Origin of the sequence: Exilibacterium tricleocarpae (assembly GCF_007004655.1) — a bacterium.
GTDB classification, from domain to species: domain Bacteria; phylum Pseudomonadota; class Gammaproteobacteria; order Pseudomonadales; family Cellvibrionaceae; genus Exilibacterium; species Exilibacterium tricleocarpae.
The window spans coordinates 246,000-476,685 of sequence record NZ_ML660087.1 but is presented as its reverse complement, the minus strand read 5'-3'; the positions used below and the strand labels follow the sequence as shown (position 1 = coordinate 476,685).

Sequence of the window (230,686 nt, the reverse complement as noted above, 5' to 3'; positions counted from 1 at the left end):
AGCGACATTTGAGCGGGCAGGGACAAAACTACAACACTCTGCTGAGAGACGTGCGCCGGGAACTGGCCATCCACTACCTCGAACACAGTTCGCTGAGTCTCGACGAGATCTCCCGTCGCCTGGGCTTCAGCGAAACCCGTTCATTTCACCGCAGCTTCAAACAATGGACCGGCACCACCGCCACGGCCTTTAGGAAGGACCTCCCTCGCCAGCCGTGACGAGGTCGCCACTCGCCCGACGCATCTCGCTGTCGCCGGCCGATCCCGAACGCCACAAGATCAACCACCAAACACTATTGACACTCAGGTAAGCCAACACATACCACCAGGCCATCCCCGTTAGCGCAGCACCCATAAGGATAAACACTACCCCACTCGCGAGCAGCCGCAGCATTTCGACTGTCAGGGCCGACTTGCGTCCCTCGAGTAACAGGCCGGTGGTAATCAGCGGCGCGGTAACCAGACTCCAGCAAAAAAATACCGCGGTATAGGGAAGCCCCTGCAGGTAACCCGCCAATCCGACGCTGACCGGTACCGCCGCTGTAAGTTGAAACACGGCGAACCATTTGACCGCGGCACTGTTGACGGGATCGTACTTATGGAAGTCGTCGAGATCGGTTTTAGCGAGCGGGTAGTTGCACTGCATATCCGCCGGGCGCCAGCCGGTGGGCATAAACCAGATGCGCAACTTATCCCACCAACTGCGGGTGCGCCAGGCGTCGCCGATCAACGACGCCCAGACCTGGAAGTTGGCGCTGAGCGGATTGAACCGCTGCAGCGGCCGGCGCACGCCGTAGATAACCGGCACCTCGTCCAGTTCCCGCTGAAAGGTGCCGAACAGCTTGTCCCAGATAATAAATACACCGCCGTGGTTTTTATCGACGTAAACAGCATTTTGCCCGTGGTGTACCCGGTGGTGCGACGGTGTCACCATCACCTGCTCCAACCAGCCCAGCCGCTTGATATGGCGAGTGTGCACCCAATACTGGTACACCAGGTTCAACGCCGCACAGGTGAGAAAAACATCCAGCGGTGCGCCAAGCCACAACAGCGGTATGGAAAATACCCAACCGAATACACTGGAGCTGGTCTGGCGCAGCGCAGTCGTGAGATTGAATTCCTCACTGGAGTGGTGGATGGCGTGGCCCGCCCACCAGAAATTCACGGTATGGGCACAGCGATGTTTCCAGTAATAGGTCAGATCGTAACCGATAAAAGTGATGATCCAGGTCCAGGGACTGGCGGCGGACCACTGCGCCAGCTTCCATTCCCCCAGTAACGTGCTGATGACATAGGCCCCGATACTGAGTTTAATCAGCAACGTCGACTGGCTGGTGATGCCCAAAGCCAAGCTGCCGAAGGCATCATTGACCCTATAAAAATCAGTGTTTCTCACTTTCTCTGCCAGCAGCTCGATGGCAATGAGCAGCAGAAAAAAAGGGGTCGCGTATAAGATGACGACAGAATCCATGTTATAGAGTCTCGGCGCACTGAAATAATTCGCGGTCGGTAGAACAACCACCGCGACGTCACGTCAATCTACTGAAGCCGGCAGCACCTCTCAATGACTAATGAGGACAGGCTCATCACAATTTAGGACACAGCTCTCGTTTCCGACCGAACCTTAACGGCGTTGCGACAGCGACGACAGGTTTTTCTCAAAAACACAAATGCACCGATTTGGCAGCGAACAGGAACAACTTTACAGCAACTATGCGGTTAACTGGCGACTTTCTGAAATATTTAACCGAGCTCGGGCGGGCAGGACTGCCCATTTCTTTACGTATTTTTACGACTTTGGCGCGCAAAGCTGATTGTGCGCACCAAATTGGGCATTTATAATCCAGCCGACTTTTAGCTGGTATTTTTATGCAAAAAGTGAATTACATGAATAGCATTAGTTATTGATGACTATGTATTGATACACCTGTTTTTTACTCGGCAGATGTGTCAACGCAGTTAATTAGGAGTTGACAGCGGATGAAAAAATCACCAATTGCAATTGGCCTGGCGTTATTGACAAGCGGTTTATCTCACGCGGGTACTTATCAAACGGAAATTACACCCAGTTATTCGACGGGGGAAATCGAAGTCGGTAGCGCAGACGTCGATATTGATGAGTTTAGACTCGGCGGTGAATATTATTTCGGCGGTGTGGACGACAGCAAGGGTCCACTGGCAGAAGCAGCCTTCCTCGATCGCGCCTCCAGTGTCCGGGCGTCTTACGGCATGGGTGAAATAGACGGCAACGGCGGCGACTTAGACACTGACAGATTCTCACTGGGTGGTCGTTTTGTCGACAGTGCCAGCGGCTGGATCTTCAGCATCGATTACAGCGAGTTCGAAATCGATGACGGTGGCGACGAGACCGAGACCTGGGACTTTTCCGTCGGCAAATATATCGCAGAGAACACAGCAGTAACCTTCACCTACAGAACCGAAGAAGAAGGCAATGACGATACTGACTTTTATGTCGCGGAAGTCAAACACATCGCCGAATTGTCAGGCGGCGCCTACCTGAGTTTAGAAGGTCTTCTGGCTATCGGTGATGCCGACGAACGGGATGATCCGATTGTTTACGGCGGCTCTTTCACCTACTACCCAACCCGTCACTTCGGCATCGGCGCCCTCGCAGCACTTGAAGATTCCGACGACACTGAGGAGACAACCTACAGCATATTCGGCTCCTGGTTTGCGTCGGACACGCTGGCGGTAACGGCGTCTTACGATATCGTGGATGACGATGAAATCAATGTAGAGAGTGATGTCTTCACCATAGGCGCCATCCTACGTTTCTAAGTATGGGAAACCGTTAATCATCGGTCTGCCCAAACTGCGACCCGGGGTGGGGTGTCCTCACCCCCGGATCGCAATACAGGTTACTTACCCGGTGTCTGCCAATGGCCAGTCCATTAATCACTGCGATTACTCCGGCGCTACTGGCTGACAGACACATTCGTACCTGCTTGATCGTATCGTAACGCAGCCACCTCTCCCGAACATTGAGGAGAATCCGGCGCAACCTGTATCGTTAACAACCCGCGGGGAGTCTCGCAAGCCAAAAAACCTTTCAAAGTCTACTGTTATAGCGACTGCAAACCACCCTGGACCGCGGCCGGACCTGATAAAAAAACCCGGCCTGAGCCGGGATGAAAGTCACAACTACTGGAGAGATCGTGAAGTTGGGTCAACAGTGAACTCTATACGCAGTAACCACGACAACCGGTTCACCCCGCCCAATCGTTGCCAACTCCAACCTTTGCACAACGGACGGATTGCAGTACGCCGTGCAAATCGTTGCCTGTTACTCCTATCGATTACCGGCGCGACAACCCTTGACGAACTTCAATATCAGCGAGCAGATAAAATGCCAACCGGTAGCTTCTCTCCGGATATCAGCGGACCAACGCTCCTTTCAATGTATTTTTTGCCGTCCATTGGTAAAAATTCTAAAAAACTGAATGCTCACCAGCTCTTTCCGAACACCGGTAAAACGCGATGGCAACTGGCTCAAATAACACCCCCGTGTTTCTCATGGGTTCAAAAGCCCCGCTGCGCCCTGCATTTTCGCCCGAACGGTGTCAAAAGCGTCGGTTTCTCAGCTGGCATATATCCTGCAGACATACATCCTGCCAATCAGTTTCCAGATAACTTAGGTCCACATAGTGAACTCAGCAGAATTGATGTTTGTAGTTAGTTTTCGCTGGTCGCCAAATCGGGCTGATTTGCCAGGCAACTGCCCGCTGGCACTACCGCCAGATTTGGACGTCACTAGTTGAATAAGTCTAATCGTATCGACTATCAATCGAGTCAACTATAGGAAACGCCAACCATTTATGTTGCATCGAGCAGACAGGCAAGATTCCAGCTTCAGTTACATTCAGGAGGACTGGAACGCACAGTACAAACAGTCTCATTTCCAGGGACTCGGAAACACCTACGAGTGGTGCATTGAATGGTGGAAACGATATGGTGAGAGTGACCCCAATAAAGCTTTATATATACTTAGCGACGATGAAAAAACGACCCTCTTCCCACTTATGCAAAACAGGAAAGGCAGGGTAAAAACAATAGAGTTCATGGCACAATCAGACGGTGCGTTTACAGACTACGTGGGGCCATTATGCGAAACAACCAGCATTAAAAAGCATATGGTCAAGCTACTGGACTTTCTGTACAACCATACCCGGACCTGGGACTTTACCAGCTTACGCCTGGCGCTCAATGAACAGGCCTATTCTGACTTGATAGCCGCTATTGTCGATGCAAGTCGTTCACATCCGATAAACTGGGACGTCACTACACCCATGCAGTACGTCACCGTAACACTGCCGAATCACTTCGACGACTACCTGGCATCGCTCGGATCCCGCACCCGCCAGGACATCAAAAAATACTTGAGAAACAGCGCAAAAGCCGGCATGGAGTTCAAACTCTTAAGCGGGCAGGATGCCGTCGATAATCTTCACAACCTGTTCAAACTGAACGCTAAGAACTGGAATACCTTCAGTAATATAAAAGACAGGGAGTTTTTAACATCCGTCGCCATTCACTTGATAGAAAATAACAAACGTTTTCTGTTGCCGCAACTGATCCTTGACGGTGAAACTATAGCCACTGTATTCGGCTATCAAATCGCCGACTGTTGTTATTTACACACAGCGGGGATAAATCGACAGTATAGCGGTCAGGTTAGTCCCGGTTTAACCCTGTACGCCTACTTGATTAAAGAAATGATCGAAAGCGGTATATCGACCATAGACTTCAGCCCGGGTGCAGAGGAATATAAATTGCGATTAGGCGGTAAAGTCGCCCCCATCTATCAATTTAATTTTCAACATCCTGACTCGCCTGTAATACGCAAAAAAATCAACCATCTAAACGCTTCCCTGCGACGAAAGTTAAACAAGCTTCGCAAACGGGCATAAGCACAAACATGGTCGGGTTCTCAGGCGTAGCCATCCAAAAAACGTCTATTCAAAAATCGCAACACTCCATGCGAGAAAAGAATTAGAACCCAAACAGGATTTGGGTTAGTATTTTGCCGGCTATTACGGCATTGCTGAAGTGAGGCCTTAAGCATCTCAATTAATAAAAAGAAAATCAGTCTCCTGTTACCTATAATGATAAATTTACAAAAGGAGTGACGTCTTGCATTCGAAGATCTCCGGAGCCCTTGCAAAACGAGTGTCAAAGAAGCCCGGCTCATCGCGAACGGAGACCAACCACCAATTGGGACAAGGTTTTATGAGTGCCTGGCTGGCGTTCGTTCTCTGCGTAGGCTTCGCCATACCAACCGCATCGGCTCAGCACCTTTTCTCCAAACAACTGTCACTGATCGTCGATGGCAATGCGCGCATCCTGTACTATGAAAGCAATCAGGATATCGATATCGCAGGCAGTACCATTGAGCGGATAATTGTCATCGTCCATGGCGCATCACGCACTAACATCACCTACCAACGGGTACTCGATGCAGCGACAGATCACGACACTCACGATGAAACACTTATCTTCGCCCCTCAGTTTTTAACCAATAGCGACGTCACAGAAAACGCCTTGAGCCCGACAGTGCTGTTCTGGCCGAACGGGTGGCGCCAGGGACACTTATCCACGGATAACGGTTTGGGCAGAATCAGTTCGTTCGAGGTAGTCAATCAAATCGTTAAGGGCATTGTTATCAACAACCCCGGTGTTGACAAGGTTGTGATGATAGGCCACTCCGCCGGCGGCCAATATATACAACGCTTTGCCGCCACCAGCAGGCTGGAGCAGGATTTGAAAGACATTATCGCTGATATTCAGGTGCGCTATGTGTCGGCCAACCCGTCCTCAGTGGTCTATATGGATAATAAACGACGGGTAGCGGGCACCACAGACCGGTTTGAAGTGCCGGACAGCAGCGCCTGTGCCGACTACGACGACTATAAATACGGCCTCAGCGACAACTTGAATGCATTTGTCACCGGTATCGGCGGCGCCGCGCAGGTGCTAGCCCAATACCCGGGGCGGGAACTACTCTATCTGTTGGGAGAGAACGACAACGATCCCAACAGTGGCTCCCTGGATACATCGTGTGCCGCCAATTTACAGGGGCGACAACGACTCGAGCGTGGCCTGATTTTCTACAACTACCTTCGAGACCACTTCGGTGACGATATCCATAACACCCACCTGTTGGCCGTGAGCCCCGGTATCGGTCACAGCAGCGCCATTTTCCAGACCCCATGCGGCATCCGTTTTACTTTTGATGTTGGCAATTGTCACTATCTGACACCGACGCACTTAGCGTCGACGGCCGCCACCGGCAGCGGTGCGGTCACCTTGACCTGGGCGGACGCAACGCAAGGCAGCGCCGGCCACGAAATCGAACGCTCCGACGACGGCGGCCACACCTACTCTCTGTTAACAACACTGGCTGCCGGTACCGCTACCTACACGGACACCGATGCAACTGCCGACACACAATACCGCTATCGGGTACGAACCAGCCACAACGACCGCCATTCGGCTTATTCCAATGTCACTGTCAGTAATGGCAGTGTGCGCCCCCCCAACGATCCCCCACCCGCACCCAATACCTCCGGCTCGCAGTCATCCGGCGGTGTCTGGAGCATAATGGGGCTGATTCTGTTGCTGCTGATAGTACTGCGCGGGGTCTGGGCGAGCAGGCAGCCGTCTTCCTGATGCGGGTCGCCCGTGGTGGCGGTGAAGTGCTTGACTACGCGAAGCTTTGGCCGGCAAGTTATACTTAACCGGCTAGCGATGATTGTACTTGAATTTCATATAGGTAATGCCGGTCGCCAACACCAGACGCCAAGCCAGTTCCACCGTTTCGTCAAAGTCCGGGTCGTACTGGGCGACGGTGAAGATCAGGGATTCGATCCATAAATCATAGAGACCCGGCCGGATATCGATATTCTCGCGATTGTGTCGCTCGGCCACTTTGACCAGGTAATCATCGACACTGTTGGTTGCATAGAAAACCACCAGGCTGTAAAAAGATTTCTTGAGCATTTTTCGCTGGCGATCCATATCCGTATTCTTAAACTTATCCCGCACTTCCGGCGATGAGTCGATGAAGTTTTCGTAGAACGCATCGAAAAAAAACCGCCCCTCCAACTCCACCCGGAGCACGCGTTCATAGCTGGCATCAAAGATTTCTTCAAATTGCATCGAGCACCCCGGGCCTTCGCGGCTGCACAGCGGCGGAGTTTCCAACTTGCCACACCGGCAGACAATAGAACATCGCTTTGCGCGAAGGGCTTAATCCATATCAACCAGATGGCAAATTGTCACCCCGGGACGTTGACAACCGCACGTCGACGGCTGCAGTCAGGCGGCTTTGATAGCCACCGGCACACCGCTGAAGCTGGCATTGCCGGTGAGTTCATCCACCACGGTGTCATCGGTGAGGTCATTGATATTCACGCCCGGTCGGGTGGCCGCCACGCGCAATTGGGTATCGGCCAGGTCGTGGCCCCAGCCGTGGGGAATGCTGACCACACCGGGCATCATCTCGTCACTCACCTGCACTTCGATGGTCAACACTCCGGTGCGCGACGAGACCTGCGCCAGTTGCCCGGAGTCGAGCCGCAGCCGCGCGGCATCATGCGGGTTGAGCAGCAGCGTGCACTGGTTTTTGCCCTTGATAAGGCGCCGGGAGTTGTGAGTCCAGGAGTTGTGGCTGCGAACGACACGGCGGCTGATCAAAGAAAACGGGTAGGTATCGGCAGTGGCAGGACTGAAGAGAGTCTGCTCCAAACGCCCTAAATCCTCCAGGTAAAGCGGTGGCGCCAGGTGCAGTTTGCCATCCGGCGTTTGCAGTCGCTGTTTGAGGTTGGGTTGCAGCGCGCCGAGGTCGAGGCCATGGGGATGCCCGCGCAACAGCTCCAGGCTCATACCCTGCTCGGCATAAGGTCCGTGGCGCAGGGTGTAATCAATCACGCTTTCCGGTGTCGAGCCATCGTCCTCGATGTCGTTGATGGCGCTGTTGAGCAGCTTCATAATTTCCCAGTCGTACTTCTGCTCGCCGCGCTTGGCAAACAGCGCCGGGGCGTACTTGGCGGTGTTGCGCACCGCGTTGATATGAAAAGCGATATCGTACTGGGACACCTGTAAACCGGAGGCGGCCGGCAAAATGATATCGGCGTGGCGGGAAGTCTCGTTGATGTAGATATCCACCGCCACCATAAAGTCGAGCGCCTCCAACGCCTGTGCCAGGCGCGGGCCGTTGGGGGCGGAGATTACCGGATTGCCGGCAATGGCGATCAACCCCCTGATCTGTCCCTCCCCCCCGGTGAGAATCTCGTCGGCCAGGGTGGCGATCGGAAACTCGTTGTTGTTGTAGGGCAGGTTGCGCACCCGCGAGTGCCTGCTGCCGAAGGTGTTGGGCTTGCCCCGGGCATTGGTAATCCCCACCAGGTCGAACGCCGGTGTGGTAAACATGGCGCCGCCCTCGCGGTCCATATTGCCGCTTAAGATATTGAAAACCACCGTCAGCCACTGACACAGACCGCCGAATTGCTGGGTCGAGGCCCCCATGCGGCTGTAGCACACGGCCGCCGGCGCCGCGGCCATCTCGCGGGCGATACGGCGGATGGTCGCCGCCTCGATCCCCGTCACCGGCGCCACCCGCTCCGGACTGTAGGCGGACACCGCCTGCCGCACGTCGTCGAGTCCGGTAAGCACGTCGCCGAGATGGCGGGTCTCGATCAGTTGCTCGGCAAACAGCACATGGTTCAACGCCAGCAGTAACAGCGCATCGGTGTTGGGCTTGATATACAGATGCTCGTCCGCCCTGTCCGCCGTCTCGGTGCGGCGCGGGTCCACCACTACCACTTTACCGCCGCGCTTTTGAATCGCCTTGAGGCGCCTGGGAATACCGGGCGCGGTCATCATACTGCCGTTGGACACCACCGGGTTGCCCCCGATGATCAACATATAGTCAGTGCGGTCGATATCCGGCACCGCGATCAGGGAGCCGTGGCCGAACATATGTTTATAGGCGACGTGGTGGGGCAACTGATCGGCGGATGCCGAGCTGTAGTGATTGAAGGTGCCGAGCCCCTTGCGCAGCCGCGCCAGAAAAATCAGCGAACCGGCGTTGTGAGCGTTGGGGTTGCCGGCATAGGTGGCGACCGCCTGGCGGCCGCAGACGTCCTGGATATGGCGCAGGCGCTCGCCGATCTCCGCCAGCGCCTGCTCCCAGGTGACCGGCTCCCAGCCGTCGCCGCGGCGGCGCAGCGGCGTCTGCACCCGGTCCGGATCGGTATAGTAATCCTGCAACGCCACCGCCTTCGGGCAGATGTGCCCGCGGCTCAGCGGATCGGCTTTATCCGCTTTAATGGCGATGACCTCCTCGCCCCGGTAGCTCACCTCAATACCGCACATGGCTTCACAGATATTGCAGGTGCGGTAGTGGGTTTTTACGGCAGACGTGTCGTTGTCGGGCATGGCCCCCTCCCCTGATCTCTCTGCAGCGCAGTATAGCGAGCCGAGGGTTGGCAGCGTAATTTATTAGAGTGAGGAGTAAGTATAAGGCGGGTTTATCAATGCGCCCGTACTTCATTGCGCAACTATGTGCTAATTGACCGGTCTGGCCCTGCTTGAAGCCTTCAGAAATTGTCGACAGCAGGGATGCTGTCGCAAAGTCCCCAGGGGTGGAGCGGGAAAAACGAAGCACCGCTTCGTCCCGCGCAACGCCCAAAGCCTCAGGCTTTGGGCTGGACCCGCTTGCGGGGGTTCATCGGGGGGACGCCTAGTCCGTGTTTCTGAAAGCCCCACCCAGCGGTAGACCGGTAAATTGGCATTTTTTCTCAAGTAACTACAGCAGATACCCCAAGCGAATACCACTCAGTTCAAATCTCTATCAAAGGGGCCCCTAAAGTATCAAACGCCGAATATCGCCGAGCAGGGACACCAGGAAGGTGAAAAACCGGCCCGCATCGGCCCCGTTGACTGCCCGGTGATCGTAGGACAGCGACAACGGCAGCATCTGCCGCGGCACAAACTCGCTACCGTTCCACACCGGTTTTATTTCGGCTTTGGAGACGCCCAGAATACCGACCTCAGGCGTGTTCACGATCGGTGTAAAACCGCTGCCGCCAATGGCGCCGAGACTGGAGACAGTAAAACACGCACCCTGCATATCCCGGGGCAGCAACTTGCCGTCGCGGGCTTTCTTTGCCAGTTCGGCCGATTCCGCGGCCAACTCCCACAGCCCCTTCTTGTCGACATTCTGAATCACCGGCACCAACAGGCCGGCGGGCGTGGCCACGGCGACCCCGATATGGACATAGTGTTTCTGCACCATGTGCTCGCCGTCGGCATGCAGTGAGGTGTTGAAGCTGGGCTCATGGCGCAGCGCCGCCGCGCAGGCTTTCAGCAGAAACGGCAGCGGCGTCAATTTAACCCCGCGGTTCTCCGCCTCCGCTTTCATCTCTTTGCGGAAGCTCTCCAGGTCGCTGATATCGGCCTCGTCAAACTGTGTGACATGGGGCACGTTGAGCCAACTGCGCACCATGCTGGCGACAGTTACCTTTTGAATCTTGCTCATTTTCACCAGTTCGATATCCCCGAACTTGGCGAAATCCACTGCCGGCACCGCCGGGATACCCGCGCCACCGGCACCCGGCGCAGGCTTTCTGGCCACCATATCTTTTACATAGCCGCGCACATCGTTTTTGGTATGGCGATTGCGCGGGCCGCTGGCTTTTACCTCGGCGAGGTCCACCCCCAGCTGGCGGGCCAGCTTGCGCACCGAGGGGCCGGCATAGACATCGTCGCCCTGGGGTTCGGACGGTGCCTGCGGCGCCGGCGCGGGTGCCGCGGGCTCCGTAATGGGAGGCCCGCTCGGTGCGGGGGCCGGAGCTGGCACCGGGGCGGCTTCCTGCTGTGGAGCCGGCGCCGCAGCTTCCGTCTCCGGGGCCGGCGCCGCGGCGGTGCCGGCCAGTGTCAGTATGGCATCGCCTTCGGACACCTGATCGCCCTCGTTGACAGACAGCGCCAGCACCTTGCCGGCGGCAGGCGAAGGCACCTCCATCGAGGCCTTGTCACTCTCCAGGACGATCAGCGAGTCGCCCTCGGCCACTTCGTCGCCCACCGCTACACAGACTTCGATAACGTCGACACCCTCGGCGCCGCCGATATCCGGTACCGCCACGGGCATCTCTGCCGTGGCGGCTGCCTGAGGTGCGGGCGCCGACTCGGGCTCCGATTGTACGGCTGCGGGCGCAGCCGGTTCGGGCTCCGCAGCCGCGGGCTCGGACTGCGCCGCGCTGGTTTCGGCTGCAGCTTCAGACGCAGACGCAGACGCAGACGCAGACGCAGACGGCGCAGTTTCACCACCCTCGACATCCAGCTCAATGATGGGATCACCTTCCGATACGGTGTCGCCCTCATTCACCTTGAGGGCGATCACTTTGCCGGCCACAGGGCTGGGCACTTCCATCGACGCCTTATCGCTTTCCAATACAATCAGTGATTGTTCGGCATCGACCGCATCACCCGGCGCTACACACACCTCGATGACATCGACATTTTCCGCGCCACCAATATCCGGTACTGGGATAACCTGAGTAGTCACCGTAGCTCCTTAACAATAAAGTGGGTTGGTTTTGTCCGCATCGATACCCAGGTCCTGGATGGCCCGGGTAACCACGCCGGGCTCCAGTTGTCCTTCGTCGGCCAGCGATTTGAGCGCCGCCACCACCACATAGTGACTGTTCACCTCGAAGAAGCGCCGCAGTTTCGCCCGGGTGTCACTGCGGCCGAAGCCATCGGTACCCAGTACAGTAAAGCGCGCCGGAATAAAACTGCGCAGCGGCTCTACGTAGCTTTTCATATAATCCGTGGCCGCGATCACCGGCCCCTGGTGCCCGTCCAGTTGCCGGGTGATATAGGCCTGGCGCGGTGTTTCCTCGGGATGCAGCAGATTCCAGCGGCTGCAGTCCTGGCCCTCGCGCACCAGTTCGTTGACACTGGTAACGCTCCAGACATCGCACTCCACATCGTAGTCGCGGCGCAATATCTCGGCGGCGCCGCGCACTTCGCGCAGGATCGAGCCGGCGCCGAGTAACTGCACCCGGTGCTTGGCTTTCTTTTTGCCCGTCTCCAGCAGGTAGATACCTTTTTTGATACCCTCTTCGGCATCGATCGGCATCTCCGGCTGCACGTAGTTTTCGTTCATGGTGGTGATGTAGTAGAAACAGTTCTCCTTGTCGCGGAACATCCGCTGCAGCCCGTCCTGGATAATCACCGCCAGTTCGTAGCCATAGGTCGGATCGTAGCTGCGGCAGTTGGGGATAGTGTTGGCAAGCACATGACTGTGGCCGTCCTGGTGTTGCAGCCCCTCGCCGTTGAGGGTGGTGCGACCGGCAGTGGCGCCGATCAGGAAGCCGCGCGCCTGGCTGTCGCCGGCGGCCCAGGCAAAGTCGCCGATGCGCTGGAAGCCGAACATCGAGTAGAAGATGTAAAACGGGATCAGCGGTACGCTGCTGTTGCTGTAGGCGGTGCCGCAGGCAATCCAGGCGCACATGGCGCCGGCCTCGTTGATGCCCTCCTCCAGGATCTGGCCCTTTTTGTCTTCCTTGTAATACATGATCTGATCGGCATCGTGGGGGGTGTACTTCTGCCCGGCCGAGGAGTAAATGCCCAGTTGGCGGAACATCCCCTCCATCCCAAACGTACGCGCCTCATCCGGCACAATGGGCACTACCTGCTCACCGATCTGCTTGTCTTTCACCAGCGAAGACAGAATGCGCACAAACGCCATGGTGGTGGATATCTCACGGTCGCCGCTGCCTTTGAGTTGCCCCTTGAACACGTCGAGTTCCGGCGTTTGCAACGCCTCGAAGTCGGCGCGCCGGGCCGGCAGATAGCCGTGCAGTTCCTCGCGGCGCTTGCGCATGTAAACCATCTCCGGGCTGTCCGGCGCCGGGCGGTAGTAGGGCACGCCGTCGAGCTGATCGTCGGAAATGGGAATACCGAAACGGTCGCGAAATTTGCGCAGGCTGTCTTTATCCAGCTTTTTCACCGAGTGGGTGATATTGGCCGCCTCACCGGCGGCGCCAATGCCGTAGCCCTTGACCGTCTGCGCCAGGATGACCGTCGGCTGGCCCTTGTGCTCCACCGCCTGGGCATAGGCTGCATAGACCTTAAAGGGATCGTGACCACCGCGATTCAGGTACATGATGTCGTCGTCGCTCAGGTTCTTGACCATTTCCAACAGCGCCGGATACTTGCCAAAAAAGTGTTCGCGGGTGTAGGCGCCGCCGTTGGCTTTGAAGTTCTGGAGTTCGCCGTCGCAGACCTCATCCATACGTTTTTGCAGCAGGCCTTCGACGTCTTTCTCCAACAGCGGGTCCCAGTGACGGCCCCAGACCACTTTGATCACATTCCAACCGGCGCCGCGGAAGACCCCTTCGAGTTCCTGAATAATCTTGCCGTTACCGCGCACCGGACCGTCGAGGCGCTGCAGGTTGCAGTTAACCACGAAAATCAGGTTTTCCAATTGCTCGCGTCCGGCCAGGGAAATAGCGCCCAGGGATTCCGGCTCGTCACACTCGCCATCGCCGAGAAACGCCCAGACCTTGCGATCGCCACGCGGCATCAGGCCGCGCGCCGACATATAGCGCATCACGTGAGCCTGGTAAATCGCCTGCAGCGGCCCGAGCCCCATAGATACCGTGGGAAACTGCCAGTACTCGGGCATCAGCCAGGGGTGCGGGTAGGAGGACAGCCCGTTGCCGTCCACCTCGCGGCGGAAATTGTCGAGCTGCTCTTCGGTGAGGCGCCCCTCCAGGTAGGAGCGGGCGTACATGCCCGGTGCGCTGTGGCCCTGAAAATACACCAGGTCGCCGGGCTGGTCACCGTCGTTGCCGCGGAAAAAATAGTTGAAACCGATATCGTAGAGTGTTGCGGCGGAGGAGAAACTGGAAATATGGCCGCCGAGGCCCTCGTCATTGTCGTTGGCCCGCATGACCATGGCCAGCGCATTCCAGCGGATCAACGAGCGGATGCGGCGCTCCATAAACAGGTCACCCGGCATACGCTTTTCATTGATGACGGGGATGGTATTGCGATACGGCGTGGTGATGGCGGCGGGCAGTTTAACCCCGGCGCTGGTGGCCCGATCGGCCAGTTGCTTGAGCAGGTAAGCGGCGCGCGCTTTGCCGCCATAGCGTATTACTGAGTAAAGTGCATCCAGCCACTCTCGCGTTTCGAGGGCATCGATATCCTCTTGGGTTTGCATTCAGCTCTCCTCGATTTCACACCCTTGTGAGGTGTTGCTGCCGGCGACGATCCCGCCATCTTATGGGTCTCGGGCTCGTCATCAGGATGATGTTGTGGTGCTTCTGAGTATAGAGATGATTTCCTCACTCGTAGAAAGAGATAGCCGCTCTTTCGTTACTCAACCGCTGACGGGTTAACAATGCCGGGACTGACCGGCAATTCGATGTGTAGTAATTTTACACATAAAGTCGTAATTTTCCAGATCATTTTCCCATAACCGGCCAGAAAATCTTCGATATGAGAAAACTTTCTTATTGAATTTCAGCCAGTTACACAGGAAACAAAATTTAGACAGTAATGTAATAGAGTTACATGGAAAAGAACGTAAAACCCGTGCCGCGCTATCCCGTCGCCGGGGGTAAGTATACCCCGACCGCCCCCTTTGCAAAGGCGTCATACGCCGCTAGCCGCCACCAGAGACGCCTGTCCGGGGCTTGAATCCCACCACCGACCTGGCGACATAGCAGCCCGGCAGCGGCCACCGGCACACCGGCGCGGGGGCAGGACTGCGACCTGTCCACACGCCGCCCAGCGCCCGCAACAATAGGCGTGATATCAGTCCTGGCACAGTTTTCTTTTGCGGCGGCTGCACAAAACCGCGGCTGGCGAACGCAGCCAGCGACGGGGCGACAACACGGAGGTTCAGTAAGGACGGGCCCGAATTGTCAGGCCTGCATTTCCGATTGCTCTTCACCCTCACTGTCGCGAGTCGGCCAGGCGTTGAGGATCGCCTTGATAAACGTAGCCAGCGGAATCGCAAAAAATACGCCCCAAAAGCCCCAGATACCGCCAAATACCAGCACCGCCAGGATAATCGCTACCGGGTGCAAATTGACTGCCTCGGAAAACAGCAAGGGCACCAGCACATTGCCGTCCAGCGCCTGGATAACCCCATAAACCAGCAGCAGATAGAAAAAATCCGAACTCCAGCCCCACTGAAAAAACCCGATCATGGCCACCGGCACCGTCACCACCGCCGCGCCGATATAGGGGATCACCACCGACAGTCCCACCACCAGCGCCATCAACAGTGCATAGTTAAGGCCGAGCAGGACGAACGACACATAGGACACGGCCGCCACCACTAAAATTTCTATCACCTTACCGCGTACATAGTTGGCGATCTGCTGGTTCATTTCGCGCCAGATTTTGCTCATCACCGGCCGCTGCTTCGGCAAAAACGAACCCACCCAGGCCTGTATCCGGTCGCTGTCTTTGAGAAAGAAAAAAACCAGTATGGGCACCAGCACCAGGTAGATCAGGATAGCGATCAGCACCGGCAGGTTGGCCACTGAGAACGTGAGGATATTCTGCCCAAACTTGCCCACCTCAGTGCCCGCCAGATTGATCAACTGCTCAATCTGTGTCTCGCTGATCAACTGCGGATATTTTTCCGGCAACAGCAGTGCCAGCCGCTGCCACTCTGTCAGCATCCGCGGCGCTTCGGAAAACAGCGCAACCGCCTGGTGCCAGAGAATCGGCAACAGCACCAGCATACTGGCAGCGAGCATTCCCACCAGCACCACAAAGGCAATGGTGACAGCGACAATATGGGGAACCCGAGCCTGCTTCAGGCGCACCACCATCCCCTGCATCAGGAAGGCAATCACGAGGCTGGCGAACATGGGCGCCAATACCGTGCCCATGGTAACCACAACTATCAGACCTGCGACCAGGAACAGCGCCAACAGCACCGCTTCCTCATCGGCGAAGTAGCGGTCGATCCAACTGCGAAAAATATTGATCATGAGCTGTACCGTCAGGCCTTTTCAATAATATATATGTACTGCTGCGCCTCGGCGCGCGAACTCAGTAGCCGGTTGCCGCTGAGTTCGGCAAAGCTGTTGAAATCCCGCACCGAACCGGGATCGGTGGCGATAACCTTGAGCGCCTGCCCGGCGGCGAGGCTCTTTAATCCCTGCTTGGCTTTGAGCAGTGGCAGCGGGCAGGTCAGGCCGGTTGCATCGACGACGGCCGCCACCTCGAATTCTTCACACATATCTTTACACCTGATCTTTACACCCGATCTTTATATCTGATCTTTATAACCAAGCAACAATCGTGCGCGGGCAAAGGCCTGCCGATTATAGGCAAACTTGGGCCTTTAAGTTGAACAAATTGTTGTTTTATTTATCAAAATGCCTGTAACGGTAACCTTTGTTGCCCCTTCGACACTAGGCAGCCGCGGAGTAACACGCTAGAGTGCGTTGTCATCGCGCCAGTCACTATCCCCAAGGAGTCGCCCCCATCGTGCCACACCCCGCCCGCCACAGACTGTCTGCCTGCCTGGCTGCCGCCGCACTGTGTGCCACCCTGTTAGCCCCCACCGCGGCGCCGGCCTCTGGCATCGCGCTGCCGGAGTTGGGGGATGCGGCATCGGGCATCGTCTCACCGGCGCAGGAGTACCAACTCGGCCAGAGCTGGTTGCGGGCGTTTCGCAGCCAGGTGCCCACCTTCTCCGACGCCCAGGTGCACGAATATCTCGAGCAGACGCTGTATCGGCTGGTGGGTCACAGCCAGTTGCGGGACCGCCGCCTGGAGCTGATCGTGGTCAAGAACCCCACCATGAACGCCTTTGCCGTCCCCGGCGGCGTGGTGGGGGTACACACCGGCCTGTTGCTTTACGCCGAATCGGAACACCAACTGGCTTCAGTGCTGGCCCACGAACTGGCACATCTGAGCCAGCGCCACTTTGCCCGCGGCGTGGAACAGCGCCAGAATGCCTCCACCCCAACCCTGGCGGCCCTGTTGGCCAGCCTGGTGCTGGCGGCTACCGCCGGCGGCGATGCCGGCCTGGCAGCGCTCACCGCCACCCAGGCGGCCGCGCTGGACGCACGGCTGCGTTTCAGCCGGCAAAACGAACAGGAGGCCGACCGTATCGGTATGCAGACCATGGTCGAGGCCGGTATGAACCCCCACGCAGTGCCGGAAATGTTCGAGCGGATGTTGCGCGCCACCCGCTATACCCGCCGGCCACCGGAGTTCCTGCTGACCCACCCGGTTACCGAGAGCCGTATCGCCGACTCCCGCAATCGGGCCCAGAAGTACCCGAAAAAACAGTTTCCCGAGAGTCTGGACTTCCACCTGATGCGGGCCCGCATCCAGGTATTGCATGAAAAGACCCCGGGCGAGAGCGTGAAGCGGTTTCTCAGCGAAATCGAAGGTGAATCCCTGTCCCCCGAGGCGGCTCGCTACGGCCTGGTGCTGGCTGCCACAGCCACCGGCCAGCTCGACCGCGCGCTGTTTACGCTGGCACCGATGCTGGAAAAAAGGCCCGGCAAAATCCCCTACCTGATCGCCCATGCCGACCTGGAGGCGGCGGGAGACAATTACCCCGCTGCCCTGAAGATACTCGAAGACGCCCTGCAGGTGCACCCCAACAGCCACGCGCTGACGGTGCGCTACGCCGAGCTGCTGATGCAGTCGGGCAACTACCCGCTGTGCGAAGAGGTGCTGGCGGATTATTCGCGCCGGCGGCCCAAAGACGACTATGTCTGGTACCTGCTGGCCGAGGTGCACGGCCTGGCGGGCAATATTCTCGGCGTACACCGGGCGCGGGCGGAGTACTTCATCCTCAACGGCGTTTACGACAAGGCCCTGCAACAATTGAACAACGCGCTGAAGTTGTCGCGGGGCAACTTCCACCTGACCGCGCTGTTGCGCGAGCGCCTGCGGGACGTGCGGGATATGCGCGCACAGGCCGAACTCTAGTTTAAAAACCCCCTGTTGATAATGGCACTCACTTAAGAGGATTCGCACAGTTTATCGACTCCCACTCTCCCTTTACCGATATGGATTAAAAATACCGAGGGTAGGTCTACCTCCGGCTGGAGTCCCGAATATGACGAGCCATTAGCAAGCCCCACCGAGAGCGCATTAAAAAGCGCTGCTGATGCGTTATGCAGGAGACCCTAGGTCAACAGATGCAGGCTGGACCACTCGCCGCGGCGCAGCCACTGGCCGGCGTCCGCTTCGGTCATGGGCCGGCCGATATAATAACCCTGCGCCTGGTCGCAACCCATGCCGTACAACTTCTCCAGAATGGCCCGGCTCTCGACTCCCTCGGCCACCACCTTCAAACCCAGGTTATGGGCCAGGTTGATAGTCGAGCGCACAATGATTTCATCCTGCTCGTCTTCGAGCATATCGATGACAAACGAGTAATCGATCTTGAGGGTTTCCACCGGCAGGCGCTTGATATAGGCCAGTGACGAATAGCCGGTGCCGAAATCGTCGATGGACAGGTGTACCCCCAGCGCGTGGACCCTTTCCAGGGCTTCCAGGGCGCGCTTGGGATCGGCCATGATCGCGCTCTCGGTGATTTCCAGCTCCAGCGCATGGGCCGGCACCTGGTGATTGGCGAGAATGCGCTCCACCTGATTGACGATCTGATCGTCGAGCAGGTTGCGGGTCGACAGATTGACCGCCACCCTGACATTGAGCCCGGCGCCGCGCCAGCGCCGGCACTGGGCCATGGCGGCGTCGAGGACCCACAGCGTCAGCGGGCGAATCAGCTCCGTGGTTTCGGCCAGGGGAATGAATTCGCTTGGCGGAATGGCACCGTGCTGGGGATGCTCCCAGCGCAACAGCGCCTCAAAACCGTGGATGAACCTGCCGTTGACATCGATCTTGGGCTGAAAATGTAGCAGCAGTTGATCCTCGCGGATGGCGCGTCCCAGATCGGTCATCAGCGCCAGGCGTTTGGGCGTGTGCTTGTCGAAAGCCGGCGCGTACTCCAGCATCCCGATGGATTCGGTTTTGGCCCGGTACATGGCGACATCGGCATAGCGCATCAGGGTGCCCACATCCTGGCCATGTTTGGGACAGAAGGAGATGCCGAGAGACGCGCTGATATCGGCCTGAAACCCGCCCAGGTCAAAAGTCTCGCCAATCTGTAACAAAATCTGATGGGCGATCTCGGTGGCCTCCTGCTCGGCGATGTTAGCCAACATGACGGCAAACTCATCGCCGCCGAGCCGCGCCACCAGGCCCGGGTGCTCACTGATAATCAACTCCAGACGCGGCCCCAGTTGTTTCAACAGGCGGTCACCCATATGGTGGCCGAGTGTATCGTTGATTTCCTTGAAGCGGTCGAGATCGATCAGCATCAGTGCCAGACTCTTGTCCGGATGCAGGTTTCTGATGCTGGCCTCGGCCTCCATATAAAGTTTTTTGCGGTTGGGCAACAGCGTCAGGGAATCGTGGGTGGCCTGGTACTCCAGTTCCTCGAGGTATTTACGTCGCTCGGTGGTGTCGCGCTGGCTGCCCCAGCAACCCACCAGCATATCGTTTTCGATCACCCCCTCGAGGCTGGCGCTGGACCAGAACACACCGGCGTGCTTACTGCGCACCTGACTTTCGAAATTGGCCAGTTGATAATTGTTTTTGATAAAAATGCGCAGCATTTTGCGCGCCGACTCGGCGTCGCTCAGCTCCATAATGCCGCGCCCCACACACTCGGCGGCCGACTCATAACCGTACTGTTGCGCAAACACATCGTTGCACTCGCTCACGTAGGTATCGCGCACAAAGCACTCGACCTGTTGTTCCAGCGGCAGGCCGATGGCGATGCTCTGGCGAAACTCCAGATTGAAAATGCCCTCGTGGCTGTTGGCGATAAAACTGCGATAGCGGGACTCGCTGTGCTTCAACGCCAGCTCCTGGCGCTTGTTGACGGTGACGTCGCGAAACATGCCCCAGATTTCAGTCAGCCCCTCGCGGCTGATCTGGCCACGCAGCGACAGCTCATACCAGCGCTCGTTGCCGAAGCGATCCAGCTCACACACGGAGATGTTGCTGACCCGGTACCGGTTTTGCAAAAAAGCCAGTGCTTTTTGCCGGAACACCTCTTTACTGCTTTCCAGATCAATGAGGCGGCTGCCGATGAATTCATCAATTTCCAGGTCGTAGCTGGAGGCGCAGATTTTGTTGCACTCGATATAGCGAGTGTGCTGCTTGAGCCAGTCGATCTGCCGCTCGAGTTGCAGATTCAACGGCATCGGCGGCTCGACCTCGGCGCCGAAGATGGCCTCGGTGCTGTTGGCGATAAAGGAGCGGTAGCGGGCATCGTTGCGAGCCAGGTGTTCCTCTTTGCGCTTGAGTTCGGTAACGTCATTCGCCACCAGCAATACACCGGATATTTCCCCGCCTTTACCCGGCATGGGAATGGTATCGACCCGCGCCCACACGCGCTCGCCGTTATCGAGGTAATTCTCTATGCTGCCAAACACCGGCGTGCCGGTTTCGATCACCTGCAGTATCTGCCGGTGGCGTTCCCGCGCATTGGGAACAGCATTGCTCAAATCCAGCAGGGTGCGATCTTTGACCTGTTTGATATCGAGACCGAGCAACCTTGAGGCCTGGCGGTTGATGGCAATCACCTCGCCGCCGCTACCCAGATACCATATCTGCGACGGCACCGCATCGAGCACCAGGCCCAGTTCGCGGCGCTGTTGATTGATCGTCTGTTCGTAAGTTTTATTCTGGGTGATGTCGGTAAACACACAGCCGAGGGCATAGATGGCGCCCTGGCTGTTGTAAATGGGAAAGCGCTCGGCGAGATAGGTGTTGTCGGTCTGAAACGGCGGACTTTCCTCGCGCTGCATCTGTTCGGCCGATTCGATGACCCGCTGCTCCAGTTGCAGGGTGTAGTCAGCCACCTTATCGCCAAACAGCTCGCGGTCGGTTTTACCCAGGGCGTCGTGGGCATCGATACCGCACTGCTGGGCGTATTCCGGGTTAACGAACAGGTAGTGGCCCTGCAGGTCTTTGACAAACACCAACACCGAGGTGTGGCTGAGAATACTGTTGAGGAGGAATCCCGCATCCACACCCGCCATCAGGATGCCCGACATACTGCGGTGGTTGGCCAGCGGCGAATCGACCCGGCTGCCGATAATGCGAAACGGGTGATACTCGGGGCCGATACGGATATGCACCAGATGTTCGAACGCCTCGCGCCCCTCGTGGGCGCGCTCGGCGGCGGCCAGCAGGTTCTCCTGGTCCTCGCGGTCGATACGGTCCAACAGGCTGGTGTCCTCGCCATCGCTGTCGAGACCCAGCGCCTGCGCCAGGGGCAGCGAATAGCTGAAGACGCCGCTGTCCAGATCCCACTGCCAGGCGATGGCGCCGATGGTCGACATCGCCAGGCGCAGCAACTGTTGCTCGCCGTAGTTCTGGGACAGCGCCTCACCCACGCCCTGTGCGGCCTCTATCGTATCTGCCATATAACGTCCGTCGAGTACGGGAATTTCTTATAATGCCGGCCAATTATACACAAGTCGCCGCCACGCCTTGTGCACCGGTGGGAGGGCGACAACAGCAACACCGGGCAGTAGGTCTGCAGCGGCCCGGGTTTTTGCGCCTGCGGTGAGCTGCTCTCAATAATGGGGTGGCCGCTCCTGAGCTGTATCAGCGCCTCCCAGCTCCAGGGCGTAGGTCAAATCTTTCAGTTTCTCCGCCAGGGTCGCCATCTGCTCGCGCAACGCCAGGATTTCACCGTCCTGGCGGGCCACGACATCGTTGAGGGCCTGCAGGGTGTCCTCCTGAAATGCCAGGCGCCCCTGTAAATCCTCCACCTGCCGGCGCAATTGTGCCACTGCAGCACCCTCGATTTGACCTCGCTTTTCTGTCCGCTCCGGTTTCCGGTTCTGATCCGGCATCTTCTCGTCCTCAACCTCTGCCACGGCAATGCTCCAATGCCCGCGGCGCAGGGATAGATTCACAGGCACGCATAAAGTGCCTGCACCAGCCGCACGGCACGCGCATCCATCAACACACTTTGCCCCATACGATTGGTCACATAACCAAACCCCAGCTCCCGATCCGGATCGCCAAAACCCAGGCAGCCGCCGGCTCCGGGATGTCCGAAACCGCGCGCGCCGGTACCGAAGCGGCAGTCGGGCCGATCCTGGCTGAGCATAAATCCCAGGCTGAAGCGCAGCGGCGTGGCCAGTACCCGATCGGCCCCGGCACTCTGTTGCTGCCAACACCAGTCGCAGTGGCGGGCATCCAGCAGCGGGCGGCCGCCGGTACTCAAGGCATGGTAGAAACGCGCGAGTGCAGTGGCCGAGGCGTGACCGTTGGCGGCCGGAATCTGCGCCTGGCGCCAGGCCCGGGAATTGGTACCCACCAGCAGGCTGATGGGATTGGTGAACGCCCGATTGGCCACCCCTCTGGGATCGCTCTTCAGGCGCTCGGCCAGGCCGCCGGCCGCCGCACCGGCGTGCTCGACGGCCAGTACCCCGACATCAGCCAAAGCGACGAGTCGATCGGCGCCGACACCGAACTCCGCGGCCAGTTGCAACGGCTGCGCCACCTGTTGCTGAAAATAATCGTCAAAGCTGTCACAACCCGAGGTGCGCCGCACCAGTTCGCCCAGCAACCAGCCAAACAGCATGGGGGAGTAACCCTGGGCGGTGCCCGGCGTCCACCAGGGTTCGGCCGCGGCCACCTGTGCCGTCACCGCGGCCCAGTCAAAGATCACCTTATCGTCCTGGCGCCGCTGAAATGCCGAGACCCCGGCGCGGTGGCAAAGTACCTGGCGCAGGGTGATCTCCCGCTTGCCGTGCGCCGCGAACTCGGGCCAGTACTGCGCCACAGGTGCGTCCAGCGCCAGCGCGCCCCGCTCCACCAATTGCAAAACACAGGCGGCAACGAACGCTTTGCCGGCAGAGAAGATATTGACCCGGGTATCGGCCTGCCAGGGTCGCGAGGCGCCCTTGTCACGGGTACCGGCCCAGATTTCGAGCAGAACCTCGCCCCTGCGCATCACGGTCAGGGCGGCGCCCTGCTCACCGCGATGGCGAAAGTTATCGGCAAATGCCTGCGCCACGGGCTCCAGCCCCGGGGCGACAGTACCTTGAAGGTCAATGCCCTGCACGTCAATGCCCCCCGCAGACACTCAAGCGGCCTCTTTGGGCGGGGCGAGTTCACCACCGCACAACCGGCAGTAGGCCGCATCTTCCTCGTGGCCACCGCGGTTGCAGTGGCGACACAGTCGCCCGATACGCTCGCGTTGCATTTCGTAGGACAACTCGGCGGTAAGGATGCCGGTAGGCACGGCGATAATCGAGTAACCGGTGAGCATCGCCATCGCCGAAATCACCTGGCCAAACATCGTCTGCGGCACGATATCGCCATAGCCCACGGTAGTGATTGTCACAATTGTCCAGTAAATACTTTTGGGAATACTGGAGAAGCCGTTCTGCGGCCCCTCGACCACAAACATCAACGAACCGAATACGGTGGAGAGCACCAGCACCGACATGAAAAAGATCAGAATCTTGCGCCGCGCCTTCAACATCGAGCGCAACAGCACATTGGCTTCGGTTAAATACCGCACCAGCTTCAGTATGCGGAAGATGCGCAAAACGCGCAGCAGGCGCAGGATCAACAGGTAGTTGACATCGGTGACGAAAATACCGAGATAGGTGGGTAGTATCGCCAGCAGATCAATCACGCCGTAGAAGCTGCGGATGTAGGCAAACGGCCGCGGCGAACTGTAGACACGCAGGATATATTCGATCGTAAACAGCACGGTAAAAAACCATTCCAGACCGTAGAGATAGGTGTGGAAGTTATCGGCGACCCAGGCCACCGAATCGAGCATCACCGCCGCCACACTGAGGAGAATGGCGTATATCAAGACCAAGTCGAACAAGCGCCCGGCAGGGGTATCGGTGCCAAAAATAACCCGGTAAATGCGCTGTCTCAAACTGCTGTCTTCCATCTGTTCCACACCGGGCTCCGCACACTCAGTTGCCGTCGATCGGGGGCCAATATAACCGAATTAGTCCACCGCTTACAGTTGGCGGCTGTCAGTCGAGGCGACGGGTCGCCCGGGTCGCCCGGGTCGCCATCTGTGCTATTCTAGGCACCATCACAGTCATCCACCGCAACCACCGATAAAGGCACCGTCCATGGCGTTGGTCCTGAAACCCTTGCGCTGCCCCTACTGCAAGGAGCCGGTCGACAAACGCCTGCTGCGCCAGCGCGGCCTGCTCAAGCCTTTCCTGGCCCGCAAGCCCTTCCCCTGCCCGCATTGCGACAAGTCGATCCTGTTCCCGGAAAAAGCCGATACCCTGGTATCCGCCGGCCTCTTTGTGGCGGTGATCCTGGCCCCGCTGTTCCACTTCTGGGAGTTGCAGTTGCTGGACCCGCGCTACCTGTTTGCCCTCGGTGCCGCCATAGTCGCAGTGGGCCTGATCACACAAAAAATGGTTAAAGCATGAGCAAAAACAGCCGCCTGGTCTACTCCACCGACACCGGTCGGATCAAACCGGCAGAGACCGCTCCGACCGCACCGGCCGGCGACGGCACCGTGCGCATTCGCCGTGAAACCAAGGGCCGCAAAGGCAAGGGGGTAACGACCGTCAGCGGCATCGAATTACCGGCGGCGGAGTTGAAAACCCTGGCTAAACAGCTCAAACAATTGTGCGGTACCGGCGGCAGCGTTAAAGACGGCGTTATCGAAATCCAGGGCGACCACCGGCAGACCTTGAAGGCGGCGCTTGAACAGCGCGGCATGAGCGTCAAACTGGCGGGGGGCTGAGGACTTGGATACCGGTTTCGATCCGTCTCTGTTGCAGGACCTGGTGAACGTGGAAATGCCTTTCGGGCGCTACCAGGGGCGGCTGCTGGCGGACCTGCCCGAGCCCTACCTGGTCTGGTTTGCCAACAACGGTTTCCCCAACGGCAAGCTGGGGACACAACTGAGTCTTATCTACCAGATCAAGGTGAACGGACTGGAATATCTGTTGCAACCACTGCGGCAACCGAACCCCCGGGCCGATTAGAGAGCGCCGGCATAACGCCACTTATTGCTAAAACTCTTCCGGTGACCGCAACGCCCGTGACTCACTTCCAATGACTCCCTTCCAATGACTCCCTTCTAATGACTCTCTGCCAGTGACGTTCCACCGATGACACTCTGCCGGTGCCACTGCGCCGGTTACCGCCCCGCAGTAGCCCGCGGATCAAATCCGGGGGAGTCAAAGCTGGTGCATTTTTTGCTGTACTTCTCCTCAACCGGCACAAACCGCCAAAACAGTGGCACTGTCTCGGAGAGCGACAGCTATGGAAACTTGGGATTACTGGCCCATTATCGACACCTCGGTCAAGGTGGCCATGGGCGCGCTGATCGCGGGCCTGGCCTTTTGGCTCAGCAGCCGCGGCGGGCACTGGTTCAGCCAGGCCAGGACGCCGATAAACCGGCGTTTGACGCTGCTGGAGGAAATCTCCGCAGCCGTCGGCGACGTCAACCACGTGTTTTCGAAGTACTCGGCCCTGGTTATCGAGTCGACCCGTTTCGGCAGCCGCTGGCCCGAGGCACGCAAAGAAGAACTGGAGCACACCAACCGGGAACTGGTAAAGGAATTCCGGAAGCTCGCCGATGCCGAGGCCAAACTGCTGATGCTCGGCGAAAAAGTGATGGAGAAAACCCTGCGTCTCTACGGCGCCAGGATCGCTTATTTTCGCAAACAGGTGTACGTTGGGCGCCAGGATATCAGCGAAAAGGAAATCGCCCTGATCAAGCGAGATATAGTGACACTGCGGGAACAGTTTTACGATCTGCTGAGCAAACGCTACGACCGCCTGCTTGCCATTTGAGTGCCCGCCGGCCACATTGCGGCGATTTGGCTCTCTTGCGGCGGCACGGTGCGAGGTCACGGTACGGGGTCGGGGTGCTTGAATTTTGACCAGGCCTTTTCTGGTTAAAATTCAAGCACCCCGACCCCTTCGAGCGGAGCGACCCCTTCGAGACCACCCCTTCGAGGCCATGCAAGCGGTGCTATTGGCACAGGGAAGTGGCCCCCCTCGAAGGGGACGCAACTGAGGTTACGTCCCCGCACCGTGCCACCGGAACATCGACTCTGAACGACACCTCGCCACCAGCGGACGGGTCCTGGAGGTCAGATACTGCCGTAGCTCATCAAACGCTGGTAGCGTTTCTCCAGCAACTCGTCAATCTCGATGCCGGACAACTGTTCGAGCTGCTCTATCAGGCGCGCCTTCAGTCGCTGTGCCATAGCGTCGATATCGCGGTGAGCGCCGCCAAGGGGCTCCTCAATGGTTTCATCCACAATACCCAACTCCTCCAGGGTGCTCGACGTCACCCCCATGGCCTCGGCCGCCAACGGCGCCTTTTCCACCGTCTTCCAGATAATATTGGCGCAGCCCTCCGGGGATATCACGAAGTACGTAGAGTATTGCAACATGTTCAGGTGATCGCCTACACCTATGGCCAGGGCGCCGCCGGAAGAACCCTCGCCGATCACGGTGCAGATAATGGGCGTGCGCAGGCGCGACATCACCGCCAGGTTGCGGGCAATGGATTCGCTGATACCCCGCTCCTCGCTATCGATACCCGGGTAGGCGCCAGGGGTGTCAATCAGCGTCAGCACCGGCAGTTTAAAGCGCTCGGCCATCTCCATCAGTCGCAGCGCCTTGCGATAACCCTCGGGTTTGGGCATACCGAAGTTGCGGTGCACCTTGTCCTGGGTGCTGCGGCCCTTCTCCTCCCCCACCACCATCACCGGGCGGCCGTCGAGGCGGGCGATACCGCCGACAATGGCGTTGTCGTCGCCGAAATGGCGATCACCGTGGAGTTCGTCCCAGTCTTCAAAAATGCGCTGGATATAGTCCAGCGAATAGGGCCGGTGCGGGTGACGGGCCACCTGCACCACCTGCCAGGGGCTCAGGCTCTTGTAGATATTTTCTGTCAGCTTGACGCTCTTTTCCCGCAGCTTGGCAATTTCTTCTGTGATATTGAGATCGTTATCACTGCCGACCAGTTGTAGCTCTTCAATCTTACCTTCCAGTTCCGCGATGGGCTGTTCAAAATCGAGGTAATTTGGGTTCATGGCAACGCTAGGGTCCTAACTGAATCTGAAGGAAACGGGTGTTTCGCACGGTGGTGTCGGCCGCTGGCAACAATACGCTAAAGCGCAGCCGTAGTCGACCGTTAACGGCGTTTTTACCGCAGGATCGGGACCGCTGCCACAGTGCGAGGAATACTCATTGTGATCAAATGTTATCCAGCCCTGCGAGCGGGCGACCCGGCGGCGGCGCCATATGTCAGAGCAAAGGCCGCTTAGCGCATGTACTCAGGGCATGGTGGCAACACCACCGTGACCTTGTAGAAATCACCCCCCTGGCCAGTCACCGGGTAAAAACGACGGAGCTTCCAACCGGCCTATCCCGGCACGCGGATCACACAATGACCGCATCCGGGATTGACAACATGGGGCCAACAGGGACGCCTGGAATGGCACTTCCTTAAGCGTATTTGCGTCGGTTTATCGATCTCTGATCCAATCGAACCAGCCTCGATTAAGCGTACTGAAAGTAGGTCTGGCTCAGGCTGAAGCCTTCAGAAACTCTCGACAGCAGGGATGCTGTCGGGAAGTCCCCATGGACGGGTTCATCGAGGGGACGCCCAGTCCGTGTTTCTGAAGGCTTCAGCCTGAGCCAGACCGGTCAATTGGCACATAGTTGCTTAAGGAAGTGCCATTCGGGACGCCTGCAACTTAGCAACTTAGCAACTTAGCAACTTAAGTTATGCGATTAGAAACTAGTTGACGCAGTAACAAACCAAGACCGAAATGAACGCACTAAGTTGCTAAGTTGCAGGCGTCCCATCCGACCTGTATCCGCGCACCTGGATCACATAATAGCCGGGGCCGGGATTGACAAGGCTGCGGTTTTCAATGACAAATAGCCCCCCTACCTTCCAATTCGGGCGCCGGCGTCGGGTGCCAGTAAAACGGGCGCGACCAAAAGGAGAAACCGTCGTGAAACCTGAAGTTATCGTAATTGGGGCCGGTATTGCCGGACTGACCGCCGCTGCCTGCCTGTTGAAAAACGGTTACAGGGTCAGGGTATACGAGCAATCGGACCACCTGAGCGAACTGGGCGCCGGTATACAAATCAGTGCCAACGCCGGCCGAGTCCTGCACCACCTCGGCCTCGAAGAGCAACTGCGCCAGGCGTCGTCGGCACCACTTACTTGGCTGACACGAGTGTTCGACAGCGGCGAAGTCATCAACGAAATATCCCTCGGCAACCACCACGAAGACACCCACGGCGTACCTTACTACCAGCTCCACCGCCGCGACCTTCACCGCATGCTGGTGGCGCTGGTGCGATCGTTCGATCCCGGTGCCATTACACTGAGTGCCCGCGCGGTCGGCTTTACCGAGTCGGACCACGCAGTGACGGTGGAATTTGCCAATGGTAAAAACGCTAGCGCATCTATTGTTATCGGCGCAGACGGTATCAAGTCGGCGTTGCGCGGCCGCATAGTAACGAAGGAATCCATCACCTACACCGGCAATACGGCGTGGCGTTGTGTCATCGCCGCCGAGGCACTGCCGCAACACTTTATGTCTCATATGACCACGACCTGGGTCGGTCCCGGCCGGCATATGATTATGTACTGGCTGGATGGGGGAAAAATGCTGAATATGGTGGCGCCGGTGGAAAGACACGAATGGGCGGAAGAGTCCTGGACCCTGCACTGCCCCTGGGAGGAACTGAAAGCCGACTTTGAAGGCTGGCACGCCGACGTGCAGTCGGTTATCGATGCCTGCGACCGGGACGCCTGCTACCGCTGGGCCCTGAACAGCCGCGCGCCGGTCGACAACTGGCGTACCGACAGGGTGATCCTGATCGGCGACGCCGCCCATCCGACCCTGCCTTTTATGGCTCAGGGAGCGGCCATGGCTATCGAAGATGCTGCGGTGTTAGCGCGGGCGCTGGAAAGCGACGAGGAGCCGGCCCACTGTCTGGAACTGTTTCAGCAAAACAGGCTGTCGCGCACGGCGAAAATCGTGGTTTCCTCCCAGGAGATGTCGCATATCAATCACCTGGCAACGGCGGAAGAACTGCGCCGGGCCTACGACCGGCGCCGCGAGATCACCCGGGATCGCGATAGCTGGTTGTACTCGTATGATCCGCTTAGGGTGGCTTTGAAATAACTGACGGGGGCTTTTCCACACCCCCCGGCAGTGGGGAAAATATGGCTCCGATTGGTGTCGTTGAAATAGTCTGCACCGACGGCAAATAAAGCATTATGCTTGTTTTGGCCGGCAGCTAACCCCGTTATTTTTTGAAATTCAAGTAGGCTTTAGTACCTTCAATATTTTCAAGTCCCCACTTTGCCATCGCGTCTATAAGCGGATAAACCGACTGCCCCTTTTCAGTCAATACTGATAAATTTCAGCATTATCTCCCTTGGGTTTGCTTGCCTGGGTATAGTTATTCTGCAAATAATCTAGCGCCAAATCACACACTGCCGGGTATAAGCGTCATTCACGTCGACAGTCGCCTGTTAGGTGATTATGGTCATCGTTTAATGGAAGGCGCCTTCAAGAGCAACTCTCCCATCAGCTCCGATACAATCCACTCGTTCGCTATCTTTTCATCTTCACGGCGGGCTATCACACCATTTCACCTTGCTGCCGGAGGCCGGTATACCCTGCATTTGCATTTATGTGTACCGGTTAGTGTACGCTGCCAGATAATAGTATTCTTGTCTTGTGCAGAGAGCTTGATCTTCAGGTAGGAAAAGCAGGCATGGCGCAATATACAGCTTATTCGCTTACTGGCATAATCTCACACCAAAATGGTGAAAAAATCACAAAAAGCAGACAAAAAAATCTATACAAAAACCTTTGGCGCATAAATGGATATGTCCTGAAGTCCTTATTCAAAATAATCCTGAAAAAACAATTTACTAAAAATAAACTCGTGTAGATCTTACATAATGTTAAAGCCTTATTGTGGTATTTTCTCAATAGGTTTTTACGCAATGAAATTGCCCGTGACCGACACCTTCTGATATGGAAAACCATACGTTATGTTAATGCGTATGCGCCTGCACTAGCGCTAACCGAAAAGGAAATATTGATATAAATAAGGAGTTTTCTACACGAAAAAGCTATTCATCAACACTTAAAACCAAGTTAACGACGTTCTGATTCCCGTGAAAGTCACGGGCATTATTTCCATAGACAACCTAATAATTCTATCTACGTGAGGTAACAATGAACACTAACTACGTATTCTGCAGCGCCATCTGTCTGGCTTTGACTCTTGGTAACGCAGCGTTTTCGGACAACTCTTCGGCAAACCATCATCACGCCGCGAAGGGTGATCTGGCTGATATGCAGCCAGGCGATAATCCCTCTACAACAGTCCACAAACAGACACAGGAAGAAGCTCTGGCACAAGACCTGGAGTTGGTTGCCAACGCCAAAGGCTGGACCATTGCCGAAGCCGCAGCTGACTTTAAGGCCGCCGAGGCCATCGGCGCCATCGCTGTGAGGCTGGCGGCCACGCGCCCGGACCTGTATGTGGGTTCGGTTTTGGCAGAGGAGCCCGGCGGTGTACCTTCACTATACGTGAAAGGGACGGGTGAGAAAGATGTCTACGACCTGGTTGCCAAGTCGGGTATAGAGGTGAATATCGTCGAAAAGCAACCCTATTCCTTCGATGAGCTTGAACAACGCAAACTTCAAGTACACAGTACGCTTGCAGAGATGGGCTACGAAAATATTGCCACCTCTTTCGACTTTCAGGCCGGCGGCAAAATCCATGCCGCAGTTTCCCGACAATACGGGTTGCCGGAACAGGCCAGTCAGCTTAGATCGACACTGCCAAAATCGCTGCGAGATGATGTCAGTATTACTGTCAGTGATGAACCGGTCGCGGTGGATCTATTTGCCTACGGCGGCATGGCGGTAAGAGATGACGGTGTATTTGAGTGCACCGCGGGCTGGTCAGTTGAAAACGGTGCGGGAACAACCGGGGTAACCACCGCGGGGCACTGTACCGGTATTAACCAGATAGAACATCCGGGCATCGGCCTTCACGCGATGACACACCAAAGCGAGCACCGGGGTATTTGGGGAGATATTGAGTGGAAGACCACAGTCGCCATTGAATCGGCCGAGTTCTACGCCACCGCTGCCAGTATTCGGGACGTCACTTCGATAGAACCTCGCGCCGGTATCAGTGTCGGTGAATCCATCTGCTTTTACGGCAGGTCGTCCAACAGCCGGGATTGCAGTTTCGATGTCAGTGCAACATCCGTTTCCTGCACAGTATCCGGTGTGTTCAACGATCGTCTGGTGCGCATGAACGGCAACAGCGCCATTGGCGGCGACAGCGGCGGCGGTTGGTCCTTTAACTTTCGCGCCTATGGTTCGGTAAAAGGCATTTGTGGCGGCGGGTCCGTATTTAGTGTCGCTGATCTTTATGATGAGGCGCTTGGCGTCACGGTCAGGACTCAGTGAATTAATACCGAAAAGTTTTACGATGTATTAACGAATGGCACCACTCCCGGCGGCACGGTGCGGGGACATAACTTCAGTTGTGTCCCCGCACCGTGCCACCGGCACCGCCGGTTGTGTACTGCAAGCCTGCATCTCACCACCATTCAACCAACCGACTTCTTTAATCGCTTTATGCGATGCATCCAAATAGCTACCGTACAGCCGGCAGCTTGCACACCCATACACAGCAAGCGCCTCCGTTTCCATAAAATTCCGGATCAGCTATGCGTTGGAACCTATTATGCTGATTTGAGTTCCGCCCCTTCGCTTACCGAAAAATCGCTAATGCGTCGACACAGATAATCCGCATCGCGGGCGATACCCGAGAAGCGACCAGAACCCCAGGTATACAGCCAGGGTAGCCCAATGAAATATAATCCCGGTTGTGATGTTACGCCTCGCTGATGCTGAGGGTAACCCATACCGTTAAATACAGGCACATCGAGCCAACTAAAGTCAGGACGAAAACCAATACACCACAGTACAGCGGTGATATTGGAATCGGCCAGGCTAAGCCTGCTACGCGCCTGCCCCGGCCGCCAAACCGGCTCATAACTATACGCGCCGGGCGCGTCGATATTGTTTGCCGCAATATAGTCGTCAATGCGCATATTAATATTATTGTAAACCTCGTCGGCGCGATCAAGATTTTCGGTGAGATTGTCTTTAAACAAAAGCCGATCACCGTCAAAACCACTCATCGAGCCAAACAGCTCCATGCCTTCCAGGGCAAATTTACGCAGATCGATATCCCTGCCGCCATCACGCCCGGTAACGTAGTGGTTGGTATTGTCTCGTACCGCTTCGCGCAGCGGATGTTCGTGCACCGGCATATCGTAGTATTTCATATCCGCCAGCCAGTCAACGACATCGCGACCGCGATAAAAACGCGCACAGCGAGGCGCATCGCCAGTAGCCAGGTAGACTTTTTTGCCGGCAATATGAAGGTCCTCGGCTATCTGCGCACCGGACTGGCCAGACCCCACCACCAGTACTGCGCCTTCCGGCAACTGCTGTGGGTTTCTATATTGCTCCGAGTGAAGTTGATAGATGGTCTCAGGCAAGCGCTCAGCCATTCGCGGTATGATCGCTTCGTGATAACCTCCGGCCGCCACCACAACTTGATCAGTAAGAAAAATACCACTACTGGTTTCAACACGATAACCGGAAATACCCCGGGAGACTATTTTATTGACACTGGTATTTTCCAGCACCGGCGCATTGACTTTTTCAGCAAAGCGTTCGAGATAGGCAATAATTTCATCCCTGCTCATAAAACCGTGGGGATCGTCACCATCATAAGAGTGCCCGGGCAAATCACACTGCCAATTTGGCGTAACCAGTGTAAAAGAATCCCAGCGTTTGTGCTTCCATGCATTCATCACTGTGGTTTTTTCTATAACCAGGTGATCCATGCCGCTTTTCTGTAAGTAGTAACTAATGGATAAGCCTGCCTGTCCGCCTCCGACAATAATAACCGGATAATATTTTTCGCTGTTGTTTTTCGAAACGTGCATATTTACTCTTCTCCAGATTATTTAGCCAGTCGATACAATTTTCTTTACTCGCACCTTGAGCTTCTGCTGCGTCCCAAAGCCCGCTGCGGTATGAGTAATGCTGTGAAGTTGATCTATTGCGCTTGAGCAGGCATAGCCATATTTTTGTCTGACTCTCTCGCTGGCTTCATTCAAACCCTGTCGCACCAGTAATAAAAATTGCTGCATTGAATACTCCTCCCCTTCTTGCAGGTGATCTTTGATCACCGTTGATGGGGAATAACAGGATTCCTGCGAACCATCGGGCCATTCAATATTAAAATAGACTTCAGGCATAATTCAGCACTCTAGCAAATCTTTTCATTAAGGTTCATACGCGCGGACATACCGGTCAACACCTCACTGCCTATATTCCAGAATATTTCTGTACGCCCTCCATGACTTACCTTAAACGTTTTGTCGTGGCTAATATTGCCGATATGGGCAGCAGATATATCTCTGTCAGCGAATAACTTTAATAAAGCCGGAAGCTTCACAGAGTCCGTCGCCAATATATATCCAAAGCTTGGGAATGAGCATAACCAGTCCTGCCATTCGACAGCCGCGGGTTTCGGGATGTCCTGCAGGCGAATACTTGCCCCTACTCCGGAACTTTCAAGCAACATCACACAGGTGCCCAAAATGCCGGCTTGACTGATATCCTTTGCTGCTGTCGCAAGATTATTCTCAGCAATATAAGGCAGCAAAGATAAATCCCCGCGCAGCCGTTCAGGCGGGGCCGTGGTAGCCGCATTCCAATTCAGAAACGGTTGACGGTATTCACCACGCAAGTCTATCGCCACCACGAGCTGTTGACCTGCACGTGCTGTAAAGCTGCTGAGGATGCGATTGGCCCGCCCCAGAATCGAGACCGCTAACTGCGTCTGTTCACCGGCAAGATTTGTATGGCCACCCACAATGGGGACGCGAAAAACATGCGAGGCGTCCACCATACCCTGCAACACCTGCCGGCTGCGATCGTCTCGCTTTCCCCAGATACTATTTACGACGGCCACCGCACTACCACCCATCGCCGCAATATCACTAATATTCACCATCAAACCGCACCAGCCGGCAAACCAGGGGTCTGTATGTACAAATTGCGGCATAAAACCTTCTGTGGCCAAAAGCTCATAGCCAGATGCAGTCTTTATCACCGCAGCATCGTCGCCATTTGGATAGTCGCAACAGGCAAAACCTTGCGCTAAAATCCGCCCCGCCGTTTGTATAGCTGTTTTTTGCTGTATACCCGGGTGCTGTTTTACAGTCGCCAGCAAATCGTTAAGCGGCATGATAGGTCTCCGCATCCCACCCTTTAGGCTGAGTTAATGAAGCCGTGGACACAGCTAACAACTGTGGGACTATCTCAGCCTGGTACCGGGTGTTATCGCCGACTACAACAAAGCCTGTGCGGGGCTTGTAAAAAGGCGCGTAGCTTTCCAGCTCAGCCTGCATCATGACATGAGGCTGACCATGCACAAGCATTTCGTATTGACTGGACCATTTAAGGCGCTGGAAGAGCTTTTCATTCTTTTTCTGGACCTGTGCCAGAAAGCAACTACAGCCCTGGGCGTGGGCACTGGACACGGCCAGTGTTATCAAGCCTGAGCCCAAACTCGCCTCACCGCGAAACTGCCGATCGACAGCCAGGCGGGAGCCCCACCAAACGTTGTTTGCATTTTCATGAATGCGGACTGTGCCGACTATTTTTTCGTGCCAGCCGCCGTTATTGGCTATAGCCACCAGCACTTGGGCACAATGATCAATTTCGTCCCTGTCATCGTCCTTAAATAGTCTTTGCTCGTTGCAAAATACCCGCTTGCGCAGTGCAAAGGCCTGCTCGCGCTCCCACTCGAGTGTTGCCCATTTAATGGTATAGTCAGAATAGTGTGTAACGGTTGTTGCGATAGCCATGGTATTGTCCCACTATGTGCCGGCATCGACAGCGCGTTCATAAGCGCTGAGCGGTGAACAGGCGCCGCATTTTCCGCAACCCGCCTTGATACTTTCAGCTCGCATATCAGCCGCGACGGTTTTTTCAGCCAATGGCTGCAAAATGGTCTCCATAAATGCCCTATCCGGCGGTGGGTGGTCCTCCAGCGGCGTACCGCGAATGGGGACGAACGGCACCACAAAAGGATAGACGCCGATCTCTATCAATTTTTCACAAGTATCCAGTATCGCCTCTTTGCCATCGCCCAACCCGGCGAGAATATAGGTGCTTACCTGCCCGCGGCCAAATATCGGTACCGCCTCGCGGAACGCTTGCATATAGTCATCGACCGTCACTTGTGCTTTACCCGGCATCATTTGCTCACGTAGCGCCGGTGTCACCAATTCAAGGTGCATACCCAGGGTATCTGCTCCCGCTGCCTTGAGCCTGTGGAACCAGGCGGAGTCGTCAGGGGGTTCACACTGCACCTGAATAGGTATATCAACGGCGGATTTCACCGCCGCCACACTCTCACACAAAACACGCGCGCCCCGGTCGGGTGTCGCCGGTGTGCCGGTGGTCATAACCATATGCGTGACACCATCGAGTTCAACCGCTGCCCGTGCAACCTCCGCCAACTGTTGCGGCGTTTTGTGCGCGATGGTCCGACCCGCTGCAAGCGATTGCCCGATAGCACAAAACTTGCAGGTTTTACGCCGGCTTTGATAGCGAATACAGGTTTGCAAAACCGTGGTTGCCAGCACATCGGTGCCGTGTAATGTAGCGATATGTGAATAAGGGATACCGTCGGCTGTGCTCAATGCATAAAACCGTGGTGTACCTGCAAACGTCACATCTGTTACCGGTATGCCCCGGTCCAGCAGCTTCAGTTTTTCGCCGTCGCCTGCGGCGAGTGTAAAAGGCGAGGTCATGACGGAATGTGTATGGACCGGCACCATAACAGGCGTATCACCGATCACCATCGCCTGGTGGTCCGAGGGGCCGGCACCACCACGGCGGCTGGTACACTCCTGTTCGGCGCCGGCCAGTCGCACGCCGCGTGTCTGCACTTCAGTTATTAGACGCTGTTTCGAGTTCACCCAGGAATTCATGTTCTTTTCCCTCTGCCATAAAGGTAGGTCGATCTTCAACATCGCCAGGCATTTTACTCATGGCGTGTCGGCACTGGCCCGGTTTGCTGTTGATAGCGAGGCTCAGCAATTCAGGACGGGCATAGTGCCCGACTGAATCCATCATGCGCTTGCGCTTGGTAATCAGTGACATATCGAGATCGGCGACAACAATTCCCTCTCCACTACGCAGCGGCTCGGCGAGATACACACCTTCGGGCGAGACGATGGCGGTGAGGCAGCCATCGCGCAGTGCGGCCTGCAGTTTTTCCTGGGGCTCGATAGCCGCTATTTGCGCATCGTCGAGCCAGCCTGTCGCATTGACGACAAAACAACCCGATTCCAACGCATGGTGGCGAATGGTGACTTCTATTTGTTCGGCGAATATCGGACCGACCAAAGACCCGGGAAATTGGCTACAGTGAATTTCCTCGTGCTGTGCCATCAGTGCATAGCGTGCCAAAGGGTTGTAGTGCTCCCAACAAGCCAATGCACCCACTTTTCCCACCGCCGTCTTCGCGACCTTGAGGCCGGCGGCATCACCTTGCCCCCAAATCATCCGCTCGTGAAAGGTCGGTGTGATTTTCCTGCGCTTTAATACCAACTGTCCATCGGCATCAAACACCAACTGAGCGTTGTACAAAGAGCCGTGATCACGTTCAGTAACACCGAGCACCACAACCATATTCGCAGCCCTGGCGCGCTCCGCAACCAGAGCCGTAACAGGGCCGGGCACAACCACAGCCTCCTCGTACAGGCGCATATGCTCTTTGCCCGAAGCAACGGGCGGTAACACAAAAGAGAAGTAGGGGTAGTAAGGTACGAACGTCTCTGGAAAAACGATCAGCTCAACCCCCTTGCCTGCCGCCTCGTCTATGGCATTCAGCACTTTCGCCAGTGTGCCCTTACAACTGTGCAAGTCGGGGGCGAGTTGAGCAGCGGCCACCCTGACTGTTTTCGCTGGAGCCATGCCACTCACCTTACACAGTCCAGGTGTCGATAATCACCGCATTATCACGTATATGCAGTAGCTTGATATCGAGCACATCCAGTGGACTGATGGGTCGGATACCTTCCACGAGGCAAGGCTCGCCGTGGCCATACAAAGCCTGTAATGCAAAGCGACAGGCATAGACCTTCCCCCCCTCGCCCATAAATTTTTTCAACTGATTGGCATAGTTCTGATGGCCGGGAAAAGCCTCGGCGCCAAGCTTGGGAAATCCACGTTGGATACCCAGTGTGACGCCCGGTCCATACAATAGGATCGAAGTTTCATAACCTTTGCGTTGCAAACGAGTCGCCTGCAGCATATTGACCAGTCCGATAGAACCTTCAAAGGCCACTGTATGGAAGGTTACCAGGGCTTTCTCGCCCTCTTTCGCCTGCACGTCTTCGAAAACTTTCTCTTCGTAATCAACAAAAAAATCGCCGTCTTTATGCAGAGGGGCAGTAACTTCAGGCATAAGCTTCTCCTAAATAAAAATGCTGGGTTGGCCAGTTTATAAATGATTGTTTCCCGAATCGCCGTCATAGCGAGCCGCTAACCTACCAGCCTGCAACCGCCATGCCACTGCTCATACCTGGCCATACAATCAATATGCAATCAAACTCACCTGGTCATATCGAGCACTTGAAAAAAAAATAGCTACTTTGTTTTTTTTATCACTAAAACGACCTGATTCCAGCCGTAGATGCGCCAGCGCTGCACACAAAAGATTGAGGATGCACCAACATCTATCATTTCCAGCATCAAAAAGAACGCAATCAATGCTGCATAAACAGTGCAATCAATGGTTAAATAACGAGGTGGCTATTGCGGTACAGAATAATTAAGACTCCATAGCAAGCGAATCAAATCGGAAGAACCACTGGTGCTTCGACCAGAAGCTTATTTCACATCGGTGGCACTTAGATCTCGATCCGGGCATAGCCCTTCGGGACCTTGGCCGGCAGGGATGCTGGCGTAGAGCCTACAAGGGTGGAGCGGGAATCAGCGAAGCGCTGCTTCGCCCCGCGGAACGACCGAAATCTATGATTTCGGGCCGGGTCCGCTTGCGGGTATCAATCGGGGGGACGCCTGGTCCGTATCCCGAAAGGCTATGCCCGGATTGAGACCGGGCTGGTTAAGGACACCAAAACCGATTTTGGGTGAAAACATTTACTAGGCAGAACACCAGACGGCTAACACTTGGAGACTACGCAAATGAAACACAACCAATACCAGCACTGGATCAATGCGATTAGCGAAGCTGATAAAAACCCCGCTTACCTGGTGATTGCCGATCTGATCGAAGCCGATATCGAAAGCGGTAAACTGCAGGTTAGAAACAGGTTGCCACCGCTAAGAGAGCTGGCCGGTATGCTAATGCTTGACTACACCACGGTAGCGCGTGGCTACAAAGAGGCCAAATCGCGTGGGCTGGTCGATTCTCGTCCCGGCAGCGGCACATTTGTGAAGGGCAAAACCAACTCGATGCGCCCCAACCGCAACAGCAACTTCGAGATGACGATGAACCTGCCGCCTGAGCCGAGAAGCGCGGCAGTGCTGGAGAAGATAACCGCCGGGTTTCACCAGGTCCTGGAAAAATCGGATATCTACTCCATGTTTCGCTACCAAGACTTTGGCGGTACCGCAATTGACAAGGAAGCAGGGGTTGAGTTGCTTAGCCCCCTCTTGCATAACCCCGATAGAGATCGGCTACTGGTGTGCCCCGGAATCCATAGCGCATTGGTCGCATTGTTGTCACTGCTTGCCGACGATAGTGCAACCATCTGTGTGGAAAGTTTGGTTTATCCGGGATTAAAGGCCATCGCGGCGCAACTCGGTGTGACGCTGACAGCCATCGAAAGCGACAGCAGTGGTCCGCTTATTCGCCCACTGGAAAACCTGTGCAAAACACAAAAGGTGGCAGCAATCTATCTCAACCCGACGCTACAAAACCCAACTACGCAAACGTTTAGCCGGGTGCGTCGCGAGGCAATTGCCGACGTGGCATTGCGCTACAGCATTCCGATTATCGAGGACGACGCCTACGGTCTGTTGCCCAAAAATCCCGCGGTTCCGATAGCAAACCTGGCGCCACAACTGACCTACTACATCACCGGTTTATCAAAATGCTTTGGCGCCGGCCTGCGCACCGCCTATTTGTATACGCCAGGCAAGTCGATAGCGCAGCGCGTGGCAGGTGCCCTGCGCGCGCTTTCAGTGATGTCCAGTCCGATTACCAATGCGCTGACTACGGGGTGGATAATGGATGGATCATTGCAGGATATGACATCTGCAATCAGGCGCGAGGCTAATGCACGCCAGGCGCTGGCTAAAACCTATTTGGCGCGCAGTACGTTCAGCGCGCATGCAGATGGGTTTCACCTCTGGCTCAACTTGCCCAGGCCAATCACCGCCAACCCATCGGTAGTGGCTGCCCACTTGCGGTCGAAGGGCGTAGGGGTGGTATCGAGTTCAGCATTCTGCACCGACAACAATCCGCCACACGCCGTCAGGCTATGCCTCGGGGGCCCCGGCGGTCGCCAGGCGTGTCAGGAGGCATTGTTATTGGTTGCCGATATGCTACAACATCCGACTCATCTTTCCAGCGTTGTCTTGTGACCGGCGGAACAGGGATCCTAATCGTCGCGATCCATAGATCAATACAACAAGGACACCTTGTCCCGCCCATATACATCCCGCAACTGTTGCAACAGTTCGTCCACCGGCCGAACCTGCCACTGTTGCCCCAACTCTAACTGCGCCTTGGCATCACTGCGGCTGTAGTCGATCAACACCGGGCAGTTGCCCTGGCGATAGGGCTCCAGGATGCCGGCCAGTTGGGCCGAAAAGTCTACCCCCAGGCGAGACGACGACAACTGCAACTGCAGGCCCCGCGCCAGGGTCTGCCGGGCATCGCTCAAAGACTGCACCGACTCGGCCCGCATCTTCAGGCCGCCGCTGTAATCGTCGTGACTCACCTGCCCGTCGATCACCAGCAAATCATCCTTGACCAGTTTTTCCCGGTACTCCGTGTAAGTGTCAGAGAACACCGCCACCTCGATCCGCCCGGAGCGGTCGTCGAGCGTGACAAACGCCATGGTGTCGCCGCGCTTGGTTTTCATCACCCGCAAACCGACCACCAGACCCGCCACCTGCTGACTGCTGCGATCGGCTTTTAAATCGACGATACGCGAAGACACCAGATGGCGTAGTTCGTGTTGGTACTCATCGATGGGATGGCCGGTGAGATAGAGACCAAGGGTGTCCTTCTCACCGTGCAGGCGCTCCTTGATATGCCAACTGCGGGTGCGGCGAAACTCACTGTAAACATCATCACCGGAATCACCGCTCGGCACGACATCGCCGAACAGGTCACCCATGCCGGCACTGGCATTGGCAGCGCTCTGCTCGGCGGCCTTGACCGCTTCGTTCATGGCGGCAAACATCACCGCACGATCATAGTCCAGCTCCACCCCGGGACCGATCGAATCCATGGCCCCGGAGCGCACCAGTGCTTCCAGCGCCCGCTTGTTGACTTTGCGGGGATCGATCCGCGCGCAAAAGTCGAACAGGTTTTTAAACGGCCCGCCACTTTGCCGCGCCTCGATAATACTCTCCACCGGCCCCTCGCCCATGCCTTTGATAGCCCCCAGGCCGTAAATCACATGGTTGTCGGCATCCACCGTAAAGTGAAATTCACCGCGGTTTACATCGGGGGGCAGCAGCGTCAGCCCCATATCGCGACATTCCTCGATAAAGGTCACAACTTTATCGGTCTTATCCATGTCCGAGGACATGGTGGCGGCCATAAAATGCGCCGGGTAGTGCGCCTTCAGCCAGGCGGTCTGATAAGACACCAACGCATAAGCGGCGGAGTGGGATTTGTTGAAGCCATAACCGGCAAACTTCTCCACCAGATCGAAAATCTTCATTGCCAGCTCGGGGTTCACCCCCTGCTCGGCCGCCCCGTCTTTGAAGGTGGAGCGCTGTTTCGCCATCTCCTCGGGTTTTTTCTTGCCCATGGCGCGGCGCAACAGATCGGCGCCGCCGAGCGAATACCCCGCCAGCTCCTGGGCGATCTGCATCACCTGTTCCTGGTAGACAATGACCCCGTAGGTGGGCTCCAGAATCGGCTTGAGTTTCTCGTGCTGGTACTTGGCATCCGGGTAGGCCACCTGGGCGCGACCGTGTTTGCGATTGATAAAATCGTCCACCATGCCGGACTGCAGCGGACCGGGTCGAAACAGCGCCACCAGGGCGATCATATCCTCCAGGTTATCCGGTTGCAGGCGTTTGATCAGGTCTTTCATACCGCGGGATTCCAACTGGAACACCGCGGTGGTTTCAGCCTTTTTCAACAGCGTGAAAGTCGCCGCATCGTCGAGCGGTATGGCGGCGATGTCCAGCGGCGCCTCGCCGGCGGCGGCGCGCTGGCGGTCAATCATCCGCTTGGCCCAGTCGATAATCGTCAGGGTGCGCAGGCCGAGAAAGTCGAACTTCACCAGCCCTGCATCCTCGACATCGTTTTTATCGTACTGGGTGACGAGGCCATCGCCGGCCTCGTCGCAAAACAGGGGGGCAAAATCCGTCAGCTTGGTCGGCGCAATCACCACGCCACCGGCGTGTTTGCCGACATTGCGGGTTACCCCTTCCAACTGCAGCGCCATCTCCCAGATTTCCTGGGCATCGCCGTCATTTTGCAGAAAGTCCCGCAGTATCTCCTCCTGATCAAACGCTTTTTTCAGCGTCATGCCCACATCCGGCGGGATCATCTTGGAGAGCTTGTCCGCCAGCCCGTAGGATTTTCCGAGCACCCGCGCCACATCGCGCACCACCGCCTTGGCGGCCATGGTGCCGAAGGTGATGATCTGCGAGACGGCATCGCGACCGTAATTTTCCGCCACGTAGTTGATGACCTGGTCGCGGTTGTCCATACAGAAGTCGACATCGAAGTCCGGCATGGAAACCCGCTCGGGATTGAGAAAGCGCTCGAACAGCAGATCGTACTCCAGCGGATCGAGATCGGTAATTTTAAGCACGTAGGCCACCAGCGAGCCGGCACCCGAACCTCGCCCCGGCCCCACCGAAATGTCGTGATCTTTGGCCCACTGAATAAAGTCCATCACAATCAGGAAATAGCCGGGGAATCCCATCTGGATAATGATGTCCAGCTCAAACCGCAGGCGCTCCTCATAGACCTTGCGCCGCTCGGCGTAATCGGGCGCCTGGGGGTCGAGCAGCAGGCGCAGGCGCTCCTCCAGTCCCTCGAAAGAAATTTTCTCGAAGTACTGGTTTTCCGTCAGTCCGTCGGGAATCGGGTACTCGGGCAGAAAATACTTGCCGAGTTGGATATCCAGGTTGCAGCGCTTGGCAATTTCCACCGTATTTTCAAGCGCTTCGGGAATATCGCTGAACAGCTCCGCCATTTCCGCGGGGCTGCGCAGGTATTGCTGTTCGCCATAGCGGCGCTCGCGCCGCGGGTCGTCGAGCGTGCGGCCCTCGCCGATACAAACCCGCGCCTCATGCACATCAAACTCATCGCGATCGATAAACCGCACATCGTTGGTGGCCACTACCGGACACTGGCGCGCGGTCGCCAGGACGACGGCGGCGTGCAGATACTCCTCGTCGTGCTCGCGCTCGGTGCGCTGCAACTCCAGATAAAACCGGTCGGGAAAATCTGCCATCCAGGCATCTAGCAGGGCCGCGGCCTGCTCCTGCCGGCCACTGAGCAATGCCACCCCGACATCGCCCATTTTGGCACCCGAGAGCGCAATCAGGCCCTCGTTGCATTCCGCAATCCACTCGCGCTTCAGATAGGCGACCCCCTGGCGCTGCCCGTGCAGGTAGGCGCGGGAGATAAGTTCGATAATATTGCGGTAACCCTTGTCGTCCATGGCCAACAGCGTCAGCAGGGTGGGTTGTCCCTCGGGGTCCGGGTTAGCGAGCCAGAAGTCGCCGCCGCCGATAGGTTTCAGTCCGGCTCCCTGGGCAGCCTTGTAAAACTTGATCAAACCGTAGAAATTGCACAGGTCGGTAAGGGCCACGGCCGGCATCCCCATCTCGGCGACTTTGGCAATCAGGGGTTTGATACGGACCAGGCCGTCGACCAGGGAAAACTCTGAATGAACCCGCAGGTGGATAAATGATGCAGACATGGTATTAACAGCGACGCCCCGGTTTAGGTTAAACGCGCTATTCTAGCCCGGATAGGTCAAACAGCGATAGGCGACAGCAAGCCCCGCCGACCCGCGGCAAGGCAGTGCCTGATGAGGCCCCACCGCAGCACTCCGATCCGCCCATCGCCACTAATGACACTTACTTAAGCAAAAATGTGCCAATTGATCGGCCTGCCCCTAGGTGAGGCTTTCAGAAACACGTCATAAACCCCTCCCTGGGGACTCGCCTAAAGCGCCTACTCTTGGTCCCGGCGGCATCCCTGCTGCCGAGAGTTTCTGAAAGCCCCACCTAGCGGCAGACCTACCCACCATATTCTTAAACTAGTCCGATAGAGAAAACTCTGAAGCCAATTAATTTTGCTAGCTCTCTTAAGTAAGCGCCATTGCCCACCACCACGTTATATAAATTTTTTACTTTACTTATCAGACAACCCCCCTAAAATAAACAAACTTTAAACTTTACTTATTGAATCGAGACACGCCATGCAGCCCTCTCCCCGCGCCACCCTCTGGGTGCTGATGCTGGTGACTGTGTTGGGAACCGCCGGCATCGCCCTGCCCTACCCGGTGCTGGCGCCTTTTTTCAGCGCCGGTGACAATGCACTGACCCGCTTTCTCGACTGGCACCCCAACATCCTGCTGGGCCTGGCGCTGGCCATCTATCCGCTGGGCGTGCTGATCGGCAGCAGCTTTCTCGGCGCTTTGTCAGACCGTCGCGACCGCCGGCAGCTGCTCGTCGTCTCGCTGGTTGCCGCCACCGCCGGCTACCTGCTCTCAGCCCTGGCGATCCGGCTGGAAAGCTTCCCGTTACTGCTGCTGGCGCGCCTGCTGACCGGCCTCTGCGAGGGCAATGTGGCCATCGCCCGCGCCATGGCGGCGGAACTGCACCCGGCCATTTCGCGCACGCGGGCCCTGTCACTGCTGTTTGCCGCGACCTATGCCGGCTGGCTGATTGGCCCCATTATCGGCGGCTACACCATGCCCCTTGGGGTAGAGGCGGTTTTTTTACTGGCGGCCGGGGCTTCGCTCCTGTGCGCCGCGCTGGTGGCGGTCTGTATTCGCGACCGGCGCGTCCCGCCCGCAGGTGAGCCACTGCAATGGCAGCAACTGTGGCGCGAGCACTCCTTCAGACTGTTCAAGTACGACGATATAAAACCCTATATCTACTTCCAATTGCTGTTTTGCCTGGGCACCAACGCTTTTTATGAATTTTATCCCCTCTGGCTGGTGGACAGCTTTGCCGCCAGCAGCAAAGACATTGCCAATACCACCATCGCGGTTACCCTGGTGATGATTGTCACCAGCATCCTGGTGGTCACGCCCCTGGCAGCCAGGCTCGGCAAACACCGGGTGCTGATGGCGGCCAATCTCACCTTCGCCCTGACCTTGCTGATCCTGCCCTTTACCCAACGGGCCACAGCTTGGGTACTATTCGGCCTGAGCGGCGGTTTGATTGCCCTGGTCAACGGCGTCTACCCGGCTATGATCTCGGAGCGCTTCGATCACTATGGCCAGGGCAATGTCATGGGGCTCAGCACCACGCTGTTTTTCCTCGCCAATGTGATCATGGCGGTGGCGGGAGGCTGGATCTCGGTGCTGGGCAGCCACTGGGCGCTGGTGACCGGCGGTATCTGCTGCCTGTTGGCATGGGGCTGGTTTGCCGGCGCTATCCGGTCGCGCCGCACCGATGACGGCGCAGCGGGGGCGGCCTGAGATGGCACAGCCGGCAATTTTATTCGATCTGAAGCCCGGATCGTGGTCTAATCTGCCCTGGGTCGCCACATGTCTTGTATAAGCCCGGGGAGCCAGGCCAATGAAATTCAATATCGAAGTCGACATGACGCCGGAGGAACTGCGACGGCTGCTGGGAATGCCGGATGTCAGCGGTATCCAGGAGAATATGATCAACAAGATACGGGACAAAATGGCCCAGGGTGTCGAGGGCTTCGATGCGGTCAACCTGTTGAAACCTTACCTGCCCGAAAATCTGCAGGCTCTGGGCTCGATGCAGAAAGCTTTCTGGGAAACCGTATTAAAATCCAAGAAAACCACATCCTCGAAAGGTCCCGATACCGGCGGGGAAAAGCAATCGGAGCCGTGAAGAAACTGCGCTGACGCAGTCTTGCCATTATGACCATCAACGCCAGCAGTGAAAAAATTCTTCGCCTGCTAAAAACCCGCGGCGCCATGACCGCGCAGCAACTGGCGGTGCTGTTGAACATGACCTCCATGGGCGCACGCCAGCACCTCCACCACTTGCAGAACGAGGGCCTGGTCTCGACCTTTGACCGCAAGGAAAAAGTCGGCCGCCCGAGTCGCTACTGGCAGCTCACCACCACGGCCCAGCAGCACTTCCCCGACCGCCACGCGGATCTGACCCTGGCGCTGATCGACAATGTCCGCGAGCTGTTCGGCGAAGAGGGCCTGCAACAACTTATCGACAAACGGGAACGGGAGGCCGAAGCCAACTACAGCCGCGAGTTGGCGGCGCTGCCGGAACTCGGCGCGCGCCTGGCGCGGCTGGCGGAACTGCGCTCCGGCGAGGGCTATATGGCCGAAGTGATCGAACAAAGCCCCGGCCAGTGGCTGCTGGTGGAAAACCATTGCCCGATTTGTGCCGCCGCGGCCAGTTGCCGGAATTTTTGCCGGTCCGAACTGGCGATTTTTCGCCGCTGCCTGCGCGCCCGGGTGGAGCGCAGCGAGTATATCCTCGACGGCGCTCGCCGCTGCGCCTACCTGATCACGGCGCTGCCGGCGGAATCGGCTTGATAGCGGCGCGTTGCGCAGCTGCCTGTCAACCTATTGGATACTTCTGCGTTTAGAAAAAGACAGGTTCTATATCGCACCCACTTCAGGCGCCTACTTTGTTTTGTAGTAGCATTTTAGCAAATACGTGCCAATTGATCGGTCTGCCTCGGGATGGGCCCTCAGAAACCCGCTGTAAACCCATCCATGGGAGCTTCCCGACAGCATCCCTGCTGTCGAGAGTTTCTGAAGGCCCATCCCGAGGCAGACCTACCCCCGGCATTTTTAATCAAGTTCGGTAAGGGCGCATGAAGATCGATAAACTGTGCAGGTCTGTGGTGGTCCTTTTAAATACCACTAAAAGTAGGCGCCTGAAGTAAATGCCGTCAAGAACAGGTCTTTTTTTCGCAGCGGCGCGCCTCGCATTTTACGACGCACAGCCGACGGAGGCACCACCGATGTCAGTAAAACCCGTGTTTTATCACGAACCAGCGACAAGCCCTGAAGACCTCGAAACCCGTAACCACAGGGGCACAGGCTGCACTGAACACCGCAATCGGCCCAGTGGATGGTAAATGCGGTTACGGACTGGGACGGGACGGCACCTCTGGGCAGGTTAACCGATAGCCGCCAGAGCGCCACTGCGACGCCGGAGACGAAGCAGGCACTGGAGCGGTTTCTCGCTTCGGCGGAGCGCCGTGCCCGCTATATGGCAAGGATTGCCACAGGCAATGACGAAGACGCGCTGGATATCGTGCAGGACACCATGCTGGAGCTGGTGCGGCGCTACAGCAACCGCCCGGCCGAGCAATGGCGGCCGCTGTTTTTCACGATTCTGGGCAGTCGCATCACCGACTGGCACCGGCGTCAGTCGGTGCGCAACCGCTGGCGCCTGTGCCTGGATAAACTGGGCCTCGACAACAGTGGCGAGGCGGGCACCGGCATCGACCAGTTGCCGGACCCGCAGGGTCGCCAGCCCTGGCAGGAGCTGCATCGGGAAGACGGCCTGGGCCGACTCGGCAAGGCCGTCGAGAAACTGCCGTTGCGACAGCAGCAGGCGTTCCTGCTGCGCGCCTGGGAGGGTTTGAGTGTGGCTGAAACCGCCGCCGCCATGGGCTGCTCGGCGGGCAGCGTAAAAACCCACTACTCCCGAGCCACTCACAGTCTGCGTGCCAGTTTGGAGGAATACGTTCCATGACAGTGAAACAGCGAGAGCAGTTGGCCGACCCCTGGCTGGATCGGGCCAGACAGCAACTGGACGCGGAGGCCGATCGCATTGACAGCGCCACCAACTCGCATCTCGAGCAGGCGCGGCGGGCGGCGCTGGCACAACGGGATCGGCCACGGCAGCGGTTTACGGCGGCAACCTGGTGGCGCGGCGGCCTCGCTGCAGCCGCGGTCGGCGTCCTGGCGGTGGCGCTTTGGCAGCCCGATAGCAGCGACGCGGGACCGACGACTATTCTGTCAGAGGACGGTTTTGCCGATGGCCTGCTGGAAGACCAGGCGGAACCGGAATTTTTTGATGAGTTGGAGTTCTACCACTGGCTGTCCGGGGAAGGCATCGACACCGCGTCGGGCGATGAGAATCATGGCGCCTAGTCTACGCCGGGCAGCACGATCACTGGCAGTTTGGCTGTTGGCCACTGTATGCCTGAGCGCTAGCGCAAACGCAGACGCCCCACTCGAGTGGCAACAACTCAACCGCGCCGAACAGAGAGTCTTACAACATCACGCCGCCGACTGGGACAGCCTGCCCAACCAAAAACGCCACAAACTTCACCGCAGTGCACAGCGCTGGCTGGCTATGAGCCCTGAGCAAAAGCGCAACGCCCGGCAACGCTTCAAGCGCTGGCTGGCACTGCCGGTCGACCAAAGGCGGCACATCCGCCAGCGCTATCAGCAGTTCAAGCAACTGCAACCCGACGAGCAACAGCGCCTGCGCGATATCTATGCACAATTCAAAGATCTGCCGGCAGCACAGCGCCAGTCCCTGCGCGAGCGCTGGCGGCAACTGACCCCGGAACAACGCCGCAAGATCAAACAGCGGGTACGCCGCCAGCACCGGCAACAGGCTGACCAACAGTAACGAAACGGGCAGCGGTCAGGCCATCACAAATGAATCGCTAAGAGGCCGGACGAAGAAGGTCTGAGGCACGGCAGCGGGAACCGGCCTAACGGTTCAACAACACTCAGGCTTTGAAATCCAGCATCCGCTGCAGCGGCACCATCGCCCGCTCGGCCAGCGCCGGATCGACGTGAATCTCGTCGCCACCGTGCTCGAGGGCGCCGAGCAGGCTGTCGAGGCTGTTCATCGCCATCCACGGACAGTTGGCGCAACTGCGGCAGGTCGCACCGCTGCCGGCGGTGGGGGCGATATGAAATTCCTTCTGCGGGGACAGCTGCTGCATTTTATAGAAAATCCCCTGGTCAGTGGCCACGATAAACTGCGGGTTGGGCAGGGACTGGGAAGCTTTGATCAACTGCGAGGTGGAGCCCACGACATCGGCTAATTCCACCACCGCTTGGGGCGATTCCGGGTGCACCAGCACCGCCGCATCCGGATAGAGGGTTTTCAGATCTGCCACGCCTTTGGCTTTGAATTCCTCGTGGACGATGCAGGCACCGTCCCAGAGAATCATATCGGCGCCCGTCTCCCGCTGTACGTAACTGCCCAGGTGCTTGTCCGGGGCCCAGATAATTTTCTCGCCGCGGGCATCCAGGTGATCAATCAAATCCCGTGCGATACTCGAGGTCACGACCCAGTCGGACCGGGCTTTTACCGCCGCCGAGGTATTGGCGTAGACAACAACCGTGCGGTCGGGGTGTTGGTCGCAAAACGCCGAAAACTCATCCGCCGGGCAACCGAGGTCCAGGGAACAGGTGGCCTCCAGGGTGGGCATAATGACTTTTTTGTGCGGCGTGAGTATCTTCGCTGTCTCGCCCATAAACTTGACGCCGGCGACGATCAGGATATCGGCCGGATGCTGTTTGCCGAAGCGGGCCATTTCCAGCGAATCGGAGACACAGCCGCCGGTTTCCTCCGCCAGCGCCTGTACCACCGGGTCGGTATAGTAATGGGCCACAACGACGGCGTTTTGCGCAACCAACAGCGCTTTGATACGGTCTTTGAGCACCTGCTGCTCGGCGGGTGAGTATTGCGGTCTCACCTGCAGCTTGGCCAGGTGTTCTTTAACGAGGTCCCGCGCAGTGGGATCGGCCCCTGTCGGCACCTTGGCGATGACGGACATACTGACTACAGCTCACGCACTCCTAAATGGCCGCTTACTATAGCACAATCTGCACGGGTGCAGAAAAACCCCGGTTAAACCTTGAGCGCTGCATGGGTATAAGCACGGGACTGTAAATGGCCAAATACTTAGCCGGATCAAATTCAGGACCGCGCCAGATCGCCGGGCAGTCTGCGCGCACCCATAAAAAAGCACAGCGCCGCAACCAGGGCCATCAAGGCAACGATCGCCATCGAGTAACGCAGTGATTCAGCCCCGTGGGTCGCCACCAGAAAATCACTCAGCAAGCCGACGGTCAAGGGTCCGAAACCCAGTCCGATCAAATTCAGAATCAGAAACAACACCGCCGAGGCCATGGCGCGCATGCGGGGCTTGACCAGGGTGTGGGTAATTGCCAGTGTCGGCCCCAGGTAACAGGCGCCGGTAAAGGTGGCGCAAAAGATAAAGACGAGCGCTGCCGTTGCCCCGCCGGCAAACAACCCGGCCAGTATCAGCGGCACATTCATTATCTGTGTTATGACCGACACCCACAGGTACCAGCGCTTATCGGCGGCACCCTTGCGATCCGCTATTATGCCCCCGCAGATAGTGCCCAGACCGCCGCCGATACCGGAGGCCAGCGCCAGGCTGGCACCGGTCTGCAAGCTGTCAAAGCCGTGAAAGCGGATTAAAAAAGACGGCATAAAATTGCCGATGCCGTAACTGGTAAACGCCGCCAGGGCGGTACCCAGGGAAAAATAGCGAAACGAGCGCAACTGCCACAGCGCCGCCATGGTCGCACGAAAACTCGGTGGCGCGGCTTCGGTGCCGCCATCGTACATACCGCGCACCGGTTCCCGCACGGTCAGGCGCAACACCAGCGCCACCAGCAGACCCGGCGCCCCCACCAGAAAAAAGGCCATGCGCCAACCGAACATCTGGTTGACCCAGCCCCCGATGAGAAAACCCGCCAAAATCCCGATATAGACCCCCATGGAGTATACGGACATGGCTGTGGCGCGCTGCTGCGGTGGAAAATAGTCGGATATCATCGAGTGGGCGGGCGGACTGCAACCGGCTTCGCCGACCCCGACGCCGATGCGGTACAACAGCAGTTGGAGATAATTCTGGGCCATCCCGCACAGCACCGTCATGCCGCTCCAGACGGTAATCGCCAGAGCGATAATATCGCGGCGGTTGCCGCGGTCGGCCCAGCGTGCGATAGGAATGCCCAGACTGACATAGAAAACGGCGAAGGCGAGCCCGGTGAGCAACCCGAGTTGGGCGTCGGAGAGCTGTAATTCGGCTTTTACCGATTCCTGCAGAATGACCAGGATCTGGCGGTCGATAAAGTTGAAGGTATAAACCAGTGTGAGAATAGCGAGAACGTAGATGCGATAATTTTTAGAAACTTCCTTTGTACGGGCAGGCTCGGCCTCCGTATGTACTTTTTCCATAATCACCATCCGCTGTCAGATATCGGGGATCACAGTCTAACAGCTTTTGGAGAGTTGTTGTAAAGAGTGTCAATAAGCGGTTGGAGGAGATGTGGGTCTGCAGACTAAAATCCGGTGCATGGTACAGGGAACTGCTCCCCGTTAGGGGGGCGCCTCTCCCGGCGGCACGGTGCGGGGACTGAGTGCCTGAATTTTGACCAGGCTTTTTCTGGTCTAAATTCAGGCACTCTGTCCTCCTCGAAGGGAACCACTCCCGGTCAACGAAGCCCCCTTTTCCGGTGGCAAGTGGTGCTATAAAGAAGTGGAGTGGCACCATTCTATGGGGACGCAACTGAAGTTACGTCCCCGCACCGTGCCACCGCAGTTGGTGCCATGAAGGAGTGAAGTGGCACCATTCTAAGGGGACGCAACTGAAGTTACGTCCCCGCACCTTGCCACCGCAGTTGGTGCCATAAAGAAGTGAGGTGGCACCATTCTAAGGGGACGCAACTGAAGTTACGTCCCCGCACCGTGCCACCGCAGTTGGTGCCATAAAGAAGTGAGGAGGCACCATTCTAAGGGGACGCAACTAAAGTTACGTCCCCGCACCGTGCCACCGCAGTTGGTGCCATAAAAAAGTGAAGTGGCACCATTCTAAGGGGACGCAACTGAAGTTACGTCCCCGCACCGTGCCGCCGGGAGCGGTGCCTCTAAAAAGGGGAGTGGCACCATGCTAAGGGGACGCAACTAAAGTTACGTCCCCACACCGTGCCAGCGCTGTTGGTGCCGATAACCTGCCCTCTTATCCTCAGCTACAAAGATCAGCAGGCGGCGCAATCGGCAACAATATCTGGTTAATCGGATAAACCACCCAGCGGTAGCCGGAAATACCGTCGACCGTAATCTGCGAGGCCGTGGCATTGGCATCGCCCTGGACGAACAGGCCACCCTGATTGACACCGGTCTGGATGCTGCCGCCATTGACAGTGTGCAGCGAGCCGGCCCGCAGCAGGCGGGATTTACCCCTCACGGTATACAGCGTGGCGTGATAAGTAAGAATGGCGGTCAGCGCATCGGTATCACCCACCTGCAGGTTGATCAACCGGGTGGCCAAATCCAGGGCATCCGAACACCCTAACGCCGCCGCTGTCGCCTCGAAAACATCGTCGGTGGGCGCAAACAAGGTCACCCGGTTTTCGTCCAGCACCGAGGTTAAATTGGTCGTGTCCAAAGCAAACTTCAAGGTGCCGAAGCCGTTGCTGTCGAGCACGTCCGACAACTTGGTGTAGTAGCGCCAGGCGTGCGCCGAGGTGGACATCATCAACATCAGTAAAACGGTCACAGCGCCGGCCAGGACGCGCTGCCTGGCTGCTAATACCCTATACAAACTCTTCATTATTTTTTCCCTCCATCGGGATGGTCGGTGTCATAAAAAGCAACAAAATACAACGTCAATGAGTTGGTGTTTCACCAACGCGTACGTATACGGCACTGCGCCGGAAAAAGTTCATTGCTTTTTACAACGCGGAAAAAATACGGCGCGAAAGTTTTCTTTGCTCAGGCGTTGGTCCTTTTCCTGACAACCACCGCTGGCGCACCATAAACTTCATCCAGATGATTCACCAAAAGCTGCTACGCTTTTACGCGGGACGATCCCGAGCCCGCGCCCGGCGTCAAACACAGCCGGAAAATTATCGATACCGCTGCCAAAGCGGCGTACGGTGAGAAACCGCGCCAAGCCTGGCACTGGGAATACCGCCGGCGCGGTTGCATGGGGGCGGCCGGTCTTGCCTTTGACAGCGGCCAAACAAACCACCGGTCTGTCAGTATCAACAGCACCGGGCCGCGTAGCGTCAGTGTTAAATCTACGCGGCCAGTCGCGTACTTTCCTGTGCAGCCGGGGTGGACGTCTTGCGCGTCTCAAGCTTGCGCAGCAGCACGTAAAACAACGGCGTCAAAAACAAACCGAAGAAAGTGACGCCCAGCATGCCCGAAAACACCGCGATGCCCATGGCATTGCGCATCTCGGCGCCGGCACCGGTGGACAGCGCCATCGGCAGCACACCCATGATAAAGGCAAAAGATGTCATCAGAATCGGGCGCAGGCGCAGCCGGCTAGCCTCGATGGCGGCGGTTACGATATCGCGTCCCCGGGTCTCCAGTTCGCGGGCGAATTCAACAATAAGAATCGCGTTTTTGGTCGCCAGCCCCACCAGCACAAACAGACTGATCTGGGTAAAAATATTGTTGTCGCCGCCGCTCAGCCAGACACCGGCAATGGCCGACAGCAGACTCATGGGCACAATTAAAATCACCGCCAGCGGCAGGGTCAGGCTTTCATACTGAGCGGCCAGCACCAAAAACACCAACAGTACCACCAGCGGAAAAACCAACACCGCGGTATTGCCGGCCAGTATCTGCTGGTAAGTCAATTCGGTCCACTCGAAGTCCATACCCTTGGGCAGTGTCTCCTCGACAATAGCGGCGATGGCCACCTGCGCTTGGCCACTGGAGTAACCCGGTGCCGCATTGCCGTTGATATCGGCGGCGCGGAAGGCGTTGTAGCGCCCGGCGCTCTCCGGCCCGAAGCTTTCGCTGACGGTCAACACCGCGCCGAGCGGCACCATATCGCCGCGGTCGTTGCGCACCTTCAACTTGAGAATATCCTCGGGCGTGGAACGGAAGGGTTTATCCGCCTGGGCCACCACCCGATACGTGCGCCCGAACTGGTTGAAATCGTTGATGTAGAGCGAGCCCAGGTAAATCTGCATCGCCTCGAAAACCTCATTGATATTGAGCCCCAGCTGTTTGGCCTTGGTGCGATCGAGATCGGCGTACAACTGCGGCACGTTGATTTTGTAACTGGAAAACACACCCGCCAGTTCCGGCGCCGCGTAAGCTTTTTGTAACACCTCGCCGAGCGCGGCGTTGAGCGCTTCATCGCCGCGGTCGGTGCGATCCTGGATTTGCAGTTTGAAGCCGCCAATGGTCCCCAGCCCCTGTACCGGCGGCGGCGGGAAAATCGCGATAAATGCTTCATCGACAGCGCCGAATTTCTCCTGCAAGCGCTGGGAAATGGCTACGCCCGACAGGGAGTCGTCGGTGCGATTGTCAAAATCATCGAGGGTCACAAACACGATGCCGGCGCTGGAACTGTTGGTGAAACCGTTGATCGACAGACCGGGAAACGCCACCGCCCCGGTCACTCCCGGTTCATTGAGGGCAATGTCGGACATTTCCCGCATCACCGCCTCGGTGCGCTCCAGCGTCGCGCCGTCCGGCAACTGGGCAAAACTGACCAGGTATTGCTTGTCCTGTACCGGCACGAAGCCCTGCGGTACCTGCTGGAAACCAAAATAGGTCAACCCCAGCAACAAACCGTAAACCGCCAGCGCGGCGGACTTGTGACCCAGGATACCGCCAACACCTTTGGAGTAACCCACGGAGCTGCGTTTGAAAAAACGGTTGAAGCCGTTAAAAAAACCACCGAAGACTTTGTTCATACCCCGGGTCAGGGCGTCCTGCTTGTCGGTGTGGCTGCGCAGCAACAGGGCCGACAATGCCGGACTCAAGGTCAACGAATTAAACGCGGAAATAATCGTGGAGATGGCGATAGTCAGGGCAAACTGTTTATAGAACTGTCCGGTAAGACCGCTGATAAATGCGATGGGAACAAACACCGCCACCAGTGTCAGCGAGATGGCGATAATCGGACCGCTCACCTCTTGCATCGCTTTATAGGTGGCCTCTCGGGGGCGCAGACCCTCTTCGATATTGCGCTCGACGTTTTCAACCACCACGATGGCGTCGTCGACGACAATACCAATCGACAGCACCAGACCGAACAGTGACAGCGCATTGATGGAGAAACCAAACAGATGCATCAGGGCAAAGGTGCCCACAATAGAAACCGGCACCGCCAGCAGCGGGATAATGGAGGCACGCCAGGTCTGCAGGAACACAATCACCACCAGCACCACCAGGCCCACCGCTTCCAACAACGTCTTGACTACGGCTTTGATAGAGCCCCTGACAAACACCGTGGGATCGTAGACCACACTGTACTCGACACCTTCGGGAAAGTTCTCCCGCAACTGCTCCATCCTGGCGCGCACGTTATTGGAAATCTCTATCGCATTGGCGCCCGGCGACTGGAATATGGGCAGCGCGACGGCGCGCTTGTTGTCCAACAGGGAACGCAGCGCATACTCCGAAGCGCCCAGTTCCACGCGTGCCACATCGCGCAGGCGGGTGATCTTGCCGTCGCGGTCGGCGCGAATGATGATGTCTTCAAACTCCTCCGGCGTCTCCAGCCGGCCTTTGGCGTTCACCGGTAGTTGAAATTCAATGGCATCGTCATAGGGTGCACCCCCTATCACGCCGGCGGCAACCTGCACGTTTTGCTCGCGCACCGCGGCGACGACTTCACCGGCACTGAGGCCGCGCTCGGCAATTTTTTCCGGGTTCAACCACAGGCGCATGGCGTAGTTGCCGGCGCCGAACAGGCGCACCTGACCCACACCCTCGATACGCGCCAGTTCGTCTTTTACGTTCAACACGGCATAGTTGCGCAGATACAAGGTATCGTAGCGATCGTTGGGCGAGGTAAGGTGCACCACCATTGTCAGGTCCGGCGAACTCTTAACCGTTGTAACACCCAGTTGCCGGGTCACGGCGGGCAGCCGGGGCAGCGCCTGTGACACCCGGTTTTGTACCAGTTGTTGCGCCAGGTCCGGATCGGTGCCGATTTCAAAGGTGACGGTGAGCGTTACCAGGCCGTCGGCGGTCGACTGGGAGTACATATAAAGCATGTTCTCCACCCCGTTTATTTCTTCTTCCAACGGCGTGGCGACCGTTTCGGCCACCACCTCGGGGTTGGCACCGGGAAACGACGCATTGACGACCACCGTCGGCGGCACCACTTCCGGGTATTCGGAAATCGGCAGTTGGAACATGGAAATAAGACCGGCCAGGAAAATACCGACCGACAGCACGCCCGCGAGAATCGGTCGATCGATAAACGCTTTAGAAATATTCATGGTTGTTGCTCTCTTGATACTGTCGTTGTCGGAATCGGTTTTGTTGCCGGCGTTATCGTTACTGGCACTACTACTGCCATCACTGTCGTTACTTTCGGCACTACTCCCACCTGTGCTGCCGGCTCCAAACCAGGCCGAGGTTTGTAACCGCGAGTAGGCTCAGATCAGAATGGCGCTCGCTTCAGGCGCCATTAGGCGCAGATCAAAGTCGGGGCGGCACCTCAGCGAGTGGCCACCAGACCGTCTTGCGCCGCCGTGCTGATATCCACCGGCGCTACCTGCATATCGGGGCGCACCCGGTGCAGGCCGTTGACGATAACCCGCTCGCCCGGCGCCAGGCCCGACAGCACGACCCGCTGGCCGCCGAGGGTGCGACCGAGTGTGACCTCGCGATAGGACACCCGGCCGGCGGCATCGACGGTGTAGACAAACTTGCGGTCCTGATCCGTGCCGATAGCGCGCTCGCTAACCAGCAGGGTGTCATTTTTTTCGGCGGAGCCGAGGCGCACATTGGCATACATACCGGGCACCAGAGCGCCGTCGCTGTTTTCAAAAATGGCCCGGGCGCGGATGGTGCCGGACTGGGTGTCGAGGCGATTGTCAAAGGCGTGAATTTGCCCTTGGTACACCACACTGGTGTCCCCGGCGAGCGTCAGTTCCACCGGCATGGCAGCCGCCGGACCGGTGCCGGCCAAGGCGCCGGCGCGCACGACCTTGATATAAGTCTGCTCATCGACGTCGAACTCGGCGTAGAGGCGATCATTGGCGATGATGGTGGTCAGCACCGGCGCATTGGCCCCCGCCTCAACGACATTGCCGGCGGTTATTTCCGCGCGACTGATGCGCCCGGCCACCGGCGCTGTGATATGGGCGTATTCGAGGTCCAACTGCGCCTGCTGCAGGGCGGCCCGGGCGGCGTCGATACTGGCCGCCGCTACCCGGTAGTCGTTGAGGCGGGTGTCGTAGATGCTCTGGGAGATCAATTGCTTTGCGATCAGCCCCTCGGCCCGCCGCCACTCCAGCTTGGCCAGGCGGGTGCGGGATTCGGCGGATGTCAGGGCGGCCTCGGCACTGGCCACAGCGGCCTCAAACGGCCGCGGATCGATGATGTAGAGCGGATCACCCGCCGCCACCACCTGCCCTTCGGCAAACAGCACCCGGTGAATGGTGCCACTTACCCGGGGGCGCACATCCACCTGGTCGACGGCGGTCAGGTGCCCGGAGAATTGACTCCACAGGCGCAGTGGGCGGGACTCGAGGGTGACCACATCCACCGCCGGCAGGGCCGCCGCCGCCGGCACCTGCTCGGCAGCGGCAACCTCGGGTGCGTAACGAACGGCGCCGATACCGGCAACCAGTGTGGTTAGCGTGGCGATCGCCGCCACGGCGGTACGGGTTTTGAACACTCGGCTGACAGATTTCATGACCTTATTCTCCCGACAGATTCTGATTTGGACTGAAATTAAACAGGGGTTGGACCAACACTGGATACATACCGGTTGGTACGGGAATGGCTGCAATGATATTCATACCGGTTGGTATGTGTCAACCGGTTTTCTCACAAATCAAAGTAATGTTTGTAACAGTTTGATTTTGCTAGCGAAAAAAAATCGACAGAAAAGCCGCAGGAGACGGGCTGTCGATGGCGCTTGAAACAGCACCGGCGGTTATATTCCGATCAGTATGTTTCTAAGGGCCAGTTCAGGACTGTCTAATCAGGGCCAGTTCAGGACTGTTTAATCAGGGCCAGTTCAGGACTGTCTAATCAGGGCCAGTTCAGGACTGTTTAATCAGGGCCAGTTCAGGACTGTTTAAACTGGCGCAAGGGCGTATTGCGGCACACAAGCCGGAGCGGGTTCTGGCCACCGGTTCCCCCCCCCTGCCGAAGAGCAGTGTCTTGACTTGGAGTAGAAGCTGCTCGATCCCTTTTTTAGCACTGTGAATTAGCTCAGTGCGTCCGAAAAATACCACTGCACAGGAGAGCGGCAATCGTCACCAATAACGGAGGCAAGCGGCTCCTAAGCCGCCGACAGTGGCTCGCCATCGCCTTGCACCCCGCCCTGGCGGTATTCCTGCTTGAGATCGACGAGCCGATAGAGCCCCTCGCGCAAGTCCTCCTTGACCATATCCAGACTGCGGTAGACGCGGCCGAACACCAACAGGCCCTCGATATACTGGTGCAGCAGTCGCCCCACCTGGCGCGGCTGCGGATCACCGTTCAAAACCCCCTCGGCCTTGAGGTTGCGTATCAGTGCGGTGTTGTACGTCAGCGCGTTTTCAGACATTTCCAGGGCCGCCTGTCGCACTTTCTGGTCATCGCAACCACACTGGGCACCGGCGGTAAAAATGGGACAGCCCGTCACCGGCATACACTCCACGGCGTTGCGCTCCTCCTTTTCAATAATGAAGCTGATCAGGTTCTCCAACTGCTCTAAAGCGGTGTAGGACGGTGAAAACAGGGTATCCAGCTCTTTTTTGGTAATTTCCCAATCGTGCTGGCAGGCCGCATAAAAGAGGTCGGCTTTGGTTTCGAAGTAGTGGTAGAAACTGCCCTTGGTGACTCCGGCTTGCTTGCAGATTTCAGCGACGCCGACGTCGCTGTAGCTACTCTGCCAGATCAGCGTAATAGCAGTTTCCAACAGTTTCTCTCTGGTATCAGTCAACTTAGGCATAGCACCGCCTCGGCATTATTATAGAGTGCAATAATTATACATACCGGTTGGTATAGTTCAAGCCATTGCGGTCTGATAGGTTCATCCCCACAGTGCCGGCACCGGCGCGGAGACGACGCCGCGGTCATAGCTCAGGCCGTGGTCGCGATCCTCAGTGAGAAACAGGGGGCCGTCGAGGTCGACGTAGCGGCACTTTTGCGCAATTAAAAACGCCGGCGCCATGCCCAGGGAGGTGCCCAGCATATTGCCCACCATCAGCTCCAGCCCCAGCGCCTGAGCCCGCTCGGCAAGGTCCAGCGCCTCGGTCAGGCCACCGGTCTTATCGAGTTTGATATTGATCATCTGGTAGCGCCGCGCCGCCTGCTCCAGCTCCGTGGTATCGAGGCACGACTCGTCGCCACACAGGGTAACCGGTGAATCGTAACCTTCCAGCTCAGTGTCGCCGCCACGGGGCAATGGCTGCTCGATCATCGCCACCCCCAACTGTTTGAACTTCGGCGCCAGCGCCACTAATTGCTCGAAAGTCCAACCCTGGTTGACGTCGACGATAATCTCGGCGTCGAGCCGTGCCGCGCGAATCGCCTGCAGGCGCTCGATGTTTTTCTCATGGTTCAGCTTGACCTTGATACGCGGGGTATCGAGACTGCGCGCCGCCGCGGCCATCCGCTCCGGCGTATCCACACCGAGGGTGTTGACGGTGGTGATTCGACCCGGTTCGATACCGGTCAATTGCCAGACGGACGCCGCCCCCGACTTGACCTCGAGGTCCCACAGCGCGCAATCGATGGCGTTGCGGGCGCCGCCCCTGGGCAGCAGTTCGCGCAGGGCCTGGCGATCGGCCCCACCCTCCAGCGCCGCTTTGGCGGTTTGCGCCTGTGCCAGAATCGAATCGGCGCTTTCGTTCTCGTAGTAGATGCCGGTGGCCTCTCCGCGCCCGGTAATCCCCCCGTCGCTGATCTGCACCAGCAACACTCGCAGCTCGGTAAATGTATAACCGGTAATGCTAAAAGGGCTTTTGAGTTTCCAGGACTCGATGGTAAAGCTGACATTGCGCATTAAACAATCTCCTTACAATTGACGACAACGAATCGCAACAATTCGCCGGTACTGTTTTTATACGAGCAATTTGGTTTTATGAGTAATTCGGCTTTATGGGTAATTCCGTTTTATGAATAACCCGGGTTCAGAAGCAGCGGCGAATATGCGCCACTATCGGCTCGCAGCCATCGGTCATCGGATCGACACACGGTAGACCCAACTCCGTGCTCAGCGCCGCCAGGTAGGGCTCGCGCTCCGATGCCGCCAGTCCGGTGGTATTGACACAGACACCCACACACTGGATATCGGCGCTGGTAATGCGCCCGCAGCGCAGATTGAGGTCGATACATTCGGCAATGGTCGGTATCCGGGCCTGGGGGGAACCGATGATATTGCGCCGGTCGGCGGCGTGGCAAACCACTATGGCGTCGGGCTGGGAGCCGTGCAGCAACCCGAGGCTGACACCGGCGTAGGCGGGACTGAACAACGAGCCCTGGCCCTCGATCACATCCCAGTGCTGCGGATCGTTATCCGGCGTCAGTACCTCGGCGGCACCGGCGATAAAGTCCGCCACTACCGCATCTATGGGCATACCGTTGCCGGCAATCATAATGCCGGTCTGGCCGGTAGCGCGGAAGCTGGCGTTGATACCGGCGCCGCTCATCGCCGCGGCCAATGCCAGGGCGGAATATTTTTTCCCCACCGCACAGTCGGTGCCCACCATCAGCAGGCGCCGGCCGCTGCGCTTGTTACCGCTGCCAATCGGCAGGCCCGGCGGCGGCACCCGCACGTTGACCAGCGCGGCGCCGGAGGCCTGCGCCGCCGCTACAATTTCCGGAAAGTCCTCCAGCCGCAGATGCAACCCGTTAACCACATCCAGACCGGCCGCGGCCGCCTCGGCCAGCACGCTGATCCAGCGCGGACCAACCGAACCACCGATGGGCGCAACGCCGATCAGAATACTCTTCACCCCCGCTGCGACGGCCTGTTGAATATCCATGTCGGGCACGCCCAAATCGAGGCTGTTACCCGCAAAGCGCAACTGCCCCGCCACCTGCTGCCGGCGCCACTGCACGATACCGAAACCGGTCTTGGCGAAGGACGGCACGTCGGTATCGCCGATAAAAACCAGGTATGGGGCCCGGAGTTCAATTTGAGTTACATCTGTCATAAAAAAAGCACCTGTCGGTGGTAAAAGCACTCATCCGCAGCCGGGGCCCAGCCTAAGTCATGCGACTTACCCACTGGGCAGTAACCGGGGGCGCAGCCCCAGCGGAGCCGATACAACCACGGTGTGGGATTCGGTACAGGCCGGCCGCCTGCCGAACGCTATAAGAAAACAAATCAGCACCAATGTCGATAAGCTTGCTGATCCTATTTTATGCTACAGTAGCGCCAATTAGCGCCACTCATGTTGAAATCATCACCCTAATTGCGAGAAACCCGCAGTGAGAGAGTCAATACAGAGAGAATTTGCCGACAACCTGGGCTTGTTATGCAGCTTCTATCCATCGGTCACCGAGGTTTGCCGGCGCCTGAAAATCAACCGGTCCCAGTTCAACAAGTACCTTGGCGCCGCCGCCTTTCCGGCCCGTCACACCCTGCGCAAAATCTGCGATTTCTTCGGCGTCGAGGAATACGAGATCCTGCTGCCCGCACACCAGTTCCGGCAGTTGCTGCAGGTGCGGCCCAGTAAACTCACCAGCACCGCCCCGCTGTTCAGCGATCATATCGGGCAATTGCAAAGAGCCAGCTCAGGTGCTATCGCCAACTATGCGGGCTTTTATTTTGAATACTACTATGCCATGACCTACCCGAGTTCGATTCTGCGCACGCTGGTGTCGCTGACCTGGGACGGCGAGACGGCCCGGTTCAGTCGCCTCGAGAGGCTGCCGCGGGAAAACGGCAGCGGGCGCGGTCCCAGTCGCCGCTACCACGGTGCGGCTTTCTACCTGGCCGAGCGATTATTTTTGTTGGACTACGACTCCCTGACCCAGAACGAAATCAGCCAGACCATACTGCTGCCTACGTACAATAACCGCACAACTTATCTGACCGGTCTCAAGCTCGGGGTGACGGCGCAAAGCCTGCGCCTGCCCACCTGCGCCCGCGTCGTCTACGAGGTGTTGGGAGCCAATATCAATCTGCGCGCGGCGCTGCGGCTGTGCGGTTTGTTCGACAGGGAATCCGATGCGGTGGCGGCAGATGTAAAACGCCTGATCGACAACACAGCACCCAGCGGCGACCATCATTTTGCGGCGGTTACGGTTTAGGTCGGACAGTGTCGGGGGCAGCACCCGGATAACAAGGCAGAAGCCGGTGGATTCGGACTGGCATATACTGCTTTAACAGCGAGTATTTCTCCCTGGCTGATTCCGGTATCGCCTTGGAGCAGGCTTGGCGTCGAAGCCACAGCACGGACGGGCCTCTTTTGGGAGCCGGTTTTGACAGCGTGCTCGGGGGACTGGCCCAGGCAATACCCTATATGCACCCTATAGCGATTCGCTATGGTTGATATCCAGAGAAAACTCCAAGATACTGGCGGAGTAACCGCTCAAGAGATTCAAGAGATTATTGGTACGGCTATGGTAGCTCTCCCCTCTTTACCGGGCACCTTCTGACAATCTATTGCTAAAGCGCGCCCCTGCCAGCGGCGCTATGCGTCGGCAAAGGAGTAATTATGAGAAAAAGCTATGGAAATATTCTTACCCTGTTAGTAGCCCTCGTGCTGTCAACTAGTGCCTATTCCAGCGGATGGTCTGGAGTGAGTACGGTGGAAAGAATATATGCACTTGACAACCACCGAGTGCTAATAAAGTTGTCGGATTTTGCCAACCCAGATAATTGTTCCACTGACAGTAACGGAGATGTAATAATTAATTCGGAAACACACTCAAATTGGTTTTCGATGTTGTTGGCAGCATATATGTCAGGTAAAACAGTCGATATATATGTTGCCAGTACATGCACGACGATTTGGGCAGATACATCATACGCCGATGTAGGGCATGTGCGCTTGCGATAAAGGGTTGCGGAATAGGGGTCGTGCGGAATAGGGGTCGTAGTGCTTGATAATTGACCAATCACCTTTCCTGACAAATCATCTAATCAGGCCCGAAGGCACTTCCTTAAGCGTATTTGCATCAATTTACTGATATCCACCCCAGTCGAATCGGTCTCGATTAAGCGTACTGAAGGGAGGTCTGGCTCTAGCTGCAGCCTTCAGAAACTCTCGACAGCGGGGATGCTGTCGCGACCAACAGTAGGCGCTTTAGGCGAGCCCCCAGGGAGGGCTCATCGGGGGGACGCCTGGTCCGTGTTTCTGAAGGCTGCAGCTAGAGCCAGACCGGTCAATTAGCACATATTTGCTTATGGAAGTGCCATTCTTATCAGGCCCCTTATTCTTCTTTCTCAGTATCCAACACCAACTCGCAACGGACACCGCACCGGGCGTCCGGTCACTGATCGCGCCGCAGCGCCAGGCCGCGCCGGTAGACCAGGCGAACCAGCGCCCGCAGCCTGCGCTCGAGCGCCTTATTGTCATCCATAAGATCGGAGACATTGACCAGCAATACAAACCCCATGTCGTGGTACTGGTCGTAAAACATCTGCGTAGTCGCGCCCGGATCGGAGCCGTCGTGGCCGAATAGAAAACCGTCGTTGACCCAGAATATACCCTGACTGCCCTGCAACGTCGGCAGCTCGGTTTGCGGGCTCAACATGGCGTCCACACTCGCGGCATCAGCGATGCGCCGGTCGTCCAACTCACCTCCCCTCACTATAGCCAGCAGATAGCGGGCCATATCCGCGGCACTGCTTTTCAAGCCGCCGTCGGCCCAGGTTGCGAGCGCATATTCGGGCAAGGGCACCGGTTTGTCCCCGTCGATAACGTAACGCACTGCGGGTCTTTCGCCGCCGCCGTCAAAGCGGCTGTTGAACCAATGAGTGTCGCGCATTCGCAGAGGCGTAAAGATATTTCTCTCGGTCCAGGTTTCAAAATCCGTGCGTGTCGCCACCGCCAGCATCCGCGACGCCAGGGCCGCGCCCACATTCGAATAAAAGTGCACCGCGCCGGCAGGCGCCGCCAGAAAGTTTTCCGCCGCGTCATACAGTGACCCGCCCCGCTGCAGGTAATCGGCCAAAAAAACCGCCTGTTCGGTGCGCACCGGCGTAGGGCAGTCCAACATACCCATAGCAGCGGCGAGACTGGCTTTGCTTTGTTCTATATAGTAGCCGCAAAAATAAACGTCGCTGTCCTTGATGCCGGCAGTATGGCTCACCAGATGTTGCAACGTAATGTCCGCCCCCGGTGTATTGGGACTGTCCACCCGCAACGGCATCGGCAAATCTCCCATGCGGGTATCCAGTGCAATCAGCCCCTGTTCAACGGCCTGCGCTACCGCCACGCCGATAAAGGTTTTGCTGACGGAAGCCAAATTGAACGGTGTGCGCGCCGTTACCTTTCTCGCTTTGCCTATATCCGCGTAACCGGCAGCGTGGGTTGCCAGCACAGCGCTGTCGCTCACCCAGGCGGCGGCCAACCCCGGCACCAAAGCATCGCCCATCAGCGTCTGCAGCCGCACCGAAAATTCCGTTGCGGACAGGCTGATGTCGATGTCAAACCCAGCCAGCGCCTGGGTGACGGCGGGGAACATCCCCCAGACAGCACCGTTGAAACTGGTTACCGGCACTCTCCGATCGGGCACTATACCCACCGCCTCGTGCACGCGACCCCCGGCGTCATAGTAGACTTCATGGGAAAGCCCCAATTCCCATCCGGAAGCCAGGGTGAAGTCGAGGATATCGGACAATATGCCCCGGGTAGGCTGTCCGATATGAGTCACGTTCGGCAACTGCCGCAACGCCAGAGTGAATATCTCGGCGGCACTGGCAGTGTCCGGCCCGGTGATCAAAGCGACCGGCACTTGCAGGCGCCGCCCCGAATGTGGCTGCAGATAAGTTTCTGCACGCGCGGTGGCTCTGCCGCGGTTATATTTTTCTTTGGCAAACACCAGCCGTTTTTGATCGGCAAACCGACCGGCAATGGCCAGCGCGATCGAATCGGCGCCGCCGCCGTTGAAGCGCACATCCACAACCAGTGCGGTGACTCCGTGCAGGTCATCCAAGACGCCGTCCATCACTTTCTCAACAGCCGCCAGATCCGCCGCCGTGTTGAGCAACAGATCATCCCGGCGCGGGGCAAAGCCCTGCATCTGATTGATCTGCAAATAACCGACATTGCCGTCGAGCCGGCCCCATACCATGGCGGGAGCACCGCCATCACTTTCCACCAAAGCCAGGTCACCGTCAATGTGGGCGGTCTCGAGGCGCCGGTTGAAATAATTGATCACCGCCGCACGGCCGCTGCGATCGCCACCGCGGGCCAGGTTAGCGGTAACTTTCCAGTCTCGAGGTACACCCGGGCTGTAGCCCTTTTTCAATTCCCCGGTTGCCACCACCAGAGATACATGACCGTCGTCCAGCGGCGACAGCATCTCGGTCAGCAGATCAAAAAGCTGGGTCTGGGTAGTGGTAGCTGTCACTCGGGGACGGTGTTGCGTATAGCGTTGCTGCCAGTCCACGCCACGCTGTGCAAAAAAGGGGTAGTAGTCGTTGAAGGCGTGCCAGAAATGCTGGAAAGTTGACTCCGGATCAAACGACGCGGCCACATCGACCCCGTGACAACTTTGCGGCAGCGCCTGCGCCCGCGCAAAGTAAATGCGATCGGTTTCGGCGCCGCCGGCGGGAATCAGCGACAGTTCGGCAACGCCGGTTTCAACTCGCACATCGCGCAGATACTGCCCGGCCTCGGCCAGTGATGCAAAGCGCAGACCGGCCGCACAGGTTGCGCGCGTATGGTAAAAGGTTTGCAGCGCATCCGCTTCGATTCGCAGGATAAGGCCGGTGCCCGGCGCTATCCAGGTGCCGGTAACGGCGGCCAGCGACACCGGCGCCTGGGGTTTGCTGCCGGCGTGGAAACCGCAACCACTCAGCAGCAACACCGCCGTAAACACCGACAGATACGGGCGACACAACGCATGAACCATGGTCTTCTTCCTATCATGGTGAGAGTGGTATAGGGAGTATAGTCGAGCCGCATCCAGGATCATCAGCATTTGTCCTTGCCATTCGCGACCGGGGCTCCGCGCTCGGGTTTACCCGGGGACGAGTTGTGCCTGGCAGCTTCGTCCCGGGCGGGATTTTCCACGGCAGAGTGGCCGGTTGACGAGTTGCCCGCTGCAAGCGGCGGCCAGCTCAATATCACTCTCGCGCCGCCCAAGGGGCTGACATCGATTTCGATGGTGCCACGGTGCCAACGGGCAATCTGCGCCACTATCGCGAGCCCGAGGCCGTGACCGCCGGAACGGCGGTCACGGCTTTGATCGACCCGCGTAAACGGTTCGAACAAACGCTCTCTTTCCTGCGGCGCAATACCGGGACCGTCGTCGTCGACCCATAACCGGTAGCGACCGGCGCGGCGCTCACCGCCCACTTGAATGGCGTGCTCGGCGTAGCGTTCGGCATTGGACACCAGGTTGCGCAGCAACCGCGCCATCAGTACTTGATCAAACTGCGCCTCAATACCCGCGTCGGCCACGGCGATAGTCAGGGGTTTTCTGACCTCCTTTTTCAGGCCTTCAACCTGCTCGGCGATCCATCCCCCGAGTGATCGCGTCTCGATAAACAGAGCCGGCTCGGCCCGTTCCATTTTGGCATAGTCGAGCATCTCGTCGATCAGCACATCCATATCATCCAGGTCATCGGAGATACCCACCATAAGGCGATCCCGTTCCGGTTGTTCCGGTGCCTCATCCAACAACTCTAATTGAAACCGAATTTTAGTAATCGGCGATCGCAACTCATGGGAGACGGCGTTGGTCAACTGGCGGTGGCTCTGGAACAGGCGCTGTATTCGCTCGGCCATTTGATTGAACGCCCGGCTCAGCACCGGCATCCCCGACAGGCCGGTTTTAGCGCGCACCTGGAGATTTCCCTCGCTAAAGCTCAGCGTAGTGCGGGCCAGGCGGGTGATCTTGTACTGCTGCCAACCAACCCAGAACAACAGCAGCAGCCCCAGCAAACCGGCCATGGTCAACAGATACCAGAGTTCTAGGTTCTCGACGCTACTCGTCGTGCCTAAAGGCCCGATCCGGGCCACCACGCCCTCGGCGATCGATCCGAACATCACCCCGTTGTCCGCATCTGCTACTAAAAACTCCCCGCGGTTCAACACGGCAAGTTCCCCATCATCGAACTGCCAGTCGTCAATCGGCCGGCTCTCTACCGGCAGGTTCGACCGGGCGTTGATATCCTCCAGCAGTTGGCGCCACTGCGTCTCGCTGTAGTGCAGGTAGAGTTTTTCCATCAGGATGAAGCCACCGATATAGTCGCGGGTCAGGTCCTGCGTTATCTCCTGTTGAAAGGTCAGGTAAAAAAATCGCTCCAGCACACTGGCCCCCAACACCAGTACCACCACCAGTGACAGATAGAGCGGAATGAAGAGTCTCACCATGATGTATCCTCGACCCGGCTACAGTGCGGCTGTCAATATCCCCACATTATAGAAGCTGGTTTATGACTGCCAAGCGACTGCCGGGGCACTCGGTGGCACGCCTCGACGCCCGGCAGCGCTACCTTCGTTGCCGGACCATCGCGGCCACACAGAGCGACAGTGGAGTCACCGGGCGGGAACCGCCGGCACAACACGCATTCTGCGTCATGGCCGATGCTCATTGGGATCTCAGGGAATCATAGTGCCGCAGACGGGTGGCTGACTCTGTCATCCTCGTGAAAGGTTTTGTATAGATAGTGTAAGCAGCGGCCTTACCACTGGTCCGTGACGAACAGATAACCCTTGCCACGCACGGTAATAATACGCTTGGGCAGGCCCTTGTTGTCGCCGAGCTTGCGCCTGAGCGCGACAATGCGATTGTCGATGGAGCGATCCAGGCCATCGTGCTGCACACCGCGGGTGGCCTGCATGATAGCGTCCCGGGACAGGGATTGCTCAGGATTTTCCGCCAGCAGGCACAGCAGCTCGAACTCCGCATCGGTCAATACCACCGGCGTGCCGTCCAGTGTCACCTGGCGGCGGCCCCGGTGCACAGACAACCCGCCGTAAACAATTTCATCTGTCGCAGCAGAGGTCGCACCGGGCTGCTCGAACTCTTCGCGCCGCAGCAAGACCCGGATCCTGGCCAGCAGTACTCGCGGGTGGATGGGCTTGGTGACGTAGTCGTCAGCGCCGATCTCCAGGCAGGCCACCTGGTCCATGTCTTCGTCACTGGCGGTCAGCACCAGAATACGGCCCCGGTACCAGGTGCGCAGTTCCCGGCATACCGACAGGCCGTCCATCTCCGGCAACATCAGGTCGAGAATGATCAGGTGGGGCTGGGTATCGCGCGCCTGCGCCAGGCCGCTTTTGCCATCAATGGCGTAGGCGACCTCGAAGTGGTGCTTGCCAAGATAGGTGCCTACCAGATCGGCCAGTTTTACATCGTCTTCTACTACCAGGATACGCTGGGTCTCAATCTGCATCAGCGAGCACTCCATAGCGACCCACAACAACGTCTTTCACCATAAACCACTTGTACATGTCCGGAACAACCCTGGGGCCTGTCTACACTACTCGACGGAAGCTTAAAGGGCCCGGGGGAAAATGTCCAAAAAAACGCCAGCGGCGCTCAGGCCGGCGGCGGCGTGGCGAGTTCCCGCCCTGTGACCGTGTCCAATGCAGAATCTGACTCAGGGCCGGTAGCGATCTGCGTAAAACCAAAATCTTCGAGGATGGCATACATCGCCGGCAGCACAATCAAGATCAACAACGTGGAAGTGACAATACCGAAAGCAATGCTGGTCACGAGCGGCACCAAAACCTGGGCCTGCAGGCTGGTTTCAAATAACAGCGGCGAGACACCTGCCACGGTCGTAAACGAGGTCAGGAAAATGGCGCGAAAGCGTTGCTGCGAAGCCAGGCACGCCGCCGCGTGCACCGTCATCCCGGCGCGGGCGTTGCGCTTGACGAATTCCACCAGCAGTATGGAGTCGTTCACCACAATGCCGGCCAGCGAGACAAACCCGATCATGCTCGGCATGGTGAGGTCGAGCCCCATGATCAGGTGTCCCCAGATCACCCCGATAAGCGCCAGCGGAATGGCGAGCATCACGATAATAGGTTCGAGGTAATTCCTGAACTGTAAGCTCAACAACAGAAAGATACCCAGTGCCCCCAGCATAAAGGCAAAGCGCAGCGACTGGCCGGTGACGGCGGCATTTTTCACCTCGCCCTCAAACTCGACGCGTACATCCGGATACCTCTGCAACAACTCGGGCAAATAGTTGACCCGGGTATGGTCGATGACTTCCCCCGTATTGGCGATATCCCCATCCACATCGCCGAACACCGATACCGTGCGCAGATTGTCGACCCGGTGAATACGGGCAAAAGCGCGCGATTCGGTCACCTCGGCAATCGCCGATAGCGGTACCGCCTGGCGGGTCTGCGGGTGGATGATCGCCAGGTAATCAAAATCCGTCAGACTGTCCCTGGAGGCGGCATCCAACTGTACCTCGATTTCGTAATCTTCATCCTCAAACTGTACGTCGTCGACCTTGTGACCCTGATAGGCGCCGCGCAGCTGGGTGGCAATAGTCTCGGCACTGATACCCGTCGCCAGCGTGCCCGGCAACATCCGCACATTGATCTGCGGTTTGCCGGGCCGCAAATCGTCCATGATGTCCACCACGCCGGGGTAGCCGCCAAGCCATTGCTGCAACTCATAGGACGCCTGCGACAACTGCTCGAGATCGCGCCCCGACAGGCGAATATGCAAAGCCCGCCCGGCCGGTCCCAGCACCGGCTGTTTGTACTGGAGATTGATCACCCCGGGCAAATCGCCGACATGTTCACGCCAGATGCGGGCAAGGGTATCGAGACTACTGCGGCGGCTTTCGGCCGCCACCAAATCGACGCTCACCGTCGCCACATGGGCGCCGGCTTCAAAGGCGTCGGCGTTTTGGTTGTAACTGACATTGATATTGCGCAGCAGGCTGCGCCCCTCCACCGCCAGCAAGTCGCCATCTGTTGCCTGCAGCCCCGCGATCACCTCCGCGACCACCGCCTCCGTGCGACTCAGCGCCGTGCCCTGCGGCAAGAGGATACGGGCCTGAATCACATCGCCGTCAAGATCGGGAAAAGCCTTGAATTTCAGGATACCGGTGGGCAGCATGGCCACACTCAACAACAGCACCGCAATGGCGCCACCCACTGCGGCATAACGATACTGCACAGCCAGCTCAACGTAGCGACCCAGCGCCTCGCGCCGACGTTCGAACCAGCGGGTAAACGCCTGCTTCCATTTCGGCATGTCGTCGTCATCACCTGCGCGCTCGAGCGCATGCTTCAGATGGTGGGGCAGAATCAGAAACGCCTCCACCAAACTCACGCTCAACACCGAGATCAAAACGATGGGCAGGACCCGCAACACCTGACCGATATCGCCTTGTAACGTCACCAGTCCGCCGAAAATCAGCAGGGTGGTCACAAAGGAGGACAGCACGCCGCGCGCCACCAGTTTGGTACCGTCCACCACGGCCTGAGCCGGCGCCTTGCCCTTCTGATACTCGCTGGCAATGCTTTCGGAAATAACAATGGCGTCATCCATCAGGATACCGATGGCAATCAGCAACGCCACCAGACTGATCATATTGATGGAGATACCGAGCCAGGTGATCAACAGGAAGCTGCCGAGAAAAGACACGGGCAGTCCCATGGCGACCCAAAAGGTATAGCGCCAACTGAAAAACAGGTACAGTGCCAGGATAACCAGCAATAACCCCTGCCAACTGTTTTTCACAATCAACTGCAGGCGATCCTTGACGATCGACGCCATATCCTGGGTCAGGCTCAGCGCAATGCCCTCGGGCAACACGCGGTTTTCCCGCTCTACAAATTCACTGACCGCATCGAAGACCACCAGACTGTCGTCGATCTTGTTTTTATAAACCTGCAGGATCGCCGCGGCGCGGCCGTTGAAAACGATGCGATCCTCTTCCTCTTCAAAAGCATCGGCGATGGTTGCGATATCCCCCAGCCGCACCTCGGCGCCGTCTTCACCGGCGATCACAATCAGCTCGGCCAGCTGCTGCGGCGTGCGCCTCAGATCGGTAAAGCGAATCTGGTGCACGCCGCGATCGGACTCGATATCGCCGGCAGGCAGGTCGACGGCCTGTCGCGCCACCCGGTCGGCAATATCGACCACACTCAACCCGTATTGCCGCAAATTGTAATCCGGAATCTCAATCTGTAGCTGATGGGTGGAAAAACCGGTGACGGTAACAATGGGAACGTCGGGGTGTTGCAGCAGTCGCTCGCGATAATACTCCGCCAGTCGCTTCAACTCCGCGCGGCCGACATCGGCACTGATGGCCACGCCGATCACCTGATTAGTGCGCCCGAGTTCCTCCACCACCGGAATTTCCGCCGCATCCGGAAACGTATCGATGCCGTCGACCGCCGTATTAATATCGTCGATAAACTGCTGCATATCGCCAAGTTCGAGCATTTTCAGTGTCATAGCGCCGAGGTTGTCCTTGGCCTCACAGCGTCTTTCATCGATAAAGCTGATGCCGTCGGTGGCGTCTTCGAGCGGCTGGCAGATACTCTCCTCCACATCGGCCGCGGCGGCACCCGGATAGACCACCGATACTTTCACTTCGAACGCTTCGATGTCCGGAAACGTCTCGCGTTTCATGGATGGCAGTGTCGCGATACCCGCACACAGAAAAACCACCATCATGATGTTGGCGGCGGTGGGGTGAAGAGCGAAATAGCGGATCACTTGAAGACGCCCCCGCCCGCCGCCAGCAAATCGATTTCCCGCTCCGTTGCCGGCCGGTGACGGGGATTGAGCTTGACGCCGGCCACCGCCGGTACCAGATCGGTCACTATGACCCTTTCGCCGTCCTCGACCCCCGCTTCCACCACTGCCAGTTCACCTTGCAGGAATGCCACCGCGATCGGGCGAATTTCCAGCGTATCGTCGGCGCGGGCGATATAGACCCGGCCCGCATGGATAGCGCGGCGAGGAATAACCTGCCGGGGTTGCGCCGGAGCCTGCAACTCCACTTCCGTATACATGCCTTCCAATAGCGGCGGGCGCTGACCCGGCACAATTTTTTCGTAAGAGTTATCAACTGCAACGACAATCGCTATCGTGCGGCTGTCGGCGTCCAGGGCCTCGCCGATACGCACCGCCCGCCCTTCCCAGACGGCGCTCTGCGGCGCGCCGACCAGGCGCACGGTGACGTCGAGCTGCAAGTGTTCGAGAATATCCGGGGGCGTGCCCCGCACTTCGGCGGCGGCGCCCGGTGCCAGACCCAACACCAGCGCCCGCGCGTGCAGCAACGGCATTTGCGCCTTGATTTCGACCTGGGATATATCGGCGGCCCTGAACAACGCCGTGCCACTGGCGACAAACTCCCCGGCTTCCACATGCACGGCACCGATGCGAGCCGTAAACGGCAATGCGATATCGGTGCGCGCCAGGTTGCGTTGCTGCTCTTCCACCTGCGCCCGGGCGCGGGCGATCTGCGCCTCGATAACCTGGCGGCGGGTGGGAAACAACGCGAGCTGGCTATTCAGATTCTGCACCTCCTGGCGCAGATTCAGCAGGCTCTGCTCCTCGCGATCGGCATCTGACTGCGACACCGACCCCTGCTGCGCCAGGCGCTTGATACGCTGCAGTTCCTGTTCTCCCAGGCCCAGCCGGCGCTGGGAGATCTGCAATGACACTTCGGTATTGCCCTGCTCCACGGCCAGTTCCTCGAGACTGGCCCGATGGGAGGCCAGATCGGCGCTGGCCTGCGCCAGCGCCAGATCGTAGTGGGTGCGATCAATGCTGACCACCAGCGTGCCCTGAGGCAGGGTCGCACCCTGCTTTAATTGTGGGTGCACAAATATCACCTTGCCAGCCACCTCCGTGTTGGCCTCAAGCACGGTGGTGGGGGTGACTGTGCCGTACCCCAGAGCACGGGATTTGTAGGGCAGCGTTCTGGCTTCGATAAACTCCACTGTCCTGGCGACTGTGTTTTGCGCATCGTGATCGACGCCCGGCGTCAACTTCAACAGGGCCACCACCACGAGCACAGCGGTGACGACGATCACCGGCAGGCTCAGACGGCGTTGGAGCAGTGAGCGTAGCATCATCCATCCTCCCGCAGTTGCGGCGCTGCTGCGCAACCGGCAATAAAAAGGGTAAAGGTGTGCCGGACCCAGGGTTCCACATCCATGCGGTAAAGATCAAAGTCGACAGCGTCTTTAAGCATAGGCGCAGCGACAAACGGGAACGCCAGCAGACTGATTAAAGAGGTGCGCGCGTATTCAATATCCAGGTCCTCGCGAAATTCGCCGCATTGAACCAACTCTTCGATCAGGCCGCGGATCATAGCCTCATTTTTTCTGACAATGTTTTGGATAAACAAACGCCGCAGTTTACCTTGCTGCAGTACCACTTGATCGATGATCAGACGCGAGATCCAGGGATGATCGTGATGCAGGCAGACAAAGGTCCTGATCAGCGTTTGCAGTTTCTCCAGTGGTGCCACGGTGGGATCGGCGCCGAGGCGCCCCAGGGTCTGGAACGCCTCATCGCCGATACCGCGCTTCAACACCTGAAAGAATAAATCTTCCTTGCTGCCGAAATAGTAGCTGATCATCGCCGAATTAAGCTTCGCCTCGGCGCCCAGTTCGCGGATAGATATATCCGTATAGCTCTTTGTTTTCAACAACTTAGCGGCAGCTTTCAGGAGCGAGTCGCGGGCTTTTGCCTCCCGCTGCGGGTCTTTCGGCCGCCCCCTGCCCGGCGGCGATTCCGCGGGTGTGGTTGACATAACGGCTCCAATTAGCTAATCGATTGATTAATATAATCGCGCGATTAAACAATTGCAACTGCCCTTCACCCTCTCGTTACCGAAGGCGGCACACTTGTGAGGTGCGGTGAACTGGGAGAATTATTGGTGCGGGCGCCATACAGCCCAGCGGTAGAATCTGATATCAAAGGGAGGGACAGTAACTGAAACCACTGACACAAAGTCAATACCATGATTGCTCAAACCGGCAGCTCAACTGCCACCGCGGGCCAGCCACACCTCGAGCCCCTGGGCGTTGAGCCGCATATCCATATCCAGCAGCCCGGCGTAAAATGCCGGCGCCTGCGTATCGATGAAACCCGCCAGTTGCTGCAGCGTGTACTCACTCAGCGCCTGCCGTATCGCCTCCACCCGGTCCTCGCGCTCCTTGAGTCGCAGCGCTATCAGGCGGTACTGCTCGATCTGTCGGCACAGCAGAGTGGCAGCGCCCTCGATCTCATCGATATTACTGAAGTGGGTAAGGTAAACGGTAGCCGGCTCGTAGCTGAGCAAGAGGTTGACCGATTTGATCAGCGCCTGCGGGTTAAACTGCGTCGGCGTGGTGGTGGGCAGCACGAAATTACCGCTGCCGAAACGCAACTCAGGATAACTGATACCGAAGACATCGCCGCTAAACCAGCCCCGGCTGTGACTGTCCCAGACGCAGAAATGGTGGTTGGCATGTCCGGGGGTATCCCTGATTTCAAGCGCCCTGCCGCCCAGGTTCAAAACCCGCCCGTCCTCGGCCCGAATCACCCGCTCGGCGGCAACCGGCTGGATATCGCCGTAGAGGGACCGGTAAATCTCCTCGCCATAAACAGCGATAGTGCTGGCAATCAGCTTGGCCGGATCGATCAGGTGGCGGGCGCCCTGCGGATGCACAACCAGTTCGGCCTCGGGAAAGGCCGCCATCATGGCGCCGGCCCCGCCGGCGTGATCGAGGTGAACATGGGTGGGAATCACGTAGCGCACCTGCTCGGGCAACATCGACTTGCTCGCCATCAGTTGCTGCAGGTGCGGGAGGCTGTGGGAGGTACCGGTCTCGATAATCGCGATCTCTCCGCGGTGATACAGCAGGTAAAAACAGGCCAGACCGCGGCGCACATAGTCCGCATCGATGCAATAAATACCGCTACCCAGTTCGCTAAACATGACAATCCCCGACATCAGTGAACGGCCGATCAACAACCACGATCGACGCCGCGCCGGGCAGCCCGCAGCCGCTGCCCGCCGGGCACCCGACCCGACTACCCTATATCATAGTGACTGCCGGGGTAAAGGACTGGAGCCGGCGGGCGACCGGAAGCGCCCGCCGCGACCTCAGGGGTTAATGGAAATTTTCTTTACTTCACTGTCGATCACTTCACGCCGCGGAATCACCAGACTCAAGACACCGTTTTTCATCGCCGCCTCGATACCGTCGGCATTGGCATCCTCCGGCAGGGAAAGGGTGCGGCGAAAGGCGCCATAGCTGCGCTCGATGCGGTAAAAATGCTTGTCCTTACTTTCGTTTTCCTCCTGTTTCTGACCTTGAATGGTCAACACATCACCGCGCACCTCAATAGACAGATCGGACTCGGTCATGCCCGGTGCTTCCAGGGTGACGTGGTAACTTTTTTCATCGCTGGCAACATCCAGGCTCGGGCGAAACACCCCCTGCCCTGCCCAGCCGGCAGGCTCACCGGAGCGCGAACCGGCAGACGGAAAACCGAAGCCGCGAAACACCTCGTCGAACAGTCGGTCCATTTGCCGGTGCAGTTGCATAACCGGATGGTCGTGACCGGCGCCCGCCGGGCCGACCTCGCCCGCGGCGCGCTTGACGGGAACCCGACCGGCGTCGGCCGCGGGAGACTCCTCATGTTTAAACCAGTTCCAGGGATTGAGTTTTTGTAGATCCATAGCCTTAACTCCTGTTCAGAATTAAAAGAAAATTGCTAATGAACCGATCGGGAGGCGACGGTCGACCCCATCTGCAGCCGCAGAGCTCGACATCGCCAGAACGGGTAACCGCCAACACCTGGCGTACCCGTTTTTGTAGCAAACTCCGATGTCATAAGGGAAAGTCAGGTCGCCGCCCCACCGTCACCGGGGGGCCGGGCCGCAGCGCTGACAACCGCTACAGCCAAGGCATTGGGGATAAAACCAGGTGGCGTCATATCATACCCTCCGTCAGAAGCAATACGAGATAAAAACCAAAACTTGTCACCGCGTTAATCTGATGGAAACATAACGCGCTTGCTGTGTAGATGGGGGGTACGGAAAGTTTTTCAAGTGATCAAAAATTGAACGCTGCAAATGCGAAACAGTCCCATTGAAATTTTTCCAAATCACCCCATTTACCCGCTAAAATCACCGGTTTGATTCGCAGTGACCATTTCCTTATATAAAGAAGCTTTGACCACAGGAGGAACCCATGCTGGAAGTCAGCGAGCTAACCCGCAGCTACGGCAGTTTCGTGGCGGTGGACAGCGTCAACTTCACCATCGGCCAGGGTGAGATCGTCGGCCTGCTCGGCCACAACGGCGCCGGTAAAACCACCATCATGAAAATGCTCAGCGGCTACCTGGAACCCAACCGCGGCGAGATAAGGATCGACGGCCTCGATCTGGCCGCCGACGCCAAGGTGATCCAACAACGGCTCGGCTACCTGCCGGAAAATCTGCCCGTCTACCCAGAGCTGTCAGTGGCTGACTACCTGGATTATGCAGCCGACCTCAAGGGCTTGAAAAACCCCGCCAAAACCGCGGAAATCCAGCGCGCCGTCAAAGCTACGGAGATCGGTGAAAAACTGCTGTCCCCCATCGCCACGCTCTCGCGCGGGTACAAGCAGCGCGTCGGTGTCGCCCAGGCCATCCTCGGCGACCCCAAGCTGTTGATCCTCGACGAGCCGACCAACGGCCTGGACCCCACCCAGACCGAGCATATGCGCCAGCTCATCCGGGATATCGCCAAACATGCCACGGTCATTCTCTCCACCCATATCATGCAGGAGGTGGACGCCCTTTGTGACCGGGTGCTGATCCTGCGCGGCGGCCGCCTGGCCGTCGATGCCAAACTGGAGACCCTGCGCCACAGCAACCGCCTGCTGCTGGTCACATCGCTCGATACGGCCGCGGCCCAAAGCAAGCTGAGCGCCATTGCGGGCGTAGCGAGCCTGGACCCGCAGCCACAACAGCCAGTCGCGGCTACACCCGCCGCCCACCACTACCGTTTGCAACTGGCCGACGGCAGCCAGGCCGGCACGGTCAGCGCCGCCATCGCCAAGGCTGTTGTCGAAGCCGGTGCCGACCTGTATCAGTTGCAAACCGAACACCGCGATCTGGAGACCCTGTTCCGAGAGGTCAGTGACGCGCCTACCGCTGCCGGACAAAAGGAGGATATCAGCCATGCAGCCTGAGCCCGCGCCAAACTATTCCCTGATTCGGCGTATCGCCGCCAAAGAGGTCACACTGTTTTTCGCCTCGCCGATCGCCTATTTATTTTTGGCGACCTTCGCCGCCGTCACGCTGTTTGTGTTCTTTTGGGGAGAGGCGTTCTTTTCCCGCAATATCGCCGATGTGCGGCCCTTGTTCGAATGGATGCCGGTGCTGCTGATCTTTCTGGCCAGCACCCTCACCATGCGCCTGTGGAGCGAAGAGCGGCGCACGGGCACGCTCGAGCACGTGCTCACCCAACCGGTGCCGCTGTGGCAGTTTGTGGTGGGCAAATTCGCCGGCTGCCTGCTGCTGCTGGCCATCGCGCTGGCGATGACGCTGCCGCTGCCGATTACCGTCGCCCTGATCGGCGAACTGGACTGGGGTCCGGTCTGGGCCGGTTACCTGGCAACCTTTCTGCTCGGCGCCGCCTACCTGAGTATCGGCCTGTTTGTCTCGGCGCGCAGCGATAACCAGATTGTCAGCCTGATCAGCGCCACTGCCGTGTGCGGCATCTTCTACCTGCTCGGCACGCCGACCATTACCAGCTTTTTCGGCAACCAGGCCGGCGAGTGGCTGCGCCTGCTCGGCACCGGCTCGCGCTTCGACGCCATTACCCGCGGCGTTATCGATCTGCGCGACCTGTACTACTATCTCAGCATTATCGCCGTCTTTCTCGCCCTCAACACCTTTGTGCTGGAGCGCGAGCGCTGGGCCACCGGGCAACGCACCCCCCACCACCAGAAATGGCGCACCCTTACCGCGCTGTTGCTGGCCAATGCGCTGGGCGCCAATCTGTGGCTGGGCCAGATCACCGCGCTGCGGGTCGACGCCACCGCCGGCAATCAGTATTCCATCTCTGACGCCACCCATGGTTACCTGCAACAACTGCAGGAGCCGCTGCTGTTGCGCGGCTATTTCAGCGGCAAAACCCACCCGCTGCTGGCGCCGCTGGTGCCGCAGTTGCGGGACCTGATTCAAGAGTATGAAATCGCCGGTCGCGGCCGGGTGCGGGTGGAATTTATCGACCCCGCCGCCAATCCTGAACTGGAGGAGGAAGCCAATCAGAAGTTCGGTATCCAGCCGGTGCCCTTCCAGGTCGCGGACCGCTATCAGTCCGCCATTGTCAGCTCTTACTTCAATGTGCTGGTGCAGTACGGTGACGAACATCAAGTGCTCGGCTTCCAGGACCTGATTGAGGTCAAGGCGCGCGCTGAAGCCGATATCGACGTGCAACTGCGCAACCCCGAACACGACCTGACCCGCGCCATTAAAAAAGTGCTGCAAACCTACCAGGCCGGCGGCAACCTGTTCGACACTGTACAGGGCGAGCTGGTATTCAACGCCTATGTATCACCGGCGGCGGCGCTGCCGGAGCAGTTGGTGGAATTCCAACAGATTGTCAGCCGCATTATCGGGGAAATGGAAGAGAACGCCCGCGGGCGCCTGACCACCCACTTTATCGATCCGGACGCCAACGGCGGCAGTGTCGGCCAGCAGATCGCCGCCGACTACGGCTTTCGCCCCATGGCCACCAGCCTGTTCAGCAACGAGAGCTTCTATTTTTATCTCACGCTGGCCCAGGGTGATCAGGTGGTGCAGATACCGCTGGACGATCTGACCGAGGGCAGTTTTGAGCGCAACCTGGAAGCCGCTGTCAAGCGCTTTGCCACCGGCTTTACCAAAACCGTGGCCCTGGTGGTGCCGGCCCCCGCTCCGAGCTATCCGCAGTACGGCATGGGCGGCGGAGCGGGCCCCCGTTTCAATCAGTTGGAGAGTTTTCTCAGCGCCGACCTCAATGTGCAGCGTGAAGACCTGAGCGACGGGCAGGTGTCCGGTGCGGCCGATATCCTGTTACTGGCCTCGCCCAAAGACCTGGACGAAAAACAACTGTTCGCCGTCGACCAGTTTCTGATGCAGGGCGGTACCGTGATCGCCGCCACCTCGCCCTACGGCGCCAGCTTCAGCAGCCGCAGCCTGACGCTGCAGCGCCACAACAGCGGCCTGGCGCAGTGGCTCGCCCACCACGGCCTGAGTGTCGACGAGCAGGTGGTGCTGGACCCGCAAAGCGCCGCCTTTCCGGTGCCGGTCACCCGCAATGTCGGCGGTTTCCAGTTGCAGGAGATGCGTATGCTCGACTATCCCTACTTCGTCGATATCCGCAGCGCCGGCCTGAATCGGGATAATGCCATCACCGCGGACTTGCCGCAGGTAACGCTGGCCTGGGCCTCCCCCATCAGCATCGATAGCGAAAAACAGGGAGCCCGGCAGGTCACTGAACTGTTTCGCAGTTCCGATGACGCCTGGCTGTCGGCTTCCACCGACATCATGCCCCAGTTGGAAGGCAGTGGGTTGAGCGCCTTTGCACCGCAGGGCGAGCGCGGTTCACACCTGCTGGGTGTTGTCAGTGCCGGGCGCTTCGAATCCTATTTTGCCGGTAAACCCTCACCGCTGCTGGCCTCGGAACCCGAGGCAGACGCCGCCGGAGAGGGTGATGAGGCTGCACCGGAGGGCGAGACCGACGGCAGCGCGCAGAGTACTATCTCCGGTGTCATAGATCGCTCCCCGGAGTCCGCCCGCATCATTCTGTTCGGTTCCAACGATTTTCTGCGCGATCAGATTATTCAAATGACCGGCTCGGCCGGCGGCAGCCAGTACCTGAACACGCTGCAGTTGGTCGCCAATACCGTGGACTGGTCACTGGAGGATGCGGGACTGCTGAGCATCCGTTCGCGAGGTCACTTCAATCGCACCCTGCCGCCGATGGAGCAAAATACCCAAATGTTCTGGGAGTATTTGAATTACGCCCTGGCGGCTCTGGCGCTGGGCCTGGTGGCACTGGTTCAACACCGGCGCAAAAAATCCATCGAACGTAACTACCTACAGTTACTGGCAAATTAACGGAGGCCAGCGATGACAAAATTACAATCCCGCCTCGGCGGTCTGCTGGTGTTGCAACTGGTTCTGGCGGCCGGTTTGTTTTGGAACAGCCAGCAACAGCAGCAACACGATCTGCAACAGCCACTGCTCGGCTTTGAAAAAAGCCAGGTGGACCGCATTGAGATCAGTGACGGCGATGCCGCTGTGACGCTGCGTAAAGCGGGCGATCAGTGGCAACTGCCAGACCTGCATCAATTGCCCATCGACGACAACAAACTCGATGATATCTTGACCAAACTCGCCGCCTTGAACAGTGGCTGGCCGGTGGCCACCACCGCCTCCGGTCGCGAGCGCTTCGAGGTGGCGGAGGATAACTTCCAACGCCACCTGCGGCTCTATCAGGGCGAGGCGGCAGTGGCGAGTCTGTATGTCGGCACCTCGCCCGGTTTTCGCAAAGTGCACGTCAGGCGCGGGCAGGAGGACGCCATTTTTGCGGTCGAACTCAACAGCTACGAGTTACCGGCCGCCGGCAGCGACTGGCTCGATAAAACCCTGCTGGGTGCCGGCGCAGTCACCAGCATCAAGGGGCCGGATTATGCGCTGAACAAAACCGACAGTGGCTGGACGTTCGTCGAAACCGCGCCCCTGGCCGCCGGCGACGCGCCCAAACTGAATATAGAAAAGGCGGAGCAACTGGCGGCCGCGATGGCCGATCTCAAAGTGCAGGCGGTGGTCGAGGCCGAACCCGCAGGTGACGCCATTGCCCTGGAGGTAACCGGCAATAACGGTAACTGGACCTACCGGTTTATACAGGCGGACGATAATTATTACGTGGGTCGCAGCGACAAGGATATGCTGTTCAGCATCAGCAAAATCGACTACGAGAACATTACCACAGTCGGTATGCCGCAACTTGCCCTGGAGACACAGAGCACCGAAGGCGAAGCTGACGCGGACGATACCGCTTCCAGCAGCTAAACCGCAACGGCGGCGGGGCTCCGATGTCCCGCCGTCGCACCGGGCGGGTTCTCCGACTTGTTGCCCGGCCTGCCAACTACATCCGGCTTCTCCACCGACCTCTCTACCGACCGCCGGCCCGGTTGTCCGCTTTCTTTTAGCTATCCTGTTATATCGCTGGCAGGGTTGGATACATGCGCCACTCAATGCGGTATCTCACCCGGCTTTTGACAACGGCATCCGTTCGATGCCCGGCGGTATTCTCATTAAAAGGAAAATGTATGAAAGCACATCTCAGCAAACCCGGCCTGGTCCTTGCTGCCGCACTCGCCACCGCCGCCCTGCCGGCGGGCGCCTACGAACCCGGGGAGTGGATATTGCGCGCCGGGGCGACCACGGTAGCGCCCGATGAAAGCAGCAGCAACGTCGCCATAGACGGCGACACGCTCAGCCTCGACGGCGGCACCTCGCAACTGGAGGTTGACGACAATACGCAACTGGGCTTAACCGCCACTTATATGCTGGATGCCAACTGGGGTATCGAAGTGCTTGCCGCTACTCCATTTACCCACACGGTATCGGGGGCCGGCGAACTGGCGGGGCTCGATATCGCCGAGGTCACCCACCTGCCACCGACGGTCAGTGCCGTCTATCATTTCAGTGCGGTGGAAGGCTTTACACCCTACGTCGGTGCCGGTCTGAATTACACCCTGTTTTTCAGCGAGGACCTTACCGGGAGCGCCGATACGGCCTTGTCCGGACTCGGTCTGACGGGAGGAGATGTGGAAGCGGACAGCTCTTTCGGCTTCGCTTTACAAGTGGGGGCGGATTATCAACTCGACGACACTTGGTTTATCAACGCCTCTATCCGCTGGATAGATATCGATACCACCGCCAAGATCAGCTTCGATAACGGCAGTGATATCGATGCCGATCTCGAAATAGATCCGCTCGTTTACAGTGTGCTTGTCGGCCGCCGGTTTTAAGACGGCGGTGACATTTACCCCTTCACCCGCAACGGTGAAGGGGTAACGGCCGGGAGAAAGCTACCGGCCAGAAAGGTTAACGAATCGAGACACGCTGTAACCTGACGCCGGGTGCAACGGTATTGGTGTCACTGGTAAACCGGAAGTGCACCATCACATTGTCCTGTCCTGCAAACGCGCTCAGATCAAACTCGTAGGTCGTCAACGGCGCGCCGCCGCTTTGCAACAACAGTGACACGCGGTTCTCCTGGTCGTCGGTCACAAAGACCTCGATAAAGTCGAAGCCGGGTTCCGTATCAAACTCCATATCGAACGACAACTGGGCTGTTGCGACGCCGGTCAAATCCAAGAATAACAACGCATCGGTATCGAGGTTGTCCGCATAGGTGGGGTTGTAACCGATCTGCAGGTTCGGCGTCACCAGGTTCCAGCCGTCTTCCGGCGGGTTCTGGTTCAGGATATTGAAAGGCGCCGTCCCCGTCGCCGTGGCAAAATCGATCTCAAACCCGCCGGCATCAACAGTCACTTTATCTTCCAGGAAAATCACCTGGCGTTTCAGGTTCCAAAGTCTGCGCTGGTGGTCGTCTATTCCTTCAAACACCACCGAGTTAACCACACCACCAGGCAGGTCCGCCGGTAAGATAAAATCGAACGCTTCCTCCTGCCCACCGGCAAATACCGGTACCTGCTCGAACAGCTCGCCGTTGATCACGACATTGATATACTCAGTATTTTTGACAAAGAAGCTATAACTGTCGCCCCTGCTGAGAAAGAGCTGGCGGCTGTTTTGCAGGGTTCTCACCGAGGCCTGATAGCGATCCGCGCGGGCCCGCCAGGCAAGGCTGCGGGTGATTCTGCGCATCTGCGTCTCGCCACCGCTGACAATGTCATTCAACGTCTGGCTGACATCGATATTGGCGGAGCAGCCGAAGTCCTCGATGATTTTGCCCGCGCTTTTGCCAAATCTCACCGACTGTCTCCAGGACACCCGCATAGCGTGGTCACCGGGCAGCGCTTCAAAGACCGACGGCAAGACAAAATTAAACAGATTGTGCGTAATCACATTGGCGCCGCCGGCACCGGTACGCGGGTCTTCACCGTAAACCAGCGCGGCAATATTGTCCTGCATGCCGCAGGTGAACAGATCCGTGGCGGAATAACTTCTGGCATTGGCCAGCACCGCGACGGGTTTGTAGTACACCTGCCCCAGCTCGTTGGCCTGGTCATCGAAGGTGAAGGGGGCCAGTTCCGTATAGATATTACCGGTGCCCTCGGCCTCGTTGATCACCTCGGTCCATTGCGGATTGGAGAAGGCGCCAAAAATAGAGTCATTGAAAATCTGTCGGTTGAGATCGGTATTCAACAACCGGGCTTTAATCACCTGGGCGTCATCGCGCATAAATAGCTGCGACATTTTATCGGCCAGAATAATCGAACCGCCGCCATTATTGCGCACATCGAAAATCAACCCGGTGGTGTCCTGGAACTCGGCATTGACAATGCGCCTGATCTCTTCCAGGGTAGCGTCGTCACCGGTTGCCGGCACAAAACTGCTGAGGTTGAAGTAACCGAACTTGCCAAAGCCGTTTTCGATCACGCCCCAGGTCAGCGTCGGTTCGTTGCTGGGATTGCTGGGATAGGCACTGCGGGGCTCAAGGCCGTTTTGTACGACAAAATCGTTGTACATCTGCTGCCACAAATCCACACCCTGAGTCAGATCTTCGGGGGTCAGCTTGCGCGGTGCGGGTTCCACCAGCGAGCGGCGCGCCGCGGCCGCTTCCCGCCACTCGGCGATCCAGGGCAAGGTAATGGAGTAGAGACTGCCCCACAGATCGCGACCGTTCTTAGATGAGATAAGCCACAGTTTTATCTCATTTTCATCCGGCACCAGATGCAGGTTGTGGGGCACAAAGGTCATCTGGCCCAAGGCCCGGCTGAAGCCACCGAAACGGTTGGCGCCCTGGGCGGTGGCCAATTGCTTGCGCACTGCGCGCCTTATCGACATACCGTTGTAGCCGATGATGCGATCGCCAATTTCCGGCACCCGCTGTCCCGGCGCAAACTGCTCAAACAACGCCTGATTTACCGAGTTGACCCTGACCTCGAAAAAGTTGAATTTACCGGCCGTCCGCGTAAACGTCAGCGGCAAAAAACTGCGGAAATTCGCGTGGGGAGAGGGGAAAATATAGTTGAGGTGTAAATCCCGCTGCGCGACAAACTCTCGATAAATGGCCTCTTCCATTTCAGCCGTCGTCAAACTATCGATATTATTAACGATCTGTTCTATAGCGGGTACGGGGTCGGTCAATCCGGGATAAAACGCCAGCTTGTCGAACCGGTGTACATAGAGGTCTCTCAAAAACAGTTGCGCCTGCTCGGCCATAACGCGTTTTTCCGCGAGAGACAGTTCAGGAAAAACAATGTTTTCACGCACAGACTCGAGGGTTTCCTGCCGCACCACCTGCGCTGACGCAACAGCGGAAACCAGTAAAAAAAATATTGTTATAAGTAGTGGTTTACTCATGTTTATCATTTTTTCCACTCCATCGGGTTAAATATAAGAAAGAATAAAAGGAGAAATGACCCGGCACCGGAAAAAGCGCCGGGACAGTTAGATAGACGAAGAACGTTTGCCTTACCTCAGATCGCGGTAGCAGGCAGTATCGGTTCGGTTGCGGCATCGCTAAATACCGGGAGCAGGTACAGAGATATAGGCGCCTTATCAGTCATTTTGACGCGTGATATATCTCTAGCGCCGGGCAAAATCGGTGGCTGCCCGTTTTAAGAGCATCGAGTCTGTGTCACTTAAAAACACCAACAACAATACCTGCCGCAAGCCAATGACCGCCCCCATCAACGGGTCATTATCTTTGACCGGCGTGCAGGATTAGTCCATATCGATGGGCCGCCCGGGATTGGCCCGGAACAGATCGTTATCTACCCGTTGCACGATAACCTCGCAAGACATCTCAGAGACAGGCCCTCGCCGGCGGCTTGGTGACGACCGCCGGCGTGACAGTGTTGGACAAAGGGATGAATTGAACCCTTTCCCCTAAATCTGCAGCCCATTGGCGGTGCTATTTCTTTAAAGATTTTTTCAGCACTATATTGTACGAGAGTATTCTCTCACTCTTTTCTGTGTGACCATTATGCGAAGCTATCATCATTGCCCGCTCTTCGGCGCTCTTGCTTTGCAGAAGGCGGTCTTTCTCGTTGAGTTTTACATCGGGGAAGTACATTTGAGTAACCAGTTCGATACAACCCCGTGGACCCTCTATCTCTGCCGGGGTGGGGGCCTCAGCCTGTAAAGCATCCCGACCATAGGCGACAGAGGCAGCACCAAGCACTGCCCCCATCCCTAAGAATTTTCTACGGTCTATAGACATTACGCACTCTCCAGTCTCGTTAAAAGTTCTGTACCCCGGCGGACTTTTATATCTGCACTTATACAACGGGAACGGAATGCCCCCAGGTGGATAAAGGGAGAGAACTCCTTGCCCGTCTTACCGCTGTACACAAACAGATGCCAGCGGAGAAAACAACCTACATAGTCCATACTTTTCTCCCGGCGCTCGTCTCTTTTGCAGCCCAATTCGTCGGCTATGAGGCAAGCTGCCCCTCCGCATAGAATGAAAGAGAAAAATACCAATAGCAATAGCCGCAACACAAAAGATAATACAGATGCCAGCGAATTTACGCATGTTGTCTGTACAACTCCTGTCCGCCAGATTGAAGGGGGATTGCCCGCGGGAGCCTGTGTGCTGCGTTAACTGCAAACAGGTTGCCTGCGCTTGAATATTGGCCCTTGGTCCAATACTGGTCACCTAACGAAAAAGGTACTCTTATGCATACTAAATACCGGTGTCACTACAGCGATGGGCGGTGGTGGCTGTGGAAGATATACACTCACAAGGATGTTTCTGTTCAAACAGCGACTCTCAACAGACCGGGAGGGAAGCGGCAGACAACAGACGCTTTTCCAAACCAATGCAGACAGAAAAATCTGTCTGCTATTGGCGACACTCAACTAACCAAAGAGAGTAGGCCCCGCAAACCGAACGGCTGGGTTAGCGGCAGTGCTCTGCTGGCATAAATTTCCACGCTTGCAAAGCGAAAGGCAAATTGACAAATTGAGGACAGTCACTACTGGCAGTCGCTTCTGGTGCCCGCTTTCGTTTCAGGCGTCTAAAGCGAGCGCCACTGAAGGCGGGCCCCCTTTTTCCCGCTGATCACGACCACACGACTATGGTATTGCAGGGCGGTTGGGCTACTTGAAATCACCCGACGAGCTTCCATTGACAGCAAGTCCTGATAAAAACCCATTTCCACACCCATATAACAAACCTGACAGTTTAAACCCGTTTTCCAACTGTTTTATTATTTGATGCGCGTCAATAAGATCATCCGAGCAAAACGCAATGATAAACAGGCTGAGATGATAGATGGCTCTTTGTGCAGACCGATTAGGGTTTTAGCGGCGTTGCCGTTGAGCACAACACGCAAATCAGTGTGCTTTTTGTGGGGTTACTTCACGAATATTGTAAAAAGCTGTAGTCAGAAAGGAGTAAAAAGGGGTGGCGGAAACGAATCAACGCTGCGGCCTGTCGCCAGGCTATCAGTCAGTACCAACACAGCTCGATGTTATCGATGTGATGCTTAACGGCGTTATTTTGCTAGATATCCGCCTCACCGGCGAGCCTATTGTCTATGTCAATCAACGGTTCTGCGAGCTAACCGGTTATGGTCCGGAGCAAGTATTGGGACGCAACCCAAAGCTCCTGCATGGCGCCGATACCGACTCCGATACCATTGCCCGAATCAACACGGCAGTTGCGAAAAGCAGCGAGATCACGTGTGAAATTCTCTACTACAAAAGCGACCGAACGCCCTTCTGGAGCCTTATGCAACTGTCTCCGGTCGTCGCGCGGGATGGGAAGGTCAGCCACTATGTTGTCGTATTAGTCGACATCACTCACCAGAAACGCACAGAAACGGAGATGGCTGCGCTGCGCAGCGATCTCGCTCATCTTTCCCGGGTGACCATGGCTAATGAGCTGTCCGGCACACTGGCGCATCAAATCAACCAACCACTGGCAGCCATCCTCGCCAACGCCCAAGCGGCCAGAACACTACTGAAAGCAAATCCGATTGATTTGACCCAGTTCGGTGAAATCATCCAGGACATCATTACCGACAACAAAATTGCCAGCTCGGTGGTACAGCGCCTGCGGACCTTTATTAGAAAGGGCAAGTCAGCGACTGAACTATTGAAAATAGATCAACTGGTCACTGAAATCATCGAATTCACTCGCGAAAACCTAACAGCAAACCACCTGCAGCTGCATATCGACCTGGCAGACAATCTCCCCAGCATCCGCGGAGACAAGGTACAACTCCAGCAGGTTGTACTCAACCTGATCAACAATGCCTGTGAAGCGATGGAAAACACCCCGCTCGAAGACCGACTCTTACACATTAACGCCTTCCTGAGCGACAGCGGCCGGGTTGCTGTGAGAATATCGGATAATGGCGAGGGCATTCTACCGGAAGATGAGGCTAAAATATTTCAAGCTTTCTTCACCACTAAAAACCGAGGTCTGGGGCTGGGTTTATCAATCTGTAGATCGATTATAGAAAAACACGGTGGAAGACTTTTTTTTGATCGCAAACCCAACGGTGGTTGTGTCTTTGGGTTTGACCTACCGGTTATGGGTCTGGAGATTCACAATGAATGAGAAAATTGCTGTTATCGACGACAACTATTCAATCTGTAAAGCATTAGCACGTTTATTGAACGGTCATGGTTACAATGTTGAGATCTACACCAGTGCGCCGGAATTTCTGTTACATGCCAGGGATACCGAATTGGGCTGTGTCATTCTCGATATCAATATGCCGAATATGAGCGGTTTACAACTGCAGGAAATACTCATTGACAGAAAGTATGACTACCCCATAGTATTCATCTCCGGCTGCGGAGATATACCGAGTTCGGTAACGGCCATCAAGAAGGGAGCCGTCAATTTTTTGCAAAAGCCTGTCGTGGAACAGGACCTGCTACAGTCGATCTGCGAAGCCATCGCACTGCACCGCAAGCACCAGGATCAGAAAAGAGACTATCTACTGACAGAGCAAGCTGTTGAAACCCTAACCGCAAGAGAAATGGAAATATTCAGATACATTATCACTGGCAAGCTCAATAAGCAGATAGCCTACTATCTGCGCATTACGGAGAAAACCGTCAAAGTGCATCGAGCCCGCGTCAAGCAAAAACTGCATGTCAAATCAATCGTGGACCTGGTGAGAATTGCTGACAAAGTAGGCATAAAGCCAATATCTCTGGCCGAATCATAATAGCTGGAGAAGCTACACATCGCTATTGCCCCAAAGCCCCATTTTTCTATTGGCAGGAGTTCACTATGCTCTGATTTTGTGGGGAAAACCCGGCCGCCTGAGCCCTGGACCTGCAGCTTTTATCAGCAGAGACAAAGACACCGTGATCTATATCCTCGACGATGACAAATCTGTATGTAACGCCATGAGGCGGCTTATACAGGCCAATGGTCTCGAAGCAGAAACCTACCACAAAGCTGAAGACGTGCTCACACAAGCCGCATTTGCACCCGGCGACGCCCTGCTAGCCGACGTTACGATGTCGGGTATGGGAGGCATAGAACTGAAACGTGTTCTCAATGGCTGCGGTATTGAGGTTCCGGTCATTTTTATCACCGCTGACGACAGTGAAAGCCGCCGGGAGGAATCGCGTCAGGTCGGCGCTGCAGGATATTTCCGTAAACCTATTGATGATATGGCACTGCTCGACGCGATAAAGTTTGCGATTGGGAAAGCAGTGCAGCAGGAGGTAACAGGTACCCGAGTAATACCACCGGCCCATTAGTCACTACACTCGGGATAGTTATGGAGACAACGCTGTTGATGAAAGGCTGCCGGCTTTCCCGGTTCAAGCCCCTCGCCGCCGGCGCAGAAAAATTGGTTTATCCCCACCCACAGTCACCCGACTTGTTGATAAAAGTGCAAAACTCAGCGGCACCCCTGCCGCCGCGCGCACTGATATCGCGCTTACAGCGGCTTTCACGTTACCGGACGTTTCTGCACGAAATAACAGAGCATATTGCGATAAGGGAACACGGGTCCGGCAAGCAATACCACTTGCAACACATTGTCGGCTTTATCGATACCGATATGGGACTGGGTATGGTCGTGCGCGCGGTACGGGACCGGCAAGGTAATTTGGCGCCAACCCTTCGCCAGCTCTGCATGACCGGCCGTTACACCGCCTTACACAACAACGCACTGGTTATGCTCATCGACAGCGTCTTAAACAGCAATGTCATTGTTCGGGATTTCTCCACCAGCAACCTGGTCTGGGACGAACGGCATGACAGGTTTGTGATTATCGATGGGGTCGGCGCCAAGTCGGTCTTCTCGCTGCGCAATTATTCAAAACGCTACAACAGACATACCAATTTCAGGAAGGCGAAAAAACTGCGCAAGAGGGTGAGCTGGCTATTGAGGGAAGCCGGCTACAAAAACATCAACTCGCATAGGGGGGATACCAGCGAGTCTTGACAGCCGCCGAATTACGCGGTTTTTGTTTACCGACCACGGCCATCCGAGGCTGAATGCCTATCGCTTGTCAAACCGTGATAGGCAGCCTGGCAGCACATATCGAAACCGCCATGCCGGTTTATGTGGCGAAACAAGGTAGCGGCAAACCCTGAACGAACTTGCAGCTACCCGGTTACCGGCTAGAATTGCCAGTGTATACCAACCGTGCCGGCATAGGCGTCATCCAGGGTATCGGCATCGACGGCCTCAAACTCCACACGAATGCCGACGTTATTGGTGAGATCGTAGCCGGCACCAAAACCGAAACCCAGATTGTAACCATCTTCATCGGCCAGTTCGAGGTTAGTGCGTTTATTTTCCAATTCGGCATCCCAGAGATAAACACCTATCTTGGCGAACAGGTCAAAGCGATCCGTCACTGGCAGAATACCCATCACAAAACCACCAAAGCCACTGAGGTCGGCTTCATATTTATTGCCACCGATGCGATCGTCCGGCTCGCCCCAATCGGCATAACTGCCCTCGATGGCTATATATTGGTTAATCTTATAGCCGAAGTACACTTTCATAGCGGTGTCGTCGGCATCGAAGTCGACACCCACCAGGCGGTTATCATCTTCCAGATACGCCCGGCCTGCACCCAGACCCAGATACCAGCCAGTATCATTACTCTGCGCGATAGCAAGCGGTGAGGCCAGACAGGTCCCCACGATTAAAGCTGCAATCGATTTATTCATATGAGTCTCCATTTGCTTAAAAACAATATAACGAAAGGTTAGCGACATTTTGTGAGAGCATGCTAACGATTAGGAGTGACTCGAGCTATTAGCCCTTGGGGTAATATCCGGATTACAAAGTATCCGCCCGGGCCGCGTTCGACCCGATACTGCCATCCAAAAGTACAGATAACGTCCAGACTTGAAGTCAGCTTTCGCTGTAGCATCCACCGGGGGCTATCCGATGGATACACCCTTTCGAAGCAGCTAACAAATAAAACCGTGGTGATTGGCCTTTGGTCCAATGGAGAAACAGGCGCTGTAAACTTATTATGATCTGGAGAGTCCGTCTCTCTCACCCGCACTCTACACGGGTACGCTCGTACCCGTGTCTTTTTCGGCTAGCAAATACCGCTCCCGGCAAACCCCGTCATGCCTTGTTGCCGGAGAAGAGAGCGGCGGCTGCCAGCCAAATTCATATTGCCCTAAAGTCCACTTTCTCGAACGCCGGGGTCTGGTAGATTACACCGCGTTACAGGTGTGATTTCAACGGGATGCGCACCTGCCGCAAGTACGGCCGGTTGTTCCAGAAACCCACAGCATAAGGTGTCCAGGCAATGGCGACGATGCTCCTTTATTGTGCAGTGTACTTATGAAACCTGTGTATCTATTCATGGTCTTGTTGCTGATTTATCCCTATACAGGAAATTCCAAATATAACGAGCAAAAGTCGACTTACAGACATCACAATATAGCTGGCTATACTAAACAAACGCGAACTGATGCAAGGTTTCCACGAATACTAAAATCCAACAGCGGCAATTTAAAACTATTCGCGCCCAGAGTCAGCCGCTGGAAAGCGGCCAGCGAAATGGTATCCGTAGTCAACCTGGAGATTCAATTGCAAGACCTTGACCGCCCCCTTACCGTTGCGTTGCACATACGCACAGACGCCCGGGCCGACTCGGCGCAAACCCAGCGGTTAAACTGCAGGCACGAGATCCTGAGGATCCGTTTCCCTGTCGCCGATAAAACAGTCACCCAAAGTCTGGAGGACGTTATAGCGAAGGAACTCGGAACTGTTATCGGCTCCCTGCCGTTAAATCTATGTTGGCCAACGGTCAAGGTAGATGGGGTAAATGCCCCGCAGCCCGGTATGCCCGGGTAGTCCGCGGTTCATCAAAGGTGGTATTGTCCCGATCGTGGTAAGTCAGGAATTTGTCGCGCAATCGGGACACCGTATCCCGCCACCGCGACTCACCGACCAGATTGTGCTGTTGTGCCAGGTCAGTCGACAAATCATAAAGCTCGGTCGCCTGCTTGTGTTGATCCACCACCAGCACCAGATCGCCCTCGCGAATGGCACCAACGGAGGCTGCACCGGCCTGGTACAGCACAAACTCGCGCAGTGCTTTGCCCGGCGGCTGTCGCCCGAGCAGCACCGGTAACAGGGAGGTACTGTCCATCGCCTGGTCCTCCTGCATGTTTTGCCGGGTCAGTTCGTAGAGCGTAGCCACCCAATCGAGACCGACGATCAGTTGCTCGGAAACCGTGTCGGGCTTGATTACCGAGCCCGACTCAGTGCCATCGCCCCACTTGACGATAAAAGGCACCCGGTGTCCCCCTTCATGGATCGACGCCTTGTACCCGCGCAGCGGACCGTTATTGTCGTGGGCCGCGATGCCGTATTTCGCCACATCGGGCCAAAGCGCACCGTTGTCACTGGTAAAGAAGATCAAGGTGTTGTCCGCAACGCCTTCAGCCTCCAGCTTGGCGATAATTTTACCGACCTGGAGGTCCAGTTCGTACAACACATCGGAGGTCATGGCGCCGGTCACACCCAACACCGGTTGATCCACGGTCGAGGCGTCACCGTCAAAGTCGAAAGGCGGGGTATGGGGTACATGAATCGCCTGTGAAGCATAGTAAAGCAGAAAGGGCCGTTGTTCACGACGCGTCCGGTTCGCGGCCAGATGGCGATCGATAAACCGCACCGCCCCATCACTGAGAATAATACCCGCCTGGCTCGAATCGTAATCCACATCGCCGCGGGCGGGAATTTTCTTTGCCTCCACAATTTCCGACAGGCCGTTGGTGCCGACACGGTAAAACCCGTTGTGCAGCAATCGGGTACTGGAATTGTCGGCAGGCTTGGCGGGATCCACCGGCACGTATCTGCCATTTTCAAAATAGGCATAGGGCTCGTGTTGGATACCGCTTTGCAAGCCCAGGGAATAATCGAAACCGTGTTGGTTGATGGTATCACCGACACCGCGACTAAAATCCATGGTATTCAGTTTAGCTTTGTCCCGGATCAGTCGCCCGCGTTTATCGTAAACATCACCGCCCAGGTGCATCTTGCCGATAAACGCCGTGCGGTAACCCGCCTGCTGCATCACTTCCCCGACGGTGATATGGCGACCGGCCCGGGTTTTATCGCCATTGACACTGAAACCGGAACTGTTGTTGATATCCCAACTCCCCCCCGCGCGACCGTTGCGATAGGGATAACTCCCGGTCAGCAGACTAAAGCGCGAGGGTGCGCACAGAGCGGCCGGTGAATGGGCGTCGGTAAATCGCATACCCTGGCGCGCCAGCCGGTCGATATTCGGCGTGGGCACCTTGCCGCCATAGACGCCGATATCACCATAGCCGACATCGTCCGCCAGAATAAACACCACATTCGGCAGCGGCCGATCGGCGGCGGCACTTAGCGCCAGGCCAAGGGTCACGAGCGCCAGTAGACCTTGTGCTGTTCTACTCATGGGTAAGACTCGCTATCGGGTTACGGGTGCTGTGGTAGTGGGGTAAGGCGCGCACTTGCGGCGAGTGTGCCGGGCGCAGCACCACGGTGTCCAACAAAGTAAAATCCGCTTCTTTAACAGCTTCCGAACTACCGCCTATAAACAGCTTGAACTCACCCGCCTCGGCGCCGTAGCTCATATCCCGGCGGTGAAACGCCAGGTCGGCCGGCTGTAACGCAAAGGTTACCGTCTGTGACTGACCTTTTTTCAACATTATTTTCTGAAAACCTTTCAGTTCCCTCACCGGCCGGGTGACGGAGCCCACCAGATCCCTGACATAAAGTTGCACCACTTCCTCACCGTCACGTGCGCCGCTGTTGGTGACTGTCACCGAGGCGGTGAGGGTGCCGCCTGCCGCCATCTGCGCGCTGTCCAGACGGATTTCCGAGTAGGTAAAGGTGGTGTAACTGAGGCCGTAGCCAAACGGATAAAGCGGCGTATTGGGGGAGTCGATATACCTGGATCTGTATTTCTGTTCCACACCGTTCACATCGTAGGGACGCCCGGTATTTTTCATATTGTAATACAGCGGTATCTGCCCCACCGACCTGGGAAAGGTGACGGGCAGTTTACCCGATGGGTTGTAATCGCCGAACAGCACATCGGCAATGGCAAATCCCCCCATGGTGCCGGCGTACCAGGTTTCGAGTATCGCATCCACCTCCGTGGCGGCCCAGTTGATAGTCAGCGGCCGGCCGTTCATCAACACCAGTACCATCGGTTTGCCGAGTTCCCGCAACGCCCGCATCAACGCCGGCTGGGTACCGGGCAGGTCGAGCGAGGTGCGACTGGCCGCCTCGCCGGTCATGTCCCACTTCTCTCCCATTGCCAGTATGATCACATCGGCGGTGCGGGCAATGGCCATGGCGTCGGCAAATCCCGAACGGTCGGTGTCGTCAAATTCGTAGCCGCCGCCGCGCGCATAGGTGACTTTGGTATCGTCGCCGACGGCAGCCCGAATCCCCTCCAGTAACGTGACAGGTTTGTCGTGGCGGTCGCCCGCAGCGGCCCAGGAACCGATCATATCGGCTTTGCTATCGGCCAGCGGCCCAATCACTGCGAGCGACAGGCCATTTTTGCGCAACGGCAGTAAACCATCGGCGTTTTTTAACAACACCATGGATTTTCTGGCCATGTCCCTGGCCGCCTGCAGGTTTTCAGGCTTGTATATTTCCCGTTGCTGGCGGTCTTCGTCCATATAACGATAGGGATCGTCAAACAACCCCAGGCGATATTTCATCGCCAGTATTTTGCGCGCTGCCGCATCAATGCGGTCCCGTGCCACCTTGCCCTCGAGCACCAGAGCTTTGAGATGATCGACAAAAACAGCGCCCTGCATATCCATATCGACGCCCGTATTGATCGCCAACTGGGTGGCATGCCTGTTATCGCGGGCGAAGCCGTGGGGCACCATCTCGTTGATCGAGGTGTAGTCAGTCACCACGAAACCCTCGAAACCCCAACGGGTTTTCAATATATCGTCCAGCAGATACGCACTACCCGTTGTCGGCACGCCGTTCAAATCATTAAAAGCCGTCATCAGGGTTGCCACGCCCGCCTCGACAGTCGCCTGAAACGGCGGCAGGTAGGTGTCCCACAGCTCTCGCTCCGACATATCGGTAGTGTGGTAATCACGACCGCCCTGCGCCTGGCCGTAAGCGGCGTAGTGCTTGGCACAGGCGAGCAGGGTATCGAGCGCAGCCAAGTCCTCGCCCTGAAAACCTTTTACTCTCGCGGTTGCAATCTGCGTGCTCAGATAGACATCTTCTCCGGAACCCTCGGAAATCCGGCCCCATCGGGGGTCGCGGGCAATATCCACCATAGGCGCAAACGTCCAGTGCACACCCTCGGCGGCGGCCTCGGTGGCCGCCACCCTGGCCGCCGCCTCGATAGCCGCCAGATCCCAGGAAGCAGCCTCGCCCAGCGAGATGGGAAATATGGTTCTGTGACCGTGAATAACGTCGTAGCCAAACAACAGCGGAATGCCCAGGCGGGTTTGCTCCACGGCTATTTTCTGCAGCGATCGGGTATAGGATGCGGTAAAAGCATTGAAAACAGCGCCGACCTTACCGGCGGCGATATCGTCTTTGTAGTCTTCGTTCATGGTTGGCCCGGTGACATCCCAACCGCTGGTAAGCAGGTTTAACTGGCCGATTTTTTCCTCCAGTGTCATCTTCGCCAACAAGGCGTCGATAAAAGGGTCCATGGCCCCGACATTGTCGCCCCAGAGCGTCCGCGACACTTTTTCCGCTGCCCCCGCCGCCTCAGCGACGCTGTCGACAGGCGGCGCCGGCACTGCGGACACCACACAACCGGTGACGGTAAAACCACTTACGCCCCACAAAAAGATGAGTGATTTAGCCAGTTTTTTCATAGTTGCCGATTCCTTAAACCCGTGTCCACTGCATCACAAGACCTGGTAACGCCAGCCATCGGCGATCACGGCGGCCTACCTGATCGGTTTACCATCAATCTTAAAATCCAATTTTTGCAACCCCGCCCGCACATCCGGGTCGCGCATAAAGTATTTCCACAGCAATCCGCTGCGGTGGTTCTCCAGCATCACCACAATCGGGCCCTGGTCAATGGCCAGATACGTTTTCCTCACCTGCTCTGCAGGCTTGTCACTGACACTGAGGTTGATACCGTCATAGAACCCCATAGGGCCGAACAGCGTCTTGCCATGGTTGAAATAGAGGTTTTTCAACACCTGCATGGACGCGGCTGGCGTATAAGGCATGGAAGACAGCGCCGCTGTCGGTGTAATCGTCCCCTGGTCTCGCAGAAAACCCGGTGCATGGGCAGCGTAACCGGAGGGCACTTTGTCGCCGGCGGTCAAGCCCCAGAAGTTCTCTCCGTAGCCGCTCCAGCCATAGGGATTATCGATGCAGTAGGCACGGTTTATGCGGGTGTGACGGTAGTTCTGTTGCCAGTAATCGGCATAGCGATCCCGCAGCCCCTTTGGGTTCAAACCGAGAAATGAATAGTGCGCGAAAAACAGCGGACCGCCCATCTGGTCTGCGGGTCCGAGCGGCAACACCATGCCGTAGTAATCGCGATAGTTGCGAAACGTCTTGTTGTCCCAACCGGCCCAGCCTTCGTGATAAACCGGCGCAGCGATGGGGTGGGTTGGCGAGGCGGCCGCCAGCACATAGACAATCAACGCCTCGTTATATCCCCTGATCGGGTGGTTCATACGCCAGGCATGACTTTTCGACCAGTGCCAATAGAGCACATTCTCGCCCTTGGTGTACCAGTCCCACTCCATCTCCCGCCACAGCGCGGTAATCTCCCGGCGCAGTTGCTGTTCGGGCGCCGTGTCGCCATCGAAGTACTGGCGCGCCGTCAACAGGCCCTGGGCCATAAACGCCGACTCGACAATATCACCACCGTCATCGTATCGACTGAAGTGAAAGACCTGCCGGCTCCCGGCGTGATACCAGTGCGCCCACATGCCGTGAAAGCGTTCGAACTCGCGCAGCGACCGGGTCAGTTTCAACAGCCGCTGCACCGCCTCGGCGCGAGTGATCCACCCTCTTTCAGCACCCACTATCACTGCCATAACACCAAAGCCGGTGCCGCCGGAGGTAATAATATCGCCGTCTTTCTCGTTCGGTTCACGCTCCCTTGCCCACCCCGACGCCGGATCGGCATGGTCCCAGAAATAGCGAAAGGTGTAGCGTTGGACCATCTCCAGCAATTCCGCATCGGAGAAGTCCCGGGTCTCTGCGCGGGCGCGGGCAAGTTCGCGCTCGACGCCGTCTTTCACCGCCACAAGCTTATAGCGCAGCGTCAGGTTGCGCCCCAACTCGCCGACAAAATCCAGCGCCGAGGCGGCCGTTGTAGTGATGCGGTGTTGCCAGTTGCCGCCGTTTACCGATACTGCAAGCTGATACTGCAAACCGGGTTGATGCAGCCCCTGCCACCGCAGCTCCACGTGTCGATCATAGCCTTGGGCCTGCAGCGGTGGCGGTTCGGCATCGGTGGGCGGCATCATCAACAGTAGCACTATTGCCGTGCACCAACCGGCAAGCCTTCTTCGCAGCATAGCGTTGTTCTCCGTTTACCAAGACGATTGTCGGCAGTGCCCGGGGCGAAGCCGCAGCCGGGCATGTGCAAACGATCATACAGTCGCTTTTTTACCAGCTCCAACCCACTGACAGCTTGGCCGTGCGCGACGGCCCCTCCAACTCGTCCCGGTGCCTGCCGAAGTTGGCATTGGGGTTATCGCGGTTACCGGTAGTCAGGTCATAGGATCGCCAGTTGCGGGTGTCAAACAAGTTCAGAATGTCCAGGCGGATACGAAACGTCGAGTCATCGCCAAACAATCCGAAACCGGCCGCAAACTCTTTACTGAGCGCCACGTCCAACTGCCGGAATTCACCGTCATCGGGCTCGATGCGATCAAAAAAACACTGATCGGGTCCATCCAGGCAGTCCGTGTACTGAAACGGCGGCGTCGAGGCTAAAGTCAGTTTGCCTGACAGAAAGATGCCCCAGGGCAGATCGTAGGTGCCGGTGGCAATAATGCGATGATCAGAAACGCCAATCGCGTCTTGCCAGCCGTGGAAATCCACCGAGGGGTACGCGAGTGTGAAGGTGCCGTTGTAGCGCCAGTTTTCTTCGGCATCCGTGTAGGTATAGGCCAGGCTGAAACCCCAGTTATCCAGATGCGGTCTTTCGATTTTAACGAACAAGGCGTTAGTGCGGCTTTCGAGATCGTTACTGGAGAGAATCAGATTGCTGAATCCGGGCGGGGAGATGCCAAACGGGGCTTGCCAAATAGTGCCCGGTGCAAAAAAACTGCCATCTTCCCGGCGATTGCCCAGCAACCAGTTAAAACCGTTTTTACTCTCAACGCGTGACAGGGTGACTTCGGTGCGCCAGTCACTGTCCCAACTGCTGCGCACACCGAGGCTGAACTGGTCCGAATAAGGCACGTCCAGATCGTTGTTCAGCAGGTTGATTTCGCGCCCGGCGCCACTGGTACTGGCCAGTAGGCTGTCCAGCCCCTCCTGGGTGAGATAGATCGGGTCCCAGGGTACACAGGTATCGCCGGAACAGGGGTTGTCCGGGTCTCCCTCAAAAAAGAATGAGCGGGCGGCAAAGGTGCCTTTGGTCTGCTCGACTTGCAGGAAGTCGAACTGATTGCGGTCGTAGGAGCGACCATAGCCGCCGAATAACGTGTGGCGAGAAGCACTGTCGAGCGTGTAGGAGAACCCCAGCCGCGGCTGCCAGGCGCCGGTGAAGTAATCCCGGTTGCTGCCGGTGCTGATCCAGTCGTTGATATCGAAACCGGCGTTGGGGTTGTTGATATTCTCCCAATTGCGCAAGGCGTCCACGACATCCGGCGGTGTCACATAATCCTTGTAGACAGGCGTTTCCTCATAATCCCAGCGGATACCCAGATTCAGTGTCAGGCGGTCGGTAACATACCAGTCGTCCTGGATGTAGATGCCTAACTGAGTGTTATCGGACTCAATCGCCCCCCGGTTGTCAAAGCCCGCCACACCGACGCCCCACTCCACGCGATAAGGCTGCACAAGGGCAAAGGTGTCGGGGCCGTTGAATTCGACGTTGTAGTAATACTGCGGGTTGAACGGCTGTAGCTGGACCGTCTTTAATGTAATTTCCTTGTATTTAATACCGGCCTTGATCACATGGCTGCCGTGCCATTCGATATCCGTAAAAGTGAAATCATTTTGCAACGACCACCCCTCCTGCCCCTTATCCTGGAAATTGCGGCCGGCGCCCAGATTCAAAATGGTTTGGCGGGCACTGTTGTGCAACACGGTCCCGATACCGGACGTCAGCGGATTGGGGTTCCAGCTTGAATCCTCATAAGTAATACGGGCCTCATTCTGCCAGCTCGGCGTGCTGTAAGTATGCTTTACCTGCACGCGCACATCTTCCTGGTCTCTGCTGCTGCCGTACGACCGGGTATTGACACCGCCAAAACCGGTGGTCTCGCTTTCGTCGCGGTACTTGATCGATGCCTCCAGTGCTTGCGCCTGGTCGATAGACCAATTTAACTTGCCGAAAAACAAATCCTCTTCAAACTCCGAAATCTTTCTGCCGGTCAACGCCAACAATTCCGCCGGCAACGGCGCTGCGGTGGTCGTGGCAATCACATCCCGCGGGTCTTCGTTGTTTTTGCGTTCATAGGATGCAAAAAAATGCAGTTTGTCCTTGATGATCGGGCCCGACCAGGTGAAGCCGTATTGCTCCTGAGACGAGTCAACCTTCTCACCGGTTTTTTCCTCAACGGGTGTCCGCGAGCGCAGACTCTGATTGGTGTAATCATAGAAAAAATCACCGTGAAATTCATTGGTCCCCGAACGGGTTACGGCGGTAATGGCGGTGCTGCCCACATGGTCATATTCCGCTTTGTAATTCTGGGTGATCACCTTGTATTCCCCGACTGCCGATTGGGGAAAAGGATTGCCCCGGCTGGTATCCTGGCCGGTGATGCCACCTTTCAACACATAGTCTTTCTGGCTCACGCCGTCGAGAAAGACATTGACACCCCGCTGGTGCTGGGCCCCGCCGCGAATACTGGTGCTGCCGTCGGCACCCTGGTTGAACTTGACCCCCGGCGCCAGTTCGGCAAACGACAAAAAGTTGCGCGTGACCTGGGGCAGGCGCGCCATCATCTCAGGTGTAATGGTGGTGCCGACTTCACCGCCCTGGAAATTCTCGATGCGCTCGGCCACCACCACTATTTCATCCATACCGCCGCCGGGGGCCGCGTTGATATCGAAGTCCAGACTGGCGGTCTGGCCGATGCGCAGCGTAATCGTCTCACTCTGCTCGGCGCCGGCGTCACCGACGTAAATACGATAGCGACCCGGTTTCATACCGACAAAAATATAGGAACCGTCCGCCCGGGTGATGGCGGTGCTGGTATAACCCCGTTCGATATCGACGGCGACCACTTCGACGCCGGCTTTGGCGGTATCCGCGAAAACAATCTTACCGCGCAGGCTGGCGGCCTCGATCTGCCCCAGTGCCGGCGGAATCGTCATCGCCACCAGGATCAACGAGCACGCCCATGTTTTTAACCAATAGGAATAGTGATTCATGATTACTCTCCTCACCGAAAGCCGAAGCGTGCTGGCCGCTCCAACCGTATGTTTTATTCTGGTTTATCGGTACTGAGTCATAGGTACAGACTTATCGGTATTGTTTTTTCATCGTCACAACTTTGCGGGTACTTTTTCGGTACTTTTTGGGTACTTTTTCGGTACTTTTTGGGTACTTTTTTGGGTACTTCTTTGGGTACTTTTTTGGGTACTTCTTTGGGTACTTCTTTGGGCACTTTTTTGGGCACTTTTTTGAGCACCTTTCACCAGCACCTGCTGTAAGCACCAGCCGTATGAGCCGCTTTTATCGTCACCTTTAATCGTCGCCCTCAACAACAACAGAGGCTAATTTCCATAAACCGAAAGAAATCGATTTCATCCATTGAGAAGAAATAGGCAGCGGTGAAATCGGTTTCATAGCTGCCTTAAAAAAAACTATCTGGATGAAATCGGTTTCCTGACTCTATTCAATCCTCTCAGCCTTGTCAACAGCCGGCGACAAAGTGGGAGCAAGAACCCTTCGCTGCAGCCGGAATAGAGCTCGAAGGGTTATAAAAACATATCTCAACATCGCGCCTAACGGTATAAGGACGAGTCGTCCAAACGTCTGACAGGCAACAGAATCAGGTCACCAGCCAAACTGCCGTTGATGGTGTCACACAAGTGCGGGCACATCACGCAAATACAGCCGGCATTTTGTGCAGCCGCCTAAACCAAGCGGCGCCCGGTCCGGCCAGGTTACCAACCGGCGTTTGCAACCCGACCTATTTCCCTAACAAGCGCTCGCCTGCCTGCCAGTGACTCCGCCGCAGTGGCACCTGCATGGCATTATCGGCCTCTAGGCGATCGAACAGGCGCTCATGCATGGTTTTGGCAGTACCGACAAAAGCGGGTATCTCAGCCAGGTTGTGACGCTCTTCAGGGTCCGCCTCCAGGTCATAGAGTTCGGCGCGATCCCAAACACCATGATAATAAATATATTTGAAGCGCTCTCCGCGCAGGGCAAATGTGGTCGGCGTATGGGGAAACGCATGTTCCCAGTAGTATTCGTAGAGAAACTCCCGCTGCAGACTCCGCCGCGGGCGCCCACGCAACAGCGGCAAAAAAGATTCTCCATCCGTGGCGATGCTCGTATCGGCGCCCGCCAACGCCAGCAACGTCGGCGCAACGTCAATATTTCGCACCAGGGTGTCTGCCACGGTTCCGGCTCGAATAAAGCCTGGCGCCCAGGCCAGCATAGGCACGCGTATTGAGGCCTCGTAGGCATTGCGTTTATCGATCAGACCGTGTTCGCCCAACAGAAAACCATTGTCGCCCATATACATAACCAGCGTGTCTTTGGCCAGATCGTGTTGCCCAAGGTAGGCCAACAGGCGGGCGACACTGTCATCGACTGCCAACAGAGTCTCGGCATAGCGGCGGTAAAACCCGTCAAAGTCATCCAACTGTCCGTGGTAGGGGTAGTCGACACCGTGCCAACTGTAGCGCTGCTCGCGCACCCATTTGGGTTTGCCGCGGTAATTGCGTTCGGTGTTGGCCATGGTGGCCGGAAACCGGGTTTTGGCCTCGCCATAGCGGCCCAGATGGCGCGGCGCCGGAATAAACTCGGCGTGCACAGCCTTGTGCGAGAGATAAAGAAAAAACGGTGCCTTGCTACCGCGCTGGGACTGCAGCCATTCCACCGCATAGTCGGTGAGGAGGTCGGTGACATAACCCCGCCGTTCGACACGCCTGCCGTTCACGTTGAGGGTCGGGTTCTCATACACGCCCTGCCCGCGAAAACTCACCCAATGATCAAAACCGGGCCGCGGCCGGTCGTCCTCCTCTCCCATATGCCACTTGCCGATAAATGCCGTGCGGTAACCGACCTTTTGCAAATCCCGGGGAAAAAACCGCGTCCCCTGCGGCACCGGGCTGGAATTATCGACAACACCGTGTCGATGCGCGTACTGCCCTGTCAGAATCGAGGCCCGACTGGGTGAACACAGCGAGGTGGTAACAAAAGCATTGCGCAAATGCATACCTTCGGCCGCCATACGGTCCAGCGCCGGTGTACTCAAAAAATCCGGCGCCGCCTCGATAAAACTCATAAAGTCGTAGCGATGGTCGTCACTAAGGATAAAGATGACATTTTTTTTGGCCTGGGCAGCACCGGCGAGCGAAAGCAAACCCAGAACCAGGCCCGCGGCCGCCAGCCGGCGCAACGTCGGGCGAAACTCATGGGCTCGCGGAACCCGGAGATAGTCGTTTGATTGGTTGTTGTTATCCTCAGTGCGCACAGATAATCTCCCCGGATTCTACCAGCGCCCAGATGGTTATGGCGCAAAACAGCGGCAAGTGTCTGGTGGTGTGTTTTCGCGATGCAGACCCGCTACCCGCTCCACCAATCTCGTGCAGAAAGACAACCGGGAGACGAATAGCTTTTCTAGCTGACATGAAAACGATATCATCCCACTCTAATGTGGTATTACAGGCCTGTCAATCGAGACCGGTAACTGAAACCCTTCAATGCCGGCACTCCTCACGAAACCCGCTAGCGTTCCCGTAGGGGTTTTGTAGGCTATAAAAACCACAGAAATGACAAGATACCGCAGTCCTTAGAATGTTGGGGAGGCTGCAGGGCCCAAAGCAAGGGAGCGGCGGAAAGGAGCTGACTTTAACCACCTGAAGCGTTACCGGCATTTACTGCAGATACATTTGGCAGCGAGGGTTGCATCTGACATAATCTGCGACAGATGAAAACGATATCAACCTATTCAGCAACCAGCGGGTGTGCCGGTACTCGATTGAGAACAGCAACTGCTGCAAAACACTTACTGTCAACGGATACTTATGGCCACGATAAAGATCGATGATATTGCTGCCCAGGCGGGCGTATGCAAAGCCACAGTGTCGCGCACGCTGCGCAATCCGGATATCGTCTCTCCCGAAACCCGCAACAAGGTAATGTCAGTCGTCGATCGTTTGGGCTATACCCCCAACCGCCTCGGCGCCAGCCTGCGCCAGGGCAGTTCTCACACGATCGTGGTGATACTGCCCGATATTACTAATCCCTTCTTCTCCCCTATCGTCAGAGAAATCGAGCGCGTTGCCATCGCGCGCGGCTACTCGGTGCTGCTCGGAGACACTCTGGATGATCCCGCCCTCGAGCGCGCCTTTGCCAAAATGGTGCGCAGCCGGCAGGCCGACGGCATCATTATCAGCTCCCAGCGGCTGCCCTACGATATAGACGAACAGACGCAATTGGCGCTGCAGTTGCCGCCTCTCGTCAGTATTGCCGAGGTGGTGCCCACGGAGGGCGTGCACAAAGTGGTCGTCGACAATCAGGAGGTTGGCCGCACCGCCACCCGCCATCTGCTGGAACTCGGCCATACCCGTATTGCCGCCATTGCCGGGCCGACCGAACTGCGCAGCTCCATCGACCGCCTCGCCGGGTACCGCGCCGCCCTCACCGAAGCGGATATTACCGTTGACGAGAAACTTATCTGCTACGGGGATTACTCCAGTGAATCCGGCGTCGAAGGCACCCGGCAGTTGATGCAGCACAAACAGCGCCCCTCGGCTATTTTCTGCCTCGGAGACTCAGTGGCCATAGGCGCGCTGCATATTTTACGGGAACTGGGTTACCGCGTGCCTGAAGATATTTCAGTTATCGGCGTGGACGGTGTTGCCCCTGCAAAATATTCGGCGCCGCCGTTAACGACGGTCGCCCAACCCATGGAACAGATCGGGAAAATCAGTATGGAAACGCTGCTGGCCCTGATCGAAGGCAGAAAGCCGGAGAAAACGCTCAATATCCTGCCCCATGAACTGGTAGTCCGTGGCAGCACCGGACCGGCGCCGCGGGAATAGGCGCGGCGATTTTTTCAGCCCTGCCCTGCAAGTACAAACACAAAATGCACTCATAGTTATATTGAAAATAAACCGACAGACAAACACGAGATACCGGTTTTAACGCACACTGTTGCAATGACTGCAATGTCTGCGCTACTTAGCTTCCGTCACCAGCGTTTGTTCATCGCTTTCGCGCGGCAACGGATACACCCAACGCCAAGTCACCCACAGCCCGAGCGCTGCCGCCAAGGCGGCAAAACCGAAAGTACCCGCCCCGCTCCACTCCCAACTGCGGCCGCTCAACATCGCCCCCAACGCACCGCCCGCGCCGATACACAGCGAGCAATACAGTGCCTGCCCCTGGCCCTGATAGCGGCTGCCGAAGTGACGCCGGATAAATTCAATCACCGCTACATGAACCGCCGTGAACGTAAAGGCGTGGCAAAGCTGTGCCGCTATCAACACCACCAGCGCATCCGGCGCGGCGGCAATAACGCCCCAGCGCACCGCCGCCACCGCCATACCAAACGCTAGAATGCCGCGCAAACTGATCCGCATCACGACCTTGTACATAACCAGAAACATCAACACCTCGGCGATAACGGCCAGCGCCCAGAGGCCGCCGATTGTCGCTTTGCTGTAACCGTAGCTATCCAGATACAGGCTGTAGAAGGTGTAGTAGGCACCGTGACTGAGTTGCAACAACGTCACCGATAACAATAAGCCCCACACAACCGGCTGCCTGACTACTTGCGCCAGCCCCGTCCCGGATTCACGCCCGCCACTGGCACTGCCGGCGCCGCTCACCGACAGGGTGCTGAACCACATACAGATCAGGAGACTCAGCACGACATAAGGCAGGCGGTGAATCGACATATAATCAAGGGCCAAACCCAGGCTGGCCACCGCCGCCACAAACCCCACCGACCCCCACAGCCGGATATGGCCATAGTATTGAGTGCGGCCGCTCAAATGCCCCAGGGTGATAACTTCAAATTGGGAATTCAGGCCCTGCCAACAAAAACTGCAGCAGCCTGTAAGCACCGCAAAACCGATAAAAGAATCCACATAAAAGATGCCGAGGAAACTGAAGCAAGCGAGAAATATGCCGCCACGAATTACCAGCAGACGGCGGCCGGTATAATCGGATATCCACCCCCAGAGATTGGGCGCGACAATATTGGTTGCCATCAGGATGGCGCCGACACTGCCGATCTGGGTGGCGGAAAACCCAAGCTCCTGGAGGTAGAGCCCCCAATAGGGCAGTATGGCGCCCAGCACCGCGCAGTTAAAAAAGTAAAAGCTCGACAGTCGCCAGTAGGGGACGCTGCGCAGTTCAGATAACATCGTCATTTACCTGCCGTCGCGCTAAGGCGCAGGGTCAGTGCCTACAAGTCGCCGCCTTAGCCAAACATACTTTTTTTCAAACTTCTCAACAAATCGAATAGGCTTTCTTCAATCAATAGTCTACGCTTTTTAGAACTGCAGCCTGAGCGGCAGTAAACGATCGTCGCCCCTGAAAAACGGAGTCTTGCCGTTGCCTTAGACCTGATGATTCGAAACACCAGATAAGTGCAGATCGAATTGCCCGACCCGCCGGCTTCTATGTCGCTTCGGGGCAGGGCGTTGTGCGCTTGTTATTATCGGGTTGAGCCTGAGCAGGAGTTCCAGCAAAAACGTCCGCAGGCGAGCGGACGCTCAGACAGGCGCCGATGTTAACACAACGACCGGACGAAGATAAAGGAAGCACCATGAACACACGCATCAAAACACTCGGCTTTTTTTCCGCCCTAACGCTGCCGCTGGCCGCCGCACCCGCGGTTGCCTATGAAGCGGGAGAATGGATACTGCGCGCCGGCGTTGCGACCGTTGCCCCCGACGAGAGCAGCGACACTGTAAAGCTCAACGGCGCGACACTCAGTCTCAACGGCGGCACCTCAAAACTCGAGGTGGACGAGAACTCCCAACTCGGCCTGACCGCCACTTATATGCTCACGCAAAACTGGGGCCTGGAGCTGCTGGCGGCCACCCCTTTTAACCACACCGTTTCCGGGACCGGAGAGTTGGCGAACCTGGATATAGCGGAGATCGACCACCTGCCACCGACCTTAAGCGCCATCTACCACTTCAACCCTATCGGCCGCGCTACGCCGTATGCCGGCGTGGGCCTGAACTACACGTTGTTTTTCAGCGAAGACGTCACCGGCGCTGCCGACACCACACTCACCGGCCTCGGACTTACCGGCGCCGACCTGGAGTTGGACAATTCCTGGGGCCTGTCGCTGCAATTCGGGCTGGACTACCAGATCGGCGACAACTGGTTCATCAACGCCTCGATGAGATGGATAGATATAGACACGACAGCCGAAATCAGCTTTGACAACGGCAGCAAGCTCGATGTCGATCTGGAAATCGACCCGTTTGTGTACAGCTTGTTGCTCGGGCGCCGTTTTTAGACAGATTGCTGCGCCGGTTGTGAACCGGTTGGCCCGGGTGTTGTTGACAAGGATTGGGGAAACACGCTAAATAAGGCGATATACATACCCCTGTTGTCGACTGTTATCGTCCGAGATGGAATTATGGGCCTGGATATCGATCGCGAAAACTTCACCGAAAAGGATCATCGGGAATTCGGCACCCGCCTGCAAAACAGTCTGCATATACTGCGCGACCTGCTCGCCGAGCCGGGCTTCGGGCAGGGGCCCCTGTCTCTGGGCGCAGAGGTGGAGGCCTATATCACCCGGCCCGACGGCGGTGTCCTCCCGATCAATAAAACACTGGTCGACGAGCTGCAACACCCACAGTTACAACTGGAACTCAACCGCTACAATATCGAATACAATCTGCAACCGGTGCAGCTTCAAGGCACACCGTTTTCCAGCCTCGAGAACGAACTGACCGCCGCTCTCGACATGTTGCAGCAGGCCGCCCGGGGCCATGCCGGCCAGGTCATTCCGATCGGCATACTGCCGACTCTGCAACTGCCCGATCTGGACGGTTCCGCCATGACGGATTTGCCTCGCTACCGCGTGCTGTCGAAGAGTTTAAAGGCGCTGCGCGGCGAGGACTTCGTCGTCAATATTCGCGGTGACGACAGCCTCCAGGTCACCAGTTCAAATGTCATGCTGGAGGGGGCCAACACCTCTTTTCAAATCCACCTCCGGGTGGAGCCGGAGCGCTTCGCCGATACCTTTAACACACTGCAACTGGTCACACCGCTGGTGCTGGCGCTGTCGGCCAATTCGCCGCTGTTGCTGCAAAAGCTGTTGTGGGAGGAAACCCGCATCGCCCTGTTCAAACAATCCGTCGACTATCGCATGCGGGGCCGCGGCAACTGGCAGGAGCCGGCGCGGGTCGCTTTTGGCCACGGCTGGGTGCGCGACGGCGCCTGGGAGCTGTTTGCCGAAACGGTTTCTCTGCATCGCCCGATCATGCCGGTACTCTCCGACGCAACGGCGGTTGCCGGCGGGACACCGGAGCTGCCTGAACTCAGGCTGCATATGGGATCGGTGTGGCCCTGGAATCGCGCCGTTTACGACAACAGCGACGGCGGCCATCTGCGCATTGAGATGCGCGCCCTGCCGGCGGGTCCGAGCAGCGGCGATATGGTGGCCAATACCGCCTTGTACGTGGGTCTGGCGATGGGACTGCGAGATTATGTGCGCGACTGGTTGCCATCGATTCCCTTCCCTTACGCGGAGTACAATTTTTACCGGGCCGCGCAACAGGGCCTGGACGCAGTGCTGGTGTGGCCGCACCGCAAACGCCAGCGCGTGGTCGAGACCCCGCTGCTCAGCATACTCGAGGCCGTGTTGCCTTACGCCGGTAAAGGGCTGGCGGCAGCCGGTGTCGACGCCGCCGATATCAGTCGCTACCTCGCCATTGTCGAACGCCGCTTCCAACAGCGCCTGACACCGTCCCGATGGCAAAGAGAGACACTGGCGTTTTACCAGCAGGCGGGCAACGACCGGCTTGCCGCCTGCCGCAAAATGCTACAGCAGTACTGTCGGGAACAAGCCCGGGGGAAAGTGCTGAGCGACTGGGCCCTGCCCTCGTGAGCGGCGGCGCGTCACAGACACCTGTCGCCGTGCTGAACGTAGCGCAGTTGCCGTCGCTGGCTCAGGACAGTGTCAGTTGGTTGCGCCAGCTTGGCCGCCCCAGTTGGATCGATATACCCGGCATCGACAGCAGCCGTCGGCGGGTGCTCACCACTTTGTTGCACGGTAACGAGCCCTCGGGTGTGCTGGCGATCCACCGCTGGCTGCAAGGTCTGGACACACCGGCAGTCAATATCAGCTTACTCATCGCCTCGGTAACTACAGCACTGCAGGAGCCGGTTTTTTCCCGTCGCATGGCGGCCGGGCAGCGCGACCTCAATCGCTGTTTCAAAGCGCCGTTTAACGATCAACAGGGACACCTCGCGCAACAGATTATGGAGAGAATCATCAGCCTGCAACCGGAGTGCGTTATCGATATTCACAACACATCCGGCAGCGGCCCTTCCTTCGCAGTCGCTACAGCCGATGGATTTGCACAGCGGAACCTGGCCGGTTTTTTCTGCCGGCGCCTGATCGTCACCGATCTGCGCCTGGGTAGCCTTATGGAAATCGATGCCGGTTGCCCGGCGGTGACCATCGAATGTGGCGGCGCCCGGGACGAGGAATCACAGGCTACCGCGCTCGCCGGCATTGAGAATATAACGACTGCCGATGTGTTGTTCCCGGCGGCGCCAAGACATGAGTTGGAAGTGCTCCATCACCCTGTACGCGTGATCTTAAAGCCGGCCGTCACTGTGACCTACAGCGCCAGCCCATCGGAGGACAGCGATGTTACCCTGTGGCCGGATATTGAACGCTGCAATTACGGCATCACTCCCGTCGATCGCTGCCTGGGCTGGGTGGGTCCCGGCGGCCTGCGGCAGTTGGCCGCGCCCGACACTGCCGGTATCGATCGGGTCAGTCACCTGCTGCGCGAAGACAACGGCTGGCTGTATCCGGCCCGCAATCTGCGTTTATTTATGGCCACCACCAACGCCAAAATAGCTCGCGACGATTGTCTCTTTTACGCAGTGGCAGCCACGTAGGACGCCGATTAACTCGTCGGCCGCCATTCAGTTCGCAAACTGCTCAAACAGCGCCTGTTCTTCTTCTCCACCCAGGGGCACACCCTTTATATGACTGCCGAGATACTGGTGCAGTACCTCCGGTATCGCCGGTCCCGAGGCCGGCAGGTATTGGTCCTCGGGAACGGGGCTGGACGGCGCCAGCAACCGGTTTTCCCACTGTTGGTCGACAGCGCAGGCGATACCGACAAATGCCTGCTGGCTGTCCTGGATACGGTACTGCCGGCAGAAGCTGCCGTCATTGTGTATAAACGATAATTCCGGTCGCACATCGAACTGGGCCTGATTGTCAGCCTGTACAAACGTGCCCGAGGGGCTGGCACTCAATATGCGGACCAATGCATCGGAGGGTTGCAGGGTCTGGCTCAACATGGGGTTGCCGAGTTCGGATGACGGCATGTCCATGCCGATAAAAACCCCCAACGCCATGGCCACCGAGGCCGCCATAGCCACCGGCCAGGACCACCAGGAGGATGTCACAGCGGTAGCAGTGCCATCGGCGGAGGTACGACGCGATGCGATAGACGTCACAGTGGCAGACTGCACCGGCGCCGGCTCCTCTTGTGCCAGCAGTTGCTCGAGGCCCGCCGGCAGCGGATCGTCATTAATGCTGTCGAACGCCGCATACAGGGCTTCATCGGTGGCGCCGATTTGATCGAGATACAGCCTCAGTTCCGGCTCCTGTTCCAAACGCCGCTCCAGTTCCGCCGTTGTCTCGGGGCTGAGTTGTTTGTCCAGGTAGGCCGACAGCAAACGTTTATCGTCGTCGTTCATGGTGTCATTTCCTCCGCTTGATGTTGGAAATGCTTCTGCAAGCTTTCCCGTGCGCGCGCCACGCGACTCATAATGGTTCCCACCGGAACGTCCAGCACCTCGGCGGCCTCGGCATAACTCATACCGTCGATAGCGACCAGGGTCAGGGCCAGACGCTGGTTGTCCGACAGCGTCGTCATTGCCCGCACCACCCGCTGTAAATCCAGGCGGCCCTGAATCTGCTGTTCGCCCTGCTGCACCTGGGTGTCGCTTTCCAGACTGATGGCATCGGCGGCCTTTACCCGCACTTCGCGGGAGCGTATCTCGTCGATCCACAGATTTTTACAAATTCGCAACATCCAGGGCACCACTTCCGCATTGGCCGGCAGACCCGCCTTGAGCATCCGCACGACGGCATTCTGCACCAGGTCATCGGCATCGGCTTTCGAGGCGGTGAGAGAGAAGGCAAACCGACGCAACCTCGGCAGCTCCTGCAAAATTACCGCCTTAATCTCACCTACTGCTTGTGTCATTTATGCGACCTGTTAATTGGTAAACGCGCCAGAGCTTGTTTTATTCCCTCCAAAGAGGAATTAATTGTTGACCCGGCCATTTATTATACGACGGCCAATGGTTACTATTCATATTCCCACACCGGGTGGTAGCCTATCGAAATGACAGTGAAAAAGCTAACTCTTTACGTTTTTTTGGGACTTTTGGTGTATTTTCACCGCCATATCGGCGCAGATCAGGGTCTGGGCCTGATCCCTACCGCCTGGGCCCAAGAAGAGGAAATCGAGCAGGAGATCGAAGACAACCTGGAAGACGACCTCGAAGATCAGTTGGAGGACGACCTCGAGGACCAGTTGGAAGATGCCCTCGAAGACCAGTTGGAAGATGAGCTCGAGGACCAGTTGGAAGATGCCCTCGAAGACCAGTTGGAAGATGCCCTCGAAGACCAGTTGGAAGATGCCCTCGAAGACCAGTTGGAAGATGAGCTCGAAGACCAGTTGGAAGATGAGCTCGAAGACCAGTTGGAAGATGCCCTCGAGGACCAGTTGGAAGACGACCTCGAGGACCAGTTGGAGGACGACCTCGAGGACCAGTTGGAGGACGACCTCGAGGACCAGTTGGAAGACGACCTCGAAGACCAGTTGGAAGATGACCTCGAAGACCAGTTGGAAGATGACCTCGAAGATCAACTGGAAGATAACCTCGAAGATGATGTGGAAGACGATCTCCAGGAACGCCTGGAAGTCGATCTGGAAAATCGCCTGGAAAGCGACTTGGACGACGACCTTGACGACGACACCGAGGATGCGATGGAGGATGATATCGATGACGACCTCGATGACGACCTCGATGACGACCTCGATGACGACCTAGACGACGACATTGATGACGACCTCGACGACGACATTGATGACGACCTCGACGACGATCTTGATGATCTAACCGGCGACAAAGGTGATCTCGACGAAGGTGATGACGACGATATCGATGACGATGAAGAAGTCGATGATGACGTAGAAATCGACGACGAGGACGACGACGGCGAAATCGACGACGACGACGACGACGACGATGACGATGACGATGACGATGACGATGACGATGACGACGACGACGACGACGACGACGACGACGATGATGATGAAGACGATGACGACTTCGAAAACACGGTGCTCGACACCGCACCGGAATTAGTCCCTGACGATCAGGGTTTTCTGCGCGCGCGCGATGCCTGGGTCATTATGATCGATAAACAGTCCCTGGAAGCCTTTCGACGACTGGGCCTTGAGATCGCCAAGGTCTCTAAACTGAAAGCTCTGGATATGGTGCTGGTCGAAGTGGTAGACCCCGGGGACAAAGACCTGGCCCAGATTCGCAACCTCGCCCACTCGGCGCTGCCAAAAGACGACCTGGTGGTCGACTATAACCACATATACAGCTATAAACCGGAAGCGACACCCAACCCCACCCGCAGGATAATGCAACCTCGTGATACCCGCCAGCAACCCCATGCGCTGCTGGCGCTACCTGAACTGTCCGTGCCCTCGGTCAAAGTCGGTCTGGTCGATTCGCGGGTCAATGCCAGCCATGAAACGCTCAGCCATGCGCGTATTACCAGCAAGGCTTTCGTGCGCACCGATATTGCCCCGCCGGCCGCACACGGCACCGCTATCGCCTCGATTCTCTGCGGCCGCTCGGGACACTATCGCGGCCTGCTGCCGGACATCGAACTCTATTCCGCCAGCGTGTTTCACCAGCAACCCAAAATCGGGGAAAGCGCGCTGGTGACCAGTCTGATTCTCAGTCTCGACTGGCTGGCGCAAACCGGCGTTGAGATCATCAATATGAGCCTGACCGGACCGGGCAACGGTCTCCTGCAGGCTACGCTGGAAAAACTGCACGAGCGCGGCATTATCGTGGTGGCGGCGGTTGGTAACGCCGGCCCCGTAGCCCGGCCGCTGTACCCGGCCGCCTATGACTCCGTAGTGGCGGTGACAGCAGTAACCGATAAAAAGCAGGTTTACTACATGGCCAACCGCGGTCTCCATATCGACCTGGCAGCACCGGGGGTGGAAGTGCAACACGCCGATGCCGACGCCGGCTACACCTATTCCTCCGGCACCTCGCTGGCGGTTCCGTTTGTCAGTGCCGGCCTGGCCTGGGCCTTGGCGGCGGAAAAACAAAAAGGCAATAACCGGCCCGATCAGCGCCAACTGCTCGATCATCTCTTCCGCACCGCCCAGGACCTTGGCCCACCGGGCCACGACGATATCTACGGCCACGGTTTGATTCAAATCGATACGCCCTAGGCATTGTGTGCCTGTGTAATCTCCGGGAGCTGTTGCACTTTGTCGGATTACTGCGGCGACAGTAAACCGCAGTGGCAATCAGTTAGTGCTTCGACAAATGAAAACTTTTACCTCGAGCAGGTTTTGGTGCCCTTAACTAACACGGTCTCGATCCGGGTGCTTACTTTTGGCGATGGCAGTGCTTGAGCAGGAAAGTCCCAATTGACCGGTTAAAATTTATAACCAGCACGCACCCGCGCCATATGTTGGGTGTAATCGGCGGCGGCCAGCGTCGACTCGTAATCGCTGTATTGATATTCCAGCGCCAGGTAACTCTGCTTGGATAAGGGCAACTCCAGTTCCGCCTCCCAGCGGTGACGATCGTCATCGCGCCGCCGGGTACCGGCGGAGTCGATGGCATCGTAGTCGCGCTGCTCGTAGCGCCACCCCAGTTTCAGTTTCGATTCCTTCCCCAGAATATCCAGCCGTTTGACCCAGCGCAGTCGCAGTTGTTGGCTGTCGTGATCAAAGCGGTCGGTGTTGGCGTCCTCATCTTCGTACTTGTAACCGAAAGAGACATAGTGCTTGGAACCGTCAATAAAATAGTACAGGTCGGCACCGAGTGCGGCGGCATCCGCATCTCGCGCCGGACGGCCGTCAAAGTCTTTATCCGTGTAAGTAAAAGCTGAGCGCAAAAAAACCTGCTTGGTAAAATAATGGCTGATATAAGGACTGGCCTGCTGCAACGTCAGGAAACCGTCACCACCCAGCGATGAATCCGCGTAATAATAGTTCACTCCCGCTGTGGTGCGACCGAAATCGCTGCTCAAACCGGCGGAGAACAAATGCGTCTGGACATCGAAATCGTCCAGGTCCTGGTGCAGGCTCTGGGAAAAACTGTAGCCGGTCGTTACCTTCACCGCCTTGGTCAGGGACAATTTATAGTCCAGGTCGAGATCCACAAGGGCCGCATAATCACTTTCTGTGGTGTTGATATCCAGCCGCTCCACGGAGATATTGCTGTCATATTCCACCCCGGCGCTGACCTCGGCGCTGAAGTCGCTGAACGCCGGTTGCGCCAGCGCGGCGGCGGCCAGGCAGATCGCCAAGAATTCAGTGTGCTTGCGGAAAACGTTCATAAATCTATCCTCAAATCTGTCTGTCAATCCCAAGGGTCGGCGGTGCTGATTTGCATGTTCAGATAGCCCCGCGCCACTATCGGTCAGTGCCCCGTTATCATCCTGATCGGGACACTGTAGCGGGTGGCGCCGGTTTTTAGAAGAAAAACTGTGCCCGAATCTGCACCGCGTTCTCCTTATCGGTGCTGCTGCCGCCTATCTCGCTGATACGCAGGGCATTGACCATGACACGGGCATTGCGCACCGGATACCAGTTCAACCCCAGGGAAGTCACCTCCCCGTCCTCGCCGTCGATATCGCCATCCAGATCGATATCGGCGTCGCGCAGGTTCAAGCGGCTGTAGCGGGCGGCAATTTCCCAGGCGCCCAGACCGCCGTCAGTCACCGGACGTTTTGGATCGATACCGCCAAACACACCGTTGCGCACACTGTAGCGACGACGCTCGCCGGTCAGCGCCCAACTCCCCTCGACATAGTAGCCGTCGAACTGGGCGGCGGCGCCCAGATCGCGATCGACATCAGCGGCGATATATTCTGCCTTGAGCAATCGCGGCCCGTTGCGCAGTGCAAACTCGAGACCGTAAAGTCCATACTGGTCAGCGTCCTCGATGCGCGGGTGCGAGATATTCAGCCCACTCAGCAGTGTGCTTTCCGGCCTCGAGTTGAAACGCACACCCCCCTCGGTTTCGCGATGGCTGACCGAGGCGCCCAGGTGTAACAGTACCTGACGGGTACGCAACGGCCGGTAGGTGGCGCGGGCGTTGATAGACTCGTCGGCGTTCTCATCGTCGTTCGTAATTTTCAGCCCGGCGATATCCGGCCCGAATACACCCATGGTCAGCCCCCAGTTTTTGCCGCGGGTATTGGCCCGCACACCGGTGCTAAAGTCCGGCCCCAGCACCGTGGCGAGCGGGCGCTCCATTAGCCCGAGATTATTGGAGCTTTCGTTTTCCGACATACCGAACGGCTCTTGCATACGACCCAGTGCCAGATGCACCGGCCAGCCCCGATACTCCACCCGCAGGTCGCGCAGGCTGACCTCATCGTCGAGAGTGTCGGCGCTGGCGCGAAAGCGCCAGTCGTTATCCCAGTTCAGGCGCAACCCGAGGCGGGCACGGCGCCAGTCGGCGTTGTTTTCGTCGGCGGCGGGCAAACTGGAATCGAGCAGGCCGTCGTACATAAAGCGGCCGTCCAGGCGCACCTTGAGATCGCCAACCTCAGTTTCGACACGGCCGTCCTTGAAGCCGGCGAGCGCGGGCGCAGTTGCGGCAAGGTTGCAGGCCGCGACGGCGGTCAGGGTGCGAATAACGCTGCGAAAATTTCTCTGTGCAATTAACATAAGTCCTCCACGGAATCATTGGTAATTTCGTTAAGTCGGCGCTCTTGCAGAAGCCAGCGCCGCTGGCGTTTTTTCAGGGAAAGCCGGTGGCTATGGCTGACTTCAATAACAGTGCCTTGAAAGTGCGCCAACGCGGCTTCGATAAGTTTTAAAGACTGGCTGTCGAGGTGTGCATCCATTTCGTCCAGTAACAGCAGACGCGGTCCGATCAGTAAGGTGCGCGCCAGCATCACGCGCTTGCGTTCGCCCAGCGAGAGATTTTTGCCGCCTTCGCTGAGACGTGTCTTCAATCCACCGGGCAGACTCTCGACCAGTTCCGCCAGCCCGCAATCGCGGATAACGGCGGCGATCTCCTGCTCACTGGCACCGGGGTTGGCATAGGTGATGTTGCGGGCCAGCGAGCCGCGCATCAGGCCCAGGTCCGGCGACACCAGGCCGATACCGGCGCGGCGCAACGCCATATCGCCGTAGGCGCTGAGCGGACAGCCGTCCAGTTCCAGCGACCCTCGCTGCAGCGGCAAAACCCCGGCAAGCGTGAGTAACAGCGTGGTTTTGCCGACGCCGTTAGCGCCTTCGAGCACGATATGCTGTCCCGCTTCGATGTCAAAATCACACGGCTCCAGCAACCCGTCGATGGCAAAGCCGCGGGCTCGCAGATGACCCGGTCCCTCCGGCGGAATATCGACGGCCGCCGGCGTCGCAGTACGGGGACGGCGCGCCGGCAAACGCATAAAGCCGGCGATCTTTTCGTGGGAAATCTGCCACTGCTGCCAGTAGTCAAAAATACGCCCCAGATCGCGCAGCGGCGACAACAGCAGCCCCGTCAGGGTCATGCCACCGGCGATATCGCCGGCGGTCAGGCGCCCCTCGCCCACCAGCCCGAGGCCGGCGATCAACAGCGCGGCGGTGGCGAGCACGCCGGTGGCTTCGAGCGCGCCCTGCAGAAAACCCAGTATGTGCGCACGCCCCAACAGCTCCCGGTACAGGTCTTTACTCTGGCGGCGCACCCGGCGCATTTCCCGTTGCTCCTGCAGGTAAGCCTGCACGGTCGATACGGTACTGACCCGATCATTAACCGTGGCGGCCAGACGCGCGCGGTATTTGCGAGCGGCGCGAGTGGGCGCGGGCAATCCCGATCCGATCAAGCCGCCGATCAACAAACCGATCAACAACACCGCCGCAATCAGGCCCGCCAGCATCGGCTGCAGGTAAGTCAGCGCACCGAGCACCACCACCGCCGTGGTGACAATGACCAGCAGCCGCCCCAACCCCAGTGCCACCCAGCGGCGCAGGCCGTTCAAGTCGGTCACAAACCGCAGCATCATGGCACCGTGAGACCACCGCTGCGCCACCCGTTGGTTGGCGCGCAGCAGGTGCCGGAACAACCGCAGTCGCATTTGCACGACATAGTCCTGGCCGAGGTGCTCGGCACAAACCCGCTCCGCCCAGCGCAGCACTGCCAGTACCACTGCAGCTACCGCTATCAGGGCCAGCGGCAGGGCGACATCGGCCACCGTGCCGGTGTCGGGGGAGTTGCCGATGCGGGTGAACACCCGGGCCACCAGCATCCCCACCCCCAGAATCACCACCGCCTGGGCAATACCCATGGCCACCAGCCCGGCCAGATACAGCCGGCGCCGGCCCTGCCAAATCGGTAGTGGCTTTTCAACGCGCTTTGACTTTTGCATGACTCTACCCCCAACAGTCCCTATACCCGCGCGCCGCTACTGAACACTCGGCCCGCAAATTTCAGCACTGTTCGCCGGCAACATCACCGCGGCGGCAGGTATGGCCTTGACCTGGGCTTGAATCATGGCCGAGGGCAATACCTCGCCCGGCAGGATCGTGCGCAAGTCTCTGGGCGAGGCCAGTTCCTGGGCCGTGATGGGTTCCACCGGCACCAGCGCACGCACTTCGCGAATCGCCAGTGGCGACAGTGTCAGCGCCCCGCTGATGCCGAGTACCGGCAGTTGCCGCTCGAGCAGCCAGTTGAAACCGGCGCTGGCACCGAGGGAATCACCGGCGGCAAACAACACGCCGTGGGTGTGCGCCTGCAGGCGTTCCGATTCCAACAGCGCGCAGGTTTCCGCGTGGCCGAGGCCGTCGGCAATCTCAGCGACAATCACGTCGACATCGGCCGCCGCCAGATTGGCGAGTAGCGACTCGGACGCCTCGATCAATGTCTGCGGGTCCTCCAGGTAAGTCGAGGGCAGGCCGGCGTCGGTGAAATCGAGCACCTTGCTGGCACCGGCATCGATCATGCGCCAGACATCGCCGCCGGCGCCGGTGCCGGTCAGCTTGGTGGCACCGACCCGGTATCCCATGGCGCTCAAGCCCGTGACCAGGCTGCAGGCGGCATGGGTTTTACCGGCGTTCATCGAGGTGCCGCAGACCACAAACACGGGCGGCAAAGTGCCTTTGACTGACATTGCGGGCAGGCTGAAGTCAGCCAGGTTCAGCACCCGGCCCTGGGCGTCGGCGAGCACTCCCAGCGGCCGGATACGGGTGGCCGGGTCCATGCGCAGATTGCGCGCCACGGCCGTGGCGGCGATGCCTCCGGCGGCGACCATATCGCACACGGCCAGGTTGTGAGGTACAAGGCCCTCGAATTGATCGGGGGCGTAGCGGTTGCCGTAAGACAGAATCACCCGGTCGCCTTCGGCCAGGAGCGCGCGGCGGCCATTGACCAGTTCGATGCGCTTGTGTTGACCGATTCGCTCGATCTCCGCCAGCACGACATCGCCGGCTTGGGGGCTATAGGGTTCACGCAGCAACAGGCGCGCTTTTTGTAAATTCACCCGCCGACAGGCAAATGAAACCTTGGCTGCTTTAAGTTCACCATCTCGCAATTTGACTTCCATCACAGTAACTCCCATATACGAATAAAACCCGCCTAAGCGGCCGTGAGTGAGACAATATCGGGTCTCTTACTGGGTAAACGGGCGCCGGCGGGTTTTATTCCCTCACCGGACAAATTTTTTTGCATTGCGATTTTTGGGTCCCGCAGAGAGGGGGAACGGAAGCAGAAAAGTAGGGATTGTCTGGAATGGCACTACTCGCAGTGGTACTACTCGCAGTGGCAAGGTGCAGGGATGTAACTTCAGTTACGTCCCCTTAGACTGGTGCCACTCCCCTTCCTTAGGGCGCCTCTCCCGGCGGCACGGTGCGGGGACGTAACTTCAGTTGCGTCCCCCTAGAATGGTGCCACTCCCCTTTCTAAAGGCACCTCTTCCAGTGGCACGGTGCGGGGACGTAACTCCAGTTGCGTCCCCCTAGAACGGCGCCACTCCCTTTCCATAGGGCGCCTCTCCCGGCGGCACGGTGCGGGGACCTAACTTCAGGCCACTTGACCGGTCGACAGCGCGGACTCCGACCCAAGCGGTAACTTCAGTCGGGACTTAAACTTTTGCCAGTCAGCAGCTCAGGCAGCGAAAAATGCGGCGTAGGCGAGGTAGGCACTCATAGCCAGAAAGCCGGCTCCCACTTTGGGAAGTCGGGCAACGGTGGCGTTGTTGGACTTCATAATCACCTTGGGTATCGCTATCAACAGCGCGCCTTTCAGCATAAAGCCGATGCCCATCAGGCTGACAATCACCTCCAGCAAGCTGCCCCACAAGGGATGGACGAGAATAACGGCCATACCGATAAAGAAGTGCACCATTCCCGATAAATTAATCGTCACGGGATGGGCACGGTCAGATTCGTTTAACATTCTTACATAAAAATCTTTGGACAGAAAAAATCCTAACCCCGTTACAAGGAGATAGGGGGCCATCATTTTCGCCAGTAGTAGTGTTGACTCATTCATCAAGGGTTTCCTAAAGTCTAAGTCTGCTTGCACAGCACCTGATAGCGCTCACCTAAGGCGCCTCCTCTCGCCTAAATATAAAAGCCCGTCACTGGCCAAAGCAGGAGATTAGTGGAGTTAGATAAACTGTCCCCAGAACTTACTAACATCACTATTAAACGTCGCATTGCAACACATTCTTACAGAGTTTTTGTGAAATGAGAAATATTTCAAAGAACGTAGCATCGCGCCATTTTGTGACGTCTAAACAAAGCAAGTGGCATACCTCACCTCACATAGCGTCTCCCCCCATGATACCATTCGCAGCACGGAGAAAAATTAGTCACATGCTGTTTACTATGGGAGTATCGTTAGCATGTTAAGTCGTTCATCTGTCGTTCAGTGCTTTATCTTTTTCATTAGCTTTAACATTATGGGTGTTCACGCTCAAACAGGGGCAGGCCCAAGCGTAAGCGGTCCCGCCTCTGTGTCCAGTGGTAGCAGATTTACCTTAACCCTTGAAAACCCCGATCCAGCCAGTCCATTTACCAGTAAAGAATTACAAATACGGGCTCCTGTCGAGGCGGATTTTTCCACCATCACTACATTAGATGCCAGCATCTCAACATATGAGCTTTCCATTGACGCCCCGGGCGAGCATGAATTTCGCCTTCGATTTTTGGGTACAGTCCACGATTTCCAAATCTTCACAGATTGGGGGAACGTTCACGTTGTTGACATCAAGGGCGAGGAGGTATTGAGCGTCAACAGTCTAGGAGAACAGGGAGACGACGACAGTTTTTTCCCCGCTATAAGTCCTGATGGCTTGACCGCGGCGTTCGTTACAACTGCGCTAAACCTCGACCCAAGTGTCACGCCTCCTCCCGTGTCAGACAACCGATATGTTCATATTGGTGTTCGGGATAGGATAAATAACCGTACATTCTACGCAAACGAGAATAGCGATGGTTCATTCCACCAGGCAGAATCCGTACAACCAGCGTTCTCACCCGACGGGCGGTTCTTGGTATATATGAGCCGAGACGGCGTCACAATGCGCGATCTCATTACGAAAGATTTCAGCATTCTAACCCCAGGGCTTAATGTTCGTGAGTTTGAATATAGCGACGACGGCCGATACCTCGCGATGCTGGATGAGGGCATCTCTTTCTACGATTTTCAAACCGGTAGAGCGTTTGACATTCTTCCACCAGGGTTTGACGGCAATAGAATCCCGCGCAATGCATTAATGGATAACGTATCTGTTAGCAGCAACGGTCGTTTCGTTGTCTTTGAGACTAATGCAAGTAACGTGGTACCGGGAGACACTGCCGAGCGTACAATGGACGTATTTCTTTTGGATCGCGCGACCAATCGCTATACGTTAATCAGTCGGTCCTATACTTCTCTAACCCCTACGGGCGGCCGATTTCCTCAAATGTCGGCAGACGGCTCAAAAATCGTTTTTTCCTCCTCGAGTTCAAACATCGTCTTGGGTGACAACAACGGATTAGCCGATGTGTTTATGTTCGATCGCACCACGCTGGAAATGACGCGAATCACAAACGATGGCGGAACCGAGCCCACGATGGATGCTGAAGGACGGCGCATTTCCTATCTGAATAATGGTGATCACTTTGTTTATGATCGCGCAACACAAAACCGTAGCTTTGTCGTCAACGGGCTTTCTGCCGTCACCGCGCTTGCGAGACCGGCGATGAGCCGAGACGGTAGATTTCTTTTGACCCAAAAAGGCAGTTTTTCTGGTGATCAAATCGTCCTGGGTGCAATTCCGCAGTAACTAAAATCTTGAACGATCTGTTGAGCGAAGTGGTCTGTAAAGGCCGCTTCGCTGGTCAATAGACCACGATGAGTTCTTCCGTTTCCTTAGAAACCAAGTAGTGCCCAGATTCAAAAAATGATTATCATACCTCTATCATTTTAGTGTTTCTAGCAGACTGGACCTTTTGCCCAACAGGGTTTAATTACTACGATACGCTGTAACTTCGTCACCAATACTAATCCCCGGCTACTCCCATCACTCATCTGACTTGGGGTATGGCCCACTCTCAACTCAGTAGAAATAGCGTTTCGCACAAGAACCACCCCAACCTGCTTTATTCCATCCCTGTCAATTAGGCAGTCATCAAAATGAACTTCAACAAAATACTCAGGCAAATCAATCTACTCCCAATCAATATCTAAGCCGCCAAATAATGTAGGGGCAAAATTTTTGTCAAAATATTTACCTCTACCGAGCTTACCCATGAATTCTTTAGAATCAGATCAGCGGACAACTCTAGACTTGATATGAGCCACGTACATCGCCCATTGATTTCCATAGATAGTTTGCGCCATCAGGAACAGTTTACCTAACTCCAGGCTTTGGTCTAAGAAATCTCTGAAAAGTCCCAGAACTTGTCACAATAGCAATATTTTAAACACGGGCGGAGCCAGCGATGAACCAGTTAACCTTTTCTTAAGCCGAGCATGCCACCAAAAAAGCGCAATGCTCTATACGAACTTGATCAGCTCGCATAATGCGGTTTAGAAAATAACATTTTCAATGCCATGAAGTTGAGTGTACGCAAGAATCGAGTGGTGTGCAGTGTATTAAGGTAGTTGTCTAAGCGCCTTATAAAACGCTTGCCTGCACTTTTCAGGGCATGCATACCGATAGAGCACAACAACGAGTTATTTACTATTGAAGATAGGCCCACAATGCCTAAAATTCTTTCGAAGCGGTGGGCCGATAAATCAGCGGTTTTCTCTTAAGAACCAACAGCAGGCGCCATAGGCGAGTGTCATTTGGGTCAGAGCACACCGGATATCATTCACTCAACCAAGTTGCCAGTTGTTTCAATGCTTCAGTTTTTTCCTGGCCCAAACTTACATCGCCGTAATGGCTTATAGTGAAGAATTTGTTTCCAGAAATCCAACGCAACTCAGTATGAGTTTGACCTCTAGAGTTCCTGAGATTAGTTAATATACCGGGTTTTTCCAGATCATTGCCTACATAAAAATTTATAGCTTCTTTAAAAAATTCTATCTTTTGACCGGCTTCAACATAATCATTCTCGTATACAATCAAATCCCCTAACTTGCTGTAGTGTACAACCCTTTTGATTCCCGTGCTGCGAAGTGCGCCAACAGCTCCTGCGGGGACTACTTTGACCTCAACAATATTGGCTTTCTTAAATGTATCAAATGATTTAGGTGTAAAGCTCAACCTTTCAAAAATCCTTGATCTATCTTTCTGTGGGTTTTTTTTATCATCCATCAGCTCTAACAAATGATGATTGCTTAGTTCATAGTCTACAATCGCATAGCCGTTTTGGCGTATCTCTAGAGTTCTTTGTTGCATTTTATCAATCATAGCCAACGGTAAATCGGTCGAAGCATCTGAGTAAGTTATGATGTTAAAAACACCTTTTTTATCGAAGACGACTTGACTTTTACTGCCATCATCAAGTAATTGTATATTTTTACTGGTGTTCTTTTCGTGCAAATAATCAGCCAAAACGAATCCGGGAAAGATAAAGATACCTAGAACTATTACATAGTTTTTCATGTCAATACCCTCACGTATAATACTGTTCAAATTAAAAATCAGTAATACATGTATCAGACCAAGTTCTAAAAGCTACTATAGACCCATTAATGGCATATCTTCCGTCTGTCAATACAAACCAGCTAGTACTACCAGGTGGAAGCACAAAACCGCCGGGCGTTGGGAGAGGGTCGTTATCTGATGAGTCTAATGTATTTTGATTTACGTTTTGAGACGCCACAGTATGGAAAAGTACAAGACTACATACGCCTGGAGCAGTTATCACACATCGGTCGTAGTGATTACTAGCAAAAAACATCCCGTCGATAGGGGCTCCGGTAATGGTCTGCATTTTATCGCCATTTGCCCATGAGAAGCGATTTGCACAAGCTTTTGAAAAGCTTCGAACAATAGTATCTTCATGTCGTTCTAGGCAGTTAGTACAACCGACAATTTCTGCTGTAGACAATGGTGTTATCGATATCGATAAAATGCCGCATAAAATCAGTGAGACTTTCGTTAAACTCAATACTCTTTTCATGATCATCTCCGTATATTTTTCATAAGCTAATAAAATTAATCCTTTGTTTAAGACCCGCATCATCTTAGGGTAGAGCGCTGAAATTTTTAAGCCTGTTTCGGTTGAAAACTTCAAAGTGCCAGAGTTTGTGTCGTTGCATGGGTGCGCCCTCAAAAAATAGTAAAAAAGGCTTGCCAAAATTACTACAGTATACCGGGGAATGGGATGCCTATATTTTAAAAATGGGAGTTAAGTTCCCAACGAGTTCCGGGGACAGTTCACTTACGAGTTCCGGGGACAGTTCACTTAACTGAAGAGTTCCGGGGACAGTTCACCTAACTCTAGGTTTTGGCCCTGGCCTTTTTTTCTTTAGCTTTCGTCCTATTAAAACCTCCAACTAGTCAACAAATGCTTCGTCACCGATAGGTCGTCCCGTTCGTGCATGCTGCCTTATCGCCGTTAAGTCCGCTGCCTTTTCTTCGACTGACAGATATTCAGACCAGTCGGCGATCCGATCAAGCATGGATTTTACCGTAACAATCTGATCATCCTTTCTTTGAAAATGAGCCCGCGCGCTAGACCAGGCCCAATCCTCAGCTGAAACGCATAAACCCGCTCGAACCGGGTTTAATTCAACATACCTGACGGTAGCCAATAGATAGGCTTCATTCGTGACAAAAGAGTGATAACGCTCCTGCTACAAATGCCCTTTTCATCCATCTCTAAAATCAATCCGTCTCGTGTAATGACGATGTACAGACCGAAACAGTCTTGGCAGGCTATCTTCATAAGTCGGAACCATAACAAGGTGCACATGATTTGGCATAAGACAATAGGCCCAAACCTAAGCGCCAACAGATTCTTTAACCCCAGCGGCCAAATCCAGGTAAAACTGATAGTCTTGCTGAGTAAAGAATGTTCTCATTCGCCGGTTACCCCGCTGTATTACATGATGAGGAAAACCCGGCACGACTAATCGTGGTATCCTTGTCATGATAGTACTCCTTGTATAAAAACTAGCCTTTCACTGACCAAAACACGAGGCTGATCGAGTTAGGTAAAATGTCCCCAGAACCCCGCTAATGGAGCGACTAAAAGAGTTGGAGTAATTTGCCCATGAAGATCAAGAAACGATCATTAAGATGATTGAAGCCATGATTGTAGGACAGCGTGTTGAAGGCGCTGTTTCACCTATCGATAATAATTCTAGCGGTGCATCATCATGACAAGCATTGATAAGTATAAAGGCTGTTTTTTAGGGCTTGCCGTTGGTGATGCCTTTGGCGCACCTTACGAAGGAGGGCTACTAGAGAGACTACTTTGGAAAGCCATAGGTAAAACGCGGGATGGCAAGCTGAGATATACCGACGACACTCAGATGGCAATCGACCTAGCAGAATCATTCCTCCATAACAGCGCAATCGAACAGGATCATTTAGCGTACAGATTCGCTCAGAGCTATCAGTGGTCAAGGGGATATGGCCCCTCCACTTCGCGACTGTTAAAGCTAATTAAAAAAGGAAAGAACTGGAGAGATGCAAACAAAAAAAAGTTTAAAACTGGGTCATTTGGGAATGGCGCAGCAATGAGAGCCCCCATATTAGCAATGTGCTTTCCTTCAAACACTCTAGCCTTGCTAAACAATGTCACTAAAAGCGCCGAAATCACTCATGCCCATCCTTTAGGCATTGAAGGCGCCAAACTTATAGCACTGGCAACTCAAGCAGCATTTCGAGACTTAGAAAACGAGGCAATCCTGATGAAACTACTACACCAATGCCAATCAAGAATTTATAAAAATAAAATTACTTTTTGCGCTGAAGCGTTAAATCGATCAGAGAAGAAAATCAAAGAGATAAAAAGAAACTTAGGCAATGGAATAGCAGCTCCGCAATCATGCGTTACTGCCATTTACTTTTCACTAAAATTCCGTGACCAAAAATTTGAGTCAATGCTCAGCCAAATATTCACACTTGGCGGGGACGTCGACACCATTGCTTCAATGGCCGGTGCAATCTGGGGAGCATTTAACGGAGCCTCAACTCTTGAAGAAAAATCTAAGAGCCTTGAGCAGAGCCAAGAAATAACCTGGTTAGCTAAAACGCTTTTCCTCAAGCAACATCATTCCCTTTTTTAGTTTTATACCATGCAAAAAAAATACAGCTCGCATAAGATAAAACGATCAGTCCTGCACCTGAAAGAGCTATACCTAGCGAACCCAATCCAAATATACGAAAATCGTTTTCAATAAAGGCATAAGCGACAACTAACAGCCAAAAAACCACTTCAATAGGCATCATCGAGATCCGTTTTTGACTACTGTCGCTCTTTTCCATACGAATAAGAAGCAGTGGAACTAAAAAGTTCCACGCTACTTTTAGAAGAAAGATAAGTGTCATTAAATAGAAAAGTAAGTCCACTTAGTGCCTCAAATATCGCTGACCGAATAAAGCGCCTTTTAAACCATCAAGCCCCGGGCCATACCCAACCCTTGACCTTAACACCTGTCCCGTAACCGGAGTAAAAGCTCCTTGCCCTGACCCCCAAGAGAAAGAAAAAGGCCTCACCGTCATTTGTGGTCCCCACAGCCCGGTTCTGATAAAATTCCACCTGGTAGCCTCTCCCATAACCACCCAACGGCCAGCAGCTAAGTCAGCAGTTGTACCAGCCGGTGCCCATGAAGTAACAGTTACGAAAGCACTCTTGCTACCACCAAATACAGCTCTTAAAAGCCCACCGGCTCCAACCAAGTAACACTCAGGGCAAACAGACGCAGCCGCGCCAGTGGCTAACGGACTAACGAGAAGCCCTGTCTTGTAATCGAACTGATAAGCCGTTGTTCCATCCGCACTAACTAAAGCTTCATTACCATTACCGTAAACCTGCAAGTCAACTGTAACGGCTTCGCCATTTTCACTAAGGTAAGTACCCGGCACCGGAGAATAAGCACCTGTTAAATCCTCCTTTTGTGCACCAGAGGCGCCACTGCAAACCTTATCAGTCGGACACTGGGTTTCCCCGTTAAACATCTGCCCAAACGCCCCACTGATCGCTCCATTGGCAAACTTACCACCGGTGGCTGCGGACATGGTACCACCAATAATTGCGGCAAGCGATATACGCGTCAAGGTGGCCCGATCCGACAGGCCCGTGGCGATATGGTTAACATTCACCGCTTTTGTTATGCCTGCACTGACGAACCCATGCCCAAACTTCCCTCCCTGAATCACACTGTTTACGCCGCCGATCACGCCATGCGCCAGAACCAGGCCGACCCCACTGAACAGGTCGGCGGCAGCGCCGTAGGCATGTGGAGACACCCCCGCAATCAGTGCCGACTTAAAAGCGGCATTGAAGTCACCCGTCAAACCATAGGTCGAGCCGAACGAAGAGGCCACACAGGACCCGTAATAGCAACCGGCAATCTGCGCTATCGTCGCCAACCAAGGTAACTCCAATTCCTGGGCAATCTCCCCGACAGCGTAAGTGGCAATCAGTGCTATAAAAAATTCGACGAAATGCCCACTGGGATCAGTGGCATTCAGAGGATTGTTCCACGTATAACTGTAGCGGTTCAGGCTGCCGACGACGGTGGGGCTCTGGATAATGGTATCGGCTTGCATAAAACGCCCGAGCTTTGGCTCATAGATCCGCCCGCCCATATGGATAATGCCCATTTCATCGACCATCTCATGGCCGGTGAACCCACGTGTGGTAATGGGCTTTTGGCTGACGTAGTAGTTCGACTGGATAAGGCTTAACGCTAAATCTTCCCAGCTTTCCGTGTCTCGGCGCGCCCCCCAAGGATCAAAAGCCATAGAATCCAATGCTTGTCCCAGCTCATTGACGATGGTCGTAACCGAACCCAAGTGGTCTTTGATCAGGTAATGAATTTCCTCCTGTTGATAGAGACCCTGGTTAAAATCCATGGTGATTTGCGCAATGCCGTTGATAGTGCGCTTCCATTGGCTGCTGTTGTCACTGAAGTACACTTTTTCCACAGAACCGATATACAGTGTCGTGGTCGTAGCCGCGCCCTGCCGATCTATACGTTTGTAACGGCCGCGATCGGTGCCATAAAAAAAGTCAGTGTAGTGCGTCGCGCTTTTCTCGATATGCGATACTTTGCGGAACACCGTGTACTCAAGTGCTCTCCCATCACCACTTGTCATATCACCGTTGCTGTCATAACCATAGTTGACACCGCCCGCGCGGGATACTGCATGGGGTCGTCCGTTGGCATAGTCGTAATTACCGACATCGCTTTTGTTGTGTATATTACCGATACCATCACTACTGTACTCCACCGTGGTAGTATGATCAGCATCACCGCTGACGACATAGCTGATGAGCTGATTGGCACCGTCGTAGTCGAAACGCTCCAACAGATTGCGGCGCTGGCCACTACCCTTATGCCCCTGGTCATGGCGCGAGCGCAGGTTATTGATATGATCCCATTTCATGGTCATATCCTGCAGGATGGTCAAACCGCCATTGCTTGAAGCTATCAACCGCTCCAGCAGCCCGGTGCGTCCGTTGTAGCTGGCCTGGCCGGAGATCACACCATCCGCCATATCGGCTGCCACTACATTGCCCAATTGATCCATCGCATTTATCTGGTAATATTCAGTGGCAAAGTCACCGCCGATACGGTGGGCATCGGCAATGCGCCAGAGATAACCGTGATCATCATAAATATTCTGTACCGCGCCCTGACTAAAATCCGCCTCGTCCCGCGCCGCATCGTAGATTTGGAACACGCGGCCATAATCATCGTAAGTGACCTTACTGCTGTGATAGCTGATATCCGCAGGATTATCGCCGGGGATCTCGGTTGTCGTAACATCGGCACGCCCGAACGTATCGTAATAGTAAGCCCGGGCAAAATTGTGGCTGTCAGACTCCACACTGAGTTGGCCGACACCGTTACTGGCAGTGTCGTATTCCCAAGTGGCGGTATTCACCAGTCCCGCCGGTGAGCTGCAGATGCCGCCAGTGTAGTCACGACGCCGTATCATGCGGCCCTTGAAATCGTAGTCGGTTTTGATGATCTGGCCTTTGGCGTCCTTCTGACAGGTCAAATCCCCAAACCCTGTATACGCATACTCCCAACGGCCCATGTCGGGATCGTCCATCCATATCTTCTGGCCCAAGGCGTTGTAATGAATACGGGTCTGGTTAGCGGCGGGATCGGTCATTTTGACAAGCTCGCCGTAGACATCATACTCATACTGCACTGCTGCGTTTTGGTTATTTATGACACTGACGATTTCCCCCAGAACATTGGTGACCTCCGTTTTAAGTTGGCCTTCAGCGTTGGTCGTTACTGTGGTGAAACCGTCATAGCTAATGCGGCTCTGGGCATGAACCCCGGTGCTATTGCCAGCATCGTCGGTCTCATAAAAAGCGTGTGCGATCAGGGTCGGGCGATCAAGCAGATCAAAACCCAGATTTCGGGTCCAATAAACACTGTCTCCCTGAAAATACGGCTGGCTTACCCGCAATGTTCGTCCTTTGAAGTCGTATTCCGTGTCAGAGAAAACCCAGCCCCGGTAATTCTGCAAGTTACCGGCAAAGCTCTTGACCCGATCCCGAATCACACGCCCCAACGAATCGTAACAAGCGCCTTTCTCTCCGCCGCCGGCCAGATGTTCGGTCGTGGTGTAGGCCGCATGCGCCGGACACAAGCCTGAGGTTTTTGCGGCTGTTGTCGCTTTGTAAGCACCGGTGCTGTCGGCAGAGAAATAAGCCGCACCATAGGGGGTATAGGCGGTAGTTGTCTCGACGGTACTGTTACCATCGACATAAGTGATTGACTGCGTCGGCAAACCAAAGTGGTTGCGACCGGTCACCTCGCTAACCAGGCGTACCGATGCGTTGAGAGATGAGGCCTTGTTCAGGTAGCGACTACTGAGCGCCGCCCCCGTGTTGTTGAGCAGACCGCTAAAAACGTCATACACACGATCGACATAGCGTCCGGTTGCGTTATCGTATTCACTCAAGGGCGACAATCGATGCTGGCCGCCGTCGTCAAATGCGTAGGTGAAACTCTTGTTGCCGAATCCGTCATAGTAGTGGCGCTGCGTGCTTTTCACACCACCGCCTACCTCTACGCTTTCCTCACACAGCATTCCTGCCAGATGTGCGTCGGCAGCACAATCACCCGCGCCATTGATGCCATAGTAGCTGAATCTGGCTGTTTTGGTGACTGACGCGGGCGTTATCGCCGTATCGACACCCGGCCGCTGCGTAGTCACATCAGTGCGAATCAAACGCCCCAGAAATTCGCCGTTGCCTTCGCCTGCATAGGCGTTGGCCGTTTCTACCCTGGAGAAATAGCTACCGCTGCTGTCACCGGCATAAGTGGTGACAAGGGTGCCCACCATGTTGCCGTAGGCGTCAGGTGTAAACTCAGATACCACTGTTGACAGCGCAACACCTTGGGCACTCCCATTCGCGGCCAGTTTATAGGCGCGATCGGTAGTGCCGGCACTGTAGACCTGGAGAGCGCCAAGGGCCGCGGTGCCATTAGCCTCGGCCTCGGCTATCGCGGCATCGCGGCTGGACTCACTTTCCAGCCCGTAAATAGCATGGCTGTTTTCCGATTCACTGATGACCTTACCATTGGGTGATTCCGTGACCGTGTTGAGAGGCTGGCCAATAAACGGCCAGTCCTGCCGGTAAGTGGTCGTGGTAGTGATTTCCGACTGGTGATCCCAGGTGCTCAAGCGTTTGAAGCCCAACAGACCACGCCCGGCAGCCTGGGCACGTAACTGATGGTAAAAATACGAGACTCCCACCTTGTTGTCGGGATTAGCGGTGGTGGGGGAACTGCTGTAAACATCGATAACTACGTGTGCGGCACCGGCAATTTCAAGCACAGGCGCATGGTTTTCCGCCGCGAGGGTGACGGCATCGCCCGCAAGATCAGCGAAAGGCGTATTGAGCATGGTATAGAATGCGCTGGTATCATTTTCATAGACGGTGGTGGTATAGCAGTATTCGCGCGTGCCGCCTTGCCATGGAATGTCAATGCAAATAGTTTTCTCGGTTGAACTGGTGGAAATCCCTTGTGCCGACGAGGTATAACGCCCGGAGTGATTGAGCGTACCATAGCGAATATCAGTTTCATTACCGAGACCATCAGTAATCTTATAGATCAAGTCCGGGCGGTTCTCCGCCGTCCCGTTACCATGCCGGACTTCCAACAGCCCTTGCTGGGTATCAAAGTGAATAAAATCGTGCCAACCATCGCCGTTGATATCGTTGACGATATACGTCCGGCCTTCATCAACAAATGCCGAGGCGACTCTGGAGGACGAACTGGCGAACGAATTCGATGCCGGGTCCCAGCTCTTGTATCTCACATCATTGGAACCAGCGGCCAGCCAGATGAAGTCCGTGTAACCATCGAGATTGTAGTCCAGCCATGTTGGATTTCTAAAAGCCGCTTTGTTGGCAAAAGACGACTCGGCCAGGATCGTCTGGCTGGGCAGGAAGCCAGAACCGGTACTGATCATAAACTGCCAGGTATCGGTATCATCACCGAGATCACCGGCATAAACCAAATCGGTCAGGCCATCGCCATTGACGTCGACACTGGGCGCCAGATAAATCTGAATGTCGCCCTCTTCGACGAGTTGGTCGTCCTCTGTTCGCCCCGTACCCAGGCTAATCCGGTCAAAGAAGGCAAACTGATCACCCTCTTTCAGAAAGACGGCGATAAAGTCGTCGTAAGTATAGAAGCATTGAATTTCCGGCTCAGAAGGTTCGTCGCCAACATCCCGGCAAGTCTCCGACAATTCCTCTCTGGCATTAAAGGCGATATCGGTTTGACCATCGCCGTTAAAGTCGCCAAAGGTAAATACATCAACCTTGTGGAAGAAACGCCCGCTCGGGACAAGCAATTGCGTTTGCCAATCACCAATGTCCACCCCGGTGAGCCGAAACGTTTGCGGGTCCGAGTACCGGTAAAAGAGCTGGCTCGCCGGGCCTGCTGAGGGGTCTCTTTCGAGAAACTGCACCTTTACAACACCACTGGCAGTGAGATCGACCACATCTGCCAGCCCGTCACCGTTGATATCGGTAAACGTCGGGTTATCGAGGGTAATATTGGTCGGGGTATCAATGGTAGGCAGGTGCCAATCACCATCACCAATCGGAGAGGCAAGGTAGAGCTTATTGTCAAAGTAGATATCTTGCTTGCCGTCCGCATTGTAATCGAGCACGTGGATCTTGGTGTCCAGCAATCGCTCTGGCTGAGTAAAGTTTTTGACGACGACGGCTGACTCGCCGAACATACGGTAACTGAGTTTGTAGTGATAGCCACCGGATACGCGCTTGACATCTACCCAAACCATATCCGATTTGCCATCACCGTTGATATCGGCAAACTGGTAGCTCACTATGGCGCGATCAGTTCCTACCGCCTCGCTGTGATCAGGCGTCAGACTGAAAGTATAGCCCGGCACACGCCATTCGAATTCTGTTGATACATCACTGGTATGGCAGTGACCATCGACACACATATCAATCCGTTGCAGCCTCGAAATCTCATCCTTTGGAAAAACACCGTTGCCCAGATAGTGAAGCACATAGCGCCGCACAATCGCATTGTCGTTGTACGAGACAACTTCTGCCAGGCGTTGTGAGCGTTTAAATTCATAGCCGGCGACATAAACAGACGTCACATCCGGCCGGTTCTCGTACTGAAACCGTATTTGTGCCGCACCGCTCGTAGCGTTACCGTAGGCATAGTCAATCGTATCAACCAGATGGTCGTTTTCACTGTTTTGATAGTGATAGGTAATGCGGTTTCCCACACTGTCTTCAAAGCGGCTGATACTCCAACTTAAAACACGATTTGCCTGTCTCGCACCACTGACATAGGCAACTTTCTCAGCATCGCTGTCGCCGGAATCGCCGTAGCGGGTCGTGGAGCCGTCTTTTGCCGCCACGGTAAAGTAATCCGGGTGACCCGCCGAGCCGCCAACCGCCGTCACCAGGACGAAGCTGTCAATTTCTGTTTTATAGGTGCTGCCGGGGCTGCCATAAGTGCCCGAATGCAATATCAAACGTGTGCCGTTCAGGCAAAATCGATCGGTTGTGGACCAGCTGATCGGCAGTGCTCTATTGTCTTGGACCAGTGTTTGGCGACAGCGGCTGATATCACCTATCCCACTAATCGACCACCCTCTACCCGCAACACCAATAGGCGCGGCATTGGCGTAAGTCAGTCCGATATCCGGTCTTACACCTGCCGTACCCTCGGCCATAATGATCGGAATCGTGTAGGTCGCAGAACCACTTTCATTGACACGAAAGTCACCGCTAATGGTATTAACTTTATCGGTATCAATCTGGGCCTGGGGGGAGACAATTGAGGGGGACTGCAATTGTGGGACAGGAGGTGTGTCGATATTCTCAGGCGTTTGGGAGGCCTGGCCGACAACGATGCTACCAGCCGATGAGTAACCGGAACATAACTGGGGATTGCACGCTCTGACCCGATAGGAATAGGTACCGTTACTTTTGCCACTAATGGTTTTGCTGGTAGCAGATGTATCCTGAATGGTCCCCCAGCTACCGTTCGCGGATTTTTCCTGAAGGGTATAATTCGTTGCGCCGGCTACACTGTTCCAGCTGACAGTATAGTTTCCATCAGTATCACTCGACGGCAGGCTGATAACAGGCGCCTCGTATGGCACGGTTATATTGGAAGAGTAGCGCCAGTCGCTGTTTTTTCGGTAGCCATTCGATGCATAAAACGCCCTGACTCGATAACGGAAGGTGCTCCCTTGAGCCTGGCCACTAAATGACTTAGACGTGCCCGAACTGTTGACTGTGCTCCAACTGCCACCATCAACCTGCTGCTGCAATTCGTAGTTCGCGCCACTTACCGAGGCCCACGAGACAGTGTAGTTGCCATTCGCCCCCGGATTGGCGGGGACAGTGGAAATGGATGCGGGGGTTGCTGGAGCGACATATTTATAAAAGAGTTTGACTTCGAAGGTATAGATACCACAACCCTCTGTCTCTTCTTCATCCGTATCCTCATCGTAGATATAGTCGAGATAATTCGAATGTTCGATATCAATCGATCCACGGGTATTGGGTAAAAAATCGACGCTCCATCTCGAGTTGCGACGAACAGAGCCATCCTCGACGAAATAGTTCGAGCTGTAAGACAACTCGTCACTGCCATAGTTTCTGGAACATAGATAGTGCATGTCCACAAAGTCCCAGTAACCGCCGCGAGAATCCCAGTAACCGCCGTGCACGGCGGGGAACACCCAGGTTTCATCATTGGTATCTTGAACTGTCTTGTTGTAAACCCCAACCCATCCCACCACCAGGTGATCGGGGAAGCCGGTCTCCGAGGTCGGAGCGGGAATTGAAATCGCATGGGCCTGTGTCGCGAGGAGCGCGAGCAACGATAGCCATAGTCGAAAATTCTTGGCTATTGTCAGGATAGTACGAGAGCGAAACCTTTTGGCCAAGTCACGTTGAAATCGCGATAAACCTATTATTGGCAACATCTGCACCCCTTACTTATTGGCATTCTTAATGACAGTTTCTTCGTGCAGGGAAAAGTGAAACACAGATAACATGGAGTTGCTTATAACAACGGATAGAGTTTTCTAAAGACGATATCGACAAAAAACACTTTTCATCACAGGGGGTTTAAGCTTGCCGGAAAACCCGCCAGTGAAGTTAATTGATATCAAGGCTGATGTAAACACATGGGAAAATATATTCTGTTTTAACAAACGCACCACGTCGAGTCACAGGGCGATACGAAACTCTCAGGCAAGAGTAAACGCTAACCGTTATTCACCTTGTTTACACCGGACGGCTTAAAGCCGCCGCCCATAAACTAATCCTGCTCCACCCCACCCACCTGCAGGCCGTGAATACCGCCGTTGGGATAATGCATATACAGGATATGAGTGACCGCATCGTTTACCCGCAGCTGATCAAAGCGATGGAAAGTGTCGGGCCTGAGTGGTGCGAACGGCAGCAGTGACTGCCATAAACTGCCCTTCTCCAAATGCAGCTTTATTTGAAATCGCTCGCACTCGGAGACGGGTTCCCGAAGATAGTCCTGTGCAAGCATATAAATCTGGAAATCCTCCGGTACAACTTCGTGCCCGCAGTCAAACACCAGCTTCCAGCGGGGCGCCGCTGTCATCAATGCGGGGATTTGCTCCTCATCGGTAACGGCGGCGCCATACACGTGGCAAGTGAGCGGCGCGTTGAGACGGTGCAGGTAAGTATCCACGATAATCTCGGCAACGCGGGCGGGTTTGCGCAGATGAAACAGCGCCCGCTCGCCAAAGCCGGTGCGCGCCGACTCCCAGCCGACCATATGCTGCTGCGTGCGCCGCCCCCGCACCGCAGCGGCGGGAGTGCCGAAATGGGCGTTGGAGATATGGGAAATCCGGGCGTTCTCCAGCAGGTTGGCCCAATGCGCCGGCTGCTGCGCCGTTATCGACCCGAACAAGTTGATGCGGGCAATACCGCCCTCGGAAAAACAAAACACCTCACATTCGGTCGCCGGCGTTGCGGTTATAACAAACTCGTGCTCCCGATCCGGCGCCAGCGGCTCGCGGGTCAGCACCTCGACGCCGGCGCCGCTCAAGCGATCCGTCAGGCGCACCGATACGGCCCGTACCTGGTTGCCGGTGTACCAGCGGGTGCTCAGGGTGATGCGCTCGACCAGCGCGCGCCGCTGCAGACCCACCTGAAACCAGTGGTGGGCATTGTGATCGTAAACCAGCGCCTGTTCTGCGGCCAAAACCTCAGTGGCCCGGTGGCGGGCAGTTTCCAAACCCCAGTACTTTGCCCCCATATGGGTAAAGTCGCCGCGGCGGTCTTTGGGTTCATCTGGCCGCACCACGTCGTGGGGATTGGTAAACGATGAATCGGAGTAAGCGATCAGAAATGCCGGCAGGGCGGCCTCAGTGGGCTGTGTCAACCTTGGGTCCTCGCATTGCGGTTGTGCAGATATCTAGTGATCCGCATGTCTCTAATAGTCAACACGCAGCCACTGCGACGGCTCGAGCGTCACCTCGTCGCAATTGTCACCGGGACCGCCCCGGTCGATCACCAAAAATTCGGACACGGCATCCAGCGCCAAGCTGTAGTGATGCCAGGTACCGGCCGCATAATTGACGCCCTGGGTCGGGCCCGCCAAAAACACGCGCACCCGGGTAAGATCAAAAACCCCGGCCGGGGCGACGGCCACCAGATAGGGATGGCCGCTCAGGGGATAAAACGCCTGACTCGACAGCGGGTGCCGCTCCATGACTTTGATATCGATGGGACGCGGCAGCGGTGTCGAGCGAAAAATACTCATCAGGGGCCGGCCGTTGCCGCCGGTTACATCCAGCTCTGCGAGATCGTGAAAGCGCAGCGTATTGCCGTAATTGATCGGGATCCGCTTGGCCCGATCACCGCATTCGATCACATCGCCAAAAGCGGCGAAAGCTGCGGCGCTTAAAGGTTCAGGTGTAATCATCGGGGCTCCTGCCAGGCACAAAAAGCCAGGGCCTGTCAGCAAAGCACGTACCCTGGGTTTCTCTGTCGCCTGAATCTTACTTTTTGTCTCACTTACTCCGAAGGCGCAGCGTATTTCTCGAAAACCTCGGCGCCGGTCATATCGCTGGTCTTATTGGCAAAGCTGTAATAGGCCGGCTTTTCGTCGATAAAAACCTGATGGTCAAAGACCAACTCGCTGTCGTCAGCAAACAACCCCGGCGACATCATGTACAGTTGGTTTTCTTTCAACCGATAGAACAAATGGGTACCGCAGTTGCGGCAAAATCCGCGCTCGGCCCAGTCGGATGAATCGTATAGCGAGATATTCTCTTCCCCCTCGAAGGTTACCTCCGTGCCGCACTCCAACGCCAGAAACGGGCCGCCGCCCCATTTCCTACACATAGTGCAGTGACAGGCTCCTAACGCTTTGGCGGCGTTTTTTGCGGTAAAACGAACGGCGCCACAAAGACAACTTCCGGTTCTATCGAGCTGATCAGACATGTTTATCCACCTGTATTCAAATGTAAGTTCAATAACCGTCACGCATCTACCCTAAAGCTATCAAACAACTACCTTCAAGCCACTGGTAAGATAGATCAAAGCAACGGCACTCTAAAAAAGCTATAAATAACAATCAGTTAATAAAAAGTCGCTCATTTGACTTATTTATTAGGCATGTTAAGATGCATCGACCAATAAATTGGTAAGACCAATAATACTTGCTGCCTTGAGTCGGCATACCCACCGGCAAACAGTGTAATTGGCCACGCCGATACTGACAAAGGTCTATGCAATAAAGGTCTATGCAAGTAAAGGTCTGTGCAAGTAAAGGTCTACGCAAGCAAAGGTCTGTGCAAGTAAAGGTCTACGCAAGCAAAGGTCTATGAAGGTATCAGTGGCACCCGCACCGCCGGTCTGGGTGCCGGTGTCCTAACCCAGCCCTCCAGCTACAACAGTGTCACCGGGGGCCAACTGGTTTGAAACGTTATGCGTCCGGCGCTGCTGCAGCTATTTTGCATCCTGACCATCGCCCTGCTACTGGTTGACCCGGCGGCGGCGCGACCAAAGACACCGAATATCGTGCTGATACTCGTCGACGATCTCGGCTGGTCGGACCTGGGCGCCTACGGTTCCGAAATCCCCACCCCCAACCTCGACAGTCTCGCCGCCGCGGGCTTGCGCTTTACGCAGTTTCACAACCACGCCAAATGTTTTCCATCGCGGGCGGCGCTGCTGACCGGCCTCTATCCACAGCAGGTCAATCGCGCGGAGCGCGCCTATACCCCGATGACCGACGCCGCCACCATCGCCTCCAGCCTCAAGGCGGCGGGTTATCGAACCCTGATGGTGGGCAAGCATCACGGTATCGAAAACCCGATATCTTTCGGCTTCGACCGCTATCGGGGCTTGCGCGACGGTGCGGCCAATCATTTTAATCCGGGTCCCCGGGCGCGTCCGGGCGAACCGCCGCCGGCGCGCAAGCGCGTGAGGACCTGGTGCTTCGACGGCGACTGCACAAACACGTATCAACCGCCAGACCCGCAGTTCTACTCCACCGATGCCTATACGGATTGGGCCATTGAATTCTTGCGCGAAACACGCTCCCGGCAACCGATACAACCGTTTTTGCTGTACCTGGCCTATCAGGCGCCCCACGATCCGCTGCAAGCACCGGCGGCAAACGTGCATAAGTTTGCCGGGCAGTACCGCCAGGGTTACGCGTCTATCGCCCGCGCCCGCTACGCCCGCATGCGCGCAACCGGTTTGATCGACGACAGTTTCGCGTTGCCCGCCCCCACCTACCGCACCTGGTCGACACTGAGCGCCGCCGAGCGCCGCGAGCAAACCCTGCGCATGCAGGTGTACGCCGCCATGATCGATCGCCTGGATGAAAATATCGGTCGCCTTGTCGAGTTTCTGCAGGCGGGCGATTTGTTTGACAATACGCTGATTTTGTTTATGTCGGACAATGGTGCCTCGGCGGAATGGGTCCTGACCGGCACACCGCCGCGGGAAATCGGCCACACCCACCCGATCGGTTCGGTGGGGCGCTGGGCCAGCCTGGGGCCGGACTGGGCCGGTGTCGCCAACACGCCCTATCGCTTTTACAAAAACTACAGCCACCAGGGCGGTGTGGCCACGCCGCTGATTGCCCATTGGCCAACGGGCATCAAACAGCCGGGCCGCATCGTGCACGAGCCTGGTTATTTTCTCGATATTCACCCAACGCTACTGGCCGTTACCGGTGCGGTTTACACCGGCGGACCGGCGGGCGCCACAGCCGATTTACCCGGTGCCGATTTATCGCCGCTGCTACACAAAGATGTCACCATCAAGCGCCCTCAACCGATCTTTCAGCGCTGGCAGCACAGCCGCTCGGTGCGCGACGGGCGCTGGAAGCTGGTGTCCCACGCAGAGGGTAAAACGGCCGAGGCAGGAACCTGGGCACTTTACGATATGCAACGCGATAAAACAGAAACCCGCGACCTGGCCGCGCACCACCCGGCTATCGTCGCCCGCCTGGCAGGCGCCTATGATCGCTGGCACGCCCGGTTTGCAAAACCCGCAACGGACGCTGACTGAACCAGCGCCCAAACCGACTTACTTCAGGAGCAATACCACTATGTCCGACCTGCGCCGCCGCGAGCTGTTGAAACATTCCTGTGTACTGTTCGGTTTGGCCGCCACCGGCTGTACCGGCCACCTCGCCAGCTCTATACCTGCCGCCACAGCGGCACCCTGGCGACGGGCACAGCAGATAGTCGAGGGAATTCAAGCGCCGGTGATCACCGGTCGCGACTATGATATCCGCGCTTTCGGTGCCCGCCCCGGCGCCGGCAGCGACAGTCTGCCGGCGATAAAAAACGCCATCGCCGCCTGCAACGCGGCGGGCGGCGGGCGCGTGGTGGTGCCGGCAGGTCTGTGGCGGCTCGATGGCCCGATCCATCTCCAAAGTGATATGGCCCTGCATCTCGAACGGGGCGCCCATATTCGCTTTTCCGGCGACCGGGAATTTTACAAACCCCTGGTGCGCACCCGCTGGGAGGGAACCGAGGTTTACAACTACTCGCCGATGATTTTCGGCAACGGCTTGAGAAACGTCGCGATTACCGGCCCGGGCATCATCGACGGCCAGGGGGCGGCGAACTTTTTGCCCTGGCGTAAAAAGCAGAAAGCCGACAAAAACCGACTCCGGCAAATGGGCCATGACGGCGTGCCGGTGGAACAACGGGTGTTTGGCGACGGCCATTGGTTGCGACCGCAGTTTGTGCAGTTTTACAATTGCCGGCAGGTGCTGATTGATGGCCCCACACTGATCGACTCGCCCTTCTGGGTGATGCACCTGGTCTACTGCGACCAAGCCATTGTCCGCAATGTCACCGTCAACAGCACCCATATCAACAGCGATGGCGTCGATCCCGATTCCTCCACGAATGTCCTGATTGAAAACTGCAACTTCAATGTCGGCGACGACGGTGTCGCCATCAAGTCCGGGCGCGACCAGGACGGCTGGCGCGTCGGGCGACCGTCACGCAATATTGTGGTGCGCAATTGCGAATACACCGGCAACACCGGCGGCGGTATGGCCATCGGCAGCGAGATGTCCGGCGGCGTCAGCGATGTCTATGTCGAAAATTATAAAATCCCCCGTTCCAACCACGCCCTCTATTTCAAGAGCAACCTGGATCGTGGGGGGAATATCAGCAATATCCATATACGCGATATCCAGGCGGAGCGAGCTGCCTCTGTCATTATCTTCACCAACGACTATCACGGTTACCGCGGCGGCAACCACCCGCCGCGCTTTGAAAATGTGTCGATACGGAACGTGAACTGCCGCGAGGCGCGGGTGGGTCTGCATATTATCGGCCACCCCCGGGCACCAGTGCGCAATATCGCTCTGGAAGATGTCATCATCGGCCGTGCAGAGATTCCCATGCAGATCAGGGATATCGAGAACCTGAGCTTTGACAATGTGCAGATTAACGGTCTTACACAAGAGGTTGTCGATATCAAATTTACTGAAAAACCGGTAAAGCTGCGGTATTGAGGGGCTTGATCTGTCGAACAAAGCCCCTGACAAACCAGCCTGCCAGGGGCTTTACATGCACTATAACGTGGCTGCAACACGAATGATATCGACTAGCTTACACACCAATACTATCTTGCTTAATACAAATTGCCGAAGCGGCAACACCCACTTGACGTGAGCCTCCACCGAGAACATAACGCCCGTTACGCGTAGTAATGCGAATATATTCGGCGTACCCCTTAAATTTGCCACGAACGCGTTGCAGCATACAAATGGTGCTATTGACGTCACTCATTACTACACCGCTTTGCCCTTGCTCCCAGTGATAAGTTCTACTCCAATAACCCGGTTTTACCTTTGTGCACCGTGGATGAGCGGTAACAAATTTCTGATTAGAACGACCGCGAATTCGCCAATTATCCCCGACTCTATATACAATAATCTCCTCGCCCGGGCCTTCGAAGTCACCTTCCACCCCATTGATGTAGCACACATGATCTCTAGCTGTCCTTAGATACACCGGGGCGGTATACGTTTGATCCCAATGAAATCGACGATCATCGTAGCGATGACCAGGTTTGTTCAAACACCTGGCCCACCCACCAACATCATTTTGATTAGAGCGGCCCCCCAAATGATAATACCCAAAGCCATTAAAATCAGGCAATGATGTAGACACATTCACTATTTCATGTTTTCCCTCAAATCGCCCTACCATGCCTTGTAAGTAACAAATAGTGTAACGATTATTCCCCAGATACTTACGTGATTCATACTGAGTCCATGAGTACTCGATGGGCACCTCAGCGGTTGCTACCGCGCAAAACACTAGTGCCATACTGGCTATATACTTTTTCATTTTGCTGACCTTAGAATTGATTTAACCATGACAATACAAACAAAATACTAAACACTTAATAAAAAATAAAACCATAACCACAGGCTTTTAATTTATAAAAATCAGAGCTTCATCAAATTCAAAATTTTTAGTCATAAACTCGACAAAAAAACCAAACAAAGACCTCAAAAAAACCAGGGAATAGCAGTGGCCTCCCAAATAGTGGATTTACGCTTTTTGAATTACTTTACCAACTCGACATAGAAATTTCGCCCTTCAGTGGTAGCGCACACCGCGACAAAAAGAATGGCTGTTAGTGGCCCAAGGAATCCCATGCTGAATCCCAGCTTAGTCTCTAAGTGTTAGATACGATTGGATTAACGGGCTAATAAATAATTCAATAAGCCCTCACATTTCTTATTTTCAGCTGATGTTAGTTCAAAATATTTGGTGATTATGTAAAATTTTGTACAAACCCTGCAAGAAGGTAAAAGGCTCTCACTACAGTCATTATCTACTCAATAAAGCCCAACGCAAATTTAAATCATAGCTATAATTACCAAACAGAAAAAACGTTTACTCTCTTACAAAATATTTATAAAAAATCGAGCAAAGAAATAACTACAAGATCTTAAGGGACGCCTGCAACTTAGCAACTTAAGCGTACGCCGCCGGGATTACACGACGCAGCATATGTTCGTTAAGTTGCTAAGTTGCAGGCGTCCCGAATGGCACTGTCTTAAGCGTATGTATACCTGCTTATAGATCCCGGATTTAATCGAACCGACCTCGATTAAGTCTACTGAAGGGAGGTCTGGCTCTGGCTGAAGCCTCCAGAAACTCTCGACAGCAGGGATGCTGTCGCGAAGCCCCCAGGGATGGGTTTACGGCGTGAGAAACTAAGGGGTCAAATCTTGACGAATAGTATTTAGGCCCGCGACAAAAAGCTAAAGTCTCAAATTGACTTCCTATATGCTCAAGACCGAACCATTTTAAAACTTCTCTGCTTCTAAAAGTAGAGGAGGGTAATCTGGCTTACATTTAAGTATTCACTATTAGTCAAGACTTGACCCCCTCAATTGCTATTAGTCAAGACTTGACCCTCCCAAAAACCCAAACTGCTGCGGCAGCCACAAACTCAACTGCGGTATATAAGTAACCAACATCAACGCCGCAATCAACGCCAGAAACAGCGGCAGCAGCGGCCGCAGCACCTGCTGAATCTTAAGCCCCGCAACACCGCAGCCCACAAACAGCACCGACCCCACCGGCGGCGTACACAACCCAATACATAAATTCAACACCATAACGATACCGAAATGCACCGGGTCCATGCCCAGCTCGGTCACTACCGGTAAAAAAATCGGTGTAAATATCAATACCGCCGGCGTCATATCCATAAAGATGCCGACCACCAGCAAAATCAGGTTGATAATCAACAGCACCACGATAATATCGTTGCTGATGGACAGCAGCGCGGCGCTGACATTCTGCGGGATATTCTCATAGGCCATCACCCAGGACAGACCGATCGATGTGCCGACTAACAAAAGCACAATCGAGGTGGTGGCAACCGTCTCCAGTAAAATATCGCCCAACTCCCCCACCTTGACCTCGCGGTAAGCCAGCGCCAGTATCAAGGTGTAAAGCACCGCGACCGCCGATGCCTCGGTGGCGGTAAAGATTCCGCCGACAATGCCGCCGATCACCACCACCAGCAACAATAAACTCGGCACCGCCTGGAAGAACTTTTTCGCAGCGTCGCTCAACCCGGCGCGCTCGCCGCGCGGGTATTTATTTTTGTGGGCAATCACACCCGCCACCAGCATCAACACCAGCCCCACCAGCAACCCCGGCACATAGCCGGCCAGAAACAACGCGGCGATCGACACCCCGCCGCTGGCCAGCGAGTACACGATCAGGATATTACTCGGCGGAATAATCAGGCCGGTGGTGGAAGCGGTGATATTGACCGCGGCACCATAGGATTTATCGTAACCCTCGCGCTCCATCCGCGGCCCCATAAAACCACCGATAGCCGACGCCGCCGCCACCGCCGAACCGGAAATCGCACCGAACAGCATACTGGCGACAATGTTGACAAATGCCAGCCCGCCGGGCAGCGCGCCCACCAGCACCTTGGCAAAGTCCACCAGGCGCCGGGCGATACCGCCGCGGTTCATCAACTGCCCGGCCAGGATAAAAAACGGAATGGCCAACAACGTAAAACTGTCGAGCCCGGTGGCGAGGCGCTGCGCCATGGTGGTAAACGCCGCTAAGGTCGGCACACTGATCAACAATGTCAGCGTGGCCGACAAGCCGATACAATAGGCGATCGGCATACCCAGGGCCAACAACGCCACAAACGACAATACCAGTGTCAGAACTTCCAGCAACGCCATAACTAAACCGCCTTTTCCGTTTGATGCAGCATATCCCCACGCCGGGTGTCGATAGTATTGAGTAACGAATACACGACAATAAGCACACCGCTGAAGGGAATCACCAGGTAGATATACCCCAGGGGTATCTGCAGCGCCGGCGACGCCTGCTCCAGGGTCAGGGTGATAAAAACCAGGCGGCTGCCACCGACCACCATGACCAACAGACCGAACAGCGCGATAAGGCTGTTGATAAACATATCCAGATAGCGGCGCCGGGCGGGCGCCAATCGGCCGGGCAGTATGTCGATAGCCAGATGACCGCGGCGACCGGTCATCAAGGCCGCCCCCAACAGAGCCACCCAAATCATCAGATAGCGCGCCAACTCATCCGTATAGGAACTGGGGTTGTGCAATAAATAGCGGGTGGCGACCTGCCAGAGCACGGCCATCACCAGGGCTGCCATCAACACCATCAGTACCCGACCCAGCACTGCGTCGATACTGCGCCTGAGACGCACGGCCACGCCCGCGGCGCCCGTCACGAACCGAACTCCCTGATGCGCCGGATCAGCTCGGACAACTCCGGGTCCTTCTCATATTCGGCGAACAACGCCTTTACTTTATCGGCAAACGGCTGCGGGTCCGGCCGCAGTATTTCCACACCGGCGGCGGCTACCGCGGCCAGTGATTCACGTTCCGATTCCGCCCACAAGCGGCGCTGGTACACCGCCGACTCATCCGCCGCCGCCTGCAACCAGTCCTGTTCCTGGGGGCTCAGGCGCTCCCAGATAATGGTACTGATCAACAGCACGTCGGGCACCTGGGTGTGCTCGTTTAAACTGTAGTATTTACACACCTCGTAGTGGCGCGAGAGATAAAAGCTGGGCGGATTGTTCTCGGCACCATCGACCACGCCCTGCTGCAGCGAGGTGTAAAGTTCGCCCCAGGCGATCGGCGTCGGCGAACCGCCGAAGGCACGCACCATATCCATGGCGGTGACGCTCGGCTGCACCCGAATCTTTAAACCGGCCAAATCATCCGGGGTGCGCACGGGACGCCCTTTGGTGTAAAAACTGCGACTGCCGGCGTCGTAATACGTCAGTCCCCTGAGCCAGTAGCGTTGCGGCTGCAATAACAGCTCCTTGCCGATAGGGCCGTCGAGCACAGCAAAGCTGTGGGCGCGATCGTTAAAAATATACGGCAGACTGAATACTTTTAGGTTGGGGGCAAAATTTTCCAGCACCGCTGCCGAGACCTTGGTCATACCGATACTGCCGATTTGCAATAACTCCAGGGTCTGGCGCTCGGTGCCCAGTTGCTGGCTGGGATAGATTTCGACAATAAGCTGACCGGCGGACTTCTCGGCCGCCCGCGCGGCGAGATATTCCATGCCCTTGTGCACGGGGTGGGAAGTATCGAGACCGTGAGCCAGTTTGATGCGGCGCACGGCGCTGGAGTCGGTACAGCCGGCACTCAACAATGCCAGCACACACAACAGGCAAGTCAGCACTGCAACAGGCCGGATCGCCATTGTTACGGTCGGGTTATGTCGTCGTTCGCTCACAGTCTACTCTTGTTATGGTTTTTGTGACGGCAGAGTACCCGGCCGTGGTTGCTGTCGCGATCGGCCTCAGGTCAACTCTGTTTTCGCCAGCCGCTCGCGCTGGCGCTGAATCTCGGTGCGGGTTTTCTCCATCGCCTCGATCTCGGTCGCTTCCAGCAGGCCGTCAATCACCCGCCCGAGATGGTCGCGCATGGCAGCGCGGGCGGCCTTGGGGTCCTGCCGGCGCAGCGCCTCAAAGATGACGATGTGCTCATCGATGCGCGGCTTCACGCCCTGGGCGCGAATCTTCTCGAACAGGCGCACGCACAACGGCGAGTGATTGCGCACATCCCACAGATTTTCGATCGCCATGACAATGGCGCTGTTCTGTGTGGCCTGGGCGATCTGCACGTGGAAACTGCGATCGGCCTGCTCGCCGAGGATATTCTGCTCGTTCTCCTCCACCATCTCCTGCAAGGTGGCCTCCAGGCGCTCGAGTTCGGCCGGCGTGATCAGGCCCGCCGCCAGCGCCGCCGACTCGCCTTCAAACAGGCGCCTGGCCTCGGCCAGTTCAAACGGGCCGATATCCATTTCCGCTGGCTCCAGCGCATCGCTGGTCTTCTCAATCACATATACGCCGGAGCCATTGCGCACTTCGACCATACCGGCCAACTCCAGGGCGATCACCGCCTCGCGAATGGTGGGACGGCTGACCTGGAAGTTGGCCGCCAACTCCCGCTCCGAGGGCAGGCGATCACCGACGCCGTACTGACCGCTGGCGATCAGGCTCATCAATTCATGGGCGACCTGCTGGTACAACCGCTGTATTTTGACAGATGATTTTGTCATGGCATTCGATACCCTAAATAAATAACCGCACTGGTAACGGCGCTGGACATAACAAAATTGGTCATGTAGCCTTACCAATTAGATTTACAAACAAAATGGCTGCTGTCAAGGCTGACATCAACGCTAAAGTTACATTGAGGCCGGCTTCGCCGCTGTTCGCGCGGAGCCGGCAGGCAGCTATCACCGACACCCACGGAGGTAAAGCCAATTTATGAAATTGGTCATACTCGCGAGGTAGTGGAATTATATAAGCCCATGAAGATTATCGACACAAAAATTATCGTCTGTTGCCCCGACCGCAACTTCGTCACCCTGAAGCTGATCACCGACGAAGGCGTTTACGGCATCGGCGACGCCACACTCAACGGCCGCGAGCTGGCGGTGGCCGCTTACCTGCAGGACCATATCGGCCCCTGCCTGTTGGGGCGCGATCCGGGTCAGATCGAGGATATCTGGCAGTATCTTTACCGCGGCGCCTACTGGCGCCGGGGTCCGGTCACTATGACCGCCATTGCCGCGGTGGACACCGCCCTGTGGGATATCAAGGCCAAACTGGCCGGTATGCCGCTGTATCAACTACTTGGCGGCAAAAGCCGCAACGGGGTTATGGTATATGGACACGCCAACGGCACAGATATCGCCCACACTGCCGATGAGGTCGCCAAATATATCGATATGGGCTACCGGGCCATTCGTGCTCAATGCGGTATTCCCGGACTGCCGTCGACCTATGGGGTCTCCAAGGACAAGCTGTTTTACGAGCCCGCCGACGCCGGGCTGCCGGCCGAAAACCTCTGGTCGACAGAAAAATACCTGCACCATATTCCCAAACTGTTCGACCACCTGCGGGACAAGTTCGGTTTCGAGCACCATCTGCTGCACGATGCCCACCACCGCCTGACCCCGATAGAGGCGGCGCAATTGGGCAAGGCACTGGAGCCCTACAAGCTGTTCTGGCTGGAGGATGCCGTGGTCGCCGACAACCAGGCCGGTTTTCGCCGCATCCGCGAACACACCACCACACCGCTGGCGGTGGGCGAGGTCTTCAATAGTATCTGGGACGCCAAACAGTTGATCGAAGAGCAGCTTATCGATTATATCCGCGCCACGGTGACCCACGCCGGCGGCATCACCCACCTGCGGCGCATCGCCGACCTGGCCTCGCTGTACCATGTGCGCACCGGCTGTCACGGCGCCACCGACCTGTCGCCCGCGACTATGGGGGCGGCACTGCATTTCGATCTGTGGGTGCCCAATTTCGGCATTCAGGAATACATGCGCCACACGCCGCTGACCGATGAGGTTTTTCCCCACGACTACAGTTTTGCAGACGGGTATTTAACCCCCGGCGACAAACCCGGCCACGGTGTCGATATCGATGAAAAGCTGGCGGCAAAGCATCCCTACAAGCGCGCCTACCTGCCGGTAAACCGGCTGCTCGACGGCACGATGTTTAATTGGTAGCGCAATATCCAACCAGCCCCCCATGCTATTCCTATCGGCCTTGATTAAAAACATCGGGGGTAGGTCTGTCGCTGGGTGGGGCTTTCAGAAACTCTCGACAGCAGGGATGCTGTCGGGCAGCCCCCAGGGGTGGAGCGGGAAACAGCGAAGCGCTGTTTCGCCCCGCGCAACGCCCAAAGCCTCTGGCTTTGGGCTGGGCCCGCTTACGGGGGTTAACGGCGTGTTTCTGAAAGCCCCACCCAGCGACAGACCGATTAAATGGCACTCTTTTGCTTAAAGCTACGTGTCATTCTGGTCAGTGCACTAGAAGTGCGACGCAGCTATAAAAAGCCGCATTGATGTCGCGCTTTCCCCGCGCACAGACGCCACTCAATGCGCCGGCATTGTCATCTGGTGAGTTGGGGCCTTTTTGGTCCTGGCCTGAATATGGGCGGCAATGCGCTCGATAGCGGCGACAAAAGTGAGCTGAATGTCGGCCCCGGCATCATCGAGTGCACCGATCATCATCAGGTTGTCGGCCATGCCGAAGTCCTCTATCGATTGGCCGTGAATATCCCAGCCGCTGCGCGCTTTATCGACCCGATAGAATTGCTTCACCCGATCGGCATAGATACCGGGCTTTTCGCTGCGGCCGTAAAAAGGTTTTGACTCGTAATAAGCAAATACCGGCTTGCCCTGCCCGCGCATATAACCCATTTCAAATGCCGTGCCCACATCCATACTGGGCCCGCGAAAACGCACCATATTGGCGGCAATGAAATGTGCCTTGTCCATCAGCGCGATATTGGCCCGGTAGATTTTGAGCCCGGTGGCCCGATCGTGCTTGAAATCGGGAATCTCGTTATCCATCGGGTAGAGGCCGACCAGTTGAAACGGCCAGTTATGTCGGCGGTTTAACGCCGCGATAACCGCTTTCTTATCTTCACCCGCTGCAACCGGCTGCGGCAGAAAAACTTCCGGACCCGCCAGGTAGACATAATAAACCGGTTGGTTCGCCGCCTGTGCCGACCCAAAGGCCGGTGCCAGCGTGATAAAAACGACAGCCCAGACTGATCTCCATTGCGCATAGTTGATACCCATAATCTGTTTCAATCTCCGTTGCCGCCCGATCTTCCACGCCCGCTGGGGAGTGGCGGATTCGGGCCTGATAGTTTTAAACCCTGATAGTCTTAAACTCTTATAGCCTTAAACCCTTATAGCCTTAAACCCTTATAGCCTTAAACAAAGCCCCCAGGTTATCGCGATATTGATCGAACAACACCGCTGCGATAATGACCAGGCCGGTAATAATCCGCTTGGCCGGCTCGGACACCCCCAGTTGCGCCAACCCGGTCTGCATCACGGCGATGATCAACACGCCCAGAAAAGAATTTACCACCGATCCCCGACCGCCGGACAGACTGGTGCCGCCGATGACCACGGCGGCAATCGCCGACAGCTCCAGGCCAATGCCGGCATTGGGATCGGCCGACTGCAGGTAGCCCAGTTGAAAAGCGCCGCCGAGACCGGCCAGTAAACCGGCGCAGGCAAAGACCAACACTTTCCAGGTAACGGGATTGATACCCGACAGCCGCACCGCCTCTTCGTTGGTGCCGATGGCAATCATATAGCGCCCGAACACCGTCCGGCTCAATACGATCTGCGCCACCACTACCACCGCCACAGCGATCAGCAATGCTGTGGACACGCCCAGAAACGGCACCGGGTCACCCAGCGCCGCCACCGAGGCACCCAGGTATTTGGTTTGCGAATCGGTTGCCAGGTAGGCCCCGCCCCGGGCGATTTCCAACATGCCCAGGGTGACGACAAAAGACGGGATGCGCCAGTGGGCGCTGATATAGCCATTGCAAACTCCACACGTCAGCCCCACCACCAGGCAGGCCAGCAAAGCCGCGGCAAACGACCATTGGTGATCGGCGATCAACACTCCCATTACCGCCGCCGCCAGCGCCATCACCGAACCCACCGACAAATCGATACCGGCCACCAGCAACACAAATGTCATGCCCACGGCGATCACCGTCAGCGCCGGAATCTGGTTGACCAGGGTGCGAAACGTTACCGCCGAGAAAAAATACTCGCTCATGATGCTGAACAGGATAACCAGCAGCACCAGCACACCGATCAGGCCCAGGGAGTTCCAGGGCAGTTGGACGTTGTGGGTGAAAATTTTCATCTGCTTGCCTTGTGTGTGAGTGACTATCTCTGTTGTTCTCAATCCACCCGCTTACAGACTCAGCGCCATTTGCTCTGACACTAACTGGCGCCTACTCTTAGTGCTTAAGCGGAGGGGTGCCAATTGACCGGTTTGCCTCTGGATGGGGCTTTCAGAAACACGTTGTGAACCCCCGCAAGCGGGTCCAGCCCAAAACCAGAGGTTTTAGGCGTTCCGCGGGGCGAAGCGGGGCTTCGCTGTTTCCCGCTCCACCCCTGGGAACTCGCCTAAAGCGCCTACTGTTGGTCACGACAGCATCCCTGCTGTCGAGAGTTTCTGAAAGCCCCATCCAGAGGCAAACCTACCCACAGTATTCTTAATCAAGACCGATACGACTGGGGCAGGGATCGATAACTTGGTACAAATTCTCTTAAAAACGAGGAGTGAGCGCCCAAAGCGAGCGCCGCTCTATTGCGACACCCCGGGGCTATTGTCCCTCACGCCCGCACCTGATTTTTTGTTCGCGCAGCGGACTGCCCGACACCGGAGTAGTATTTGAAACTGGCCTCAAGCAACTGCTCCTCGCTCAGGGTGCGCGCATCAAACTCCCCGGCCAGGCGCCCATTGGACAGCACCGCGATGCGATCGGCCACCTGCAACAGTTCGCGGGTCTCACTGGAAACCATCACCACCGCCTTACCCCGCTGCGCCAGCTCACGCAGTAACCGGTGGATGCGGAGTTTGGCGCGCGCGTCCACACCTCGGGTCGGTTCGTCAAACAACAGCACTTGCAGGTCCCGCAGCAACCAGCGGGCAATCAACACCTTTTGTTGATTGCCGCCGCTGAGTGTCGACACCGGTTGTTCGAGGCTGTCAGATTTGACTGCCAGCGCCGCCGTCGCGGTTTCCACCAGGCGCGTTTCGGCCTCGGTGTCGATAAAACCCAGGCGGCTGCGCAGTTTCGACAAACTGCCGATGGAGATATTCGCCAGCAGCGATTGCGACAGCAACAAGCCCTCCGCCTTGCGGTCCTCCACCACCATACCTATGCCGCAGGCAATGGCCTCGGCGGGTGAGGCCGGGCGCCGGCCGGCGGTAAAATCATCGCCGGCAAACCGCAACCAGCCGCTGTCGGCCCGATCGGCACCGAACACAGCCCGCAAAAATTCGGTGCGCCCGGCGCCGATCAGGCCGCCGAGCCCGAGGACTTCGCCGGCGCGAATACTCAGGTCGACACCGTCAAAGGCACCGCGGCGACCGAGGCCGTCAACTTTCAACAGCACCGGCTGCGCCTGTGTCTTCGCCGCCGATGTTGCAACACCGGCCGGCGCAGCACTGCCGGCGACGGCGTCCGCACCGGCCATCAGTTCCACCATGGTGTCGATATCCATGGCCGCAACCGGCCGGGTGGCCACCAGGCGGCCGTCGCGCAACACCGACACCCGGTCGGCGATCTTTTGAATTTCATCCATGCGATGGGAGATATAAACAATACCGGCGCCGTCGTCCCGCAGTTGCCGCAGCCGGGTAAACAATAATTCAATCTGTGGATCGGTCAGCGCCGCCGTGGGCTCATCGAGAATCAACAGCTTCACCGGCGCGGCCAGCACACCGGCAATTTCCAGTAACTGTTGCTGGCCGACACCAAGGCCGCCGACCGCGGTATCCGGGTTCAGTTCAGCCAGGCCGACACTCTCCAACGCGCGCTGCGCGCGCCGCCGCAACTGCCTGCGGTCGATTACACCAAAGCGGTTACCCAGTGATTTAAAACACAGGTTCTCGGCGACCGACAGCGTCGGAAACAGGTTCAGCTCCTGCATCACCATACGCACGCCGGCGGCCTCCGCCTCGCGCACCGACGCCGGCGCGTGGCGGCGGCCCTCAAGCAGCATCTGCCCGCTGCTGGGCCGGTGCACACCGGCAATCAGATTACTCAGCGTGCTCTTGCCGGCGCCGTTACTACCCATCAGGGCGTGCACCTCGCCGGGTCGCAATTGAAAGTCGAGATCGCTCAGCACCGGTACGGCAAAGGTTTTACCCAGCGCCCTGGCCTCCAGCAGGGGCGTGCCGGCCGCCACTGCTATTGCTCGCCTTTGATGATCAGGTCGACCGGTGTCTTCTTATCGGCGGGGGCAGCGCCGGTGGCGAGCGCACTGAGCGCATACTCGATACCAAACACGGCGAGGTCGCGCCCGTGTTGATCCGCCGTGGCCAGCATCGCACCGGACTGCACCAGATCGTTGGCGGCGGAGATATTGTCAAAGCCAACCACTTTTACCTGCCCCTGCTTACCCGCCTGGCGCACCGCCGCCACCGCACCCAACGCCATACTGTCGTTGGCGGCGAGTATGGCGGTTAACTGCGGGTGCTCTGACAATATCGCCGCGGCGATGGCGGCGGCCTTGGCCTGCTCCCAATCCGCCGACTGGACACTGACGATCTCCATGCCCGCCGCCGTCATGGCCGCCTGAAAACCTTCGAGCCGCTGTTGGGCATTAAAGGCGCTGGGTATACCGCCGATAATCGCCACCTGGTCACCGGCCTGTAAGTGCTGCGCCAGATAGGTGCCCACCGCCCGGGCCCCGGCTTTATTGTCCGGTCCGACAAAAGGGATGGTCAGGCCCATCCCGCGCAGTAGATCGCGGTCAAAGCGGTTATCGATATTGACTACGGTGATACCCTGGTTTACGGCGCGGGCAACCACCGGCAACAGGCTCTTGGAATCGGCCGGCGCAATCACAATAACATCCACCTGCGAGGCCATCATCTGCTCAACCAGCGCCACCTGCTGGGCCAGATCACTTTCGTTTTTGATGCCGTTTACCAGCAGTTCGTAGCTATCGGCGTTGGCCGCCTGATGGGCTTCCGCGCCGGCGGCCATATCGATAAAGAACTCATTGGCCAGGGACTTCATCACCAGGGCAACCCGCACCCGGTCGCTATCCGGCGCCGGTGCGCCGGCATCGCCGGAGGGGTCGCAGCCGGTCGTTGCCAGGGCGAGAACCATACTTATCGCACACAACAGGTGTCGTTGACTCATCACTTTAGTTTCCTGTTTTTCAAATTTATCAATGGGGTAACTGTCAATAATGGCACTCGTTTCTGGTGCCCACTTTCGCTTAAAGCGCCTAAGTTTGGTGGTGGTGGTACTCTAGAGGACTTGCCCCAATTTACTGATCCCCGCCCGGTCCGATTGGTCTTGATTAAGAATACTGCGGGTAGGTCTGCCTTTGGATGGCCGGTCAATTGGCACGTCTTTGTTCAAGTATCACCACCACCAAACTTAGGCGCTTTAAGCGAAAGCAGGCACCTGAAGTAAGCGCTATTCCACTCTGGCTTCGACAAACGGGACCGCTACCAATTTGGACTTAGTCAATCCGATAACAATCGGATACGTGACTGCCGGACTGATAACTGCCAACAGGGCGTCACTCAACCCGTAACTGCCCATCGGCAGGCTATCTACCAGCGCTGTCGACAACCGCCTCAGGTCCTGAACGCCAGAATTTCCTCCCGGGTGGGGATTGAAGCTATGGCGCCCTCGCGAGTTACTGCCAGTGCCGCGGCAACCATGGCCTCTTCTATCGCCTGTTCACAACTGAGCCCCCGGACCAAACCGGCGCAGAACACACCGTTGAACACATCGCCGGCGCCGGTGGTATCCACCGCCGTCACCGCGCGGGCGGCAAAGCGCTGCGTCGCCGGCGCTTGGCCTGCACCCGCTTTCGGTTGAAACAGCACGGCGCCATCGGCGCCCAGCGTGACCAGCACCCGGCCAACACCTTTATCCAGAAAAGTTTTAGCAGCCGCGGCCAGCCCCGGCTCCGAGCCGGTATACAGACCGGCCAACGCCGCCGCCTCGCCGCGATTGGGGGTCAGGATATCCACCACCGCCAGCAATTCATCGGGCAGCGCCCGGGCCGGCGCCGGATTCAGAACCACGGGGACGCCGGCCCCGGCCGCGATCTGCGCCACCGACATCACCGTCTCCAGCGGAATCTCCAACTGCAGCAAAACCACGCCGGCACTCGTGATCAGTTCTCTATACTGCTCGATGGTCTGCGGCGTCAGGCGGGCGTTGGCACCGGCGGTCAGGCCAATACAGTTTTCGCCGCGGGCGTCGATAAAAATGCAGGCCACCCCCGTCGGGCACGCCGGCACAGTCTTTATGCCCGACACGGCCAAACCCATGGTTTGAAATTCCGCCAGGATACCGGCGCCGGTCTGATCATCGCCGACGGCGGAAATAAAATGCACGTCAGCGCCGCCGCGGTGGCAGGCCACCGCCTGGTTGGCGCCCTTGCCGCCGATACCTGCCTGCAGGCGACCGCCGGCGACAGTCTCGCCCGGCACCGGCAGGTGCGGCAGATGCATACAGGTATCCCAGTTGGTGCTTCCCACCACCACTGCATGGGTTCGGTCCACGCTGGTCTCCTTTGTCAGTGTTCAGCTTGAGCCGCTCTCGGTTTTAATCTGGCTGAAGGTTTTTGGTTTAACCCCGCTGAAGGCCTCGAATCTCGCTGCAGGCTCAATGCCGCGAGGCCTCTTCATCCACGGCCTGCAGCCACGAATGCTTGCTGGCCTCATCGAGAAAGCTCGACAAAAAGCTGTTCTTCACCAGCGCTATCAATTGCTCCGGGGTAGGTGCCAGGGCATCGATCAGCGCCTCGTAATTGGCGTTCACATAACCGCCGAAATACGCCGGGTCGTCGGAGTTGACCATCACCCGCACCCCCTGGTCCAGGAGCGCGAGTATCGGGTGGGTGTCCATAGTGTCGTAAACACGCAAGCGCACGTTCGACAACGGGCACACGGTCAGCGGTATCTTGCGCTCGGCCACTTCCGCCAATAATTGCGGCGCCTCGGTGATGCGCACGCCGTGATCGATGCGCGCCACCTGCAACAGGTCTATGGCTTCGCGAATGTAGGCCGGCGGTCCCTCTTCGCCGGCATGGGCCACCGTCTGCAAACCCGCAGCCCGCGCCAGGGCAAATACCTCGCGGAACAGGCCGGGCGGAAAATCCCGCTCCGACGAATCGAGTCCGACACCATCGATCTGGTTCAGAAACGGCGCGGCCATCTTCCAGGTGGCAAAGGCATCCGCCGCCGGCAGGTGGCGCAGGAAACACATGATCAGGCGGCTGGTCACCCCCAGCTCCCGCTCGGCCATGTGCAGTGCGCGCCGAATACCACCGATCACCACGGCAAAGGGCACACCGCGACTGGTGTGACTTTGCGGATCAAAAAATATTTCCGTATGCACCACCCGGTCGGCTTGGCACTTTTTCAGATAGGCCCAGGTCAGGTCGAAGAAATCCTCTTCGGTCAGCAGTACCGCCGTGGCTTGATAATAGAGGTCGAGAAAAGACTGGAGGTCTTTGAAGTCATAGCGTTTCATCAGCTCTTGCTGTGAGGCATAGGGTAAGTCAATACCGTTGCGCGCCGCCAGCGCAAACACCATATCGGGTTCCAGGCTGCCTTCGATATGCAGGTGCAGTTCGGCTTTGGGGAGGCGGCGGATAAGCTCTTTCGCATTACCGGGGCTTGGCATCAGACTGACTCTTTCCTAATATAAATTAACAGCTGACAACCGCGCAGCGTAAAGCGCGGCTGTAAGCTGTAAGCTGTAAGCTGTAAGCTGTAAGCTGTAAGCTAAAAACTATAAATCGCCTCGACTCCCCAAAACCGCGGTTCGTTAACAAAAGCCGTCATATTGAGAAAATCAATGGCGCCGTCGGCAACGATTTCATCGGTAATATTGCGGCCCACCAGGGCGATATCGAGATTGTCGTCGACATTTTTGTAACCCACGCGCAAACCGCCGATCCAGCGCTCCTCGGCGACAAACTCAACCGATTCGTAGAGAAAAATATTGGACTCGCTGCGGTAGTTCCAGTCGGTGGATGCATAGAGGGTACCGGTCGCCAGCGGATAGTCGTAGTGGGCGGAAATATTGTATAGCCACTCGGGCGCCCGCGGCAACGGATTGCCGTCGACGGAAACCAGGTTGACGGTGCCGAACCGGCCGTCAAACGTATCGACAATCGGGTCTTTCGGGGTGCACAGGGGCGTGGAGGAACACAGCTCCACATTCAGGTTCGAGTCCTTGATTTCGGTATCGTTGTAACTCAGGTTGAAAGCCACCCGCAGGTGCTCGGTAATCAGCGCTTCGAAGTCGGTTTCAAAACCCGAACCCTCGGTCTTATCGGCGTTGAGCAGTTCGTTGGTGTTGCCGGTGCCGCCGGTGGCCGTCAATTGCTGGTCGTCGATCTCATAGGCGTAAATTGTGGCGTTCCAACGGGCGCGGCCGTCAAACAGGCTGCTTTTAAAACCCACTTCGAACGAGGTGATGGTTTCGGTGTCCGCCTGGCTGGTAAAACCAAAGCGGCCGAGGGTGACCGGGCCCCGCGAGGCAGTGCCGAGACGGCTGTAGAGACTGACGTTGTCACTGTAGTCGTAGTTGAGCGCCAACTCCCAACTGACGTAGTCGTCATCGGCGTCGATACTGGCCGCCGGCACCGTGGCGCCCGGGCCGGGAATCACTTCGAGTTCTTTGTCATCGCGGGTAAAACGCAGGCCACCGGTTACCGACAGATCGTCGTTTAGCGCATACTCCACCTGGCCGAACACCGCCGCTGATGTGGTTTCCTGCTCGGCCTGGGTCAACGCCGTTGACACCCCCGAAGGTGTGGCAAAATCGTTGCTGTCGACGGTGATATCCTCGGCCAGGTAAAACAAACCCACCTGGTAGAACAGATTCTGCTGCTCGCCGGACAGGCGAAACTCCTGGGTAAATTGAAAGTGATCGGACAGACCGTCGCCGGAAGAGGCGTTAAAGAAGGCCTGGCGTCCCAGTTCGCCGATCACCTCCGGACCGCCCACCAGACCGCCGTCGAGGTCTGTGCGGCTGAAACTCTCGACCGTATCATAGGCGGAGATGGAGGTAAATTTCACGGCGTCAAACTCGTATTCGACCTTGGCGCTGCCGCCGATATGGTCGAGATCGAAACCCGAGACACCGTCCTGGGACACCACCTCTTCATCAAAGCCCGGTCGCAACCCCTCGCGCCCCGGCGTAAAACCGTTGGCGTAAAAAATCTGCGGGTGGTCGCCGTCCTGGTGAAAGCCGTGGAGTTTAAACAACACCGTCGCCGCATCGTTCGGTGTCCACAAAAACTGCAAGCGATAACTGAGTTCATCAAAACCGCCGAAGTCATCGCCGCCACCGTTGACCGTGTTGTCGATCCACGCGTCCCGGTCCAGGTATTTGAGCGACAGCCGCGCGGCCACATCCCGGCCAATGCCGCCACCCACGGCCCCCTCGGTGCTGATGGTGCCGCGACTGCCGTAACCGGCTTTGACGTAACCGTCGGTCTCGTAGCGGGGCTTCACCGTATCGATTTTTACCACGCCGGCGGTGGTGCTGCGCCCGAACAGGGTTCCCTGCGGCCCTTTCAATACTTCAACCCGTTCGACATCAAACAGGGGTAAGCTCTTCAGCACGGAGTTCTCCAGTGCCACCTCGTCCAGGATCAGCGATACCGGTTGGGTGGCATTGACATCGAAGTCGTAATTGCCCAGGCCGCGGATATAAAATCGCGGCGACTGGCGCCCGTTGGATGACTCCACCTGCAAACTGGGCACCCGCCCGGCCAGGGCGCGAATATTCTCCCCCGCGCCGAGAAAATCCCGCACCGACTCGCCCGCAATCGCCGAGACGGCAGCGGGCACATCCTGCAGGGACTGCACGCGCTTTTGCGCGGTTACCACTATCTCTTCCAGGGTTTTCTGAGCATCGGCGCCAGTGCAGACACTCAGCGCCGACGCCAGCAGCAGGCTCCGGAACAACAGGTGTTGCTTAAATCGCGTGGGGCCACAGGGCTTTGCGGTTGAAGCCTGCCCGATTGAGGTCTGAACACTTAAGGTCTGCATGATAGGAGTCCGCATGATTACCTCTGTCTACTTATTAGGATTTCGAACAAAATGACAAGTTGTAGAAGCAGTCGGCAGCCATAGACGAAGTCTGAACAGCACGCGGGGAAATCACGCCTCACAGGATTGTGCTGCTCGTAAACTACGAGCTGAACGTCTTGTCATTGATTAGAGTTATTATCTTCTGCCCTGTCCCGCCTTTTTATGCACGTTATGCCCGTGCCGGAACACACGCAGAGATGCCAAAACGTCAGCAGCAATAATGCCAATTCTTGTCCATATGGTCAATAAAATAAAACATCTGTAAAATCAGGCAATTAGCGGCGCCACTTGCCTTTACCATCGCCGTCATGACGGCGCCGCGATCAGCGTTCGACTGGTCGCAGTGCATCGAGACGACAAATGCGCAATTTAAGTGCAAAGTATCGAGGCCAAATCACTCGCCGGTGCAACGCGGGTCGCCGCAATCTGTCGTCGAACGCTGTTATCGGTTTATACCCCCGTGACAGTCGCTTCGAGCATTTACTGCAGCCAATTGAGCAGACATAGGCTGTTGTCGATTTCCACTCAGCCCCGAGTGGTGCTTCCTTAAGCGGATTTGCACTTACGCTGTCTTTTAATCGATCTCGATCAAAATACCGGCGGTAGGTGTGCCGCTGGGTGGGGCTTTCAGAAACTCTCGACAGCAGGGATGCTGTCGGGAAGACCCCAGGGATGGGTTCACGGCGTGTTTCTGAAAGCCCCACCCAGCGGCACACCGATCAGTTGGCACATTTTTGCTTAAGGAAAAGCCATTTCACTCTGTCCTTAACGATTGTAGCTAAGGACACCTGAGGTAGAACTGCCGCTGCCTACACTATAGACCCGGCTGGCGATTTTGCATCCGCAGACTTGAGGCTTGTGTCATTGCGACTTATAGTCGAGACCTCGAACCCCAATAATCATCCGGATGGTCAGGTTTCTTATTATGTCGCCAGCTTCCGTCAACGTGCATATCTATCTCGCCTTTTTCCTTCTCAGCACCACTGTTTTGTTCAGCACCGCAGCGCGCGGTGCGCAACCGGTTATCTACGATACCGATATGGCTATCGACGACTGGTCGGCGCTGATCTTTCTCGCCAAGCATCCCGCCGTGGATTTGCGGGCCGTCACTATTTCCGCCAGCGGCGAAACCCACTGCAAAGAGGGCATCCAAAATGTGCTGTCGCTGCTGGACTTGGGCGGAGCACCCGAGACCGTCGCGGTAAGTTGTGGCGACGAGTATCCGCTGGACGGCTATTTTGTGTTCCCCCTGCCCTGGCAAGAGCAGGCCGATACCCTGTCCGGCGTCGCGGTGCCGAAAAGCAAACGCCGGCCCCGCGGCGAACACGCGGTGGAAACCATTCACCGGGTGCTGGCGGCGGCCAAGGAGCCGGTCACCCTGATACCCGTCGGCCCCCTCACCAATATCGCCCAGTGGCTGGAGCGCTATCCGGAAGATCGCGCTAAAGTCGGCCGGGTGGTGATCATGGGCGGCGCCTTCGACACCAAAGGCAATATTATCGTGCCGGGCTTTACCGGCGATCACCCCAATACCTCAGCCGAGTGGAATATTTTCATCGATCCGCTAGCGGCCGATAAAGTATTGCGCAGCGGACTCAATATCGAGCTGGTGGGCCTCGATGTCACCAATCACGTGCGCGTCACCAGCGACTATGTCGAGGCGTTTAGCGCCCGGGTCAACAACCCCGCGGCCGATTTTTTCAATCGGGTGTTTATCGAGAACCGCGAATTTATCGCCTCCAACGAGTACTACTTCTGGGATGTGCTGGCCACACTGATTACGGTAAAACCGGACCTTTGCGGGCCGGAGGTTACGCCGGTGACGGTCAGTTATGTCCCGACCGACAAACCGGCGCACTTAAAGACATCCGATCTGTCGATGCCCAAAACCCGCTGGGACGGCAAATCGCGACAACATCTCGATGCGGGTCGCTCCGGTATTACCCGGCGCGCAAAAACCGGTCCGCCGATCAAGGTCTGTATGCGCACTGACCGCAACACCGCGCTGCAACTGTTTACCGATATCGTCACGGCGCCGGCCTCCCCGTGACTCACTACCCCCGCGATCTGGTCGGTTACGGCGAGCACCCCCCGCACCCGCGCTGGCCCGGCGGCGCGCGCCTGGCACTGCAGTTTGTAATCAACTACGAGGAGGGCGGGGAAAGCTGTATCCTGCACGGCGACCCGGCCTCGGAGGCTTTTTTATCTGAGATCGTCGGCGCCCGGGCCTACCCGGGGCAGCGGCATATGAGCATGGAATCCCTGTACGAATACGGCAGCCGCGCCGGTTTCTGGCGCCTGCACCGGCTGTTTACTGAACGGCAGGTTCCGGTCACTGTCTACGGGGTGGCCACTGCACTGGAGCGACACCCGGCGGCGGTGGCAGCCATGCGCGCCGCCAACTGGGAGATCGCCTGCCACGGTTTGAAATGGATTCACTACCAGGACATTTCCGAAGCGGAGGAAAGCGACCATATGGCCCGGGCCGTGGCCTTGCACACGCGGGTGTGCGGCGCGCGGCCGCTGGGCTGGTATACCGGACGCGACAGTCCCCACACCCGCAAGCTGGTGGCGCAATACGGCGGGTTTAAATACCACGCCGATTCCTACGCCGACGACCTGCCCTACTGGTGTACGGACTTTGCCGAACCGCTGTTGATTATCCCCTATACGTTAGATTGCAATGATATGCGCTTTGCCACAGCCCAGGGGTTTAAAAGCGGCGACCAGTTTTTTACGTATTTGAAAGACAGTTTTGATTATCTGTACGAAGAGGGGGCCACGGCGCCAAAGATGCTGAGTGTGGGGCTGCACTGCCGCCTGGCGGGGCGACCGGGCCGAACCATGGCGCTGCGGCGCTTTTTGGATTATGTGCTGGGTTTCGACGCTGTTTGGTTGTGCCGGCGGATTGATATTGCCGATCATTGGTATAGTCATCACTCACCGTTAATCACTGATTAGCTGACTTGTGTAGCACGTTAATTCTGAAACCATTTCGAGAGTAATTGTCCAACTACCCTTGAGATTGATCGTGGTGTAAGTCTCTACTGTACAGATAGCTTTAAAACTGCGATAGAAAAAAACGGATTGCAAGGTCTCAATTTTGAGAAGGTAGATTGAGATGATGAATGAAGACGAACTTGATTAAAAATATTTGGGGTAGGTCCCACACCGCGCCCATCTAACCCGTAGCGGGTCATGATTAGACCCTGCATCGAGCCGGCTTGAGAAGTACCACTCACTCCGGGCGCTTTCCCAGCGCTGCCTGCGCCAGGCGCGCCACCTCCGGCTTGTGCGACGCTATCTCTTCTGCCGTCAACCCGTTTAATTCATGGGGTAACACCAGCCAATCAGCCGTCTCGTGCAGGTAAAAATCCGGCACCCGGCCGGTGCGGTTGTGGGTGGGCTTATACCAAGGTACGGCAATACGGACATCGGCAGGCATATTGCGCCGGGTTTTGCGCCGCAGCCGCTCAATCACCGCCTCGATGTTGTAACCCGTGCTGTAAACATCGTCCACTATCAACAGGGCATCCTCCGCATTGAGCCGATCGAACAAGTAGCGGGTGCCATGCACCCGAATGCGATCCCTGTTGTCGACCATGTCCCCGTAACTCTCCATACCACGGTAAGAGGTGCGCAGGGAAATATGATCGGTTTTTATCTCCAGATACGCCAGGCAGTCCTGCACCACAATACCCACCGGACTGCCGCCACGCCACAGGCCGACAATAAAGTTCGGCCGAAACCCGCTCTCGTAAATCTTCACCGCCAGCTGGAAAGAGACCTGCAGTAGTTGCTCCGGACTGATAAACTGTTTTTGCATAACGCCTATCCGTTTGTAACCGATCTTAAGACCAAGTGATATTTGAACCTGCAATAGGGTCAAACCACCGTTATACTATTACCTCGCCCGCCAAACAGCATTGAATTTCGCTATGACCGACAAAATATACCTCTCCGCCGACGACCTGCAACGGGACTCCTTCAAACTCGGGGCGCAGATACTGGCCAGCGGTTTTCGCCCCAAAGTCATTATCGCCCTGTGGCGCGGCGGCACCCCCACCGGTATCGCCGTGCAGGAATTTCTCGATTATTACGGCGGTTGCCACTCAGACCATATCGCTATTAGGACCTCGTCCTACAAAGGGGTCGGCGAGCGCTCGAATACGGTCAATATCCACGGCCTCAGTTACCTGCTGGAGAACATCAACTACGACGACCCGCTGCTGATCGTCGACGACGTTTTCGATACCGGCCTCACCATCAAGGCCGTTATCGACGAACTCAAAACCAAGGCCCGCAAAAATGCGCCGGCAGATATCCGCGTCGCGGTACCCTGGTACAAACCCAACTCCAACAAAACCGACCGCATACCCGACTACTATATCAACACCACGGAAAAGTGGATCAAGTTCCCGTTCTCACTGGAGGGACTGACCGCCGCAGAGATCAGCACCCATCGGCCCGAGGTCTACGCTATCATCGGCCACCTCATTCCCCGCTAATCCGCGCGTCCAGCCAGGCACCCAACTGGCGCCGCTCAACCTCCTGCATCTGCGTCACATTACCAAGCGGCATATAGTGGGTGGCAACACTGACCTGCTTTATCCTCGCCGCCAGCGCCAGCACCTGGGCTTCACTTTCCAATAACACGCCCGCCGGCGGTGCCACAAACCCCGGCTGGGTCGGCTGCCGGCGGTGGCAACCGGTGCAATGTTTTTGCACCAGGGGCATACCGTCAGCAACTTGACCCACCACCTCCGCACCGGTGCGAGCGGGCGCTGTCTCCGGGCGAATCAACACCGCCACCAGCAACAGCGCCGCGGCGGCGACCACCAGGATATGCGGTTTGTAGATACCCCGATGGCGCAGATTAAAAAAGTGGCGGGCATAAGCGCTGATGGCTGCGACCACCACAATCAGTAACCAGCCAGACTCGCGGCTGTACAACATCGGATAGTGGTTGGCGACCATACACAACAACACCGGCAAGGTCAGGTAGTTATTGTGGGTCGAGCGCAGTTTGGCAAACGCGGCGCCGGCCACATCCGGCGGCTGACCGGCTTCGATGGCGGCAATAAAACGCTTCTGTGAGGGAATAATCCCGAAAAACACATTGCCCACCATCAGTGTACCTATGGCGGCGCCGAGATGAATGACAGCGGCGCGGGGCGCAAACAACGCCATCGCCAGGTAGCTCAACCCCAGCAGATAAATCACCATGGTCGCGGCAAACACCTGACCTTTGTTGACCAACGGCGTGCGGATCAGGATTTCATAACCGGCCGAGGCGCCCGCTAAAAAACCGAGACCGGCGACCACCGCCATCCAGGGTTCCGACAGCAGACCGCCGTCAATCATCATATAACTGCGCGCCTGGCCGTAGTAGATAAACGCCAGCAACGCCATGCCGCTCAACCAGGTGAAATAGGACTCCCACTTCACCCAGTGCAAGGTCGCCGGCATCTGCGCCGGCGCCACCTGGTATTTCTGGAATTCGTAAATACCGCCGCCGTGAATCGCCCAGACATCGCCCTTGATGCCCTTGTCCGCTTTCCACTGCGGCGGCCGCTCCAGGTGATTGTCCATCCACACGTACAAAAACGAACCGCCGATCCAGGCGATGCCGACCAGCACGTGAAACCAGCGGGCCAGCAGACTCAACCAATCCAGTATATAGGCGGTCACGGTAGCACCTCTCCCCTATCGATATTGGCGACGTTCATAAACGCGGGCACCGTTCACGTACGTCTCCGCCACCACCCGATCATCGCCGAGCGTCATCAACAGAAACAGCTTCTCCCACGGCGACTCGCACTGGCGACTGCGATAGGCGAGCAGCGGTGTGGCATTGGGGTCGAGCACGACAAAGTCCGCCTCCTTACCCGCCTCGAAATTGCCGATACAGTGATCGAGGTGCAACGACCTGGCATTGCCGAGCGTCAACCGGTAAAAGGCTTCATAGGGGTGCAGTGGATAGCCCTTTAGCTGGGCGACTTTATAGGCTTCGTTCAGTGTTTGCAGTTGCGAGAAACTGGTGCCGGCGCCGACATCGGTGGCCAGGCTGAAGGTCACCCCAAAGTCTTGGAGCCGCTGCAAGTCCAGCAGACCACTGCCCAGAAACAAATTGGAGGTGGGACAAAAGGCAATCGAGGCACCGGTTTCGGCCAGGCGCCTCAACTCCCTGTCCCGCAGGTGAATGCCGTGGGCAAAGACGCTGCGTTCGCTCAACAGACCATAGTGATCGTACACATCCAGGTAGGACGTTCGCTCCGGGAACAAGGTCTCCACCCATTGCACCTCGGCGGAATTTTCCGACAGGTGCGTCTGCATATAAACGTCGCTGTGCCTGGCCAGCAGCGCGCCGGTTTTCTGTAACTGTGCCGGCGTTGAAGTGGGTGCAAAGCGCGGCGTCAAGGCATAGCTTTGGCGACCGTTGTTATGCCATTTTTCGATCAGGCGCTCGCTGTCGGCAATCCCGCCGGCTGCGGTATCGGTCAAGCCGTCCGGCGCATTGCGATCCATCAACACCTTACCGGCAAGCATACGGGTACCGCGGCGCGTGGAGGCGGAGAAAAACGCCTCCACCGAGGCCGGGTGAACGGTGCAGAACGTCAGCGCCGTGGTGGTGCCGTTGCGCAGCAGTTCATCCAGGAAACGCTCGGCGGCAGCGGCAGCGTATTGCGCTTCAGCGAACCGCTGCTCGGCGGGAAACGTGTAATGATTGAGCCAGTCCAGCAACTGCTCGCCGTAACTGGCGATCACATCGATTTGCGGAAAGTGCACATGGGTATCGATGAAGCCCGGCATGATAAGGTGATCGGGATGGTGGCGCACTTCACAGTCCGCCGGCAAAGCGGCAAGCACGGCGGCGGCCGGCCCGACCTGGCGCACCCTGCCATCATCGACCACCAATACGCCGTCGGCGAAGTATTCCACCCCCTCGCCAGCGCTGGTCGGCGCAGCGGTAAAATGCAAGAGAGGGCCACGATAGGCTCGAACACTCATAGAGTCTGTTCCTGTAAAACTGTCGTAAGTTACTGATGGCACTTGCCTCAGGCAACTACCTTCAGTAGTCGTGCTCTAGTTACTATGTGCCAATTGATCGGTCTGCCTCTGGATGGAGCTTTCAGAAACACGGACTAGGTGTCCCCCCGATAAACCCATCCCTGGGAGCTTCGCGACAGCATCCGTGCTGTCGAGAGTTTCTGAAAGCTCCATCCAGAGGCAGACCTACCCACAGTGTCCTTAATCAAGATGAATTGGGGTAAAGTGAGAATCGTTAAACGACATAAAAACTTTTTAGTAAGTCCCCTTCATCAGTTACTAGCTACCGCGATACGTCGAGTAGCCATAGGCGCTCAACAGCAGCGGTACATGATAGTGTTGCCGCCGATCGGTGATTTCGAAGGTGATAGTAACCGATGGGTAAAACGTCTGCACGCCGAGACCGCGAAAGTAGTCGGCTGTCGCAAACTCGAGCTGGTAGACCCCGAGTTCGCTGGCAAAGCCCTCGCTCCACGTCTCGATCCTGCCATCCCCGTCAGTGCTGCCGCACGCCAGCGACCGCCAGCCATTGGTTGTCCTGCGACTGAGCCCAACCCCCACACCCGTGGCCGGCGCGCCGCGGTGGGTGTCCAGAATATGGGTGGTAATCGGCGGTCTCACGGCACATTCCTCACTTTTTGTTCATTGGTTTGTTGTCACGATTCCACCCGCTGGCGCAAACGCAGGGCAGTGATTTTGCCTTGCTCCCGAGCGGCTTCATACAACTCCTGCCCGCGCTCGTTGCCCAGACGGGTTTCCAGCAGCGCCAACATCTGGGCGGCCGACTTGCCGGTGGCACACACAATAAACAGAAAACCGTTTTTCGCGATATACGCCTCATTGCCGGCGGCCAGCGCGGCGATCTCCGCCTCGGTCGCCGCGGCCACCCGCCCCTGCTCCCGCGCCGCCGCGCTGAATTTCTGTGCCAGCGCCGCCCGGTCACCGATGCGGGCATGGCCGGCAAACGCCTCCAGCATCATGGCTTCATCCGCTGCCGCCCAGATACGGTCGGCGGCAGCGACCAACGCCGCCACCGAGGCGAAAGGCCTGGCACTCGCCATGGCCTGCGCCCAGGACAGACACTGGCAACAACCGAGAAAAAAATCCACCGCTGCCGCCGCCGGCATAGCGTTGAGCGCGGCGAGACTTTGGGTAGCCGTCGCACTATTCACGCAGCGGCACCTCGCCGGTTGCCAGCGCGGTTTTCATTTCGCGCCACTGGATACCGCGACGACCCGCCGGCGCACTCGCCTTTTTGCGCAACGCCAGCAACTGGGCGCTGATGGACACCGCCACCTCCATCGGCAGCTTGCCCGAGACCTCGGGCAAGCCTACCGGGCAACACAAATCCCGCAGGCGTTGCTCGGCGACACCGGCGCGGGCCAGACGCCGGCGAAACCGCTGCGCTTTGGTTTGTGAACCGATCAGGCCGATAAAGCCGAGGTCAGTGCGCTCCAGTGCCGCTTGCGACAGCTCGAAGTCGAGTCCATGGTCGTGGGTCAGAATCAACACGTCGGTACCCGGCGCCAACTGCGCCACTGTGGCCACCGGGTCGGACTCCACCCGCGACACCACCCGGGCGCCGGGCGCGGGCGGGAATAAATCCGCCCGGTTATCCACCCAGGTAATCCGACAAGGTAACTCCGCCACAATGCCGACCAGTCGCTGGGCGACATGACCGGCACCGTATATCGCCAACTGCCAGTCGCAGGGCGCAAAGGTTTCCAGCAGTACACTGACATGACCGCCGCAACACTGGCGCGCCTGCGCCGCCAGGGGAAACGCTTTCAGCTCTTGTCCGCCCGCGCCCAACAACAATTCCCGGGCGCGCTGGATCACCAGGAATTCCAGTTGACCGCCACCGATGGTGTCGAAAGTATCGTCTGCACTGATGACCATCTTGCTGGCCGGTTCCCGCGGCGTGGAGCCGGCCGCACCCATTACCGTCGCCAACACATAACCACACCCGGCTGCCTCGCAGCGACCGACAGCTTCATACCAGCTACAGCTTTTCACTTTGTCACCTCGCGATCTGCTGTGGCAGCCGCTTCGCCGCCGACATGGGCGCGGGCCGCATCCAGGGCATCCAACACCCGCTCGGGTGTGGCCGGCGGGTCCAGCGGCGGGCTAAAACGATAATCGGCGACACTGGCGCAGGCGTCGCGCAGCGCCGACCATACCGAGATCGCCAGCATCAGCGGCGGCTCGCCGACGGCTTTGGAATTAAAGATAGTCGCCTCCGCGTTGGCACTTTCATACAGGGCGACATTAAAAACCGGCGGCACATCCGCCGCGGTGGGAATTTTATAGTTGGCCGGGCTGTTGGCGATGACGCGGCCCTGCGCATCCCACATCAGTTCCTCTGTCGTCAACCAGCCCATGCCCTGCACAAAACCACCCTCGATCTGGCCGATATCGATCGCCGGGTTAATGGAGCGACCCACGTCGTGAAGAATATCGACCCGCTCGACCCGGTACTCACCGGTAAACGTATCGACAATCACTTCAGCCGCCGCGGCACCATTGGCGAAATAAAAAAACGGCCGGCCTTTGGCGCTCTGGCGGTCGTAGTGAATCTTTGGCGTGGTATAAAAACCGGAGGACCACAGCGCTACGCGGTTGAGATAAGCCAGCCGCACAAAGGCCGCAAACGCCATCGCCTGTGTGCCGGCGATCACGCGGTTATCGGCAAAACGCACCGCGTCCGCGGGCACGGCAAAATGCGTGCTGGCAAATTCGATCAGGCCCTGCTTGATCTGGCGCGCCGCGTCCCTGGCGGCCATACCGTTGAGGTCGGTGCCGGAGGAGGCGGCCGTCGGCGAGGTGTTGGCCACCTTGTCGGTGCGGGTGGCGGTGACCTGTACGCTCTCCACACCGACACCGAATTCAGCGGCCACCACCTGGGCGACCTTGGTGTAGAGTCCCTGCCCCATTTCAGTCCCGGCGTGATTGACCAACAGGCTGCCGTCGGTATAGATATGTACCAGCGCGCCGGCCTGGTTTAAATGGGTGGCAGTAAAGGAAACACCGAATTTCACCGGCGTCAGGGCCAGGCCTTTTTTCAGGAAAGGATTGTGCCGGTTAAACTCGGTGACCGCCGCGCGCCGCCGCCAGTAATCGCTGGAGTTCTCCAACTGCCCAACGATGTCCGGCAACAGATGTTGCTCGATTTTCTGGCCGTAATGCGTGGTATTAAAACCGGGGCGATAAAGATTGCGCTTGCGAATAGTGAGCGGGTCTTCTCCCAGTCGGCGGGCGATATCATCAAGCGTCGCCTCGATCGCCACCATCCCCTGGGGTGCCCCAAAACCGCGAAACGCGGTGTTGGATACCGTGTGGGTCTTGCAGCGGTGCCCCACAACCCGTGCCGGCCCCAGATAATAGGCGTTGTCGGCATGGAACATGGCCCGATCGACAATGCCTTCGGACAAGTCCGGCGAATAGCCGCATTTGCCCGCCAGGCAGATATCGATACCGCGAATTTCACCGCGCTCGGAAAACCCCACCTCCACCCGGCTTAAAAAATCGTGGCGCTTGCCGGTGCGCTCCATATCCTCGCGTCGCGGCAGGCGGAAAGTCACCGCGCGCCCGGTGTGATAACAGACCACGGCCGCGGTGCAGGCCAGTGCCCCGGCCTGGGATTCCTTGCCGCCAAAGCCGCCACCCATACGTCGCACCTCCGCCTGCACCCGGTGGATCGGCAGACCCAACACCTGCGCCACCAGCTTCTGCACCTCGGTGGGGTGCTGGCTGGAGGTATGCACGTGAACACCGCCGTCCTCGGTCGGGCACACCAGGCACACCTGCCCCTCGAGGTAAAAATGTTCCTGGCCTTTCATATAGACGTCGTTGCACAACCGCTGCGGCGCCGCCTCAATGGCACGCCGGTAATCGTCGGCGCCGAGCGCGCCCGATTGCATGGTGTGCGTGGGTAACACAAACGCTTGCTGCGCCAGCGCTGTCGACACTGTCAACACCGCCGGCAGCGGTTGATACTCCACCACCGCTTTCTGTACCGCGCGCTGCGCCTGTTCATAGCTGTGCGCCGCGACGGTGAAAAGCTGCTGGCCGACAAACTCCACGGTATCGCCCGCAAACAGGGGATCGCCGGCGTAGACCGGCCCCACGTCAATGTCTCCCGGCACATCGGCACGGGTAAACACCGCCACTACACCGTCACTGGCTTTTACCGCGGCCAGGTCCAGCGTCTTGATTTTTCCGTGCGCGCAGGTGCTGGCGCCGCTGGCCAGATGCAGGACGCCGGGCGGCATGATCATATCGTCCACATAGCGGGCGCGGCCGGTGACATGCTTGACGGCGCTGTCGTGCACCGCCGGCTTCCCGAGCCCTGTTTTGGGCGGGCGTTGTCGCAGCGGTACCTGGTACTCTTTGATTCGACGCATAGTCCTCTACTCTCTCTACCGGCTATCTACCGGCTCAACCCCGTGCCGACCTGGCCCCGTGAGGGACGCTCAGGTGTAACCCCGGCGCCGCTTTTTGAACCCTGCCTAAGACGGCCAGGACTGAGTGGCTGAGCGCGCGGGGCTTTGGTACTGTCTGTCGTCCAGTCTATCGATTGCCACCCCCGGTGCCCGACACGCCAAAAACGCTTTGTGCAACAGGCGCCCGGCAACCCGCAACCGGTATTGGCTGCTGGCCCGCACGTCGGACAGTGGCGAAAAATCCCCAGCCAGGGCCGCTGCCGCCTGTTCTATAGCGGCTGCTTCCAGCGGCTGCCCCAGCAGCACCGCTTCCGCCCCCGCCGCCCGCTTCGGTATCGCCGCCATACCGCCATAGGCTAAACACACCTCGGTAATCACACCCTGCTGCAGGCGCCAGCGCAGGGCCAGCATCACCGCGGAGATATCGTCTTCAAAACGCTTGCTGACTTTATAGCACTTAAAGAAATCCCCCGCCGCCGGTCTCGGGATAATGATGCGGCGAATATATTCGCCGGGCTGCAACAGCGTTTTTTTATAGTCCAGATAAAAATCCGCCACCGCCACACGGCGTCTGGCGGTGACGGTGGACAATTCCAGTTCCGCATCCAACGCCAGCAACAATGGCGGCATATCACCGATAGGCGAGGCATTGGCAAGATTGCCCCCGAGCGTGCCGCGATTGCGAATCTGGCGCGAGCCAAAGCGGTGCAGCAACGCCACGACTTCCGGTAGCGGCTCGCGCAGGACTGCACAGACATCGGTATAACTGAGAGCACCGCCCAGGCTTATGACATTGTCGGTCACACTGTGGGTCTTCAGTTCGGCCACATCCGCCAAGCCGATTAACTGCGGTAGACGCCGGTACGACTGGGTAACCTCTAATAGCAGGTCGGTACCGCCGGCAATAAAGCGAGCGGCGGGCATGGCCTCGATACAGTGTTTCAATTCCCGCTCGCTGCGCGGGTAGACACAGCGGCCGAGCGGCGATACCAGGGCGGGGGCCTGCCGGTCGCCGATTTCCGGCCAGTGCGACTGCGCTTTTACAAAGGCGTTGTCGGGACCTGCTCCGTTGGCAGTCTTGTGGAGAACACTGCTGACAGCCGTGTCGAGAACACTGCCGGGCGTTTTTTCGAAACCGCTGTCGGGAGCCAAGTCGGGAACGCTGCTGGACGTGTTGCTAAAATCGCTACCGGGCGGTTTGCCGGGAACATTGGGTGAGGTGTTGTCGAGACTGTCGTCTACACCGGTGCCGATACCGAGGCCATTGCCGGCCCCAGCATAAGTCCGACTTTTCAGGCCGGCATCGATAATCGGCCGGTAACCGGTACAGCGACAGAGATTGCCCGACAGTGCTTCCAACACATTGTCTACATTGTTATCGGCTGCAGACTCATGCAGCGCAGCCAGCGACATCACGATACCGGGTGTGCAAAATCCGCATTGCGAGGCGTGGTTGTCGACCATAGCGCGCTGTACCGGATGCAGCGCGTCGTCGGGTCCGGCCAGCCCCTCGACGGTGACCAGGTGCTTGCCGTGCAGGGAACCCACCAGCGCTATACAGGCATTGACCGCCCGGTAATCGATGCCGCGATCAGCCGCAGGCGCCAGCCGCTCACCCACCAGCACCGTGCAAGCCCCACAGTCCCCCGAGGCGCAGCCCTCTTTGGTGCCCATACTCCCTTTTTTGGTGCGTAAGTAGCGCAAAATGGTCAAATCCGGGTCCAGATTCGACTCGGTTACCGGCTCCCCATTGAATAGGAATTCGATCACGGCACCACCCTGAAAAATTCAACTGTAGCTATAGTTATCAGCGCATCGGCGGCGCCAAAGGCCCATGCCGATAGCGCCAGCACCCACCGCATCCCGCGCGCCAGCCCGCTGCCGACATCAATGATGCAATTATCTGACCATTTAGACAAGTTTTTAAATCTATGAGAACGCCACCCTTTAATACCAGCAGGTATAAAAGGTACACTTCTTGCCTGAATAGACAATTTTTAATAAAACAGTCGACTAAACAGCACGTCTGTCAACAATAACAAGCGCCCCGGCCGGGCGTACAATCGAGCAGAGCGATTCCCATGCTGGAAAAATTTTTCAAGCTGCAGGCACATGCCACCACCCTGCGCACGGAAATTGTGGCGGGCCTGACCACCTTCGCCGCCATGTCCTATGTATTGGTGGTCAATCCAAGCATTCTTTCGGCCAGCGGCATGCCGGTGGAGGGCCTGATTACGGTGACGGCCCTGGCCGCCTGCGCCGGCACGCTGATGATGGCATTAATGACCAACTATCCCATCGCCCTGGCGCCGGGTATGGGGCTCAATGCCTTTTTTGCGTTTACCATCTGCCTGAGCCGGGAGATTCCCTGGGAGGCGGCGCTCGGCATCGTGTTCTGGAACGGCATTCTGTTTCTACTGATGTCGGTGACCGGTATCCGCACCAAGGTGGCCAACGCCATACCACCGGCGCTTAAAATCGGCGTGCAGTGCGGTATCGGCCTGTTTATCGCCTTTATCGGCCTCAATAACGCCGGCCTGATTGTCGATCACCCGGTCACCTTCGTAACCATCGGCGATCTCTCCAAGCCCCCCACCCTGCTGGCGTTGTTCGGTCTTATCCTGACCATCGTGCTGGTGCTAAAACGGGTGAACGGCGCTATCCTGTTGTCGATTATTTTATTGACGCTGATCGGCGCGTTTATTCCGGTCGAGGGCGGCGGCTACCTGACCAAACACCCGCAAGCCCTGGTGGGCCTGCCCGACGGTATCGGCAATACCTGGCTGGCGATGGATTTGATGTACCCCATCACTCACCTGGCCCAGACCTGGGACCTGCTCTTTGCACTGGTGTTCGTCAATATGTTTGACACCATCGGCACCCTGCTCGGTGTGTCGCGCCGCGCGCAGTTGCTCGATGCCCAGGGCAAACTGCCGAAAATCGGCGCCGCGCTGACCGCCGATGCCAGCGCCAGTGTGGTGGGAGCGGCACTCGGCACCTCGCCGGTTACCTCCTATGTGGAATCCGCGGCAGGGGTCAGTACCGGCGGCAGAACCGGTCTCACCTCTGTGGTGGTGGCCATTTGTTTTCTGCTGGCCCTGTTTCTGACGCCGTTGATGAAAGCCATTCCGTTAATGGCCACCACGCCCGCCTTGATTATGGTCGGCATTATGATGATGGACTCCCTGCGCCAGATCGACTTCGATGACCTGGCGGCACTGGCCACCGCCGTGGTGGCGCTGCTGGCCATGCCCCTGACGTTCAGTATCAGCGAGGGCATCGCGCTGGGATTTATTGTTTACGTGGGTATAATGCTGGGCACCGGTAAGTATAAGGAGGTAACGCCGATTACTTACTTTCTGGCGGCGATCTTTGTATTGCGGTATGTATTCGATTTGAAGTGAATCCTGGCGAAAAAATACCAACGCGGGTAATGACGCTCGCTTCAGGCGCCTACTCCTGGTGCTTAAGAAGATTTGGGCCAATTTCTCGATCTCAACCCTGGTCCTATCGGTCTTGATTAAGAATACTGCGGGTAGGCCTGCCTCTGGCTGGGGCTTTCAGAAACTCTCGACAGCAGGGATGCTGTCGTGACCAAGAGTAGGCGCTTTAGGCGAGTCCCCAGGGATGGGTTCACGACGTGTTTCTGAAAGCCCCAGCCAGAGGCAGGCCGGTCAATTAGTACATCTTCGCTTAAGCACCAGGCGCCTGAAGCGAGAGCCATTCCCAACGCGGGTTTATCGATGTTTATGGACAAACCAGATGTTTATGAACAAGTAAAAAGGACAGACACATTGAGGCGGACCGAATCGACTGCCACTGATATCTCAGCCCGCTAAAGCAGGCACTCACCGCAAGCGTTTAGTTTTCACTGGCCAAATACGGCGCGACAGCGTACATTTCAATACCGGAGGCAAAAGCACGAGATTTCTGCACCCATGAGCGAACTCCAGCAGTGACAGAACCCAGCAAAAAATACCGGACCGGGAAAATTCGCGAGCGCAATGTCGAGCAGATTCTCGCCGCCGCTGAACACGAATTCGTGCTGCACGGTTTTAAAGGAGCCAGCATCCAGGCCATTGCCGACCGCGCCGGGCTGCCTAAAGCCAATATTCACTATTACTTCCAAAACAAGCTCACACTTTATAACGCGGTATTGGAAAACATTATCGATCTGTGGAATTCCCTGCTCGATGAGATGAGCGAGGACGATGACCCGGCTCTGGTGCTGGAAGCCCTTATCCGCAAAAAAGTCGAGCTCTCCTATACCCATCCGCGCGCCTCCAAAATCTTCGCCATGGAAATCATTCAAGGCGCACCGCGCCTGAAAGACTATATTCGTAGCGATCTGCGCCAGTGGCTGCGCGAACGCACCCGCGTGATCGACAGTTGGATGGCGCAAGGTAAAATGAACCGCGTCGACCCCACCCACCTGATCTTCCTGATCTGGTCTTCCACCCAGCACTACGCCGACTTCGATGCCCAGGTCTTGACGCTGTTGAATCAGGCCGAGTACGAGGCAGAGGATATCGAACATATCAGCCGCACGCTGAGCAACATTATCCTGAAAGGCTGCGGGCTCAAACCGGCGGTCTCCGACTAGGCCGGCACTTGCCTTGTAACGGGCCACCCCAGGCGCCCTGCGCCGGGATTATCGAGGACAACCAACAGCCTCTATTGAACAATTCGTCAATAATGTTAGTATTCTCACCCGTAACACACCTCACCTGACCCGGTTAGCGCTCGATAGAGAGCAGTTTGAAAGGTAAAAAGTCCAGCCGTGAATTTATTGAGCCCAGCTTCATTAAACCCAATCCCACCTCGCCCAAGGAGCCTGCCATGCCACTGAACAGGCTATTGAGAACACTGGGGCTGTCCGCCCTGGTGACCCTGGGTGCGGATGCCCTGGAGGTCGATCCCAAGGCGAGCATCAGAGATGCTTCCACCAGCGTCCTTGGAATCAATCATATCGGCCTGTCGGTGCGGGACCTGGACAAGACACTGGCATTTTATCAGCAGGCCACCGGATTCGAGTTGGTTAAACGGGAACGCATCAGCGGCAACCGGGCGGCGGATAAGCTCTACGGCAGGGACAATATCGCCTACGAGATAGCGGTATTGAAAGCGCCGAATATGTTGCTTGAGTTAACGGCGTTCAAACACAACGCCGGGACGACCCTGTCGACCATGCCGGTGCAGGGCCCCGGTATGACCCACACCTGCTTTCAGTCGCCGGCAGCGGAATCCGGCTACGAGAAGTTCGTCAAAGCGGGCGCCCGCTTGTTGAGCCGCGGCGATCGGCCCGTTGATATCGGTGGCTACGGCGTCACTTACGCCTACGCTTACGATCCCGAAGGAAATATGATCGAAGTTGAGCAGTTGGAAGAAAAGGCACTGGCGCAATCGGGCTACGATTCCACCTGGGTAGTGCAAAATCATCCCATGTGGATGTCCCAGGTTGGACTGGCCACCCACGATATTGAAAGGCTGATGGCCTTTTACCAAAAAGTGCTCGGCTTTGCGCCCTATCGCGCCGGCGACTACGATGCCAACCCCAAGCTGGATCAAATTACCGCGATCGACCAGGTGGCGTTGCGGGGAGGTTGGTTTCGCATGAATGACACATCCAAAGTGATGGAGTTCTGGCAGTACAAAAAACCCGCTACGCCGGCACTTAAAGGCCGAAGAGACATCACCGACCTGGGTTATTCTTTCTCTATTGAAGTGGGAAATATCCAGGAAGAATACCGGCGCTTAAAAAAACTGGGCGTGGCTTTCACCGGCGAGCCGGTTTACCTGGACGATTTCTGGCAGGTTTATGCGCAGGACCCTGACGGCAATGTGTTTGCCCTGCGCCAGGCAGTGGACCCGCAATCTGTTTATTCGGTGAATCACTTCGACCGCCGCCGCTGAGGTGGATCAGGCGCATCCTCGCCGCAGGAGTCTGCCATATCAGTTGATACGCGTGGCAATCTCCGTCACATGAGCGCACAGGATAGCGCCCAACTGCTGTTCTTTTTTAGCGATACGCTCCGAAGGACCGCCGACACTGATCACCAGCTCGCGCCCCGAAAACGTAACAGGCAGAGCCGCCGCAAGTGCGCCAACCCCTTCCAGCACAGCACCATAGGACACGGCGAAGCCGCGCTCCTGAATCAGCTTGGTCTCTGCGCGTATCTCATTCAGGCTGCGCTTGGGCGATTGCCGGGCGCGAAAGTATAAACGTTTCAATTCACCGCCGGCCAGCGAGGCCAGCATCGCGCACCCCACTGCAGTGGACCAGATCGGAATGCGCGAACCACAGGCCATGCGCAGGGCGATCGCCTGCGTACTGGTCGCCACCCTGATCACCTCCATTTCCATATCGGAACGCATACTTAATACCACTGTCTCACCGGTCCGGTTTTTTAGTCGCTCCAGAGACTCGCCAATGCAGTGATCCTGCAGGATCGAAGGCAAAATCCAAGCGGTCAGTTCTTCCAGGCGCACACTGGGAAAATAAGCGTTGCTCTTGCGGTGTAACGTCAGGTAATCGAGATTGATCAGGCTCTTGAGCAGTAGATTTAAACTGGATCTGGGACAGTCCACCAATTGCTGAATCGTCGAAGCGGTGAGCGGGCGGCGCTCCCGTTGAAATAACTCAAGGATCTGAAAAAGCCTTTTTATAGAGATATTCGCATCATCTTTCATCGCATGATTTTCAATTATATGGTTAGACCTTACCAATATCTGGCATTTTGTTGACTTTTGCAAGTGTCGATCACTATCGTTAAAGAAGTGAGACAAATGAAAAAAATGTGCAGCGAGAGGGTAGTGCCATGGGTAGCCGGGGGAACAATAAAAAAGCGGGACTCAAACTCACCATCGCAATAGTGGCCGTCACCAATGGCGCAAACCTGCCAGCCGCCATTGCAGCGAACGCCGAGCGCAGTGCGGTACTCGAAGAAATCACCGTCACTGCACAGAGGCGCGAACAGAGCCTGCAAAGTGTGCCTATCGCCGTTACCGCGTTATCGGCAGACAACATCGAGCGCCGCCAGATTGTCGACGCCAAGCAGGTTGTCTTCAATGTCCCCAACCTGACCGGCAACAGTAACGTCGGCCAGCAGACAGCAACCACTTTCTTTTTGCGTGGCGTGGGTACCACCGAGTCGCTGGCGACGGTGGACACCACTGTCGCGGTCTATGTCGATGACGTTTACGTGGCACGTCAGGGTGTCAATAATTTCAATCTGTTCGATATAGAGCGCATCGAAGTTCTGCGCGGCCCCCAAGGCACGCTTTACGGGCGCAACGCCACCGGCGGCGCCGTCAAAATTATCAACAAGCAGCCGTCGGCGGAGACTGAGTTAAACCTCGACGCCGCCTACCGAAACTTCGATCGCTACCGCATCAAAGTAGCCGGCAACACGGCATTGCTCGAGGATCGTCTGTTCTTCAGGGGCGCAGTCCTGACCGAGCAGGGAGACGGCTATACCAAAAACGTCACGCTCAATAAAGAAGTCAACGACCTGGACTATCAGGGTGCCCGCGGTGCCCTGCGCTATGTCTTTTCCGATGCCGCAGATATTACCTTTAGTGCAGACTGGAGCCGCGACAGGCAAAACGGCCTGTACGGATCGGATATCGGCAACGTCAGCCGCCCGTCGACCGACGATCTGTTCAGAGTACTCAGCGGCGAAGATATCGACAATACGGCCGAAACCTACGGCGCCAGTATCAGCTTCGACTGGAGCATTAACAACACCTGGAACTTCGCAGCGATAACGGGCTCGCGGAAAACCAGCCAGAAATACAATCTCGATATATCTGATCAGCCGGTGCCTATTTTTCAGTTGAGCACGGATACGGAGTCCACCCAATATTCCCAGGAGTTCAAGTTCTCCGGACAAGTCAACGAGCGCACCAATATAACGGCGGGCACCTACTTTTTTTACGAGCAGAGCGATGTATTTTTACAGGACGACTTCGCACCGCCGCGCGACGGACCGCGACAGCCGGTACTGATATCCGACCGTTTCTACGACGTTACCACCGAGAGCTACGCGCTTTACGCACAGGTGGATTACGGGCTTACCGGCAATCTGACAGCAATCATCGGCGGGCGCTACACCGTTGATGAGAAATCGATTGAAACCAACCAGATCATCAACGGGGCCCAGGGCTTCAACGACGCCACACTGGAGGAACAGGGCGTCGATCTCAACCCCGATTTCGATGAATTTACGCCGAAGCTGGGACTGGACTATGTCTTCAACGATAACCTCAATGCCTACGTGTCCTACACCCGCGGTTTTCGCAGCGGTGGCTGGCAGGCGCGGGTCAATAATGCCGCCCAATTTCTGAACTTCCCGGCGGAGATTGTCGATTCCCTCGAGGCCGGCACCAAGGCGACCCTGTTCGGCGGCAAAATGGTATGGAATCTGGCCGCCTTCATGACCGATTACTCCGACCTGTTCAATTCGGTTCCCGGCGCGGACAACACGTTTCTGGTTGCCACCGCCGATGCCGAAATTATCGGCCTGGAGAGCGAACTGACCTATCGCGCCACCGCCTGGCTGGACGTTTTTGCCAACCTGGGCATTCTGGAAACACAGTACGAGGACCTGACTCCCGCCGTGGACGCACAACTGGGCGAAGAGTTACAACGTGCCCCGGCACTACAAGCTAAAGTGGGCTTTTCCGTCGACTACCCACTGCGCGGTGGCGACCTGTTGATCAATGCCGATGCCTTCTATACAGACGACTACTACACCAACCCGCAAAACGGACCCTTCGCCGAAACCGGCGGTTTTGCCCTGATCAACGCCTCGCTCGGCTACCGCTTCGGCGGCGGCAAATACACCGTATCAGTTAACTGCCGCAACTGCTTTGACAAGGAGTACTTCGACAGTATCCTGAGTTTTCCGGCGTCAGGTTTTGTCATGGTTTACCCCGGCGCACCGCGTTTTTACGAATTGGCTCTGAGTGCCCGACTCTAGCCCGGCTTGGGCCGATCCGCACACGCCGGTCGGCTTTTTTTTGAGGGTCCGACTTGAAGTATTCCAACACTGAGACGACAGCATCTGAGGATGCCGGCACCCAAACGGCTTCCCCCGCATCCTGGTATGCCTTAAGCGTCCTGTTTATCGCCTATACTTTTTCCTTTATCGATCGCACCATAGTGTCGCTGTTGGTCGAGCCGCTCAAAGCCGACCTGAATTTGAGCGATACTGAAGTCAGCCTGCTGCACGGGTTTGCTTTCGCGATCTTTTACACGCTGCTCGGCATACCCATTGCCCGACTGGCCGACAACTACTCCAGAAAACGGATTATCGCCATCGGTGTGGCCGCCTGGTCTCTGGCCACCTGCCTGTGCGGACTGGCTGGACGCTTCTGGCATTTGTTTCTCGCGCGAGTGGGAGTCGGGGTGGGCGAGGCAGCCCTGTCACCGGCAGCATACTCAATGATCTGCGATCTGTTTCCAAGGCAGATGCTGGGACGGGCACTGGGCATCTACAGCATGGGCGTCTATATCGGCGCCGGCCTGGCTTTTTTGATTGGCGGTTACCTGATCGGTATCGCCTTTACGGCAGACACCGTGCAACTGCCTTTGGTCGGCAGTCTAAAACCCTGGCAACTGGTATTTATCGTGGTGGGTGCGCCCGGATTGCTGGTTGCCGTCCTGGTCATGACGTTGCGCGAACCGAAACGACTGGGCGGTGGTCCAGCTGCCGGACTCCCCCTGGCCGCCGTGTTTTCGTTGGTCAAACGCGAACGCGGTACCTTCCTGAATCATTTTATGGGTTTTGCGGCCCTGGGCCTCCTCTTCAACGCCTTTCTCGCCTGGGCACCAAGCCTGCTGATACGCCAGATGGGCTACACCACCGCCGAAGCGGGGCTGCAGATCGGCATTGCGATAATGGTTTTCGGCAGCCTCGGCATTGTTGCCGGTGGCTGGCACACTGACCGGCTGACACGCAGGCAGGTGCCCGATGCCCCCATCCGCACGGGTCTGCTGGCGGGATGCTGGCTGTTGCCGGTCGGGATCGCCATGCCGCTGGTGGCGACCCCAGGGCTCAAGGCAATATTGCTGGCGCTGTTTTTCTTCTGGTCCGCCTTTCCCTACGCCGCCGCCGCTGCGGCAATGCAAATGGCGGCGCCGCCGCAGTTGCGGGCCCAGGCCTCGGCGCTGTATCTATTTTGCCTGAATTTTATCGGTATCGGCATGGGCGCCACACTCGTCGCCCTGCTCACCGACGGTGTATTCGGCGATGAGTCCGCACTGCCCTATTCCATGGCCATAACCTGTTTAATCAGCGCGCCGCTCGGCATTTACTTTTTGTTTGCCTGCAAGACACCCTTCCGCGCCAGCCTCGCAGCACGGCAGCGAGAAATGCCTAAAGGAGCCCTTTTATGAATAACGCCATCGACATTGTGGTCAATCTGTTTTCACCTCAGGAGGTGCAAAACGGCCAGACCGGCTTTGACGGAGAATTTATGGAACAGGTGCGTATGCCACCGGCCATGCGCAAGGGCGTTACCATGGAGCAATACCTGCATATCATGGACGCGGCAGGTATTGAACGGTCGCTGTTGATCGCCGTCAGGGCCGGCGATCGCGCGATGCGGGGCTCGTTCGAAATTCCTTATCAGCAGGTTGCACAGTGGTGCCGGCAACACCCCGACCGTTTTTCCGGCCTCGCGGGCATCGACCCCTATCGCGGCATCGACGGCCTCAGGGAGCTGGACCACGCCGTTCGGGAACTGGGGTTTGTCGGCGCTCACCTGTATCCCCACTGGTTTAAACTGGCGCCCGACCAGGCGCTCTACTACCCCTACTACGCCCGCTGTTGCGAACTGGATATTCCCCTGATGATGCAGGTCGGTCAAAACCTGATTTACCAGCGGGACGTCCGGCTACCGTCTGTCGCCAGGCCCATATTGCTGGACCAGGTTGCGATTGACTTCCCGACGCTGAAGTTAATCGGCATTCATATCGGTGTGCCCTGGACAGATGAAATGATCGCCATGGCCTGGAAGCATAAAAACGTCTATGTCGGTATCGATGCCTACGCGCCCAAACACCTGCCGCCAAACCTGGTTCACTATATGAACAGCTACGGTCAGTCCAAAGTCCTGTTCGGCACCGACTGGCCGGTGATTCATCCACAGCGAGCGGTGCAGGAGATGCGCGCGCACCGCCTCAAACCCGAGGCCTACGAGCGGGTAATGCGCGTTAACGCACAACAGGTTTTTAACCTTTAACCTTTAACCATGGCTACGTCGAGCAGCTAGTGAATTTGATCGATGAAAGGGAGACTTTGACATGATGCCGTTGACCCTCACCAGTGGTCTGCGCACTGCCGCCATGCGAACACCGGATAAGATAGCACTGACAGACTCCGAGCGCCGGCTCAGCTACCGGCAACTGATCAACCGGGTGAACCGGGTCGTGCACCTGGTGCGCGACATGGCAATAAAGCCGGGCAACCGGGCCGCAATTTTAGCGCCCAACTGCCTGGAATACATCGAGATTGTCGCCGGCCTCGGCGACGCCGGTATCGCGGTGGCGACCGTCAACTATCGGCTCAATCGCCGGGAAATAAGCCAGATACTCAATGACTGCCAGGCCCGGGTTTTGTTTATACATCCGGATTGCACAACACTGTTGGATCGGGAAGCCTGCCCTTCTCTACGGGAGGTAGTAGTGATCGACGCCGATTACCAGGCGACGATCAATCGACAGGCTAGTGAGCCGGCACAGCTCGCGCGCGATGAACTCGACACCTTCTCAATCCCCTACACATCCGGCACCACCGGCACACCGAAGGGAGTCATGCTCCCGCACCGCGCCCGGGCCCTCACCTTTTTTGCCATGGCGGTGGAATACGGCTGCTTTAACAGCACCTGCCACTTTCTGGCGATCGCCCCCTTGTGCCACGGAGCCGGTTTCGCCTTCGCCTTTGCACCGCTGTTTTTCGGCGGTAGTGTCGAGATCATGCAGCGCTTCGATGCACAGCAGGTGCTGGAGGTTCTCAAACGCCGGGTCCACGACGGGATTTTCCTGGTGCCGACTCACTTCGAAGCAATCTTTTCACTGCCGCAGGCAACCCTCGGACGTCTTCGCGGACATGCGCTCACAGCTATTATTTCCAACGCCTCAGCCTTGCCCCAGTCGCTGAAGGAGAAGATTATTGCCTACTTCGGTGACGGGCTGCTGCATGAAACTTATGGCTCCACCGAGGGCGGTATCGTCACCAACCTGCGCCCCGACAAACAACTGGCAAAAATCAACTGTGTGGGTCTGCCTTTTCAGGGCACAGAAGTGGAACTGCGCAACGACGCCGGCGAGCCCGTAAAAGCCGGTGAACCCGGCGAACTGTTTTCACGCAACCTCACCGGTTTCAGTGGCTATTGGCAGCGCCCCGGAGAAACGCAGGACACTCTCGATGCGCACGGCTGGATTACCGTGGGCGATGTCGCCGTGCGGGATGACGAGGGCTATATCTATATCATCGACCGCAAGAAAGACATGATCATCTCCGGCGGCATCAATATTTACCCCAGGCAGATCGAGGCGACGATTGAATCCATCGAATGGGTGAAGGAAGCAGCCGTGGTGGGAGTGAGCGACGCCAAGTGGGGCGAGGCAATCAAGGCCTTTGTCGTACGACACCCTACGGCTGCATCACATAAAGAACAGGAGATCACCGACTACTGCGGCAATCACTTGGCCGGGTTCAAAGTACCGCGCACCGTAGAGTTTATCGACACCCTGCCACGCAATGCCACCGGTAAACTGTTGCGGCGCGAATTGAGAAAGCGCAGTTGAGGAACTGACAGGGACTATGCCGGAGGCCACAAAGCAACAGCTGCAAACACTACAGCAAGCCTTGCAGGAAGTCGGGTTACACAGGCGGATAAATACCGACCCGGCACTATTGGCTCTGTATGACCACGATGTGTTTTTCCAGGCGGCGCACAGGCCGCTGGCGGTATTGCAACCGCGACGTTGTGACGAGATAGGTCCACTGGTAACCTGCGCCGGGGGCAGTGAGTTGAGTATCGAGGTGCGCGCCGGCGGCCTGTCCTACAGCGGCGGTTACCTGCCTCAAAATGCCACTTCGGTGATACTCGACGTCTCGCTCCTGAACGGCATCGACTACGCGCACCAGACCACGGATATCGTTGTCGTCGAGGCCGGGGCAACCTGGCAGCAACTGGATGACTTTCTGCACGGCAGCGGTATGCGCCCCGCCCTGAGCGCGCCTTTTTCAGGTTCGGTATCGACCATCGGCGGCGCGATACGGCAGGGATTGCCCGCAGATATGCATGCGGTTCTGGCATTGGAGATCATAGCCGCCGACGGCACCGTGTTTCACACCGGTTCCCTGGCGACAGACGCCCTGTCCTGTAGCGCCTGGCGTGGCCAGGGTCCCGATCTGACCGGCTTGTTTATCGGCGACTGCGGAGCGCTGGGCATACTGGGCCGGGCGTGGATCAAACTCGAACCGCAGCCGCTGCACCGGCGATTTTTTGCCTGCGCAGTAAACGCGCCCGATGAGTATCTGTCGCTACTGGAGGCACTGGCTCCGCTACCGGGAAACTACCGGGCCTATTGTTTTGATCCCGGACGCAGCAAGAACCTGCAGACTCAGGGCTTCTGGCAGCAACTGCGCACCGGCGCCAGGGTATTGCTTGGCAAATCGAACCCGCTGCAAACTGTCCAAAGTGCCGGGCAGATGTTTCGCACCCTGCTGCAGTGGCGCGATACAGCACTGTCGGGCACCTGGGGTGTACATGTGATCTGCGAAAGCCATTGCCGGCAAGAGGCCAATGCCCTGGAGAGACGCGCCGCCGACACTGCTGCCAGCCGCGGTTTTCGCCGGCTCACCACCAGCGTCGCAGAGGTCTTGAACACCCGGCCTTATTCGGTTCGCGGCATGCTGGGTCGGCGCTACGAGCGCTGGTTGCCCGCACACGGCATATTTCCCCTGGCGGCACGCCGGAAGCTGGGCGCCACACTGCTAAAAGCGCTGGACGATATCCGTCGCCGCCTGGGGCCTGAGCGTGTCGAGTGTCATATGCTGCTGATAAACGCCGGTCGCCATCATGTGCTTATCGAGCCTATGTTCCTTTGGGACGGCGAGCTGTACCCGCTGCATCTCAAACACTGCCCGCAGGCCGAACAAAAGTCCCCACCGGCAAACCATCCCGTATCGGACACTGAGATATGGGAAGCCAGAAAAGATCTGGTGGCATTGATGGACAGTCTCGGCGCCCAGCACGTACAACTGGGACGCAGCTATGAGTATCTGAGCAGGTTGAACCCCGTCACCCGCCGCTTAATCCGGCAGCTCAAACGCGGGGTCGACCCGGGCAACACACTGGCGCCCGGTATATTGGGCCTCACCACCAAAGAGGACGCTTAGGCCATGGCGCAAACTCAGCCAACACGGGCATTTATCCCCTTCACCTGCGGCCACCTGCACATACGCTACGCAGGCAGCGGACCGCCGTTGATACTGCTACACGAATGCCCGCGCTCTTCATTGTCGGTACTGCCGCTGCTGGAGCAGCTTTCATCACACTATTGCTGCATCGCGCTGGATACCCCCGGCTACGGTGACTCAGACCCGATTGTCGCGTCTCCCGGGACAGCGACAATTGAGGATTTTGTCGGTGCCTTGAGGCAACTATTGGACCGCCTGCAACTGGAGCAGGTTTATTTATACGGTATTCACACCGGCGCCGCCATAGCCGCGGAGTTTGGCCGCCACCACCCCGCGCGAGTCAAACACCTGTTCCTCGATGCTCCGCCGGCTTTTACCGCACCGGAACAGCAGTCAATGTTGACCCACTACCTGACACCCATAGTGCCGGAGCGCGACGGTTCCCATCTCAACGCGGTATGGACCCGGGTGTTGGATCAGCAAACTTATTTTCCGTTTTATGACCGCCGGCCCCAAACACGGCTTACCGCTGTCAGGCGCGATCTGGAATTCGTACACCGAACGGCAATGGGTTTCCTGGCGGCAGGAGACGACTATCCCACCGCTTACCGCGCCGCTATTCTCTACCCGATGGCCGGCGTGCTGAGTGAACTTGCAGATATACCGTTTACCTTATTCGGCCGGCACGATGACCTGTTGGTTGCTCACATGCAGCGACTGCCGGTGGCAGGCACCGTATTGCAGGGATTGCAGGATATCGCCAGGCTAATGCGGCAGCCGTTGGCCAACAACCGATTGGCTACTGTCACGGCTGCCGAGCTGACCTCGCGCCAATGCGCCCGGCGCCGCTATCTCAAACTCTCGACAACGTCGGTTTACATCGAAATGCCCGCACAGTTTAACGGCCGGATGACACTGCGCTCACCGTTTATAAACCGGGGCGCAGCGAGTGACGCAGCCACAGCCAGCGCCGCTATCGATCTGCCCGGTTTCGGGTTATCGGATCTCAATCTCGCCATGCCGACTGACACCGAGACCTGCCAACAGTTATTCCTGAACACCGCGACTGCAGCCGCGAAAGCCCTCGGCGCCAATCTGGCACCGGTATCGCCGGGAACTGACTGGCTGCGACTTTTGTTATCGCAGCTCGGGATCTTACCGGACGACTGGAACATTGACGGGAGTATAAATTCCCGGCACACGAGCCGACTGCCGCTACCGAATTTACGCTTGGACTGGAGCGGTGCACATCTTCTGGCCGCCTGGACCGCCGCCCGGGATATCGCCGAAAGCCTGTCAACGGATACGGATGACGCCCCCACGACACTACGGACCACCGGGCAAATCTTTCAGTACCTCATTCGGTCACGCGAAACGGTTACCAACTTCTGCAAACTTTAGATCACTACTGGCAACGGCGTCGGAGCAGGTCCGGTCGGTTGATCGGACAGTCGAGGATAAATCGATTCGGCGTAACTAACCGATCCTGGCCCTGACACCATCGATATACGTCGCACCGAATATATCCGCTACCCGCGCGAGATAATTGTCAATATCCAGGTATCGCAGGGCATTACCCGAGAAAAAGGCTTCCCGGTGCGGTGCCAACTCCGGTGCGGTAAAAATATTGACGACATCCCTCAGGTAATCGTCGATGTCATTGACCATACTCGGCATATGCCAGTCAGAACCATACATGATTTTCTCGGCAAACGGATAGGGGTGCTCAGCGTCGACACCCCGCTGGTACTCGGCAATCAGCCGCTGTTTAAAAGCGTCGCTGCTGCCGCCGTGGCCGATGATTTCGTGCATATAGGCTATCTCACAGTAAACATTTTTATACTGCCGGCACAGCCTGACCACCCAGCGGGCATAATTGTCTTGGTCGTTCCACTGCTGTTCATCAGTGCCGGAGAGCCACCCCATCACGGTGCGGTTGCCGAGCGTGCGTTTGCCGCCGCCGGCATGTCCGAAGCACAGGATAAGTTCGTCTCTACCGGGCTTTTGCAGCGCCGCCTCCCAGTATTTGGGATGGCTGTTGGGTCCGGTTTTACCGGGCGTCTGTTCAAAACCTTCCGGTGTACAATGGGTAAACACCGGCACGCGGTTAGCGACACAGTAATCAAAAAACACATCGACCGCGTACTCCAGTCCCGGACTGTCCTCGTTATTCGCGGCTCGATAGCCCATCGGCGGGTAAAATTTGAAACCCACCTTGCCATAACGCAAAGCCGTTTCGAGAAGATCGATAATGCCCGGTTCGGAAAGTTGCCGATCGACACAGCGTATCGGGTCAAAGGCGGCAAAACCGAGCAGGCTGCCGTCGGAGTGCTTCTCCAGTGCCGTCATTTTTTCAAGCTGCTTGTTGTAGAAAGGAAAGTGCACATCGCCTTCGAAGGGGTGCGCCATATCCATCATATAGTGCACTAACAGGAATTTGCTCTGGGTGGCTTTATAATAACCCTCCAAGCGGCGCAGCAGCTTCTTTTCGCCTCGCATCATGGTCAGCGCAAAATCCAGGAAATCGCCACCGGCGTCGACAAACCTGATCACCTTCTTCAACATCCGTTTCAACATTTTCCTCAGGCCGCTGAAAAGTCCTTTATCCGTGACACCGGAAAACGGCTTATTGGCGAAACTGATCGACACAAATCCCGCCGGGCCCTGTAAATCGAGAGCCGCGGCTGATTCGGGATCGCCAAACTCCCGATCCAACTCGCACAGCAGTCGATAGAGCTCACAGTCTTCGACGGCCATGGCAGCCTCGAAGTCGTCTTCAACTCCCTGCATTTCCAGGTAGAGTTGGGTCATCACCAGGTCTTCAATAGTGCCCGCCAGCGCCGTCACCTGGTGGTCGTGCTCCTGAGATAAATTCATATTGCTTTTTAGCAGCGAGTCAAATGATACTTCGTCACTCAGGGGTTGCGGGACGTTAATCCGCAGCTTGGACTGTCCCGTTAGCAGCAAAACCAGTTTCGCCAATTTACCGGCCAGGGCTTTCGGTACTTTCTTTGAAACAAATATTTCTTTTAAAGGAACGTACCTGGCATTGAACAGGTGGGTGTGCATATCGATGATAAGAGTGGGCTGTGTCATGTCACTTCCCTATATAGAAGAATTATTATTTTAAGTAATCCGCAGTACATGCTGGTTCTGTAGTTACAGGGCTACTGAACCCGGCGTCCAACAAACTACTGCAACCGGCGAATTGCTCCGGGCGGCAGCTCGGTTTTTACTGAGTTCTATACATCCAGTTATCCACAAGCAATGATTATTGAGTCGTAATTCTGTTGAAGATCGTGGCGAACCAACTGAGGGATAAGCCTGCTGAGACTCGCCGTAAACCCATCCCTGGGGGCTCGCGCACGGCATCCCTGCCGTGCACGGTCTCAGCAGGCTTATCCCTCAGTTGGTTCTTCATGCTTGCCTTCAACTTTCTTTTCATCACTTTTTAAACAACAGAAAAGAAGCTCACAGGTAAAATTAAAGCTCGGTATACTACCATACCGGATGTATCGAGCACACAACCCCTGCGCTCTCATAGCGACCAAAAATCCTATATTATTACCAGCCGCCGGTTACAATAGCGGCACTACTTAGCCCCATTGTCGCGCCAGGCATCGTGATCAATATTGAGATCGCTAAACTTTTTCGGATCGAATTTAGGCCACTTTTCTCCCCGTTGTAGCTGCTCGTCAAAATCCTTTATCACCCGCAGGCCCACTTTAAACAACAGCATCAAAGCCGTGAGATTGACGATCGCCAACATAGCCATGGTGAAGTCGGCGAAGGAAAATACCGAACTCAGGTTTTGCATAGTCCCCCAGAGCACCAGCACCAGCGTCATAACCCGAAACACCGTAAACAGCGTTTTATTCTCCTCGCTAAAGAAATTCAGGCTGTTCTCCCCCAGGTAGTAGTTGTACATAATCGACGTGAAGGAAAATAACAGCAGGGCGATGGTAACAAAGCCGCCGCCCCACTGGCCCACGTGTTCGGCCAGTGCATTTTGTGTCAATACCACGCCGCCGATTTCACCGCCGGGCTGGTAAACATCCGACAACAGGATAATAGCCGCGGTGCAGGTGCACAGTACGATGGTGTCGACAAAAACACTAAACGCCTGCACCACCCCCTGATTAGCCGGGTGCGGCACATGGGCGACGGCGGCAACATTGGGCGCGCTGCCCAAACCCGCCTCGTTGGAAAACAGGCCGCGCTTTATCCCCCACAGTAACGCCGCACCCATACCACCGCCGAAGGCGGCATCCAGACCAAAAGCGCTTTTGACAATCAGCGCCAACACTGCCGGAATTTCGGTAATGTTAATGGCAATCACCACCAGCGCCACAATGAAATAGCCCAGCGCCATAACCGGCACCACATATTCCGCCAACTCCGCAATCCGTTTGATACCGCCGAAAATCACCAGTCCCAGTGCCCCGGCCAGGCAGATACCGGTGACCAGCGTCGGTATGCCGAAAGCATCGTGCAGCGAGGTGGCCACGGTGTAGGACTGCACCGCATTGAACCCAAACCCGAATGTCACCAATAGTAAAATTGAAAAGATTGCCGCCAGCCATTTCTGGCCCAGGCCTCGCTGGATATAATAGGCGGGTCCGCCGCGATAAGTGCCGTCGGGCTCGGCGTTTTTAAACAACTGAGCCAGGGAACACTCAAAAAAGCTGGTGGCCATACCCACCAGGCCGACGATCCAGAACCAGAATACCGCCCCGGGACCGCCCAGGGTAATAGCCACCGCCACCCCGGCGATATTGCCGGCCCCGACCCGGCCGGCGACGCTGAGCGTCAGGGCCTGGAATGAACTCAGGTGATTGCCCTCGTGATGAAACGCCTGGCGAATCACCAGAAACATGCGTTTGAAGTAGCGGAACTGCAACCCCCGGGAAACGACGGTAAACAGCAGGCCCATGGGTATGAGAATGGCGATCAGGGCGTTATTTAAAAAATCCAGGATGGTGTCCAACATATTTGGGCCTTGTTATTGTGTTTGGTCGTCAACTCGACATGACGAACTCAGCGGCAAAAACCTCAGCGGATCGACGCCGGCATTTTCACCGACTGGGCAACCTAATGACACTCGCTTCAGGTGCCATTCGGGCCAGACCCCGCATCCTACCATGGTTTGACCCTACGCCGCGCAGGGCCTCACCTCGCACCATGCCGGCCCAGGAAAGGGTCACTCTAGGACAACGCCTCATTGTACTTGGTTGTCGTCCAAGTGACAGACACTCAGGGAAGGATTTCTTTACTATCGGCAATACCTTAACATCCCGCTAGCGGTGTAAAACCGACCTGATACAAGGGCGTTAACATGAATGGTGCTGAATCTCTGCTGCAATCCCTGATCGATGCCGGCGTCGAAGTCTGCTTTGCCAACCCCGGTACCTCCGAAATGCAACTGGTGGCGGCGATCGACAAGATACCCGGTATGCGGCCGATCCTGGGCCTGTTTGAAGGTGTTGTCACCGGCGCGGCCGACGGTTACGGGCGCATGGCAGACAAGCCCGCCGCCACGCTGTTGCACCTGGGGCCCGGCTTTGCCAACGGTATGGCCAACCTCCACAATGCCGGGCGCGCCTTCACACCCATCGTCAATATCATCGGCGATCACGCCACCTACCACCTGCCCCTGGATGCGCCCCTGACCTCCGATGTGCCGGGCTACGCGGCCCTCACCAGCGATTGGGTAAAAATCTGCGCCTCGGCCGAATCTATGGCCGCCGACGGCGTGGCAGCGGTAGCGGCCGCCATGGCCGGACGCCAGGCCAACCTGATCGTGCCCGCCGACCACGCCTGGACCGAAGGCGGTGAGGTCGCGGCACCACTGGCCGTGGCGCCGCGGCCCGGGATACCGCAGGAGCGTATTGCCGCCGCCGCCGACTTATTGCGCAGCGGCGAGCCGGGCTGCCTGTTTCTCGGCGGTATGGCCCTGCGCGAACGCGGTCTCAAAGCCGCCAGTCGCATCGCCGCGGCAACCGGCACGCGCCTGATCAGCGAGGTCTTCCCCGCGCGGCTGCAACGGGGTGTCGGTCGGCCCAAGATCGAGCGCCTGCCCTACTTCGGCGAAATGGCCGCCGATATGCTCGGCACTTTCACCCATATGGTGATGGTGGGCGCCAAGGCACCGGTCTCGTTCTTCGCCTACCCGGACAAGCCGGGCACGCTGTGGCCGCCAAACTGCAACCTGCTACAACTGGCCGATCCGCACCAGGACCAGATCGCCGCGCTCGAAGCCCTGGCCGAACACCTGCAGGCGCCGGCGCCGCCGGCGATCGATGAACCGGCGCTGCCGGATATTCCCACAGGCCCGCTGACCGCCGAGACCGTCGGTGCCGTTATCGCCAACCTGTTGCCGGCACAGGCTATCGTCTCAGATGAAGCCAATACCGCCGGCGCGTTTTCGTTTGGCTACTTCGACGGCGCCGCGCCCCACGACTGGTTGACACTGACCGGAGGCGCCATCGGCCAGGGACTGCCGGCGGCGCTCGGCGCCGCCATCGCCTGCCCGGACCGCAAGGTAATCAATCTCCAGGCCGACGGCAGCGCCATGTATACGAACCAGGCGCTGTGGACCATGGCGCGGGAAAACCTGGATGTCTGCGTCGTTCTCTATAACAACAGCAGCTACGCTATCTTGAATCTGGAATTACTGCGTGTCGGGGTTGAGCAGCCGGGAGCACGCGCCAAATCCATGCTGGAGTTGGACAACCCCCGTATCGAATGGACGCAGATTGCCGCGGGCATGGGCGTCAGCGCAAGCCGGGCCACCACCACCGAAGAGTTTCAGGCACAATTCGAAGCGGCCATGGCAGCCAGGGGACCGCGACTGATTGAAGTGGTCTTGTAAAACCGGCGCTCAAACGTCGGGCGCGCGCTCCGCCAGAATATCGATCACGAAGCTGAAGACCAGATCGCCGTATTGGTTGAACGCTTCATTGCGACTGCGGATGACGCCCCATTTCTCGCGAATGACTTTATCGGGCTTGTCGATAATCTCGTAAGTAAACGTCAGGGTATGGCCCGGACGTACCGGCTTCAGCCACTCCAGGTTTTCGAAACCGACACCGGCACCGTTTCTGCGTCCGTCCTGGACGCCGGTGGCAAAGCGCTCCATATAGTCGACCATCATCCGCATCCACACCGCGCAGATATGCCAGCCGGAGGCAATCAAACCGCGATACACCGTATCCAGGGCGGCGTCCGGGTCGGTGTGGTAAACCTGTGGCGCATACTTCTTGCCGAACTCGACGATCTCTTTTTCGCTGAAGGTGTAGCTGCCGAACACGTGAAATTCGCCTACCGGTATATCTTCAAACCAGCGGCTGCGAATAAACGGTGTTTTATCCATCGCTGCCTGCCTCCCGGGAACCGCCGCCGATCAGCAGCGTGGTGGTCAGGGTGATCACCGAATCGCCCTGTTGATTGCTGACGTCGACTGCACAAACGATCCGGCCAAATTCGGACTTGTCCACCGGCGCCAGGCACTCGCTCACGGTAATCGTCGAAGACAGCGCATCGCCGGCGAACACGGGCTTGCGCCAGCGCAGCGCACCCACCCCCGAAGACCCCAGTAGATCGATCCGTGCCGCGACGAACGTATCGGTGAGCAAACGCATCATCACTGCGCACACATGCCAGCCGCTGGCACACAAGCCGCCGAAAATGGAAGCGGCGGCGGCGCCGTTATCAAGATGGTAAGGCTGTGGATCGAAGTCGGCGGCGAACTCGAGAATATCCTCGGTGCTGAGGGTAATCGCCGCCGTCTCGAAGGTTTCGCCCGGCCGGATATCGCGCCAATACCTTGTTTTACCTTGCCCCATATGGCCGTCTACCCCGCCCCTGTTTGTTTTGTTCCAACATCATGGTCCAACTCCTGGCCCGGTGTTCAGTTCGAGAGTGAACAGCCCCATATCGGCCGGTTCCGGATAAACCCCGACGGTTTATCCGGTCGGCATAGTCTGGCGCAAAAGGACCGGCACTTCAACGTGAATGCAAGCACATCAGCGATATCGGCGTGTTGATGCGGCAAAACGGCATCGCCCCTGAGAGAGGTGCGATTACAAACTTCTCGATTACCGGTCGGCAGAGGTAGGCGTGGTCAGCGCAGCACCTGTTGGCGCAACAAATACCGCCAGCAGTTTTGCGTTCTCGGTATTGCTGATATTCATTGTGATACTGTGCTGGTCGCCAGGTTTTTCTATCCAACTCTGACCGGCACGATAAACCTTCGCTGCCTCCTGGTTAAGTTGTGACTTTACCTCGCCGCTAATAACATAGGCAAACACAAACCCCTCATGCTTATGAGCCGGCACGGAAATCCCCGGCTGCAATTCCACAGTCACCGCGGTCAGCGAGTGCCCAGGTATATTTTGCAGGGCAGAGGAACTGAGTATTTTTCGCTCCACGCCATGATTGACATCGTGGGCGGTGGCATAGTGTGACCGGAGACCGAATAGTGCAAACATGATCAATGCGACTAATTTCATACCTTGTAAATCTCTTTTTAAGGTTAGCTACAATAGCCTGCTTCCACAAACGGCGATAACGCTTAGTACTCCGGCGTCACCGCCACCACACATCAGGCTGCGGTTGCAACGCCAATGCGGTTCCAGGCGTTGATGGTGGCAATCAGCACAATCAACTGCGCAATTTCCTCTGCCTTTAAAAATTTCCTTACTTCCCTATACAGTGGGTCGGGCAAACCTTCATCGGCGATTAAAGTGACCGCCTCGGTAACAGCCAGTACGGCTTTTTCTTTTTCGTCAAACAAGTCGGTTGACCGCCAATGGGGTAGCGCGACCAGTTGCTCATCTGTTGCGCCAAGTTTCTTGGCGCCTTCAGTATGCATACCTTGACAGAGACTACAGCCATTGATTTGTGAGGCGCGCAGCCGAATCAACTCCCTCAATAACGCCGGCAACCTGGAGTCGGCCAGGTAGCCCTCAAGTTCAAGTAAAGCCTTATAGGCAGCGGGTTGGATTTTCTGGATGTTTACACGGTTCATACGGACTCCGGTCGTGAAGCAGCATTAGACGGTGGTGAAAAGTTTTCGCATCTGACTATCGCGCCCAGTATAGCGGCCTGTAGCAGGATAAAAATGACCGCAATGTCAAAAGTCTATTGCGCCTACAACAATAACCGGGATGCATAAGTTACCAGGTTGTCACTATTATTTATCCCCGGTAATCTGCAAGAATCAGGGACGTGTCGGGTGCCCCCCTAACTCAGGCCACTAACAACAAGCAATCAGGTGACCCAGTATTGCTTAGGTAAACCCCACTCAGTACCAGTCAACCTATCCAAGCGCTCTGTTTAACACTTGTGCCTCACCCGGCCACTAATAAAATCCACCGTAAGTGCCCGGACTGTCTGGTGCGACCGGCTTTTCGCCAAATAGTCTTTTGTTGTAAAACCCAGTCGGTATTCCCCGTTGTCCTCCGTCCCCACACCCCTGTCGGGCCTCCTGGTCATTAGTCGTATAACAGCCCAGATCATATCCCGACAAACGAATATCGAATGCAGACGGACCATCGCCCGAGCCGCCCGATAAATCAAACGTGTTGTTATCCACAATCCCCCAGCGCACAGTTTCTGCAACCGTCCCATTGGTCGTCATCACGGCAATCGCCGATGCGTTGCCAACAGAAGCGGGAGTACCGATATAGTTATCGGCAATCACTATGTAGCGGCTATCATAAACCCGTGATTTATCGCCTGAAGGAACTCGCATTTGATTGAGCATATCTGCATTCCTGTAGCCTTCCGGCCTTATTGTAACCTTATGCTTCTTTCCGGATTTTCCGATGTGGTCACCGAGCAGATCACTGTGCGCAACGAGCACCCGTGAAGCGCCTTCGATTCGAATATTATGTTGATAGGCCACGTGCGCTACACTATTTAAAAATGCAATATACGACACACCACTGGTTGTCCAAAAACCAACGTTTGTTCCAGGGGGATTGACTCTCGACCCGACCAATTTAACTTCCGACATGTAAACACCATAGGGTAGAGGTACATTCGAACAAGTGAGAGTTTGAGATTTAGAACAAAAGTCAACTGATGACGTGTGGATACCCCCGCCGAAATCTTCATTCTCCCAATTCATATCAATGTCATGCAGACCTATATTTCGAAACGAGGCGTTAAGCCGGATTTCGCGTATGCGAAGTTTTGTCAGGGTAATATTACTAATCCACCACGGATTAGCATATCCCGCAACAGTGGCATCGTTCGGAGTGACATCCTTGCAGTTTGCACTATCACTGCCAATATTAAGGAGTGTTGACAAAGTAGGAAAACTGTCTGTGCCGTATGACGATATAAGAACATTGTCGGTATCGAACTCGATACACTTTCCATCCATGCTGTGCGTCTCACCAGATTTGAGCAGATATCGTGTATTATTCTCCCAGGTGCCGTAATCGGGTAACGCTAGGGCCTGTTGAGCACCTGCCGGGCAGTCGGCGTAGTTCGCACCACTCGATACACAGACTGTGGATGTTCCGGGATATTCGACAGACTGTGATCGTACCGTTATGGTTATCCAGTCTGTCGCCCAATCCCCTAGCGCATTCCGGACTGAAAGCCCTGCGTGAAATGTGCAGGTTCCGCTCTCACACAAATAGGTATGGGCTCCGAGCGGCGTAGTATCGAATTCCCGCGAAGCCCCATTGGCATCGTCCCTGAAGTAGTCAGCCCCGCGCCGGTAGAGCCCGTAGTTTTCATCGGCAGTGCTGTCGCCATAATCCCAATAGTAGCCGAGATTATACCAGTCATTATCTGTGCTGCTGGCTGTATCTTCCACGTTGTCGGCACTGAAAACCACGGTGCACGGGGACACACAATCCGTGCGGGAAGCGCGTATCGAATGAATCATCACAGTACCACCGCTGTTGAGAGCAGTGGCAGATCGCGTCACTGCAAACTTATCAGACGACAGTACGTTACCGGCCACCGTCACACTTAACACGGCAACTACTAAAAGAACACGTAAACTTACCACCATAAAACCCTCGTTATTTTCATTTTATAAAATCACGGAATAACACAGTATTCTCAGCTGCGATCACTCAGTCTGCCACCCTGTCCGCTATTGCCAGCCCAGTCGGCCAAGATGGCACCACCTCCACCTAATTAACGTTATCGTATGAGCATCATGCGCTTCGCCCCATTCCACCGAGAATGGCCGGGGCGCTATTCCCTACGTCGTTTTTCAACAGAAAACACGTTGACCAATAGACAACTCGCTGTTTTTCCAGGCAAAAAACCGCTTTTCAAAAAACCTTCTCAACACTAGGAATTTCTTTTTTGCACCATTAATTTTCCTGGAGTTATCAAAAACCCCAAAAGCTCTCGTCACATAGCGTTCGAAAATTTTATAGCTCAGAATACTTTTCCGTGTAAGAGAGATGGGCTCTCGCCGGGAACACCTGTTCGCCTTCCACTATTACCTCAAAACCTAGACCTTTACTTCAAAACCTAGACCTTTACTTCAAAAAGCAATAACCAAAACTGATGCTTGGCTGATATTTGAAACTATCTTTTCACCGGATAGCATCCTACCCCAGATCGACTAAAAAAAATTGTAGTTTTTTGTAAAAACCATTACCAAACCAGACCAAGTCGTGAATTTTTCTCGCAAGCTCTATGTGAATTTCTATTCGTCATTATTTTTACAAAACCGCCAAAAATCGTACTTAAAATTACCAACTGCTTTTTCGCGATCTTCAATTCAGCGATTTTTCTAATACTTACCACCAAGGGTTTCGAGAAAAGTTCGCTGCCAAACTGATGATAAACTCTTATCAAATCTCTAAAAGCCTGTCATATATATTACCGCTTGGGAAAACTATGTAATTGACAAACTCCTAAAATAGACACGGGACAGGCCGAACCCTCACACATTTTAGCGCCAAATTTTCCTCCGCTGGTACATGTCCGCTCTGGAAATAACTTAAGAGCCGTCGGAGACCTAATTGAGTGCTCCAGGTTACCGAGGGTGAACACGCCTCGCCTCGCCTCGTAAAGGCGACATCTGTGATCGAATGTCCGCCGACTCAACTACGCGCCCCGCTTGCCTAGTAAAAAGTATGACTCCCATCCGTAGTCCTCCGACGACATTTGGATTGATAACGGTATTTGCATAAAGGTGAATGATAACGTTTGACGCTCTTTAGCGTGATGCGCCACCACACGATCGCTATACCCGCGCCTTCGTCCTAACAACACTGCGTCGGGTTAAGACGTGAATGCGTCTCTGCGTAGCCTCTGGTCATACACGTCACAACACCCTAATAAAAAAAGGAAAAAGGGTATTACGACAAGTTGAATGCCGAGAACAGGGCAAGAATCGATGCCGATGACTTTTCCGGGTATACGAAATAAGAGAAAGACATTGAAATACTTTCTATCAATAGCCAGCCTGAAGTATTAGATCGCCCTGCTTCGAAGTCGCAGCCTTTAACCAGGATCGGCGACTTGAAGGGGCAGATGTTCAGCCTCTTCAAGTCGCCAGAAGCAAGACTACACTTTACACGCAATGGTCCAACGCCCACTGCATGAAAAAGCAGTAAACCTATCTTTTCTAAGGACTCTTAAAGTCGGGCATATGCTTATACGGCAGTCCGTCCAAGGAAATGATTGGCACGACGTTTTGAACCTGCACAACAACACCATATTGTTGTAGCAGGGCCCGGCGGTTAGAATACCCGGTCAGATTGTCCGCACTCGCTGCCGGCCTTACCCGCCAGGGTCAGGTGCCTCGTTTTTAGCGCCCGGACACTCAACCCTATTCCTCTCGCTTCGGGTAAATGAAAATCGATGAAGAATTTATCAGCTCAACCCGCCACACCCCACACCGACACAAAAACACTCGTAAAAGTAGCTGTAGCCAGAGGGGACGGCATAGGCCCCGAGATCATGGATGCCACCTTGAGAATACTGGATGCAGCGGGCGCCGGCATTGAACCGGAATTTATCGATGTCGGCAAGGCGGTGTACCTGTCGGGCAATACCTCCGGCATCACCGCGGCAGCATGGGATACTGTCAGGAAAAACAAAGTCATTTTAAAAAGCCCTATTACCACCCCCCAGGGCAAGGGGTATAAAAGCCTGAATGTGACGCTGCGCAAGTCGCTCGGGCTGTTCGCCAATGTCAGGCCGGTGATGTCGCTATCGCCTTATATCCACACACACTTTCCGGAAATGGACCTCGTTGTTATCCGTGAAAACGAGGAGGACCTCTACGCGGGTATCGAACATCGGCAAACCCAGGATGTAGTGCAGTGTCTGAAGTTGATCACCCGACCGGGCTGTGAGCGTATTGTGCGCTACGCCTTCGAATACGCAAGGGCTTATGACAGGCGCAAGGTCACCTGTATGGTCAAAGACAATATCATGAAACTGACCGACGGGCTTTTCCACACTGTTTTTGATGAAATAGGGGCCGAGTATCCCGACATCGAAAAGGACGCGCAGATTATCGATATCGCTTCGGCACGGCTGGCGAGCAGGCCGGAGGGCTACGACGTGGTCGTTACCTCCAACCTTTACGGTGATATTGTTTCGGATATCGCTGCGGAAATTGCCGGCTCGGTGGGCATGGCGGGCTCTGCAAACATAGGCACCGACGTAGCCATGTTCGAGGCCATTCACGGCTCCGCACCCGATATAGCCGGCCGCAATATCGCCAACCCCTCGGGGCTGCTCAATGCCGCGGTGATGATGCTGGCCCATATCGGTCAGCAAACCGTAGCCGACAAAGTCAAAAACGCTTGGCTGGCGACGATTGAGCAGGGCTTTCACACCAAAGACATTTTTATCGAAGGCCAAAGTACCCGGGCAGTATCGACGGATGAGTTCGCCGCCGAGGTGATAGAGAGATTGGGAGCGGAACCTGAACAGCTGAAAAAAAGCGCTTTAAGCGGCGGCCAAGGCCGTATTGTTATCCCGGCGTTTTCAAGAAAGCCGGCCGAGAAAACATTGGTCGGCGTGGATGTTTTCCTGGATTGGCAGGAACGTGATGCCAATAAGCTGGGGCATGCGCTAAACGCCCTCGGCGCCGGCGGCCTGAAATTAAAAATGGTTACCAACCGTGGGGTCAAGGTCTATCCGGACGGTATCCCGGAAACATTTTGCACAGATCACTGGCGCTGCCGGTTTGTCTCGGTCGACGCCGATATAGTCGCCGATGAGCCTGTCTACCAGAAAATCGAATACCGGCAGGTGCTGGCCTTGCTATCCAGTTTGGACGCCGGTGGCTTCGACGTTATAAAAAGCGAAAATCTCTACAAATTTGACGGCAAGCGAGGCTTTTCACTGGGACAGGGTGAATAGCATAGAGGGACGCCTGGAATGGCACTTCCTTAAGCGTATTTGCGTCGGTTTATCGATCTCTGATCCAATCGAACCAGCCTCGATTAAGCGTACTGAAAGTAGGTCTGGCTCAGGCTGAAGCCTTCAGAAACTCTCGACAGCAGGGATGCTGTCGGGAAGTCCCCATGGACGGGTTCATCGAGGGGGCGCCTAGCCCGTGTTTCTGAAGGCTTCAGCCTGAGCCAGACCGGTCAATTGGCACATTTTTGCTTAAGGAAGTGCCATTCGGGACGCCTGCAACTTGGCGACTAATCAAAATTCGCTGCATTGTGCGGATTCGGCAGCCTATACCTAAGTTGCTAAGTTGCAGGCGTCCCCCAAGGTCTCACAGGGGGAGGAATGAAACAACGACTGGCGGTTGTCGCCGGCGCCATCAGTCTGGCACTCTTGATTGTCTGTGGCATTGAGGTATTCAACCAGGCCTCGTACGGCCGTGGTGGCAAAGAATCCACGGCGAACGTACAAGGTCCGGCAAAGGAGATTGCTTTTGTCTCAAATGCTGTCGACGGGACTGTGACGCTTATTGATATTGCCGGGCAGCAACAGGTTGGTTTGATCGACATCAAGCCCGACGGGGCCCAAGTGGGTTTCCTCCGCGACCCGTTGCAATGGCTGGGCCAGGCCATTATCGAGCGCCGGGGCGGGTTAAACTACGCGCAGGACAGCGATCTCTCCCGGGACGGCCAGGTGCTGTTTGTCTCCCGGGGTTTTCTCGCCGATGTGGCGGCCTTCGATATTGCCACCGGCGAGGTGTTGTGGCGCACCCCCATTGCCGGCTTTCGCGCCGATCATATGACCATAGCCCCCGATGGCAGGCGGCTCTATGTTTCCGCCACTATCTACGGCGGTAACTCGGTAGAAGTTTTGGACACGACAACGGGAGATAAGCTGGGTAGCTTTGTCGCTGGCCAGTGGCCGCATGACGTGCATACGACCCAAGACGGTAAACATATTTATACGGCGAGCCTGGGCAACATGCAAAAACCGTTGCGCGAGCGCGGTCTCGACGAAGATGCTTACACCGTGACGGTGGTCGATTCGCAGTCTTTAACTACCGTTAGGCGCTATGCATTCGAAGCCGGTGTTCGACCTTTTCAGGTTACCGGCAACGAGGCCACACTTTACGCACAGTTGTCCAACACTCACAGCCTGATCGCCCACGACCTGTTGACCGATAGCCGTATCGCCCGTCTCGATCTTCCGGTTGCTGCCGGGGTTTCAGAAACTGATTGGGATTTCGAGGCGCCGCACCACGGCCTGGCCCTATCACCCGACGAAGCTACCCTGTGCGTCGCCGGACGCGCCTCGGACTATGCCGGCCTGGTGACAACGACCGATATGCGCGTGGCGGCTTTGGTTGAGGTCGGCAATGCACCGAGTTGGTCTGTTTTTGACAGCAGCGGGGAAGTCTGCCTGTTGGCGAATACGAGAAGTGACGATGTGTCCCTGGTCTCGATCCGCGAGCAGCGCGAACTGGCCCGTATTGCCGCAGGCAGGGCACCGAAACATATAACCGTTGGTTGGGTGCCCGAGTCGGTGCTGGCCTCTACCTCTGAGGGACGCCTGGAATGGCACTGCCTTAAGCAAAAGTGTGCCAATTGATTGACCTCAATTCTTGCCACCTTTTTGAGGGACGCCTGCAACTTAGCAATTTAGGTGTAGGTTGCTAAGTTGCAGGCGTCCCCAAGGCTTTGTGGCTTAATGATTTGCTAGTACTGGTTACATCAGTATGGCGATAATGGGTAGTTACAACTGGCAATAACTGTTTGCTGTGAGGTCTTAGATAAATTTTTTGTGTTGTATTGTGTCGATGTAGCAATCGGCTTTATCACGCAGCGTTAGCGTGTATCGCTACAGCATTGCTGGCCTCTGCACTTCCCGTCACTCAACTGAATGCTGATCATCGATATATCAATCGCATAACAGCAACAACATGCTTTAATTGACTTTACGCTGTGATTAGCGGTGGCGAGTTGAGTGCACAGTGCAAAACATTGCACTATCGGTCGTAACAAGCTGTTCGATAGCGACAGCTTGTTACAGCATCTAAACATAGAACAACATTCACTGTGCTATTGGCAAGTAACAGCAATCAAACGATGACTGTGCAGCACCGACTCAACAGCACCTCTTACCAGACTAAAACACACTCTCAACACTCACCGACTAAGAACAAACAAACAGCAGAGTGGATTAAGATTAAGTGCCTATTTCCGATGGTTTAAAGCAGATAGCCGTTGCTCCCACTCCCACTTGGCGAGAGTTCCCCCCTAACATGTATCGCCCATTCCCATTATTGGTGGTAATTTGGACAAACTCTGCATACCCCTCAAATTTACCAGTAACACGCTGCAATACACAAATAGTATTATGAAATGGGCTCATCACCACGTCGGGTTGGCCCTGAGACCAACTATAGGTTTTACTCCAGTAACCGGTTTGCATTTTTGTACATCTAGCAAGGGCATGCACATTGATTTGATTAGACTTGCCATTAATACGCCACCCATTGCCATCTCGGTATACCCTGACTGCCTCTCCGGGCCCTTCAAATTTACCACTCACTTGTCTTAAATAACAAACATTCGTTTTATTATCTGCAACAAACACAGAATCTTGGGGCTGCCACCAAAGCACATCGCGGTGTTCATATAACTCACCATTAGCTTGGATACAGCGTGCTCTAGCAAAAACGCTATGTTGATTTGATCTTCCAGACAGTCTGTAATGGCCGTTATCATACCCCACCATCACAGACTCGCGCTTGCCTTCAAAGCGTCCCCCCATTGCTTGTAAATAGCAAATATTATCGTTGGCAGGCCCCATATAAACTCTACTAGCCCCTTGAGTCCAATAATACTCAACAGGGGCTTGTGCAAACACGGCCACGGAAGACAGCATTAACCAAAAAACAACTAGCTTTTTCATATACACTCCTTATCTGTTATAGATACACGATCATTTAGCTAACATAGCGATAACGTCATCACCTATTGCCAAACAAAGGCTCTTAGCGATTATTTTATTGGGGCGATTAATACGTATAACCTCATAATTACTGCCTTTAACAACCGCTATACCAACAATAGCTATCGCTATCGCTATCGCTATCGCTATCGCTATCGCTATCGCGACGATAATGGTGACTACTACTAAAAATGAATACCCAAAAAATAACAATATTTTTATTGATGAAGGTGCGACTAAGTGCTCAACATTACTAACGTTTATCATTGCTCATTCATATTACCTGAGTGGTATAGCTGGCAACACCGGGAAGCCTACCGAGTTGATTATTGATGGCTTCCGACCAGAGATACTGGATTCTCTCCCCGCCGCCATTGGGCAGTTGGGTTCTCGCCTGGGGTTCGCCCATTTTTGCGATGACCTCCCCTTATTCAACAAGGCTTCACACTTCTTATTTTGACCAAATGTTAAATCACGTGTTTTGGTAATTATGTAAATGTTTGTACAACCTCCATAAATGGGTCAAATATTTTCAATATAGTTATTTTCTATTAAATAAAATCGAAGGTGTTTTGAACTCCCAACTATAACTATAAAAACAAAAAATTGTTTCTTCCGTTGGAAAAATTATAAAAACCGAACCAAAAAAACTATAATTCTTAACGAGTATAGGAAGGGCAGGCGTGGACACTTTTTCTGCTCGGCAGCCTGTTGGTCTACGGTGTGCTAACGCGGATGTTATTACTGGGATTTTCACGCTTGATGCTGGCATTGGTGCGGCGGCGTTATCAACTCGATCCGACACTCCAAATCTCTATCAAGGCGGGGAAATTTTATCCTGATAGCCGTTTAGGCATTAATATAACAATCGGTTTCTGGCGATTGGTTTTAGTTTTTAGGTCAATCGGTGTGGTTGCTTATAAACGGCTAAACGTATCGTGGTCAAGGTTAATAAGAAGCTTACCTGTGCACTTTCCCTAGCTCATACTGATGTTTGATCGTATCACGGTAGTTAGATATTGTAATATTTCGTAAAAAGGTGGTCTTAATTCCTTTCAAGTTAACTGGTCTGTGGTAAACAGCCAAGATGCATGGAAAAAGCCCCCGCCGCCCGTAAAAGTGCGCGCGAGACTATTCAAAAGGTGCGCAAGCGCTATGATGGCGTAGTTAAAGTCGATGCGACTTGCAATGTGAGTGCCGCGCTTGCCAAGCTTGACAATTATACGAAAATGGTTGACGAGGCAGACGGTGCCGCAGGTACCACGCCCACCAAAAACACGGGCGGCAAGTATGCCAGTGAGCAAGCGGAGCACCAGAAAAATCTACCTGGTCATATGAGTAGCTCGGCAAAATTGGATGTCGGCAGTATTAAATTCTCTTTAAAGAGCATGGCGAAACAACTCGATAAAGCCAAGCATGAAGACTCGTATGAACGCTTATATTTTTGAGGGACGCCTGCAACTTAGCAACTTATAATGCCTGGAACACTGAGTAACACCGTGCGACGTCAGCAACTGCGTAACTTAGGCCTGTACCGCTGAGCTAACACAGCGCAGAAAGTTTTATTAAGTTGCAAGCATCCCGAATGGTAATGCCTTAAGCGTATTTGCATCGGCTTATCGGCCACGGCCCAGCCACATCGATCTCGATTAAGTGTACTGAAGGTAGGTCTGGCTCTGGCGGAAGCCTTCAGAAACTCTCGACAGCAGGGATGCTGTCGGGACCAAAAGTAGGCGCTTTAGGCGAGTCCCCAAGGCTTTGCAGACGTCCCCCAAGACCTTGCCGCTCCTTACGTCAATTCTTGCCGCCGACCGTTATATTCCTGCTGACAACCCCGATCATCCCCTTGGCACTGGATATATTGACCGTGAGTCGATGACGTCCCTTGGGAAACTGGTGCAGCTCCCACACCCAGTTAAACGGCAGATGGCCGCGCTCCGCCTCGCCGAAAAAAATATCGTTGACATAAAAAATAATTTCATACTGATCATCGGCCAGTACATCGCGGTCGATATCACTGACATCGACCCGCACCTTGAGGCGCTCGCCGACCGGCGCGCCCTCCTGGTGGTCGGGAAACTTCATCGACGGCACCGGTGCATCGACCCAGTGCGGCGGCACCAGGTTGGCCGGGCGCAATAACATCGCCGGCCCACGCCAGGGTCGTTGCACCTTGAGCGCCCTGCCCTCGGCCACTTCACGCTTGTAGCGCGGGTAGCTGATATTTTTGTTGCCGAATGTCACCACCGTCGCCTGCGGCAGCGTAACGTAAGTTATCAACGCGGTAAAATCCTTGTGGGCACGCAGATCAAACAGCTGGTTTTCGTCGCGGCCGTTCCAGTATTCCGTCACCCTGCCGCCGACTCGCGGCTCCCAGTCGACCAGGGTCTTATACAGCGGACCGTTTTTTACCCCGAGACGGATCAACACACGGGCCGGCTGCGGCAAATCGTACCTTACGGTGTCGTCACTGGGATCGAATACCGCATCGAGAATATCCTCAACCACACCGCCGGAAACGGTCCAGGGGTCTGCCAGCAGGCCTTTTGATCCCTCAACTACAAAGGTATAGGCTTCATTCGGGACGATAGTGCCGGCATCGTCTTTACCGTCCCAACTGACAGTATGTTCACCTTGATCCCGTTCGACATCGCGCAACAAGGTGCGCACCAGCGCCTGATCGGGATCATAGACGCGCAAGGTAACCGCCTGCGGGACTGCAACGTTGTAAGTCACTGTCACACTCGCACCGGTCGAGGGATTAAACGAGCCCACCGACAGCGACAGGCCGCCGCCGGTATCGGCACTGCAGACCGGTGCATTACATACCGCGCAAAACACTATCGAAAAAACTAATCGTATCATCTGAATTCTCCGTCCCTAATCTGCACCGGATCGGCCTCGGTTCGGCCAAACGGAAACACCTGCAGGGTCTCATCCGAGTCCAGCGCCTGCACCCATATTTCATAGCGCCCTTGATTGACCCGCGTATACGAGATCTCCCGATCCGACGGCAGCCAGCGGGGCCAGGTTTTTGGTCCCGGCCCGTCGGTCAGCCGGCGAATGGCGCCGCTGGCCAGGTTCATCAGGTAGATTTCAAACTGGCCATCGCGATTCGAGGCAAAACTGAGCCAGCGCCCGTTGCCGCTGAACGCGGCGTGAATATCCTGCCAGTTACCCTGGGTCAACGGCCGGGTAATACCACTGCTGCGATCCAACTGCCACAGTGCCTGGGTCACCCGGGTCGCGGCGCGGTGCACGGTTATCAACTGGGCGGAGGAATAGGCGAGATAGCGGCCGTCGCTGGAAACAGCGGGATAGTCCTGGTTGCCGGTCTGGTCCAACAGCGGCCGCAATTGGCCGGGCTGGCGCAGGTCCGGGCCCATTCGATAAACCACCAGGCTCGAATCTTCGCGCTTGCTGTCGACCTGGTAACGGACCATGGCCAGTTGATCGTCAGCCGCCAGCCACACCGGGCGCACCGAAAAAAAACCGCCGTCGGCGGCGACCGCTCGACAAGTCGCCGCGGCGACCTGGCATATAGCGGTGCCCTTGCCCGCGATTTCATAGGCCAGCCTGCTCTTATCGGGCGATAAAATCGGCGCGCCGTGGTCACCGCTTTTATCCCCCAGCGGCACCGGTTTGGCGCCGGCGGTTTTCTGGTGGTGGGTGCGCCACTGGCCGTCTACCAAAGCGGTAAACACAAAGTCCGCAGCAGCATTCGCACACCACAGACAAGCCGCAAGCAGCACTAAGGCACGAACCATCACAGCCCCCCGACTACTGAAGCACCGTAGCGCTTGATCACGCGATCGCGGATGACCTCGAGTGGGATATCGTCGTCATAGAGATTTTTGACATAGCCGCGAATTTCCTCGGCGCCATTGGGTTCGCTGCAGTGGCACTCAAGCAGCGGATCGCCGCAGCCGCAGGGACAACCCCAGCCGGACATAAACTGGGTAAGCTCAGCCGGCAGATTCAGGTTTACACTGCCATGTGCGGCGTGCTGGGCATGAGTCTGCGCCAGTGGCGCCACCGCGGCGGCGGGTTGCCCCGTCTGCGCCAGCAAATAACCGCCGAGCAGCCCGACGATCAGCAACAGCACACCGATTGCGGCATACAGCAGGGTAACGTTGGCGCCGCCCCCTTTGCTGTCGCCGCTTGTTTCACCCCCAGTCTCCGCACCGCTTTCCACGCTCTGGTCGGCATCTACTGCCATCTGCTCTCTCCACTTGTCGGTAGTATTTTTTTCAGCGTTTTAAAACAACCCGCATCACTCCACAGGCTGCTCGGCCAATTGGCGCAGGTAAGCGACTTTATCCGCGCTGCTCCAGTCGGTAATGCCGGCTATTTTGTCGATCATCCGCCCCCGCTTATCGACAATCACACTAAACGGATACATATTGGCCCCATAGCGGGGCGCCGCCTGCCGGTGGTTATCCAACAGTACGCTGAATGTATAGCGTTCGGCCGCTATATAGCTGGCCACCTCGGCGGGGTTTTCATCGACGCTGACGGCCAGCACCAATACCTGCTCCGGCGCAAACTGTTCCTGCAGGGCTTCCAGTGTCGGCATTTCGACTCTGCAGGGCGCGCACCAGGTGGCCCAGAAGTTGATGACCCTGACCGCGCCGTGGGAGTCGGCAAGCGCCACCGGGTTGCCGGCCAGGTCGCGCAGGCGAAAGGCCGGTGCCGGTACGCCCGCGGTTGTCGCCACCACCAGTTTGTCCTCTTCGGTCGGCTCGCAACCCATCACACAGAACAGGCAAGCGGCGATCCAAACTCCATATCTGATCACGGTGACAACACTCCCACGGCGGGGGTCTCGCCGGCATTGTTTTGCAGCAGGATATCGTCAATCAAATGGTATTCCAGCAGGTACAGGGCTCGCTCGGCTTCATCCGGATTATTGAACACCGGCCCCATGCGCTCCTGGCTCAGGTACTGCGCGCCCACCACCAGCACCAGCCGCCCCCGGCCAAACTCGGTCCGATAGACAGCCGGCACCGATCCCGCCGCCGCGGCAAATTCCGGCGGCAAGGCCACCGGCTCGACACCGACGACCTCGACCTCACCGGCACCCACACCGGCGCCGGGCAACTTGGGCACTATACCCACGCCCACTTCATTGAGCAGGGCATTGAGACTGTGAAAAGGCCCCTTGTCGTCGACCATCACCAGCATGGAGCCGCCGGAGCGCAAATAGGCGGAAACCGCAGCGGCGTGACGCGTATAGACCGCGCCAACCGGATTGATCAAGATAAACGGGTAACCCTCGCCCAGGGCATCGACAAAATCCCGGCGAATGCGCGGCACGAAACCCATGCGCTGGGTGGCGACGAAGAAAGCGTCGAAACTTTTTTCGCGCAGGCCGCCGCCGACCTCGATCATCGACGGCAATTCATACTGGGAGAAATAGCGATCAAACACCAGTTTCGGGTAAGGGTCGCGGGGCTCGGGCGGCGTATAAAGTTGCAGGTGCACCAACTTCACCAACAACAGACCGGCCGGCAGCGCCAATGCCAGCGCCGGCATACCGGCGCGCAGGCTGGCATGGACCCAGCGCTTGCGCAGCGCCAACCCCAGCGCGGCAACCGCCAGCACCAGCAGCAACCACCACCAGGCGCGGTGCCAGCTCGGCCCCGCCTGCAGGTACGCCACCGTCGCCAGCGCCAACTCCGCGCGCCCTTCCTGGAACACGGAGAAGTTGGAGAAAATAGTGCTGTCGGTAAACGCCGACACCCGACCGCGGCCATAATCCAGCGCCGCCCCCTGTAGAAAAACGCCGTAGCGGTCGTGGCTATCGACAGCCATATTGCCGAAGAAGTTAATATGGGAGTAGTCCACCAGTTCACTGCCGAGTGCATAACCCACCAACACTCGATCGGCGTGCAGCGGCGCCACGACGGAACACGAGGTCTCAAACGCCATGCCGTTAAGGCCCTGGGCTATCGGATGGGGATTTAGCGGTGAATTGCGCAACACCGACGGCTGCCCGGAGGCGAGGTCGAAAGTGTCGTCGTCTTCGAAGCGCAGGCCAAAGCGCCCGGCCAGCGGGTTCATATGGGTGGTCATACCAAACAGGTTGGTGTGATCGCCGATCAGGAACAAGCCGCCGCCGTCGCTGACATAGCGCTCCACGGCGTCGATCTCCGCCTCGGCGTAGGGCCGGGTCGGCGTTTTCAGCACCACCACGTCAAAGCCGGACAAAAGCGCCGCCGTCAAGGGCTGATCGCGATTGACTTCCACGCTGTAATAACGCCCCAGGTGCTCCACCAGGTTGGTGTAGGAATAGGTGGCCTTGCGGTTGAACGCAAATTTATCGAACACCACATCGGTCCAGGCCCAATCGCTGTGGGCGTCGTCGATTAAAACCCGGACATCTGTTTTCTCGCCCGCCGGCCGGTAACTGCCGACAACCGTCAACATCAGTGTCAGCGCCGCCAGCAGGCCGGCATAGGCGGCCTCCCGCGGCTGCCAGCGCGCCAGCCACACCGGCGCGGTGGCACGCAGCGGCAGCAACAACGCCAGCAACAGCACCAGCGGCAGGAACTGCAACACCAACCATAGCGGTTGCCAGAACACAGAAAGTTTTTCGTAGTCGACAAACAGCGCCACCAACAGACCCAGACGCGCGACACAGTAGCCAAGCGCGGCGCCGCTGAGCAATGCAAGGCGTTGCCAAAAGCGCCGCTGCGAGGGGGTGTCGGCGTAAAGCAGCACGGCGCCGGGCAACAACACTAAGCCGATAAAAGGCAAGCCGAATTTTTCCGGACCGAGACTGAAAGAGAACAATTGTTGCTGGGTCTGAATATGTACCAGACCCTCGCCAATACCGGCATCGTAGCCGAGCAAAGTGGCCGCCAGCCAGATCAACGGGGCCAGCCAGTCCAGCGTCGGCGCCCCCACCAGCAGGCGTTCGTAACCCAGGCTGAAGAGAAATTGCACCGAGACAATCACTGCGCCCGCCACCACGACGCAACCCAGTGTATTGCCGTAGGCCGCCGGCGACCGGCGCCGACCGGCGGCGGGCGGGTAAGCCGCCAGTAACAGCACCACCGCCAGCGCCCACAAGCGCCAGGCCGCGCCGGGGTCGGGGGCCACGTAAAAGCCGGAGTGCAACTCCCAGCCCGCGGCAGACAGCAATATGGCAAACCAGATCATCGTCCTCACTCAGCCAGGTCGCGCAGCAACGCCTGCACGAACAGAATATTGCCGGGCCACCAGGCGTTTTCCTCCTCCAGGGCCCTGTCCATCAAAAAGTAACTGTCGGCAATCACCACCGCCTTGCCGGCGCCGATGCGCCGCTGCGCGGCAATCACATAACCCAGGTCCTCGTACAACACCTCGTCGAAAGGCGTCTCCCCCGCCAGCGGCCAGGCCTCGTGAAACTGCGGCCGGCGGCGCAGTTCGCCAATCAGTTGCGGGTCTTCGGTTTTCAGCCGTACCGGTACCGGCCCCAGCGGCGCCGGCCCGATAGTGAAATCCAACTCGCGGAGAAAAGGGGCAACCGCGTGGCGCTCCTCCCAACCGACACCGACCAGATAACCGCCGCCACCGGTCATAAAATCGCGAAGGCGTTGCCGCTGCGCCGCTGTGTAGGTTTTGCCCGGCGCGATCGAGATCAACAACCGCGCGCGTTGCAGATAATCCCAGTCACCGCTGCGCAGAATCAGTGGCAGGTAACCGGCGCGGGACAGGTTGACGGCGAGGCCGCCGATCGAGTCGCGCTGCCAGTGGGCGAGTGCAAAACGGTTGAGTTGGGTGGCTTCGATCAGCGCCAGGCGCTGGTGGTCGAAACGCAGCGGCGCCGCTGTCCACCAGCGCAGGCCGGCGGCGGTCAATACCACCGCCAGTGCCGTCGCCGCCACGGCTAACGGACGCCAGCGCGCCAGCACCAGATAGCTTGCCACAAGTAGCAGCAACACCAGCAGCGGCAGCGAGCGCGGCCAGGCGATCGAGCCGCTGGCGGGCGTCGATAAATAGTCAAACGCATCGACAATAAACGGCGCGGAATTATAGATGGCGATATTTTGAAACGCGGAGGTATCGCCGAATACCAACACGCGCCCGCGCCCGTAGGTTGCGCCCGCGACAATCACCACATCGCCCAACAGTTCGCTGGTCTGATAGCGGTAGTCACCCAGGTAACCATTGGCTTCGTTTTCCCTGACCCCGTAATCAGAGAACGCAAACTTACCCGAGACCAGTGGGAACGCACCACCACCCAGGGCGAGCGACGCGCCCGTGCTGTGTCGCAACAACTCATTGGACCAGTCCAGGCGCCGGGTCAGCGGATGCGGGAAAATCTCATAGTCCGTCCGCCATTGCCGGATGGAGAAAGCGGAGTCGAAGCGGTAGGCAATATCCACCGGCGCCAGCAGCGTGTTGAGCGGCGCCATCATACCGGCCAGATCGGTGTGATCACCCATCACCAGCAGTCCGCCGCCCGCCTCGACAAAAGACCAGACAGCCTGACGCTCCTGCGCTGAAAACATCTCTGTGGGATTGATAATGACCAGCACCTGGTTCTGTGCCAACGACTGCGGCGTAATCCGCCCCATTTTCGACAGCCGGTGGGTGCGGTAACCGGCCGCCTGCAGGTATTGGGGAAACAGACCAAACATCCCGGCCTGCTGCAAGCCGAAGGCGCCGTTGCGGGGCACGCGCCAGTCCAGCATACCCTTGTTATAAAACAGCACCCCGGTTTCTTTGGCCGGTGCGGTCGGAAAAAACGGCGTCATCAACCAGGCCAGGACAACACCCAGCAGCGCCCCCGGCCAGGGCGACAGAAAACGGCCCGGCAGTGGCCGCAGTTGCACAGCCGGCAATAACCCGACCGGCAATAACAGCAGCACCAACAACGCCAGCGGCGCGTGCAGCGCCACCGCCGCCGGGTCGCGCCGGCTGGCCTGGAATGCTGCCTGGGGATCGAGCCACTCCAGCAGCCCGCTTACCCAAAGCGGCCAGTACAACACCACGATCGACAAAAAGCCGACCAGGGCGACCAGGCCGATCAACAGGGCAACCAAGACCAACAGGACATCCGTCGCGCGACGTGCACGCAGCAGAAAGCCTGCGCATATCGCCGTAAAGACAAGCATAAGTCCGCTACCGGCAGCGGACGGACCGAGATTGTGCGGCGCGCCACTGATACCGGCGAGCCACGACGACAGCGCCACACTGGCATCGACATAAACCCGCCAGGCAGCCGGCAGATGTCCGAGCAACAAAGCCGCAAACGCTATCAGCACCCCGCCGATCGCCAATGCCCCGAGCAACTCGCCCAGGCGCTGGCCGCGGGCGTCGTAAGCCAGACAAGCAAGCACCAGCGTGATGCACAGACTCCATATCGCCAGATCGGTGGTGGCAAGTGCAGCGATCACCGCCGTCACAAAAGCGGCCAGGGACACCCGCAGCGAAATACCAAAACCGGCGGCGGCTACCAGCAGCAATGCGGTGGCAAAAAACCCGAGAAACCGTTGCGAGGGAAATGAAAAAGTGCCCAGCGCGCCATTGACACAGCCATAGGCAACCGTGGCGGCTGCAAGCAGACACCAGGCTTTGATCGTGTAGTAACGAGTTTCAGCCAAACTGCTGTCTGAACTCATGGTCAGCGCGATTTCCGTTTTGCTCGATTTGTCTTGTTGTCGTTGTCTGCCCCACCCAAAGCGTCAGAGCAATTTCTCGTACTGCCGGCCATCGGCATAAAAGTAACCCAATGCGCAACCACCCCCAGCGTAAAGTCCCACACTGATACCCCCCAGCGCGTAGGGGCCAACTGCAACACCCCCAACCGCCATCAGCAGCCCGACACCGATACCGCCGAGCGACACCAGGCCCAGCGCCAGGCCGCCGAGCGACACCACACCAATCGGCGCCGCACCGATAGCAATCAGGCCGACCGGGGCGACGCCGATACTGATCCAGCCGCGCGGCATATCGCCGATTGCCAGTAGCGGCCAGCCCAACAAGGCGGCGTCGCTGCTATAGGGCAACGCGGTATCCAGTACGCTCATCAGCAGCGCCGGTAATAAAAATACCGCCAATACCGCCAACAACAGGAGGTTCTTGTGGTGCGGTGATCCGCCTTGCCCCGCCAGCGCGGCAGAGAGGCGCCGCATCAGCGCCGACAGGCCCGGTAGCCAATCGATATAGTGCTCCCGCTTAAGCATGGACCGGCCTTGACGCCCTGTTGTAAACGCTAACCATCACCAGGTCTCTACTCAAGAACAATCGGGCGGGTCCGGCGGGCAATTGCCGGGACCGGCACAACCGCTCTGGCCACCACACAAACTGCCGGCACAGCCCGACGATTGCAGGCAGGCGGAACCCTGGCAGGTCGAAGCACCACAGAGACTACCGACACAAGCGCTGGCCCCGCAACCGCTACCACCACAGACCGAACCGGCACAGACGGAACCACCACAGGCACTGCCGTAACATCCACTCAAGGAGCAGGCCGACAACGTACACCCGGAGCCCACGCAAGCACTCAGACCACAACCACTGCCGATACAGCCACTACCTGCGCAGGCGCTGCCACCGCAGGCGCTGCCGATACAACCGCTGCCGCCACAGCCGCTGGCTGAGCAGCCACTGAGCCCACAACCACTGACGCCACAGCCGCTGCCACCGCAACCACTGCCGACACAGACACTGCCACCGCAACCGCTGGCACCGCAGCCGCTGCCGATGCAACCGCTGCCGGCACAGGCACTGCCACCGCAACCACTGGCACCGCAGCCGCTCAACAGGCAACCGCTGCCGAAGCAGCCGCTGGTGCCGGAGGCACTGGCGGGATTCCAGATAATGATCTCGCCGGTGGGGTCCATAAAGTTAGCCGGGTTGTTGCCGGTATAAGCGTAGCCGGCCATATCCATGCCGGTTACATTGACTTCGAGACGCGAGGCGAACAACGGCGTAAACGATGGCTGCACCTGCGGGTCGGGCAGTTGTCCGACGCGGATCGAGCGGGCGGCATCGGTTCTGATCGGATCGAGCGAGGTGAAACGACCGCTGCTAGTGGAAAGCATGCGCTCACGGAAGTGATAAAGGTCGGCCTCGGCTTCGTAGCGGCGACCGGTAAAGCGATAGGGATTAAACGTGCCCTCTTCTGTATAAAGGGGCTCACCGAATGCAGAGTAATCGTAACTGTTAACCACCGCCGCTGCCTGGTCGGTCAGCGCATAGACGGAGTTAACATTACCGCGATGGTAGTAGGCGTTGCCGCCGGCCTCCTCCTTCATCAGCAGTTCATCCACGGCACCGCCGTAGAGATAGCCGGTGCGCTCGCCGCCGCTGCGTTCCTCGATCGCATTGAGGCCGTTGTAGGTATAGGTGGTGGTAATACCGTTGACGGTTTTGGCCAGGCGCTTGCCATCGGGGCTGAGTATATAGGTGGTGGTAAAAGTCGGACCATTGATAGACACCAAACGGTTCTCGTGATCGTAACCGTAGGTAATGGTGTTGCCGTCCATGGTTTCGCTGACCAGGTTGCCGTTGTTGTCGTAGCTGTAATTGATCGTACCCGCCGGGCCTGCCTCCGAAACCAGTTGATTGGCCTGGTCATAGTTGTAAGAAGTCTGGGCACCGCCAAGGTCGGTGGCCGACAGGCGGTTGCCGTTGGCATCGTAGGTATAGGTGATTCTCGACACCACCGTCTGGTCGTCGCTGTCGCGGCGTTCCTCACTGAGCAGGCGGTAGAGCGCATCGTAGGTCATATAGGTAAACGACTGCACCACGGTGGCGTCGGGGTAGCGCTGGGTTTGGGCGATGCGGGTGGCGTGGCCCTCGATATCCCGAGTCAGCAACTGCTCGAACACCACCGCGTCGTCGTTATCGGTGGTGACAATGCGGATCGGGCGGCTGCCGCTGTCGTATTCGTAGCGGGTGACGCTGCCATTGCCCTGGGTGGTGGTCACTATGCGACCGCGGGCATCGTAGGTATGGCTGGCTTCCACTTCACCCGCTCGGGTAATGGTGGTCCGGCGTCCCAGTGCATCGTAACCGTAGGTGGTCACCACGCCGGCAGAATCTGTCATTGATGCCGCCTGGCCGCCGCCGGTGTAGGTGTAGCTGATGGTCTCCCCGGTCAGTTCATCCACCACCGACAGCAGATCGTCGTCGCTCGAATAGGTATAGGAAAAGTCGCTGTCGGGGCCGACGATACGGGTGATGCGGCCGCCGGCGTCGCGACTGAAGTTCACCTGGTCGCCGTCGGCGTAGGTAATTCGACTCACCTCGCCGCGCACATCGCGCGTGTAGTTAATGGTGTTGCCGAGCGCATCGGTCTTACTGATCAGGCTCCCGAGCGCATCGTGATTAAAACCGGTAGTGCGCGCCAACGGCGTGGTCATCGCCAGGATCTTGCCGCGAAAATCATGCTGCTCGGAATAAGTCCGCCCCAATGGGTCCGTGACAGTCAGCGGCGCGCCGTAGGGATCGACCACGGCCGCGATACGGCCGCCGAGTGCATCGATAATCGCCGTGGTGTTGCCGAGCGCATCGTACTCAAAAGCCGTGGTATAGCCGTTGCCGTCGCGGGTGGTCAACAGGTTGCCAATCCGATCATAGGTGCGGGTCCGCACCGCCCCGGTGCGACTGACCGTGCTGGCCATACGGTTGAAATTGTCGTAGGTGGTGGTGGTCTCCGAATCGGACCACACCGTGCGCACCTGATTGCCGTTGGCGTCGTATTCGTGCAACACCTCGTTGCCAAGGGTATCCACAGTGCGCACCAGCAAATTGCGCACATCGTATTCCATGGTCGAGGTGCCACTGGCGGCATTGGTAATCGAGATAACATTGCCGAGCTGATCAAACGCCCGGGTTACGGTGCGGCCGTTGGGTGAGGTGCCGGCGAGCTGATGGCCGAACTGGTCGTAGGTGTAAGTCCAGGTATTGCCAACGGCATTGGTGGTGGAAACCATATTGCCGTTGGCATCGTAAACAAAGGTCGTTACCGCACCGTCCGGCTCGACCAGGCGAGTTAGATTGCCGCTGGCATCGTAAGTGAAGTTGGTGGTGCGTCCAAGGGGGTCGGTCAGTGAGGCCATCAGGTCGAAGTCGGTATAGGTCATCACCGAGACATTGCCCGCCGCGTCGATCCGGCGGGTGCGGTTGCCGTTTGGATCGAACTCGAAGGTCAAGGTATTGCCGCGCTTGTCGGTCACCGAAGTGATTTCACCGCCGCTGATGGCGCGGGTGAGGGTATTGCCGCGCGGGTCCACTTCGGAGGTGATGCCCCCTTCACTGTTAAAGTTATACACCCAGGTATTGCCGTCGAGGTCCACTTTGCGGGTCTGGGTGGCGGACACATAGGTGATATTGAACCGCTGCGCCCCGGAGGTATAGCTGGTCGCGCGATTGGCACTGTCATAGGTGACGGTTTGCACCCGGTTACCTTTGGGTTCAGTGATGCCAGTAAGCCGATTCTGGGTGTCGTAAAGATAAGTGGTCCTGCCGCCTGCGGGATCAATTGTCGCGGTCAGATTGCCGGCACTGTCATACTCGTAGCCGAATACCCTGCCGGTATGGTCGATCAGACTCGCCACCTTGCCATTGACGCCGATCACAAACTCCACCGTTCTACCCGAGGCGTCGGTCATGGTTTGCGGCACCACACCCGAGGTGTCGTAGGTCAGCGTCAGGCCGTTACCCAGACGATCGACCCACAGGGTTAAAAAGCCGTAGACGTTGAACTCCATGCGCGTGCCACTGCGGGTAACGAGCGTGAAATTACCCTGGTTGTCACGGGACAATTCGAGAAAATCCGCACTGGCCACCGGCGTAAATTGCCCGGCTGCCTCGGTAAACCGATAGATTTGTCCGTCCGCCATGCGCAGGATGGCACCGGTGTCCTGGCCGTCGGTTACCGGTATGACCTGCACGCCGCAGTCGGTGCTCCAACCGCGTCCGAAGGGGCCCTCGCGCGTATCCTGGTGGTTGTAAGTCCGATTGAGCTGCAGCGGCACACCGATACCGGGAATTTTGAAATCGGTCATGGTCACATGAAAATTGCCGGTGCTGACATGCAGCGGCGAGCCGCTGGACGGTGGGCACGGCGGTGGCGGTGGCGGTGGTGGCGGTGGCGGCGGATTGGGGTTGAACGTGTCGTGCCCCTGATCCCAGGGAAAGTGAAACGCATAAGCCGCCGGTATTTGCCCGAGCGCAAACAGGCACAGAATAAGCGCGGCGATGGTGCCGCTTTGGGCTCTTGCGCGGCGAATCCATTTACCCATGAGCGTTTGCTCCTCTAACGATCAATCAGCAACTTCTGAGACCAGGTTTTTGATCTGCTCGGAAAGACTCTCTATCAGCGCCCGATCGCCCGGATGATTCTCCAAATAGACGGCAATCTGGGTGGCGTGGCGGCTGGCGTCGAGATAATAATCCCGCTCGTCCAGGCCGTAGCCGGCCAGCACGGCCGCCTGCTGCGAGCGCGTCGGCAAAGCACCGGCGGCCATCGCGTCGCGCACCATCTGCAAGCGCGCAACGGTCGCTTCGATATAGCGGGCGACATCGAAGTCCGCGTCGCTGCGATCGCCGAAAACCGTCTGCGCCCCGAGGCCGAACGCAGCCAGAAACAGGGCCACCGTGAGCAGTCGCCGGGCGTAAGTGCGTAGCATTACTGACATAACAACTCTCCCACCTCTGAACTCAATGCTGAACCCTTACCAAAGCGGCGCGCTTCAGCGAGCGTGAACCGGTGCTGTCGACAGCGGTGACCGACAGACGGTATGCGCCCTCCTCGGCAAAGCGGCCGTCGTTGGCCTTGCCATCCCAGGCCAGGTTGCGCGCGGCGCCGGCGGCAACCGCAGGCACCAGATAGTCCCGAATCAGGTTGCCGGTATCGAGGTTGGTGACCTGAACCTCGATATTGGCGGTCTTGTCGAGATCGAACGTCAGGGTCGCAATCGCGGTGCTGGCGGCGTTGTAATCCGGCGTGGAAGCACCGTAAAAATTCGGCTCGACACTGAGCGCGGTTATCTCCGGCGCCCGCTCCAGTAAAATGGCATTGTCCGGCAGCGTGTAGGCGAAGAGACCAAACAGGAAACGATCGCCGGGCGGCGCCACCGCAAAGTCGCCTTCCGGGGTAAAGCCATCCCAGGCGATGGTATGCGGCCCGACCCCGAGGGGATCGCGGTTGAGCAGATTAATGATCCGGGTGTTGACGTTAAACAATCCGATAAACGCTTCCACTTCCGAGGCGCCACGGTTCGAGGGAATGGTAAACGTGACATCGAGCAGATCGTCGTTAAACGGGGTGAAGGAGCGCGGGAAGCGGGTCCGCGACGGGTTGTAACGGGCACCGCCGGTGGTGTCGGTCAGGTCCACGGTCACCGTATTGCCGGCAAAGTCATATTCTAAAATGGCATAGTAGGCGCCCTGGGGCAGCGGGTTGCCCTGATCGTCGGTGCCGTCCCAACTGTCGTCATAAGTGCCGGCCGGGCGCTCGCCGGAAAACAGGGTGGCCGCCGTATTGCCCTGCCCATCGCGCAACAGGACGCGGGCGGGCACGGTGGCGCTCAATGTCGTTCTGACCGTGGTCGCCTCGCCGGCGCTGGGGTCAAAGGTGTCGTCGAGCACAGTCAGAGAGGCGGTCAGGTTGACGATGACCTCGACGTTGTCGATGGAGGTCAAGCCGTCGTTGTCAGTGACCCTGAGAGCGGCGGCAAAAATCCCGCCCTGATTGTAGGTAAACGCTGTCTGCGGCGAGGTGGCGGAACTGAAGTCAAACACGCCGTCGCCCTCGAAGTCCCATTCCCACAGCTCGATGGAGCCGCCTTCGTCAACCGCCAAGCCGTTGAAGTTGACCCGCAGCGGCGCAAAACCCGACGCCGGCGAGGCCTGGGCAGTTACCTGCGGCGTGCCCGGCGGGCCGATGCGAATCACCGTGGTGGTCGCCCGCGCGGTGGCGGTGAGACCGGTGTTGTCGGTAACGCGGCAGATCGCTTCGAATTCGCCCTCCGTGGTGTAGGTATTGCTGGTGGTGCCGGTGGTTGGCGAGCTGTAGTCGAATACGCCGTCGCCCTCGAAGTCCCATTCATATAAGACAATGCTGCCGTCGGGATCGCTGGCACTGCAGCTCAGTTGCACCACCAGCGGCAGGCTGCCATTGGAGGGATTGACGCTGGCCGTGGCGACCGGCGCATTGCCGGTGACATCGATGGTGCAGGTATCCGTCGCGGTATCGCCGAAGTTATTGGTGACCCGCAGTGCGGCCTCCAAGCGACCGGCACTGTTGAAAATACGGGTATAGTCGCGGGCAACGGGATCAGAAGTTTCAAAAATACCGTCGCCGTTGAAGTCCCATTGATAGCGCACGATACTGCCGCCGGTAAATTCCCCCCGCGAGCGAAATCGCACCTGCAGTGGCGCCGGACCCGACAGCGGTGAACAGTCGGCAATGGCCTCGAAGCGGCCCGCCGTCACATTCCAGCGCAGGTCGGACTCCTCAAGAGGGAAACGCCGATCGACGTAGAGCACGAAAGTGTCGGTGCTGGTAACTGTGACACCCGCGGCGATATCACCGAAGGTGAGGGACCCGTCTATGATCGTGACCCCCTGGCCGGTGGTGGCCAGGGTGGCGGAAACATCGGATACCGCGCTGCCGGTATTGGTGGCCTGCGCGGTATATTCCAGTTGAAACGTGTTGCGGTCGATACGCTCCTGGCTGACCAGCTCATAGCCGCCGATCAGCATCTGCGCGCCGGCAGATACACCCATCGCCCCAAACAGCAGGAATATCGATACCTGCAGCAGTATTCTCTTAGACATCATATTCCCTCAATAACGTCTTGTGGAAACGCCTGGCTAAACCGTATTGCAAACACTCGCTTTGTGGCTTTTTGCCCAACGTCCGCAGTTAACCAGCAGCTCGGGCACGGCGGCGGTAAAGCAGTGCGCCAAGCCCCAGCAAAAGCAGTAACAGGCCGCGAGGCTCGGAGACGGGTACCATCGCCGCTATGGTGGTACCCACATCGAGCAGAGCAAAAGAAAAGGGATCGTAAACCTCAAATAACTGCGCCGCGGGATCACCGGGGTCGCCCAGCCAGTCGAACTCAATCGCGAAGCCGGCCGCCGTCTCACCGGCGCCGAGGCCGAAGTCCAGAGCGAAGAAATCAAACGCAGCCGGCACACCGATGGCCGGGGCCAGGACCGACTGCTCCCAGCTGGCGGTGGAGGCGTCTGAAACGATATTCAGTGAGCTGAAGTCGTAAAGCAGCGTATCAAAGAGAATGCTGAACAAACCGACATTATCGCCACCGCTGGGGGCGTCATTGGTGATCGTGTAATCGTAGCGATAGCTGTCGCCACCCAGGAACGACGTGCTGTATTCGATAACCAGCGCACTGGCGCCAGACGACATGGAAGCCAAAAACGTCAACAGGGTGATACTCAACAGGCCTCTGCGGATGGCACCCGTTTGACACCTGATTGGTCGAAGCCTGGATAGCCGAGATGGGGTCGATCGACTCATGGTTTGCGCTTCCTCTGCTTATTATCGTTAGAGGGTAAACCCTAGCAGAGGATTGTGAATCAATCCACACACTAAAAGTGGATTTTTCCCGCGCCACAAAATTCAATCCCCTTGATTTTATTGGTGCATTTTTTTTGCAAGTTTTTTAGGCGCCAATATTTTTCAAGTCACACGGATTTTTGCGTTGGCGGTCCCCGATCAGCCGGGATTCAACGCTAAAGTTCGCGGGCAGTCGGGCCGGCAAGTTCCGGGCCGGAGCTTGCAACAAGCTGGCGGCTGGTCCATTATCGATACCCCATGCGGCTGCAGATCCCACTGTTTGCAGGAACCCAACATGACAACGACATATTGCGCAGTACCCGGGCGCCCTTGGGCAACAGGACCCACCCAAGTCGAATCGAGGAGGCCGCGCGGCAACCGGCACCGCCCAGGCTGGCAATTGAAACGAGTCGCGAGACTGTTGGCGCTGACGCTCTCCCTACCTCTGTTTTTCGGCTGCTCCGGTCAGACCCATGACAGTGCCACCGAGGCGCCCGGCTTTGTCACCTGGAGCAGCCAGGAACCGGACACACTGGCATCGATCTGGCTGGTGGAGACATTGATTGCACCCGGCAGCAAGGTGACAGTGCTGCCGCCCGGCGCCCCGACCGGAGACGCCATCACCATTGCCGTTCCGCAGGGCACCTACGCCCGCGAGGAGCGGCGGTCCGCGTTTGCGGCCCTGCTCGACGGTTATGGTCTGCATGACAGCACCCTGCGGCGCCTCAACGCTATTATCGAGACGATCGAGATTTCCCCCTGGCGCCGGGCCGGCGACCGGGAGGCGATGGTGGTAGAGACCAATCTGCGCGAAGCGCAGCGCCGCTTCGGCGACGACACCGCCTGCATGGTGACATTTTTCGATTACGCCTACGAGGCTCTCGCCGCGGCCGCGGTGACAGATCTCACCCGGACCCTGTGGCAGGAGGGCGCCAGTTATGCCGATTGCAACGCCGGCGAGCCCGCCGCTGCCGGAACCGGAAAGGTAGCGGTTACTTCGATTGCCAAGCTGGTGGAGTGGATTTCCGCCGGCCGCTCGGTAACCTTTGTCGATACCCGCGAAGCGCCGGAGTACCGTCGCGGGCATATCCCGGGAGCGAAAAACATAACCCTCAGGGCCATGGATCGACAGGCGCTGGCGCAATTGCGCACAGCTGATATTGTCGTGCCCTATTGCGTCAAAGACTTTCGCGGCTATGAAGTGGCGCGCTTCCTCGCCGCGCAGGGCATCGATAATGTCCACGTGATGCAACCCCACGGCATCGCCGGCTGGAAAGCCCTGGGACTGCCGATCGCACAGGGCGACTACCGGGCCGACACGGAAGCGGCAGCCCTGGCGCAACTGCGCCGGTGTGCCACTATGCCCAACCGCTGTATCGCGGCGCTGGAGTAACGCGGGTGACCGCCGGTACCAAGGAGATGGAGATGAAAAATCGCGGCCGGCAAAAAGTCGTGCGCCTGACCTTTTTCGCCGCGGCGCTCTTGCCCCTGGTGGTCTGGGTGCTCTACGCCGGCGCGGCATTTGTGCAATACCTGTTTAGTCCCGCGCCGCCGGGACAGATGTTGTACCTGCTATCAAAGTTGTCGGGCATGATGGCCGCCGCACTGATAGTGGCACAAGTCACCCTGGCGCTAATGCGTCGACTGCCTTCCTCTCCCCCCTCACTGCGCCCGACCAGGCATCTGCACCGGACCATCGGCCTTGCCATAGCGGCCGCCGTTACCGGCCATATCGCACTGTTTATGGGCGCAGTGGCATTGAGGACAGGCACTGTGCCGTGGCATTATCTGACGCCGGTGGTCAATGGAGATTACTACCGCACGTCGATTACCCTGGGCTGGCTGGCGTTGATAATACTGGCGGTGGTGATACCCTGCGGGCTGATCATGGCCCGTCTAAAACACTACAACCACCGCGCGCTGCAGGTTCACCGCTGCGCGATACCTGCTGCGGTCATCGCCCTGCTGCACAGCTATCTTATCGGTACCGAGTCCTGGCTACTGCTCATACTGCTGGCGATTTTTCCGGTGGCGGTATGGTTAATCCGGCAGCGCCATCACGACACTGCGCCAGAGGCGCGCTGAGATCGCGGGCCGGCCTGTGAAATACCTGGATATGTGATGTGAGATTTCACTTCCCAGTTTTCTGTTTTTTCTTTACCTTGGTGCCGACGGTGACCCCCATAGCTACGCCCAAGGCCATACCTATGGCCAAACCTGTCCCGGTATCGTCGAGGGCTGTACCAAATATCACACCAAAGGCCACGCCAAACGCTACGCCCAGACCGATATAGTGTGCAATAGGGTCTTTGATCTTTTTTCGGTTACTCATTTTTACACCTTCGGCAACTGATTTTACAACTTGAACAACTGACGGCCAACCCAAAAGAGACCCTTCTACTCTTTCAACTTTCCCCGTACTCTACTTTCTTCGTACTCTACTTTCTTCGTACTCTACTTTCTTCGTACTCAACTTTCTCCGCAACTATACTTATGGAGCAAACACTTGTCGGCGCGACGAAAAATAAGTGGATTGCCATAAAAATCAATAAGCTAATTGAGATCGCGATTTTACCAGAGCCGGCAAATCGGGACAAATAGAGCATGATGGGCCGCTTGATGGGAAATTTACTGATGGTTAATCAAGGATCTGGTCGCGCCTCTTTATTGACTTTAAGTCGGAGAACATGACGACATTGGCAAAACAGATAATACGCCGCCAGTGCGATAAAGAACAAAATTACAACTTGCTGCGCTGCTGACAGCCTGGCCAGCATAAATGTCGACACCCCTTCCGTGATCAACAGAACCTTTATCAGAATAAACAAATATTGAGGCGAAGTCCGGCTCATAATATAGCCGCCTAAAGGCGCACCGATCATGACTATGGGGACCGATACGATCCAGCTATGACTGACAAAGTCAGAAATAGCAGTCGGCGTAAGCAACAGAATACAAATAGAACCCACTATGGAAGAAATCGCCATATAGGCGACAGAGGTCGGTATAAATCGCTTTGCATCCCTATTAAAAAAGAGAGTAAAAATAAAAAACAACAATGTATCGGCACCCGAACCGATAATCGACGCCAGCAGCCCGGATAAAAACCCGACAATAACAAGTGTTGTTACAGGCGTCGGTGCTTCCCCGAAGTCGCCACCCGCCTTATTATTGATATTTCTATGAATAAGAAGAATGCCGGAAGCCAGTGCAAACAGGCTGAATACCAGCTTGATGGTGGGATCTGCGAAGCTGATTAATGATATCCCCAGCGCCATACTACAGATAGTGCTCGGCATCAGATACAGGATAACCCTCCAATGTATCTTTAAACCGGCACTGTAAAAGAACAAGGTCGCATATGTCATACCTACAGACTGAATAAATAGAGAAAATATTTTCGTTTGTGAGGCATCGACCAACAACAGTTTGGTGAAAACGGGAAACGCAGCCGCACCGCCACCCAAGGGAGTAGAGCCGGCGATAAACGAGCCAAAAACCATAACCAAAGCACTGATCCAGTGCGACTCGAAAATAGACAAGTCCGCCTTATGAAACACATAGACTGACCAGGCGATCATGCCGGCAACAACGGCAGCAGGAAAATAAAGCTTAGTGGTTAGAGACAGCCTCTTCACTTACTATCACTCTTTCTTTCAACAACAGCCAACGCGAACCTGATTCCGGACCAGAATGTATTTGAAATGTCGAAAAAGCCGCCATAAGACTATTTCTGACAAACAACGCCGGTGGAAATCGGCAGATTATCGTTTTTCGAGCACTATCGCATCTAAAGCTTTCTCCAGCTCCGCCGGCAGCGCACAGGGTTCCAAATCATTGCCACGCCGCAACATTGAGCAGACTTCCTGGGCACCGGTGGCGACGAGCTTCCTTCCCTGTTCAGCGCTCTTAAAGTAATTGAACTGCATCTTTACCCGATTCTGCACTTTACTGACCAAATTCATTTCGATCACTACCTTGTCAAAAGCAACCAGTTCGTCAAAATATTCACAACTACAGCTTAATGTGATCAAGGCTAAATCAGTGTTTATCAATTCCAGAACACTGGGAGAGTGCTCGTAGATAAACATTTCACGGCACCTTCCCTGCCAGTTAAGATAGGAAGCAAAGTATACATTGCCCACAAGATTAGTATCCTGAAAGCTGACTATATGTTGATAGGTAAAATGGGCCACGTAGAAAAACCTGGTTTTAAAATACTTTAGTGATCTCTTCTCGGCCCAGCCCCTGTCGTACGCTCACCGATAAGCGAAACGCCGTATACTTCTTCATCAGATTTTTTAAGCATAGTGACGAAACCCAAATACTGAGGAGAGTTTAACTCATAAAAGTTTTTTGCTCTTTTGCACACTGAAAAATCCACACCGTCTTTTTTATCGCGAACTTTTAAAACAGCCTCAAAACAGCACCAGACCATAAAAACAGCATGGTCTGTATCAACGGCGAAATCACTTTCCAATAAGGTCACCATCTTCCGCGCCCATACAGGTAGAGCCTCACGTAAATCCCTTGTAAACCGGTTCCGACAAAACAGTTCCAGGTCACAGCCAACTGCGACACTCGAAACACAGGCCAATGAATAGTCCTGGCAGTGTGAAAAACTGATTTCACGCCGATCGGTCAGCCGTGGTTTCCTGTGCTCGTAGACAAGGGTAGCGCGGTCAATATTCAAGGTCCCCAACAATAAGTTCTTTCGCCGTGCTTTGTCGTCACCCTTTACCAGAGCGACATCGATATCATAAGTCTGGAATAGCCGCCTGGCCTCTCGTGTAAAATAGGCGTTAGCCAATGACCATAGCAGGGTATCCGGGTGCAGAATTGCCTCGATGCGACGTAAACGCAGACCCTGCCAGCGCTCGCAGATTTGGTTCTGTTCATTGTATATTTCAATATTGAACTCGATAAAATTCGAACTGACTTCACCCTCCGTCGCTGTTAGCCATACCTTTCCGCTCGACGGGTAATTCCTGATAAAGGAGATACTTTTAACCGACTCCGGGATCACTCTTTCATTTGGAATACACGCCTGCAATACGTGTATACACGCATCCCTGGCCCCGGCATCACCCAGCAGGAGACCGCTGACCATATACCGGCTAAACCAGGGCAAATCATCGACACAATTAACGGTCGCCTGACAGGCTTTATCACTTAACTGATAAAAGGAATCGACTCGCTGAAAACGTCCTCGGTTGAAATACAGGCTTTCATATAACGACTCGACATCAATACCTAAAGCGCCCTTATCTGTGTCTGAGCCAGGTTGGCATAGACCTTCGCCCGCCTCAAGTATGCTGGAGTACAGCCCACTGGCGTGGAGTATTTCGTAGCTGGTTGTCGAGCTGAAAACTCTGACTTGATATTGGTTGCAATTCATTTTTTGTGCGACAAAACGAACCTTAACAGCTTGTTCCGATTGGACAATTACGGGCTGCCTGAACGCCACTTCGTCGACTCGAATCGGGTGAGCCATACCGAGACTGGTCGCCGCCTGGGCCATTGCTTCGAGCAGCATAACACCCGGAAAAATGCAATCACCGTTCAATTTATGGTCTGCCAAATATAAATCCGTGTGCTCAGACAAATCGACATCAAAAACTGCCTCTGCTTCGGAGTAATAAAGTTTGGGTTTATTAAGAAACCGCAGCAGCGGCGGCAGGTACTGCTCCTCAGCCAGGGTATGGTGGCTGCCCCAACGGCTACTGACAAAAAGTCTGTCACTGGCGACATTCCTTTCAAACAATTCAACGAAAACTGAGCAGGCTTCACTTGACTTCAAAGGTGCGATACCCTGGTCAACCAGCGAGTCTATAATGTTCATTTTGTGCGCCATACCCTCTTCCGCCCATACCGACCAGTCCAGCACCAGTGGTTGACACTGTGGAATTTTGACAGACAACTTGCGAATACTTTGATACAACAACTCGTTAGCTACTGCATAATGGGCCTCACCGTGCAAGCCAAACTGGGCGATTACAGAACCAAAACCTACCAGCCACTTAAGGCTTTCCGGCGCAGCCAACGCGTCAGTAATGTATTCTACAGAGGATGCCTTGACAGCAAGGGTATCCTGCACATCGGTACTTTTTAAATGAGAAAAGCTACAAGGCGTGTTGATACCCGCCGCATGAATAATGCCATCGATAGAACCGGCCTCCCTCTCAATAGTAGCTATCGTTTGCTTTACATGAGAATGGTCACTTAAGTCACACTGATAGTAATCCACTTCGCCGTGTTCGCGTAAACGCTTCAACCCCTTGCGGGTCTCTATGGAATCCTCAGACGACGACCCTATCACTGCCAACCGACAACCAAAGCGTTGAATAAAATATTTGGCGCAACTGTTGCCAATACCTTTGGCTGCACCTGTAAAAATAAAAGTATCACTGCCTTTGGGTACTCTACCCTGCTCACTATATTCAGGATAAAACTGTCGTTTTAGCCTGGGTGTCAACAATTCACCATGTTCATTCACTCGGTAGGTTTGCCATCTGCGCTTTTCTTCACTGTTAAAACAGCCAAGATGCTTTTGCGCCAGATACTCCACTCGTCCCTCGAAATGGAGAAAGCATAACTCTTTTCGCTCCTTGCTGACGCTTTTTAAAAGCCCACTGAAACAACCACCGGGATCAATGGCCACCATATGCACCCAGCCTGCGGGATCTAGCAACTCCTGCAAGATGCAAACAACCTGTGGAATCTCCCGATACTCGGGTTGGGGCGGAAAAATGACAATAACGCCATACGAGAGCTGGTCGCTTTCATAAGGAGCGATCAGATCGCCGAGGAAAGGGGGTGTCTGCGCATCTTTCTGCTCGCCGATATATACCGTCTTCCAATATATAGTCGGGTCATTTTCCGTTTGAGGAACTTCGACAGGATAGTATTCATTCGTATAACAGCCGATCCAACGCTCCGCCGGTTCTCGCAGTTCATTGCTTTCATTATCACCATCGCCAGCACTATCCATAAGCGCGACTTTATTCGCCACCTCCTGCAGAGTAGACTCAGAGAAATCAGTGGGTGCTTGGGTGAGCTTTCTTTTTTGGATTCTCGCATACTTGACAATAATATTGGCTATCGCTATTGAGTTGAGATGTAAGTCATCCAGCAGCCTGTCACCTGCTTGTATCGCATCGATACTCAGGCCGGTAAAGTGGGATACCAGTTTTTGTAAAATGACCATACCATCATCTGATTCATTGACGGAAAACGCTTTTTGCTCATTTTCCGTCAATTGCCCGGGCCGATTAACCTTCTCAACGGCGTGCCGGTAATTTTCTTGTCGCTCAAACCTGCGCCGTTGATCCACGATTGAAAAGTCTGTGGGGCTGGAATCGAACCCTTCACAAGGATTGGAGAGATACGACAACGGTCGGCTTTTCAAGGGCGGAACGCTGCGATAGCGATACAGGATCGAAAAATCCACATCCACACCACGGCAACAACTGAGCGCTAGGGCCTTTAAAGTTCCCTCCATCGACTTGTCTGTCACATCAATATTTACGATGGACTTATTGCTTGTTTTCGATACGAGTTTGCTCAATCCTTTTCCCGGCCCCACTTCGATGATAATGTCGACATCCTTTTCCAACTGTTCTATAACCCGGGAAAATTGCACAACGTCAGTGACCTGCTGGTACAACAAATGGCGGAAATCGTCATCACCGCGAAGGGGTCGACCCGTGATGGTGGATAAAACCGGCACTGTGGGCACAGTGAAAGCCGTTCCTGCCAAAGTCCCGAAAAAAGCATCGGCTGCAGCTCTCATTGCCGGCGAGTGATAGGCACCATTCACTTTGAGAGAAACCACATTACAACCCTCGGCAAGCGCTTGCCGGGTAAGGCTTTCAAGATCAGCACATGGCCCTGAAATAACCCTGTTATCAGCTCCGTTTTCACAGGCGACAACTAAATCCTTCCCGCACAGTAGTGCCTCAAGTTTATCTCGCGGTGCAGTAACGCTTATCATGCCGGTGTTAACGGGTGTGTGACTATGCATTGCCCGGCCGCGGTCGACAACCAACTGCTTTATCTGTTCCGTATCGACCACACCTGCATAGTGCCATGCGGCCAACTCCCCAACACTATGACCGGCCACAACGGCAGCATTGATATTTGCAGCTTTTAGCCACTGTCCACCACTGATCTCATCGCAAACTATACTGCGTTGAACCCACTCAGTATTGCCTTTATCTACCTCTCCGTCTGGCACCAGGTCAAACAGTGCATAAGTTGAGCTAACAAAAGGAAAGAATCTTCGCATCCAACCGCCTTTCACCCCGACGGGGGCGGACTGCCCAGGATATATAAATCCGACTTTAGCTGCCCCTTCGACACAGCCACACACCCAAGAGTCCTTTTCGTACCATTGCCCCGGATTCAGAGTACGGGTTTTTAAATAGTCGAGTAATGAATAGACGGCTCTCTGGAAGTCACGGGGGCTTGCAACCACGATACAAGCTCGGAAGCGCTCTCCAACGGAGCTTTCGGCCAGCTTCTTCGCTAACGATGCAAGCTCACTATAAGACAGGTTGTATCCTATCAGGGCGCCCGCTTGCTCGCATAAATCAGACTGGTTTGGCGCCGATAACACAAATAACTCATGGCCATGTGAAAACCTGGCCAGCTGCTGCCAGGATTCTCCGCCAACGGTATTCGCCCGCTTTTCTTTAAGGACGGTCTGCAAACCTGTTTGAGCGGTCGATCTAACCCCGCCATCCGGACTATGTAAAACGATATGCGTATTAATGCCCCCAAATCCAAAACCACTGACACCGGCAACAGGTTTTCGGGTCTTTATCTCTACCGGTTCTGCCAGTGTCGACAACTTTATATCGCTCTCCTGAAATACCGGATGAGGCACTTCACAACCCGTCGTGGGGGGAATCACTTTCTCTTTTAGACACATGACCGACTTAATCACAGACGCCATTCCCGCAGCCGCTTTTGTATGTCCAATATTAGCCTTGACTGAACCGACTGGAATGCTTTCGGCAGCGCCGTCTATCAACTTGTTCAATGCGGTAAGCTCGATCTTGTCGCCCACCACGGTGCCGGTGCCATGGCCTTCAAAGAAAGTAACCGACTTCGGATCTGTTGCAGACATACCATACGCCCGTTGCAAAGCCAGCAGCTGGCCGTTGACCGTCGGCCTGGTCATACCGCCACGACCATCAGACGACATACCCCAGCCGTCTATATAGGCATGAATCGGCAGTTCAAGTGTGTCCGCCTTGTCAGCGCGCATCAAAATAATAAAACCACAGCCTTCTCCCGGCCAAAACCCATTTGCGTAGCGATCGTAAACCCGCATTTCCTCTCGTGCTAAGGCGCCCACCCGAGAAAACCCTACCAGCTCGAAAGGGTCCAGACTGAGGTCTACACCACCGCAGACCGCGACAGACCATTCATCGGCGGTGAGCTTCCTGCAGGCATTTTCAACGGCCAGCAAAGATGAAGCACAAGCACCGTCAACAGTAAATCCGCCGCCTTTAAAGTCATAGTAATTGCAAACCCTACCGGCTATCGTGTTGGCAAGGCCACCGCTCAAACTGTCTTCATTGGGCTGTGGAAACCGGGACTTCAACAGCAATTCCGTATCGGAAATAACGCTTTGCGCCGCCGCCTCGTCGATATCCGGTTGCGATGCCAGGGCCTGCTTTATAGCCTTTTGAATAAACGGCCACCGTAACCGTATTTGTGAAGATCGGGAAAACTCACCGGTCAGCGTATTGCCGACAATTACGCCGGTTTTTTCCCTGAGTTCATCAGTGAATACTATACCCGAGTCAGCCAGGGCCCTGTCGGCCATATCCAGTGCCAGCCAATGAGTTAAGTCGGTTACCTCAAATGTGCTTTCGGGAATTCTAAATTTCTGCCGGTCAAACCGATACCCCTCAAGCAACGCGACTTGAATCGGCGTGATTTGATCCCACGCCTCACTCTCACCAATATAGGCATCCAGGTCTAAACGCGATGCGGGCATATCCCGGAAAGCCTTCTTTTTGGCAATAACATTCTCAAAAAGCCCCTGTGCGGAATACGCGTCAGGATAACAGCAGCCTATACCGACGATCGCTATTTTATGGATCATGAAGCTCCCCTCTATTTAGCTCGACTAAGCTGGTATCCGTAACGGATACCGGCAAAACTAAATTTCTGAGATGCATACGCCCACCAGCAATAGAGGCCGCGGACAAAAGTCGTGATGGTTAAGGCATAGAACAGGCCAAAGACCACGTTAATCTCCATAAAGAACGCGTACAAAACTGCATTGCTTAAACCAAACAGTATCTGCCCGCGTTTGGAAGCCGGTGAAGTTGGCGGGTCTGTAATCATGTAGAAACTGAATAGAATAAATGCTATTCCCGTCATGGGAATCAAACCCGCCACCAGGGACGTATCGTGCCACCAGGCCCGGACCGCGGCTTGAACGACAAAGAAGAAGAACCAGGAGATGATCAGGACAAGGCGGTCGGTAAACCGCCAATTGAGAAAACTTCCCGCGCATAAAAGCACCAGGGGTATAATCCAGTCCCAGATGCCCACCAGGCCCTCTGCAAACTGATACGGCGGCGCAATGCCCACCCACGGGCAAACCAGCAAAGTCACCGATATACCAAAATTGGAAGGGTTCAGAAAATGTCGGTAAGAAGTCCTCTTGACCGGTTTCTCGGGGTTGGTCTTATCAATAAAGCTAAACGGGGCTTTGATAAGTTGTTTCGATGCAATCGCTATAATCACCGCAAACGCCAGTTCACCTAAACTCCCGTTGGAAAACAACAGCATGCCGATAGCCAGGCTGGTAATATAAGCAGGTAAAAAGTGAGCGATCAGCTCTCGCCCCTTTAAGCGCAGATAAGCCGGCTCCTTATTAAAGGCATACCCCTCCAATACGTCGATGGATAATTGGAACAAAATCGCTACGCTCACCGTGAAAAACGGTGTGATAGGGGCCATCTCAAACCCGAGGATACTATGACCGAGAATATTGAGGGCGGTTAAGGCAAGAGAAAATCGCAGTAACCCACCGAAACGACGAGCAGCTACCCATTGCATTTGTTTATTCATCAGAGTAACTCCTTGGGATCAGATGAGATAGATTGTGTGTCTTCCCGGTAACAAATCAAAGGTCTGCCGGCGTTTTTTGCCCGACAAATCGATCCACCTGATCTCAACCGGAATCCTGCGGAATTCGGCGACATGCCCCAGACCAAAATGGATATCGGGACTGTTTACGCCTGAGTGTCCATTTCCTCCGTCGACGAAATCAATACGACTTTCATTGACCAATTTGGCGGTGGCGCCGATTGCCGGCCTCGATTTGGGGAGCGACGTGGTGGATTTTGCCAAAAAACTTGCCATCTGCGGTGTCGAGGCAACCGGAATCTTAAGCGACAACTGAAGACTTTTGTTATTATCCACCAACTGATTTTCATAGAGCACAGAGGGTTGCCATTGATTACCGGCAACGAAATCCAGATCACCGTCACCGTCAATATCGGCGATGGAAATTGCCCTGGTAACCAGCGGTTCAACCTCCATATCCATAGTCGTCGAAATATCGTAGTAGCGACCGTCGCCAGCCAGCGCATAAAATGCATTTTTCACATGTCCGCTCAGATCATCGCCTTTTCCAAACTCGGGCCATACCTGTGCGTGGCGTAGCAAATCGTCATTACCCGTGGCCAACTCGTGTAGCTGCGGCCAGCGGTCGACTTCGCCTTTGAGAAAACCGGTTCCCTGGACAATCTCCACTTTGCCATCGTTGTTAAAGTCAGCAAATTTCGCATCCCAGGACCAGGCCGACAGCCCGACGCCCATATCCTCACTGCGGTTGACATAGGGTGCAATACCCCGTTTGAAAGCGCTGGCATCGCCGGTAGAAACAAAGGCAAAATGGCTCTCGCGAAGTGCATAAACCTGGGATATATTACTGACGTAAATGTCCAGGATGCCGTCGTTATTCAAGTCGGAGAAATCCACTCCCATGCCTTTGAAGGAATCATGTCCTAAACGGTGCGACCGGGGCACCAGCACTGAATATTCGGCTTCCACTAACCGAAATGCCATTCGCTTTCCATCTGAAATATTGTGCAGTAATTTGTCCGGGCCAAAGTCGTTGGCAATATAGATTTCGGGCAACAGGTCACCATCCAAATCCGCAGCGCCGATCGCCAGGGTCCAGCCGTTTCGCCATTGATCAGGGAATAGCGAGGACACGTCTCTAAATGGTGCTCGAGAGTGCTTATTGTCATAAAGAAAAATGCGATTCATACCCGCATTTCCAGCCCTCGACATAGAGTGTTGCATCACTTCGCTGACGTAGCTGGTGGCGTCCAATATCGCACTGTCTTCGGGAAAGTAGTTACCGAAAATCAAGTCAATATGACCGTCTCCGTTAAAATCAGCCTGGGTAGCGGCATTGGTATACCAAGCTTCCGTGGGTGAGACCAGATCAACCGGAAAAAAATCCGCAGCGGAAATCGTCGAAGCACCGGGGCTTTGAAAAAAAATCAACGGGCTCCGCCCCCAGAAATAGACAATAACATCCCCATTTCCGTCTTCATTAAAGTCACCTGGGAGACACCCCATAGGGGCGATTGAATTTTTCGAGTTCTGTGGATAGCCTAAATAGAAACTATCGTACTTCCCATGTAACGATCGGATTTCGATCGAATCGGTGCGTGGATCGACGAGACACAGATCGTTGGACAATCCGTCGTCATTCAAATCATAGAGTGCCGTTGCCGACCCCACAGACGAAATCCACCCTGAAATATGTTCGATTGCCTGATTAACCGCTCTGATGGTTCTTTTGGGCTCTATATCGTTATCCAACTCGGTCGATTTAAAAGTAAAACCTTTAGAAAGCTGTCGCCCTTCCTCGTCGGACAAACTGTGGTTGTTCAGCAAAGTAAAGTAACTCAATAACAGCGCTGCAACCGGCCAACAGTAGAAGACGACCTTTTTAAAAGTCACATTATGCCTACCGTTTCTGTTCATCCCAGTCACCTCCCTTTTCTATATTGTAGAGCGAACCGAATGCCGCCACTTTTGATAACTCTCCGGGGTTCCTTCTCCTGAAAACTTGGCTTCGAAAGATCGACATATATCCGCCAAATCACTTTGCGTCCGGCCCGTAACAAGCAAGCTGACATCATTGACATAGTCATCACATCTCCCTTCAAGAGCCCGGGCACAAGCTGCAAATGCACAGCCTTGAGCGAAGTCTCTCCGATAGCGTGAGGAGGCGGACAGCAGTCTATCCGGAATATCGGGACTATCGTTATAAGTGCCGGCATAGACGGCAGCCAGGCCAATACCGCTCC

General features: G+C 56.4%; 164 protein-coding genes and 1 pseudogene (2 of these 165 only partly in view). 57 read left to right on the top strand and 108 right to left on the bottom strand.

Going from position 1 to position 230,686, the window contains the following annotated elements; translation table 11 throughout:
• Nucleotides 1-218: the 3' end of an AraC family transcriptional regulator gene (locus FKG94_RS01805; RefSeq protein WP_142902460.1), read on the top strand. Its footprint begins 814 nt before the window's first position; only the last 218 of its 1,032 coding nucleotides appear in the window; its start codon lies off the left edge, out of view; its stop codon occupies nucleotides 216-218.
• On the opposite strand, the gene FKG94_RS01800 is transcribed toward FKG94_RS01805, so the two are convergent.
• Nucleotides 190-1,470, bottom strand: a complete 1,281-nt coding sequence (locus tag FKG94_RS01800) for a sterol desaturase family protein (RefSeq protein WP_142902459.1) — start codon at nucleotides 1,468-1,470, stop codon at nucleotides 190-192. The two genes, FKG94_RS01805 and FKG94_RS01800, sit on opposite strands and share 29 nt — an antisense overlap.
• Before the next feature lie 509 nt (nucleotides 1,471-1,979).
• Here FKG94_RS01800 and FKG94_RS01795 point away from each other — a divergent pair.
• The 3 genes from FKG94_RS01795 (at nucleotide 1,980) to FKG94_RS01785 (ending at nucleotide 6,686) form a co-directional block, all read left to right on the top strand.
• Entirely contained in the window at nucleotides 1,980-2,798 is an 819-nt protein-coding gene (locus FKG94_RS01795; protein WP_142902458.1) for a putative porin, read from the top strand.
• A 1,037-nt stretch (nucleotides 2,799-3,835) separates the two neighbouring features.
• Nucleotides 3,836-4,927, top strand: coding sequence for a GNAT family N-acetyltransferase (locus FKG94_RS01790; RefSeq protein ID WP_142902457.1), 1,092 nt, complete (start codon nucleotides 3,836-3,838; stop codon nucleotides 4,925-4,927).
• A gap of 319 nt (nucleotides 4,928-5,246) precedes the next feature.
• Nucleotides 5,247-6,686 carry a hypothetical protein gene (locus FKG94_RS01785; protein ID WP_142902456.1) on the top strand — a complete coding sequence of 480 codons (1,440 nt, stop codon included), beginning with the start codon at nucleotides 5,247-5,249 and terminating at the stop codon, nucleotides 6,684-6,686.
• A 72-nt stretch (nucleotides 6,687-6,758) separates the two neighbouring features.
• Here FKG94_RS01785 and FKG94_RS01780 read toward each other — a convergent pair whose 3' ends face one another.
• The 6 genes from FKG94_RS01780 to FKG94_RS01755 form a co-directional block, all read right to left on the bottom strand.
• Nucleotides 6,759-7,175, bottom strand: a complete 417-nt coding sequence (locus FKG94_RS01780; RefSeq protein WP_142902455.1) for a globin family protein — start codon at nucleotides 7,173-7,175, stop codon at nucleotides 6,759-6,761.
• A 159-nt stretch (nucleotides 7,176-7,334) separates the two neighbouring features.
• The gene (locus tag FKG94_RS01775) at nucleotides 7,335-9,455 is read right to left on the bottom strand and encodes a molybdopterin-dependent oxidoreductase (protein ID WP_142902454.1); all 2,121 of its coding nucleotides are present in this window, start codon (nucleotides 9,453-9,455) and stop codon (nucleotides 7,335-7,337) included.
• 427 nt (nucleotides 9,456-9,882) lie between these two features.
• A complete protein-coding gene (aceF, locus tag FKG94_RS01770; RefSeq protein ID WP_142902453.1) occupies nucleotides 9,883-11,586 on the bottom strand; it encodes a dihydrolipoyllysine-residue acetyltransferase in 1,704 nt (567 codons plus the stop codon).
• 9 nt (nucleotides 11,587-11,595) lie between these two features.
• Nucleotides 11,596-14,253, bottom strand: a complete 2,658-nt coding sequence (gene aceE / locus FKG94_RS01765; protein WP_142902452.1) for a pyruvate dehydrogenase (acetyl-transferring), homodimeric type — start codon at nucleotides 14,251-14,253, stop codon at nucleotides 11,596-11,598.
• A 706-nt stretch (nucleotides 14,254-14,959) separates the two neighbouring features.
• The gene (locus tag FKG94_RS01760; protein ID WP_142902451.1) at nucleotides 14,960-16,042 is read right to left on the bottom strand and encodes an AI-2E family transporter; all 1,083 of its coding nucleotides are present in this window, start codon (nucleotides 16,040-16,042) and stop codon (nucleotides 14,960-14,962) included.
• Between the two features lie 11 nt (nucleotides 16,043-16,053).
• A complete protein-coding gene (locus FKG94_RS01755) occupies nucleotides 16,054-16,293 on the bottom strand; it encodes a sulfurtransferase TusA family protein (protein ID WP_142902450.1) in 240 nt (79 codons plus the stop codon).
• 251 nt (nucleotides 16,294-16,544) lie between these two features.
• On the opposite strand from FKG94_RS01755, the gene FKG94_RS01750 reads away from it, so the two are divergent.
• Nucleotides 16,545-18,005, top strand: a complete 1,461-nt coding sequence (locus FKG94_RS01750) for a M48 family metalloprotease (protein WP_246124881.1) — start codon at nucleotides 16,545-16,547, stop codon at nucleotides 18,003-18,005.
• Nucleotides 18,006-18,205: 200 nt separating this feature from the next.
• On the opposite strand, the gene FKG94_RS01745 is transcribed toward FKG94_RS01750, so the two are convergent.
• The 4 genes from FKG94_RS01745 to FKG94_RS01730 all read right to left on the bottom strand — a co-directional run bounded on the left by FKG94_RS01745 (nucleotide 18,206) and on the right by FKG94_RS01730 (nucleotide 24,033).
• Nucleotides 18,206-21,520 (bottom strand): sensor domain-containing protein, encoded by a 3,315-nt coding sequence (locus FKG94_RS01745; protein WP_142902448.1) that lies wholly within the window; start codon nucleotides 21,518-21,520, stop codon nucleotides 18,206-18,208.
• Nucleotides 21,521-21,673: 153 nt separating this feature from the next.
• Nucleotides 21,674-22,024, bottom strand: coding sequence for a SlyX family protein (locus FKG94_RS01740; protein WP_246124880.1), 351 nt, complete (start codon nucleotides 22,022-22,024; stop codon nucleotides 21,674-21,676).
• Nucleotides 22,015-23,196, bottom strand: coding sequence for a serine hydrolase domain-containing protein (locus FKG94_RS01735; protein WP_246124879.1), 1,182 nt, complete (start codon nucleotides 23,194-23,196; stop codon nucleotides 22,015-22,017). The genes FKG94_RS01740 and FKG94_RS01735 overlap by 10 nt, the downstream gene beginning before the upstream one ends.
• Complete coding sequence (locus FKG94_RS01730; RefSeq protein ID WP_425460020.1) at nucleotides 23,197-24,033, bottom strand: ion transporter; 837 nt, start codon at nucleotides 24,031-24,033, stop codon at nucleotides 23,197-23,199.
• A 181-nt stretch (nucleotides 24,034-24,214) separates the two neighbouring features.
• On the opposite strand from FKG94_RS01730, the gene FKG94_RS01725 reads away from it, so the two are divergent.
• The 4 genes from FKG94_RS01725 to FKG94_RS01710 all read left to right on the top strand — a co-directional run bounded on the left by FKG94_RS01725 (nucleotide 24,215) and on the right by FKG94_RS01710 (nucleotide 25,904).
• Entirely contained in the window at nucleotides 24,215-24,526 is a 312-nt protein-coding gene (locus tag FKG94_RS01725) for a hypothetical protein (RefSeq protein WP_142902447.1), read from the top strand.
• Nucleotides 24,523-24,846 carry a stress response translation initiation inhibitor YciH gene (gene yciH, locus FKG94_RS01720; RefSeq protein ID WP_142902446.1) on the top strand — a complete coding sequence of 108 codons (324 nt, stop codon included), beginning with the start codon at nucleotides 24,523-24,525 and terminating at the stop codon, nucleotides 24,844-24,846. Before FKG94_RS01725 ends, yciH begins: the two co-directional genes overlap by 4 nt.
• 4 nt (nucleotides 24,847-24,850) lie before the next feature.
• A complete protein-coding gene (locus FKG94_RS01715) occupies nucleotides 24,851-25,090 on the top strand; it encodes a DUF3820 family protein (protein ID WP_142902445.1) in 240 nt (79 codons plus the stop codon).
• 280 nt (nucleotides 25,091-25,370) lie between these two features.
• A complete protein-coding gene (locus FKG94_RS01710) occupies nucleotides 25,371-25,904 on the top strand; it encodes an energy transducer TonB (protein WP_142902444.1) in 534 nt (177 codons plus the stop codon).
• A 302-nt stretch (nucleotides 25,905-26,206) separates the two neighbouring features.
• On the opposite strand, the gene FKG94_RS01705 is transcribed toward FKG94_RS01710, so the two are convergent.
• Nucleotides 26,207-27,157: an acetyl-CoA carboxylase carboxyltransferase subunit alpha gene (locus FKG94_RS01705; RefSeq protein ID WP_142902443.1), complete on the bottom strand. Its 951-nt coding sequence runs from the start codon at nucleotides 27,155-27,157 to the stop codon at nucleotides 26,207-26,209.
• 930 nt (nucleotides 27,158-28,087) lie between these two features.
• On the opposite strand from FKG94_RS01705, the gene FKG94_RS01700 reads away from it, so the two are divergent.
• Entirely contained in the window at nucleotides 28,088-29,272 is a 1,185-nt protein-coding gene (locus FKG94_RS01700) for an FAD-dependent oxidoreductase (protein WP_179957439.1), read from the top strand.
• Between the two features lie 1,068 nt (nucleotides 29,273-30,340).
• Nucleotides 30,341-31,591 carry a chymotrypsin family serine protease gene (locus FKG94_RS01695; protein ID WP_142902441.1) on the top strand — a complete coding sequence of 417 codons (1,251 nt, stop codon included), beginning with the start codon at nucleotides 30,341-30,343 and terminating at the stop codon, nucleotides 31,589-31,591.
• 278 nt (nucleotides 31,592-31,869) lie between these two features.
• Here the strand turns inward: FKG94_RS01695 and FKG94_RS01690 are convergent, their stop codons facing one another.
• From FKG94_RS01690 to FKG94_RS01660, 7 genes are read right to left on the bottom strand one after another with little or no spacing between them, the layout of a single operon-like run.
• Nucleotides 31,870-33,147: an MSMEG_0569 family flavin-dependent oxidoreductase gene (locus tag FKG94_RS01690; protein ID WP_142902440.1), complete on the bottom strand. Its 1,278-nt coding sequence runs from the start codon at nucleotides 33,145-33,147 to the stop codon at nucleotides 31,870-31,872.
• Nucleotides 33,148-33,168: 21 nt separating this feature from the next.
• On the bottom strand, nucleotides 33,169-33,462 hold the full coding sequence (locus FKG94_RS01685) for an MSMEG_0570 family nitrogen starvation response protein (RefSeq protein ID WP_142902439.1): 294 nt from the start codon (nucleotides 33,460-33,462) through the stop codon (nucleotides 33,169-33,171).
• An 11-nt stretch (nucleotides 33,463-33,473) separates the two neighbouring features.
• Entirely contained in the window at nucleotides 33,474-34,457 is a 984-nt protein-coding gene (locus tag FKG94_RS01680) for a sll0787 family AIR synthase-like protein (RefSeq protein ID WP_218943399.1), read from the bottom strand.
• On the bottom strand, nucleotides 34,447-35,079 hold the full coding sequence (locus tag FKG94_RS01675; protein WP_142902437.1) for an MSMEG_0567/Sll0786 family nitrogen starvation N-acetyltransferase: 633 nt from the start codon (nucleotides 35,077-35,079) through the stop codon (nucleotides 34,447-34,449). Before FKG94_RS01675 ends, FKG94_RS01680 begins: the two co-directional genes overlap by 11 nt.
• Nucleotides 35,080-35,091: 12 nt before the next feature.
• Entirely contained in the window at nucleotides 35,092-36,210 is a 1,119-nt protein-coding gene (locus tag FKG94_RS01670; RefSeq protein WP_218943398.1) for an MSMEG_0568 family radical SAM protein, read from the bottom strand.
• Nucleotides 36,170-37,198, bottom strand: coding sequence for a Nit6803 family nitrilase (locus tag FKG94_RS01665; RefSeq protein WP_142902436.1), 1,029 nt, complete (start codon nucleotides 37,196-37,198; stop codon nucleotides 36,170-36,172). Before FKG94_RS01665 ends, FKG94_RS01670 begins: the two co-directional genes overlap by 41 nt.
• Before the next feature lie 10 nt (nucleotides 37,199-37,208).
• Nucleotides 37,209-37,691 carry an MSMEG_0572/Sll0783 family nitrogen starvation response protein gene (locus FKG94_RS01660; protein WP_142902435.1) on the bottom strand — a complete coding sequence of 161 codons (483 nt, stop codon included), beginning with the start codon at nucleotides 37,689-37,691 and terminating at the stop codon, nucleotides 37,209-37,211.
• A 740-nt stretch (nucleotides 37,692-38,431) separates the two neighbouring features.
• On the opposite strand from FKG94_RS01660, the gene FKG94_RS01655 reads away from it, so the two are divergent.
• Nucleotides 38,432-39,835, top strand: a complete 1,404-nt coding sequence (locus FKG94_RS01655) for an aminotransferase-like domain-containing protein (protein ID WP_142902434.1) — start codon at nucleotides 38,432-38,434, stop codon at nucleotides 39,833-39,835.
• A 38-nt stretch (nucleotides 39,836-39,873) separates the two neighbouring features.
• Here the strand turns inward: FKG94_RS01655 and dnaE are convergent, their stop codons facing one another.
• Entirely contained in the window at nucleotides 39,874-43,374 is a 3,501-nt protein-coding gene (gene dnaE / locus FKG94_RS01650; protein WP_142902433.1) for a DNA polymerase III subunit alpha, read from the bottom strand.
• A 504-nt stretch (nucleotides 43,375-43,878) separates the two neighbouring features.
• Between dnaE and FKG94_RS01645 the strand changes: the two genes are divergently transcribed.
• The 6 genes from FKG94_RS01645 (at nucleotide 43,879) to FKG94_RS01620 (ending at nucleotide 48,226) form a co-directional block, all read left to right on the top strand.
• Nucleotides 43,879-45,108, top strand: a complete 1,230-nt coding sequence (locus FKG94_RS01645) for an MFS transporter (protein WP_142902432.1) — start codon at nucleotides 43,879-43,881, stop codon at nucleotides 45,106-45,108.
• A gap of 100 nt (nucleotides 45,109-45,208) precedes the next feature.
• The gene (locus FKG94_RS01640; RefSeq protein WP_179957438.1) at nucleotides 45,209-45,496 is read left to right on the top strand and encodes a DUF6489 family protein; all 288 of its coding nucleotides are present in this window, start codon (nucleotides 45,209-45,211) and stop codon (nucleotides 45,494-45,496) included.
• A gap of 29 nt (nucleotides 45,497-45,525) precedes the next feature.
• A complete protein-coding gene (locus tag FKG94_RS01635; RefSeq protein ID WP_218943397.1) occupies nucleotides 45,526-46,164 on the top strand; it encodes a helix-turn-helix transcriptional regulator in 639 nt (212 codons plus the stop codon).
• 544 nt (nucleotides 46,165-46,708) lie between these two features.
• Nucleotides 46,709-47,338, top strand: coding sequence for an RNA polymerase sigma factor (locus FKG94_RS01630; RefSeq protein ID WP_142902431.1), 630 nt, complete (start codon nucleotides 46,709-46,711; stop codon nucleotides 47,336-47,338).
• A complete protein-coding gene (locus FKG94_RS01625) occupies nucleotides 47,335-47,739 on the top strand; it encodes a DUF3619 family protein (protein ID WP_142902430.1) in 405 nt (134 codons plus the stop codon). Before FKG94_RS01630 ends, FKG94_RS01625 begins: the two co-directional genes overlap by 4 nt.
• Nucleotides 47,729-48,226, top strand: a complete 498-nt coding sequence (locus tag FKG94_RS01620; RefSeq protein WP_179957437.1) for a DUF3106 domain-containing protein — start codon at nucleotides 47,729-47,731, stop codon at nucleotides 48,224-48,226. Before FKG94_RS01625 ends, FKG94_RS01620 begins: the two co-directional genes overlap by 11 nt.
• A 103-nt stretch (nucleotides 48,227-48,329) precedes the next feature.
• Here the strand turns inward: FKG94_RS01620 and nadA are convergent, their stop codons facing one another.
• The 8 genes from nadA to FKG94_RS01580 form a co-directional block, all read right to left on the bottom strand.
• Nucleotides 48,330-49,388: a quinolinate synthase NadA gene (nadA, locus tag FKG94_RS01615; protein WP_142902428.1), complete on the bottom strand. Its 1,059-nt coding sequence runs from the start codon at nucleotides 49,386-49,388 to the stop codon at nucleotides 48,330-48,332.
• A gap of 143 nt (nucleotides 49,389-49,531) precedes the next feature.
• A complete protein-coding gene (locus FKG94_RS01610; RefSeq protein WP_142902427.1) occupies nucleotides 49,532-50,824 on the bottom strand; it encodes a spinster family MFS transporter in 1,293 nt (430 codons plus the stop codon).
• A gap of 787 nt (nucleotides 50,825-51,611) precedes the next feature.
• Nucleotides 51,612-52,199 carry a fasciclin domain-containing protein gene (locus tag FKG94_RS01605; RefSeq protein WP_142902426.1) on the bottom strand — a complete coding sequence of 196 codons (588 nt, stop codon included), beginning with the start codon at nucleotides 52,197-52,199 and terminating at the stop codon, nucleotides 51,612-51,614.
• A 469-nt stretch (nucleotides 52,200-52,668) separates the two neighbouring features.
• The gene (locus tag FKG94_RS01600) at nucleotides 52,669-55,842 is read right to left on the bottom strand and encodes an efflux RND transporter permease subunit (RefSeq protein ID WP_142902425.1); all 3,174 of its coding nucleotides are present in this window, start codon (nucleotides 55,840-55,842) and stop codon (nucleotides 52,669-52,671) included.
• A 221-nt stretch (nucleotides 55,843-56,063) separates the two neighbouring features.
• Nucleotides 56,064-57,266, bottom strand: coding sequence for an efflux RND transporter periplasmic adaptor subunit (locus FKG94_RS01595; protein WP_142902424.1), 1,203 nt, complete (start codon nucleotides 57,264-57,266; stop codon nucleotides 56,064-56,066).
• A 594-nt stretch (nucleotides 57,267-57,860) separates the two neighbouring features.
• A complete protein-coding gene (locus FKG94_RS01590) occupies nucleotides 57,861-58,514 on the bottom strand; it encodes a TetR/AcrR family transcriptional regulator (RefSeq protein ID WP_142902423.1) in 654 nt (217 codons plus the stop codon).
• A gap of 81 nt (nucleotides 58,515-58,595) precedes the next feature.
• Entirely contained in the window at nucleotides 58,596-59,570 is a 975-nt protein-coding gene (dgcA, locus tag FKG94_RS01585; protein ID WP_142902422.1) for an N-acetyl-D-Glu racemase DgcA, read from the bottom strand.
• A gap of 127 nt (nucleotides 59,571-59,697) precedes the next feature.
• A complete protein-coding gene (locus FKG94_RS01580) occupies nucleotides 59,698-60,723 on the bottom strand; it encodes an N-acetyltransferase DgcN family protein (protein ID WP_142902421.1) in 1,026 nt (341 codons plus the stop codon).
• Nucleotides 60,724-61,000: 277 nt separating this feature from the next.
• Between FKG94_RS01580 and FKG94_RS01575 the strand changes: the two genes are divergently transcribed.
• A complete protein-coding gene (locus FKG94_RS01575; protein ID WP_142902420.1) occupies nucleotides 61,001-61,825 on the top strand; it encodes a helix-turn-helix domain-containing protein in 825 nt (274 codons plus the stop codon).
• 1,185 nt (nucleotides 61,826-63,010) lie between these two features.
• On the opposite strand, the gene FKG94_RS01565 is transcribed toward FKG94_RS01575, so the two are convergent.
• Nucleotides 63,011-65,599, bottom strand: coding sequence for a serine hydrolase (locus FKG94_RS01565; protein WP_179957436.1), 2,589 nt, complete (start codon nucleotides 65,597-65,599; stop codon nucleotides 63,011-63,013).
• A gap of 62 nt (nucleotides 65,600-65,661) precedes the next feature.
• Nucleotides 65,662-67,065 (bottom strand): ATP-binding protein, encoded by a 1,404-nt coding sequence (locus FKG94_RS01560; protein ID WP_142902417.1) that lies wholly within the window; start codon nucleotides 67,063-67,065, stop codon nucleotides 65,662-65,664.
• Nucleotides 67,066-67,127: 62 nt separating this feature from the next.
• Here FKG94_RS01560 and FKG94_RS01555 point away from each other — a divergent pair, with 62 nt between their 5' ends.
• Nucleotides 67,128-67,307: a hypothetical protein gene (locus FKG94_RS01555; RefSeq protein ID WP_142902416.1), complete on the top strand. Its 180-nt coding sequence runs from the start codon at nucleotides 67,128-67,130 to the stop codon at nucleotides 67,305-67,307.
• Nucleotides 67,308-67,376: 69 nt separating this feature from the next.
• On the opposite strand, the gene FKG94_RS01550 is transcribed toward FKG94_RS01555, so the two are convergent.
• The 6 genes from FKG94_RS01550 to FKG94_RS01525 all read right to left on the bottom strand — a co-directional run bounded on the left by FKG94_RS01550 (nucleotide 67,377) and on the right by FKG94_RS01525 (nucleotide 75,359).
• Nucleotides 67,377-68,090, bottom strand: coding sequence for a response regulator (locus FKG94_RS01550; protein WP_142902415.1), 714 nt, complete (start codon nucleotides 68,088-68,090; stop codon nucleotides 67,377-67,379).
• Between the two features lie 146 nt (nucleotides 68,091-68,236).
• On the bottom strand, nucleotides 68,237-71,392 hold the full coding sequence (locus FKG94_RS01545; protein WP_142902414.1) for an efflux RND transporter permease subunit: 3,156 nt from the start codon (nucleotides 71,390-71,392) through the stop codon (nucleotides 68,237-68,239).
• The gene (locus FKG94_RS01540) at nucleotides 71,389-72,759 is read right to left on the bottom strand and encodes an efflux RND transporter periplasmic adaptor subunit (RefSeq protein WP_142902413.1); all 1,371 of its coding nucleotides are present in this window, start codon (nucleotides 72,757-72,759) and stop codon (nucleotides 71,389-71,391) included. Before FKG94_RS01540 ends, FKG94_RS01545 begins: the two co-directional genes overlap by 4 nt.
• Nucleotides 72,756-73,442 carry a TetR family transcriptional regulator gene (locus FKG94_RS01535; protein WP_142902412.1) on the bottom strand — a complete coding sequence of 229 codons (687 nt, stop codon included), beginning with the start codon at nucleotides 73,440-73,442 and terminating at the stop codon, nucleotides 72,756-72,758. The genes FKG94_RS01540 and FKG94_RS01535 overlap by 4 nt, the downstream gene beginning before the upstream one ends.
• A gap of 231 nt (nucleotides 73,443-73,673) precedes the next feature.
• Nucleotides 73,674-74,612: an MBL fold metallo-hydrolase gene (locus FKG94_RS01530; protein WP_218943395.1), complete on the bottom strand. Its 939-nt coding sequence runs from the start codon at nucleotides 74,610-74,612 to the stop codon at nucleotides 73,674-73,676.
• Nucleotides 74,613-74,780: 168 nt separating this feature from the next.
• Nucleotides 74,781-75,359 (bottom strand): Hsp20/alpha crystallin family protein, encoded by a 579-nt coding sequence (locus FKG94_RS01525; protein ID WP_142902410.1) that lies wholly within the window; start codon nucleotides 75,357-75,359, stop codon nucleotides 74,781-74,783.
• A 514-nt stretch (nucleotides 75,360-75,873) separates the two neighbouring features.
• Here FKG94_RS01525 and FKG94_RS01520 point away from each other — a divergent pair.
• The 4 genes from FKG94_RS01520 to FKG94_RS01505 all read left to right on the top strand — a co-directional run bounded on the left by FKG94_RS01520 (nucleotide 75,874) and on the right by FKG94_RS01505 (nucleotide 81,696).
• Nucleotides 75,874-76,857 carry an ABC transporter ATP-binding protein gene (locus FKG94_RS01520; protein WP_142902409.1) on the top strand — a complete coding sequence of 328 codons (984 nt, stop codon included), beginning with the start codon at nucleotides 75,874-75,876 and terminating at the stop codon, nucleotides 76,855-76,857.
• Nucleotides 76,847-79,774, top strand: a complete 2,928-nt coding sequence (locus tag FKG94_RS01515; protein ID WP_142902408.1) for a Gldg family protein — start codon at nucleotides 76,847-76,849, stop codon at nucleotides 79,772-79,774. The genes FKG94_RS01520 and FKG94_RS01515 overlap by 11 nt, the downstream gene beginning before the upstream one ends.
• Nucleotides 79,775-79,786: 12 nt before the next feature.
• Nucleotides 79,787-80,731, top strand: a complete 945-nt coding sequence (locus FKG94_RS01510; RefSeq protein ID WP_142902407.1) for a DUF4340 domain-containing protein — start codon at nucleotides 79,787-79,789, stop codon at nucleotides 80,729-80,731.
• 260 nt (nucleotides 80,732-80,991) lie between these two features.
• Nucleotides 80,992-81,696, top strand: a complete 705-nt coding sequence (locus FKG94_RS01505) for an OmpW/AlkL family protein (protein ID WP_142902406.1) — start codon at nucleotides 80,992-80,994, stop codon at nucleotides 81,694-81,696.
• A gap of 76 nt (nucleotides 81,697-81,772) precedes the next feature.
• Here the strand turns inward: FKG94_RS01505 and FKG94_RS01500 are convergent, their stop codons facing one another.
• On the bottom strand, nucleotides 81,773-84,220 hold the full coding sequence (locus FKG94_RS01500; RefSeq protein WP_179957435.1) for a S41 family peptidase: 2,448 nt from the start codon (nucleotides 84,218-84,220) through the stop codon (nucleotides 81,773-81,775).
• Nucleotides 84,221-84,773: 553 nt separating this feature from the next.
• A complete protein-coding gene (locus tag FKG94_RS01495) occupies nucleotides 84,774-85,082 on the bottom strand; it encodes a peptidase associated/transthyretin-like domain-containing protein (RefSeq protein ID WP_142902404.1) in 309 nt (102 codons plus the stop codon).
• Nucleotides 85,083-86,270: 1,188 nt separating this feature from the next.
• On the opposite strand from FKG94_RS01495, the gene FKG94_RS01490 reads away from it, so the two are divergent.
• The 4 genes from FKG94_RS01490 (at nucleotide 86,271) to FKG94_RS01475 (ending at nucleotide 89,286) form a co-directional block, all read left to right on the top strand.
• Nucleotides 86,271-87,431 (top strand): sensor histidine kinase, encoded by a 1,161-nt coding sequence (locus tag FKG94_RS01490; protein ID WP_142902403.1) that lies wholly within the window; start codon nucleotides 86,271-86,273, stop codon nucleotides 87,429-87,431.
• A complete protein-coding gene (locus tag FKG94_RS01485) occupies nucleotides 87,424-88,050 on the top strand; it encodes a response regulator transcription factor (protein WP_142902402.1) in 627 nt (208 codons plus the stop codon). The genes FKG94_RS01490 and FKG94_RS01485 overlap by 8 nt, the downstream gene beginning before the upstream one ends.
• 142 nt (nucleotides 88,051-88,192) lie before the next feature.
• A complete protein-coding gene (locus tag FKG94_RS01480) occupies nucleotides 88,193-88,594 on the top strand; it encodes a response regulator (protein ID WP_142902401.1) in 402 nt (133 codons plus the stop codon).
• A gap of 20 nt (nucleotides 88,595-88,614) precedes the next feature.
• A complete protein-coding gene (locus FKG94_RS01475; RefSeq protein ID WP_142902400.1) occupies nucleotides 88,615-89,286 on the top strand; it encodes a YrbL family protein in 672 nt (223 codons plus the stop codon).
• A gap of 179 nt (nucleotides 89,287-89,465) precedes the next feature.
• Here the strand turns inward: FKG94_RS01475 and FKG94_RS01470 are convergent, their stop codons facing one another.
• From FKG94_RS01470 to FKG94_RS01445, 6 genes are all read right to left on the bottom strand, one after another.
• Nucleotides 89,466-90,023, bottom strand: a complete 558-nt coding sequence (locus FKG94_RS01470; protein WP_179957434.1) for an outer membrane beta-barrel protein — start codon at nucleotides 90,021-90,023, stop codon at nucleotides 89,466-89,468.
• Nucleotides 90,024-91,123: 1,100 nt separating this feature from the next.
• Entirely contained in the window at nucleotides 91,124-92,767 is a 1,644-nt protein-coding gene (locus FKG94_RS01465; protein ID WP_142902398.1) for a sulfatase-like hydrolase/transferase, read from the bottom strand.
• On the bottom strand, nucleotides 92,760-95,180 hold the full coding sequence (gene bglX, locus FKG94_RS01460) for a beta-glucosidase BglX (RefSeq protein ID WP_179957433.1): 2,421 nt from the start codon (nucleotides 95,178-95,180) through the stop codon (nucleotides 92,760-92,762). Before bglX ends, FKG94_RS01465 begins: the two co-directional genes overlap by 8 nt.
• Before the next feature lie 75 nt (nucleotides 95,181-95,255).
• Nucleotides 95,256-96,854, bottom strand: coding sequence for a glucoamylase family protein (locus tag FKG94_RS01455; RefSeq protein ID WP_218943394.1), 1,599 nt, complete (start codon nucleotides 96,852-96,854; stop codon nucleotides 95,256-95,258).
• Nucleotides 96,855-96,945: 91 nt separating this feature from the next.
• Nucleotides 96,946-99,888: a TonB-dependent receptor gene (locus FKG94_RS01450; RefSeq protein ID WP_142902397.1), complete on the bottom strand. Its 2,943-nt coding sequence runs from the start codon at nucleotides 99,886-99,888 to the stop codon at nucleotides 96,946-96,948.
• Nucleotides 99,889-100,652: 764 nt separating this feature from the next.
• Nucleotides 100,653-102,167 carry a sulfatase family protein gene (locus tag FKG94_RS01445; RefSeq protein ID WP_218943393.1) on the bottom strand — a complete coding sequence of 505 codons (1,515 nt, stop codon included), beginning with the start codon at nucleotides 102,165-102,167 and terminating at the stop codon, nucleotides 100,653-100,655.
• Between the two features lie 553 nt (nucleotides 102,168-102,720).
• Here FKG94_RS01445 and FKG94_RS01440 point away from each other — a divergent pair.
• Nucleotides 102,721-103,740, top strand: a complete 1,020-nt coding sequence (locus FKG94_RS01440; protein ID WP_142902396.1) for a LacI family DNA-binding transcriptional regulator — start codon at nucleotides 102,721-102,723, stop codon at nucleotides 103,738-103,740.
• Between the two features lie 135 nt (nucleotides 103,741-103,875).
• On the opposite strand, the gene FKG94_RS01435 is transcribed toward FKG94_RS01440, so the two are convergent.
• Entirely contained in the window at nucleotides 103,876-105,075 is a 1,200-nt protein-coding gene (locus FKG94_RS01435) for an MFS transporter (protein WP_142902395.1), read from the bottom strand.
• A 398-nt stretch (nucleotides 105,076-105,473) separates the two neighbouring features.
• Here FKG94_RS01435 and FKG94_RS01430 point away from each other — a divergent pair, with 398 nt between their 5' ends.
• From FKG94_RS01430 to FKG94_RS01425, 3 genes are all read left to right on the top strand, one after another.
• On the top strand, nucleotides 105,474-106,178 hold the full coding sequence (locus FKG94_RS01430; protein ID WP_142902394.1) for an OmpW/AlkL family protein: 705 nt from the start codon (nucleotides 105,474-105,476) through the stop codon (nucleotides 106,176-106,178).
• A gap of 123 nt (nucleotides 106,179-106,301) precedes the next feature.
• A complete protein-coding gene (locus FKG94_RS28635) occupies nucleotides 106,302-107,780 on the top strand; it encodes a glutamate-cysteine ligase family protein (RefSeq protein WP_179957432.1) in 1,479 nt (492 codons plus the stop codon).
• Nucleotides 107,781-107,809: 29 nt separating this feature from the next.
• Nucleotides 107,810-108,805 carry a M14 family metallopeptidase gene (locus FKG94_RS01425; protein WP_179957431.1) on the top strand — a complete coding sequence of 332 codons (996 nt, stop codon included), beginning with the start codon at nucleotides 107,810-107,812 and terminating at the stop codon, nucleotides 108,803-108,805.
• Nucleotides 108,806-108,832: 27 nt separating this feature from the next.
• Here FKG94_RS01425 and FKG94_RS01420 read toward each other — a convergent pair whose 3' ends face one another.
• Entirely contained in the window at nucleotides 108,833-109,618 is a 786-nt protein-coding gene (locus FKG94_RS01420; RefSeq protein ID WP_142902392.1) for an anti-sigma factor family protein, read from the bottom strand.
• The gene (locus FKG94_RS01415) at nucleotides 109,615-110,130 is read right to left on the bottom strand and encodes an RNA polymerase sigma factor (protein ID WP_142902391.1); all 516 of its coding nucleotides are present in this window, start codon (nucleotides 110,128-110,130) and stop codon (nucleotides 109,615-109,617) included. Before FKG94_RS01415 ends, FKG94_RS01420 begins: the two co-directional genes overlap by 4 nt.
• A gap of 147 nt (nucleotides 110,131-110,277) precedes the next feature.
• Between FKG94_RS01415 and FKG94_RS01410 the strand changes: the two genes are divergently transcribed.
• Entirely contained in the window at nucleotides 110,278-112,419 is a 2,142-nt protein-coding gene (locus tag FKG94_RS01410) for a S8 family serine peptidase (protein WP_179957430.1), read from the top strand.
• A 209-nt stretch (nucleotides 112,420-112,628) separates the two neighbouring features.
• On the opposite strand, the gene FKG94_RS01405 is transcribed toward FKG94_RS01410, so the two are convergent.
• From FKG94_RS01405 to FKG94_RS01385, 5 genes are all read right to left on the bottom strand, one after another.
• Nucleotides 112,629-113,537: a surface lipoprotein assembly modifier gene (locus FKG94_RS01405; protein ID WP_142902389.1), complete on the bottom strand. Its 909-nt coding sequence runs from the start codon at nucleotides 113,535-113,537 to the stop codon at nucleotides 112,629-112,631.
• Between the two features lie 136 nt (nucleotides 113,538-113,673).
• Nucleotides 113,674-114,876, bottom strand: a complete 1,203-nt coding sequence (locus FKG94_RS01400) for an OprO/OprP family phosphate-selective porin (RefSeq protein ID WP_142902388.1) — start codon at nucleotides 114,874-114,876, stop codon at nucleotides 113,674-113,676.
• Nucleotides 114,870-116,564: an ABC transporter transmembrane domain-containing protein gene (locus FKG94_RS01395; protein WP_142902387.1), complete on the bottom strand. Its 1,695-nt coding sequence runs from the start codon at nucleotides 116,562-116,564 to the stop codon at nucleotides 114,870-114,872. The genes FKG94_RS01400 and FKG94_RS01395 overlap by 7 nt, the downstream gene beginning before the upstream one ends.
• Before the next feature lie 36 nt (nucleotides 116,565-116,600).
• The gene (locus FKG94_RS01390) at nucleotides 116,601-117,740 is read right to left on the bottom strand and encodes a P-loop NTPase family protein (RefSeq protein WP_142902386.1); all 1,140 of its coding nucleotides are present in this window, start codon (nucleotides 117,738-117,740) and stop codon (nucleotides 116,601-116,603) included.
• A gap of 557 nt (nucleotides 117,741-118,297) precedes the next feature.
• Nucleotides 118,298-118,684 carry a hypothetical protein gene (locus FKG94_RS01385; protein ID WP_142902385.1) on the bottom strand — a complete coding sequence of 129 codons (387 nt, stop codon included), beginning with the start codon at nucleotides 118,682-118,684 and terminating at the stop codon, nucleotides 118,298-118,300.
• 355 nt (nucleotides 118,685-119,039) lie between these two features.
• On the opposite strand from FKG94_RS01385, the gene FKG94_RS01380 reads away from it, so the two are divergent.
• Nucleotides 119,040-120,464 carry a TolB-like translocation protein gene (locus tag FKG94_RS01380; protein WP_142902384.1) on the top strand — a complete coding sequence of 475 codons (1,425 nt, stop codon included), beginning with the start codon at nucleotides 119,040-119,042 and terminating at the stop codon, nucleotides 120,462-120,464.
• 1,029 nt (nucleotides 120,465-121,493) lie between these two features.
• Here the strand turns inward: FKG94_RS01380 and FKG94_RS01375 are convergent.
• Both FKG94_RS01375 and FKG94_RS01370 read right to left on the bottom strand, forming a co-directional pair.
• A complete protein-coding gene (locus tag FKG94_RS01375; RefSeq protein WP_142902383.1) occupies nucleotides 121,494-122,234 on the bottom strand; it encodes a hypothetical protein in 741 nt (246 codons plus the stop codon).
• 31 nt (nucleotides 122,235-122,265) lie between these two features.
• Nucleotides 122,266-122,868 (bottom strand): hypothetical protein, encoded by a 603-nt coding sequence (locus FKG94_RS01370; RefSeq protein WP_142902382.1) that lies wholly within the window; start codon nucleotides 122,866-122,868, stop codon nucleotides 122,266-122,268.
• A 1,087-nt stretch (nucleotides 122,869-123,955) separates the two neighbouring features.
• Between FKG94_RS01370 and FKG94_RS01360 the strand changes: the two genes are divergently transcribed.
• Nucleotides 123,956-124,870: an ADP-ribosylglycohydrolase family protein gene (locus FKG94_RS01360; protein WP_142902381.1), complete on the top strand. Its 915-nt coding sequence runs from the start codon at nucleotides 123,956-123,958 to the stop codon at nucleotides 124,868-124,870.
• Here the strand turns inward: FKG94_RS01360 and FKG94_RS01355 are convergent.
• The 5 genes from FKG94_RS01355 to FKG94_RS01335 form a co-directional block, all read right to left on the bottom strand.
• Nucleotides 124,845-125,069, bottom strand: coding sequence for a hypothetical protein (locus tag FKG94_RS01355; RefSeq protein ID WP_179957429.1), 225 nt, complete (start codon nucleotides 125,067-125,069; stop codon nucleotides 124,845-124,847). The genes FKG94_RS01360 and FKG94_RS01355 overlap by 26 nt on opposite strands.
• A gap of 84 nt (nucleotides 125,070-125,153) precedes the next feature.
• On the bottom strand, nucleotides 125,154-133,166 hold the full coding sequence (locus FKG94_RS01350; RefSeq protein WP_179957428.1) for an RHS repeat-associated core domain-containing protein: 8,013 nt from the start codon (nucleotides 133,164-133,166) through the stop codon (nucleotides 125,154-125,156).
• A 443-nt stretch (nucleotides 133,167-133,609) separates the two neighbouring features.
• Nucleotides 133,610-134,710 carry a hypothetical protein gene (locus FKG94_RS01345; RefSeq protein ID WP_142902378.1) on the bottom strand — a complete coding sequence of 367 codons (1,101 nt, stop codon included), beginning with the start codon at nucleotides 134,708-134,710 and terminating at the stop codon, nucleotides 133,610-133,612.
• Nucleotides 134,711-134,761: 51 nt separating this feature from the next.
• On the bottom strand, nucleotides 134,762-135,253 hold the full coding sequence (locus FKG94_RS01340; protein ID WP_142902377.1) for an ureidoglycolate lyase: 492 nt from the start codon (nucleotides 135,251-135,253) through the stop codon (nucleotides 134,762-134,764).
• 92 nt (nucleotides 135,254-135,345) lie between these two features.
• The gene (locus tag FKG94_RS01335; protein WP_142902376.1) at nucleotides 135,346-135,774 is read right to left on the bottom strand and encodes a GFA family protein; all 429 of its coding nucleotides are present in this window, start codon (nucleotides 135,772-135,774) and stop codon (nucleotides 135,346-135,348) included.
• 486 nt (nucleotides 135,775-136,260) lie between these two features.
• Here FKG94_RS01335 and FKG94_RS01330 point away from each other — a divergent pair, with 486 nt between their 5' ends.
• Together FKG94_RS01330 and FKG94_RS01325 are read left to right on the top strand one after the other, a co-directional pair.
• The gene (locus tag FKG94_RS01330; protein WP_142902375.1) at nucleotides 136,261-137,856 is read left to right on the top strand and encodes a sulfatase-like hydrolase/transferase; all 1,596 of its coding nucleotides are present in this window, start codon (nucleotides 136,261-136,263) and stop codon (nucleotides 137,854-137,856) included.
• Nucleotides 137,857-137,896: 40 nt separating this feature from the next.
• A complete protein-coding gene (locus FKG94_RS01325; RefSeq protein WP_179957427.1) occupies nucleotides 137,897-139,324 on the top strand; it encodes a glycoside hydrolase family 28 protein in 1,428 nt (475 codons plus the stop codon).
• Between the two features lie 97 nt (nucleotides 139,325-139,421).
• Here the strand turns inward: FKG94_RS01325 and FKG94_RS01320 are convergent, their stop codons facing one another.
• The 5 genes from FKG94_RS01320 to FKG94_RS01300 form a co-directional block, all read right to left on the bottom strand.
• The gene (locus FKG94_RS01320) at nucleotides 139,422-140,165 is read right to left on the bottom strand and encodes a hypothetical protein (protein ID WP_142902373.1); all 744 of its coding nucleotides are present in this window, start codon (nucleotides 140,163-140,165) and stop codon (nucleotides 139,422-139,424) included.
• Between the two features lie 1,064 nt (nucleotides 140,166-141,229).
• Nucleotides 141,230-142,546 carry a TRAP transporter large permease gene (locus tag FKG94_RS01315; protein ID WP_142902372.1) on the bottom strand — a complete coding sequence of 439 codons (1,317 nt, stop codon included), beginning with the start codon at nucleotides 142,544-142,546 and terminating at the stop codon, nucleotides 141,230-141,232.
• Between the two features lie 2 nt (nucleotides 142,547-142,548).
• The gene (locus tag FKG94_RS01310) at nucleotides 142,549-143,070 is read right to left on the bottom strand and encodes a TRAP transporter small permease (RefSeq protein ID WP_218943390.1); all 522 of its coding nucleotides are present in this window, start codon (nucleotides 143,068-143,070) and stop codon (nucleotides 142,549-142,551) included.
• Nucleotides 143,067-144,059: a TRAP transporter substrate-binding protein gene (locus tag FKG94_RS01305; RefSeq protein ID WP_142902626.1), complete on the bottom strand. Its 993-nt coding sequence runs from the start codon at nucleotides 144,057-144,059 to the stop codon at nucleotides 143,067-143,069. Before FKG94_RS01305 ends, FKG94_RS01310 begins: the two co-directional genes overlap by 4 nt.
• A 99-nt stretch (nucleotides 144,060-144,158) precedes the next feature.
• Nucleotides 144,159-144,920 carry a FadR/GntR family transcriptional regulator gene (locus tag FKG94_RS01300; protein ID WP_142902371.1) on the bottom strand — a complete coding sequence of 254 codons (762 nt, stop codon included), beginning with the start codon at nucleotides 144,918-144,920 and terminating at the stop codon, nucleotides 144,159-144,161.
• A gap of 255 nt (nucleotides 144,921-145,175) precedes the next feature.
• Between FKG94_RS01300 and manD the strand changes: the two genes are divergently transcribed.
• A complete protein-coding gene (gene manD, locus FKG94_RS01295) occupies nucleotides 145,176-146,384 on the top strand; it encodes a D-mannonate dehydratase ManD (RefSeq protein WP_142902370.1) in 1,209 nt (402 codons plus the stop codon).
• A 369-nt stretch (nucleotides 146,385-146,753) separates the two neighbouring features.
• Here manD and FKG94_RS01290 read toward each other — a convergent pair whose 3' ends face one another.
• From FKG94_RS01290 to FKG94_RS01260, 7 genes are all read right to left on the bottom strand, one after another.
• On the bottom strand, nucleotides 146,754-147,464 hold the full coding sequence (locus tag FKG94_RS01290; protein ID WP_142902369.1) for a nucleoside 2-deoxyribosyltransferase: 711 nt from the start codon (nucleotides 147,462-147,464) through the stop codon (nucleotides 146,754-146,756).
• A gap of 121 nt (nucleotides 147,465-147,585) precedes the next feature.
• Nucleotides 147,586-148,560 (bottom strand): ABC transporter permease, encoded by a 975-nt coding sequence (locus FKG94_RS01285; RefSeq protein WP_142902368.1) that lies wholly within the window; start codon nucleotides 148,558-148,560, stop codon nucleotides 147,586-147,588.
• Between the two features lie 476 nt (nucleotides 148,561-149,036).
• Complete coding sequence (locus FKG94_RS01280) at nucleotides 149,037-150,617, bottom strand: sugar ABC transporter ATP-binding protein (protein ID WP_218943389.1); 1,581 nt, start codon at nucleotides 150,615-150,617, stop codon at nucleotides 149,037-149,039.
• Between the two features lie 2 nt (nucleotides 150,618-150,619).
• Nucleotides 150,620-151,579, bottom strand: coding sequence for a substrate-binding domain-containing protein (locus tag FKG94_RS01275; RefSeq protein WP_218943388.1), 960 nt, complete (start codon nucleotides 151,577-151,579; stop codon nucleotides 150,620-150,622).
• A gap of 446 nt (nucleotides 151,580-152,025) precedes the next feature.
• Nucleotides 152,026-152,964 carry a ribokinase gene (gene rbsK, locus FKG94_RS01270; RefSeq protein WP_142902366.1) on the bottom strand — a complete coding sequence of 313 codons (939 nt, stop codon included), beginning with the start codon at nucleotides 152,962-152,964 and terminating at the stop codon, nucleotides 152,026-152,028.
• Nucleotides 152,965-153,067: 103 nt separating this feature from the next.
• Nucleotides 153,068-154,090: an adenosine deaminase gene (locus tag FKG94_RS01265; protein ID WP_142902365.1), complete on the bottom strand. Its 1,023-nt coding sequence runs from the start codon at nucleotides 154,088-154,090 to the stop codon at nucleotides 153,068-153,070.
• 101 nt (nucleotides 154,091-154,191) lie between these two features.
• Nucleotides 154,192-156,486 (bottom strand): TonB-dependent receptor, encoded by a 2,295-nt coding sequence (locus FKG94_RS01260; protein ID WP_142902364.1) that lies wholly within the window; start codon nucleotides 156,484-156,486, stop codon nucleotides 154,192-154,194.
• A 952-nt stretch (nucleotides 156,487-157,438) separates the two neighbouring features.
• Here FKG94_RS01260 and FKG94_RS01255 point away from each other — a divergent pair.
• Together FKG94_RS01255 and puuE are read left to right on the top strand one after the other, a co-directional pair.
• Complete coding sequence (locus tag FKG94_RS01255) at nucleotides 157,439-158,563, top strand: nucleoside hydrolase (RefSeq protein WP_218943387.1); 1,125 nt, start codon at nucleotides 157,439-157,441, stop codon at nucleotides 158,561-158,563.
• Nucleotides 158,560-159,474, top strand: coding sequence for an allantoinase PuuE (puuE, locus tag FKG94_RS01250; protein ID WP_142902362.1), 915 nt, complete (start codon nucleotides 158,560-158,562; stop codon nucleotides 159,472-159,474). The genes FKG94_RS01255 and puuE overlap by 4 nt, the downstream gene beginning before the upstream one ends.
• Nucleotides 159,475-159,751: 277 nt before the next feature.
• On the opposite strand, the gene FKG94_RS01245 is transcribed toward puuE, so the two are convergent.
• The gene (locus FKG94_RS01245; protein ID WP_142902361.1) at nucleotides 159,752-160,339 is read right to left on the bottom strand and encodes a phosphoribosyltransferase; all 588 of its coding nucleotides are present in this window, start codon (nucleotides 160,337-160,339) and stop codon (nucleotides 159,752-159,754) included.
• Between the two features lie 112 nt (nucleotides 160,340-160,451).
• Here FKG94_RS01245 and FKG94_RS01240 point away from each other — a divergent pair, with 112 nt between their 5' ends.
• Nucleotides 160,452-161,021 (top strand): phosphoribosyltransferase, encoded by a 570-nt coding sequence (locus FKG94_RS01240; protein WP_142902360.1) that lies wholly within the window; start codon nucleotides 160,452-160,454, stop codon nucleotides 161,019-161,021.
• Here the strand turns inward: FKG94_RS01240 and FKG94_RS01235 are convergent.
• The 7 genes from FKG94_RS01235 to xdhA all read right to left on the bottom strand — a co-directional run bounded on the left by FKG94_RS01235 (nucleotide 161,008) and on the right by xdhA (nucleotide 169,775).
• Nucleotides 161,008-162,204, bottom strand: coding sequence for a urate hydroxylase PuuD (locus FKG94_RS01235; RefSeq protein WP_142902359.1), 1,197 nt, complete (start codon nucleotides 162,202-162,204; stop codon nucleotides 161,008-161,010). The two genes, FKG94_RS01240 and FKG94_RS01235, sit on opposite strands and share 14 nt — an antisense overlap.
• 15 nt (nucleotides 162,205-162,219) lie before the next feature.
• Nucleotides 162,220-163,524: a guanine deaminase gene (gene guaD / locus FKG94_RS01230; protein ID WP_142902358.1), complete on the bottom strand. Its 1,305-nt coding sequence runs from the start codon at nucleotides 163,522-163,524 to the stop codon at nucleotides 162,220-162,222.
• 318 nt (nucleotides 163,525-163,842) lie between these two features.
• Nucleotides 163,843-164,184, bottom strand: coding sequence for a hydroxyisourate hydrolase (gene uraH, locus FKG94_RS01225; RefSeq protein ID WP_142902357.1), 342 nt, complete (start codon nucleotides 164,182-164,184; stop codon nucleotides 163,843-163,845).
• Nucleotides 164,185-164,219: 35 nt separating this feature from the next.
• Nucleotides 164,220-164,735, bottom strand: coding sequence for a 2-oxo-4-hydroxy-4-carboxy-5-ureidoimidazoline decarboxylase (uraD, locus tag FKG94_RS01220; protein WP_246124871.1), 516 nt, complete (start codon nucleotides 164,733-164,735; stop codon nucleotides 164,220-164,222).
• The gene (gene xdhC, locus FKG94_RS01215) at nucleotides 164,728-165,579 is read right to left on the bottom strand and encodes a xanthine dehydrogenase accessory protein XdhC (RefSeq protein WP_142902356.1); all 852 of its coding nucleotides are present in this window, start codon (nucleotides 165,577-165,579) and stop codon (nucleotides 164,728-164,730) included. The genes uraD and xdhC overlap by 8 nt, the downstream gene beginning before the upstream one ends.
• A complete protein-coding gene (xdhB, locus tag FKG94_RS01210) occupies nucleotides 165,576-167,966 on the bottom strand; it encodes a xanthine dehydrogenase molybdopterin binding subunit (protein WP_142902355.1) in 2,391 nt (796 codons plus the stop codon). The genes xdhC and xdhB overlap by 4 nt, the downstream gene beginning before the upstream one ends.
• A gap of 105 nt (nucleotides 167,967-168,071) precedes the next feature.
• Entirely contained in the window at nucleotides 168,072-169,775 is a 1,704-nt protein-coding gene (gene xdhA / locus FKG94_RS01205) for a xanthine dehydrogenase small subunit (RefSeq protein ID WP_179957426.1), read from the bottom strand.
• A gap of 311 nt (nucleotides 169,776-170,086) precedes the next feature.
• On the opposite strand from xdhA, the gene FKG94_RS01200 reads away from it, so the two are divergent.
• The 3 genes from FKG94_RS01200 (at nucleotide 170,087) to FKG94_RS01190 (ending at nucleotide 173,918) form a co-directional block, all read left to right on the top strand.
• Nucleotides 170,087-171,409: an NCS2 family permease gene (locus FKG94_RS01200; protein WP_142902353.1), complete on the top strand. Its 1,323-nt coding sequence runs from the start codon at nucleotides 170,087-170,089 to the stop codon at nucleotides 171,407-171,409.
• Nucleotides 171,410-171,960: 551 nt separating this feature from the next.
• Complete coding sequence (locus FKG94_RS01195; protein ID WP_142902352.1) at nucleotides 171,961-172,608, top strand: TetR/AcrR family transcriptional regulator; 648 nt, start codon at nucleotides 171,961-171,963, stop codon at nucleotides 172,606-172,608.
• 155 nt (nucleotides 172,609-172,763) lie between these two features.
• The gene (locus FKG94_RS01190) at nucleotides 172,764-173,918 is read left to right on the top strand and encodes a VOC family protein (protein WP_142902351.1); all 1,155 of its coding nucleotides are present in this window, start codon (nucleotides 172,764-172,766) and stop codon (nucleotides 173,916-173,918) included.
• Between the two features lie 39 nt (nucleotides 173,919-173,957).
• On the opposite strand, the gene FKG94_RS01185 is transcribed toward FKG94_RS01190, so the two are convergent.
• Entirely contained in the window at nucleotides 173,958-174,695 is a 738-nt protein-coding gene (locus tag FKG94_RS01185; protein ID WP_142902350.1) for an IclR family transcriptional regulator, read from the bottom strand.
• A 128-nt stretch (nucleotides 174,696-174,823) separates the two neighbouring features.
• Between FKG94_RS01185 and FKG94_RS01180 the strand changes: the two genes are divergently transcribed.
• The 6 genes from FKG94_RS01180 (at nucleotide 174,824) to FKG94_RS01155 (ending at nucleotide 183,841) form a co-directional block, all read left to right on the top strand.
• Nucleotides 174,824-176,986, top strand: a complete 2,163-nt coding sequence (locus FKG94_RS01180) for a TonB-dependent receptor (RefSeq protein ID WP_142902349.1) — start codon at nucleotides 174,824-174,826, stop codon at nucleotides 176,984-176,986.
• A 53-nt stretch (nucleotides 176,987-177,039) separates the two neighbouring features.
• Entirely contained in the window at nucleotides 177,040-178,404 is a 1,365-nt protein-coding gene (locus tag FKG94_RS01175; protein ID WP_142902348.1) for a spinster family MFS transporter, read from the top strand.
• Nucleotides 178,401-179,252 carry an amidohydrolase family protein gene (locus tag FKG94_RS01170; RefSeq protein ID WP_142902347.1) on the top strand — a complete coding sequence of 284 codons (852 nt, stop codon included), beginning with the start codon at nucleotides 178,401-178,403 and terminating at the stop codon, nucleotides 179,250-179,252. The genes FKG94_RS01175 and FKG94_RS01170 overlap by 4 nt, the downstream gene beginning before the upstream one ends.
• A 61-nt stretch (nucleotides 179,253-179,313) precedes the next feature.
• On the top strand, nucleotides 179,314-180,819 hold the full coding sequence (locus FKG94_RS01165) for a class I adenylate-forming enzyme family protein (RefSeq protein WP_142902346.1): 1,506 nt from the start codon (nucleotides 179,314-179,316) through the stop codon (nucleotides 180,817-180,819).
• Nucleotides 180,820-180,835: 16 nt separating this feature from the next.
• The gene (locus tag FKG94_RS01160; protein ID WP_142902345.1) at nucleotides 180,836-182,419 is read left to right on the top strand and encodes an FAD-binding oxidoreductase; all 1,584 of its coding nucleotides are present in this window, start codon (nucleotides 180,836-180,838) and stop codon (nucleotides 182,417-182,419) included.
• Between the two features lie 3 nt (nucleotides 182,420-182,422).
• Nucleotides 182,423-183,841, top strand: coding sequence for an alpha/beta fold hydrolase (locus FKG94_RS01155; protein WP_142902344.1), 1,419 nt, complete (start codon nucleotides 182,423-182,425; stop codon nucleotides 183,839-183,841).
• 75 nt (nucleotides 183,842-183,916) lie between these two features.
• Here FKG94_RS01155 and FKG94_RS01150 read toward each other — a convergent pair whose 3' ends face one another.
• Both FKG94_RS01150 and FKG94_RS01145 read right to left on the bottom strand, forming a co-directional pair.
• The gene (locus FKG94_RS01150; RefSeq protein WP_142902343.1) at nucleotides 183,917-185,536 is read right to left on the bottom strand and encodes an amidohydrolase family protein; all 1,620 of its coding nucleotides are present in this window, start codon (nucleotides 185,534-185,536) and stop codon (nucleotides 183,917-183,919) included.
• A 496-nt stretch (nucleotides 185,537-186,032) separates the two neighbouring features.
• A complete protein-coding gene (locus FKG94_RS01145) occupies nucleotides 186,033-187,430 on the bottom strand; it encodes an alanine/glycine:cation symporter family protein (protein WP_142902342.1) in 1,398 nt (465 codons plus the stop codon).
• A 345-nt stretch (nucleotides 187,431-187,775) separates the two neighbouring features.
• Between FKG94_RS01145 and FKG94_RS01140 the strand changes: the two genes are divergently transcribed.
• Nucleotides 187,776-189,311, top strand: a complete 1,536-nt coding sequence (locus FKG94_RS01140; protein ID WP_142902341.1) for an acetolactate synthase large subunit — start codon at nucleotides 187,776-187,778, stop codon at nucleotides 189,309-189,311.
• Between the two features lie 9 nt (nucleotides 189,312-189,320).
• Here the strand turns inward: FKG94_RS01140 and FKG94_RS01135 are convergent, their stop codons facing one another.
• The 5 genes from FKG94_RS01135 to FKG94_RS01115 all read right to left on the bottom strand — a co-directional run bounded on the left by FKG94_RS01135 (nucleotide 189,321) and on the right by FKG94_RS01115 (nucleotide 193,472).
• Complete coding sequence (locus FKG94_RS01135) at nucleotides 189,321-189,812, bottom strand: MaoC/PaaZ C-terminal domain-containing protein (RefSeq protein WP_142902340.1); 492 nt, start codon at nucleotides 189,810-189,812, stop codon at nucleotides 189,321-189,323.
• Nucleotides 189,805-190,284 (bottom strand): MaoC/PaaZ C-terminal domain-containing protein, encoded by a 480-nt coding sequence (locus FKG94_RS01130; protein ID WP_142902339.1) that lies wholly within the window; start codon nucleotides 190,282-190,284, stop codon nucleotides 189,805-189,807. The genes FKG94_RS01135 and FKG94_RS01130 overlap by 8 nt, the downstream gene beginning before the upstream one ends.
• Nucleotides 190,285-190,536: 252 nt before the next feature.
• Nucleotides 190,537-190,950 carry a cupin domain-containing protein gene (locus FKG94_RS01125; protein WP_142902338.1) on the bottom strand — a complete coding sequence of 138 codons (414 nt, stop codon included), beginning with the start codon at nucleotides 190,948-190,950 and terminating at the stop codon, nucleotides 190,537-190,539.
• 92 nt (nucleotides 190,951-191,042) lie between these two features.
• Entirely contained in the window at nucleotides 191,043-191,468 is a 426-nt protein-coding gene (locus FKG94_RS01120) for a carboxymuconolactone decarboxylase family protein (RefSeq protein ID WP_142902337.1), read from the bottom strand.
• A gap of 333 nt (nucleotides 191,469-191,801) precedes the next feature.
• Nucleotides 191,802-193,472: a hypothetical protein gene (locus tag FKG94_RS01115; RefSeq protein WP_142902336.1), complete on the bottom strand. Its 1,671-nt coding sequence runs from the start codon at nucleotides 193,470-193,472 to the stop codon at nucleotides 191,802-191,804.
• Between the two features lie 1,814 nt (nucleotides 193,473-195,286).
• Here FKG94_RS01115 and FKG94_RS01110 point away from each other — a divergent pair.
• Both FKG94_RS01110 and FKG94_RS01105 read left to right on the top strand, forming a co-directional pair.
• Nucleotides 195,287-196,801 carry an NADP-dependent isocitrate dehydrogenase gene (locus tag FKG94_RS01110; RefSeq protein WP_142902335.1) on the top strand — a complete coding sequence of 505 codons (1,515 nt, stop codon included), beginning with the start codon at nucleotides 195,287-195,289 and terminating at the stop codon, nucleotides 196,799-196,801.
• A 378-nt stretch (nucleotides 196,802-197,179) separates the two neighbouring features.
• Nucleotides 197,180-198,442 carry a YncE family protein gene (locus tag FKG94_RS01105; protein ID WP_142902334.1) on the top strand — a complete coding sequence of 421 codons (1,263 nt, stop codon included), beginning with the start codon at nucleotides 197,180-197,182 and terminating at the stop codon, nucleotides 198,440-198,442.
• A 597-nt stretch (nucleotides 198,443-199,039) separates the two neighbouring features.
• Here FKG94_RS01105 and FKG94_RS01100 read toward each other — a convergent pair.
• Genes FKG94_RS01100 through FKG94_RS29320 form a run of 3 tightly spaced genes read right to left on the bottom strand, consistent with a single transcriptional unit; the run spans nucleotide 199,040 to nucleotide 200,216 of the window.
• Nucleotides 199,040-199,768, bottom strand: coding sequence for a hypothetical protein (locus tag FKG94_RS01100; RefSeq protein WP_142902333.1), 729 nt, complete (start codon nucleotides 199,766-199,768; stop codon nucleotides 199,040-199,042).
• Nucleotides 199,769-199,798: 30 nt separating this feature from the next.
• Nucleotides 199,799-200,074: a hypothetical protein gene (locus tag FKG94_RS01095; protein ID WP_142902332.1), complete on the bottom strand. Its 276-nt coding sequence runs from the start codon at nucleotides 200,072-200,074 to the stop codon at nucleotides 199,799-199,801.
• A 7-nt stretch (nucleotides 200,075-200,081) separates the two neighbouring features.
• The gene (locus FKG94_RS29320) at nucleotides 200,082-200,216 is read right to left on the bottom strand and encodes a hypothetical protein (RefSeq protein ID WP_281284202.1); all 135 of its coding nucleotides are present in this window, start codon (nucleotides 200,214-200,216) and stop codon (nucleotides 200,082-200,084) included.
• Between the two features lie 281 nt (nucleotides 200,217-200,497).
• Here FKG94_RS29320 and FKG94_RS29460 point away from each other — a divergent pair.
• Nucleotides 200,498-200,788: pseudogene (locus FKG94_RS29460) on the top strand (hypothetical protein); the annotation flags it as partial.
• 110 nt (nucleotides 200,789-200,898) lie between these two features.
• Entirely contained in the window at nucleotides 200,899-201,255 is a 357-nt protein-coding gene (locus FKG94_RS01085) for a hypothetical protein (RefSeq protein ID WP_142902331.1), read from the top strand.
• Between the two features lie 346 nt (nucleotides 201,256-201,601).
• On the opposite strand, the gene FKG94_RS01080 is transcribed toward FKG94_RS01085, so the two are convergent.
• From FKG94_RS01080 to FKG94_RS01030, 11 genes are all read right to left on the bottom strand, one after another.
• On the bottom strand, nucleotides 201,602-202,672 hold the full coding sequence (locus tag FKG94_RS01080; protein WP_142902330.1) for a FlgD immunoglobulin-like domain containing protein: 1,071 nt from the start codon (nucleotides 202,670-202,672) through the stop codon (nucleotides 201,602-201,604).
• Nucleotides 202,669-203,574: a TolB family protein gene (locus tag FKG94_RS01075; RefSeq protein ID WP_142902329.1), complete on the bottom strand. Its 906-nt coding sequence runs from the start codon at nucleotides 203,572-203,574 to the stop codon at nucleotides 202,669-202,671. Before FKG94_RS01075 ends, FKG94_RS01080 begins: the two co-directional genes overlap by 4 nt.
• Complete coding sequence (locus FKG94_RS01070) at nucleotides 203,574-204,026, bottom strand: hypothetical protein (RefSeq protein WP_142902328.1); 453 nt, start codon at nucleotides 204,024-204,026, stop codon at nucleotides 203,574-203,576. The genes FKG94_RS01075 and FKG94_RS01070 overlap by 1 nt, the downstream gene beginning before the upstream one ends.
• Before the next feature lie 54 nt (nucleotides 204,027-204,080).
• Entirely contained in the window at nucleotides 204,081-204,605 is a 525-nt protein-coding gene (locus FKG94_RS01065) for a TlpA family protein disulfide reductase (protein ID WP_142902327.1), read from the bottom strand.
• Nucleotides 204,602-206,971: a DUF4350 domain-containing protein gene (locus FKG94_RS01060; RefSeq protein ID WP_142902326.1), complete on the bottom strand. Its 2,370-nt coding sequence runs from the start codon at nucleotides 206,969-206,971 to the stop codon at nucleotides 204,602-204,604. The genes FKG94_RS01065 and FKG94_RS01060 overlap by 4 nt, the downstream gene beginning before the upstream one ends.
• Before the next feature lie 5 nt (nucleotides 206,972-206,976).
• Nucleotides 206,977-209,418 (bottom strand): DUF4350 domain-containing protein, encoded by a 2,442-nt coding sequence (locus tag FKG94_RS01055; RefSeq protein WP_142902325.1) that lies wholly within the window; start codon nucleotides 209,416-209,418, stop codon nucleotides 206,977-206,979.
• Between the two features lie 63 nt (nucleotides 209,419-209,481).
• On the bottom strand, nucleotides 209,482-209,982 hold the full coding sequence (locus FKG94_RS01050) for a hypothetical protein (protein WP_142902324.1): 501 nt from the start codon (nucleotides 209,980-209,982) through the stop codon (nucleotides 209,482-209,484).
• A 51-nt stretch (nucleotides 209,983-210,033) separates the two neighbouring features.
• Nucleotides 210,034-214,050 carry a DUF6531 domain-containing protein gene (locus FKG94_RS01045; protein WP_142902323.1) on the bottom strand — a complete coding sequence of 1,339 codons (4,017 nt, stop codon included), beginning with the start codon at nucleotides 214,048-214,050 and terminating at the stop codon, nucleotides 210,034-210,036.
• A 21-nt stretch (nucleotides 214,051-214,071) separates the two neighbouring features.
• Nucleotides 214,072-214,446 carry a hypothetical protein gene (locus FKG94_RS01040; RefSeq protein ID WP_142902322.1) on the bottom strand — a complete coding sequence of 125 codons (375 nt, stop codon included), beginning with the start codon at nucleotides 214,444-214,446 and terminating at the stop codon, nucleotides 214,072-214,074.
• Nucleotides 214,447-214,468: 22 nt separating this feature from the next.
• Nucleotides 214,469-216,589: a PKD domain-containing protein gene (locus FKG94_RS01035; RefSeq protein WP_179957424.1), complete on the bottom strand. Its 2,121-nt coding sequence runs from the start codon at nucleotides 216,587-216,589 to the stop codon at nucleotides 214,469-214,471.
• A gap of 88 nt (nucleotides 216,590-216,677) precedes the next feature.
• Nucleotides 216,678-217,214, bottom strand: a complete 537-nt coding sequence (locus tag FKG94_RS01030) for a PEP-CTERM sorting domain-containing protein (RefSeq protein ID WP_179957423.1) — start codon at nucleotides 217,212-217,214, stop codon at nucleotides 216,678-216,680.
• 517 nt (nucleotides 217,215-217,731) lie between these two features.
• Between FKG94_RS01030 and FKG94_RS01025 the strand changes: the two genes are divergently transcribed.
• Both FKG94_RS01025 and FKG94_RS01020 read left to right on the top strand, forming a co-directional pair.
• Nucleotides 217,732-218,724 (top strand): chromate resistance protein ChrB domain-containing protein, encoded by a 993-nt coding sequence (locus FKG94_RS01025; protein WP_179957422.1) that lies wholly within the window; start codon nucleotides 217,732-217,734, stop codon nucleotides 218,722-218,724.
• A gap of 32 nt (nucleotides 218,725-218,756) precedes the next feature.
• Entirely contained in the window at nucleotides 218,757-219,416 is a 660-nt protein-coding gene (locus FKG94_RS01020; protein ID WP_142902318.1) for a hypothetical protein, read from the top strand.
• Between the two features lie 46 nt (nucleotides 219,417-219,462).
• On the opposite strand, the gene FKG94_RS01015 is transcribed toward FKG94_RS01020, so the two are convergent.
• From FKG94_RS01015 to FKG94_RS00985, 7 genes are all read right to left on the bottom strand, one after another.
• On the bottom strand, nucleotides 219,463-219,663 hold the full coding sequence (locus FKG94_RS01015) for a glycine zipper domain-containing protein (protein ID WP_142902317.1): 201 nt from the start codon (nucleotides 219,661-219,663) through the stop codon (nucleotides 219,463-219,465).
• Nucleotides 219,664-219,973: 310 nt separating this feature from the next.
• Nucleotides 219,974-220,969: a sulfite exporter TauE/SafE family protein gene (locus FKG94_RS01010; RefSeq protein WP_142902316.1), complete on the bottom strand. Its 996-nt coding sequence runs from the start codon at nucleotides 220,967-220,969 to the stop codon at nucleotides 219,974-219,976.
• Between the two features lie 126 nt (nucleotides 220,970-221,095).
• Nucleotides 221,096-221,527 (bottom strand): acyl-CoA thioesterase, encoded by a 432-nt coding sequence (locus tag FKG94_RS01005; RefSeq protein ID WP_142902315.1) that lies wholly within the window; start codon nucleotides 221,525-221,527, stop codon nucleotides 221,096-221,098.
• Between the two features lie 26 nt (nucleotides 221,528-221,553).
• Nucleotides 221,554-227,448 (bottom strand): type I polyketide synthase, encoded by a 5,895-nt coding sequence (locus FKG94_RS01000; protein ID WP_142902314.1) that lies wholly within the window; start codon nucleotides 227,446-227,448, stop codon nucleotides 221,554-221,556.
• Between the two features lie 11 nt (nucleotides 227,449-227,459).
• Nucleotides 227,460-228,425, bottom strand: coding sequence for an RnfABCDGE type electron transport complex subunit D (locus FKG94_RS00995; protein WP_142902313.1), 966 nt, complete (start codon nucleotides 228,423-228,425; stop codon nucleotides 227,460-227,462).
• Nucleotides 228,426-228,443: 18 nt separating this feature from the next.
• Nucleotides 228,444-230,360 (bottom strand): CRTAC1 family protein, encoded by a 1,917-nt coding sequence (locus tag FKG94_RS00990; RefSeq protein WP_142902312.1) that lies wholly within the window; start codon nucleotides 230,358-230,360, stop codon nucleotides 228,444-228,446.
• Nucleotides 230,361-230,378: 18 nt separating this feature from the next.
• Nucleotides 230,379-230,686 carry the end of a DUF1702 family protein gene (locus tag FKG94_RS00985; RefSeq protein ID WP_142902311.1) on the bottom strand. Its footprint extends 664 nt past the window's final position, so the window shows 308 of its 972 coding nt (coding positions 665-972); its start codon lies off the right edge, out of view; the stop codon is at nucleotides 230,379-230,381.

Coding starts and splice junctions, on each gene's coding strand:
- FKG94_RS01645 (WP_142902432.1), top strand. CDS start 43,879: ATGCAGCCCTCTCCCCGCGCCACCCTCTGGGTGCTGATGCTGGTGACT.
- dnaE (WP_142902433.1), bottom strand. CDS start 43,374: ATGTCTGCATCATTTATCCACCTGCGGGTTCATTCAGAGTTTTCCCTG.
- FKG94_RS01515 (WP_142902408.1), top strand. CDS start 76,847: ATGCAGCCTGAGCCCGCGCCAAACTATTCCCTGATTCGGCGTATCGCC.
- FKG94_RS01275 (WP_218943388.1), bottom strand. CDS start 151,579: ATGAGTCAACGACACCTGTTGTGTGCGATAAGTATGGTTCTCGCCCTG.
- FKG94_RS01785 (WP_142902456.1), top strand. CDS start 5,247: ATGAGTGCCTGGCTGGCGTTCGTTCTCTGCGTAGGCTTCGCCATACCA.
- FKG94_RS01625 (WP_142902430.1), top strand. CDS start 47,335: ATGACAGTGAAACAGCGAGAGCAGTTGGCCGACCCCTGGCTGGATCGG.
- FKG94_RS01385 (WP_142902385.1), bottom strand. CDS start 118,684: ATGAATGAGTCAACACTACTACTGGCGAAAATGATGGCCCCCTATCTC.
- FKG94_RS01130 (WP_142902339.1), bottom strand. CDS start 190,284: ATGGGGCAAGGTAAAACAAGGTATTGGCGCGATATCCGGCCGGGCGAA.
- FKG94_RS01300 (WP_142902371.1), bottom strand. CDS start 144,920: ATGACAAAATCATCTGTCAAAATACAGCGGTTGTACCAGCAGGTCGCC.
- FKG94_RS01565 (WP_179957436.1), bottom strand. CDS start 65,599: ATGGTTCATGCGTTGTGTCGCCCGTATCTGTCGGTGTTTACGGCGGTG.
- yciH (WP_142902446.1), top strand. CDS start 24,523: ATGAGCAAAAACAGCCGCCTGGTCTACTCCACCGACACCGGTCGGATC.
- nadA (WP_142902428.1), bottom strand. CDS start 49,388: ATGTCCGTCATCGCCAAGGTGCCGACAGGGGCCGATCCCACTGCGCGG.
- FKG94_RS01705 (WP_142902443.1), bottom strand. CDS start 27,157: ATGAACCCAAATTACCTCGATTTTGAACAGCCCATCGCGGAACTGGAA.
- FKG94_RS01055 (WP_142902325.1), bottom strand. CDS start 209,418: ATGAGTTCAGACAGCAGTTTGGCTGAAACTCGTTACTACACGATCAAA.
- FKG94_RS01145 (WP_142902342.1), bottom strand. CDS start 187,430: ATGTTGGACACCATCCTGGATTTTTTAAATAACGCCCTGATCGCCATT.
- guaD (WP_142902358.1), bottom strand. CDS start 163,524: ATGAGTGTTCGAGCCTATCGTGGCCCTCTCTTGCATTTTACCGCTGCG.
- FKG94_RS01240 (WP_142902360.1), top strand. CDS start 160,452: ATGACCGACAAAATATACCTCTCCGCCGACGACCTGCAACGGGACTCC.
- FKG94_RS01290 (WP_142902369.1), bottom strand. CDS start 147,464: ATGGGTATCAACTATGCGCAATGGAGATCAGTCTGGGCTGTCGTTTTT.
- FKG94_RS01670 (WP_218943398.1), bottom strand. CDS start 36,210: ATGAATTCCTGGGTGAACTCGAAACAGCGTCTAATAACTGAAGTGCAG.
- FKG94_RS01100 (WP_142902333.1), bottom strand. CDS start 199,768: ATGAAAAAGCTAGTTGTTTTTTGGTTAATGCTGTCTTCCGTGGCCGTG.
- FKG94_RS01155 (WP_142902344.1), top strand. CDS start 182,423: ATGGCGCAAACTCAGCCAACACGGGCATTTATCCCCTTCACCTGCGGC.
- FKG94_RS01685 (WP_142902439.1), bottom strand. CDS start 33,462: ATGCCTGAAGTCTATTTTAATATTGAATGGCCCGATGGTTCGCAGGAA.
- FKG94_RS01475 (WP_142902400.1), top strand. CDS start 88,615: ATGGAGACAACGCTGTTGATGAAAGGCTGCCGGCTTTCCCGGTTCAAG.
- FKG94_RS01135 (WP_142902340.1), bottom strand. CDS start 189,812: ATGGATAAAACACCGTTTATTCGCAGCCGCTGGTTTGAAGATATACCG.
- FKG94_RS28635 (WP_179957432.1), top strand. CDS start 106,302: ATGGGCCTGGATATCGATCGCGAAAACTTCACCGAAAAGGATCATCGG.
- FKG94_RS01085 (WP_142902331.1), top strand. CDS start 200,899: ATGGAAAAAGCCCCCGCCGCCCGTAAAAGTGCGCGCGAGACTATTCAA.
- dgcA (WP_142902422.1), bottom strand. CDS start 59,570: ATGCGCAATGTCAGCTTTACCATCGAGTCCTGGAAACTCAAAAGCCCT.
- FKG94_RS01380 (WP_142902384.1), top strand. CDS start 119,040: ATGTTAAGTCGTTCATCTGTCGTTCAGTGCTTTATCTTTTTCATTAGC.
- FKG94_RS01795 (WP_142902458.1), top strand. CDS start 1,980: ATGAAAAAATCACCAATTGCAATTGGCCTGGCGTTATTGACAAGCGGT.
- FKG94_RS01595 (WP_142902424.1), bottom strand. CDS start 57,266: ATGAAATCTGTCAGCCGAGTGTTCAAAACCCGTACCGCCGTGGCGGCG.
- FKG94_RS01400 (WP_142902388.1), bottom strand. CDS start 114,876: ATGTTAATTGCACAGAGAAATTTTCGCAGCGTTATTCGCACCCTGACC.
- FKG94_RS01450 (WP_142902397.1), bottom strand. CDS start 99,888: ATGAATCACTATTCCTATTGGTTAAAAACATGGGCGTGCTCGTTGATC.
- FKG94_RS01470 (WP_179957434.1), bottom strand. CDS start 90,023: ATGAATAAATCGATTGCAGCTTTAATCGTGGGGACCTGTCTGGCCTCA.
- FKG94_RS01710 (WP_142902444.1), top strand. CDS start 25,371: ATGGAAACTTGGGATTACTGGCCCATTATCGACACCTCGGTCAAGGTG.
- FKG94_RS01435 (WP_142902395.1), bottom strand. CDS start 105,075: ATGACGATGTTATCTGAACTGCGCAGCGTCCCCTACTGGCGACTGTCG.
- FKG94_RS01355 (WP_179957429.1), bottom strand. CDS start 125,069: ATGGAAAAGAGCGACAGTAGTCAAAAACGGATCTCGATGATGCCTATT.
- FKG94_RS01185 (WP_142902350.1), bottom strand. CDS start 174,695: ATGAAAGATGATGCGAATATCTCTATAAAAAGGCTTTTTCAGATCCTT.
- FKG94_RS01335 (WP_142902376.1), bottom strand. CDS start 135,774: ATGTCTGATCAGCTCGATAGAACCGGAAGTTGTCTTTGTGGCGCCGTT.
- FKG94_RS01550 (WP_142902415.1), bottom strand. CDS start 68,090: ATGCAGATTGAGACCCAGCGTATCCTGGTAGTAGAAGACGATGTAAAA.
- aceE (WP_142902452.1), bottom strand. CDS start 14,253: ATGCAAACCCAAGAGGATATCGATGCCCTCGAAACGCGAGAGTGGCTG.
- FKG94_RS01510 (WP_142902407.1), top strand. CDS start 79,787: ATGACAAAATTACAATCCCGCCTCGGCGGTCTGCTGGTGTTGCAACTG.
- FKG94_RS01125 (WP_142902338.1), bottom strand. CDS start 190,950: ATGAAATTAGTCGCATTGATCATGTTTGCACTATTCGGTCTCCGGTCA.
- FKG94_RS00990 (WP_142902312.1), bottom strand. CDS start 230,360: ATGAACAGAAACGGTAGGCATAATGTGACTTTTAAAAAGGTCGTCTTC.
- FKG94_RS01660 (WP_142902435.1), bottom strand. CDS start 37,691: ATGCCTGAAGTTACTGCCCCTCTGCATAAAGACGGCGATTTTTTTGTT.
- FKG94_RS01060 (WP_142902326.1), bottom strand. CDS start 206,971: ATGATCTGGTTTGCCATATTGCTGTCTGCCGCGGGCTGGGAGTTGCAC.
- FKG94_RS01505 (WP_142902406.1), top strand. CDS start 80,992: ATGAAAGCACATCTCAGCAAACCCGGCCTGGTCCTTGCTGCCGCACTC.
- FKG94_RS01105 (WP_142902334.1), top strand. CDS start 197,180: ATGAAACAACGACTGGCGGTTGTCGCCGGCGCCATCAGTCTGGCACTC.
- FKG94_RS01680 (WP_218943399.1), bottom strand. CDS start 34,457: ATGCCGCTTAACGATTTGCTGGCGACTGTAAAACAGCACCCGGGTATA.
- FKG94_RS01120 (WP_142902337.1), bottom strand. CDS start 191,468: ATGAACCGTGTAAACATCCAGAAAATCCAACCCGCTGCCTATAAGGCT.
- FKG94_RS01590 (WP_142902423.1), bottom strand. CDS start 58,514: ATGCCTAAGTTGACTGATACCAGAGAGAAACTGTTGGAAACTGCTATT.
- FKG94_RS01245 (WP_142902361.1), bottom strand. CDS start 160,339: ATGCAAAAACAGTTTATCAGTCCGGAGCAACTACTGCAGGTCTCTTTC.
- FKG94_RS01340 (WP_142902377.1), bottom strand. CDS start 135,253: ATGATTACACCTGAACCTTTAAGCGCCGCAGCTTTCGCCGCTTTTGGC.
- FKG94_RS01150 (WP_142902343.1), bottom strand. CDS start 185,536: ATGACACAGCCCACTCTTATCATCGATATGCACACCCACCTGTTCAAT.
- FKG94_RS01555 (WP_142902416.1), top strand. CDS start 67,128: ATGACTGCCAAGCGACTGCCGGGGCACTCGGTGGCACGCCTCGACGCC.
- FKG94_RS01640 (WP_179957438.1), top strand. CDS start 45,209: ATGAAATTCAATATCGAAGTCGACATGACGCCGGAGGAACTGCGACGG.
- FKG94_RS01320 (WP_142902373.1), bottom strand. CDS start 140,165: ATGAAAAAGTATATAGCCAGTATGGCACTAGTGTTTTGCGCGGTAGCA.
- FKG94_RS01420 (WP_142902392.1), bottom strand. CDS start 109,618: ATGAACGACGACGATAAACGTTTGCTGTCGGCCTACCTGGACAAACAA.
- FKG94_RS01040 (WP_142902322.1), bottom strand. CDS start 214,446: ATGTCAGTAATGCTACGCACTTACGCCCGGCGACTGCTCACGGTGGCC.
- FKG94_RS01635 (WP_218943397.1), top strand. CDS start 45,526: ATGACCATCAACGCCAGCAGTGAAAAAATTCTTCGCCTGCTAAAAACC.
- FKG94_RS01070 (WP_142902328.1), bottom strand. CDS start 204,026: ATGGCAGTAGATGCCGACCAGAGCGTGGAAAGCGGTGCGGAGACTGGG.
- bglX (WP_179957433.1), bottom strand. CDS start 95,180: ATGAAAAAACTGGCTAAATCACTCATCTTTTTGTGGGGCGTAAGTGGT.
- FKG94_RS01415 (WP_142902391.1), bottom strand. CDS start 110,130: ATGACACAAGCAGTAGGTGAGATTAAGGCGGTAATTTTGCAGGAGCTG.
- FKG94_RS01695 (WP_142902441.1), top strand. CDS start 30,341: ATGAACACTAACTACGTATTCTGCAGCGCCATCTGTCTGGCTTTGACT.
- FKG94_RS01160 (WP_142902345.1), top strand. CDS start 180,836: ATGCCGGAGGCCACAAAGCAACAGCTGCAAACACTACAGCAAGCCTTG.
- FKG94_RS01140 (WP_142902341.1), top strand. CDS start 187,776: ATGAATGGTGCTGAATCTCTGCTGCAATCCCTGATCGATGCCGGCGTC.
- FKG94_RS01180 (WP_142902349.1), top strand. CDS start 174,824: ATGGGTAGCCGGGGGAACAATAAAAAAGCGGGACTCAAACTCACCATC.
- FKG94_RS01775 (WP_142902454.1), bottom strand. CDS start 9,455: ATGCCCGACAACGACACGTCTGCCGTAAAAACCCACTACCGCACCTGC.
- FKG94_RS01800 (WP_142902459.1), bottom strand. CDS start 1,470: ATGGATTCTGTCGTCATCTTATACGCGACCCCTTTTTTTCTGCTGCTC.
- FKG94_RS01170 (WP_142902347.1), top strand. CDS start 178,401: ATGAATAACGCCATCGACATTGTGGTCAATCTGTTTTCACCTCAGGAG.
- manD (WP_142902370.1), top strand. CDS start 145,176: ATGAAGATTATCGACACAAAAATTATCGTCTGTTGCCCCGACCGCAAC.
- FKG94_RS01465 (WP_142902398.1), bottom strand. CDS start 92,767: ATGAGTAGAACAGCACAAGGTCTACTGGCGCTCGTGACCCTTGGCCTG.
- FKG94_RS01265 (WP_142902365.1), bottom strand. CDS start 154,090: ATGCCAAGCCCCGGTAATGCGAAAGAGCTTATCCGCCGCCTCCCCAAA.
- FKG94_RS01525 (WP_142902410.1), bottom strand. CDS start 75,359: ATGGATCTACAAAAACTCAATCCCTGGAACTGGTTTAAACATGAGGAG.
- FKG94_RS01755 (WP_142902450.1), bottom strand. CDS start 16,293: ATGTGTGAAGAATTCGAGGTGGCGGCCGTCGTCGATGCAACCGGCCTG.
- FKG94_RS01430 (WP_142902394.1), top strand. CDS start 105,474: ATGAACACACGCATCAAAACACTCGGCTTTTTTTCCGCCCTAACGCTG.
- FKG94_RS01075 (WP_142902329.1), bottom strand. CDS start 203,574: ATGGTTCGTGCCTTAGTGCTGCTTGCGGCTTGTCTGTGGTGTGCGAAT.
- FKG94_RS01500 (WP_179957435.1), bottom strand. CDS start 84,220: ATGAGTAAACCACTACTTATAACAATATTTTTTTTACTGGTTTCCGCT.
- FKG94_RS01360 (WP_142902381.1), top strand. CDS start 123,956: ATGACAAGCATTGATAAGTATAAAGGCTGTTTTTTAGGGCTTGCCGTT.
- FKG94_RS01440 (WP_142902396.1), top strand. CDS start 102,721: ATGGCCACGATAAAGATCGATGATATTGCTGCCCAGGCGGGCGTATGC.
- FKG94_RS01375 (WP_142902383.1), bottom strand. CDS start 122,234: ATGAAAAACTATGTAATAGTTCTAGGTATCTTTATCTTTCCCGGATTC.
- FKG94_RS01255 (WP_218943387.1), top strand. CDS start 157,439: ATGTCGCCAGCTTCCGTCAACGTGCATATCTATCTCGCCTTTTTCCTT.
- FKG94_RS01095 (WP_142902332.1), bottom strand. CDS start 200,074: ATGATAAACGTTAGTAATGTTGAGCACTTAGTCGCACCTTCATCAATA.
- FKG94_RS01630 (WP_142902431.1), top strand. CDS start 46,709: ATGGTAAATGCGGTTACGGACTGGGACGGGACGGCACCTCTGGGCAGG.
- FKG94_RS01165 (WP_142902346.1), top strand. CDS start 179,314: ATGATGCCGTTGACCCTCACCAGTGGTCTGCGCACTGCCGCCATGCGA.
- FKG94_RS01115 (WP_142902336.1), bottom strand. CDS start 193,472: ATGGTGGTAAGTTTACGTGTTCTTTTAGTAGTTGCCGTGTTAAGTGTG.
- FKG94_RS01760 (WP_142902451.1), bottom strand. CDS start 16,042: ATGATCAATATTTTTCGCAGTTGGATCGACCGCTACTTCGCCGATGAG.
- FKG94_RS01745 (WP_142902448.1), bottom strand. CDS start 21,520: ATGGCAGATACGATAGAGGCCGCACAGGGCGTGGGTGAGGCGCTGTCC.
- FKG94_RS01330 (WP_142902375.1), top strand. CDS start 136,261: ATGCGTCCGGCGCTGCTGCAGCTATTTTGCATCCTGACCATCGCCCTG.
- FKG94_RS01605 (WP_142902426.1), bottom strand. CDS start 52,199: ATGAAGAGTTTGTATAGGGTATTAGCAGCCAGGCAGCGCGTCCTGGCC.
- xdhB (WP_142902355.1), bottom strand. CDS start 167,966: ATGCGTCGAATCAAAGAGTACCAGGTACCGCTGCGACAACGCCCGCCC.
- FKG94_RS01455 (WP_218943394.1), bottom strand. CDS start 96,854: ATGCTGCGAAGAAGGCTTGCCGGTTGGTGCACGGCAATAGTGCTACTG.
- FKG94_RS01050 (WP_142902324.1), bottom strand. CDS start 209,982: ATGCTTAAGCGGGAGCACTATATCGATTGGCTACCGGGCCTGTCGGCG.
- FKG94_RS01080 (WP_142902330.1), bottom strand. CDS start 202,672: ATGATACGATTAGTTTTTTCGATAGTGTTTTGCGCGGTATGTAATGCA.
- FKG94_RS29320 (WP_281284202.1), bottom strand. CDS start 200,216: ATGGGCGAACCCCAGGCGAGAACCCAACTGCCCAATGGCGGCGGGGAG.
- FKG94_RS00995 (WP_142902313.1), bottom strand. CDS start 228,425: ATGAATAAACAAATGCAATGGGTAGCTGCTCGTCGTTTCGGTGGGTTA.
- FKG94_RS01665 (WP_142902436.1), bottom strand. CDS start 37,198: ATGGCTCCAGCGAAAACAGTCAGGGTGGCCGCTGCTCAACTCGCCCCC.
- FKG94_RS01315 (WP_142902372.1), bottom strand. CDS start 142,546: ATGGCGTTGCTGGAAGTTCTGACACTGGTATTGTCGTTTGTGGCGTTG.
- FKG94_RS01045 (WP_142902323.1), bottom strand. CDS start 214,050: ATGGGTAAATGGATTCGCCGCGCAAGAGCCCAAAGCGGCACCATCGCC.
- FKG94_RS01520 (WP_142902409.1), top strand. CDS start 75,874: ATGCTGGAAGTCAGCGAGCTAACCCGCAGCTACGGCAGTTTCGTGGCG.
- FKG94_RS01675 (WP_142902437.1), bottom strand. CDS start 35,079: ATGGCTATCGCAACAACCGTTACACACTATTCTGACTATACCATTAAA.
- FKG94_RS01780 (WP_142902455.1), bottom strand. CDS start 7,175: ATGCAATTTGAAGAAATCTTTGATGCCAGCTATGAACGCGTGCTCCGG.
- FKG94_RS01325 (WP_179957427.1), top strand. CDS start 137,897: ATGTCCGACCTGCGCCGCCGCGAGCTGTTGAAACATTCCTGTGTACTG.
- FKG94_RS01020 (WP_142902318.1), top strand. CDS start 218,757: ATGAAAAATCGCGGCCGGCAAAAAGTCGTGCGCCTGACCTTTTTCGCC.
- FKG94_RS01110 (WP_142902335.1), top strand. CDS start 195,287: ATGAAGAATTTATCAGCTCAACCCGCCACACCCCACACCGACACAAAA.
- FKG94_RS01530 (WP_218943395.1), bottom strand. CDS start 74,612: ATGTTTAGCGAACTGGGTAGCGGTATTTATTGCATCGATGCGGACTAT.
- FKG94_RS01000 (WP_142902314.1), bottom strand. CDS start 227,448: ATGATCCATAAAATAGCGATCGTCGGTATAGGCTGCTGTTATCCTGAC.
- FKG94_RS01725 (WP_142902447.1), top strand. CDS start 24,215: ATGGCGTTGGTCCTGAAACCCTTGCGCTGCCCCTACTGCAAGGAGCCG.
- FKG94_RS01260 (WP_142902364.1), bottom strand. CDS start 156,486: ATGCGGACTCCTATCATGCAGACCTTAAGTGTTCAGACCTCAATCGGG.
- FKG94_RS01560 (WP_142902417.1), bottom strand. CDS start 67,065: ATGGTGAGACTCTTCATTCCGCTCTATCTGTCACTGGTGGTGGTACTG.
- FKG94_RS01535 (WP_142902412.1), bottom strand. CDS start 73,442: ATGTCAACCACACCCGCGGAATCGCCGCCGGGCAGGGGGCGGCCGAAA.
- FKG94_RS01485 (WP_142902402.1), top strand. CDS start 87,424: ATGAATGAGAAAATTGCTGTTATCGACGACAACTATTCAATCTGTAAA.
- FKG94_RS01495 (WP_142902404.1), bottom strand. CDS start 85,082: ATGTCTATAGACCGTAGAAAATTCTTAGGGATGGGGGCAGTGCTTGGT.
- FKG94_RS01610 (WP_142902427.1), bottom strand. CDS start 50,824: ATGGAAAAAGTACATACGGAGGCCGAGCCTGCCCGTACAAAGGAAGTT.
- FKG94_RS01620 (WP_179957437.1), top strand. CDS start 47,729: ATGGCGCCTAGTCTACGCCGGGCAGCACGATCACTGGCAGTTTGGCTG.
- FKG94_RS01405 (WP_142902389.1), bottom strand. CDS start 113,537: ATGAACGTTTTCCGCAAGCACACTGAATTCTTGGCGATCTGCCTGGCC.
- FKG94_RS01395 (WP_142902387.1), bottom strand. CDS start 116,564: ATGCAAAAGTCAAAGCGCGTTGAAAAGCCACTACCGATTTGGCAGGGC.
- FKG94_RS01790 (WP_142902457.1), top strand. CDS start 3,836: ATGTTGCATCGAGCAGACAGGCAAGATTCCAGCTTCAGTTACATTCAG.
- FKG94_RS01580 (WP_142902421.1), bottom strand. CDS start 60,723: ATGACAGATGTAACTCAAATTGAACTCCGGGCCCCATACCTGGTTTTT.
- FKG94_RS01655 (WP_142902434.1), top strand. CDS start 38,432: ATGAAACACAACCAATACCAGCACTGGATCAATGCGATTAGCGAAGCT.
- FKG94_RS01600 (WP_142902425.1), bottom strand. CDS start 55,842: ATGAATATTTCTAAAGCGTTTATCGATCGACCGATTCTCGCGGGCGTG.
- FKG94_RS01540 (WP_142902413.1), bottom strand. CDS start 72,759: ATGATGCTACGCTCACTGCTCCAACGCCGTCTGAGCCTGCCGGTGATC.
- FKG94_RS01200 (WP_142902353.1), top strand. CDS start 170,087: ATGCTGGAAAAATTTTTCAAGCTGCAGGCACATGCCACCACCCTGCGC.
- FKG94_RS01015 (WP_142902317.1), bottom strand. CDS start 219,663: ATGAGTAACCGAAAAAAGATCAAAGACCCTATTGCACACTATATCGGT.
- FKG94_RS01035 (WP_179957424.1), bottom strand. CDS start 216,589: ATGTCTAAGAGAATACTGCTGCAGGTATCGATATTCCTGCTGTTTGGG.
- FKG94_RS01305 (WP_142902626.1), bottom strand. CDS start 144,059: ATGGCGATCCGGCCTGTTGCAGTGCTGACTTGCCTGTTGTGTGTGCTG.
- FKG94_RS01285 (WP_142902368.1), bottom strand. CDS start 148,560: ATGAAAATTTTCACCCACAACGTCCAACTGCCCTGGAACTCCCTGGGC.
- FKG94_RS01690 (WP_142902440.1), bottom strand. CDS start 33,147: ATGCACGTTTCGAAAAACAACAGCGAAAAATATTATCCGGTTATTATT.